Genomic DNA, 230,686 nt, shown 5'->3' with positions numbered 1-230,686 from the left:
TTCTTCAGAGAATCTGGAGTTGGGTTTGATTCAGGCATACGAAGGGATTGTGCAATCGCATCGCAGCGAGATCCTGCTCCAGATGCAGGCGCAGACGATTCAGGAAGCGCCCATCCGCGAAGCCATGCAGCAGGGAATGAATGAGGTGAAGGATCTCGTGGAGAATGCCTTTGTGCGAGCGGGATTTGAGGATGCCGACAAGAAAACCTCCGATTTTCTGGCCCGGGGCATGCTGTGCAATGTAGCTATGGCGATGGATATGCCGAATATGATGCCCATAAGATAGAGCACGCCCAGGCGCGCTCTGACAGTGCCGCCCGCGTACCTCAAGGCTGGTGCGCGGTGGGATAAGGGCACTTTTTTATAAATTTTAGTAATTGATCAATCAATCATTAACTTGTAAATTGAGTGTAGATTAGCTTTAGGAGGTGATACGGTTGGCTAAACTTCATCTTAAATTCGTTGATGGCATATTCGTTGCAGTCACCCTGTTATGCGTGCTCAGCTGGTGGGATTAAGGACAGGGGACGTTAACGTCATTGTCAGGTTAACTACATGAAGGGAGCGAAATGATCATGAAGGAAAATATGGACTCCGTGTGGTTCTCAAAGTATTCGTTCATGTTCGGGGTTATAACGGTACTGCTGGTATTGTTCTCGATGTGGGATTAAATGGATGGAAGCACGCTGACCAAGGGGTTAGCGTGCTTTTTTGTGGCTTTCAATGCTGAGTTAATTAATGAAGGGGCTTAACCTTCGTATCGAGAGATGCTGTTTTTTTCTGTTTGAGCGTAACGAAAGCTACAAGGATGCCGATTAATGTTGTTACTGTATTCATAATGAAAGCGATCCGAATGGCTCCGTTCAAATCACCAGGATCCATTGATTCCATAGGCGCATTTGTACCCAAGCTTGACGAGATGATTGCCATGATGACAGCTAATCCCACGGCTCCTCCAATTTGCTGTCCGGTCGAGACGATCGAGGATGCAAGACCTTGCTCGTTCATATGGATATTTGAACTGCCGGCAATATACATTGTCGTAAATACGAACGCTTGACCTAGACCGATGATGACCATGCCCGGGATGATGCCCCACGCAGAGCCTGTTTCCGACAATCCGGTAAGGAGCATAAAACCGATAGCACCAAGGCCCATACCGCCGGCAATGGTACCGGCAACGCCAATGGTGGATATCATTTTGTTTATCAGCTTGGCACCGAGAAGAGCGCTTAAGGTCAGCGGCAAAAAACTGAGACCCGACTGGACGGCAGTATAGTGAAGAACCTCTTGGGTATACAGCGTTAAGAAGTAGTAGAGCGTTCCGAATGACGCGGAAAAAATGGTGGCGGTCAGAGCGGCACCGGTTAAACTGCGCAATCGAAACAGTCTAAAGGGAATCAAAGGCTCCCTCGTCCGGGTTTCGATAATAACAAACAAGATGAGCAGAACTATTCCTATGACCCCGGGGATGATCGTTCTGAAATTCAGCCAGCCATCTACCGGAGATTGAATCAGATAATAGACAATCAGCAGCATGCCTGCCGTTACAGACAGTGAGCCGGCCACATCAAAATGGCGTGAACGGGACGATGTTCTGCTCTCCTTCAGGGCGATCGGTGCAAGAATAAGGACAAGAACGGCAATCGGCACATTCACGAAGAACGTCGACTGCCAACCGATGTAACTCGTTAATAATCCGCCGAGAAGAAGTCCAAGCGATAAGCCGACTCCACCCATCGCAGCCCAGATTCCCATGGCACGATTGCGTTCTTGGCCTTCTTCAAAATTAGACATGATCAATGACAAGGTAGCGGGCGATAGAAGGGCGCCTCCAAGACCTTGAAGTCCCCTTGCAATAATTAACAGGGACTGGGAGTCAGCCAAGCTGCCAAGCAGAGAACCCAGGCCGAATAATCCCGTGGCAATCATAAACATTCGGCGTCTGCCGAGCAGATCGGATAATCTTCCCCCGATAAGGAGGAACCCCCCGTAGACCAATGAATAAGCGCTGACTACCCATTGCAGATGCAGGGCCGAGAAACCAAGTTCCGCTCCAAGGGACGGCAATGCAACAAATATAATGGTGTAATCCAGCGCAAGAATGAGCTGGGATACGGCTAACAGCACCAATGCTAATCTTTTATAGTTGTTTGGATTCATATCGAATGAACATCCTTTCATCATGTTTTTAGACTAAATAGTCTGAAATTTGCAAAAAAAATTAGGTGTTGAAAATACTCACTCCTAGATAAGTAAAAGGCATAACTACCACCTCCTTTCTAGACTGATTGGTCTGAAATATCTAAAAAATGATGAAGCGAAACCCAATCGCTTCATTATTTTTTTCATTCTTTATTAGGCATCCAGTGCAGACAGCGTGACTGCAGCGATATCGTCCAATACTGCCGGATTCGTTGAAAGCTTCGCGGCTTGCGTTAACGCATATCGCGCATGATATAAATATCTGGCAAGCGCCCGCAGGTCATGCTGCCGATCGGTTAATTCACCTTGCTGCCGGGCACGGACCAGAGCCGTGTAGAAGGCTTCTTCCAGTCGATCCGAATCCTGCCGGAACAATTGCGCAATCTCTGGATTGTGAGGAACCTGGTCAATGGCACTGTGCAGGATAAAGCATTCATTGCGGCGCTGCTCATCCTTAAGCACGGTGACGATCTCTTTAAAGATCGCGGCCACGGACTCCTTCACCGAACCGGGACGTTCCAGGATGGAGACGGCCGCCGCTGATTTCTCATTCACGTAGTGTTTCACAGCTAATATGAACAGATCCTTTTTCGTCCCGTAGGTGTCGTATAAACTTTGTCGTGCTATGCCTAACCCGTCAAGCAAATTTTGCAGCGATGTGCCCTCGTAACCGTAGTGGCCAAAAATCTCCATGGCCTTATGAAGAACAAGCGTTGTGTCGAACTCTTTGCTTCTTCCCATGGTCTTCATGACGCCCCCTTTAATTACACATCATATATTTTCCGGACTGTTTGGTCAAGAAAAATAATTTTTGGAGAAATCCATCAGTTTCTTTTACCCAAACGTTATATTAACAGAAAAGACAAAACGAAAAGTGAGAGGTTGGCTAATGCAAGTATGTGATCTCTATGAAAACCTGAAGGACGATGTCCAGCGTTATGCCAGATCCATCGCCAAGCATGCCTACGAAGCGGATGATCTGGTCCAGGATGCCTTTATGAAGGCCATCAAGGAGCCGAACCTGGCAGCTCAGCCCCTTCACAAGCAAAAGGCCTGGTTCTTCAGAGTCGTCAAAAATCGCATGATCGATATTAGCCGCCGGGAGAAGCGGCTCGTATCGTGGGAGGATGACCTGGACGTGGCCGAGCTCCCCGTTTCAAGCCGCAATATAGAAATGACGGAATGGCTCGCCCGTTTGCCGCAATCGCAGAGTGATATCGTGTTTAAGCGCTTTTGGCTCGGCATGTCCAGCCAGGAAATCGGCGAGCAGCTGGGCATGCCGGCAGCCACCGTTCGGTACAAATTGCAAACCGCCATCAAAAAATTGAGAAAACTATGGGAGGAAGATATGAAATGAGCAGAATCATTGAAAATGTGGGAATGTTGGATCTTACGCAGGCAACGGAGGAAACCGTAACAAGCATCGAACGGATCGGAAACGTAGGTCTTGTGATATACCGGGCAGAAACGGCACACCTGCTCACGCTGTTGAAAAACACAGGCAATATCGGCAAGACGATTGAAATCCCCGAGGGACACCGTTATTACAGCGGCACGCTGCGACTGGACGAGGAATATTTTCAGCTCTTGGAGCAGCCGGACCGCGTATTCGTTAACGGTACGGTCATCATCGATAAAGGAGTATCCCTCGAAGCATTCCAGAATGGGACGCTGCACCTGGTGGTCAACGGCGAGGTTTATGCTCCCCGGCATCTGGCCGCTGCCGTTACCTCTTCACTCCTCAAAATGGGAGGCGCCAGCGCGGAGATTCACGCTTACGATTACGAACCCAGGTTCGAGTCCGGGAAAGTGCAGTTGAACAATGCATACCTGTCCTCCAGCAGCGAGCCTATGGAGCTGGTCCTGAGCGGCATGGTTCACCTGGATAAGGAGCTGGATATGGAGCAGTTCACGGCCCGGATTGAAAGGATCCAAGTTAACGGTAAGGCGATTATCCATGAACATCAATCCCCATATTTCTACGAAAAGTTGAAAACGATAAACGGCTTGGTCGAGGTGATCCCGGCAGGGTTCGAATATGTAACCAAACCGTTAAGGCTAAACGCAAGAACCGTTCGGCGCTTCAAAGGCCATAAACTCTACACGAAAAAGCCGCTCATTCTCGAGGCGGACGTGACTCGGGACGCCTTCAGCCAGGCCGTGTCGGAGATACAATCAACTTCGTTTATCATTTGCGGCGAAGAGATCGAGGATCTGGTTTGGGAGCGCTGTCCCAACCTGAATACGGAAATCGTAAGTTACGAGCGGCTGTTTGTGTTCATCAACGGCGAGGAGACCTGGTCAAAGGATCAGCTGGCGGCTTTGGGGCAGCCGGCGAGCTTCATCGTTGACGGGACGCTGACCTTTGATGATGACGTCACCGAGGAAGATATTAAAGCCTCGGTGTCCTCCCTGGATCTTTTTGGCGAAGTCGTTGTAGGGGAAAAAAGAATTAAAGGCATTTTGTACCCTTACCTTCGGGTAAACAATGGAAGTATTATAGTGAAGGGGACGGAAGAGGAGCTTGCAGGTATTGGTAATGTCGGAATGTTGTCGCTATAAATAGAAATGAGGAATGAAACCATGAATATCAATAATGAAGATATTGCCAAACAGCATGTTCGCGATCTCCGTCAGGAACTGGAACGATGCCGGATGGCAAAGCAAACACGGATCACAAGTGGTGTGGCTGCCATATCGAAGGGGAGTACACGGAAATCCGATGGAAAATGGAAGTCTTTACTTGAAACCATCATCATGATGGGAAGAAGAATGCTCTAATCCGGCAGAACGGGTAGGGCGCCAATCCGATTCTTGTGAATCGTCGATGCCATGCGCATCGGCGATTTTTTAATTGTGAGGAAGCTTGGATAAAGACGCACTGGAGGAGCTTGCCGATGTGTTGGAAGTCATCCAGGCATTATCCAGGGTGCATGGTGCGGAGCCTTTGGATTATAGATGTGGAGTAAGTGGATTGCTATGCAGAACGTGATCGACATGTTTATTTATTAGTGAATAATGCTGCAATTTGGGTTCATCATGCGATAAAATCATGCTATATACTGGTTTTTCCCTAACCCGAACGTCATAACATAAGGGGTTGAGCATAGTAAAAAGGAGGTTCTTCCTTTGAAAATTGGCGAATTGTCTAGAGAGACAGGCGCAAGCATTAGATCCATAAGGCATTATGAGAAGCAAAAGTTAATTACAGCTATACGTATGGAAAATGGTTACCGAGAGTTTAACGAGTCCGATATTGAGCGTATTAAAACGATACAGAACTATTTGACGCTGGGACTAACCACCTTAGAAATAAAACAAGTTTTAGATTGTCAACTACAGTATGGTGATGCAGAGACGGATGAAAATTGCGAAACAGAAATGCAGGGACAATATGAAGAAAAATTGGATGAAATTAAGGGAAAAATCAATGCATTGACCGATTTACAAAACCGATTGGAAATACAAATCAATAAAAATGAAAGAAAGTCATGACTGCGGGACAGAGGTGTCCTCTTCCTTTGCAGTTTATCCATCCGTTGTCGGGTGGATATTTTTTTCTGTTTGATTCTGCACTACGGAATCTTCTGGGGAGCCGGTGCGTATGTGACGCAGCTTCCACATGATCATTAAGGCGACCAGTATTAACCCGAGCGCAGAGATCGAATACGAAAGTTGAATAGTCAACGAAAAAGAGGATTGTACAGCATGAAGCATTTCAGCTCCTAACTTATCGGGCAATTGTCCGGCTACCGCAACGGCTGCACCGAGGCTATCCAAGGCCGTACTTGCTGCTTCCTCAGGTACTTCCCTGGGAATGGAATCCGCTAATGATCCGCGGTAAATGATCATGGCGAGACTACCCAGAAAAGCGATTCCCATAGCATTGCCGAGTCCGGAGCCTACATCTTGCATGGCCGAGGCAGAGCCCGCGCGCTCCTGCGGCACACCGGCAATGATAAGTTCACTGCCAATGGTCATGACGGGTCCCACACCGAGCATGAAGAGTGAAACCCCGGTAATGAGGATCGCCGCCTCCGCTGTATTTGCGGTCAGGATGATTATCACTGCCCCTCCGATTGCAACGGTGAGCCCGGACGCCATCGCGTATGCGGGACGCATCCATCGGGTGAGTACGGGGGCTAACAACGTCCCGACAATCGACAGTATAGCAGGGGTCATAAGCAGCAGTCCTGCATGCGTTGGTGAGAGCCCAAGAACGGTTTGCAAATGTTGAATGAAAAGCATGTAGGCCCCACCGTTTACCAAGAGCACAAGCAGTAGGGAGAGTAAGGAGACGGAGAATGCAGATTCGCGAAACATGCGTAAATCCAACAGCGGTTCCTGCAAGCGCAATTGTCGGCGGACAAATAGGACCCCAACGATTACGCCCAATATCACTGTACCGACATAAAGAAGATGGAATCCGCGCTCTGCGATTTCCTGCAGTCCGAAAATTACGGCTATCAAGGCAAACAGGGACAGGGCTACGCTGACAATATCCATACGACCGGCTTCCGAGTCACGATACGTGGGGAGCAATGGAACGGCCAGTAAAAAGATCAGGGCAACCGGAGCATTGATGAGGAAAATCGCGCCCCACCAAAAATGATCCACCAATAGCCCACCGATTGGAGGCCCCAGTGCCGCCCCGGCGGAGAAAGCACTCAAGTTCACCGCGATTGCCACCGAAAACTGTTTCGGATCGGGAAACATATTGCGCAATAAGGACATCGCAGACGGTGTGATCGTTGCGGCTGCCACACCAAGAAACGCACGGGCGACAATCAGCATCCAAACCGTGGTCGAGAAAGCGGCAATGATAGATGCTAGTCCGTATACCGTCACGCCGATCGCGAGCAGCCGACGCCTCCCGATGCGATCTGCCAGCCTTGCCATGGTAATCAAAAATCCGACGGTCAAGAACTCGCCGATGTGGAGAATCCAGAGCGTTTGGGTGCTGCTCGGCATTAAATCAGCCGAGATGGATGGCATCGCAAGAAACAATCCGGTCATATCGGTGGCCAGCATGAAAACCGGCAGCATCAAGGCTGCGAGTCCCAGCCATTCCCGCCAGGTTGCCCGGGGAGGGTTTTTCCTCATTTTGCTGACATGAGTGTTATTCATGTTTTTTTCACCTTCCATTCCTAAATGAGTTTCAGATGTGCTAAGCCTCATGCTAAAGCATGACACTAGTGTCACAGTCAACAAAATCATGATAATAATGCCTGGAGTTGTATAGAAATAGTTGGATCGCCTGCATTAAAGTTTGTACCTGGGCGGACAAAAGCGGGAGGCAGTGGAAGCGGCCATGCGTATCGCGAGTTATCATTCAGAGAACCACACAAACTGACCACCTTCCATCTAACAAAATGACACCTCTCCCGCTCAGTCGAGCCTGCGGCAAACAATATCCCTCTATCGGCAAGACATCAGGCAGTCCACTCTTTCCATGAGAAGATTTACAATGAAAGCGATACTTCAGCGAAGGAGATGTCTTATGAATTTTGATCTGAATATCGTACCTTTCAGCCGTAGAGAATCCTTCTTGGCAATTTCCCTTCTGCCCGCGGCAAAGGACCGCAGACCAGGACTTTACCTGCGAACCGTCCGTGGAGGGGATGACAAGTTTGGCGAGGCGTTTCTGATAGAGCTGCTAAACCGGCAGAACGAGCCGGTTCCCTTTGAACCTGTAGCATCACCCGACAAAATCAGGCTAACGGCCTCCGATTCGGAAGGCCATGCGGACATTTGCATATCGGACTCCAGGACCGTCCGGTTTCGCGCGGAAGGCTGCGGCATAAGGCTTACTTTTTTCCCCGCAGCGTATGACTACGCCTACGAGACAAATCCGGACAGCTGGGAAGTGAACAGCTTCACGCACGGCTGCCGCTTCATGCTGACCCGGCTTGTTGGCCAGATGAGCATGGAGGTCGAATGGAACGAGATCAAGAGCTCGCGGGTGACCGCCGACTTCTCCGTGGATACTGCAACCGATACGGCTGAATTCGCCGTAGAAGAGTTCATGACCGTCATGACGCCGCGTACCGACTGGGAGTCCTTCGACGATGCGGTTGAAAGCGTTCGCGAGGATTATGCCGATTGGTTGAACAATACCCTGACCGTCCCTGAGCGGTGGCAGGAAGCAAGGGAGCTCGCTGCCTATATTACCTGGTCCTGCGTAGTTCCGGCCGAAGGCTGTTTAACCCGCCCAGCCATGTATATGTCCAAGAATTGGATGACCAACATCTGGAGCTGGGACAACTGCTTTAACGCGATGGCCCTCATGCGGCATCAGCCGGAGCTGGCTTGGGATCAGTTCATGATCTTTTTTGACCGGCAGGATGAGAGCGGCCTGATCCCCGACTTCGTGAACGATAAATACGAGCTTTGGAATTGCAACAAACCGCCGATTCACGGCTGGACGCTGGCCTGGATGATGAGGCGAACCGATTTCATTAAGGAGACCCAGCTGCGCGAGGTCTACGGCCCATTATCCAAATGGACGGAATGGTGGTTTACGCACCGGGACCATGACGGCGACGGCATCCCCCAGTATAACCACGGCAACGATTCAGGCTGGGACAACAGCACGGCATTTAATAACGGCATCCCCGTTGAGAGCCCTGATCTTGCCGCTTATTTGATTATCCAGATGGAGACGCTGGCTGAAATCGCGGGTTTGCTGGGCCTGACCGAGGAATCGAGTCAATGGAGACGGAGTGCGGATGATACGCTGGATCGCATGCTCCGGCATTTCTGGAGAGACGGTCGATTCACCGCCTGCCGTTCGGGAACGCATGAGGTATCCGAGGGAGACAGCCTGCTGCTGTTCGTTCCGATTCTGCTGGGAAAACGCCTTCCCGAGTATATCCGCACGGCTCTATTGGAAGGACTTCGAGAGGAAGGCCGATTCTTGACGAGCAACGGCTGGGCGACCGAGAGCGTAAACAGCCGTTACTATAAGGCGGACGGATATTGGCGCGGGCCGATCTGGGCCCCTTCCACGATGCTGCTGGTCGAAGGGGTGGCGGCGGCCGGCGATAAGGAGCTGGCAATGGAGATTGCGCAGCGGTACTGCCGGATGGTCAGTCTCAGCGGCATGGCCGAGAATTTTGATGCCCTGACCGGAGCGGGGCTACGCGATCGGGCGTTTACCTGGACTTCCAGCGTATTTTTGATTCTTGGACATGAATACACCCTATAACGATGACGGACAAATACTTCTTCCCGGGCTTTTGCCTTGCGGGGGAGGTGCTTTTTCCGTTTTCTCTCATTTTCCATTTGCCGCCTAATTACAAGCTCTTTGTTCGGGTTTATAATGAAAGCGGTATCAAGGACGGGTTCACAGTCCTGCCTCATAGCGAACGAGTGGATGTAAGTTTCACGATACGATACGACAATAGGGAGAGTAACCATGAATCTTCAGGGGATCAAAGATCGAGTGGGCCGGCTGTTCACCGGCACCTATCACAGTATACGAACCAAGCTGCTTACTTGTTTTTTAATCGTCACCCTGATTCCGCTGTTCTCGCTTGGTGGACTTTCTTATGTCCAATCCGCTAAAGTGATTAACTCCCAGTTCGGCAAATACGGCGATAATGCCGTAGCGCAGCTGGAGCAGCAGACCAGTTCGGCATTGGAGCGGATGAAGCAGACGGCGGAGACGATCTATTCCTATTTACTGGACCCGAGCCACTCGGGAATCGGAGCAGGGACGCCATCCACATACGGCGACATCATGGAGAAGAACGACTTCGAATCGTTGTTAAAGTCTCTTCGGACGCAGCTGACAGCAGGAATTTACATCATAACGTCCTCCGGCTATTACTATGGGGAGAACAATCTGGATGTGAATAAACTCGGCAATATTCCAATGTGGAACACGAGGCCGAAGGCATATGCCGGGACTTATTGGCTCGGTTTTTATAAACAGGACCATTCCATCAAGAGCAGCGATAGCGACAACGTGCCTGTCCTAGGATTGGCGGTGCCGATCCATCACCCGGACAAGGCTCAGGACGGCAGCGTCATTCTGATCGAGGAGAACGCCGAGGAGCTGCTGCGCAGTTATGCCAAGTTCGAGGCCGACACGCATGCCCACCTGCTCATTACATCGCCGGACGGCACGGTCGTGTATGAGACGGACGCTCGGTATACGCCCCATGACAGCGATGTGGCCTGGACCCGGACGATTGAAGCCAACCAATGGACCATGGAAGCCAGAATTCCCGCCAAGGCGTTCTATCAATCCTCGGACGTGATTCGGGCGAACACGATGGTTGTTGCCATCGTATCCTGCTTGCTCGCTTTTGGCATAGCCTATCTGTTCTCTTCCCGGTTCACTTCGCGGATCCGGACCTTGAAGGACTCGATGCAGAAGGTAAGCTTCGGCAAGCTGGATACCCGTACGCCGATCGAGGGGAGGGATGAGCTGGGCAGCCTCGATATGAGTTTTAACCGGATGGTAACGGGCGTGCAGACCCTGATTGGCGAGGTGGAGCAGAGCGAGCGGCTGAAAAAAGAGGCCGAGCTGCGCGCATTCCATTATCAGATCAACCCCCATCTGCTGTTCAACACCCTGAATTCCATCCAATGGAAGGCCCGGCTGCAAGGCGCGGAGGACATTCGCCAGATGCTGTATCATCTGACGATGGTGCTGGAGGGAAATCTGGATATTTCCCAGGAGCTTGTTACCCTGAACAGGGAGCTGCGCATGATCGGTCACTTTCTGAAAATCCAGGAGATCCGGTACGGCGAGGTGTTCCGTTATGAGCTGGATTGCGATGAGGCGCTGCTGCCTTATTTGATTCCACGGATGACGCTTCAGCCGCTGTTCGAAAATATTTTTTTCCATGCTTTCACCGATGGTCAGGGAGAGATCCATGTCAAGGTCGAGGAGGATCACGATGAGCTGGTGCTTACGCTTCGCGATAACGGAGCCGGCATCAGAGAGGAGAAACTCGCACAGTTATTCTCGCCGGAGATGAAGCGGAAGGGACGCGGCGGGCTTGGCGTGCGGAACGCCGATCAGAAATTCAAGCTGCATTTTGGCCCTCTATACGGACTCAAGGTACATTCGGTTAAGGGAGAAGGAACAACGATTACTATACGATGGCCGAAAAAGGAGGAGTCTTGCGATGATGAAAGCAGGGAACATTAAGGTGATGATTGCCGACGATGAGAGCATTGTGCGGAAGGGACTCCGCTCCACGGTCCCGTGGGACCGGTTCGGGATGGAGGTTGTGGCAGACAGCCCCAATGGTCAGGCGGCCTGGGAGGCTTTTCTGGAGTTTCGACCGCAAGTGGTCATTACGGATATCGTCATGCCGGAGATGGATGGGATCGAGCTGTCGCGCAAGGTGAAGGAGGTCGCGCCGGAAACCCGAATCATTCTGCTCAGCTGTCACCGGGATTTCGAATATGCCCAAGAGGGGATGCGGCTCGGCGCTTCGGGATATCTGCTGAAAACCGCCTTCGAGGACGAAGAGCTCGAAGCGATGCTGGGAAAATTCCAGCGTGAGCTGTCCGATACGCCGGCCCACGGGTACGAGTTGGAAGAGCAGGTTTCTGCTCACCTGTTTGCTTGGCTTAACGGGCACAGTGACCGTTTCCCTGGAGAACTCCGAAAGCTTTGCAGCCGCGTCGGGCTGGGAGAGGGCAAGCCCATCTCGCTGTATCTGATCAAAACGGCGGGCTGCAGCGGCAGTTGGGAGCACCTGCTGCAGGAGCAAGGCACCGATGAGCCGGGGTTACGCAGCAGCAAGCTGATTCCTTACGGCGCGGACAGCTGTTATTGGGCCATACCGGAGGAGTTTAAGGGAGCGGCAGACAGCCTGCTGGTGGAGATCAAGAGCCGGTGCGGGAAGCTTGCATGGAATTGGCGGGGAGACCTTCAGGACTCGGAGGATGTGCAGAAAGCCTTTCAATCCTTGCACAAGGAAGCCGAGCTGGAGCGGGTGTACGGTCTGAGCGGCGAGCAGTGGCCGGAGCCGATCCTGCAGGCGGTTCATCTGCTGCACGAACATCCCGCGGACGAGTGGTCGGCAGCGGAGCTGGCTCACCAGGTGGGGCTGAGCCGCAGCCATTTTTCGATCCTGTTCAAGAAAACGGTTGGCGACAGCTTTATCACATTCCAATATAAGCGCAAGCTCCGTCTCGCCTATGGTTTGCTGCGCGAAACCTCCTTAACGATGCAGGAGATCGCCGAGAAGACCGGGCTTGGCGACAGCAAATATTTCAGCAAATGGTTCAAGCGCTGCACGGGTCAGACGCCAAGCCAATACCGTGCCGAACAAAAAGGGGAGCCATCGTAAACAAATGAACACCCGTCTATGCAAGTTCGAACAAAAATACGATCATCTGCGAATCAGCGCACGTTTTGAACCGCTTTCATCCGAGTTATGATGAAAGCGGTTCAATTCATATCAACTCAATACTTTAGGGGAGCTGACAATATGAAAAAGAAAATGTCATGGATCGCGTTGGTTTCGGTGATGACGTTAATGGCATCCTTGCTGGCCGCATGCGGCGGCAGCGGCGGGACCGGGGCATCGAAGGAGCCGGACGGCAATTCATCGGGCGCGGCAACGACGCTTCGCTTCGCTACCTGGGATACGGGAGATGCGCTTAAGATTGAACAAGAGATCGCCAAGAAGTTCGAGGAGTCGCATCCAGGAACCAAGGTACAGGTGGAGGCCTATGCCGACGGCTTCGATCAGAAGCTGGCCGCGGGATTCGGCGCAGCCAATCCGCCGGACGTGATGTACATGTGGGATTTTCCGACGTATCACCAGTCCCTGGAGCCGCTGGATTCCTACGCGTCCAAGGACGAGGACTTGAATATCGACGATTTTTACCAAGGATTGTTTAACTACGGCAAGATTGATAATCAGCTGTACGGAATCCCTGCGGGCTTTACGACCCGGGTGGTGTACTACAACAAGAAGATGTTCGACGATGCGGGCATTCCCTACCCGAGCGATGGATGGACATGGACGGAATTCCAGGAAATCGCCCAGAAGCTGACGGATAAATCCAAGAAGCAGTACGGCTTCGGCGTTCGGGCCGAGAATGATACGTATGACCTTCAAGGGTTCGTATGGAGCAACGGCGGTTCCTTTATTTCGGAGGACGGGACAACGATTGAAGGGTACATGAACAGCAAGGAAACGGCGGAAGCCATTCAGATGCTGGGCGATATGCTGAAGAACGGCTCAGCCGTCCTGACTGGAGGCAAAGGGCAGCAGAGCGGTGAGGATATTTTCAAGGCCGGCAAAATTGCCATGTGGGAGAGCGGTATCTGGCCGCTGGAATCCTTCAGGGAAGCCGGAATCGATGTGGGTACGGTGGAGATGCCGGCCTTTGAGGGCAAACCTGTGAAGGGCGTGTTGGCCGAATCCGCGCTATCCATAGCGAAGGATTCCAAGAACAAGGATCTGGCGTGGGAATTCATTAAGTTCTACGTATCGGATGAAGCGATCAAAATGCGCGTGGCCGATTTGCCGGTCCGGGTCAGCGTGGTCAACGAGCTGAAGAAGGACCAGGATCCGCTCTACAAGCCGTATTACACGATGCTGGAGCGTTCGGACAATACGCCGGCCTTCCTGCTGAATCCGAAATGGAACGAAGTCAACCGCCAGCTGTCGGCAGCCGTGGAATCCGTCATGTTCGGCAGCGATGCCCAGGAGGTTCTGAACCAGGCGGTGAAGGATAGCGAACGCTATTTGAAATAAACGAAGAAAGAAGGTTCGCGAAAATGGCCCACACTCATGCACCTTACTCACAACAGCAGACAGCGGCCCCGAAGCGACTTGGACCAAAACGATGGGGTGGGGCCGTGCCCTACCTCTTCATTTTTCCATGGATATTCGGATTCCTCGTTTTTACGCTTGGTCCGCTGCTGTTTTCCCTCGTCATTTCGTTTTTTGATTGGCCGATCGTTGGCCAGGTGACCTTTGTCGGCATCGACAACTATGTGGAGATGTTCTCGAACGATCCGCTGTTCTGGAAATCGCTGCTGGTTACGTTAAAATTCGCGGCTTTGTTCGTGCCGCTGAACATCATCGTGGCTCTGGGACTCGCCATGCTGCTCAATCAGAAGGTAAAAGGGAGCGCGTTCTTCCGCACTGCCTTCTACCTGCCGTCTGTCATTTCCGGCGTAGCCCTCGCCATGATCTGGTCCTGGGTGTACAGCGGGGATTACGGGATCCTGAATTTTTTCTTATCGCTTGTCGGCATCGAAGGGCCGGATTGGCTGAACGATACGAAGTGGTCCCTGGTCGCCATGGTCATTGCAAGCCTGTGGGGACAGGGCTCGATGATGCTTATTTTTCTGGCGGGTCTCAAAGGCATTCCGAAGGACCTGTATGAGTCGGCCTCGATAGATGGAGCGGGCAAGATCAGGCAGTTCTTCAATGTGACCATCCCGATGATCACGCCGACCCTGCTGTTTAACCTGATTACGTCCATCATTGCTGCCTTCCAGCAGCTGACGCTGGCGCTTCTGCTTACGGGCGGGGGCCCGCTGAAGTCGACGTTTTTCTATGCGATGTACATGTACGAGAATGCGTTCAAGTACTTCAAGATGGGTTATTCCGCAGCCAACGCCTGGTTCATGTTCCTGATCGTGCTAACGCTGACGTTTCTTGTGTTTAAGTCCTCGGAGGCCTGGGTGTTCTATGAGGGCGAGATGAAGAAGGAGAAGGCGAAGCCGAAGCGTGCCAAAGCAGGCGTGCCTGCCGGCAGAGAGGGGCGTTCCGCATGAAAAAAGTAATTACTTACACACTGCTCATCTTGTGCTCGCTGTTGTTCATTGCTCCGCTCTTCTGGGCTATCACAACAGCGCTGAAGTCGCAGCAGGAGCTGTATCTGTTTCCTCCAAAATGGTTTCCTTCCGTGTGGAGATTCAGCAACTTTGCGGAAGCCTGGAGCATTCAGCCGTTTAACCTGTTTTTGAAAAATACGCTGATCGTGACGCTGCTGTCGACGCTCGGTCAGCTCATATCGTGCACGCTGGTGGCGTACGGGTTCGCCCGGTTTCAGTTCAAGGGGCGGGATGCGCTGTTCCTGATCGTGCTTGCCACCATGATGATTCCGTGGGAAGTGACCATGATTCCGCAGTATATGGAATTCAACTACCTGGGCTGGATCAATACGCTCAAACCGCTGATTGTTCCGTCCTGGTTCGGTTCCGCCTACTTTATTTTTCTGCTGCGCCAGTTCATCATGACCTTGCCGAAGGAGCTGGATGAAGCGGCAACGATTGACGGGGCGGGCAAAATGACGGTTCTGCTGCGAATCATCGTGCCGCTGATGGGACCCTCGCTCATTCTGGTGGCCGTGTTCCATATGATGAGCTGCTGGAACGATTATCTGGGTCCGCTCATCTTCCTGAACGATCAGACAAAATATACGCTGACGCTGGGGTTATCCCAATTCAAGGGCATGCACGGCGTCGATATGCAATCCATCATGGCGATCACCTGCCTGATCTCGATTCCGCCGCTGGCCGTCTTTTTCTTCGCGCAGCGTTATATCGTTGGCGGCATTGCCACGACGGGGATCAAGGGATAAACGGTGCCGGTTGATAATAGGCATCCAAGATCGATATGTTGCATGATGCAATATCCAAACATAGAAGTGCGTGTTCAAAAAGTCATGGACAGTTGACCTTTTGAACGACAACTAGAAGCTTAGACCGCTTGGGAAAGGATGGAGAGACATGATGAAAGACCGTCATATCGGCCGCGACTGGGATAACCTGAGCGTGCTGGAACGGAACCGGGCGAAGAGCCGGGCCTATTTCATTCCGTTCACGGATGAGGACGGAGCGCTCAGTTATGACAGAGGCAGCTCGGCCTGGTACCAATCGCTGAACGGGGTGTGGAAATTCCACTATGCCGAGGAGCCGGAGAGCGCTCCTGAAGCATTTTATCAAGAGGATTACGATGTATCGGCCTGGGATGACCTTCCCGTTCCGGGGCACTGGCAGCTGCAGGGCTACGGGCATCCGCATTACACGGACCTGTACTATCCGTTTCCTGTGGATCCGCCGCATGTGCCAAATGCGAATCCGACCGGAAGCTACGTACGCGATTTCGAGCTTCCGGAACATTGGGACGGCAGAAAGATTTGCGTTAAATTCGACGGGGTGGACAGCGCGTTTCATGTGTGGCTGAACGGGTCGTTTATCGGTTACAGCCAAGGCAGTCGGCTGACCTCGGAATTCGATCTGACGCCTTATTTAAAGCCTGGGGTAAACAGGATGTCCGTCCGGGTATACCAGTGGTCGGATGGAAGCTATCTGGAAGACCAGGACATGTGGTGGATGAGCGGCATTTTCCGGGATGTGTATCTGGTGGCCGAGCCGTCGGCGCTTCGCATCAACGACTTCCGCGTAACGACCAAGCTGGATGAGGAGTATCTGAACGCCAAGCTGAACGTACGTTTGGAACTGGGAGGAAGAGAGCACGGCTCCGCCCAGTTGCGGCTGTTGAATGGAGCCGGAGCGGAAGTGGGATCAACCGGCAAAGACGTCGGGCACGCCGCCGTGGAGGACTTTGCGATAGAGGTAGCCGGTCCGGATTTATGGAGTGCCGAGTCACCGGCACTGTACCATCTGGTGATCACCCTGCGGAATGCCCAGGGGGAGACGCTGGAGACGGTTGCGCAGCGCGTCGGCTTCCGCACCATCGAAGTAAAGGACGGGCAGCTCCTCGTTAATGGCAGGGCGATCCTGCTGAAAGGGGTCAACCGCCATGACCATCATCCGGATACGGGCCGAACCGTCACCTTGTCCACGATGCTGGAGGACATCCGCTTGATGAAGCAGCACAACATCAACGCCGTACGGACGGCGCATTATCCGAATGATCCGCGGTTCTACGAGCTGTGCGACGTGTATGGGCTGTACGTGATGGAAGAGACGGATCTGGAGACCCACGGCTTCGAGCCGCTCGGCAACATTTCCCGCCTGAGCGACGATCCCGAGTGGAAGGAAGCGTACGTGGACCGCGTCCGTCGGATGGTGGAGCGGGACAAAAACCATCCGTCCGTGCTGTTCTGGTCCCTCGGCAACGAATCCGGCTTCGGCTGCAATTTCCGCGCAATGGCGGACTGGTGCCGGGAGAATGATCCCACGAGGCTGATCCATTACGAAGAGGACCGCGAAGCCGAGGTGTGCGATGTAGTGAGCACGATGTATTCCTCCGTTGAGAAGATGGAAGGCTTCGGCAAAATGACCGACCATCCCAAGCCGCATATTCTGTGCGAATTCGCGCACGCGATGGGCAACGGGCCCGGCGGACTGCGCCCCTACTTTGATACCTTTGAAGCGTATCCCCGCCTGGCGGGCGGTTTCGTATGGGAATGGATCGATCACGGGCTGAGCAGAAGGACTCCGGACGGCAAGAAGGATTATGCATACGGCGGCGATTACGGCGATGTGCCGAACAACGGCAATTTTGTTATTGACGGTTTGGTTCGTCCGGACCGGACGCCTTCACCCGGACTTCTGGAATACAAAAAGGTCATTGAACCGGTCCGTATGACGATGGGAAGAGTCGGTGTGCTTCATATCATGAACCGTTATGATTTCATTTCGCTGGATCATTTGCAGGCCCATTACCGGGTATTGTCCGATGGACAGCTTGTCCACAGCGGAGTGCTGGAGCTTCCCCGCATCGAAGCAGGCACAAGTGCAGAGCTTAGCCTCTCGAAGGTTTTGGAGCAGGCGACAATAGGCGTGAGTCCTTATGCCGAGCTGTGGCTTGAGGTATCCCTCTCGCTGGCTGCGGACTGCCGCTGGGCGGAACGGGGACATGAGGTGGCGTGGTCCCAGCTTCTGCTGCGGGAATCGTCCAAGCCAGAATTCGAGTCAACGGCTGCCCTGCGGCGGGGCCCCTTGCAGATTAGCGAGGAGAAGCATAGCCTTCAAGTGGGGAATGGAAGCTTTCAGTTGTCACTCAGCGCTCTCCGTTCAGGCTTCCAAGGCTTATCCCTCCATGGCAAAAGAATCATGCTTGGCGGTCCCGCGCTGAACTTCTGGCGTCCGCCGATCGATAACGATATGTACGTGCTCCCGGATTGGCGCAAGGCCCATCTGGACCGGCTCTCTGAACGGATCGATCATTTCGAATGGAAGCGATTAGACCAGGAATGCGTTGAGGTACGGCGGGTTTCCCGCATTGCCCCGCAGGTATATGACTGGGGCTTCCGCTGCGAAACGTCCTATACGATCACCTCCAGCGGTCTGATGATCATGGATGTGAAGGGAGAGCCGATCGGCACGCCGCCTGCCATGCTGCCGAAAATCGGATTGCAAATGCAAGTCGCGGGCGACATGGAACATGTCCGGTGGTACGGCAGAGGACCTGGGGAAAGCTACCCGGACAGCCTGGAAGCGGGACGGTTCGGGGAATACCGCAGCACCGTGGACGGATTGTTTACGCCCTATATCTATCCGCAGGAAAACGGGAACCGCTCGGATGTCCGCTGGGTCTCGCTGGCGGATGGTGCGGGAATGGGGCTTCTCGCCGTTGGCGAGCCCGCCCTGAACTTCAGTGCGAGCCGGTACACCGATCAGGATGTCGAGGCTGCGGCGCATGCCAGCGATCTTGTTCCGCGCAGTTTCATTACGCTGAACCTGGATTACCGGCAGAACGGGCTTGGCAGCAACAGCTGCGGTCCGGCACAGGCTCCCGAGCACTCGATCAAGCCGGAGCCGTTCTCGTTCCGCATTCTGCTGATGGCTCACGCTGCCGAGGATACCGACCCGGTACGGCTGAGCCGGCGGATGCGCTCGGAAGCGGAATTATACAAGTAACCGACTGATTTCATTTCAGATCGTTTTCGGATTTTCTGGAGAAGGGGAATAACATGTCCATTTACATCAAAGACCTGCTGCAGCTGTCTACGGGGGTGCGCCGGTTCCTGATAAGCGAGGCCTTCTACGGCATCGGAATCGGTCTCTATACACTCGTCCTGAATCTGCATCTGCTCTTCCGGGGGCTAAGGGAGGACGAAATCGGCGCGTTGGTATCGATGGGCATACTGATCATGGGCGTTCTCGCCATTCCGGTATCCCTGCTCGCTAACCGGACCGGAAGAAAAAAACTGCTGGTTACCGGCGTATTCTTTATTGCCGCGGGCAATGTGCTGTTTGCCGTCAGCGATGAATTGCTGTGGTTCTATGCCGCTCAAATATTGGTGTCTGCCGGCTTGACGCTGGTGGAGACGACGGAGATCCAGCTTCTCTTCCATTATTGCCGTTCCCGTAAGGAGGAAGCCCGTGCATTTTCCTTGATGTTTGCCGTCTTTACGGCTTTCACGGGTCTCGGAACGCTGGCAGCAGGATATATTTCGAAGGGGCTCGAAGGAAGCAGAGGTTATGAAGTGTCGCTTCTGCTGACCGGGCTGGTGCTTGTGCTTCACGGCGTCATCCGGGCGTTCTGGCTGCCTGCCGAGAACAAGGCTTCAGAGGCGGCAGCGGCGGCAGCAGCTTCACCTTCGAGAGGCATCTCCAGGCTAATGGGACCTCTATCCTCCGGGACCTTGTGGCTGTTCGCCGTGTTTACGGCGCTGCTCGGCGGCTGTATCGCCATGACCGGCTCATTCCTGAACGTCATCGTGAAGTTCCGCCTGGATTGGATGGACGACCAGGTATCCCTGATTCTGGCCATCGGCGCGATCCTGCTGTTTATATGCTCGTTGATGACGCCGTACGTCATGGAGCGGTTCGGTTATAACACGGCCATTATCTCGGTATTTATCGTTAATATTTTGCTGTTTGCCGCTCTATACATGATTCTCCCCGTATGGCTGTTTATCGGGCTGTTTCTACTGCGGGGCGGTGGCGTGACCATGCTGTCCAATCTGCTGGACAGTCTGCTGATGTCGGCCTTTAATGAAAAGGAACGGAATCTGTACGCCGGCATGAGGTCGGTATTCCGAAGTTTAGGCTCGTCCGGGGCAACCTTTGTTGCTGGACTGATCCTGGCCCGGCAGGATTATCGGCTTCCCTTTCTGGCCACAGCCGGCGTGCTGCTCCTATGCGGCCTGTATTACGTATGGTGGATTCGCCCTGTCTTATCCAAGAGAATAAACAGCGGTATCGAGCCATGAATGTGAAAGGCCGTCTAAGAGGGAAATTCCCTTTTAGGCGGCCTTTTTGCCGATCGCAGCAGGCTCTTTCAAATTCATCTTACGGTGTCTGCTTCACTGCTGCAGGCTGAATCCGTATTTGTTCGATGGAAAGTCTTTAAACATATTGACATCAAAAATTGGTACATGTTTAAATAGAAGAAGTGTTAGCACTCTGCTGTAAAGAGTGCTAAATGAAACCTCGTTCAGATTGGAAGGGAGATTTTTTCATGGCGAAAAAACAGTTTAAAGCTGAGTCCAAACGGCTGCTCGAGATGATGATTAACTCCATCTATACGCAGCGCGAAATTTTTCTGCGTGAGCTGATTTCAAATGCCAGCGACGCGATCGACAAGATTTACTATAAAGCGCTGACCGACGACAATTTGACCTTTAATAAAGAAGACTACTACGTTAAGATTACCGCAGATAAAGCAAACCGTACGCTGACCATTACCGATACGGGGATCGGAATGACAAAGGAAGACCTCGAGAACAACCTCGGCATCATCGCCAAGAGCGGTTCCCTTGCATTCAAGAGTGAGAACGAAGCGAAGGACGGCCACAATATCATCGGCCAATTCGGCGTAGGTTTCTATTCCGCCTTCATGGTTGCCGATGTCGTTACCGTGACGAGCCGTGCATTGGGCAGCGATGAAGCGTTCAAGTGGGAATCCGAAGGCGCGGATGGATACACCATTACGCCGGCCGATAAGGATTCCGTCGGAACCGAGATCGTTCTGAAGATCAAAGAGAACACGGAAGATGATCAGTATGACGAGTATTTGGAAGAATACCGCTTAAGAGCGATCATCAAGAAGTACTCGGACTTCATCCGTTATCCGATCAAGATGGACGTGAAAACGCAGCGTCCGAAGGCTGATGCCGAAAATGAGTTCGAGGAAGTCCAGGAAGAGCAGACCATCAACAGCATGGTGCCGATCTGGCGCAAGAACAAAGGCGAGCTGACGGACGAAGATTACGTGAATTTCTACAACGAGAAACGGTACGGCTTCGATAAACCGCTCAAACACATTCATGTCAAAGCGGACGGTGCCGTCGTATATAACGCGATTCTGTTCATTCCCGAGAATACGCCGTTCGATTATTACACCAAGGAATACGAGAAAGGGCTTGAGCTCTATTCCAACGGCGTCCTGATCATGGACAAATGCGGCGACCTGCTGCCGGACTATTTCAGCTTTGTGAAAGGGATGGTCGATTCCGAGGATCTGTCGCTGAACATCTCACGCGAGATGCTCCAGCATGACCGTCAGCTGACGCTGATTGCCAAGAACATCAAGAGCAAAGTGAAAAGCGCGCTGCAAGGCATGATGAAGGACGAGCGGGAGAATTACGAGAAGTTCTTCGCATCCTTTGGCAGAGGACTGAAATTCGGCGTTTACAACGATTACGGCATGAACAAGGAAGATCTTCAAGATCTGCTGCTGTTCACTTCCTCCAAGGAGAAGAAGCTGGTCTCCCTGGACGAGTACGTATCGAGGATGCCGGAGGATCAGAAGTATATCTATTATGCTTCCGGCGATTCCATCGACCGGATCGAGAAGCTTCCGCAGACGGAAATGGTGCCGACAAAGGTTATGAAATTCTGTACTTCACCGACGATGTCGATGAGTTTGCGATCAAGATGCTCATGAAATACAAGGAGAAGGAATTCAAGTCGGTATCCAGCGGCGATCTTGGCCTCGATTCCGAGACGGACAAACAGGAGAATGAAGCTGAAGAGAACGACAATAAGGAGCTCTTTGAAGCTATGGGCAGCCTCTTGGCCGGCAAGGTGAAATCCGTTAAAGCCTCCAAACGACTGAAATCCCATCCGGTATGCCTGTCCACGGAGGGCGATGTCTCAATTGAGATGGAGAAGATCTTGAAGGCGATGCCGAACGGACAAGATATCCAAGCCGACAAGGTGCTGGAGATTAACACGAACCATGAGGTGTTCAAATCGCTGAAGGCACAGCAAGCGGATCAGGATAAGCTGAAGCTCTACACGAATCTGCTGTACAATCAGGCGCTGCTGATTGAAGGCTTGCCGATTGCCGATCCGGTGGAATTTACGAACGATATTTGCAAAATCATGGTGTAACCGTCGTAGCTAGCTCATGCGATGTAATAAACAAACCCGAAACTCTGGTATGGCACCAGGGATTCGGGTTTGTTTTTTTCTGCATGTCACCTGAACACGATGCAGTTCTCTACGCCACGTCCGCGGCAAGATCCGATAACAATCCGTTCTCGGGCGCCATGCCCAAGAGGTCATATACCGATATCGGGAACATCGGAAAGCCGACATAGTACGGCGTGATGGCATATAGCGGATAGAAGATGACCAGTGATTTATCTGCCAAATAGAAGTCCTGATTCGGCGAAACGGTGACCGGACCGCTCTCCAGCACGGGAATGCCGCGTTCCTTGATCTGACGATTCACTTCGGCGGCCAAAACGGCTTGATAGCCGGCGCCCGCACGGAACAGGTCGGATAAGGCGTAGGATTTACCGGTGGCCGTGGAAAAGGTCAGGCCTTTCGTTACCGTATGTCCATGTGCCATAGGTTGGGAGTAGGTGTAGTTGGTCAGCACGAGGCTAAGGATGCCTCGTTCATTCGTTTTGATTTCAAAAGTGCCCGTCGTTTGCGGGTTGGTGCCGGTCTGAACTTGCTGCTGTTCACGCTGCATATCCTGGATTTGAACAATAATGGCCCGGTTGATGGCTTCCTCTGCTCCAGGATTTATGAGGCCGTATACCTGCGGATAATGAATCACGAGACCGGGTGCCGTATGCGTGAGGGTATGGATGCTCACCGGCGGTACATATTGCGCCATGCGTACCATCGCTCCAATCTAACATCAGATACGTTAGCCTATTCGGAAGCGGGCGCGAAGGTTACGCAGCCGGAGGGGAGGAAGTTTTCGGACTTCCGAGGCTGGCGGGCTCAGAGGGTCGGCAGCCCGGTTAACCCGGCAGAACGGCTTCGGTCAGGCAGAGTGCTCCAATGCCACAGAACGCTCCAATGCGACAGCGGGAGTCCAGGTCCGTGGGCGTGTTTGTTGCAAATCGGACGGCCCTCACTCCTTCTCTGCAACGCCAGACGTAAGCAGTCTTCTAACAAAGATCGTGAATATGGCCAAGGATACGACAACCGATACTGCCGTAACCGTAAACAGATATGCATAGCCGATACGCTCGGAGACCAGGCCCAGCAGGATGGCGCCAAGCCCGATGCCGAGATCGAATGCGGTCATGAAAGAGGCGTTGGCTGCGCCTCTCCGATCTTCGGGAGCAATGCGCAGGGTGGCTGCTTGAAGAGCGGGCTGGGCCGAGCCGAAACCGATGCCGTACAGAATGGCCGCCGTAATCAGTCCGGGCAATCCGCTCGACAGGCTTAAGACGATTAGAGCCGCCGCCGTTACGACAAGGGACGGAATGATGACAGCCGCTTCGCCGAAACGGTCCGACAGCTTCCCGGCAAAGGGCCTGATCAAGGTAAGAGCGACGGCGTACACCAGGAAAAAGGTTCCCGGATTGACCCGGATGGACTCGGCGAATAGCGGGAGGAAGGTTGTAATTCCCCCATAAGCGACAGCCAGAAAAAAGATGGCGACCGTGACCGGGAGAACGGATTTCTCGACAAGCTGAATTCGTCCTGCCGAAGGTTTGGCTTGATAAGGGGCTCTGGTCATGTAGGCCAGTATGAAGGCAATCAGAGAGAGCCCGGTAGCGACAAGAAACAACGTCCGAAACGAATACCCGCTAACGATATAAGTACCCAGCATCGGGCCGATGGCCATTGCCACCGTCATCGCCATACCGTACCAGCCCATGCCTTCCCCACGACGGGAGGTCGGAATTAAATCCGTAATGACCGTTCCGATGGAGGTTGTCGAGAAAGCCCAGCTCGCGCCGTGAAGGATCCGCAGAGCAAGCAGAAGCAGAATGCTGCCGACCCAATCGTAGAGATACATCGAGAGGACAAAGAAGATAAGACCCCAAATGTAAAAAGCTCTCCTGCCGTACCGATCCACCAATCCCCCGACCATTGGGCGAAACACAACCGCCGTCAGCGTGAACGCGCCGGCCGCCAAGCCCACCTGGGTCTCGGAGCCGCCTAAATGCTTGATATACAGCGGAAGCGTGGGCAGCAGCAGATAGAAGCCCGTAAACAGAAATAACATCCCGACCGTCATCTGAATAAACGGTTTCGTCCATAAACGCTCCATCTTCGTATCCCTCCTTATATCCAATGTGAAAAACGCTTGAACGCTAGTCTTCTTCGGACTTAACGGCCGTTATTTCTTTCTTGACCCACTCGATATTCGTCATTCCCATCTGCTTCCGGTGATCCAGCACCCTCAGCAATTGAAGCCGCAGTTTCTCAGGTTCGGGTTTATAAAACGTGATCTCTGCTTCAAAGTCCGTCACATGTTTCAGGTTGGTCTCCAAATAAATCAAATACTGCTCTAGACAATCGAGCCGAACCTTCTTCGGAACATACCGGAAATACACCATTTTGAAATGGAATATTTGCTCCGTATCCATGTTGTAGTCCAGGGGGGTCTCCATAAGGTCGTGAAACTTCTTCCGTCCGGAATCGGTAATCCCGTAGATTTTTCGAGGGCGTTTGCCTCCGCCGGATTCGTCCAGACGAAGATGGATCCACTCGTGATCCACCATCCGGGAGAGCAGGGGATATAACGTTCCGGAACTGATCTGGCGGTAAGGCCCGCCTGCATTTTTAAGGATCTCTTGGAGCATATAGCCGTGTTTATCCCCGGTCATCAATTCACCCAGAACAAAAATTTCATACATATGAGCTCCTCCATAAATATGTCGTATCGATATAAATATATATCGATACGACATATAATACAATACCTGGAGAATATTTTTGGCAATCGCTCTCCTAATGACGGTTGTCCGAATTTCAGGATGGAGAGGTGCAGCAATTGAAGCCGATCCCAGAAGGATCGGCTGGAAGAATGCGAAGGGGGAGGAAAGAAGCCAACTCAAATTGAGAAATATAGCAGACTTGGATCCGTTGTGCATAGCAGGGAGTAGATGCATGTGCTTGCATAGGCGAGCCGTCCCTGGCAAGAGCATTAAGGGTTTTGCGTCCTGCGTTTACAGTCCGCCTGCGTTTTTTCCATGACTCTCTTTAGGCTGACCGTTGACCTTCTCAACATAATCCAAATGTTGAAATCCCCAGGTGCACATGTCGGTCAGAACGCTGTCCAAGCTCTTTCCATGCTGCGAGATGGAATACTCCACCTTGGGCGGAATCTCCTGATATACCTTGCGTACGACCAGCCCATCGTGTTCCAGTTCGCGCAGCTGATTCGTGAGCATGCCTTGGGTCACGCCCGGAAGCAGACGCCGGAGCTCCCCGAACCGTTTGGTTCCGTCCTGCAGCAGTATAAACAGAATCAGCGGTTTCCACTTGCCACCGATTAATTGCAGCGTTGTCAGGATGCCGTCGGTGTTAGGCCGTTCATGATCGGTTGTTCTCATATTCTCATCTCCCATAGGAAGTGTGTTATCGGTCTTTGTTCATTTGATGTTAGTAATGTAGCACAGTATTCAGTTTAAACCCAGTACTATTCTTCTTCGTACTTAGTACGTTTTATCGTACTATGCATGGGATGTATAGGTACGCTAAAACTGACTAAGTACATAAAAAGAGCGTACTTTTCAACGAAACGGATCCGAAACATAATGGGGGTGTCAAACAAACCAAATGGGACAGGAGAGACCTGAATATGAAAATCATGGTGATTGTGGCTCATCCGAATTTAGACAACTCGCGTGCGAATCGAGTGCTGATGCAGCACAGCAGGCTGTATGCGAATGGAAATGTAGATATCCGGGATCTTTACAAGGAGTATCCGAATTGGATTATCGATATTGAACGCGAGCAGCAGCTTCTTCTACAGTATGATCGGGTAGTGTTCCAGTTCCCGTTTTACTGGTACAGCTGCCCGCCCTTGTTGAAGAAATGGTTCGATGACGTTCTGACCTTCGGTTGGGCGTTCGGACCGGAAGGCAACAATCTAAAAGGCAAGGAATTTATGGTGGCCACGACGGTGGCAGGCTTAGAGCAAGGATATCAGGCAGGCGGGGACAATTGGTATACCGCCAGCGAGCTGCTGCGCCCGATTCAAGCCACGTTGAACCGGTGCAAAGTCCGATATTTGCCGGCCTTTGCGACCTATAACGTAGAGAAGGTAAGCGATGAGGAGCTCCAGGCGGAGGCCGGCAGATATGCCGACCAGGTTCTAGCAATTGCAGCCGAAAGCCGATACTGAGGCATGCTTCTCGGCCGTGATTATAGAAGATTGGCACTTGTCGGCCGGAGCCATAAAAGGCATGATGGAGTCATGTATGACATGACATGATCTGAAGCAGTGCCTATGGGTTTTTGGGCCAGCCCATTAAAGGGTTAGGTTGGCCCAAACCGGCTTCACCGCACATGCTTACAAAACTTGCAGGAGGAGCCTTTATGACGATTGATGAAGCCATTCACTTGGAGTCCTATGACAAGCAGTGGGCGGATCGGTTTAGCGACGAACACCAGACGTTAATCAGGGAGATCGGCCCTTATACGGCCGCCATCGAACATTTTGGAAGCACATCGGTACCGGGGATGACGGCCAAACCCATTATCGATATTCTGGTGGGCGTGGAGAGCACGCAGCATACGGATGAAATCATCCCCAAGCTGACCGCTATGGGTTACGAGGACTTGGGCGAAGCGGGAATCCCCGGCCGTTTATATCTCCGCAAAAGAGGCAGCGTTGCCTATAACGTTCATATTGTGTCATACCGTGGCGACATCTGGAATCATAACATCATGATCAGGGATTACCTGCGGGCACATGCCGTGGAAGCCGAGCGTTACAGCGAGATCAAACGACGGATCGTTTCGCAAGGGACCCGGACCCTGCTCCGATACTCCGATGAGAAGAATGCGTTCGTTGAGCAGCTGCTTGTCAGGGCGAAAGCATGGAAGAACGGTGTGCAATCCGAATAAGCTCCTGCGAATTTATCCTCCATTCATGGCCTTGCACTGCTTTCGGTACGCCGAAGGGGTGAGGCCATGAAATTTTTTGAACGTCTTGCTGAAATGGACATAGTCCGAGAAGCCGACGCGGTAGGCTGTTTCCTGGGCGGAAAGCTCAGACTCCGCCAGCAATTCCCTCGCTTTTTCCATACGGACCTGCACCAGGTATTTTACGAAGTTCATATTCGTTTCGCTCTTGAAGGTACGGCTTAAATATGTGACCGACATCCCCACCGAATCAGCTACCTCCTGCAAGGACAAATCCTCCATCGCGTAATTCTCTTCAATGTAACGTTTGGCCTTCTGAATATTGTGGCGGGACCCTAGATTTCGGGAGCCCTTAATCAACGCCAGCATTTCCTTGATCTTATCTTGTATTTGACGGCTGCAGGCAATGGGATCGTCCTGTGGCCATTGATCCTCGCCAATCTCCATCGCAAGAAGCAAACCGCGTTCTTTCATCGCCGTCAGCAGATCCTGCATCAGCATTTGGGCGTACCGTGACACGCTGACTTCTTCTGGCCCGCTCGTCTCGAAAAGAGCCATGATCTCGCGAATTTGTTCCAGCGCTCTCTGTTCATCGGCAGAATACAGCAGCTCAGCCAGCCTGGCTTTGTGGCGCTGCTGCGCAAGCGTCCATTCCGTTTGCCGGGAGAACCGCGCTTTCCGCTCATCCAGCTCCCTGCAGGCACGTTCCAGCGTCGTTTGGAACTGGGCAGGGTCGATGGGCTTCAGCAGGAAGTCCGAAACGCCATAGCGCAGGGCCTGACGTGCGAATTCGAAGTTGTCATGGCCCGACAGGATAATGAAATGCATCTGGGGATGGGATTCCCGGACACGGCGGATAAATTCCAGTCCATCCATTTCAGGCATGCAAATATCGGTCACGATGATGTCGGGCCGGCTATTTTCCAGCATTTCCAAGGCCTCAACCCCGTCCTCGGCTTCGCCGGTGACGACAATTTGAAGACCCGACCTCTCAACAAGCTTTCGCAAACTCAAATGAATGGCGTATTCGTCATCTATCATCATGATCCGGTACATGGTGTCCCTCCTCGCTAGTCCTGTACGGCAATCTGATTTCAAATATCGTGCCTTCCAAGGGCACGGATTCTACAAGATGCAGGCCATACTCGTCACCGAAGGTAAGCTGAAGCCTTTGATGCACGTTCAAGAGGCCGATGCCGCTGGTCGTTTCCTCCCCGTCGTTTTGTTGCATGCCTTCACCCGGCTTCTCGCGGGTTTGCAGGATTTGCCTGATCTGCCACAGCGTTTCCGCCGTCATGCCAATCCCCTTGTCCCGGATGATGATGGCAAAATAGCCCGATTCCGCACGAGAGCTGATCCCCAGGTAGCTTGGCTTCTTCCCTCGGTATCCGTGTATGAATACATTCTCTACAATCGGCTGCAGCGTGAGCCTTACGGCGTTTACGCGATTCAGGTCCCGTTCGTTCAGGTTCATATCGATCCGGAGCCTGCGGAAACGGGCGCTTTGAAGATCGAGGTAATACTGGACATGCGTCATCTCCTCCCGCAGCGGAACGACGGATCCGGCATGACCGATATTGTAACGAAACATATGGGCCAGCGCCCTCGTCATGCGGCTGATTTCCATATGATCGTCCGCAATGGCATATGAATTAATAATCTCCAATGAATTGTACAAAAAATGCGGGTTAATATGGGACTGCATGGAGCGGAGCTCGGATTCCTTCTGCTTGATCATGAGCTCCCGTTCCTTCAGCTGGGAATCCTGGACCTCCCGGATCAGCCGCTTCAGCTCTCCCGTCATGCTGTAGAAGCTTTGAAATACGGCGGTCATTTCATTGTTGCGGAACCGGTTCATGTTGGTAGGAAGCACAAAATCGCCCCGCTCGACGCGGGCCATCAGCTTCTGAAGCATGGAGAGCGGCCTTGTCAAGGACAAGGAAAAGCCGCCCACGAGCCCCAATGCAATGATCATAAGTAGGGCTGCGGCCGCAAGCGAGTAATTCCGCTGGGTGATCAAACCGCCGATGAGATTGTTCAGTGGCAGGTCGGCGACAACCGTCCAGTCGGTGATCTGCGAACGTTCATGCAGAACCATCTTTTCGGTGCCCGAAACGGTGTCTTGATGCCGGAAGAAGGAGGAGTCCCGGTTTTGAATTCGTGTTAACAGCCCCGGTTCGACAGGGGTTCCGACCCGGCTCGGATCCGGGTGGTAGATCATCTGCCCATCCTTGCCCATGATCCAGACGTCAAAGCCCCCCAGCGAATCGTTAGAGCAGATGGCTCCGATTTGCTTCAGATTGAGGTCGACAATCAATAAGCCTTTATAGAGAAAGGACGAATTGTCATACAGCTTCCGGGCCACGGTAAGGGCTGGCGTGTTTCCTACCCGGCTGAGGCCGATGATTTGAAAATCGTTGAATTGATCCAGCTGCGCCTGATAGGATCGGTTGCGTTTGCGGATTTCACTCATGTCGAGAAGTCCCGGCGCGCTTTCGTAATCGGTGATTTGTCTTTTGTTCTCGGCGACGAGCGAGATTCCGATAATGTCGGACCTGCCGTAAATCATCTGGGCAAACAAGTCGTCTTCCACTTTTTTGGCAAGCTGAAAGTACGCATAGGGAGTAAGCTGTGTGGTCGAGAGAAATTGCTGGATCTGCGGGTTGTGGATAAAGGGATAGGTGGAATTCTCCAGATTGGATATGTACGAATCCAGCGAGACGTTGGTTTGCTCGATGATACGCTTGTTAGCGCCTGCGGCAAACTGTTCAATCGCTTCGGTAGACGACTGGTACCAGAAGCTGCCGAGCAGAAAGAAGGGGAGGCCAATGAATAGGATGATCAGCACGAACAAACGTTGGTTAATGGTAAGATTACCGGTGGAGACGCCTTGGATGTTCATCGCTCTTCCGCCTTCCTCGCATTGAAGTAGGGAATGTAAGGAACATTGTAGCAAAAAAACACAAGTTGTAAATAAAAAACCATGATGCCGCAGCAAGAAATCACAAGTGGGCTAAGAAAGCACATGGGCGCATTCGGTCGTTATCAACTACAATCGCATTAATCCATTCAAACAATAGGGGGCGAGGATTTGTGAAAAAGAGAAAAGGGTTTTACAGCTGGTTAACGGCCTTATTGCTGATATCCGTTATGGTAAGCGGTTGCGGCAATGCTGATGAAGGTAAGACCGGCACTGCCACACCCGGCACCGGAGGGGATGAAGGGAAAAAGGTAGAAATCCTGCTCGGGTATTATTCCAGCGACAGCTCCGATGCGAAGATGAAGGAGCTGATCGAGCAGTTCGAGAAGCAGCATCCGAACATTACGGTCAAGACGCAGAGCGCGCCTTACGGGCAGTTCTACCAGAAGCTGGATACGCAGATCGCGGCCGGCCAGGCGCCGGACGTATGGCTGTCCGACGGCGTCTACGTGATGAAATACGCCCAGCGGGGCGCGGCCAAGGATCTGACCGATTGGATTGCAAGGGATCTGAAAGCCGATGAGTACTACGGCCTCGATTTTAACAAGGACGCGGACGGGCGCTATTGGGGTGTGCCGCAGGGCATACAGGTCGGCGTGCTGTTTTACAACAAGGAGCTGTTTGATAAGGCCGGCGTAGCGTATCCTTCGGATGAATGGACCTGGGAGGATCTGAAATCATCGGCAGCCAAGCTGACGGTGGATGCCGGCGGAAAAACGGCCGAGGACAGCGGGTTCGACGCAGCCAGCGTGAATCAGTTCGGGCTTACGTTCTTCAGCATTACCGAGGGCTGGTTCTCCGTGATGAAGTCCTACGGCGGCGGAACCCTTGACGAGAAAGCGGAGAACTCAATCATCAATTCCCCTGAGAACAAGCAGGCGTTCGAATGGATGGTCGACGGCATGCAGCGCGGCATCATTACGGATCCGGTCGATCTGAAGAGCTTCCAGAGCAATACCGCCGTGTTCCCAAGTGGATCGGCCGCCATGCGGATCGGCATTTATGCCCGGGTGCAGGCAGCGAATGAAGCCGGTCTGAATTACGATGTGGCGCTGCTGCCGAAGGGACCTGACGGCAAGCGGGTGTCCCCGGTCATTGCCAACTCGTGGGTGGTTAATCAGAAGTCAAGCGACGAGAAAGCGGAAGCTGCCTGGGAGTGGATTAAATATTGGGCTACAGAAGACGATGTGCAGAAGCAGTGGACCGAGCTTGGCGAAGCCGTGCCCGTGAAAAAATCCGTTGCGGAATCCGAAGTGTTCCTCAAGGCGGGAGAGCAGCCTGCTAATCGCCAGGCTTTCCTGGATAGCCTGGAGTTCGCCCAGACGCTCGACAATAACGCGGTCTGGGAAGAATGGGTAGGCAAATTCAACGAGCATGCGGAGCGTGCCTTCCTGGGGGATGCAACCATCGATCAGGCTTTAAGCGAAGCGGACGCAGCCGTTCAGGCGGTCCTCGATGATTTCTATAAAAAATAAAACCAAGGGTGGAAGAAAGGCGGGAGTGAAATGGACAATACGCTAAACGACAATGCAGCACTCAAAGCCGATCCGATGCCGCACGGAAAGCCCGCCCGAAAACGGAAATGGGATCATGAGGGGAGATGGGGGCTGCTCATGGCCTCCCCCTATGTTCTCCACTTTATCATTTTTGTGGCGGGGCCTCTCGCCGCATCCCTGTACTTCAGCTTCTCCGATTACGATATGCTGAATCCGCCCGAGTGGAGCGGACTGGATAATTTCCGGCGCATGGCCGAGGATTCGATGTTCTGGCGTTCCCTGTGGAATACCTTGTATTTTGCTGTTCTGTTCGTGCCGCTCCAGACCTTCCTGGCCTTGGTGCTGGCCGTCGCGCTAAACCAGCGTTTGAAAGGGCTTAAATGGTTCCGGATGGCCCATTTTATCCCGGTGATCTCCTCATGGACCGTCATCCTCTACGTTGCTGACGCTATATTCAACCCTCGCTTCGGCCTGGCCAATACGCTGCTTGCGAAGCTGGGGCTGGAAGGGCAAGGCTGGCTGCAGGATCCGAAGCTGGCGATTCCGCTGCTCGTGTTCATCGCGGTCTGGAAAGGGATCGGCTATATTATGGTCATTTATCTGGCGGGTCTGCAGAGCGTTCCCGGGGATTTGTATGAAGCCGCGGAGATCGACGGCGCAGGAGCCCTGCGCAAATTCCGGTACATTACGGTTCCATTGATCTCACCGACGACCTTTCTGGTTGTCATCATGAGCACGATCTCTACCTTCCAGGCATTCGAACAGATCTACGTGCTGACCGGCAGGGGCGACATCAGCTCGGCGGGAGGTCCGAATAACTCCAGCCTGGTCATGATGCTGTATTTATATCGCGAAGGGTTCACCTTTATGAGGATGGGGTATGCTTCCGCCATTGCCTGGGTCCTGTTCATGATCCTGTTCCTGCTGACGCTGATACAGCTTCGGGCCCAAAAGAAGTGGGTGCATTATGACTGATCAAGCGATCAAGATGGAACTGGGGATTTGGAACCGCATCGGAGGAAGGAGTGGCCTCAAATGAGAAGAAAGCTGCTGGGAAAAAGTATCGGATACGTGCTGATCGGGATCAGCTCGCTCATCATGATCGTGCCGTTTCTGTCGGCACTCATGAATTCATTGAAAACCTACAAGGAATATACAACGGTTCCGCCCCGCTGGATTCCTGAAGTATTCCAATGGTCCAATTACGCCCAGGTGTTCCAGCTTGGGAATATTGGGGGCTACACGCTGAACAGCATCTTCGTAGCCGCATTGTCCGTCATCGGCGCCCTGATCTCCTGCTCGATGGTCGGGTATGCGTTCGCGAGGCTGCGCTTTCCACTGAAAGGCGCGCTGTTCGTGATGGTGCTGGGAACGATGATGATTCCGGCGGTGGTGATCATCATCCCGCACTTCATCATTTTTAACAAATTGAACATGCTGGATACGCTCACGCCGCTGTGGATTATCGAATGGCTGGCTCAGCCGTTTGGGATTTTCCTCATGCGTCAGGCTTTCATGAATATACCTAAAGAGTATGAGGAAGCGGCCAAGATGGAGGGCTGCAATCCGTTCCAGATCTACCTGCGAATTTTTATTCCGATGGCCAGGCCTACCTTGGCGACGCTGGCGATCTTTACATTCATGGGCAAGTGGAACGAGATTCTGACGCCTGTCATTTATTTGACCTCGAATGAGAAGTATACGCTGCCCATCGGCATTCTCTCCTTGTCAGGCCAGTGGACCGGCAATGAACAGCTTATGATCGCAGCCGCACTGGTCAGTCTGGTTCCGATCCTGCTGGTATTCCTGTTTGCCGAGAAATATTTTGTGCAGAACCACAATATGGCCGGGATTAAATAATGGAACGTTACTAACGTTGCTATCGGCTCCGGAAGGGGCCATGTCTGTGATGGAAAGGATGAAAGAGAAGATGAAAATAGCGGCATTCAGCGGATCGTTAATCGATTACAGCATCCATGAAGCGATGTCGATCGCGGCCGGGCTCGGTTTCGACGGTATCGAAATTGCCTGCCGCGAGCCGCACTTAAGTCCGGAAGCTTCGCTGCCGCGGGTACGCGAAATGAAGGCTGTTGCGGAAGGCCATGGCTTGGAGATTCCGGCATTGGCAGGTTACATGGGACATTTCTCGACAAGCGGAGATGCGGAATGCGCTGAGGCTTACGATCAGTTTATGGGCCTGCTTGAACGCGCGGTAATGTTGGAGGCGGGGATGATCCGGATCTTTCAAGGAGGGCCGAATGCCTTCCTGGCGGAGGATTATCATTATGCCAAGACGGCCTTCTGGATTCGGAAATGCGCGGAGGAAGCTCGTGCTGCGGGAAAACGGATCGTGCTGGAGATTCACAACCAGAGCCTGGTGGAAACGACAGATAGCGCTCTGCGACTGCTGGATTTGATCGGCGATGACCAGGTTGGTCTGATTCATGACGCAGGGAATATGTATATCACCGACACGGAATTTGGGGAAGAGTCGGTCCGGCAGCTCGGAAGCCGTTTGTTCCATGTGCACATCAAGGATGAACGGCGGATCGCTCAGGGGGGCGCCCCGGGAACGTTCAAGAATTTGACCCGTCACGGGGAAGAGTTCTTCCTGCAGTGCCGCCTTGGTGAAGGAGAAGTGGATCACGGCGGGTTGCTCAGGGGACTTCGGAAATACCGGTACGGGGGTTGGCTTACACTGGAATGCGCAGCTCCCTATCCGCCGAAGGAACGGCTTGCTTATGATCTCTCGGTCATCAAGGAGTGGCTGCAGGCTGTGGAGGTGTCGACCGGATGACGGGGAACGCGCGGAAATTTGGAATCATCGGCTGCCAGCATGCCCACATCGGCATGTTTATCGAGGAGATGCTGGAACTGGGCTACGAATGCGCAGGCGTATACGAACCGGACAATAAGCCTCTAGCCCGTACTCTTGCCGACCGGTACGGTCTGGAACTGACAGGGAATCAGGAATCGCTGCTGAACGATGAAGAAGTGAGCGTTATCGGCTGCGCGGCCATCAACCATGAGAAGATCGATGTCATTGAGCTGTGTGAGCTGCACGGCAAGCCTGTCATGATCGACAAGCCTGCTGTGACAGATCGGGCGGGGCTGACCAGGCTGCGCGGCGTTCTGGAGCGGGGAAGAATCGAGGTAGGGATGATGCTGACCGAGCGCTTCCGCCCTTCCCTGCATACCATTCATCGGATGATCCGGGCGGGAGAGTTAGGGGACATCGTCCACATCTCGATGCGTAAGCCGCATCGGCTGAATCCGGAATCGAGGCCAGCCTGGCATTTTGACAAGTCGCAATCCGGAGGCATCATTAACGATCTCTTCGTGCACGATTTTGACCTGTTACGATGGCTGACGGGCCGGGAGGTGGAGGCTGCATCCGGTTATCTGGCGAAGCATATGCTGCCTGAATACCCGACCTTCTATGACGCAGCCGGCGTGCAGGTATTCATGGATGGCGGGATCACGGCACAGCTGTACGCGGACTGGCATACGCCCGCCGGCAGCTGGACTTGGGGAGACGGCCGGATATTCATTACGGGGACGCACGGCATTGCGGAAATTCGGCTGGAAGGCGATCCCTTATTATCGAGTGATGAGGTTGCGCTTGTCATCACCGATCAGGAGCTGCGTTCTTTGCCTTTGACACCACCGCCCCTCTCCCTTGCCCAGGATTTTCTGAACCGGGTGGAGGGGGAAGAGGGGATCATCACGCATGAAGATATTTACAAAGCCTCGGAGGCTACGGTGATGGCCGATGAGGGAGCACGGATCCTGATCCGGGAATAGGGAATGTATACGGCTTTCATTGAAAAAGAGCGTGTGGAGGAGGCGTAGGCAACATGACAAAGGAAAAGCTGCCCGTCCGATTCGGTATGATCGGTTGCGGGATTATTGCGGATATTCATGCGAAGGGCATCTTGAATACGGAGGAGGCTGAGCTTGCCGCCGTATTCGATACGAAACGGGAATCAGCCGTCAAGCTTACCGAAACGTACGGAGGAGACATCTGCAACACCTTGGAAGAACTGCTGGCACGCGAGGATGTGGAGGTCGTCTGTATCTGCACGCCAAGCGGCATGCATGCAGAACAGACGGCGATGGTTGCCCGGGCGGGCAAGCATGTGCTGGTGGAGAAACCGATGGCGATCCGGCTTGACGATGTCGAGCGCATGATTGAGGTGTGTGCGGAAAACGGAGTGCTGCTCGCAACCGTCTTTCCGAGGCGCATGTCCCCGCAGGCCGTGTATGCCCGGCAGGTCATTCAGGAAGGACGGCTCGGGAAGCTCAGTTTATGCTCGGCCTATGTCATGCTGTACCGCGATCAGGCCTATTATGACAGTGCGGGCTGGCGCGGGACCTGGGCCATGGATGGCGGCGGGGCGATGATGAATCAGGGAATCCATACGGTGGATATGCTGCAATGGCTCGTAGGCCCTGTTGCGTCCTTGACTGCAAAGGCCAAGGCCGTGCTGCGTAATATCGAGGTCGAAGATACCGTTATCGCTGCACTTGAATTTGCGAGCGGGGCGCTCGGCGTGCTGGAGATCACGACTACGGCCTGCGACGGCAAAGGACAGCGGCTGGTCATCCATGGGGATAAGGGCGTGCTCGTCATTGAAGAGGATACGATCGTATCCCTTGAGATCGATGGCCAGCAGATTCAGCTGCCTGAGTTCGAGCCATTTAAAGTCATACCGGACGGTCATCGCCTGCAAATTCGAGATATGGCGCTTGCCGTTCGCGAAGGCCGACAGCCTGTTATCACCGGGAAGGACGGCAGGCATTCGCTGGAGATTATTCTCGGCACCTACGAGGCTTCCCGCCAGCGCAAGGAAATCGAACTGCAGACCGGAACACCGGTGTTGTAGGGGATGGAGGTGACTTTATGATGTCTCAGCGCAGCGTAAAGCCTGTGCTTGAAAAAGTTCAGGATCAACTGAAGGTCCGCATTTATGACCAGCGCGAGGCGATGGGGAAGGCGGCTGCCGCTGATATTCGTGCAGCCATGCAGCGCCTGCTGGCCGAGAAAGAGCGCATTCGTATCGTCTTTGCAGCCGCCCCGTCCCAGAATGAGTGCCTGGCGGCGCTGGTGCAATCGGACGGATTAGACTGGAGCCGAGTCACGGCTTTTCATATGGACGAATACATCGGGCTTCCCAAGTCGGCCCCGCAGCGGTTCGGGAACTTTTTATCCCGGCGGCTGTTTGATCTCGTATCTCCAGGAGAGGTGCATCTGATCGACGGTTTGAATGATCCTGAAGCGGAGTGCGACAGGTACAGCGGATTGATTACCGCTGCGCCGATCGATATGGTGGTCCTCGGCATTGGCGAGAACGGGCATATCGCCTTCAACGATCCGCCCGTTGCCGATTTTGCGGATCCGTTATGGGTAAAGCGGGTGAAGCTGGACGAGGATTGTCGCCGACAGCAGGTGAATGACGGCTGTTTCCCGAGCTTGGAGGAGGTTCCGAAATACGCGCTTACGCTTACCATTCCGGCCTTAATGTCGGCTGCCCACCTGTTCTGCGTCGTTCCGGGCGCAAGCAAGCAAGCGGCGGTACAAAGGACGCTGTACGGCGATATAAGCGAGGCTTGTCCTGCCAGCATTCTTCGGCAGCATTCGGATTGCACGCTGTACGTGGACCGGGAGTCGTACGGGGAAATCCGGAATGGATAGCCATGAACTTGTTCGTATGGGCCGTCATTACGCAACAGGGGAGCGAATAAGGCTAGAATGGGACTCTGGCGGCCGGATAGAACGGATACTTCCTCACGATGGTGAAGAGGAGACGTGGATCGCTCCCGGTTTGATCGATCTTCAGATTAACGGCGGTTACGGACATGATTTCAATTCGCTGCCGCTCACAACGGATACGATCATTCAGGCAACCCGGCGCTTATGGGAGAAAGGCGTAACGCTGTACTACCCCACCGTCATTACCAACGGAGACGAAGAGATCGAGGAATTGCTGCGGGTTATCGACGCGGCTTGCCTGGAGGTTGAAGTGGTCGGTTCAACTATTGGCGGTATACATTTGGAGGGTCCTTTTCTTTCTCCGGAGGAAGGCCCAAGGGGAGCGCATGATTCCCGGTATATCAAGGCGCCGGACTGGGCATTGTTTGCGAGATGGCAGGCGGCATCGGGGAACCGGATTCGGATCGTCACCCTATCGCCGGAGTGGCCCGATGCCGCGAGTTTTATCCGGTCATGCGTCGAATCGGGAATCGTCGTATCAATCGGGCACACCGCTGCAACGTCTGCGCAAATTCGGGAAGCCGTGGAAGCAGGAGCCACGATGTCTACTCATCTTGGCAATGGCGCACATCTGACGCTGCCGCGGCATCCGAATTATATATGGGAGCAGCTTGCGCAAGATCAGCTGTGGGCAGGAATCATTGCGGACGGGAACCATCTGCCGGATTCGGTCATCAAAGTGATGCTCCGCGCCAAGTCGTCCAAAGCGCTGCTCGTCAGCGATGCCGTCTATTTAAGCGGGATGCCGCCAGGAGAATACGAGACCCATATCGGCGGAAATGTTGTCTTAACGCCGGAAGGCCGATTGCATCTCGCCCGCAAGCCCGAGCTGTTGGCAGGCTCGGCCATGATGCTTGCCGATGCGGTTTGGCGGCTGGCTCAGTCGGGGCTGTGCACGTTTCCTGAAGCTTGGGACATGGCTTCCATGCGGCCCGCCGAGGCGATGGGGCAAGCGGAACCCTATGGCCTAATGAGAGGAGCACAGGCCGACTTCGTAGTGCTGGAGAAGCGCAAGGGGTGCCTCTGCATAGTGGAGACCGTCAAGGGAGGGCGTTCAGTTTACCAAGGGGATTGTTAGATGTTAAAATATAGAAAATGTAACCAAAACCCAGATTGCGATCTGGGTTTTTCCTTATCATGGAACAGGAGGGAGAGAAGACATGCCATTGAAATGGAGAGTTCCCGTTGTACGGCAAATCTCATTGTGGACATTTGTGCTGCCTATCCTCTTGTTCACTATAGAGATTTTGTTTATCCGCGACGGGCACTGGTTTCACTTTTATGGACTTCTGTCCACTGTCGTTATTCCGCCATTTGGTATCGCGCTATCCATACGTTCCTATGACGTAACCGATTCAGCCAAGGACCTGTTATTAATAACCTGCAATGCGCTTGCGCTATTCTCTTATTTTATCTACACCTTTTTAGGATATCTAATAATGGGTCCATAGGTTGTAATGAATGCAACTGCAGAGACCACGTAAAAAATATCCCTTCTTGAATTCAAGAAGGGATATCTGCATCCGTTTTTTTCTAATGTAACGTTTTAAACGTATGGTTTTGCCAACCATGTTCTTCGATGGGATTAAACAACCTTCGGGATTTCTCATCCCCCCAAAGGTATCTAACGCAACCATCTTCAAAATCATGAAAATCGTAATAACCGGAATAGTAAGAGTATTCTCCTACTGTAATCATTGGGTTAGTGACAATATCCTTTAAATACTTAATTTCGGACCAGTGTTCGAACCGATGTTGTTTCATTCTTATACCTCGCTTCTAAGTAGAATAGATCATTTTTACTTAGAAGCTTAATACAGTAGCGACATTCTTAAACCTGATCAAGCGACGAACCATCGTCCTCATCCTTTTCCTCAGTATTGGTGAGATTGTAACAAAAGGTTGATCTTTTCGTCAAACGCATGCTTTACAAGTCATGTTGGGTACCTCTAATCATACTTCGCCATAACCTTCTTCAGAATCCCCTTCATGCAATCCACCAGCTCCTGCGGCTCCTTCACCGTGGCTTCATTTCCTAATCCGAGGAAAAATTTAGCAAAATACAAAAGCTCGCTGGCAGGGACGTTCTGATCAAGCCGTCCGCTACCATCCGGTTGCATGTCAATATGGGGAACAGGACACAATTCGGATTCGCAGCGCTGAACGCCTTCCCGGCTCAGATCAACGACCATCCGGGTATAGACTGATTTCTCTGCCCCGTATTCCCTCCAATTGCCCAGATGGATATGCCGGTGATCCCGCGGCTCGATGCCGGTTGCATCCTCAGCCACGGACTGCATGCGGTCGCAGCGGAACAGACGGAAATCATCGCGCAGAAAACAATAAGCGGGACAATACCAGAAGCCGTTGCTTGCATAGATGCCCACGGGCTGGATGCTTCGCGCGGCATAGCCTTCCCTGCTCTCGTACAACACCGTAACGACCCGCTGGTCGACGGCGGCATCCAGCAGAGCCCCGAGAGATTCAGCCTTCTGCTGTCTGGTATGCGTCAGAAAATCCACCCGATTCTTCATCTGGTCGATCCGGTCGCGGACATCCCCGGGCATGTAATAATAAAATTTCTGAAGTGCGGTAGAGGACTCGGCTTCAAAGGGAAGAAATAGATAGTGACGCAAGGCGTGGCTGGCAAAAAACATCGCGACGGCTTCTTCCTCGCTGAAGGCGATCGGCGGAAGAACCCGTTCTTTCAGCACCTGGTAGCCGCCGTGCGGTCCTACCTCGGAATAAAGGGGGACCCCCAGTTCGCTGAGCTCCTGCAGATCCCGCAAGATTGTGCGAGACGACACGCCGAATTGATCGGCCAGTTCTCTTACGGTGAATTTTCGCATTCGGTTAACGGTCATCATCAGATCAATGAGACGTTTGGATTTGGACATAGGATCAGCTCCGAATCGTTGGATGACTATGACAATAGTTGTCACTATTATACGCTATACTTGCCGTAGAACCCAAAAGACCCCGTATAACTAAAAAATGGAGTGATGAAACGTGAGTCAATTGCATGAAATGAAGCAGCTGTTGTTCGAGGAGCTGGAGCTTATCGTTCGTACCAGTTCGAATCTGATCGGCAAAATTTCAGAAGCGCATTGGGATTACAGGCCGGCCCATAATATGAGATCGCTTCAGGAACTCGTACATCATCTGGTTTCGGTGCCTGCGACGGACCTGTTGATTCTGCAAGAGAAGAGCGAAGCGGAGATCCGGGAGCTGGAAGCAAGCATCGCCGCTGACGGCGTGGACAAGGACAAGCTGATCTCTTGGATGACGAGGGGACTTGCCGATGTAAAATCCTACATGAATGGGCTGACAGATGAAGAATTTATGCAGAAGACAACCCAACCCTTCTACTTGGAGCACGGTTCAACCCAAGCCAAGTGGCTGATTGAAATCGTCACGCATGCCCAGCATCATCGGGCGCAAATGTTCAATTATCTGAAAGCCCAGGGCTATGAAGTGAGTATGTTCGATTTATATTAAACGTCAGGAGTGCTGATTAAGAACAGGAGGGGGAAGGATGCCGCGACAAATACCGGGAAAATCGCCGAAGCTGCCGTTAACCGGTAAAGAGCGAGCAAAGCTGCGGTCAAACAAAATGAAGCTCAGCGATATTGCGCATATGGATATCGAGTTATTGTCCGGCGTGCTTGGTGTTTCGGATAGCCGCGCACAATATATCCGGGGAATGGCGCAGTTTCAGACGGTTCCTTCGATCGGACCGAAAGTGGCTGAACGCGTAGTCCAGTTGGGGTATTACGCATTGGAAGATATCAAGGATGAAGACGCTGCCGCTTTAACGGACCGGATGGAAGCGAGCAGCGGTTTCTGGGTGGATCCTTGCGTGGAGGATGCGTTTCGCTGCATCGTATATCATGCCAATCATCCGGGGAGCGGGAAGAGCTGGCATGACTTTACCGAAGTGCGTAAGCAATTCAGGGAGCAGCACGGATATCCTCCAACCCGTCCAACATTATCGTGGTACGACAACAAAGATGGACAACCATAGGATCCATAACTTGACCTATTGAGAGGCACGGCCACAAGGCGGTGTCTTTTTCCTGTTTTTTACCGGTATTGAAAAATCGCTTGAAAGTGACGCTGCGTCATCCTGTACAATGGCTTCAATGTTGAAAAGGGGTGGAAAAAGTAATGGAACGATATGCACCAGCTGCAATCCTATGGATCCTCTGCATGTTCTTGCTCAGTGCATGCGGTTCGAGGGCCGAAGAAGAAGAGCAACTCCAACGCGTAACGCTTGAGGAGGTTGAAGTGCTGGAGATCGACCATGGCAGTACGCCATTATACGTGGAGACAGCGGATGTGGAAGCATTGGAAGTTTCGCTGCTCAGAAACAGCAGTTCCGCAGGGGCCGTTGTTAATCAGGAAAACAATCGGGTGAAGATTCATTTAGATAACGATATTACTCGGATATTGAATATCGGCAGGATGCCGGAGCTCAGCGTGAGAATTCCTGCGGATTACGCAGGAAAGGTCGTAATTAACGGCTCTTCCGGCCATGTAACGGGGACCGGGTTGCAAAACCACAGCCTCCAGGTGAAGGGGAAAAGCGGGAATATCTCGCTTGCGTTCACCCGTTTGAATAATGATGTGGAGGTATCGGCGACAAGCGGAAACGTGAACATCCAGCTGGATGAAGAAACGCCTGATGCGACATGGATGCTGCAATCCGGAAGCGGGCATCGGTCCATTGCGGTTCCGCTCGAGGACAGGAAGGAGAGCAACAGGAAGACGGAAGGACGCTCTGGTGACGGGCAGCATGTGGTGAAGCTCAAAACCTCCTCGGGGAACATCTCGATAAAATAACATGCTAGAAAATAAGAAAAAGAAGCATCCCCGCACTAGTCCGCTCCAGAGTTCACAGTTTATGTGCTCTAGAAGCAGACGATCAGGGGATGCTTGGCATGTTAACCTATTAAACTCCTATATGACAATGAAAAATGATAGCACCTTATTCTTCGGCAGGCACTGAAGCCTTGGATGAAGCGGAGGATCTCATATATTGCGGCGGGCTTACGTCATCGATCAGCAGAATACCGTCGTATTGGTCACGGGCGATTAAGCTCTCTGGAATCATGCCCCAGCTATAGGCAAAACGAGGCTCGAACATCCACGAGTTCCCTGCCTCGCGTTTTTGGTAACGCAGGTCAACGAAGGTATACGGCGAGCCTGCGGCCGACAGGATCGATTCGATGGATCCCGGCTCTGCCGGCAGAACGTCATGCACATTCCCCATGTTATCTGCGGTTTGTCCGCTGGCTGGATACAGGCCAAGCACGTAACTGTATTTTTTCATTTCATCCGATAGTTTTTCTCCCATTAAAGTCACCGGATATGGCGAACCCATCACCTCGGTTTGGGCTTTGCGGATGTGGTCGTTATGTCCCCAGACGATGAATTTCTCCGTCGGGTATACTTCGGTTGCCAGCCACATGAGATTGTCATGCATCGCCTGATCCCGCCATTCCATCGATTCCAGGAACGGTGCATAATCCCCGCTTTCCATGCCGAGGGTCGACTTGATGGAGAGCTCCACATATTCCTGGGCTACCCGAATCCGGTCGTTCAAGCTTCTTTCAAGCAGCATGGAAAGTTTGGGGTTATCCGGATAGAGCTTTTTCAAATGAGCTTCGTTTGCCTCCGTTTTTAAGGATTTTAGAGCATCCTTATATATTTGAATCAGCTGCTTTTTCTCTTTGCGGTAAGCTTCAAGATCCGTACCAAGTGAGTAGTCTGACAATTTTTTCTCAGCTTCCGTTAGACGCTTAGCCATGGCCTGATCCTGGAGCCATTGTCCATCCAACAGCGGATGCTGCAGCTGCATGTCAAAACCGGTCAGCACGAGCGGCTGCTTGCTCTGTTGTGCTGTTTGTATGTATTCGAACAACGGCAATATCTCCTTGGACCACCAGACGCCAAAGATTGAATCCTTCATCGTTTGTTCCGCGCTCTGCTGTCCGGCCCGGCCGTAAGCCAAGGAGCTATTACCAAGACCACTCTCAAAGGCCAGAACGTTGTACCCCATCTCCTGATGCAGAAACTGGATCAAACGGGTCTTAGCCAGATTGAACTCGCCAACCCCGTGGGAGCTTTCCCCCAGAAACACGAAACGTTTATCTTGCAGCAATGGTTTTAGCATAGCCAGATCCTTATATTGATTTGGACCGCCCGCCGTGTCGGTGGGTTGAATCGTATCCAGTCGGTACGCATGGTCTTTGGCCCAATTCTCCCACTCGGCAATCTTTTCATCCGAAGTTCGGGCTGTTTTAACTTCTGTAACCTGGCCTTGGATGGAATCGGCGGTAGAAGCATATGCTTCTCCGTGAGGGATTAGGGAAGTTCCTACAATAGAAGCGGTGAGCAAAAACACGGTGAATGCTTTTCTAGCGTTATGTAGTGGCATAGAGGATCACTCCTTATAAGATGTTGAATGATTTTTAAATTGAATGAACGGACGTGTAAAGAAGCCCGCCACTATGTGCTTCGTGCTTTGAATGTGGGAATCACCTCCTTAACATAGTCGAGATTACGGCTCGATGGTTCAACGCCGCGCCATGAGCTGGCCGCTTAATCCTCTTCCCAGAACAGATCGTTCAAAGTACGCGATAATGCCTTGCATATGGCAACGCACAGGCTGAGGGACGGATTATATTTCCCCAGCTCGATCAGGCTGATGGTCTGCCTGGAGACACCGACGATCTGGGCCAGTTCTTCCTGCGATAAATCCTTCTCGACGCGGGCCATCTTCAATTTGATGTTTTTCATGCGGCAGTCCCCCTGTTTATCCCTTTCTACGAGTCGAACGGATCGTTCTGCGACATTTTCTGGCTCACCTTGTTGGCGCCGTAGTGGATCAACCAATTCACCCCGACAAAGAGTGGGATGTAGATGATCAGTGAGACGAAGAAAACGCTAAAGAAATATTTGAGCTCGGTCGCACTGTTGTCATTGCCAAACAGAATCGCGCTGCGGATACCGAAAAAAAGAGCAAGCGCGACACCGATAACAAGCCCCCATATCGCCGTACGCATGCTGAACGAAATTTTGCTCCGCTGGTCATGGACCTCCACTTCATCGGAGTAAATCCCCAGCGCCACGCTGCGTATCCCGAAATATAAGCTTCCTCCCAGTATGATCAGCATTTCCAGCCAGACGGACTCCGTTCGCGGGAGCGCAAAAGATTTGATGATGACGGATATGCTGCATATGATCATGATCAAGGTATACACCTCTTTATATAACTTGTTCTTTAGATTGACGATACGCTCATCTTCAGCCGTGCTCTTCTTAAACCAATTCAAGCTCATCATTCCTTCCTTTGGTTAGAGATAGGTTCTTGAGATTTTATGGATACCTGCATTGTAATAGTATTTACGTCTTTTTGCAATATATATATGTCATTTTGAATTTAATATTTGTCTTTTTAAGTGAGCAGGTGGATAGAGCTTCAAGCACTCATCATAGTCCATAGGGGGAGCTAATTCTTGATATTTTTTGCTGAACCGGATGCTTGCCCCGGAGGTTTACATTCTGTGCTCGCGTGTTAAAATTGGATTAGGGCATCTCTCTTGCCCGAATCGATATCAGGAGCGTGTTTTTCGTGATCCATTTCATTCGTTTACGTTAATGTGAGGTACAGATCAAAGTAGGCTCGGCCCATTTTTTTGACAACTGCGGCCGGAGTTTATTTTTCTGTGCCTTTTTCATTGCGTTCAATCGAATGAAAGGGTGATTTTGCTGTGTCCAACAATGAAAAATTGTTAAAAAAAGCGCAAAAACTTTCGATACACGAGAAGATGTTTCAATGCCCGATTTGCAGCGGTGCCATGAAGGTAGAACGGATGGCCAGCCTGGAATGCGAGAACAGGCATTGCTATGATATATCCAGACAGGGATACGTAAACCTGTTGAACCAAACACCCAGAACCAAATACGATAAGGCTTTGTTCGAGGCTCGAAAAAAAATCAGCGGCAGCGGCTTCTTCGGCCCTATGGTAGAAGCGGTAACGAGCCGCCTGATCCAGGCAATGAAGTCCAGGGAATCCCGGAAGTCTGTAAGGCTGCTTGATGCAGGCTGCGGGGAGGGCTCCCATCTATCCGCCATTTTACGTAAGCTTCGAGAGCAACGAATGGTGCCGGACGTTCTCGGAGTGGGTATGGATATTGCCAAAGAGGGCATCGTTACGGCCGCTAAGACATCCCCGGACCCCATATGGTGCGTGGCTGATTTGTCTCAGAGCCCGTTTGCCGACCAACAGTTTGATTACATTTTGAATATTCTGTCTCCTTCCAATTATTCGGAGTTCAGGCGACTGCTAACGAGTGACGGAATGTTAGTGAAAGTAATCCCGGGGAGCATGTATTTGCAGGAGCTTCGCGCTTTGTTTTATACAGGTACAGGTAAAGAGACGTATTCCAATGACGGCACGATGGAGCTGTTCATCCGTCACTTTGAACGGATCGAATTCGATGAGCTTCGGTATCGCGTCATTCTGGATTCCAATCAGATGAAGCAACTGATTCACATGACGCCGCTATCCTGGAGCATCCCACCTGAGGTTATTGAACGGATGCCAGATGGAGAGATGGAGGTAACCGCCGACTTCACACTTCTGTATGGATGGATATGAGGGTAAGTAATGTTCCTGTCTAGATTTGCGTCATATTTTGCTAAAGTGATCCTGTTGGGAGATAATAGGAGTTATCTACTTTAATATGAAAATAAAAGGTGGTTAACGATCGCATGACACTTCGATTGAATCCGTATCTCATTATGGACGGGAATGCTAAGGAAGCTATTCAATTCTATGAAAAGGCGTTGGATGCCCAGATGGTCATGGTTCAGACCTTCGGCGAAATGCCGGCGAACCCTGATTTTCCGCTGCCGGAGAGCGCGAGGGATCGCGTTTCCCACGCTTTGCTGAGGGTAGGAGAGACGGATCTGATGTTTTCGGATACATTTCCCGGTCAACCGGTTGAATCCAGCAATCAGGTTCAGATCTGCATCATGACCGATGCACCCGAACACGCGAAGCGGTTCTACGAAGCGCTGCTTGAAGGTGGTCAGGTGGTTATGCCGCTGCAGGAGACGTTCTGGAGCCCGGCCTACGGGATCGTAGCGGACAAATACGGCGTATACTGGAATATTTCAACCGAAGTTGAAGCGCAGAAGTAGATTCCACTCCTGCAGGTATAATAAAAAGGGCCCTGAGGATTTGCCGTCAGGGCCCTTATTCGGTTATAGCAAAAAGGGAGATCCCTTATCTACGCCCGCGTTCCATCCCACCACTTATAGTAGATATGGACATGCCCTGCAGGGCTTGCCACTAGCGGATCAATCACGATGGTCTTACCGCTTACCTTCAGCTCGATCACCTTCTTGTTCTTCTCGGCGGAGTCTATCTTCGCGAGGAAGGCGGAATCGACCTGAAAGCCATACAGTTGGAGGAGCTCGATCAGCATGCTGCGCTGCGTTTTATCGGCGGCATTGGACAGTGCGATTCCGCTGAACTGCATAATCTGCGGCTCGAATTGAACGGATACGGCATAATCCGTTTCGCCGGTTTGCTTCGTGCTGGTCATCACAATTTTGTTCGACCCGTCGTCATAGATGCGGTATCCGCTGTAATTCGAGAATACCTTCTGACGAATCACGAGATACATCTCGTCCCGATACACATCCCAAGGCGTTGGCAGCTTCGGAAGCATCGCCTCCGCACTTGGCACGGCAGGACGATCGTACAGGTTCGACATTCCGCGATCAGTCAGGTTTTTGATCAGCTGAAGCACTTCGGCGCGCGTGATGGTGCCGCTTCCTACATACCCTTCAATCGTGTTTTCGCCCTTGATTCGGCCTTGTGCGTACTTTTTGCCCAAAACGTATTGAATCGCTTGATTTCCGTCATAGTTCACGCCATCGGCGCTGGATATCAGCTCGGCCACATGGGCCCGCGTTATGTATTGGCTGCGCTTGGTTTTGTCTGCAAATCCGTGAACGGGATAGTTCTTGAAGTGCAGAAAATGATAATATTTATCCGACCATAGCTCGGTCAAATAGTTCTCCTGCAGGTCTTTGCCCGTGATGCCGACAACCAGCATGCGGATGAATTCGGCCTCGGTCACATTCTGGTTGGGCATGAACATCCCGTTGGCATAACCGTTGACAATTCCCTTATCGACGCCCCATTCGATGGTCGTTTTTGCCCAGTGATTATCAATATCCCGAAACGTAACTCCAGCGGAAGCGCTGCCAGCCCCTACGAATAAGAAGGCAACCAGGAGTATAGGCGCACATAGTGCCCTGAACTTCAACATCTGCAATCCTCCATCTATAATTTGCTAAAACACTACAAAATACATTGTATAAGTGTGTTTTTCGACCGGTCAAGCGTCTGGAAGCGCTTCTGGTCAAAGATGGGCTGTTATAACTAGCTAACTAACTTAATCGATACTTAGTGACTACAGGACTATGGAAGTGTATATATCCTCCACTTTGAAAAATGGAATTGCGAAAAAAAGGCATGATTTTCGCGAAAGAGCTAGGGAATGAAGTACGATGTATTATGAAATAATCGAGCTCTGAGCAAGCAGGCAATAGTCTAAAAGTTAGGGGTTCGGAATTCCTATTGGAAGATACCAAGCCATTAGGTAAAATATCCCTTGTTTACTATCTATAGAAAAGGGGCGAAATTCGATGAGATTGGTGCGAAAATCCGTATTGACCCTATGCAGCCTTTTGCTTGCAGTCTCGGTCCTATTTCCGCAAACAACGGTTCACGCAGCGGATCAGAAATGGATGAATCAAGTATGGAGCGAGTATAAATCCTATAACAAGAAGACGGTAAATGCGTATAACAATTACCAGAAACAAGTAGACAAGAAATATAAGGTGTTTTACGATGCAAGCCATGCGTCCCTGGATCAGCTGGAGAAAAAAGTGCTGGAGGATCAAAAGCAGTGGGACGAGAAGCTCCAAGCAGATCTGGATCAGCTGAAGCTGAAGTATGAAGGGAACCGTGATTTAAAGGATAAGCTGACACAATATGAACGGTTGATCAATCCAAGTTATTTAAACAGTCCGATGTGGAAGTATGCGAAAGCCGCAGACCGGGATTATTTGAACAGTACGCTCTGGAAGCTAAGCAAAGAAATGAACGAGGATTATTTGAACAGCCTGATGTGGACATACAAGAAGACCATCACCCCGAGCTATTTGAACAGTGCCGCATGGAAATTCAGCAAAATGGTCAGTGAAAGCTATTTGAACAGCCCGATGTGGAAGCTTCGTAACGGATCCAGTACGTCGTATCTGAACAGTCCGATGTGGAAGTACAAACAGGGGAAAATCAGCAAGGCAACAGCTAAGAGCCAATACAGCAAGCTGTTTAAGGAACAGACAACCGCGATCTCCAAGGGTAATGCTGCAAGAAAATCCGAAATAACGAAAATGGCAACCGGTACGCAGAAGAAGATAGGCGAGCTATACAAGGAAACGGTAATCACACTTGAGACACGCCGCGAGGAGGCACTGAAGAGCATCTCCGACCTCCGGACCGAAATCACCGGGGAAGGCTTGCAGTGGGAAGCGCTGCTCGTGGAGAAACCATAAAATCGTAATATTATCTCTTACAAGAGAGGAGCTGTCCTGCTGGTCTGAACATGACCAGAGGACAGCTTTTGTTTTTGTAAAAATGAAAACAAGAAAATGCAGGATATTCTTTGACTTTGACTGCTTTTTCAAATAATATTATGTCTGTAACCTAACAAAAACTAACATAAATAACACGAGAAATGAACGACAAATTCGCACTTAAGTAGGTAGATAACGATGAAAACGAAAGTGACGATTCAGGAAATTGCCGATTTCACGGGCGTGTCTAAATTCGCGGTATCCCGTGCTTTGTCGGGAAAGTCGGGCGTCAGTCCGCAGACCAGGGACATGATTCTGAAGGCAGCGGGCCAACTGGGGTACTTTAAGGATCAGCCGAACCAAGCCGCGGGGAAAAACCAGCAGCTTCAAGATCCGGAAAACAGAAAATGGGCGGGGGCGGTGCTTGTTCTATTCCCGAATGTCCGTTATCAAAATCGGGAATCCCCCTATTGGGGACCAGTGTTTGACGGCATATCCGCTCGCCTGAATCAGAAGGGGCTGGACATTCTCACGCTAACGGAGCCATCGAATGACCATATGTTCACTCTGCTAAATCCCCAGGGCATTCTCGGGATTGTGACGGTGGGATCGGTATCCACCCAAAATTTAATGGATATCAAGAAGCTGAACATTCCCGTGGTCATGGTGGACCACATGGACCCGGCTTTTCAATCGGACACGGTATTCACCGACAATATGCACAGCATGAAACAAATCATGACCAAGCTGATCAGCAGAGGGTATAAAAAGTATCAGTTCATCGGCAATATCGAAGATGCCCAGAGCTATTACGAGCGCTGGATCGGCTTCTCGTCCGCGCTGGCCGATTACAAAATCGAACATCGTCAGCTGCCATCTCTGATCAGCCCGGAGATTGAGAATATACACGTAGCGTTAGAAAAGGCCCTTGCCGGAAGCGAGCTTCCGGAAGTGTTTGTTTGCGCCAACGATATCACCGCCATGTTCGCCATGGAGGCGCTCAGGAATCAGGGCATCGACGTACCGGGCCGCGTACAGGTGACTGGATTTGATAATATGTACGATAACCTGCCGATTATGGCAACCGTCAACATCGATAAGGAACTGCTCGGGATGCGTGCCGTCGATCAATTGCTGTGGCGGATATTGAACCCGGATTCCAATTACGAGCGGCTTTTAATTCAAGCGGATGTCATTGTTAGGGATTTGAATAACGCAACACGCGATACGGATGAAGCGTAAGCTGCATTGTCATATTTTCACGTTAGCCCCGATGTCTCCATGACATCGGGGTTTTTATATTATCATAACAAAAAAATAACAAATGATATAATCATATAAAGCTCTTGTTCGCTGCATTGGATTGAAATATATCGTTGATATATAAGGGAATGTATCGAAAAAAGCCGAGTTATGCAGTATGAATTTGTAATCGCTGTCACTAAATATTTATGTTATTTTTAATAATTGATTAGGTTTATTGTTATTATTATCATAAAATATATTGACGAAATTACAATCAAAGTGATATATTTTTTGGCAAACAGGGATAACGGATTGGGGGGCGAGGATAGCAGCAGGGAAAACCGTGAATCAATCCATTCAACATCATCTTGGGGGGACATGCAGCTTTAAACAGGGCGTTTAACAAATAGGGGAGGTTTTTAGCGTGAAAAAAATGAAAGGGCTTTCTTTATTGCTTGTCTGTTTATTATTTTTGATTACGGCCTGCAGTGGGGGAGGGGCTAAACAAGCGGAGACACCGCCTGCGACTCCGGCTCCTAGCACGGAAACGGCGGCAGAGACTCCAAAAGAAGAACCCGCTGAACCTGAAGCCGAACCTGTAGATCTAGGCGGCCGGGTGATTAAGGTTGCATCTTGGTGGGATCTGAAGCCGGCAGGCACAACAGCCGGGGAGAAAGCCCGCCTGGAGAAGATTGCTGAAATCGAGAAGAAATACAATTGCAAAATCGAGTTTGTTAACGTTCCCTTTGAGGAGTACATGAATAAATTTACGACAAGCGTGCTGGCAGGCGAGCCGTTTGCCGATATCGTGCAGCTGGAGTACAAATCGGCATTGCCGGCTATTATGAAAGGGCAGATCCTGCCGATCAGCGAGTTTACGACGGATCAGAACAATATCAATAACGAAGCCGATCTGCAGACGAAATATCCTGCCATTGGCGGAGGGGAATACGGATTCGATAATCCGACCTCCATCGGACTTGGACTTCATTACAATCGCGATTTATTTAAGAAGAACGGCCTCCCGGATCTTCAGGAGCTGTATGCCAAGGGAGAATGGAACTGGGATAAACTCATGGAGATTGCCAAGCAGGCAACCAAGGATACGAATAACGACGGGAAAACCGACGTATGGGGCTTCTCCGGTTGGGCGATTGATGCGGTTAAACATTTCACCGCCGCTAACGGGGGCAAAATCGTTGATGATTCCAATGGCAAAGAAGGCTTGTCCGATCCGAAAACATTGGAAGCAGCCGAATTTGTGAACCGCCTCTACAACGTGGAGAAGGTGGTTAAAGTCAAGAGCGGCAACAAAACGAACTGGGAAGAAACAAACACCTTTAAAGACGGTGATGTAGCCATGTTTACGGCAGCGGAATGGATGCTAGGCGACATTACGTTCGAGGTCGGCGTGGTTCCGATTCCTAGCGGTCCGCAAGGCTCGCCGGAAACAACGTATGCCAATACCGCCGCATCCGCGAAGTTCATTCCAAAGGGCGTGAAAGATCCGGCCATCGTCTATCAAATTTATGAAGAGACGTTCGATATACCGCCAACAGAGGAATATCCGGGTCAGGATTACCTGGAGAGCATCTATACCAATCAGGAAGACATTGACATGATTCGCGAGCATATTGCCGGAACCGGTGTCATCACGGTCGACGAAGCTTACACGGATTACCCTACGGGCGCTTTCATTGAGGATATTATCGTGAACAATCAATCGGTAACCGCTACGGCCGAGAAATATAAACAACAGGCGCAGGCTGCTGTCGATAAAATGGGCAAATAAGATGGACGGGGGCGTTAAAGCTTAAAGCCGCGCCCCCTTCTCCTGAACAGGGGGATGAACATTGACACTTCATGTGCAGCTAAAAAAATGGATGAGCCGACTATTGATTCTTTTGGCGGTCATGGCCGCTTTGATTCTGTTTTTCAATAGAGAGGGAAATGAACCCGGATCCGGCATCAAGGCCGAAGACAGCCGGACAGAGCTTTCATTGGAACGTCCCGCATCGCTGGTCAAACTCAGCACACAGCAGGGAAAAAGCATTTCATATGCCCAGTATTTGTCGGATCATGACGGAAAGAGTCGACCTGATCGTGTAATCACGATTCCTGCGGCGGAATACAGTCGTGCCGACGGCGGGGAATTCCGCAGACTGGAAGCCTATGAGGGTCATCCTGGAACCTCGCTTTTTACGGGGGAGAAAGGGGAGGTGGAATGGAAGGTTCATGTAGAGGAAGAGGGAATGTACAATCTGTCCCTGCTCTATTATCCAGTGGAAGGAAAGAGCTCCTCTATTGAGCGTTCCATCCGCATCGACGGGAAGCTTCCCTTTCAAGAGGCTGCCTATTTGCAATTCGACCGGATATGGGATAACGCCAAGGACGGCATCGATCAGGATAACCAGGGCAATGACCTGAGACCGAAGCAAATCGAACGTCCGGCTTGGGTCGAGGCAGTGCTGAAGGATGCGGACGGATATATCACGGAGCCGTTTCTATTTTACTTTGAAAAAGGAGAGCATACCGTGTCTCTTACAGCAGCAAGGGAGCCGATGGTGATCGGGGAGCTGAAGCTTTTCAAGCAGGAGCGCCCGTTGACGTACGCCGAGCTGCATCAACAGTATGAGGCTGAAGGTGCTCGAATAACCGAAGGAACTTTACTTACGATTCAGGGTGAAGACGCAGTCGCCAAATCATCACCGACCTTGTATCCGCTAAGCGAGCGTTCGAGTCCGAGCGTCAGTCCCTACAGCGCCTCAAAGATCCGAATCAATACCATTGGCGGTTTGAACTGGCGGCTGCCCGGGCAGTGGATCGAATGGGAGCTGGATGTACCCGAGAGCGGGCTCTACAAGATTGCATTCAAATCGCAGCAAAATTTTGTGCGGGGCATGTACACGACGAGAAGGCTGACGATTGACGGGAAGGTTCCGTTTGAAGAAATGAACCACGTTCCGTTCCAATTTAAGAACGGATATCGCATGGACGTGCTTGGAGGCGATGAACCCTATCTGTTCCGGTTGGAGCAAGGTAAGCATGTGTTACGCCTCGAGGCGAGTCTGGGTGAATTCGCTCCGCTCATTCAAGAGGTGGAGGACAGTCTGCTGAACCTGAATGCCATGTACCGCAAAATTTTGATGATCACTGGCACGAGTCCGGATGAATTCCGCGATTACCGCGTGGAGCAGCGGATACCGGAGCTGCTGGAAATCTTCCGATTCGAAAGCGACAGACTGAAAGTCATCGCGGCCAGATTGGTTGAACTGTCGGGACAATCCGGCGATCAGGAGGCGCTACTAAAGACCATGGCGCTTCAGCTGGATGAGATGATCGCGAAGCCGGATACGATTCCGCGCAGGCTGGAGGCTTACAAGACGAATACCGGCGGACTTGGAACATGGCTGCAGCAGGCTAGGGAGCAGCCGCTCGAGATCGATGCCCTCTATGTTGCCTCGGCCGATGTCAAGCTGCCCAAGAGCGGGATGGGTGCCGGTGATAAGGTGAAGCATGAGGTGTCGACGTTCTTCAGCTCCTTCTTCATCGATTACAACAATATCGGTAATGTTGCGGATGCGAAGAATCAACGTTCGATCACGGTATGGATCGGCAGCGGTCGCGATCAGGCCAATACCATCAAGGCGATGATTGACGAGACCTTTACGCCGGAGACCGGCATTAACGTCAATCTGAAGCTGGTCAACATGGGGACGCTGCTCCCCGCAACTTTGTCGGGACAGGGACCTGAGGTCGCGATGCAGATCGGTAACGATCTGCCGGTGAACTTTGCCATGCGGAACGCGGCAGCAGACCTGACGCAATTCCATGATTTCGATTCGGTAGCGGACCGATTCAGGGACAGCGCCTTGGTACCTTACCGATACCTGGACGGCGTGTATGCGCTGCCCGAGACGCAAACCTTCAATATGATGTTCTACCGGAAGGATGTGCTGGAGGAGCTTGGACTTGAAGTTCCGAAGACCTGGAACGATGTAGCCAGCCTGCTTGCCGTATTGAACAAAAATCATATGCAATTCGGTCTTCCCGTTGTGGCGCAGGCACCGGATCAGTGGACTACACTGCCGCCGAATTCCTTGTATGCGGCGCTCCTGATGCAATCCGGCGGGCAATTCTACCGCAACAACAACCAGGAATCGGATCTGGATTCCAAGATAGGGCTGGAAGCTTTTAAACAATGGACGGAATATTACACGGATTACAAGCTGGAGCGGGAGTATGATTTTGCGAACCGGTTCCGTACAGGACAAATGCCGATCGGCATTTCCGACTACACCACCTATAACCAGCTGTCGGTGTTCGCGCCGGAAATTCGTGGCGTATGGGGCTTTGCGCCCGTTCCGGGAACCGTTCAGGCGGACGGCACGATTGATCGCACCGTTCCAAGCGGTGGCAGTGCCGTGCTGATGCTGGATGATGCCAAGGATAAGGACGCGGCCTGGGAGTTCCTGAAATGGTGGACCAGCGATGCAACGCAGACCAACTTCGGCCGCGAGATGGAAGGCCTGATGGGCGCAGCGGCACGGTATCCGACCGCGAATATTAAGGCGCTTGACAGTCTGCCGTGGCCCGTTGCCGATTATGAGAATTTGAAATCGCAATTTGAATGGGTGCAGGGAATTCCGGAGGTGCCAGGCGGCTATTCGACGGGCAGACATCTGTTTAATGCCTTCTACCGAGCGGTGATCAGCGGCATCGAGCCGCGGGAGGCCTTGATGGATTCCGTGCAGTATATTCACGACGAAATCCGGACCAAGCAAGAAGAATTCGGCGAGCCGCAGGGATAGGGGGAATCCAAATTGCATAATGTCAGCCTTCAGGATCCTGAGGTTACGATCTCTGCCGCTGTTCACCCGGTGAAGCCGCAATCATGGTGGAAGCGGAAGCTGGCGGAGATCAAGGCCAGCAAGCATTCCTATATATTGCTTGCGCCTTATATGATCCTGTTCACGCTGTTTACCGTTTTTCCGGTCGTTATTTCCATGATTCTCAGCTTTACGTACTTCAACATGCTGGAATTTCCGCGGTTTGTCGGTTGGGATAATTACACGCGTTTGTTCCTGGAAGACGATATCTTTCTGGTTGCGCTGAAGAATACCCTTCTCTTCGCCGCCATCACAGGACCCATCAGCTATTTGGCCTGTTTCCTGTTTGCGTGGGTCATCAATGAGCTGGGTCCTCGGCTGCGGGCGTTCATGACTCTGATCTTCTATGCGCCTTCGATCTCCGGGAACATTTACTTCATCTGGCTGATGATCTTTTCGGGCGACCGATACGGCATAGCGAACGGCATGCTGATTAAGCTGGGCATCATCCTGGAGCCGATCCAATGGCTGAAGACCGAAGCGTTGATTATGCCGATCATCATTTTGGTCCAGCTGTGGCTCAGCCTCGGAACCGGCTTCCTGGCTTTCATCGCCGGTCTTCAGACCGTTGATAAAACGCTCTACGAAGCCGGTGCCGTGGACGGGGTCCGCAACCGTTGGCAGGAGCTGTGGTACATCACGCTGCCTTCGATGCGGCCGCAGCTCATGTTCGGCGCGGTCATTCAGCTTACGACATCGTTTGCTGTGGCCGACGTATCGATTGCGCTTGCCGGTTTCCCGAGCGTGAATTATGCGGCGGAAACGATCGTAACGCATCTCATCGATTTTGGCACGACGCGCTTCGAGATGGGTTTTGCTTCGGCGATTGCGACCGTGCTGTTCATTCTGATGGTGGGAACCAACCTGATCGTCCAAAAATTGCTGCGCAAGGTAGGTGAGTAGACGCATGAGGGTTACATACGAACTTCCAAAAAAACGGGGCAGCCGCCTGCTGAACGTAAATCTTAAAGGTCGCAGCAAACGGGTAAACCGTTCCTTCATGGGCACCTTCTCCCTGTTTGCGCTGCTGGCGGTGTTCGGCGCTTTCATGGCGCTGCCCTTGGTGTACGCCATCAACAATGCGTTCAAGCCGCTGGACGAGATTTTCCTGTTCCCGCCCACGTTGTTTGTCCGCAATCCCACGTGGAATAATTTTTCCGATCTGATCAATCTGCTCGGTCAGTCCTGGGTACCGTTCTCGCGGTATATCTTCAATACGGTATTCATTACCGGCGTTGGCATTGTCGGGCACGTGATCTTTGCCTCCGCTGCGGCATATCCGCTGGCCAAGCACAAGTTTCCGGGCAAGGTTTTCCTGTTCCAAATCGTGGTGTTGTCGCTGATGTTCACGCCGGTCGTGACGGCGACGCCGAACTATATGATCCTGTCGTGGCTGGGACTGATCGACACCTACTGGGCGGTAATTATACCGGCATTCGGTTATTCGCTCGGCCTATACCTGATGAAGCAGTTCATGGAGCAGATACCGGATGCCCTGCTTGAAGCGGCCAAGATCGACGGAGCCAGCGAATACCGGATCTTCTGGTCCATCGTGATGCCTAATGTGAAGCCGGCGTGGCTTACCTTGATTATTTTGCTGTTCCAGATCCTATGGGGGACCGATGGCAACGGCTTTATTTACAGCGAGCAGCTCAAGACCCTGCACTATGCGTCCAATCAGATCATTCTGGGCGGTATATCCCGGGCCGGCGCAGGTGCGGCCGTGGCAGTCATCCTGATGAGTGTGCCGATTGTGCTCTTTCTGTTCTCGCAGAGCCGGATTATCGAGACGATGGCCACATCCGGGATGAAGGATTAGGGGGGATCACATGTCAGCGAAAAAATGGTTGCTATCGCTCGCGGCGGCCTCCCTGCTGCTAACCGGCCTGATGCCGGGGAGCGTCTCCGCCAGTGCTCCGTATGAGAGCTATATCTACAATTATTGGGAGGAAACGGTTGCCGTGCCTGCAGCCTATCTGCCGGTACGCTCCGTGACGGGGAAGGATCTGGGCATCGGGGAGTTTTTGGAGCCCAGCGATATGCATGTGTCAGAGGCAGGTAACATCTACGTGCTGGACAGCGGCAACAAACGAATTGTATGCCTCGATGAAGCGTGGAATGTCGTTCGCGTCATTGATGCCTTTATGAATGAAGGGAAAGAGGACGGCTTTGCCAATCCTTCCGGCATCTTCATTGACGGGGACGAGAACATTTATGTTGCTGATACCGACCATCAGCGGGTTGTCGTATTAACGGCGGAAGGCGCGCTTGTCCGGATCATTGAGCAGCCGGAATCGGATGTACTGCCTCAAGGCTTTCAATTCATCCCGCTGAAAGTAACGGTGGATGAAGCCAAGCGGGTATTCGTTGTCGCCCGGGGTGTTTATGAAGGCATTATGCAGTTTGAGGAGAACGGTACCTTTCTCGGTTACGTCGGAACGATTAAGGTAAAACGCGATTATGGCGATTATTTCTGGCGACTGGTATCAACGAGTGCCCAAAAAGCCCAGATGAGACTGTTCATCCCGACTGAATTCTCCAATCTGGATATCGACGCCAAAGGGTTCGTTTATGCCACGAATATTGATGTCGGGTCCAAGGAGCCGATTAAACGCCTTAATCCGTCAGGTGAGGATGTGCTGAAACGCTTTGGCTACTTTCCGGTTGCCGGGGATATTTATTATCGGAGAACGGTAGGCCCCTCCAAGTTCGTTGATATTAAAGTGCTTGGCGACGGGATTTACAGCGCGCTCGACTCTACCCAGGGACGCGTATTCACCTATGATGAGTCCGGAAACCTGCTGTATGTCTACGGCGGCATCGGGAATCAGCTGGGCGTGTTTAAGACGCCGGCGGCGATTGAACGGCTTGGAGACCGTCAGCTTGTGCTGGACCGGGGAAAGGCAAGCATAGTCATGTTCGAGCCAACCAAGTTCGGGAAGCAGGTTAACCTTGCCGTACGCCACCATTATCGGGGGGAAGACGAGGAGGCGGAAAGGTACTGGGAACGCGTGCTTCAGCTCAACGCCAACTATGACATCGCTTATATCGGCATCGGGAAAGCGAAGCTCATGAAGGGGGAGAACAAGGAAGCCCTTCGATATTTTGAGCTGGGCATGGACCGCAAAAATTATTCCGTTGCTTATAAACGCTACCGCAGAGAGGTCATGAAGGAGCATTTCGGCACCATTTTATCGGTTGGGACCAGCGTTGTGCTGCTCTATGCGGTCTATAGAACGGTGAGATACCGAAAGCAGAGGAGGGAAGGGAAGCATGAAACAGGATTATCTTAGATTCCCCCTTCATTTGATCGTGCACCCCTTCGACGGGTATTGGGACCTGAAGTATGAGAACAGAGGACGTCTCGGGGTTGCTTATGTCGTATTGGCGCTTGTGGTCATAGCCATGATTCTGCAGCGGCAATATGCGGGATTTCTGGTCAATTACAATGATCCGAGAACGCTGAGCAGCATCGACGAACTGATCTATATCGTGCTCCCGTTCTTTCTGTGGTGCGTCTCCAACTGGTCGGTCACCACGCTCATGGGCGGGGAAGGGAAGTTTAAAGAAATCGTGATGGCCAGCGCGTATGCCCTGATTCCGATGGTGCTGATTTATCCGCCCATGACGCTGGCGAGCCGGTTCATGGTGCAAGAAGAGACTGTGTTCTACTATCTGCTTACGACGGTTGCGGCGATTTGGTTTATCGGGCTGCTCTTTGTCGGCACGATGACGGTTCATCAGTACTCGGCCGGCAAAACGATCGTCACGATGTTTCTGACCCTGATCGTTATGGGCATCATCGTATTTCTGGGCACGCTCGTGCTGAGCATGATGCAGCAGATTTACACGTTCGTTGTCAACGTTTACCGAGAGATCCTATTCAGGCAATAGAGGAGGCCGTAGGCCGTGAAAAAAAGAAAATGGCTGTACACGGTGCTTGCATGTACCGTTATAACGTGCATGGCTGCGGGCTTTCTGATCTACGTGAATCGGGGAGCACCGGCAGTTGACGTGGCGGCTTACCGAATCGCGGCAGCCGAGTCGACGCCGGGCGGTGAGCTGACCCTTCTGAACGATTCGACAGACGGCGTAGCCGGTATGGATCTGGTAGCGGAGACGGCGGCGCTTGCCCTGTATTATCATCCGGAAACGACCGAAGTGGCGGTACGGGATAAACGGAGCGATACGGTATGGTACAGCAATCCGTCAGACCGCATGGAGGATGGAATTGCCTCGCCGTTTGAGAAGGAAGTGTTATCTTCGCAATTGACGCTGACGTTCCGGGATCCGATCGGCACGCTTGAGACCTATCCGAACTATACGTGGAGTGTGATGAACGGGAACTACACGGTGGAAAGCTTGGACAACGGAATTCGCGTCACGTATACGCTGGGAGATGTGTCGCTCGGGATCGACGCCTTGCCGAAATACATCTCGCAGGACCGATTGCAGGAGAAGGTGATCAGCAAGCTGGATGAGTCGCTGGCGAGATATGTGCAGGCCCGGTATTACCCCATGAAGGATAATCCGGCGATGCTGGAGCGATTGGATGACCAGATCAAGAAAGAGCTGGTGCTGAAAAAAATGCTGGGGGCGTTCGAGCAGGCCGGCTACACCGCGGAGGATCTTGCCTTTGATAACGAAGCGGGCGGAGGAGCCGCCGCAAGTGCCTCTTCGAAACCGCAGTTCAAGATTCCGCTCGAGTACCGGCTGGAGGAGGATTCGCTGGTCGTTTCAATTCCGCTTGACCAAGTAACGGAAAGCGAGAGCCACCGTCTGCGCAGCGTGGAGCTGCTTCGTTATTTCGGCGCGGCCGGCTCGAAAGAACAGGGATATATGCTGGTCCCGGACGGCAGCGGCAGTCTCATTAAGCTGAATAACGGCAAAGTGAAGGAAGAGCAGTACGTGCAGCGGATATACGGCACCGATCCGAATAACAACAGCGGCAGCCGCGGGCAGGTGGCGGAGCAGGCACGGATGCCCGTGTTCGGCATGAAGAGCGGTGACCGCGGCTGGTTTGCCGTGATTGAAGAAGGCGACGCCATCGCGAGCGTGTCCGCTGATATCGGCGGGAAGCAGAACTCGTACAATCATGTATTCAGCAGCTTTGCCGTGCGCGGCGAGGATATGCTGGAGCTTTACACCGGCAGCACGGTGCAGGAGATTCAGCTGCTGAATGACAAGCTCTACAGCGGTAATCTGGCGGTTAGATACAGCTTCCTGTCGGGTGATGAGGCCAGCTACTCGGGCATGGCGCGCTTGTATCAGGAAACGCTCGTGGAGGATAACCAGCTGACTCCACTGGAAGAAGACGAGGGGATCCCGTTCTATCTGGATATGTTGGGCAGCGTGGATAAACGGAGATCTTTTCTGGGCGTACCTTATGATGCCGTCGTCTCGATGACCACCTTCGAGCAGGCAGGGGAGATCGCCGCTCTTCTGAATGGCGAGGGCATCGCCAATCTCCGAATGCGTTACCTCGGCTGGTTCGGCAAAGGCGTCCATCACAAAACCCCGGTTAAGGTGAAGGCCGATCGAGTGGTTGGAAGCACATCGGAGTTGAAGGCCCTGTCCCAGCAATTGAAGGATTCCGGCGGCGGATTGTATCCGGATGTTGCCTTCCAGCACGTCTATCATGATGATGGGGCGTTCACGCCGTCATCCGATGCATCCCGTTTCGTGACCAGGGAAACGGCAGCGCTGCATCCCTATGACCGGAACACGAACCGGATGGACTCTTATTACGGTACGTACAGTCTCATGTCGCCGGCGAAGCTTCCCTATTACGTGGACCGATTCGCGGGGCAATATGAACGCTTCGGCATCGGGGCTGTGTCATTGCGGGACCTGGGCGATGTTCTGAGCTCGGATTACCGGGTGCAGCGGGTGGTTTTCCGTGAAACCGCGAAGCTTATCGTGACTGATCAGCTGCAGAAGCTGCATGAAGCCTACCCGGATACGATGGTTTCCGGCGCCAATGCATACAGCTGGGCTTATGCCAGCCACGTGATCGACGCACCGACGTCGAGCAGTGGATTCGGGCTGACGGATGAGGAAGTCCCCTTTTATCAAATGGTCATTCACGGATACCTGGATTATGCGGGGGCAGCAGTCAATAACCTGAATGAGCAAAATTTACGCAATCAGCTTCTGCAGTCACTCGAATTCGGATCAGCTCCGCATTTTCTGTGGTCATATGAACAAAGCTCGAAGCTGAAGTACACGCGTTTTGATGACATGTACTCCACCCATTACAAGGATTGGTTCGAAGAAGCGGTTTCCTTGTACAAGGAGCTGAATGAGGTGCTGGCGCCGCTTCGGACGCAGCGGATGGTGGAGCATAAGCGGCATGAAGGCGGCGTGGTTGAAGTGAGGTACGAGAACGGCACGTCGATTCTGATCAATTATACCGATCAAGCCGTCGATGTTAACGGGGTCCTTGTGGAGCCGCAAAATTATGCCGTAGGGGGTGGCCGGGCATGAAAATGAGATTGTCCCTGACTCAAAAAAGATCCATGCTCGGTCTCCTTTTCATCGCACCATGGCTGATCGGTTTCATCTTTTTGTTTGCCGGACCTTTGCTCCAGTCCATCCTGTTCAGCTTCAGTAAATTGAACATTTCCCCCACAGGCTATGAACTGGAGTCGGTTGGATGGAGCAATTTCAACACGGCGCTGTTCGTGGACGCGAATTTCAACCGGATCTTGACGGAATCGATACTGGGCATGGTGGTGGACGTTCCGCTGATCTTGTTCTTCAGTTTGTTCTCCGCCATTCTGCTGAATCAGAAATTCAGGGGGAGAGCCCTTGCGAGGGCGATATTCTTCCTGCCGGTCATCCTGGCGTCAGGCGCAATTTCCGCAGCGGAAACTTCCGGTCTGATCAATCTGGTCGGAAATGCTACGGTGGCGGAGGAGCTCGGGCAAGCTTCCGGACAATTCAATGTGCTGTCGATGGTGCGCATTTTATCCGAGGCCGGATTTCCCCTTACCGTAACCGAGTATATTATCGGGGCGGTCATGAGGATCTACGATATTATCAGCAGCTCAGGCGTGCAGATTCTGATCTTTCTTGCCGCCTTGCAGGCCGTCCCGGGTTCAATGTACGAGGTTGCGAAGATCGAGGGGGCTACCGCTTATGAATCGTTCTGGAAAATCACCTTTCCGATGGTGAGTCCGCTCATCCTGACAAACATGATTTATACCATCATCGATTCGTTCGCGGACAGCACCGTGACCCGGACGATATACGAGACGGCCTTCAAAACGCAGAATTTCGGGCTCAGTGCCGCGATGGCTTGGCTGTATACCATCGTTATCAGCTTGCTGCTGATTATTATGGGGATCATCGTCTCAAGGAAAACCTTTTATCAAAACTAATGGCTAAGAGATTCCTGACGGTACAGGAAAAAAAGGAGGTCCGTATGGCATCGATTCGGGATCGCTCGGACGAAACGGCTCAGGAACGAATGAACCGGTTCAAGAACAAGGCGCTGCCTATTCTGTGGGCGGTGTTCCGCTACCTGCTGATCATCGGCATTACATTTATCATCATCTATCCGATCATCTCCAAGTTCTCTGTGGCGTTTAAAGACAAACAGGATATTTATAATCCAACGATTTATATGATTCCGGTGCATTTCACATTGGATAACTTCAAGCTCGTGCTCGACCTGCTGGATTATTGGCCGCTGCTGCTGAACACGATGATTTACGTATTCATCACGATGCTGCTGACCACGATGTCGACCGCGCTTGCCGGATATGGCTTTGCCCGGTTCACCTTTCCAGGAAGCAACCTGCTGTTCGGCCTGGTCGTGCTGACGATCCTGATTCCGATGAGCACGCTGATGGTACCGATGTATTTGCATTTTCGCAGCTTTGATATTCTGGGGCTGGTTCATTTGTTTACCGGAAAAGAAGGCGTTAACCTGCTGAACAGCTACTGGCCCTCGATTATTACTTCGGCAACGGCCACCGGGCTTAAAGCCGGACTGTTCATTTATATCTTCCGTCAATTTTTCCGGGGGCTCCCGAAGGAGATTGAGGAAGCTGCGCTGATTGACGGTGCAGGCGGGATTAAGACGTTTTTTGCGATCATGCTCCCCAATGCGATTCCGCCGCTTATTACGGTGACCCTGTTCTCGTTCGTCTGGCAGTATAATGACACCTTCTATACTTCGCTCTTTATGAGTGAGCAGTCGCTGATGCCGCTGAAGATCGCTTCCCTGCCCGCGGATGCGAACCAGTTTCTCCCGGCGCTGATGGGACTTGGTTCATCGGCCAAAGCCGATCCGAACTACGTGGCACTCGTGGTAGATACGGGGATATTGCTGGCCATTCTACCTCTCATTGGACTGTATTTGTTCGTACAGCGCCACTTTGTGGAGAGCGTGGAGCGTACCGGGGTTGTCGGGTAAAGGCTGCTGCAGGACAGGTGGTTATGTCGCAAGATAGATGTCGTGTTACAGGATAGATGTTAAGTGGCAGGATAGATGTCATGTTGCAGGATAGATGTCATGTTGCAGGAGGATGCCATGATGCAGGAGAGATGCCGTGTCGCAGGATGAGTGCGGTGCGTGAGACAGGTTTTGTGCTTGTCTGATAGGTATGCCGCAGGAATCGGGCTGTGCCATTTGTATGACGGATGAAGGAAATCTGTAGGATCTTTCATCCATACGGCAATTACAGGACAGGAGTGAATCGCATGACAAAAGCAAGCAGCACCCGCTTTGAGGTCCAGCCGGACCTGATCAACCCGGCCGCTTCTGATCAAGCCAAACGGCTAATGGAGTATTTATGCAGCATCTACGGCAAACGGATGCTGACCGGGCAGCAGATTGGCGTTGTATCCACGCCGGAGTTCGACATGATCCACGAGGTCACGGGGAAATACCCTGCCGTCGGCGGATTCGATTTCATGAATTACTCGCCTTCACGGGTGGAGCGCGGAGCCGAGTGTCAGGATACGGATCTGGCGATGAAGTGGTGGAATCGCGGCGGGATCGTGACCTTCTGCTGGCACTGGAACGCCCCGAAGGATTTGGTGGATATGCCGCCGGATCGGACCTGGGGCAGAGGCTTTTACACCAATGCGACAACCTTTGATATCGCACAGGCGATGGCGGAGCCTTCATCGGAAGAGTACGGCCTTATCATTCGGGATATCGATGCTATCGCTGCAGAGCTTAAGCGTATGCAGGATGCCGGCATTCCGGTGCTGTGGAGACCACTGCACGAGGCTTCGGGAGGCTGGTTCTGGTGGGGGGCCAAAGGCCCCGAGCCTTGCATCGCGCTCTGGAAGCTGATGTACGAACGCATGACGCATTACCACGAATTGAACAACCTGATCTGGGTATGGAACGGGCAGCACAAAGATTGGTATCCGGGCGATTCCTACGTCGATATCATCGGAGAGGACATTTATCCGCCTGCCCGGGATTACGGTTCGCAATCTGAGCGGTTCCGCACGGCTTTATCGTATACGGATACGGCAAAAATCATTGCGCTGACCGAGAACGGCGTCATTCCAGACCCCGATCTCATGCTGGAGGACGGATGCCCGTGGGCATGGAATTGCACGTGGTATGGAAACTTCGTGTTCACAGGAGAAGGAAATGAACGGAGGTATTCAGAAGAGTATACGGACGAGCAGCAGTTGATTCGAACCTATCATCATCCGTTTACGGTCACGCTGGATGAGCTTCCGGATTTAAAAGGCTGAGCGGCTTGTATCTGATAAGGGTGCAAGCATAAGCCGCACTTAGCCTGAGCGTAGAGTGGAGAACAAGCTGATGCGCGGAGAAGCCATATCTGTATGGAATATGACCCGATCCGCATCAAATAAATATATAGAGATGGAGAGACTACTATCATGAATCATAACGTTATGACCTTAAACCAATGGAAATTCAAAGCGTGCGACGAATCCGAGTGGCTTCCGGCACAGGTGCCGGGCTGCGTACACACGGACCTGCTGAAAAATGACAAAATCCCGGATCCCTTCTACGGAACGAATGAGCATGACCTGCAGTGGATCGACAAGAAGGATTGGGAGTATGAGACCACATTTGATCTGGATCCGAATCTGAGCGCCCAATCCCGCATTGAACTCGTATTTGACGGACTGGATACCTACGCGGACGTATTCGTGAACGGGACGAAGGTGCTTTCCGCAGATAATATGTTCCGTTCATGGAGGATCGATGTGAAATCGCAGCTAAAGACTTCCGGCAACGTGATTAACATTCGCTTCCGTTCCCCTATCCAGGAGGATCTGCCGAAGCTTGCGAAGCTCGGATATCCGCTGCCAGCTACGAATGACCAGTCTGAGCTTGGGGGTCTGGGCGATCAGAAACTGAGCATATTTTCCCGTAAAGCACCTTATCATTATGGCTGGGATTGGGGACCGCGGTTTGTGACCAGCGGAATCTGGCGGGAAGCCCGGATTGAGGCTTGGTCCGAGGTGCGAATCGATGACTTGTTCATCCGTCAGAATGAGGTTGCGGCTGACATGGCTAAAGTGACCGCGGTAGCTGCAATCGAAGCGGGGCAACCTTGGCAAGGAGTGCTGCGCGTAACTGCAGGCAGTAAGGTATGGGAACAGCAGCTACAGCTTGAAGAAGGCCGTCACTCGGTTGAATTAAATATTGCGATTGCGGATCCGAAGCTGTGGTGGTGCCGCGGCCTGGGTGAGGCTCATCTGTATTCGTTCCATGCCGAGCTGATGGAAGCGGAACGGATCGTTGCAGGGAAAGAGGTTAGAACCGGCCTGCGCACCGTCAAGCTGGTACGTGAACAGGATAGCCGCGGCACGTCCTTTTACATCGAGCTCAACGGCACGCCTGTGTTTGCCAAGGGAGCGAACCATATTCCGAACGACAGCTTCATAACGGAAGTGACGGCGGAACGCTACCGCCATGAAATCGCGTCCGCAGCGGAATCGAACATGAACATGCTGCGCGTATGGGGCGGCGGTATTTATGAAGAGGACGTATTCTACGATCTGTGTGATGAATATGGAATCATGGTATGGCAGGATTTCATGTTCGCTTGCAGCATGTATCCAGGCGACGAGGCTTTTCTGGAGAACGTGCGGCTGGAAGCGGAGGAGAACCTGGTCCGTCTGCGGAATCATCCGAGCATCGTGCTCTGGTGCGGCAACAACGAGATTGATTCTGCATGGGCGCATTATGAAGAGAATGGCGGCTGGGGCTGGAAGCAGGACTATACCGAGGAACTCCGCGAGAAGATCTGGAGCGACTACGAAAAGGTATTCCACGAAATTCTGCCTGAGGCTGTAACCGGTTATGCACCGGGAGCGGAGTATTGGCCTTCATCCCCGCTGGTATCGCTCAGCCATGACAAGGAGCAGCATGCCAATCCGTCCACAACGAGCGGAGATATTCATTACTGGGGCGTATGGCATAATACGGAGCCGTTTGATAACTACAATGTTTACGTCGGCCGGTTCATGAGCGAATACGGATTCCAGTCCTTCCCGGAACCGAAGACGGTCCGTACCTACGCCGAAGACGGCGATATGGAGCTGGAGTCGACGGTCATGCTGGCGCACCAGAAGAACGGTGCGGGTAACCGCTTGATCAAGACTTATATGGATCAATATTATAATGAGCCGAAGGATTTTGAAGCTTTCCTGCATATGAGCCAAATTCAGCAGGCCGAAGCAATGAAGATGGCGATTGAAGCCCATCGCCGCAACAAACCGTACTGCATGGGCACGCTGTACTGGCAGATGAATGACTGCTGGCCGGTCGCTTCGTGGGCGGGCATGGATTATCTCGGCAGATGGAAGGCGCTGCAATATGTGGCCAAGCGCAGTTTCCGGGATGTGAGTCTGTCGATCGAGTCCAAGGACTCCGAAATTCTGGTCCATCTTGTATCTGACATTTCAGAAGAGGTCCAAGGGACTCTTAAGGTTCAATTATTCGATTTTAATGGAAAAGAGCTCTATGTATCGGAGCAATCGATTCGTGCGGAAGAGCAAGCGTCGCTCGTTGTATTCCGAGCTGTGAACGAGGAATTGCTTCGTGGACATGATCCAGCTGAGGTCGTGCTGTTGGCGCAATTGCTTCAGGACGGGGACGTGGTGGACAGCAAAACATTCTATTTCGTGAATGACAAACAACTTCGTCTGCACAGCCCGACCATCCACGTGAAAGAAGTTGAGGGAAGCAATGGCACCACGTTTGTGCTGGAGAGCAACGTGCTTTGCCGCCACGTATGGCTGTCGTCGGAAGCGGAAGGCTTCTACAGCGATAACTTCTTCGACTTGATACCGGGCATTCCGATGACGGTTTCCTTCAGCTGCCGAAATAACGGAGAGCAGGCATTCGTACCGGGCAAGCCAGGTCAGGTCGAGGTTCGGTCCATGGCTGATTGTATTGACCCGGCGATGGTGTTGGCGATATAAAAAAGAGACCATAATAGATCCGCTAAAAAGAGCAGCCCCTTCAACCGATTCTGGTGAAGGGGCTGCTTGTTTGTCTTTAGTGGAGCCATGAAGTTGATGCTAACCATTTCTTTGTTGGCTTAATCATAAGCGGGTGATCACGGGGGTCGACACCTTGATCTGGATACCTTTATGTGATAAAGGGTATGCCATGGGTTCTGATACAGGTCGGATGTCAGCAAACGAAAAGAAGTCCGGCACGCTGATATCAGTTATTCTAGGTTGGTACACATCCTGTTGGACATGCTCATACCCCATAAGCAAAGATCGGGAAGGAGGCTGAACATGAAAAAACAAATTATGTTCATCCATAGTGCAGGCCCGCAAGGTATTCACCAAGGCAGCAGCGGCTTGATCGCCCATCTACAAGAACAGCTCGGTGAAGCTTATCATGTTATATCCCCAGGCATGCCCGAGAATCTGGATTGTGCTCTGTGGAAAGCGCAGATAGCTAGTGAAATCGAGGAACTGGATGAGGAGCTTTTCCTCATAGGCCATTCCCTAGGCGGCTCGGTGCTACTGAAATATCTCTCGGAAGAAGGTTGCAAGCGAACCATCTCTGGACTGTTCTTGGTCGCGGCCCCCTATTGGGGCAAGGACGACGATTGGCAGCATGAAGAGTATACGTTATCCAATTCATTTGCAGCCAAGCTACCGCACATATCAAAGTTAATTCTATATCACAGCCGTCACGATCCAATAGTACCTTTCGCACATGCCCAGCACTACGCGAAGCAGCTCCCCCAAGCCGTCACTCGGGCATATGAGGGTGACGATCACTACTTCGGCAAGGGCTTGCCCGAGCTTGCAGATGATATCAAGCGCATGTAATCCAAGCCTTCAATCTTCGTCTGTTCAGCCACCCCTGTATATGTGAATTACAGGGGCGGCTTCCTCCCCCCCTCCCAAAAAAAGGGAGAGAGTAGCTGCGCAGCGGCTAATCATTCGTCCTTTGTTTAGTTTAACATCTTCGAATAAGTGTGGATGCAGGTCCGTCCCGTTAAGACTTCAGCGGAGAAGGCGGAATGATTCTGGAGAAGCGGTAGCGGTCTCCTTTGCACCCGGATTTCTACATCAGCCCCATTCATTCATGGAAATCTGGGGGCAACAGAGATCGGAAGAATCATCCGCATGCGGAGCGATGCAAAGGGTCTATCGTCCTTAGTGACGTTATAGTAGTTAGCGGCGCCCATGTAAACCTCGGATCAAAAAAAACGACGACATCAGCTTTTCGCTAATGTCGTCCTCTTTTTTACTTGCTCGCTTTATATGCGCTCAAGAATTCCTTCACCTTCGCCGGATCAGCCACCAGCTCGTTGCCGGTTTTGACGATTGGGCTGACGGTGGAGTAGGCTTTGATTTTGTTGTTGTTGTAGTAAGTCAAAATTTCATCCTGGTTGATGGAGTAGAGCACCGCTCTTCTCAGATCATCGCTAGTTGCCACATCACGGTTCTTCGTGTTGAACAGCAAGTAGGATACCGCGTTGCTTTCGATCGTTTGCAGCTTCAGCTTGCTGTCGCCTTTAACCACATCGTATTTCGTTTCAGGCACGCCGTAGTACAAGTGAATCTCGCCGCTGCGCAGTGCGGAAAGCGTGCTGTCCGCATCCTTGATAAAGCGCACCTTCACTTGCTCGATTTTCGGTTCGTGCTCGGTGCCCTTCATGTAGCCAGGGTTTTTGAAGAAGGTCGCTTCATAGTCATTTTTGGAAGACAGAATATAAGGACCGCTGGCATACAGCGTGTTGTTATATTTGTCGCCTTCGGTTACCGTGTTTTGGTCGCCGTAAGGGATGTCTTTGTTCACATCGAATTTCTCGACGTCATACGTGTTGATGGATTCCACTTGTTTCTTCGATACGATACCGGCCGATTGGTGAGCCAGGTAGTTCAACACTTGCGGGAACGGCTCGGTGGTCGTCAATTTAATGACTTGGTATTTACCGTCTTTCGTGCTTGCTTGATTCTTGTCGTCAACGAGGGAAGTGATCTTGGTATCCAAGCCAGCTTCCAGCGCATCCTTAATGCTTTCGCTGCCACCGGATACTTTGGTGTTCTCCAGCGCGCTCAGATCGGTTACAGCTTCAACCGTGTTGATATGCTCGTGAAGCGTGTAGGTGCGGTGATCCGGTACCGAATTTTTGTCTTTGGCTCTGTTCATGGAGAAGATGACATCGTCAGCGCCTACGCGCTCGCCGGAATCTTCAGCCTTTTTGTTTGTGATTTTAGCAAAGTTAATGTCGTCTCTAAGAATGAAGTAATACTCCGAGTTGCCTTCGCCAATGGCATGGTTATAAGACAGCGAGCCTTCGGATGTGATCTTGTCATCATCGGTCAGGTTGATCAGACGTACGTTCATGTTGGTGTTGATGATGTTGATGGAACCGTCATTACCCTTGATTGGATCAAGAGAAGTCAGTTCGGAGATCGATTGGGACAGAATCAGCGGCTGCGAAGCACGCTTGGATTGGTCTTTGAAATCAACGGCTTCCCAAGGAAGGGAACGGGACTTCGAGAGACGGACGGAATTTTCGTCCAGGACATCCTTGTTGAACGCTTGGCTCTTCAGGGAGATGTACAATGGTGCGATATAAGCTTTGTCTGTTACAAGACGTTGTTCCAGTTGTTTGTAAGTTTCAACAGCGTCTTCTGGCGTTTGCGTAGCTGCTTGGTCGATCAGCTTGTCCACTTCTTCGTCGGACAGGATGCTGTAGTCGCCGCCGGTTTTGAACAGGGAACGAACGGCATAGTCAGGGTTACCGGTTACGGTAGTCCAGCTGGACAGCGCGATGTCGTAGTTGCCGGCATCCTGCTGTGCCTTGAAGCTGCCGTAGTCCGCCTGCAGATTCAGCTTCACATTGAAGCCGTTCTTCGTGAGCTGGTCGCGAATGATGTTGACATCGGATTCGTTAGAGCTCATGCCAAGCAGTTCAATATTAACAGCGGATGTGTCTGTTGCTGTATCCGATGGTTCTTGCTGATTTTGCTGTGCATCATCTTTGGTTGTTACGTTGCATCCGGCCAGTACAATGACTAGCGAGAGAAACAGTAACAGCAAGGAACTCTTTTTCATTGGTGATACCCTCCTGAGTTGTATATATATAAAATATTTTTTGAAACCGATAGTTAGTGTGCCAAGGGCACGAAAAGTTTTAATCCAGTTTAGGATCCAGGGCATCCCGCAGTCCGTCGCCAAGGAAGTTGAAGGACAGGACAAGCCCGATGATGGCTAGACCCGGATAAATGGCCAAGTAGGAATGCGTCTCAAGATACGTGCTTCCGATCTTCAGGATATTCCCCCATTCCGGGATGTGCGGCTCAACGCCGAGACCCAGATAACTCAAGCTGCTCGTCGAGATGACGGCTGCACCAATGGTTAGCGTAGATTTGACAATCATCGGTGCAAGCGAGTTAGGAACGATATGCTTGAATATAATCGAAAAATTGCTGGAGCCGAAAGCTCTGGCCGCATCGACATATTCAAAGGTGGAGACCAGGAGCACGTTCGCCCTCATGGTTCTCGCATACGTGGGTATTGCACCTACGCTGAGTGCAAGGATGAGGTTAACGGTGTTGGCTCCGAATGCAGCAATGATCGCAATGGCGAGCAGGATGCCCGGAATGGCGTACAGCACGTCCAGCAAACGCATGATGATGTTATCGGTATGGCGGCCATAGTAGCCGGAGATGGCACCGAGAACACCGCCGATAACAACCGGGATCGCCGTAGAGGCAAATCCGACGATCAGCGAGATTCGGGCTCCGAATACGATTCGGGAGAACAAATCCCGGCCGAAGTTGTCCGTACCGAAGGGGTACACAAGGCTTGGCGGCTGCAGGATGGCACTGTAATTGTTATCGATCGCGATGCTGTAATCGAAGGTAAACAGACTGCTTACCGACAGACAGAACAGGAAGATCACAAAGAACAATCCGGACATGGCAGTCGAGTTGGCAGTAAGCTTCACCCACACGTCGCCCCAGCGGGTCATCGCCGGATTACCGTTCTTGCGTATCTTCGCAAGCAGGTTGATGCCGAGCACCAAGGCAAAAATATTACCCGTCACCGCAGTCAGAATGAGCGGAAAGGCAAGCCAGGCCATCCGGGGAGGTGCAGAATTCGTTGTAACATATCGGGCAACGAGTATAAGCGCGATCAGCTGAATGACTGCAATCATCAGAAGCAAGGCCATCGCCGGCAGGAATGTATTCGAGACATAAGGCTTGAACAGATTCAGTGCCGAGACCGCGATGACAAACAGCTGGGTTAACAGCATGTAGACGGCAATTGTATATTCAGGAGGCTTCTGTTTTTTGATCAGATTGAAACCGAACGTGACGGTAAACAGATTTCCTGTGGCAATGCTCAGCAGCTGAATGTATCCCAGGATCCTTGTCGAGCGCCGGATTTCTCCCTGGCTTTGAAGATCTCTGCGGATCAACAGCGTAATGATGATCTGAATGATGGTGAACAATGCATATGCCGCAAAGGCGGCGAACACCCACGGTTTGATGGTTCCCCCAGTGAAATCAAAGCTGTTCAGAAGCAGGATCACCGTTAAGGTCAAAGAAATAACCCATGTGAAGCTGGCTTGACTGTACTCGTGTGAGGATTTCAGCTGGTGTTTGGTTTCTTGTTTAGAAAGAAGCTTCTTGATCATGAGTACACCTGCTTTAGTATTGTTTCATCTTGGACCTGATCCGTGGATCGAAGAACGCGTACAAGATATCAATGATGACGTTCACCAGCGATATGGTAATGGCGGTGTAAACCACGCCGCCCATTATGGCCGGGATGTCAGGGATGAATTGTTTATCGACGATGTAGCTGCCGATTCCGCTGATGTTGAATACCTTCTCCGTAACGGCAGAGCCGCCGAGCATTCCGCCGAACTGAAGTCCGATGACCGTAATGATCGGAATGATGGCGTTGCGGACAGCATGCTTCATCAGAATGGTGCCCTTGCTGAGCCCCTTCGCTCTGGCTGTGATCATGTAATCTTCATTAATAACCTCCAGCGTAGAGGAGCGCGTCATCCTCGCTACCGAAGCGGTGAGTCCTGTACCGAGCACGATCACCGGCATGATCATGGACAACCAGTTCTCCGGATTAAAGGTGGCGGGGAGCCACTGCAGCTTGATCGAGAAATTCAGGATGAAGATCAGTCCCTGCCAGAAGTTTGGTATGGACAGCCCGATCAGCGCGATGAACATAAACGTATAATCAAAAAACGAATTCGGTCTCGTAGCCGAGATAATCCCGATCGGCAATGCGATCACAATCGCGATCATCAGGGAAATGACCGTAAGCGTCAGCGTAATCGGGAACTTTCTGGCGATGCTTGAAGTAATCTCTTCATTGCCCGAGAAGGATTTGCCGAGATCGAAGTAGGCGATTCCTTTAATGTTGTTCCACAGCTGCGTGAGATAGCCCTGATCCAGTCCGTGCATTTTGTTAAAAGCCGCGATCTGTTCCGGAGTTGCCGTCTCGCCCAGAATGTTGGCTGCCGGGTTGAACGGCGACAAGTGGAGAATCGTAAAGACTAGCACCGCTACCCCGAAGATAACGAAGACCGTCATCACGAGTCTCTCCAGAATATATTTCAGGTAAGGATTGCTGTACAAAAAAATAAGGATGTACATCAGCAAGCCCGGAATAAGTGATATAATGAAGAACAACGGATTCTCGATGAGAGAACCAAACGTATCGGCCATGGTCAACCGTTTCCGGTTGCTCAGTTTCAGTTCCTTGACAGTCCGTTCCTTAAGGACTTCCCGGAATCTTGCTTCTACGATTTTGTCGACTTCCTGCCGAAGCTGCCCTTCATTGACTTTTTGCTTGAAGAAGTCGTGCTTGCGCTTCTGCTGCTCCATCATCTCGGAGCGAAGGGCCTCCAGATCTCCGGCAGCCAGCATCTCGCTGCGTATGCGGTTCTCAGCCGCCGCGTAGTCGTCCTTCTTTCTCTGAACCAAATAAAATAGGAAGACCACGAGATTCACGGGCGCTCCCAATAATAATAGTAAGTATCTATAAGAAGGATTCAGAAGGATCTTACTGTATGTGCTGCTTATCGAACCTATGAGTCTGTTTGGTCTTGCTGCTTCTGTCCCCCCCATAAGCTGCCTTTCCTCCTTGTTTCAAATTGCATTATTCCGAGTGATATAGTATATTTTATTTTAGCCTATTTTAAAAGTCAATAGATTATAAGAGTTGTAGATGATATTACTTTAATGACATAAACGCATAATGGCAGGTGAGCAGAGTTGGAACCGATATTGCAGGTTAAAAATTTGAGTGTAGCCTTTCAATCCCGTGATTCAGAATTTCACGCGGTGCGTGGGGTCAGCTTTGAAGTGAAGAAAGGGGAAACGCTCGGGATCGTTGGGGAATCGGGAAGCGGCAAAAGCGTCACCGCACGCTCGATCATGCGGCTTCTGCCTTCCCCGCCTTCTTATATGAAAGATGGGGAGATCCTGTTCCTTGGCCAGAACCTGGCCGAGAAAACCGAGAAAGAGATGGAGAGCATCCGCGGACGCGATATCGGGATGATCTTTCAGGATCCGATGACCTCGCTTAATCCGACGATCCGAATCGGGGAACAAATATCAGAGAGCCTGGTCAAACACCAGAAGCTGTCCAAGCAGGAAGCGAAGCAGCAGGCGCTTGAGATGCTGAAGCTGGTCGGCATACCGAACAGCGAAGCGCGTTATAACCAGTACCCGCACGAGTTCTCGGGCGGCATGCGGCAGCGGGTCATGATTGCCATCGCGCTGGCGTGCAGACCTGCGCTGCTGATCGCGGACGAGCCGACGACGGCGCTTGACGTAACCATTCAGGCTCAAATCCTCAATCTGATGAAAAATATGCAGGAGCGCTTCGGTTCTTCCATTATATTGATCACGCATGACCTCGGCGTTGTTGCGGGCATGTGCGACCGCGTGGCGGTAATGAAGGACGGCGTGATCGTCGAGACGGGAACGACGGAGGAAATTTTCGAGAATCCTCAGCATCCCTACACCCTGAAGCTGTTAAACGCGCTTCCGCGCCTGGACGAGAAGAAGAAAGCGAAGCCAGCGCCGATCATCGTGCCAAGCACGGATTACAAGGGACCTCTGTTAGAGGTTAAATCCTTGAAGCAGTATTTTGATATGGGTAAAGGTAATGTGCTTAAAGCGGTGAATGATATCAGCTTTCACATTCAGGCTGGGGAAACGCTCGGGGTTGTCGGGGAATCCGGCAGCGGAAAATCGACGACGGGACGAGCCATCCTTCGCCTTCACCAGCCAACAGGCGGAGAAGTGCTGTATCAAGGAATGTCCGTAAATCGTCTTTCTCCTTCGGAAATGAAGGCCATGCGGCGCCATATGCAGATGATTTTCCAGGATCCGTATGCCTCGCTCAACCCGAGATTGAAGGTGGTGGACATTATCGGCGAAGCACTGGATGTTCACAAATTGACCGGCAGTAAGCAGGAGCGGAAGAAACGGGTCGAGGAGCTGCTGGATATGGTCGGATTGGATCCGGCCTATGCCACACGGTATCCGCATGAGTTCTCCGGCGGACAGCGTCAGCGTATCGGGATAGCCCGCGCGCTGGCGGTAGAACCGAAATTCATCGTGTGCGATGAGCCGCTTTCCGCGCTCGACGTGTCGATTCAATCCCAGATTGTGAAGCTGCTGGAGGAGCTCCAGCAGCGTCTAGGCCTGACTTATCTGTTCATCGCGCATGACCTCTCGATGGTGAAGCATATCAGTGACCGCGTCGCCGTTATGTATATGGGCAAGATCGTCGAGCTTGCGGAGAGCGAAGAGCTGTACTCGAATCCGCAGCATGATTATACGAAGTCCTTGCTCGCGGCAATTCCAGTACCTGATCCAAAGATTGAAGCGAAGAAAAAGCGGGTGCTGCTCGATGAACGCACCGGTGAGGACAAGTATAACCTGGAGCATTCGGAACTTGTGGAAGTATCGAAAGGCCACTGGGTGGCCATGCCAACCGGGGCATAAATATAAATGAAAAATCCCTCTCCCAAATCGGTTTTTGGGAGAGGGATTTTTGCTGTCTTTTTTATTTATTTTCTTTTCCTTCGATTTCATTTAGCTTCTCGTCAAAATCTACTTTTTGGTAATCGTATGCGACGACTAATTGCTCGTATATTTTTTTGGCTTCATCCAGCTTGTCCTGCTGAATCAGCTCCAGCATTTCATTGAAAGGCGCCTGCTGTCCCTCCGACAACATGGAAATGGTAACCCCCATTAATTCGGTCAGAATATCTTTCTGATTCTTTACAGCTTCCGGCGGGGATTCAAGATAAAGCTGAGCTTGCTCCAAAGTCAATGCGCCGGCTTTTTTATCCTTAGCGCTTGGCTTTTCTATAGAACCTCCGCCAGCCGGAGCCTTGGCTTCTTTGTCCGTTTCAGCACCATCCGTTGTGGTTGTATCGGAATCCACTGTATCCGGGGCGTCTGCTTTCCCATCAGATGGAGCAGGTGTGGAAGTCTCGGTTTCCGGTTGCGCGGCTGGAATTGATCCTGAATCACTTGGCTCAGAATTGCCGCAAGCTGATAATGCGATCATGGCAGATAATAAGATAGTTACAGCAATACCTTTGTTTGTTCTCATGTAGCACCTCTCTGAAGTTAGTAAATTACAGTTTATCATGAATTCGGAAATTCGACTATGCATCAAAAGTCATCGCTCTAATAAAAAGGAATTCAAACCTGGCATGGCAAATATAAAAAGGTAGGAAGCGTTCTCACGAGAGATGAGCTTAACGAATTTCCAATTGTACGTACAAAAGCTACGCACTTATAAAAGGAGGAATAAAGAAATGAATCGTTTACAGCAAGGGGATGTCGTATTATTTCAAGGGGACAGCATTACGGATTGCGGTCGTGACCGGAACTTTTCAGGCAGCTTGGGAAACGGCTACCCGCTATTGATTGACTCGTTGTTCGGCATGAAATTTCCTGAGTTAAACGTAACCTTTTTGAATAGAGGGATCAGCGGAAACCGGGTCGTCGACTTGAATGCTAGATGGCAGGAGGATTGCCTGGACCTGAAACCGGACTGGGTATCCATCTATATCGGAATCAATGACACTTGGCGCCGGTATGATAGCGGGGACCCGACAAGCACCGAGGATTACAAAGCCGGCTACCGTAAATTGATCGAACGCACCAAAGGGGCGCTTGACGCCAAGCTGATTCTGGTTGAGCCGTTCGTGCTGCCGCATCCGGAGGATCGCAGAGTTTGGCGCGAGGATCTGGATCCGAAAATTACGGCCGTTCGCGAATTAGCAGTGGAATACGGGGCGCTGCTGGTGCCGCTGGACGGATTGTTTGCTGCGGCGTCGGCGCGCCGCGAAGCTGCCTTCTGGGCGCCGGACGGCGTGCATCCGTCACCGGCCGGACACGGCCTGATCGCGAAGGCTTGGCTTGAAACGATGGGCGTTCGTTTGGATTAATTCATAATATCAGCGAAAAGCGGAATGCAAGGCTGCAGGATAAGCTTGGGTAAGCTGATCGATTAGGATGGGAAAAGAGCTCGGGGGGTGAATCACTGCCTTCCCGAGCTCTTTTTTTTCTGATAGGATTTGCACGGGATATGAAATATGAGCGCGCCGCTGCCGATACATATCAAAACAACTTTCATTTTTTTTGCCTTTGTGGTGTAATGCATTAAAGCAAGAAAATAAGGGTTGACGCCTCTAATTAAATCCTATAGGATTACTTGTATTAATTAGTATAGTCCTTTTAACGGAAAACAGGGGGAGAGAGAACATGAAAGGCAGTAAACACGTAAGGAAATTAACCGCGCTGGTGCTTGCGTTTATGATTGTCTTAACCGGCTGTGCTGAATCGGGCAGCGGCGGCGGTAGCGGAGCAGGCAATCTGGCGGACAAGGTCGAGAACCTGCCGGCAGGCATTGCCGAGAAGGATCCGGTGAAATTGATGGTCGTCCGGAAAATCGGGGGCGATGATCATACGGCGCAATTTTTGGCAGGCGCGAAGCAGGAAGGCGAGGCTCTCGGGTTTAAGGTAGATACCTTCTCGGCGAACGGGGATTCCGCTAAATTCCACGATGCGATCGCCCAAGCCATTGACAGCGATTACGATGGATTTATCATTTCGCACGGAGACGATCCTGCATCTGTTCAAGACGTGAAGAAGATTACGGACAAAGGAATTCCTGTCGTCACCTTTGACTCCTTGCCGGAGATCGGCGACATTGCAGGGGTAACCCAGACGTCGCAGGATGATGAGCAGCTGGCGAAGCTGGCACTGGACGAGATGGTCGAAGAGCAAGGGCCGGAAGCCAACATCGTCTATCTCTGGGTGGACGGATTCCCGCCGATGGTACGACGTAATGCCGTATACCAGGAAACGCTGAAGAACAATCCGGGCATCAAGGAGGTGGAGCGTTTCGGCGTGGCGAGCGACCAGACTTCGCTGGAAACACAAAATGCGGTATCCGCCATCCTGACGAAGTATCCGAAGGGCGAAATCGATGCGATCTTCGCAACCTGGGATGCGTTCGCCATCGGCGCAGCCAGAGCGCTGGAGGAAGCGGGACGCACCGAGGTTAAGATTTACGGCATCGACGTATCCAACGCGGACCTGGAGCTGATCCAGAAGCCGGACAGCCCTTGGGTGGCTACCGCAGCCGTAGATCCGAAAACGATCGGCGCGATCAACGTCCGTTTGCTTGCTAAAAAGATTGCCGGCGAGGAAACGCCTGCCACGGTCAATCTGGAGCCTGTATTGATCGAGCGCTCCAGCCTAGAGGGTGCAGCCGAAGCAGTCAACATGGTCAACCTGGCGGATATTATCCCTAGCTGGGGGACGAGCACCGAATTCGAAGAGGACTGGATGAAGGCGTTAAAAGAAGCAAGCGGCAAATAAACAGCATTATTCATACAGGCGCTCTTGTCGGTTTTCGATAAGAGCGCCCTATCCTATTTGAAGGGAAGAATACACTTGCGAAGCGTTATGGAGCCAACAACTGCCACATCGACCGACGTGTCGGATGCGGCACCCTTACTTCAAATGAAGCATATCTCAATCTCTTTTCCAGGCGTTAAGGCGTTAATCGATGTTGACTTTCAGACGGTCGCAGGAACAGCACATGCATTGATCGGCGCGAATGGCGCAGGGAAATCTACATTAATGAAGATTTTATCGGGTGCTTACAACCATTATGAGGGCGAGATCTGGATCGATGGGAGCAAGGCAGACATCCGCTCCCCGAAGGAAGCGAAGGATCTGGGCATTCAGATCGTCTATCAAGAGGTGGATACGGCGCTCATTCCGAACCTGACGGTTGGAGAGAACATTATGCTCGATCGGACGGTTCACGATATGGGCAAGCGGCACCTGATCCGCTGGAAGGAGCTCCATCAGGAAGCTGAGTCGATTCTTGCACGGATGAACATCCGGGTTCCCGGCAAGAAGCTGATCTCGGAGCTGACGCTGGCGGAGAAGCAGATGGTGCTGATCGCAAGAGCCGTCTCCAAGCAGTGCCGGATTCTGGTTCTGGACGAGCCGACCGCGCCGCTCAGCCACAGCGAGACAGATCAGCTGTTCAAGCTGGTGCGCAAGCTGAAGCAGGATGGGGTCGGCATTATTTTCATCTCGCACCGGCTACCGGAGCTGTATGAAATCTGCGATGATATTACGATCATGCGGGATGGTCAGCTGGTGAAGAGTGACCGCATTGCGAATATCGATCAGCCCAAAGTGGTGGAGTACATGCTGGGCTCCAGGATGGAGCAGCAGTTTCCCCGTATCCAGCGAGAGATCGGCTCCGTCTGCTTCGAGGTGAAGAACATGTTCGACCGAGGCAAAATCAACAGTGTTAACCTGCACATACGCAAGGGAGAAATTGTCGGCTTGGCCGGGCTGGTCGGAGCCGGGAAAACGGAGCTGTGTCGGGCGATATTCGGAGCATCCGATACATCAACCGGTGAGATCACGCTGAACGGGAATAAACTCCGCATCCGTTCGCCGTACGATGCTGTCTCGCATGGCATCGCGCTGGTTCCCGAGGAACGCCGACGCGAAGGCGTCTTCGTGGAAGAGCCGGTGTCCGTCAATTTAACGGCTGCGGTGCTGTCCCGTTTTTCCAGATGGGGGTCCTGGCTTAGCTTCGGCAAGGAAAAGCAGGCGGCGAGGGAGATTATCGAGTCGCTCGGAATTAAGACCCCGAACGAGCGGGCCAGAGTGAGAAACTTGTCCGGGGGCAACCAGCAGAAGGTGGCAATCGGCAAATGGCTGCTGGTCGACGCCGATGTGTATATTTTTGATGAGCCGACCAAAGGGGTTGACGTTGGCGCGAAGCGGGACATTTTTCATCTGGTGGCCGAGCTGGCTAAGCGGGGGAAATGCGTGCTGTACGCCTCCAGCGAGCTGTCCGAAATTGTTGGCATCACGGATCGGGTGTATGTGATGTATGACGGCGGCATCACGAAGGAGCTGACGACGCAGTCATCCAACGAAGAGGAACTATTGCTTTATTGCACAGGAGGCGGGTTAACATGAATACAGCAAGACCAATTAAGGAGAAGCCGGCGGCTAGTTTCGCTTTTGATTTTCTATATAAATACGGCACGTTGATCACGGTATTCGCACTTATTCTCGTATTCGGGACCGTCGCCGACAACTTTTTGAATACAAGCAACATTATTAACATACTCCGTTCGATTTCGATCGTGACGATTATTGCCGTGGGACTGACCGTATCGCTGGCTGTGGGCGGCTTTGACCTGTCTGTCGGATCAACGGCTTCCTTGGCGAACGCTCTGGTTATTTCCATGTTCGTCTGGCACGGGCAAAATATCGGCATCGGCATCGGCCTCACGCTGCTGTTCTGTCTAGCCGTCGGGCTGATCAACGCGTTTCTGGTCATCAATTTCAAGATCGACGACATGCTGATGACCCTGGCGACGATGTTTATCTTCCAGGGCATTGCCTTGACATATACCCGCGGCGCTACCATTTCCCAGAATATGATCCTGCCGAGCGGAGATTTTGCCACGGGTAAAATTCCGGCGGTGTTTGAGAAGATCGGGCAGGTGCCATGGATCATTATCATCATGGTGCTCGTGGTCCTCGTGGTCCATCTGTTCCTGACCTATACCAAACACGGACGGTATATGTACATGATCGGAGGCAACCGAGAAGCGGCAGCATTATCCGGGATTCCGGTGAGCAAATACCGTTTGATTGCATACCTGGTCTCCGCATTGTTTGCCGCCATCGGCGGGATTATCCTCGGGGCTCGCGTCATGACGGCCGAGGTGGGCTCCGGCGGACCTTATCTGATGGATGCCGTCGCTGCGACCTTCATCGGATACTCCGTATTCGGAGCCGGCAAGCCGAACGCGCTCGGGACCTTTGTCGGCGCCGTGTTGATCGGTATATTGCAAAACGGTCTGATCATGCTGTCCGTGCCGTATTATGCGATGGATATCGTGAAGGGCTCGGTGCTGGCGTTGGCGCTTGCCTTAACTTACTATAAGAAGAGACATTGATGGCTAAGCGGCACGTATTTTGACCAACTTGTTCCATTCATCCTTATCAAGACCATCCCTCCAGTGATTCTGCCCTGGAGTGGGTGGTCTTTTTTCATAGCCGGCTGCATTCTTGGCAGGTTATCCATGATTTGGTTAGGTAGTTGACGGACTCAACTTGTATTGACTATCCTTGTAGAAGACTGATTTAATTGTACATACATTTGTCTCTTACAGAGAGAAAGGGGACTCATCATGAAAAAAACAACCTTCATACAACCGGATCCCAAGGCTTGGCTGGACACGTTTCACTTTGAAATTCCGATAAAGATAAGGTACTGCGAAACGGATATGCTTGGTCATGTCAATAACGTCAGCTATTTCATGTATTTTGAGCAGGGACGCATTGAGTATTTCGAGAACTTGGGATTGACCGAGGACCTGTTCAGCAAACAAAAGGTGTCGGTGGTTGCGGATCTGGAATGCCAGTATCTTGCTCAATTGTATCTGAAGGACCCGCTTAAGCTTCATGTCCGAGTGGCTGAGATCGGACGCTCCTCCATGGACGTCCAGTATGCGATCGTGGTGGACGGCACCTTAAAAGCGGCCGGTCGCGGAACCATTGTGCTCATCGATACCGCGACAGGCAAGAGCACGCCGATTCCGGATTCGGCACGCGAGCGGATTTCGACTTTTGAAGGATGGATGTAACGCAAAGTGAAAGATCACTTACTATCAGATGAGAAGGGAAGGGATTAGGGATGAACATCCGTTTTGCCGTTATCGGCACAAACTGGATTACCGAGCGGTTTCTCCAAGCTGCTCTGGAGACGGAAGAATTTATACTTGCTGCCGTATACTCCCGTACGGAAGAGAAGGGCAGGGCTTTCGCGGCGAAGTACGCGGATCCCAAAGTGTATACGGATCTTGTGACGATGCTGCAGGATGACGAGGTTGACGCAGTGTACATTGCGAGTCCGAATTCCTATCACGTAGATCAGGCGATATTATGCATGAACCACGGGAAGCATGTTCTGTGCGAGAAGCCAATGGCTTCTAACGCAGCCGAAGTGTCCGCCATGATTGAAGCAGCGAAGAATAACAACGTTCTGCTCATGGAAGCCCTGAAGTCGACGTTGATGCCGAATTTCAAGACCGTCAGGGAAAACCTGTACAAGCTGGGTCCGATTCGGCGTTATTTTGCAAGCTACTGCCAATACTCTTCCCGTTACGATGCTTTCAAGCAGGGGACGGTGCTCAACGCGTTTAACCCCGAATATTCCAACGGCTCTCTTATGGATCTGGGGATTTATTGCCTGTATCCGATGGTCACCCTGTTCGGCAAACCGGACTCCGTCAAAGCTTCCGGCTATATGCTATCCTCCGGAGTTGATGGCGAGGGCAGCCTGCTGTTGTCCTATCCCGAGATGGAAGCCGTGATTATGCACTCCAAGATCAGCGATTCCTATGCCCCTGCCGAAATCCAGGGCGAGAACGGCACGATGATTATCGACAAGATCAATCAGCCTTATGATGTGAAGATTCATTACAGAGACGGCACCATTGAGAACGTGACACAGCTGCAGACCCATGAATCGATGTATTATGAAGCCCGGGAATTTATCCATTTAATCCAATGCGGCGAACGGGAAAGTGCAATCAATACCCATGCCAACTCACTCATTACGGCTGAAATCATGCAGGAGGCCAGACGCCAGGTAGGACTGCGGTTTCCGGCCGATTCCCGCACCGATATATGATATTTGTCATACTCCCGAAATGACGTTTATGACTACGAGTTACGTGACATTCTATCTATAATTAGATTAGACAAGTGCGTGACATCTTCACAGCGTCCTTGCGTTTCATTTCGAGGAGGAAGACAACTATGGCTAAACCCGATAACAAATTGTCCAGCTTGAAAAAGAACGTTGCCCCTTATGAAGAAATTGACACAAAGGCGAGTATAGGTCAGCTTTTCAATACACTGGTTCCCTTGATATTGCTATGGTATGCAGCCTATTTAAGTTTATCCGTATCGTACTGGCTTACCATTCCCATAGCGGTTATTGCATCGGGGTTTGTTGTTCGGACATTTATCATATTCCATGACTGTTGTCACGGATCTTTCTTTAAAAGCCGCCGGGCGAACAAAATTCTCGGCACGATTACAGGCGTTATTACATTGTGCCCTTACGAGCAATGGAAGAACACGCACGCGATTCATCACGCGACGAGCAGCAATCTCGATAAGCGGGGAATCGGCGATATGTGGGTATTGACCGTTGAAGAGTATGGAGCGGCTTCCTTTTGGCAGCGTTTATACTACCGGGTATACCGTAATCCGATCGTGATGTTCGGACTGGGTCCCATCGCCATATTTCTGGTATCCTACCGTTTTAACCGTAAAGGTGCGAGACGCAAGGAGAAAATCAGTAACTATATAACGAATATTTCGATTGTTGCGCTGTATGCATTGCTGTGCTGGGCGATCGGATGGCAGGCCTTCCTGCTCGTTCAAGCTCCTATCTTCATGGTGTCGGGAATGCTTGGCATTTGGTTGTTCTATGTACAGCATCAATTCGAAGAAACGTACTACGAGCATGATGAAGAGTGGAGTTATATCAATGCAGCCGTAGAAGGCAGCTCTTATTACAAACTTCCGAAGGTTCTGCAATGGATCACGGGTAACATCGGCTTCCATCACGTTCACCATCTGAGCCCGAAGGTTCCTAATTACAATCTGGAGAAGGCGCATGAAGCTGCTCCTCCGCTGCAAAAGGCAACAACGATTACACTCAAGACCAGTTTGAAATCTATTCGTTTCCGTCTGTGGGATGAAGAGAAAAAGGAGTTTGTCACATTTAAGCAAGCAAAGAAGTCGCTCCGTAAACCGCAGGAATCGGTATTGGCAAAAGCAGAGAAGAGCCTGGCGAGCAGCAGGCCCAGAGTGCAGGGCGAGTAATTCCTTGCGGCTATGAGGTTATAATAGGAATAAAGAAGAATACGAGTCCGTTATGCAGAAATGAGGACAAAGCTAGAACCGACAGAAGGTGGGACTCCATGCAGAAATGGTATCAGATATTTCATAAAAGTACGGGGCTGAGCCCTTATGTATGGGTCGTCTTCTATATCCTTCCGTTCTATTTCATCTTCCGGTCGACCTCTACCTATCAGGTTATATTGGGTACTCTGATGATCCTGATGTTCTTTGCTTTCTACGTGCTTTCATTTCTGGCCAAAGGCTGGCTCGTCTACTTCTGGACGAGTCTGCAAATTCTGATATCGATTACGATGTCATTGGTATTCGGGTATATCTATTTCTCGTTGTTCCTCGCCTTTTTTATCGGGAACATCAAGAACAAGGCCGGGTTTATCACGCTGTATTCGATCCATCTGGTCACGACCATCATTACGGTCAATTATGGATTGTTAACGCGGAATCCGTTCTTTATCACACAGCTGCCATTTGTGCTTGTCAGTGTAGTCGGGGTGATTCTGCTGCCCGTGACGAACTATAACCGGAATAAGAATGATCAGCTGCAGGGTCAGCTGGAGGATGCCAACAAACGGATTTCGGAACTGGTGAAGCTGGAGGAACGTCAGCGGATTGCCCGCGATTTGCATGATACGCTCGGACAGAAGCTGTCTCTCATTGGCCTCAAAAGTGATTTGGCCGGTAAATTGATGACGCAGGATACGGAAAGAGCCCAGGCCGAGATCAATGATGTACGCCAGACGGCCAGAACGGCACTCAAGGAAGTGCGCGAAATGGTGACACGGATGCGGGGGACCCGGCTTACGGATGAAATTTTCCGCATTCAGCAAATTCTAAAGGCTGCCCAGATTGAATTAACCTTTGAGGGAACGCTGGAGCCGGAAAATCTGTCGTTAATGAATGAAAATGTGATCAGCATGTGCCTGAAAGAGGCCGTGAATAACATAGTAAAACATAGCAATGCCACGGCTTGCTCCATTGTGATCGAATCCACGGAAACGGATCTGGTTGCGAGGGTGAAGGACAATGGAACAGGGTTCGTGACCGATGCGAGAAACCGCGGCAACGGACTGCGAGGAATGAGAGAGCGGCTTGAATTCGTAAACGGAAGCATGGAGTTCACTTCCGGCGAGGGGACTACGCTGGTGCTACGTGTACCTAATGTGCTCAGAATGCCGGATAAGGAGGCGGGAATATGATCCGAATTGTCATAGCCGAAGATCAGCGATTGCTGCTTGGAGCCCTGGCCTCACTGCTTGATCTGGAAGAAGATATGCAGGTTGTCGGGACGGCAGGTAATGGGAAGGATGCCGTACAGCTTGTCAAACTTCATAAACCGGATATCTGTATCATGGATATTGAGATGCCGATGATGAACGGACTTGAAGCGGCTGAAGAACTAAAGGGCTCTGGCTGCAAGGTGATGATTTTGACAACCTTTGCCCGGCCGGGGTATTTTGAGCGTGCCGTGAAGGCCGGCGCCAACGCCTACCTCCTGAAGGACAGCCCTAGCGAGGAACTGGCGGCATCCATTCGGAGCATAATGGCCGGCAGACGAATATACGCCTCCGAGCTGGTGGATGAAGCGTATTCCGGCGAAGAGAATCCGCTGACGGAGCGGGAAAAGGAAGTGCTGGGCCTGATTGCGGACGGCAAGAACACGAAGGAAATTGCCAATCAGCTGTTTATTACAACGGGCACCGTCCGGAATTATATTTCCGTTATTCTTGATAAGCTCGGTGTCAGCAACCGGATCGAAGCGATTACGCGTTTTAAAGAAAAAGGTTGGTTTAAATAATCATCCGAAAATAGCCGGAAGCCCCGTGGTTGCAGCCACCGGGCTTCTTTTTTGTGCGGATAAAAGATAATGGGGGATGGCCGCCAGGGCGTTTTTTTTCGCGATATATGTATTTTTTTACCTGGTATAGTATTCAATATTATGCATAAATATTCATTTTCTTTTATAGGGTAAAGTGTTTGGATATAATTTATATTTTTTGGAAACCATAAAATCACTAATAAAATTAACCCTGATCATTATGGGGTAAATATAGCATCTATTGTGTTATCAAGCAAGAATACTGTTGTCACTTTGTAAATGTATGCATTTTTATGTATAATAGAAATGATTGCCAGAAGTCAAATTTGAGGAGGAGGAGGTCTTCTATGGACCATATGATGTTTGAGGTTGGAACTGCTCTGATTCTGGTTGCTATAGCCTCCGTAATTGCTGGAAAGCTCAAGTTCTCGATCATACCGTTCTTGATTGTACTCGGGATGCTTGTCGGTCCGCATGCACCAACGATAGGGATTCTTGACTTTAAGTTCATCGAGAGCCAGGGGATCATCGATTTTCTGGGACAGATCGGTATTCTATTTCTGCTCTTTTACCTTGGTCTTGAATTTTCTGTTCAAAAATTGATCAAATCCGGAAAAAACATTGTGGTAGGCGGAACCGTATACGTAGTATTGAACTTCGTGTTGGGTGTGGCCTACGGTTTCGTGATCAATATGCCTCTGTACGAGACGCTGATCATTGCAGGGATGCTGTCGGTTTCCTCCAGCGCCATTGTCGCTAAGGTGCTCGTGGATCTACGGCGCACAGGGAATGCGGAGACGGAACTCATACTTGGCATGATTTTGTTCGATGATATTTTTCTTGCCGTGTTCTTATCGATTATGTCGGGACTGTTATTAGGCGGGGCCACATCGATAGGGGCAACCATCATCTCGGTTTGCATTTCCATAGGTTACATGCTGTTGTTCTTTGTTATTGCGAGAAAAGGTCCGCCTATACTTAACAAATTGCTGAATATTACGTCCAGCGAGATTTTCATTATCGTAGTATTCTCGTCGATGTTCTTTATTGCCGGGTTTTCCGAGACACTCCACGTAGCCGAAGCGATCGGAGCGCTGTTGTTCGGACTGGCTTTATCGGAGACGGATCATAGCGAACGGATCGAGCAGCTGGTGATTCCTTTCCGTGATTTTTTTGGAGCAATCTTCTTCTTCAGCTTCGGTCTCGGCATCGACCCGACCACGCTTGGGAATGCGTTATGGCTTGCTCTTGGCGCCGTGGTATTGACCATTATCGGCAACCTGGTCGCAGGCATGATAGCGGGTCGGAAGGCCGGATTATCGCATAAATCGTCACTTAACATCGGATTGACCATTATGGCTCGCGGGGAGTTCACGATCATCGTTGCGAATCTGGGACTAGCCGGCGGACTGTCCGCTATGCTGAAACCATTCTCGGCCCTCTATGTTCTGATTCTTGCGATTCTCGGTCCTCTTCTAGCCAAGGAGTCAAAACGTATCTACCGCGGAGCGAATAAAATATTCAAATGGAGCGAGCCTGTGGAGAAAGTAAAAAAAAGGAAGGCGTAAGGCTGCTGGGCTGATTTACTTTCTTCCAAGTAATCTATATAATCTAGAGATTGAATTAACCCCAGAACGGAGGATTTTCACATGAGTATTATTCGCGAATCTGATCTGCCGGGTATCGGTAAGAAATTCCTTATTCAGGCGAGATCAGGGGATAAGCTGGTTATTGTTATTCATGACGATGGCCGTAGAGAGCTGTACCATTTTGAGGATGACGATCCTGAGGAGACCATCTCCCAGATTACATTAGAGGATGATGAGGCTAGACAAATCGCCGGCATCATCGGCGGCATGACGTATAAACCGAAAGCACTCGAGACCATCGAGGTGACACTCGAAGACCTGATCATCGAATGGGCACGCATCGAGCCGCATTACAAATGCGTCGGACAATCCATTGCGGGGCTTCAGGTTCGTCAACGTACAGGTGCTAATGTATTAGCGATTGTGAACAAGAAAGAGCAGAAAATCAATCCGGGTCCGGACGACATCCTGACAGCGGGATCGACGCTGGTGCTTGCGGGCGAGCGTAAGCAGATCAAGCAGCTGAAAGAACTGCTGGTTAACGGCTAATAATGTGCTCCTTCGTGGATGCGAAGATAACCATACCGAAAGCAAGCTCCTCCTTTTGCGGGGGGCTTGCTTTTTTATGTGGAGGTCAACCTATTCATCAAAGGGATGATATCCGGAGCTGTTGTGCATAAGAAAAAGCGCCAAGGTCTCGTCCCTTTGCGCTTTTTCTGTTTAACAGCGGGATGCTGCGGGTTATGGATTGCCAGAGGGGCCGGTTATTTCCGGGCCACGATCATAAACCGGGCGGAATTCGTCCGGATTCCCCGATCTGTGCGATGGTCTCTGATAAACTGCTGCAGGGTGCGAAAATCCGGTTCCTCCTGCCCAAATCCGGGGATAATGGGCGTGTGCTTCAGCAAAAAGATAAGATCCTCTTCACGCTCATAGTATTCATCCGCATCGTATTCGGCATATTGGATATTGCGGAACCCGGCAAGCCAAAGTTCCTCCATATATTGATCCTTTAAGGCACCGTCTTCACGGGAGGATTGCCCTCTGCCAAAGGCCTGAGCCAGATTGGCTTTATCAGATTCGCGAACCTGCTGCGTCAAAAACACGCCATCCTCTTCTAGTACTCTTCCCACCTCTGATGCACGAAAAGGGGAGTGTCTGCAGGAGATCAAATTGAAAAACGCCTCCGGAAATTGAAGCGACTCTGCATCCATCTGCATAAAGCGTACATTGGAAGCCGCAGCCTTCCGTTTATTACTCTGGGCAGTCTCTATCATCGAATGGGAAAGATCGATTCCAACCAGCAGGGCTGCTTGGTCGGCGATGGACAACAAGCTCTCTCCACCACCAGTGCCGATATCAAGCACCACATCGGATGATTTGCATAATTTGCCGACCTCATCGTAAAAATCCCACTCCATACCCTCCGAGATACATCTTAGCTGGCTGAAGTCCCAGCCGTTTAGGGCTCCTACGATATCATAAAACTGCTTGTATTCCTGTGAATTCATTTATATTGTTCACCTTCCATATGAGATAAAATGGGATGCTGAAAACAGATCGTCTCTTATTCGTTCGCAGCCAGCTACTGTGATTCTGGCTAGGCCCGGTCCAGTATGATAGACCGGGCCTAGCTACTTCGAACGGCAAGGATCCTAATCAGCATCCAATTCACCTCAATTCTGAAAGATTATTTTTAAGAGATAAAAAAGTATAAGCTTCAGAGGCTTACCATCCTTATCTCGCAAGAAAAACTTCCGCTATACGCGGTCTGTCTTCTGAGAAAGTACGTCGATATATGTTTTTCTTATTGTAAGTCCAAGGATTCTTCATGATCAAGGAGAATTTTATTAGGAGGAAGGACCATAATCTTAAGCAAATGATAAGAATTTGGAAGTATGGCGTTAAGAACTGTCTACTATACTTGATGAATCTGTTCAAGGAACGAGAATAATCGGATTTTAAAGATGAGAGGGTACTGTCATGAACAAATTAAAATCTTTGTCAAGGGAACGTCTTCCCGAGCTGCAATTGGTACGCGCATTCGCCATCATCGGCGTGCTGTCCGTTCACTCCACATCGTATGCCGTATCTGCGATGACGGCTTCCAACTACTTTTTTATGTACAATTTCATGAACATCTTCATGAAATTCGGAACGCCGACATTTATATTTTTGAGCAGTCTGGTACTCTTCTATAATTACTATGACCGTCCCACAACGAAGAAGCTGATCGGCGGATTTTACAAGAAAAGACTGCTGTATATTATCATTCCGTATACGCTGTTCTCCGTGTTCTACTTCGCGCTGCTGCACTATTTGCATTATCAGGGCAGGCCGTTCGGTGAGACGATGGAGAGCTTTGTGCAAAAGCTGTTGACGGGCAAAGCGTATACGCATCTCTATTTCGTATTTATCAGCATTCAGTTTTATGTGCTGTTTCCGCTTGTATTATGGCTGTTCAAGAAGATGCCCCAGCTGGCGAAATGGGCGATACCGATTGGACTGGTGATCCAGTGGACGTTTATACTAATGAATAAGTATTATTGGCAGGTACCGAATAAAGGAAGCTGGGCATTGTCCTATATTGCCTATTTCATGCTGGGTGCTTTTATCGGCGTCTATTACCCGAAACTGAAAGCCTGGCTTGTTATTAGCCGCGGGAACGCACGGCCTCATCGCATTACCGCCTGGGTAGTGCTGTGGATCGCATGGGCGGCGGCCGGTCTCGGGCATGTGTACATTTATTACAACAGCCGGCTGCATGGAACCGGGTATAATTCAACGCTGTATGAGTTGCTGTGGAATATGCATACGTACCTGGGGGCGCTCGTTCTGCTCCAGCTTGCGATTCTTTTTTATCGGGCAGGGGTGCGGGGATGGACGCCGGCGCTGGAAAGACTGGGTGCCGTATCCTTCGGGATATATCTCATTCATCCGTTCTTTCTGCTCGTCTACCGGGAGTTTCCGTTAACTACGGGGAATTCAATGCTAACCCACCTGTGGTACGCAGGCGGTTTTGCGGCAGCATTAGTCTGTTCATGGATCGTTGTGGAATTGACGGTTCGATATATACCAGGCTCATGGGTGATATTCGGTAATATTCCGAAGGCGAAGAAGTCGGTTAAATCAGTCGATTCGCCGTCTGTGCCGCTTTCCGGTTCGTAGTCTGCTTCATGGCAAACCAGGACGTATCCGAAGACGAGGGTATGGCTCTGGCGAAGCGAAGAGACAACCATTACCACCACGCAGTCTGACATCCGTGAAGAATGACGCCGTACGGCGTTGTTCTGGCAGCCGTTGATCAAGGAGGAGCCATGTCTGGAGTTACGATATTAATGGTTGATGATGAAACCGAAATTTTGAAATTGATGGAGATTTACGTCAGAAATGAGGGCTACACGCTGCTCACCGCATCTCACGGCCTGGAAGCGCTGGAGATTCTAAGAACCCAGAAAGTGGATTTGATCATCCTTGATGTCATGATGCCGCAGATGGATGGCATTGAGGCATGCATGAGAATTCGGGAGGAGAACAACACGCCGATCATCATGCTCTCGGCAAAGAGTCAGGAGATTGACAAAATCGCCGGACTCAGCATCGGCGCGGATGATTACGTGACCAAGCCGTTCAGCCCGCTGGAATTGATCGCAAGAATCAAATCGCAGCTCCGCCGATACAAACAGCTGAACAGTAATTCGGTGAGGGATGAGAACGAAATCCAGATCGATGAGCTTGTTATTAATGTCGCTTCCCACCGGGTGACGGTGGCAGGCGTTGAGATTAAGCTGACGCCCCGCGAATTTGCTCTGCTGCATATGCTGGCCATCAATCGCGGACTCGTCCTTAGCATGGACAAGATTTATACCGAGGTGTGGAACGAACCGTTCATGGAATCGAAAAATACGGTCATGGTACATATTCGCAAGCTGCGCGAGAAGATCGAGAGGGATCCGCAGCAGCCCGAATATATTAAGACGGTGTGGGGGATTGGCTATAAAATAGAGTAAACTTAAGCAGAGGTGACGAACTTGAAAATAATGAAGCTTCATAGCATCCGCCTGAAGATGCTGCTTATGCTGCTTGCCAGCATCGGCATCACGGCCGCCCTGCTTATCATACTCTACGCATTAAGCACGCTGATACTCTCTATTCCGGCCATCAAGCCGCCGCTCGTCTGGATCATTAACAACATTGGCTCGGATCCGGTTATGCTGGTTGCAGGCATTATTCTTTTTTTGGTCAGCTATTATGTGAGCACGAAGTGGTTTGTCCTTGATCTGCAGAAGATTCAGACCGGTCTTCAGGACATTACCGCGGGCCGATTCGATTCCAGAATCGAGCTCAAATCTCAAGACGAATTAGGCGTCGTCGCTTCCAGCATAAACCGCATGACCGATCAGTTGAACGTTTATCTGGAGGAAATCAGGAATGGGCTTCGCGAGATTGCCAAGGGGAATTTCGACACCGACATTCCGGTTCAGTCAGGCAGCCAGCTGGGTGAGGTGGCCGAGAGCATCAATCAGATGAGCAGGCAGCTTCACCAATCCATTCTGGAGGAGCGTAACGCGGAGAAAACAAAGAATGATCTGATTACGGGAGTTTCCCATGACTTGCGGACGCCGCTTACATCGATACTGGGATTTCTGGAGGTTATCGAGGAAGATCGGTACCAGGATGAAGTGGAGCTGCGATATTACGTAAATATCGCTTATGAGAAGGCGCAAAGTCTGAAGAAGCTGATTGATGATTTATTCGAATACACCCGGATTAATAACGGGCTTCCGCTGGATATCCGGGAGATCGATATGGCTCAGTTCATGAGACAACTGATCGAGGAATTCGTTCCTGCCCTGGAGAAAGCGGGGCTGGAATGTAAGCTTGCTGCAGAGGAAGGGCTCGTGGTTCGGGCAGACGGCGCCCAGCTCGTCCGGGCTTACGAGAATTTGATATCCAATGCGATCCGTTACGGGGAGTCGGGCAAAAGGATCGACATTGCCGTCCGCAGCGATGGCAATCAGGTGAGCATCAGCTTCACCAACTATGGCGATCCGATTCCCGAGCGGGATTTGCCGTTCATCTTTGACCGCTTCTACCGTGTAGAGGCTTCCCGTTCGAAGCAGACCGGTGGCACCGGCCTGGGGTTGGCCATTACGAAGAGCATAGTGGAAGTCCAGGGCGGCGAAATCCGGGTGCGGAGCGATCGGCATCGAACGACTTTTGAAACGAGGTTTCCTAAAGTCGTATAGCGACTGCTTCAACTTCCTGTATTGCCTATTTTCCCAGGAAAACAGGATGTGATCTTGAATGTGTGCCCCTTAATGAGGGCACTGCAAAACGAATGCAATTTCTATAAAACACAACCCAGTGCCTCGGGCGGTACTGGGTTTGTTGTTATATTGGAAAAGGAAAAAGGGAGAGAAGTCGTTTGATTCACAAGGCAGACAATTAACCGTGTTCGTCGTAAACCTGAACTGGATGGTCGATAGAATAAAGCGTCCCATCTTTATATTCGCTCTGAACCGGGAAAGGGTTCAAAAGAAATTCAGTCTGTCTCAGACGTATCATTGTTCTCTCGAATCACTTCCATAAACTCCAGGACAATCGTTGATATGGCATCCTCTTGAGGCATATAGATATATTGACTGATTCTCATTATATCGTCTTTGTATAAATCAATGAGCTGCAGAATGGCTTGATCTTCATTCTGCTTTGCAGCTTTCAGCAAAATCATGAATTCGCGATCTGAGATAACTTTTGAATCATTTTTCTTTTCCATCGGTTCACCGCCTGTTGAGAGATATGGAGCTGCTTGGCTACTTCCGCTTCAGTGAGGTCTTCTAAGAAGAGTTTATATATAATGGTTCTTCCTTGAGGGGGCAATGAATCCAGCAATTGACCAATCCAAATGCGGTCATCGGATCTAGCATGAAATGACCCCGTCTGCACGGTACTAAAATCAGGGTATAGCGTTTCTCGTTTTCTAAGTTTTTTAGCCTGATATTGTATTCTCCAACCAATTCGATAAATTTCAGTTTTATAGCGCTCGTATGCTGTTATATGCTTTTTCATAACGCGTCCCTCCTATGCCGGTCTATCATCGTATTCATTATTTAGGGAAAAAGAGAAAGCTAACGAATTACAAAACAGGAACGTTTGTTCTCGTTTTATTGTACCATTTTTTACATCTATTGTGAAATGGTAATCTACTCTATAAGTTGAATTATTGAATTCACTGTAGAAATCCACTCACAAAAAGGACAATAGAAAAAGGACAGCTCCGATAAATAAATGTACCCCGTAGAGTAGACCTTTTTTAGGTGTTTACTCTACGGGGTACATTTTAAAAGCCCGAGCTGTCCTTTTTCATTCTCATATTATTGGAGTGTGACCTTAGGATTGAGCGTGATCTCAAAGGCGCGCCACCAGATGAAATCAGGATTGTCATAAACCAGCGAAGCACTGTCGTATTCTGAAAATGTCCACAAAGCCCCCTTTATTTGTTTGACATTGCATGTCGGAGTGGGGGCACCGATCAGGAAAGCGTTCCTTCCGGCCAGCGTTGTTTGGTGGATCTGCATTTGATCTCGAAGAATCGTGAACACTTGCTGGTAAGCTGATTCTGTGTTAAAGAGACGCATGTTTTGATCAGCGAACGAGGCTTGAAGATTATCGTAACGAATATTGCTTGGAGTTCTGGAATAGCTTCGGACATCGACTACAGCAAGCCTCTTATAATAATAATCCTTCAAAAATCGTTTGAAGAGTAGTGACCCATGAGCGTTCACGGCCATATTCAATTCGGAGGCAGAGGTCTCTGATACCAAAAAAGCGTAGCGCGCTTGCCCCATGCCAAGCGAGATGCCCATAAGGTTCCCGGCAGTGTTCCATGCACTATAACCCAATAGGCGTCCCGTGTACTGGCTGTCTAGCAGCGCTTCCGTTACCGTTGGATTGGCAGAGCCTTTTCCCGTGAAATCCATAACCACAGTTGCTACGAAGTTTGTTCCATTGGCATGGATACGGCTTACGGCACTGGACACCTGTGTTTCGTCTGTGATTGCCAGGATTTCAATGTTTGGTGTGCAAGTGACATATTGGCCGCCAACAACATCAATATGACGAAGAATATTCTGATGAACAGTCATGTATTCATAGTTGTTGATGATTGTGGATCCATGAGGACCGAAATATTGCACCGAAATTTGCGTTTTTCTTCCTTCCCGATGCAATTGATTAGCCATCCGTGCTACCAGAGAATGACCTAAGCCATCTGCATCAGGCAATATAATGGCACGATTCGGATTTTGCCCCTCACAACCGCCTAGATAACGATCGATGTAGTTCTCCACAAATTGAATTTCATTCATTTGCACGCCTTCTTTATTCGCATCGTCCACCCCAACGGCCAGGAAATCAATATAACCCTGACGTACAAGTCTGTCCAAGACATAATAATTGGTTTTAAACTTATGCTGCCTTGTATTGTAGTAATGGGTTTTATTGAAGTGGACGGTATCGCCCAACTCGGTGCCATCACTGGATATATTATAGCCGTTCAAAATATCGTTGAAGTCTGTATATTTTTTGCGAGCTATCCCCATGAGACTGCGAGACTCTGTGTACGCGTTATAAGAGAGTCCCTCCACATATGTGGTCGTAGCGAGTCGCATAATGGTATCCAACACATAGATTGGCTTGTTGGGATAAAGCTGTTTAATCTCGCGGATTACGTCAAGCAAGTCTGCCGTCCCTGAATCATAATGGGGATACGTTCCTCCTCCGCTTGTTCGTAAACGTCTGCTACCGATTAAGCCTCCATAAACGAGCATATCGATCGAAATAATAAAACCCTGGACGGAAGAGGCGTGACTCAATATGAACTGATGAATATCTTCCGGTTTACCAAAGGTAGGTGCCGAGGTGCCTATAAGTTGGCTGTCTGAAGCTTCTGCGACCGAATCGAGCCGGTTACGAATATCTGCAGCAAGAGGAGTTATCAGGTTCAAGCCTGAGGCTTGTCCTAGTTTGATTACATCATCAAGGTTTACCGGGCGGTCATCCAAGGGTACATACAATACATTTCTCATTGGTCAACTCTCCTTATATATGGTTTAATGGCCCTTCATATATATAGGTGAATTTCCCATTCCTTTTACAACCACAAATCAGTTTTTTTCATTAAGCAGTCCAAAAAAAGGGGTGGAAAAAGAAGTCGAAGAAGCTTGCTAAGATCTGTTATAATGTGGCGTAGGTAATTGTTCAGTTTTATTTAAGCATTCGTTAAGAACTTGGATCACTGATTGATAAGATGTGTTCCTTATACTTTCCTTCAGGAACGTACATAAGGAGGCAGTCGGGATGGGATCCATACATCATGCGAAACGGAACATGAGGCTTACGATGGCATGGCCGGCAATTATTGTGATGGTTGTTGGTGTCATATTACTATCGGGATGCGCAGAGTTCAGGATATCCCGCGAAGATACACGGATTGAGAATCGATCCGCTCAGGGGATGGCCACAGCAAGCAATAGAAGCACGTCAATGGCTTCAGCATCCTTTCTCGGGCAGTTATGGGGGGACATATCGGACGGGGTGACAAACCGCACCAGAAAAATGACAGGCAGGCAAACGCCGAGCCGTACTCTACCCGAAGCGGGTTGGCGTATGGATGTAAGATAATGCGGGTAAGACGGCTAATTGTGAATTTGCAGCAGAAAACATTTTAACGAGAACTCTTCGTGAATGTACATTGGCAATAAGAGATTGGTAGACTCCTTTCGTGGAAGGGAGTTTTTTTGTTTTGATTTTGGAACAGTTTGCCTTATAATAGCGTTTACATTATATAGGCTTGTATGGGAGAGGATGGTTTCTGTGAGTTTACGCGTATCGATCCGAAAGCGACTATTCATCGGAATAACGGCAGCCGTCTGCATTTCACTTGTTGGGATTCCGGCTCAGCGGACACAGGAGAGCGCTCATGTCGTATTCGCCGATGCTGCCGGAGCCGGGAGTTTTACATCCGGTCAACGCGTCACGCTTCAGCAGAAGGCTGCTTTGTTTCCTAAAGCGCTTAGTAAGAACAGCAATCTGACAAATCTCAAGGTGAGCTATTACGGCGCCAAGGGGGAAAGGCTCCGGCTTACCTCCGTGAAGGGGGAATTAGCCTTTATCCAATCCGATTCCCGGGGAGACTTGTGGCTCCCTACATGGTATGTTTCCAAGGAAGCTGCCCAAGTGAAAGAAATTTCCCCGCTCTCGCTTCAACTGCGCAGCAGCGGCAGTATATATCTTGCTCCTGGAAGCGCAATGAAATGGCCGGTATCCCAAACCGGAACGTCGCTCATCGCCGTAGCGCAGTGGAAGGACTGGTACGGGGTCATGGTCGCACCTTCCAAGTGGAAGGAAGACTACCGAATCTACCGCCCGGCAATGATGTGGGTACAGGGCAAGGACACGACAGCCAAGAAGGCGATGCCTGAAGCGCTATTAGGTGGGGATTCGGGAGTACCGACGGATGTGGTGCGGAACTTGACGGAGTTTCTTTTTAAGAAAGGAACTCCTTCTTCATACGTGAAAAAGCTGCTCGGCGAACCGCAGGTGAGGGAGACATCGCGGAATCAGGAGATGAGCTCCAATAAACCGATGATACTCGGCGAGACCTGGAGATATGAGCAGCGGGATGCCCATTATACCGTGACGTTCTCCCCATCCGGAAAGCTGACGTCCAGCGAGTGGGTAATCCCTTGGGCTGGATCCCTTGAACGGAGTTACAGTCCTGGCGATGATTACGAGTTTACCTATCGTTTTGCCGCCGTGCCGCCTCAAAAGACGATTGAAGCCGTACCCGACTGGCGAAATCAGGGCAATCTGAATTTTACCTTCCTGCTTGAGGCAAGCGAGGACGTCCTGCTCCTCAAGGGAGATGATGGCGGGTACAGTGGGATGCACGATAATTCTTCCCTGTATGCGATTGACCGCAGCACCGGCAAGAAGCTGTGGCAGGAGGATGCGGGATTTGGCTGGTATACGGCTGTCACGGATAAGGAGCGGGAGCATGTTACCATGTACTCGGCTTATAACCCGGAGGTTAAGGATTATGCAGCCCGCGTGCGGCATATCCGGTTGTCGGATGGCAAAGTGAAATGGGAGGTTAAGCCGAAGAATGAATTTGGCCTGACAATGACGGCTGCGGCCGATGCGATCATTCTGGATGAAGCTTTGAATATGAACGAAACCAAAAACGATAGCGTGCTGAGCGTGCTGGACCAGGAAACCGGAAAACTGCGTTGGAAAAAGACGTTGTCCGGCGAACACCGCTTGCTGAATGCAGGATCGGGTGATCCGTATGTGCTCGTCGAGCAGAACGGACAGCTTACCGCTTACGATCCGGTCACCGGCAAAGCGGCATGGAATGTAAAGGTCGGTAAGAGGGCTATGGACGATCCGACTCAAGATCCGTATTTTATCGGAGGGTATCGCTACAGTCCGGTATCTCCTGCGGATATGACAACAAGATGGATGCTGCTTGGCAAGGAATGGGTACTCCTCAATACGGAAACCGGGGCGCGCGAAGCCGTGTATCCGGCCCGTGAGATGGAAAGGTTCGAGGTGCTGAATGAGCGGTATCTATTAGTGCAGCGTGCGCTGAACGGGGAGTATTTCAGCGGGGCTACCGCTTACGAAAGCGTATTGTATGACAGTCTGGAAGATAAGGAATTATGGACCGTGAAAGGCAGGGCCGCCCACGGCGACATCGAGGGAGAACGGGTCTATCTTGCCTTGAACGGCATTCCGGCAGCGATAGATATAGAGAGCGGCAGCATCCTATGGAAGATGGAGACTACTTCCAAAGCGGGTGGCGATCTCTCCCATCTGGTTGGCAGCAGCTACGGAATCCTGGATTCGTACCTGCTGTTAAGTTTGGGAAGCGATCTCGTGGTGTTGAACAAGGAAGACGGCAGAAGCTTGGGCAGATTGCATAACGTGGTCACCGGCAGCGTTGATTTGCGAGAGGTTTATACCAAGAACGGTGCGCTGAACGTAACGGAACGGGAAGTGCTCGTCGGCACGGTCAACGGAGCTTTTATTCGTTATGATGCCAGAGCTTTAAAGGAACGCTTGGATGAGCTGTAATAGCTGTTATCGATAGATGACAAAGACCGTAGGGATGATGGGCGCAAAGGAGGAAGACTTATGGGCAAGAGGCTTAAGATAGCAGGGATTCCGATCATCAGCCTATTGTTGATCCTATGTTTGGGCTGCGGCAGCAAGCAGTCGGCCAGTTATGCGTCACTGTTAAAGTACGATGACCAAGAGTATATTGGAAAAGGCATTGAGGGTGCCGAGGCTTTTGCGGAGGTGGATTTGACCTTGGCGGGCACGATCCAGAAGCGGCTCGAGCCGGACCAATATCCGGATACGCATTTATCATCGAACGAGCTGCCGGAAGGCACGGAAATCTACGTAGTCGATGAACATACGTTGGTGGCATTGCAGGAAGGCCAAAGGTTCAAGGTGTTTGAGCGCATGGAATAAAACGAATGGATGGATAAGCGTCCCTGGCGTCTGGCGACAGATGCGGGGGCGTTTTTGGTTTTCTGCAATCTTGCAAATTTTGATATGGTTTCATTTCTATTCAATGGTATTATATTCCTGGTTCGAATGCACTAGATTTGAAAGACTTACATTCTGACAAGAGATGAGGTTCATAAACAGCGGATAAAAACCCCCTGTCTCCTTAACCCGGAGCCAGGGGGTTTTCGCTTCTAATCAACCCTGATTCCATGGAGTTCACACCGCACTCTCAGCCTCAGGGATAGGCACCTCATGCTGAACGGATTTTACCCGTTTGATGGAATAGTAGACCAGCCCGATTACAAGCCAGCCGGAGCCGAGCATCAGGGAGGAGAGATCCAGCAGCGTGATCAGATAGAACACGAAGCCGGCACCCAGCAACGGACATAACAGGCGCAGCAGCAGGTCTGTGGGCGTGCGTCGTTTTTCACGGATGATGTAATGAAAGATGACGGACACGTTCACAAACAGGAAGGCGGTTAGGGCGCCGAAATTCACGAATTTGATAGCTGTCTCCAGGCTGACAAACATGGCGGACAGCGAGATGATACTGGCGAGCACAATGTTGAAAACAGGCGTGCGGTATTTGGGATGGATGGAACCGAATTTCTTCGGCAGCAGGGACGTTCGGCCCATGACGAACAGCAGGCGGGTGACGGTGGTCATCGAGGACACGCCTTGTGACAGGACCGAGAAGATGATCACAAAGGTGAAGACCGATGCGAGCGCGCCTCCGCCGATGGATTGCATGAGCTCAAAACCTGCAGAGTCGATGTTGCCAAAGGCAAAGGACGGATACAGCTGTTGGATCAAATAAGCGGTGACAAAATACATCAGTCCGGCCAGGACCACAATGATGATGATGGCACGGGGGATGGTTTTTTTCGGATCCTTAGTTTCTTCAGCCATTGTGGTAATAGAATCGAACCCGAGGAAGGAGAAGCATACAAGCGAAGCGCCGGCAAGAATCGCCGAGAAGGAGACTCCCTCACTTGCGGCAAAAGGATTCAGGTCAGCCGTTATGCCACCCTGCATGGCTTTATATACGAGAAGGGCGCAGAAGCCGGCAATAAAAACAATCTGCATCAGTACAAAAATTTTATTGACATTGGCGGAGGTTTTGATGCCGATAATGTTGATGGTCATTACGATGACGGTTAACAGAGTAACCCATAGGGCCGAAGGCACGGTCGGGAATTGGGCATTCAAGTTAATGCCGAACATGAGCACAGCGATGATGCAGGAGAACAGGTAGTCGAGCAGTACGGCCCAACCGACAAGGAAACCTAGAAAGGGATTCATCGCTTTGGTCACATAGGTATAGGCTGAACCTGACACTGGAAAAGCCCGGGCCATCTGGCCATAGCTTGCAGCCGTAAACACAATAGCAATAAATGCAAGCATGTAAGCCGCTAGCAGCATCCCCCCTGATCCTTCATGGAGCACTCCGAAACTCGTGAAAAAAATCATAGGTGACATCCAGGCCAAGCCCATCGTCACGACATGGGAAAGGGATAGATTTCGCTTTAATGTTATATTTTGTGACATGCGGTTTCCTCCTCCAATGAGAATGAATCTAAGGCAAATCGAAACATATGTCATGACATCTCACATTCTTACAGGGCTTTCAGAAAAAATCAAGCCTTTTTTTCACGGATCAAAGTGAATTCAATGTATTTATGTGCATTTACCTTACATAATCGTGAGTTTCAAGCTGAAAAACACAAACAAAATTTATTTTTTAACTTGTTTTTGTTGCAGGGTATAATTTATTGTGTTAGGATACTTAACATAAATAATTGAATAACAATGTTTTCTAGGGTTCCGAATCGCCTCTGCGGTTGACTGGTCCGAGAGAAAACGCATCGATGCTCGAATGGTCGATGTACACGGCGGGAAAAAAGCCCGGGAGAATCTATCAAATGATCTTTGATGTTTCTCCCGGGCTTTTTTCTATTTTTTTATAACAGGAGGAATTCAGATGACATCATCCTTTTCAATCACCATTCAACCAGGCGGCAAGTGGTCTGCTTATATCAGCAGAGGAAAATCCATGACGCTGACGGCAGCCGGTAACCGGGCGAATCTGTCGACCCTTCTCTTCCATGCTCCGTATCCTTCGGAGCGCTACAATATGCCGGATACGCTGAAGGCTCAGCATACCGCGATGCTCACGGCGGGACATGTGCTAATGAGTGACCAGGGGAGAGTGCTGGCATCCATCACCAGGGATTCGGTCGGCTGGCATGATCCGTTATCGGGTTATACCACCCGGCAGAGTACGGACCAGAAGTATGGTCGAACCAGCTACCAGAATGAGCGGAACGCCTGGCTGCGCAGCGGAGAGGAAAATCTGATTGTGGAAATGTACCGCCACCAGCTTACGCCGCGGGATCTGAGCGCTCCGGTTAATTTTTTCTCCAAAGTGGTTTGCGAGCTGGATGGGACCCTGCGGTATGAGGAGCAGGAAACGGCAGGAAGTTCTGTGACACTGCGTACGGAAATGGATGTGCTGGTGGTGTTCTCCAATACACCGAACCTGCTCGACCCGTCCCCGGATTACCCGGATGCGGCGGTTGAGATCCGAGTGACCGATGCGGAGGCAGTGCAGGAAGATGATTCTTGCGTACAGCATTGCGGTGAGAATCGGCGTGCTTTTGAAAATACGTGGAGCGCTTATGCTTTAATGAAAGGGGCGAATTAATATGGGCATGAGTACATTTGAGCCGACACGCAGCAAACGGAATCCAGCGAATGCTGTTTATGATAAGACGATTCCAGCAGGAGAAGGATGGCTGTATGATCTGCTTCCCGGTCAAGTGCTGCGGATCGTGGATGTGGAAGGGAACCAAGCGGTGGATACCCTGTTCTACTCGACAGAAGATCCGGGTGATCATTACAGTGCGATCCGAACGATTACAGGACAGCAGAATCTGTATTTAACGACAGGATCTCTGCTAATTGCAGAATCAGGCCGGGAACTGCTGAAGATTACGGCAGATACCTGCGGTCGTCACGACACCATTGGCGGTGCGTGCTCGGCACAGAGCAACACCGTCCGCTATTCGCATGATACGCTGCCGATGCATAACTGCCGGGATACATTCATGCTTATGCTGTCCCAGCGACATGAATTTACGAAGCGGGACTTGGCCCCGAATGTGAACTTCTTCATGAATGTGCCGGTCACACCGGAGGGGGAGCTCACCTTTGCAGATGGCGTATCAGGTCCAGGACGCTATGTAGAATTGACTGCACTTGCACCGGTTACCGTGCTCATCAGCAATTGCCCTCAGCTCAACAATCCTTGCAATGCTTACAACCCAACTCCCGCACAGGTTCTGATCTGGGATGAAGAAGGGGGTAAAGGGGATGTTTAACAAAATTCTGATCGCTAACCGCGGCGCGATTGCAGTACGGATTATCCGCACTTTGCGGAGCATGGGCATCTCATCGGTTGCTGTGTACACGACAGCAGATCGCGACAGCCTACATGTGGAGTTTGCAGATGAAGCGGTACTGATAGGAGAAGGCCCTGCCAAAGAGAGTTATGTCAATGCTGAGCTTATTTTGCAAGTTGCTCGTGAGACCGGAGCCGATGCCATTCATCCCGGTTATGGATTCCTGAGCGAGAACGCTGCTTTTGCCAGAGCCTGCGTGGAGCAAGGAATCACGTTTATCGGGCCAACACCTGACCATATCGAGCTGTTCGGCCTTAAGCATACGGCCCGTTCCATGGCAGAGAAGGCAGGGGTTCCGATGCTGCCGGGGACCGGCCTGATGAAGTCGCTGGAGGAAGCAATTGAACATACGGGGAGAATCGGGTATCCGGTCATGCTCAAGAGTACAGCGGGCGGCGGCGGCATCGGGATGCGGATCTGTGCAGATGAAGCTGCTCTACGTGACGCATATGATTCGGTAACGCGGCTGGCTACGGTGAACTTTAACGATGGCGGCGTGTTCCTGGAAAAATACATCGCGCGTGCACGGCACGTCGAGGTGCAGGTTTTCGGTAATGGCGATGGGGAAGCGGTAGCGCTTGGGGAGCGCGACTGCTCCGTGCAGCGCCGCAACCAGAAGATCATTGAGGAGACGCCTGCACCGCTGCTGCCTGCGGATGTACGTAGGGAGATGCATGAGAGTGCGCGCCGCCTGGCGCTTGCCGCTGGATACCGCAGCGCGGGAACCGTGGAGTTCCTGTATGATCCGGAGCAGGAGCAGTATTATTTCCTTGAGGTGAACACCCGGCTTCAGGTCGAGCATGGAGTGACGGAGGAAGTGCTCGGGATTGATCTGGTGGAGTGGATGGTTCGTGAGGCAGGCGGAGACTTAAGCGATTTGGGTGGTCGGGTTCGAGAGCCCCAAGGTCACAGTCTTCAAGTAAGGCTCTACGCGGAGGATTGTGCCAATGACTTCCGTCCGGGTGACGGCCGGATCGACGGCATGGTATGGCCTGAGAACACGCGGGTCGAGACATGGATTCAGAGCGGACTAGAGGTAACGACGCTATATGATCCGATGCTGGCCAAAATTATTGTGCATGCAAAGACCCGTAAGGATGCAATTGAAGCGATGATTACCGCTCTGCAGGAGCTCCGAGTCTATGGCGTGACGACAAATCAGTCTTACATCGAAGCCTTTTTGCACACGGATGCTTTTGCGGAAGGTCTCGTAAATACTAATATGTTAAACGGATTCCAGCCCCCCGAGCGTGCTATTGAAGTGCTGGATGGGGGAGTTCAGACAACGGTACAGGATGTTCCGGGAAGAATCGGCTATTGGGATATCGGGGTTCCCCCTTCCGGGCCGATGGACGCCTTGGCCTTCCGGATCGGCAACCGTTTGCTCGGCAATGAAAAAGGGGCAGCCGGTCTCGAAATGACACTTCGAGGCGGAACCTACCGGTTCCGGTGCGACATGCAGTTCTGTCTGACTGGTGCGGACATGTCAGCGACGCTGGACGGGGTCCCAGTTCCCATGTACACACCAGTTACAGCAGCCTCAGGCTCCATCCTTGTGCTTGGTGAAGCGGCAGCGGGCATGCGCACGTACCTTCTTGTAGCTGGCGGGCTTGACATGCCGCTTACGCTTGGAAGTGCATCCACGTTTACGCTTGGCGGATTTGGCGGTCATACCGGCAGCGCGCTTCGTACAGGTGCGGTACTACGCGTTCGCAAAGGTACTGGCACAGCGCTTGGTGCGCTGGCCATGCGGTCCCGTCCGGAATTGACTCGGGAATGGAGCATCGGGGTAATTCCGGGACCTCATTGTACAGAGGAATATCTGCTGCCTGCCTATATGGAGCAGTTGACCGGGACCGAATGGGAGGTTCACTTTAACAGCTCAAGGACCGGGGTCCGTCTGATAGGGCCTTTGCCGCTATGGGCCCGTGAGGATGGGGGCGATGCAGGACTGCACCCGTCGAATATCCATGATAATGCCTACGCCGTTGGTGCGCTGGACTTGACCGGTGACATGCCGATTCTGCTCGGACCGGATGGCCCGAGTCTGGGCGGATTTGTCTGCCCGGTAACGACGGCGACGGCAGAGTTCTGGAAGGTTGGTCAGCTTCGTCCCGGGGATAAGGTACGCTTTAAGCTAATCACCGTAGAGGAAGCGGGGCAGCTTAGAGCAGCACAAGAGCTGTTCCTGGATAACCTGGATGGAGAGGCGAAACTGCCTGCCCTTCCGAAAGAGTCGAAGAAAGAGTATATGCCGCTCCTCGCCTATGAGGAGGAAGGCAGACGCTTCCCGATAGCCATTCGATGCTCTGGCGATGAGAATGTTCTGATTGAGTACGGGGAGCGGGAGCTTGATCTGGTGTACCGGTTCCAGGTCTATGTGCTGATGCAGGCTGTGAAAGATAGCGGGAAGATCCCTTATATCGAAATGACGCCGGGTATCCGCTCCCTGCAGATTCATCTGGATGCTGCCCGAATGACCGTGAAAGAAGCGGCGGCGCTCATTATGGATATTGATCTTACGCTGCCAACGCTAGATTCGATTGAGGTTCCTTCCAGGATCGTGAAACTCCCATTGTCCTGGGATGATCCTGCCACAAAGCTAGCAATTGAGCGTTATCAGCAAAATGTTCGCCCCGACGCGCCGTGGTGTCCAAGCAATCTGGAATTTATCCGCCGGATGAACGGGCTCGGTTCACTGGAGGAGGTGGCGGAAATTGTGTATAACGCCTCGTATTTAGTCATGGGATTGGGAGATGTTTATCTTGGTGCACCGGTTGCGGTACCGCTTGATCCACGCCACCGGCTGGTGACCACCAAATACAATCCTGCCCGGACCTGGACCCCGGAGAATGCCGTTGGCATCGGAGGTGCTTACCTCTGTGTATATGGAATGGAAGGCCCTGGCGGATACCAGTTCGTCGGTCGTACCGTACAGATGTGGAATAAGTTCCGGCATACGGCAAATTTTGAGCAGGGCAAGCCGTGGCTGCTGCGCTTCTTCGACCAGATTCGGTTCTATCCTGTATCTGAAGAAGAGTTGTTGAAGATGAGAGAAGATTTTCCGCGCGGCGAATTCAAGGTTGAAGTCGAAGAGACGACATTTAATCTGGGCAAGTACTTGGCTTGGCTGAATACCATTGAGGAGGAATCTTCGGCGTTCAGGCAATCGCGTCAGGCTGCATTTCAGCAGGAACGTGCCTACTGGAAGGAGCTTGGGATTGCAGAACACGTGTCAGAGCCGGAAGCTGCCGCAGCACTTGCGCAGGAAGTGCTGCCGGAGGGAAGCCTCGCTCTGAACAGCTCCATGTCCGGCAGTGTATGGAAGGTGCTTGTACAACCCGGGCAAAAGGTTCGGAAGGGTGAAGATATTATAATAGAAGAAAGTATGAAAATGGAGTTTCCGCAGCAGGCTCCATTTGACGGAGTAGTTGCATCGGTGTATGTATCATCCGGGGATCAGGTAAGGGCCGGTGACTGCGTTGCAGCCATTTATCCTGCGGAGGAGGAGGCGACAGTATCATGACGATTGAAGCGGTTCCTGCAGCGATATCGATTGAAGCTTTACGGAAGGGGTATCGTCATGGCGGGTTTACGCCTGAAGACGTGATTATGGCTATTGTTGAGCGGGTGGATCGGGAGCGGGATAGCAACATCTGGATTCTACCGCCAACGCTTGATCGGATAAAGCCGTATTTGGAGCGGCTGAGCGATCTGAATCCGGTTGAATCTCCTTTATGGGGAATTCCATTTGCGGTCAAGGATAATATTGAGGTGGCAGGTTGGCCCGTGACCGCGGCGTGCCCGGATTTCACTTATGTACCGGAACAACATGCTGCTGTTGTCGAGAGACTCATTGCGGCTGGAGCTATCCCTGTTGGAAAGGCCAATCTGGATCAGTTCGCCACAGGACTTGTGGGTACGCGGAGTCCATATGGCGCAACGCATAATGCGCTGAGTCCCGAGTTAATCAGCGGCGGATCGAGCTCCGGCTCAGCCGTTGCCGTAGCCTGCGGTCAGGCTGCCTTCGCGTTGGGGACGGATACCGCAGGCTCGGGCCGGGTGCCCGCTGCGCTGAACGGGCTTGTTGGTTACAAGCCGACTGTAGGCGCCTGGCCTTCACAAGGCGTGATCCCGGCATGCCGCAGCCTGGATTGCGTCACCGTGTTTGCCCGCTCCGTAGAGGATGCAGAGCTGGTGGACGGAGTCGTTCGCGGGTACCTCGCCAGCGATCCGTATTCCAAAGACCGCCCGCTCGGCCGACCTATGCTGCCAGTCACATGGCTCTTTCCATCGGAGCCGCCGCAGTTCTTCGGCCCGTTTGCATCAGAATATGAAGCGGCATGGAATCGGGCGAAGGAAACCCTCATTCGATCCGGCGTCAAAGTAAAAGAGGTGGATGTATCCTTGCTGCATGAAGCGGCTGCCCTGCTCTATGAAGGCCCTCTCGTTGCGGAGCGATGGTCACATCTTGCGGACTTCATCGAGAGTCATCCCGGCTCGGCAACTCCGGTGACTGAAACCATTCTTCGCTCTGGAGCCAAGGCAGAGTTTACAGCAGCAACGTTATTTCAAGCACAGCACCGCCTGGCCGACATTCGTCGTCATACGGAAGAAATGCTTAAGGGCGGTGTGCTTGTCCTTCCGACATGTGGAGGCACTTGGACCCGGGAGCAGGTGAATACTGATCCGATTGCAACGAATAGCCAAATGGGTTTGTACACAAACCACTGCAATCTGCTTGATTTAAGTGCGATTGCCATTCCCGCCGGTTTTGCCAAGGATCGTCTGCCGTTTGGCATCACGCTGTTTACGCTGCCTGAGGAGGAGGCTAATATGGTGGCCGCGTCGCGCTTTTTTCTGAAGCAGACGGAGCTGATCACCGTGGCTGTCTGTGGACTCCACATGCGAGGGATGGTACTTGAACCGCAAATGACTGGGCTTGGTGCAATTTTCGTGGAGGAGGCCGTAACTGCTCCGAAGTACCAATTGTTCCAACTGCCGACGGCCCCGCCGAAACCTGGGCTCGTGCGGGTAAGAGAAGGGGGCTCATCGATGGCCTTAGAGCTGTGGGAGATGTCGGCTGATGCCTTCGGCATATTTACAGCCTCCATTCCAGCCCCGCTGGGGATTGGCAAGATTGAATTGGTCGATGGACGCTTAGTTTCAGGATTTGTCTGTGAGTCGTATGCCGTAGAAGATGCGCTCGATCTAACCTCTGCCGGAGGGTGGAGAAACGCGATGGAGAATGTGTGAACAGAATGCTTTAACTTGTACGAGGATAGTGCCCGTTGTTTCGAGGTGCAGCTTATCTGTTGAACAAGAAAATAGAAATAGACCGCTCCTTCCATGGATAACGGTCTATTTATTTTTTATATCGTCAATCCCGTCCATTTCCAATAAGAGTAGTAGAACAATAGCATAACTACTATATAAACGGGCATTAAAACAATACTGAGCTTCACTAAATCCTTAGCCTGATAGGAAACATGCTCATCTTCGTAAAATAGGAGCAGTGCCTTTGAACTTACTGGAAATGTAATGCAGTAGTTCATGCCTACCAGTGTCAAAAACACCACCGAAGGCGCATGAAGTCCAAGAATCTGGCTCAGCACAATAAAAGCCGGCGTCATCACTACCGCTCTGGTTGTATGCGACGTAATATATAAGTGTGAGGTAACCGATATGAGGATCACGATGAGCACCGTCATAAATGTGGGGGCCGCTTGCAGAAAACTTAGTTTACTGAATACCATATGCTGAAGCCAAGCAACCACGCCATTCTCAACAAGTGCTTTTCCCAGTGCCGTAGCTGCGGCGACAAAGAGGATCAAATTCCAAGAAACACTCTGTATGCCCTGCTTCCATCCCATTATCCCGATAGAGGGCAGCATGAAGAGCATGGAGCCAACCATGGTAATAAAGGCAATGTCATAACCGTGCAGGGCTTCAGTCATCCACAGGATCACTAAAACCGCAATCATAACGATGGTTTTCTTCTCACTGTTGGTTAGAGGGAGCTTTTCTACATTTTTATATTCAGAGGTCATGACTTCGCTGCGCGGTTCATTTCTCCAAAACATGATTTTTATGAATACAAGAGCCAGACCGCACATGACAAGCGCGAAGGGCGCTCCCCAAAGAACCCATGTTACATACGAAATATCTTCACCGGTTGCCCCGTTTAATAACCCGATGCCAATGATGTGAGAGCCCGCCCCGATGATCGTAGCCGATGAAGCGAGTAATACCATAACGGGAATGAGCATCGCGACTGCTCTTTTTTGCTGCGTATTCCTTAATACAGTCTGAAGCTCTTTCACCACAGGTAACGTTAGTGCCGCTCGGCCGGAAGTAGACGGTATAAAAAAAGTTAAGGGCTGGATGACCAAAGCGAGCCACCCCAATAAATGCTCGGGTTTGCCGGCACGCTGTATCACGAAGCGAGTAAATCGCGAGGCAAGTCCGCTGGTTTTTACACTTTCACCGATTATAAATGAACCTATCATCAACCATACGATTTCTTCAGCAATGGATTCGTAAAGTAATGAAGCGGATGAGCCCTTCAATAAGACTATGCACATCAGGGCGCCTAAAGCAATCATCCCGGCCGGCAGGCTGGAGAAAATCCACAAAACCATGGCTATGATAAAGAATAAGAGGGCTATTTTTCCTGAATAAGATAAACGATCGACAGAAGCGATCCAAACACTGCATCCTGCAATACCCAATACAATCCACCAAGTTTTTGGGGAAAAGCGTTTGGTAGACTGGACTGCCTCTGATCCGAGGGCAGGTTTGCCCAGCTGTTTTCCCGTAGATCGTACGTATTCAGGCTCCATTATGGTCGCTTCCCTTCGACAAACGACCTATGGGCAATCTGATATCCGATACGCACATGCCGGAGCGCAGCTTCGGTACTATCTGCAATCCATAGGGCTGCTTTTTTGATGGCTTGATCTAATGAGGTCGGTGTTTGAATAATGCTTGAATACGCATCGATTCCATTTTCATAATTGATTTCAGCATTTTCGCCGATCGTTCCGGTGATTGCAATAACCGGGATTCCTTTTGATTTGGCAATTCTCGCAACCTCAGAAGGTATTTTCCCGTTTGGGGTTTGGTAATCCAGACAGCCCTCTGCCGTTAACACGACATCCGCTCCAAGGATATGCTCTTCGATATTTATGTATTGCATGATGATCTCGTAACGTGGGTGAAGCTTAGCCTTGGTGAAAGCGGCCAGTCCTGCGCCTAAGCCCCCGGATGCCCCGCTTCCAGGAGCATGGGTTATATCCACTCCAAGCTGGCTGTGTATCTGATAGGCATAATGATGAAGAGCGCCTGCCAATTGCTCCACTTCTGCTTCAGTAGCTCCTTTTTGCGGGGCAAAAACGTGAGCAACGCCATCCATTCCGCAAAGGATGTTATGCCAATTGCAGGCCACGTCGATCTGCACATCCCGAAGTCTTGGATCTAATCCTGCCAATTCAATGGTCTGCACTTTATGTAAATCCCCGCCGCCCCTAACAAAGACCGGTTTCCCAGCTTCATCGCTAAACACTGCTCCCAAGGCTTGTGCCATTCCCGCACCACCGTCGCATGTTCCGGAATCTCCGCAGCCGATCAAGATATGGTCGACGCCATAGTCCAGTGCCCCTTTGATGAGCTCCCCCACGCCATAGGTGGTCGTCCATAAAGGGTTGCGACGGTCTCTTGGAACAAGCTTCAAGCCTGCTGCTGCAGCCATTTCGATGACCGCAGTCTTTTTATTATGTTCAGTGTAGACTCCGAAGCAGCTCGTGATAGGTTGACCGACTGGCCCGGTTACTTCCATATGATACAGCTGTCCTTGCTTTATATTGACGATGCTCCTAGCAAATCCTTCCCCGCCGTCAATCATAGGGATAACGGTAATGCTTGCATCCATATGTAAACGACGAACGCCCCTTTCCATGGCTTCTCCCACTTCATCGGCATCCAGGCACTCTTTAAATCCGGATGGAACCATAACGATTTTCATATCTTTTCCTCCTGTTGTCTGTTGTTGCTTAAACTTTAAAACAGAAAGAGGAGAGGACGGTTAGAGATGAATTAGAATTTGCTGTGAAATAATGCCATGACCGGGTGCCGTGGAATAAGAGGAGATTCCGAATGGTTTCTATTAAGAATATTATAACTAACATCAAAATATAGTAAAAATGACGAGCCCGATCATGCCAAGGGGATTCGCTATCCTTAAATTTTAAATACAAAGGGGGGATATTTATGAAGCGAAGGATACCACCTAACCGATCTCCTGAGTTAGGAGCTGCTTCTCCTCCTCCCAGGAGGCATACCCTTTTTTGGAGGCTGTTCGCGAACTATTTCCTCCTGATTCTCATTCCGGTCATTGTTGCATGTGTGCTCGCACAGGTTCTTGTCGTTCGGATCATTGAAAAGGATGCGGAGCGCTTCAACAACGTCATGATGAGCCGGTTCTCCGAGCAGACCGACACAGAGCTGCAATCGTTGAAGACCCATATGATTAATATCCTCAGCACCTCGAGGCTGCGAAGCGTGCTCCTCACACCCATGGCTTCATCCCCGGACCGTCAGCTCCTCCCGGAGCTGCTTCATTCGCTGCGGGAACAGCTCCAGCAGCTGGAATCGGATGATTTGGTTGATAGAGCATCCTATTATTTTGTACACGAGGACCTGATCATTGATTCCGAAACGTATACGAATAAATCGTATTATTTCTCCTCCCGATATCCCATGGATTTGAACCGCCGCAAAAAGCTGGAGGCTGAACTGTCCGGTAAGAAAATGATGGACTTTATGGATTCTTCAGCCACCTTAACGGCTTCGATGAGCTATCCATTCAATACCGCCGCCCCTGAAGTATATCTCCTGGTCGATGTGAACCCAGAGAAGCTTCAAGAGCAAATTCATATTACGGAAAGCTGGGTTAACGGTACTGCAATTGTGGATGATGCAGGAAAACTGATCTCTCAAACCGGATTGACCGAGCAGGATCAGCAAGCGCTGCAGCAGCGAATCCGCACAGAGGGCATGGCCCCGCAATTTACGATATCGGACAAGATGGGGCTGTCCTTCCTAACTTCGAGCTTTGACGAGTCCTGGCATTATATCAGCATGATTGATTTAGGAACATTAATGAAGCCGGTTTATATTACCCGCTTGATCAGCTGGTTGTTCCTTATCTTCTTCCTGACTGTCGGCGCTCTCGCCTCGTATTATTTAAGCCGGCGATTATATCGGCCGATCCGGGAGATTAGGGAAGGGCTGAAGCCACATCACCTCTCTGGCGAGGCACTCCGTCACGAAGGAGATGAGTTTGATGTCATCAAACGCTACTCCCAGTTCATCATGACGGAGAATAAAGAGCTGTTCCAGATGGTGAGCGGGATGCTGCCGATTGTGCAGGAGCAGTTTTTTACGAAAATATTACTGGGCCAGTATCGTGACGCATTATCGATTGAATACTACGCCAAGGAGATTGAGTTTGCCTACAGCCATGAAGCGGCCAGAACCGTCCTGTGCATCTCCTTCCACTATGATCCGCCCGTGTACGATGGGGCATCGGAGTCGACCAAGACGTTTCTGCTCACAGAGCTGAAGGACAAGATCCACCAGCTGGCACCCGGTATGGTGTGGATCTGCCAGACAAGGCCGGATATACTCGCTTGCATCGTTCAGCATGATCCGATTCGGGAAGACCACCCGGAGTATATGGCGGAAAGCGTTCGACTCATTTTCCTGGAATATAGCGCTTATTATAAAGCGACCATCGGTATCGGCAAAACCGTTCACGCCATGGAAGAGCTGCATCTGTCCTATGAGCATGCCGCCGCCATGCTGAAGTATCGGGGACTGCACTCTATGATTGAAATTTGCACGAGTCAGCCTAACCGGGAGCTGCAGCAATGGGACCCTTTTTTGTCCGTGCAGGAGGTCCAGCGAATTCTCAATCAGTACAAAACCAGAGAGTATGACAAGCTGCTCCAATCCGTGTTTGATCTGTTGGAGGAGGGGAAGCGCAAAGACGCGGCAGCCGTGCAAATGAAATATTTGCTCGCTGACGTGCTGAACACATGGATCCGGGCGGTGGAATCAGAGCGCAATGAACTGAACGTTCCTTATTATTCGGGTCTGTTTGAACGAATGAATCGCTGCATGACATGGGACGAGTTAAAGCGCTGTTTCGAGGACATACACGGGTTTCTGTTCCGGATGCCGCAGGCTAACAGCCGCAGTCAGCAATTCATAGAGATTGTGGACTACATCCACAAGCATTATGATCAAGAGCTGTCGATTGAGTATTTTGCAGGCATGATGAACATGTCCATAGGACATTTCAGTCGGACCTTCAAGGAGGAGGTGGGTGAAAAATATGTGGAATATATCGCGAAGTACCGGTTGATGAAGGCCAAGCAATTTTTGCTGGAGACCGATCTGAAAATGGACGAGATTGCCGAGAAGGTGGGGTATTGGGGCAGGAATTCGCTGATTCGGGCTTTCCGCAGATACGAAGGCATAACACCTGCAAAGTACCGGAACATTCACCAATAAGGGAAGAAGAGACTGCATTATTTTCTGAAGTCTCTTTTTTTGCATTCGGCTGCCGATAAAGCCTTGTGCCAACAGGCCTGCAAAAGAAGTGTCTCGATGAAAAGATGCACGCTTTACGCTTTGAAGCACGGCTCGTATAGTGGGGACAACAACGAATCTCCGCAATCGTGGAGATGCTCAGGCTAAGATTCTTTCGTTCATCTTAAACAGAATTGGAGGTGGGGATGATTGGCGCAGCTATCGCGGATCGGGTATGTTCTGAAAAAGCATAAAGCGCTGTACTTGCTGATGCTGCCCGGCATTTTGTACTACTTGATATTCAAGTACGCGCCGATGTATGGCATTATCATCGCCTTCCAGGACTATTCGATCGGCCGGGGCATTCTGGGAAGCGAGTTTGTCGGACTGAAGCATTTGATTGAATTCTTCTACGTTACTCCCGATGCATGGAAGCTGATTCGCAACACGATCATGCTGAATGTGTACGACCTTCTGTTTCATTTTCCCGCCCCTATTATTCTGGCGGTCCTGTTCCATGAACTGAAGGGCAAATGGTTCAAACGATTTGTGCAAAACATCAGCTATATGCCGCATTTCCTCTCCACCGTCGTTATCGCGGGCATACTCGTTACCTTTCTTTCGCCGACAACTGGAGTTGTCAATCATCTGCTCGTCAAGATGTTTGGCATCGAGCCCATTATGTTTCTAGGTATGCCGGAGTGGTTCCGTACAGTCTATGTCGGCTCCGAGATCTGGCAGAAGGTGGGCTGGGGCACCATTCTCTATCTGGCAGCGATTGCCGGAATCGATCCAACGCTGTACGAAGCGGCCAAGATGGATGGGGCGAACCGCTGGCAGCAGGTCCGGCATATTACGTTCATCGGCATGGTGCCGGTCATGATTATTCTGTTCGTGCTGTCGCTCGGTAATTTCATGGAGGCCAGCTTCGAGAAAATACTCTTGATCTACAACACGATGAATTACGAAACCTCGGATGTCATTAACACCTTTGTCTATAGGCGGGGGATTCTTGATGCCGATTTCAGCTTCGCAACAGCGGTCGGCCTGTTCCAATCCGCGATTGGCTTCATTCTGGTCGTTGCGGCGAATCGGATCGTACGCAAATATTCAGAGACCAGCCTGTGGTAAGGGAGGTGCGTGATGAAGAAGCAGGAAAGCTTGGCCTCGAAGGTGTTTGATGTATTGAATGTGGTGTTCATGCTTGTGCTTGTCATCGTGATGGCCTATCCGATGGTGTATGTATTTTCGGCATCGATCAGCAACAATGCCATGGTAGCGAGCGGTGCTGTCCTGCTCTGGCCGAAGAAGATTACGCTGATCGCTTATGAGCAACTCATCTACAATCCGGATCTTTGGGTGAGTTACTGGAACACGATCCGCTATACATTTGTCCATACGGTATTAACCCTGATTGCAACGTCTGCGATGGCATACCCGCTTGCGAAGCGCTGGCTGCCCGGCCGGAGGGTGATCTTGTTGATGGCGGCTTTCACCCTTCTCTTCAGCGGGGGAATGATTCCGACCTTCCTGATCGTTCAGAAGCTTGGGATGCTGGATACGATATGGGCGATCGTGCTCCCGTCTTTGATCAGCACCTGGTATCTGTTTATTATGCGGACATTCTTCGAGGCGCTGCCGGAGGAGCTTGAGGACGCAGCCGCCATCGACGGATGCGGGTCCCTGCAGATTCTGGTACGGATCGTGCTGCCGTTATCCGTGCCCGTGATGGTCACGATCGGCCTGTTCACGGCCGTGAATCAATGGAACTCCTTCTTCAGCGCTTTGATCTATCTGAATGACCGCGATATGTACCCGCTGCAAATTATGATGCGCAACATCCTGATCGCCGGTACAAATGTGCAGGGCGAAGGGGACCTGACCCATTTGGAAACCTTGAAGTACGCCATGATTATGATTGGTACACTGCCGATTCTGTGCGTCTATCCGTTCATCCAGAAGTATTTTGTACAGGGCACGATGATTGGGGGGATCAAGGGGTAATCCAATAAGCTGCGAACGAGAATCGAATTTTGCAAAATGCTGAGTTAGAGAAGGGGAGGTTATGGGATGAAGCGAACGGGGTTCAGAATGGCGCTCACGATTCTACTGCTCTGCGTAATGCTCGTGACAGGCTGCACAAGCGGAGACAAGAAGGATACGGGCACGTTAAGTCCGGACAATCCGGTTACATTCTCGTGGCTGGTCTATGACCGGGTGGAGGGCAAGGTACGGGATGATTGGGAAATATTCAAAGAAATTGAGGCCAAGACGGGCGTTAAGGTTGAGTTCCAGATCGTAAGCCAGGAAGGTCTTGAAGAGAAGAGACAAATTATGATCGCGACGAACACTGCTACCGACTTTATCCAGGTACCGACGCAGGACGGCAGGGAGCACGGGCCGGAGAAGGTGTTCTTGAATTTGAATGACTATCTGGATAAGGCTCCGAATCTTAAAGCATTTTACGAGAAATACCCTGAAGCCAAGGCGCTGGCAACGGGCACGGATGGAGGATTATACACCGTACCTGTCCTGGAAGGGGACGCGGAGGGCAAGGGCTTCAACTTTATATGGTATGCCCGCAAGGACATCATGGATCAGCATGGGATACAGGCTCCGACCACGGTGGATGAATTTTATCAATATTTAAAAACACTCAAAGAAAAGGTGCCGGATTCATATCCGCTGATCTCGAACGCCATTGTCGGGGATACAGGGCTGTATACAACATTCGGACGAATCTTCACCGGTATCAGCGGCTTCTACAATCTGGATCCGACAACGGATCAGTACGGGTTCGCTCCTTATCATGAGAATTATCAGGATATGCTGGTGTTTCTGAATAAGCTGTACGCAGAAAAATTGCTGGATCCGGAATTCTCGCTGCTGACGCAAGCGCAGTGGGAGGAGCGTATATTGACCGGCAAATCCCTGGTTACGTTTTTCTGGAAGGCGGATTTGGAATCCTTGGTTGCCAAGGCACGGGGTGCCGGTACGGCCGAGTATGAGCTGGACGCGATTCCTTCCTTTGCAGCCGAAGGGATTAAGAACTATCAGTTTTCCCGTCCGGTTGTCGGCACCGTCGGCAGAGCGATCTCCGCGAAAGTGAAGGATAAGGAGCGGGCGGTTCAATTCCTCGATTATTTAGTCAGCGAAGAGGGGACGAATTATCTGTCCCTGGGCATCGAGGGCAAGACGTATACGATGGAGGACGGCAAGGCGGTATACAACAAGGAATTCGGAGAGTCTCCGTTTAATGCGCTTCGCAAGGACTGGGGCGTCTGGTATGACCTGATTACGCTGAACAATGCCAAGTCCCGCGAAGTATGGGAGCGCGGCTTAAGCGAGAAGAGCAAGGATATCAATGCACGGTATGAGCAGTATATCGTCCCGGCACCAAAGCAGATCGTTAAGACGGAAGAGGAGCTGGAGCTTGAGAAATCGAAGCTGAACAATCTGAACAAATTCCTTGAGCAGAAGGTGACGGAGTTTGTAACAGGCAAAACACCGATTAATGATACAACCTACCAGCAATTTATTGACCAGGCCAAGAAACTCGGCTCCGACGAACTCCTTGCCATGTATAACAACGCATATACGCGCACGTATGGCGGGAAGTAATCTGTAATGGAGATGGAGGAATGGGACATGGACGACTACAAAATCATCGATGTCGATGTTCATAATGAACAGGATGACAGGGCACTGCTTCCTTATCTGCAGGAGCCCTGGCGCTCGCGGGTGGCCGCCTCTGGTATCGGCTATGCCGGCTCGGGTTATTACTCGCCGATCGGCGTGATGAAAAAAGACTCGATCCCTCCGGGGGGAGGCAAAGCCGGCTCCGATCCCGATTATATGATCAAGCAGCTGATCGAAGGCTACAATCTGGATTATGCCGTGCTGACGGGGGTCGTCTACAACATTTCATCAACGCATGATCCGGATTACGCGGCAGCCATATGCTCGGCCTATAACGATTATCTGATAGCCGAGTGGCTCGGTAAACATAAAGCGTTCAAAGGCGCAATGGCGGTCGCTACCCAGGATCCGCTGCTGGCGGCACGCGAGATCGACCGCATTGGTGGGCACCCGGATATCGTGGAGGTGATGATCTCCAGTGCGGCGCATTCGCCGCTGGGGCAGCGCTTCTATCACCCGATCTACGAAGCGGCGGAGCGTAACGGGCTGCCGCTCGCAATCCATCCGGGAGCTGAGGGAGGCGGCAGCTCGACCGCTCCCACCGCGGCCGGCTACCCGACCCGCTACATTGAGTGGCACACCTGCCTCTCCCAGATGTTTATGGCACATCTGGTGAGCATGGTATGCGAGGGCGTGTTCGTGAAGTATCCGAACCTGAAGGTGGTTCTGGTTGAAGGCGGAGTCGCTTGGCTGCCGGGCTTGATGTGGCGGCTGGATAAAAATTATAAAGCGCTGCGCGCAACCGTTCCCTGGTTAACGAAAATGCCAAGCGAGTATATTCGGGAGCATTGCTACTTATCGACGCAGCCCATTGAGGAGCCCGACAACCCGCAGCATCTCATCGATCTCTTCAATATGATCGATGCGGAGAACATGCTGCTCTATTCCAGCGATTACCCGCACTGGGACTTCGACTCGCCTGGCCATATTTTACGGGGCCTGAAGCCGGAGGCGCGGCGGAAGGTTTTTTATGAGAATGCGAAGCAGCTGTACAAGTTGGATTGAGCGGAACGGATAAATGGATAAATGGATGCACGGTATCCGTATGAAAGCTTGCTTGAATAATTGAAGCTGGGGTTATGGGTAAAGCAAGGTCAGACCAAAGACGGACCAAAGATGAGCCAGAGACAAACGAAAGACGAACGAAAGGCAAACGAAAGATGAGCCAAACCATAGGCGAGAGAAAGTCGAAACCAAAGTTGAGAGAAAGTCGAAACCAAAGTTGAAAGAAAGGCGAAAAAACGTCGAAAACAAAGGTGAACTAAATTCAAAGCAAAGTTGAACCAGAGGCGAAAGAAGAAGTTCGAAAACATAAAAACAAAGTTGAACCAAAGGCGAAAGAAGAAGGGCGAAAACAAAGGCAAAACAAAGTTGAACTAAAGATGAACCAAAGTCAAAGCAAACTCAAAGCAAACTCAAAGCAAACTCAAAGCAAACTCAAAGCAAACTCAAAGCCAAACCCTACAAAGCTGGGCGCATAGGCAAGGAGGTGGCATATATGGCGGTACATTACGTGCTGGCGGAGGAGGACGTTCCGGAGGGCGGGCACGCGGTCGTGAACATAGAGGGACGCGAAATCGGCATCTATCAGGTCAACGGCGAGTATCACGCGATTCTGAACTACTGCCCGCATCAGGGGGCGCCAATCTGCGCAGGACTGGTCTCCGGTACGACGCTTCCTTCGGAGGTATACGACTACGAATACGGCCGGGCAGGCGAAATTGTCCGCTGTCCCTGGCATGGATGGGAGTTTGACCTGCAGACCGGCAAGTCGCTGTTTAGCGACCGCATCCGGGTGAAGAAGTATAAGGTGGAGGTCCAAGAGGGCAGGATCGGGGTGGTGATGGGGAGGAAATAGGCGGGGAAATGAAGGGATGTAATTCATGGGGCTGAAGGTACATTACTACCCATGGGCACTCAAGTTACTTGTGTCAACTTTTAACGGACCCTAGATCCGTTATTTAAGATCAAAACTCGATTTTTTACAATGTACCGGACTCCAGATCCGCTATTGTGCGAATTACGGGTGCCAATACCAATAAAAACAGCAAATAAGGTCCTCTGTGTCCGCTAAAGCTACCCAAAGGGCTATTTTGTACAAAATAAGGTATTCTGAGTCCGTTAGAAAGTCCTCACGACCATAGAGCAAGAGGACTTAGGGACATATGGAATGATATTTGTACATCGTGCGCACGATTCGTGGTTCGGGGCATGCTTGGATGGCTGTTGACCATATGGCGATCATATTTTTGGACGTCCGGTTCACAGTGAACTGCTGCTCATTTCCCTGTTGGTCTAAGCGGGGCGATAGGTACGGTGCGTAGTCCGGTGACGGCTTGGATGGCTCCGATTGAAAAAAGAGCGAGGATGGTGGGAGTGAGTCCCTCATACTCGCTCTTTTGGTCATAGCGATTTTAGAGAACGGTTTATTGTTGTCGAAACAAGATTACGCTAGGATATTGGGTGCTCCTCTTAAGAATGAAATACACTAATGTTCAACCGGCTTCATAGATCTGGCGACTTCAATCATTTGTTCCTTAGTCAAAACGACGCTGCTCATTTCAATGTAAGTATTATCTTGAATCCATTTCAGAAAACCGCCATTCTGTTCTTTAGTGGCCCATGACTCAAATCGCGCTTCGACATCATCCCATGTGACCAGTTCGCCCCTAGAATCAAATGTAAATGTACGCTCTTTTTGTTTAGTTGAGCTGGTGTTATTTTTGATATCTATGTTTGTAATGGACTGAGTGAACCTGTAACCGTACGCTTTATGTTGTTCGACTCCCATTAAATAAATGGATCCAGACATATCAAAGTAACTAAATCTGGTAAAGGTAATTTTTTTCTCGCCGGGTTTATACGGATAAGGCACGGGAATGTCCAGTTTCCAATCGGTCTTCGGCAGTTGAGGCGCATAAATAACAAAATCAGTGTCTTTACTGAGCTGGTGCAAAACTTGCTCATCTGCAAACGCCGACTGCGCTAATCCAAATGAAAGCAGGACACACATTAGGGCTAATGTGATCTTCTTCATCTTCTTTTTATTCCCTCCAGACCTAGGATGTTTATCCTAGTTTTACCATGCTCAACCGATTTATCCTTTCGAATACAATACCAGGTTGAAATAAAATAAAAGACTACGGTATTCCGTAGCCTTCTCTTTAGATAATCTATTAGTGAGTTTAAATAAATTTACTGAAAAAGAATCCCCCCTCACACCACCTGCGACAACACCAAGCCCCCGTATGCAAACGCGGCCAGGATCACCAATGCCGGGTGGATCTTGCGAATGTTCATGGCCCAGAAGGCGACGGCGGCGATGCCGAGGGATTGCAGGAGGCCGATGGAGATGACGGAGCTTTGGCCGATCTGCCACGTCAGGGTCAGCATCATGATCGCGATGACCGGCTGAACCAGCAGGGTCATGCCTTTGACCACCGGCGACGTGCGGTATTTCTGCAGCAAATTCAGCAGCCAGATGAGCGCTACCGCGGAAGGGATGACCGTCGCCGCGAGGGCGAGGGTCATGCCCATCCAGCCGGATACGCCATACCCGACAAAAGCGGCAATTTTGGTGGCGATCGGCCCGGGAAGCGCGTTGCCAAGGGCAAGCATGTTGGAGAATTCCGGGTCGGTCAGCCAGCCGTGATTCGTGACGATTTCCTTATACATGAGCGGGATCGAAGCAGGGCCGCCGCCATACCCGAGAACGTTGGAGACAAAAAAGCTGACCAGCAGCTGAAGCCATTCTTCCATCAGGCGGACCCCTCCTTATCCCGTCTTTGTTTTTTGAGTTTGGCTACGGTTCTAAAATGCACGGTGCCATAAGCAAGGAACAGCATAATGACGAGGGCTGGATGGAGCTGGAAACGCTCCAGCAGGAGAAACGACACCATGAAAAATCCAATCCCGGCATAGATGCCGAGCCCCTTTACAGCCTTCTCGCCAAATTCGTAAGCCATCGTGCCCAGCATGACGGCAATGACCGGCGTAACGCCGGCAATCATCCCCGCCACCACTTTGGAGCTGCTGAGGAATGTCACGGCCGACAGCAGCGCGATCATCGCGATGCAGGTCGGAAGGATATGCGCAAGAACCGCGACCATCGCGCCAAGCACTCCTTTTTTTCGGTAACCAAGATAGGCGGCCATCTTCGTGGCAATCGGGCCCGGGAGCGCGTTGGCCAGCGCGAGCACCTCCCCAAATTCATCGTCGCTGAGCCAGTGGTAACGAACGACGGCCTCGTGACGGATCAACGGAATAACCGAAGGCCCGCCGCCGTAGCCGAGTATCCCGGTTCGGAACATGCCGAACGTTAATTCCATGAATGGATTGCTATTTTTACTGCTCAAGGTATGAGTCCTTTCTCCGTGAGGCTACAGTCTGATGCCCATTCGGCTTTTATAACGCTTGATTAAAATCTGCGTGTCCACACTCGTAATGCCCGGGAGCGGGTAAAGCTTCTCATTTAAAAACATTTCCATTTCCTTATGATCGGTAAAAAGTCCGTGCATATGCAGCTTACTGGGACCGGTCATATGATACAGACTTGTTACATACGGCTCGTTCTCCAATGTGTCCGCCACCTGCTGTAAATATTTGGGCTCCACCTCCACATTAAAAAAAGCGGACACCGAAATCCCCACTTTCTCCGGATTAATGACGGCCGCGAAGCGCTCAATGACGCCGTCATCGAGCAGCGCATTGACCCTGGCCTGTATGGCAACACGGGACAATCCGATCTCCTTGGCCAAATCCGTGTACGAGATTCGCCCGTTCTTGCCGAGAATCGCAATGATTTTGCGGTCCGTATCATCAATCATGGGAGATGAGTTCTCGCCGGCAGCGTGAATATTCATGGGTTGCAGCTCCTTTTGTTTTACTTATATGTAAGACTTACCTCATCTAAATATTACGAAACGTAATTAAAATTAAGATTTCAATTACGATACGTTTAAATATATAAGCAAGTTGCGATGTTTTCAATATAATTTGCGAAAATTGAAACTTTTTCTCCGCATTTCAAGTCTAAGGCTATGGGTAGTGCTGGAAGGGCTGACTGGTTAGCATCCAGATTAGGATTCTATTAAATGGTTTGTTTGATATAAATACCCTTTTCTATCAATTTATGATAGGATAAACATGGTAAATGACTAGCTTCTTAGAAGTTCTTATTTGGAAAGGCGGCATGGAGATGAAGAGATTATTTTGCCTCATTCTGGTTATCGTTATGCTCATTCCGGCGAGTATGGTCTCGGCGGCAGGCACGGATGGAAAAGAGACTCAGAGCAAAGTCCAGGAGACTAATAATAAAGTAACCACTCAGGCCAAGTCGAAGAGTAAACCGATAGATCTTGTTTTTGCAGGTGACATTCTGTTAGACGGATACGTGGGGAACCAGATTGATAGATTCGGGAACCTATATCCTTTTAAGAAGGTAGCCCCCATCTTGAAAAAAGCGGATATGGCGTTTGCCAACCTGGAGACGCCGGTCTCCATTCGCGGTAAGGCAGCCGATAAAACCTTTGCCTTCCGTTCGAAGCCGGACACGCTCAAGGGTCTGGTATACGCGGGAATCGACGGCGTAACGCTGGCGAACAACCACATCCTGGACTATGGCCAGCAGGCCATGCTGGATACGATTACCCATCTGAAGCGTCAGAAGATCGGGTACACCGGGGCGGGGCGCAATATTGACGAGGCCTTCCAGCCTTACGTGAAGAACATTGACGGAAAGAAAATTGCGGTGCTGGGCGTCAGCCGGGTACTGTCGGACAATTCCTGGATCGCGGGCAAGAACCATCCGGGCGCTGCTTCCGCCTACACGATGGAGCCGATGCTGACCCATATCAAGAAATCGGCAAAGACCAACGATTACACAATCGTGTACATCCACTGGAACGAGGAGTTCGCTGACTATCCGGAAGAATATGCGCGCACGATGGCGAAGAAGATGATTGACGCCGGTGCCGACATCATTATCGGATCGCACAGCCATACGTTGATGGGCATCGAATATTACAAGAACAAGCCGATTTATTATTCACTCGGCAACTTCGTGTTCAACCGCTCGACCCGGGGCGGGGACAAAACCTTGCTGTCGATGATGGTGCATGTTGAGATTCAGGGCTCCAAGATCACGAGCCGGATTACGCCGATGAAGATACTTCAGGGCCAGCCGAATCTGATGGACAAGAAGTACAACAAAGAGATCATCGCGAAACTGAACAAACTCTCCTACAATGCAAAAATTGATGCCAACGGCAATGTCAGCAAAAAATAATAGGGAAGCTTGAAAACAACTGCGGCTGTTAGCTGCGGTTGTTTTTTTGTGTGCTTTTGGAAGGTCCCCGTAAAAATAAGTCGGAAACTGGCAGCAAGGCGTTTGTTTCATTCCCTGCATTCGACAAAAGCTGCAATTACGCCATCCAGTCGCAAATTCCTGCCGAAAAAATAAAATAAAATTTTACAAAATATATTGTAAATTGAAATAATATTTCAATATGATGAAGGGAAGAAGACGGGTTAATTTCGTTCGTCGGAAGCGGAGAATACGGATCGGCAGCATACTTTTTTGCAGCCCTTCCAGCTAATGACTGAATGTAAAGCCGATACCGGCAGAGTTAACTTTGTCTTAACACAGATTGGAGGTGGAATTAACAAGCGAGCGCTATACTCCCGAGTAGGTCTTTCGTTCATGAGCGGACTTACAACCGAGAGGAACCAGAGTCCAAGCATAGAGAAGGAGGAATTTATGTACATGTTAAGGAGCAAAAAGAGAATATCATCGCTGCTCAGCGGTGTGATGTTTCTATCGCTGCTGTTTCCCGCAGGACAAGCTGCTGCTGCCGACCCAGCGGCCGCTGCTGCATCGGTCATTGATATGCGGCAGATGGAGATCGGGCCGGGGGCTACATATACGTGGGCGAATATGCAGAAGGGCAGCGGCGAGCAGAAGGTCCACATGGTGGAGTTCAACCCATCACAGGGGAATCTGGAGCTTCAGCCGGGTCTCACGGACGGCAAGGTATACGGCATGCAGGGAGTCAGCAAAATGGCGTCCGATGCCGACAAGGCAGGCAATCGCGTCATCGCGGCGGTAAACGGAGATTTCTACGATATGTCCACCGGAATTCCGCTCGGATTGTTCATGGGGGACGGGGAACTGTTGACGGATCCGCCCAGCGGCCGGAACGCCTTTGGCATTAAACAGGACGGAACGAGCCTCTACGGCAGTCCGAAATTAACGAAAAATGTGACGATAGGCGGAACGGTCAGCAGCCTGTCCTCTATCAACCGTCTAAGAGGGACGGACGCACTTGTTCTTTATACCGAAAAATTCAATGCCACCACGATGACCAATACTCTGGGAGACGAAGCGATTCTGGATATCGTGAGCGGCAGGGTCGCCAGCGGGGAGACCTTGACGATGAAGGTGGCTTCCGTTCTTAAGGATCAGGGGAACTCGCCGATTGGCCAAGGTCAAGTGGTTCTGTCCGCTTCGGGCTCGCAGCGGAGCAAGCTTGCCGGGCTGAAGGCAGGGGATGAAGTGACGGCGAGTTTTCAGCTGGATAACGAATGGCAGGACGTCACGATGGCGATTGGCGGCACCGTAATGCTGGTCAAGGATGGCGTCGTGCAGCAGCATAGCGATCCGGCTGTACACCCGAGAACGGTGGTGGGCACCAAAGCGGACGGCTCTGTTGTGCTGTTCGAGGTTGATGGCCGCCAGCCTGGGTTCAGTGAAGGACTTAATTACATCGAGCTTGGTGAAATGCTGCAGGAGCTTGGCGTAGTGAACGCACTGAATCTGGACGGAGGCGGTTCGGCTACCTTCGTTGCCCGCTTACCGGGAGAAACGGAACGCAAGGTGCTCAACTCGCCGTCGGACGGCGGGGAACGCAAAACGGCCAACGGTATTCTGCTGGTGAACAAGGCGCCTGAAGAAGCGGCGAATAAACTCGTTGTAGCACCCACGCTTGAGAGAGTGCTGACCGGTTCATCCGCTACCTTCAAAACGGCGGCCGTGGATCAGAATCTGCATCCGGCGAAAATGACGGAGGCCGCGGCTTGGAGTGTTGACCCAGCCTATGGGACAATCGACGCCAGCGGGACGTTTAAGGCAGGCAACCAACCTGGATTGACCGAGGTATCCGTACAATCCGGTAATCTGACAGGTAAAGCCGCATTGGAAGTCGTCGATGAGTTGACCGAGCTCAAGTTCTCGGACGTGGTGAAGACCTTCTCATCCGGCTCGACCGAGACACTCAAGGTCACGGCGCTTCGCAATGGTCAAGTGGTACAGGCCGACAATAGCCGTTTGGAGTGGCGTACCGAAGGCGATATCGGGACGATTGACGGAAACGGAACGTTTACCGCCACGGACAAGCAGGACGTCAGCGGTAAAATCTTCGTGAAGTACGGTCAAATCGAGACCTCAATCGAAGTGAACGTCGGGCTTCCGCCGGTCATGCTCGAAGATTTCGAGAACGGCCTTAGCCGTTATAAACCGAGCGCCGGTGCGCAGGTCAAATCGACCAAGGTATCCATTGAAACCGATGAAACCTACATTCGTTCGGGGAATGGAGCGTTGAAGCTGGAGTATGATTTTACCGGAATGACAGGCACCTCCGGCGCTTATCTCCAGACCAACGGAACGACAGACAATATTGAAATTCCGGGCTATCCGGAGAAAATCAGCATGTGGGTCTATGGGGACGGCAAAACGCACTGGCTCCGTGCCCAACTGCGTGACAGCAAGGGCGCGATCCCGCTCGATTTTACCGATCAGACGGTCGGCGTCGATTTCAAGGGATGGAAGTATCTCGAAGTGTCCGTACCCAAAGGAAGAACCCTTCCGCTGGTGATGGACATGCCGGTTCGATATATGGAAACACAGGCCGCGAAAAAAGACGCCGGTGCCATCTACGTGGACGAAATTCGCGCATTGTACGGTCCGGCCAATGACGATATCGATCCGCCGGTTCTGAAGAAATTCTCGCCGACCGACGGTGCGGAAATCAAGGTGAATACGCCGACCATAACGGTGTATGCCGAGGATGCAGGCTATGATCCTGTGGCACATCCGGGAACGACGCTGATCGATCCGGACAAAATCCGATTCTATCTGGATGGAAGCCTGGTGCAGCATACCCTGTATCCACCGGAAGGGAAAATTCATTACACGCCGAATGTTCCACTCGCCGATGGCGTTCATCAGGCAAAAGTTACCGTCCGTGATCTGTCGGGCAACCAAACGACCCATGAATGGAACTTCACCGTAAATACCGGTGCAGCCAAAGTGGTATACAATACGCCGGATACGATCTATGTTGGCGGTAGTTACACGCTGGATATCGGCGGTGTGAAGACATCCCAAATCCGCAGCGGCCATGTCGATTTCCAATTCGATCCCGCCAAAGTGGAGAATCTGGAGCTCATACCGGGGAACAAGCTGAGTGCATCCCAGGTTAGCGCAAGCATCGACGGTTCAACAGGAAAGGTGAGAGTGACCTGGAAGGACATTCATACCGCATCGCTGCAGGATACGGATTGGATCGGCCAAATCCGGTATGACGTGAAAAAGAACGCAACCGGCAGCAGCCTCATTTCGCTTACGTCCGGGGCGGTATCCTTCACCGATACGGGCAATACCGAATTCTCGTTCTACGGTCTTCCGATAGAATCGCAAATCGCAACGCATTATGCACTGAGATGGAATGAGGAGGGAACGGTACAGGGTTATGAAACCGAATTTAAAGTGACCGATGCCCAAGGTCAGCCTGTGGAAGGCGTACAGATCTTAGCAGACGCAGCAGCGGTGGGCATAACGGATACGGCGGGTATCCTGAAGACCGGGTCGCTTACGTCCCAGGTCAAGACGTATACCTTGCAGGCAGTGAAAGGAAATCAATACAGTCCGGCCTTGGAGTTTAAGGTATCGCCGCTGGCTGGAAGTCCTACTCCGTTCAACATCAGCGTGGGTATGGGCGAAGATCCAACCACGTCGCGGATGCTGAACTGGCACACGGACCCGGCGACGGAAGGGACCGTCGTGGAATTGGCCAAGCGGTCCGAATTTACGGATTTCGATGCGCCGAACGTCCAGAGGTTCAATGGTGCCAGCGAGCTGTTCCATACCTTGGATCTCGGCACGGTCCGCGTCCATAAAGCGACGGCGGCCGGCCTTGAGCCGGGCACAGAGTATGTGTACCGTGTCGGTGACGGCCAAGGTCATTACAGTGCCCAAGGCTCGTTTAAAACGACAGAGCTTGCGGGAGATACAACGAAATTCTTGTACTTTGCGGATTCCCAGGCCTCCACTGCGAAGGAGTTCGAGCTGTGGGGGAATACGATCGACAAGGCGGCAGCCGAGCATCCGGACGCCGAATTCATGGTCCATGCCGGGGATATGGTGGACAAGGGCTTCCTGGAGGAGCAGTGGAATTATTGGTTCGATGAAGCCCAGAAGCATTTCCTGAATACGACGTTAGTGTCGGCCATCGGCAACCATGAAGTGATGGGGAATAAGGAAAACGGGGACTTCCTGGCTCACTTTAACCAGCCGGGCAATGGCGTGGACAGCTTGAAGGGAACGAACTTCTCTTTTGATTACAAGGACATTCATTTCATTATGCTGAACAGCGAGTATCAGCTGGAGGAGCAGAAGAAGTGGCTCCAGCAGGATCTGGCTAACAACACAAAGAAATGGACCGTCGCGATGTTCCATCGCGGGCCTTACGGCAGCATATACGACTCCGCCGAGGTACGCAGCCTGTGGGCGCCGGTGCTGGAGGAATTCGGCGTGGATCTCGTGTTAAACGGACATGATCATATTTATATTCGTTCCTACCCGATGATGGATAACCAGATTGTTGCAGACGGCAAGGGCACGACCTACGTCGTGGCGGGGTCGTCAGGTCCTAAATTCTACTCCCACACGGAGCGTGGCTGGCATGAGGTGGTCGACGAAGAGAAGACCCAGATGTATGCCTCCGTGGAAGTGAAGGGAGACGAGCTTCATTTCGTAACCAAAACGCTTGGCGGACGCGTCGTGGATGAGTTTACGCTGACGAAGCCTAATCCGGAACAGATTGTTGTAAAATCTGACGAGCTGACGCTCGCCGCTGGCGAAAGTCACGAATTGCAGGCTGCGGTGAAGCCGAGCCGAGCGGAACGAACCGTGGTATGGTCCGTATACCATTCCGAACCGTCGAATGACGTCGTCAGCGTGTCCGCAGACGGCATCGTGACGGCTCAAGGGTTGGGCAATGCCGTCGTCAGAGCGACCAGCACGGCGGCACCGGATGTTTATAAAGACGTGAGTATTACGGTAGACCGAATCCCGAACGGCAGCATCGAATCGATACGCTTAAGCGGCAAATCCGAGCTGAAGGTCGGGGATGCCGACCAGACGGTAACAGAGTCGGTATATACCGACGGCAGCCGTATCCGTTTAATCGAAGGCATTACCTATGCGAGCAGTAAGCCGGACGTAGCTTCCATTGATGAACAGGGCTCGGTACGGGCTTTGGCAGAAGGGGCAACCGTTATTTCGGCAACCTACGAAGGGTTTAAGTCGGAATATGATTTGAAGGTGACCACCCGAGGTGGGGGTAATCCCGATCCGGGACCGGAGCCGCCGGTAACACCACCAGTAACGCCACTAGTAACGCCACCGGTAACGCCGCCTGTGACACCACCGTCAGGCAGCATCACCTTATCCGCCAACGAGCTTGCAGCTAAACTGTCGAATGGGCAAGTGACCTTGTCAGTAGACGGAAACTTTACGGATATCACGCTGCCAGGGAATGCAGCAGACATACTCAAGGATGGTTCAATCCATCTCGAAGCGAAGAATTTGTCCCTAACGATCCCGGCCGAAGTGCTTCGTCAGCTGGGTGGTCTTGCAAATGCTGGGCAGTTTGAGAAGGGCTTGATAAAACTGAGTGCCGCCACATTAACGGAAGCCGAGATGAAGCAGCGGATCGCACAAGCTGCCCGCGTCTCCGGCGCTGAGCTGACAGCAGCCGGGGCCATGCTGGAGTTCGAGCTTAAACTGACGACAGCGGATGGCAAAGTCTACAGCATAAGCGAATTCGATCATCCGATCATGCTAGAACTGCCGTTATCTTCAGATGCTAATGGCAAAAGAATCTCCATGTACTATGTATCCGACAGCGGAGAGCTGGAGTATATCGGCGGTGTAAACAAAGACGGCCGCATGGCCGCAGGAATCCGCCATTTCAGTGCTTACGGTTTGCTGGATTACGAGAAAACCTTTGCAGATGTTCCATCCTCGTTCTGGGCTGCGGAGGTGATCGGCGATTTGGCCGCGAAGCAGCTCATCGAAGGCGTCAGCGCGGACCGCTTCGCACCGGCCCAGCAAGTGACCCGGGCCGAATTTGCCGCGATGCTGGTTCGTCTGCTGGATCTTAAGTCAGAAGGACCTGCGCCGTTCGCCGATGTAGCTTCAGGCAAATGGTACGCCGAGGCCGTGTCAGCGGCTGCCGAGGCCGGCATCGTGAACGGAACCGGCAAAGACCGCTTTGCGCCGGACGCCCCGATCAAACGCCAGGAAATGGCGGCGATGCTGGTGCGCGCCTATGCCCACGCGATGAAACAGCAGCAGGAGAACATCAGCGCGGGAAGCGGATTTGCCGATCTCGCCGAGTCTCCGGACTGGGTTCGGGAAGCGGTAGAAACGGCACATGCCCTCGGTTTTGTTCAGGGTCATACGCCAAGCCGCTTTGAACCGGAAGGCCTGACCACGCGTGCGGAAAGCGCGCAGGTCATTTATAATCTGCTGAATAAGCTGAAGTAAACTCTAGAAGTCATAATACCGCTTCTCTTCTCCTGTAGACCACACAGTGGAGAGAGGCGGTTTCTTTTTTTAAAACTAACCGCGGTCTATCTTCATGGCATATACGTCGAAAGACATTTTTCTTACAGGTTAAAGAATGGCGGAAGTTCCGATATAATGATTACATGGTCAATGAGTGAATGTAAATCGGAGTAATGGCTAATCTGGTAACCGGGAAGAGGGGAAGAGGATGACGGAATACGCGAACACGCCGAAGCCGCCGTATTATGCCTGCATTTTTGTGTCCAAGCGTACAGAGGGTGACCGGGGTTATGGGATGATGGCCGATAAAATGGCAGAGCTCGCAGCGCAGCAGCCCGGCTATTTGGGGGTGGAGTCTGCTCGGGATGAGGGTCTCGGGATCACGGTATCGTACTGGGATTCCCTGGAGGCCATTCGTTTATGGAAGGAAAATGCCGCACATCAGGTAGCACAGGAACGGGGCAAGAACGAGTGGTATGAAAGCTTTGGCTTGCGAATTTGCAAGGTGGAGAGGGATAGCTTCTACAAGCTTTAGGCAAGGCCAGTCAAGGAAGAGGATGGGGAGGAATAATGATGATGCAGAATCCGGGCAAGATCAGATGGGGAATTATGGGGACAGGCTGGATTGCGGAGCAGTTTGCAGCCGATCTGGCGTATGTGGAGAACGCTCAGTTTGTGGCCGTAGGCTCACGTACGGCGAGCAGTGCAGGTGAGTTTGCGTCCAAATATGATATACCGCGGGCTTATGGCAGTTACGAGGAGCTCGTGAGGGATCCCGATGTCGATGTTGTGTACATAGCAACTCCGCATCCGCTGCACCGGGAGCATGCCTTACTGTGTCTTCAGGCCGGCAAAGCCGTCCTGTGCGAGAAACCCTTTACGATTAACGGGGATGAACTGGAGGAATTAGTGGCGGCTGCACGGGAGCAGAAGCTGTTCCTGATGGAGGCCATGTGGACGCGTTTCCTTCTGCCGATCCGGCAGGTGCGCGAATGGCTGAACGACGGACATATCGGCGACGTTCGGCTGCTGAAGGCCGATTTTGGTTTTCGGAGCGGCTGGAATCCGCAGGGCCGTTTGCTGAATTTGGAGCTTGGCGGCGGCGCGCTGCTGGATGCGGGTATTTATCCGGTATCGTTTGCATCCATGATTTTTGGAACCGAGCCGGAGAAGATATGGAGTACCGCGCATATCGGCGAAACGGGCGTCGATGAGCAGTTCTCGGTTATTCTATCTTATGAATCCGGGAAGACTGCTTCGTTAAACGGGGCGATCCGGCTAGGATTGACGAATGAAGCTTATATTTATGGCACAAACGGGTATATTCACATTCCGTCCTTCCTGAATGCAACATCCGCTTCGCTTCATGTTGATGGCGAGGAACCGGTGGTTGTTACGGATGATCGTCAGGAAAAAGGGTATAGCTTCGAGGCTTACGAAGTGGGGCAGTGTCTGTTGGAAGGGCGGCTGGAGAGCGACGTGATGCCGCTTGATGAGTCGCTTGCGATTATGAGGCTGCTGGATCAGATCCGGGGGCAGTGGGGCCTGAAGTATCCTTCGGAAGGTTAAGCCGTGACGCTGATTATCGGCCTTTTGGAATACGTGAACTGAATGAATCATGAAGCCGATACGGGGCATTGTCCCGTGTTGGCTTCTTTTTTGTGTTTGCTACGGCATGGGCAGCTTAAATTCCTGCCTGATTTATAAAATTATATTTTATTAAAACTATTGAAATTTGAAATAAAATTTCAATATGATAGAGATAGAGATGAACATGTATGTACAGACCATTATGATCATCTACTCCAGCAGATCGACAGGAGGTGAGCTGCAGCCGATTTCGCTTGGAATTGGACTTCAGTTTGGATAGCAAGCACTCATACTAAAGGGAGTGAATTCGTGAATGATAATCAAAAGGCGTGTCTATCGAAGTAAGTCGATCCTATCCGTGACGCTGGCGTTAGCCGTGATGTTCAGCTCGGCTGTTTCTGCTTGGGGTAATTCCGTTGATGAGTACGCAAGCACCGGAGAACCAGGGGCGGTCGTTATGGAAGATTTTGAATCGGTAACAAATTTGTCCGCATCCTCCGCAAGGGGGAAGGCCCAGCTGGATGTAGTGGGGAGGCCGGAGCCAATCTATTACGGACATCACGCTGCAGCTCTAACTTATGATTTTGTGGGCAGCGAATCCGGCACCTCGGCAGCTTATCTCAACTTCAAAGATCCGGACGGTTCTACCGGCAGAAGCGTCCCCGGTTCACCGACTGCCCTCGGTTTATGGGTTTACGGCGATGGCGGGAACCATTGGCTCCGGGCCCAGCTTCAGGATTCCTCCGGCGGCAAGCATGCCGTGGATTTAACGTCTACCTCCGGTTTTAGCTGGAAGGGATGGAAATACGTCAAATTTAACGTTCCCTCTACCATCAAGGCTCCTCTCAAAGTGAATCAAATCTATATCACCGAATTAAAAGATACGAATAAAAACAAAGGCACCGTATACTTCGACAGGCTGTCCGCATTCTATACGGGTTCCCAGGTGTACGGGCTCGACATTGGCGGGCTGACGCCCATGGGCGTTGGAGAAACGGTGAAACCCCAAGTATATGCAACCTATGAAGGACAAACGGAACCTGCATTATTAACAACCGGCGTGAAACTCACCAGCAGTGACGACAACATCGCTACGGTGACAGGCGCTACATACGACACCATTGAAGCATTGGCGCCGGGAACGGTAACGATAACGGCTGAATACGGAGATGCGCCAAAATCTCAGTATGAGCTTCATATTACGCAGGAAGTGCCAGCCCCTGAAGAATTGCTGTTATCCGGGCCGCTGCATATGGAGGCCAGTCTTACCGGAAAAATGAGAACCAGTGTGGTTTACTCCGTCTACGGAAACCAGACGGATCCTGTATGGCTGACTGAAGGAATTAGTTATGCAAGCGATCAACCGGGCGTTGTATCGGTAGATCAAGCTGGTCAATTGACCGCAGTTTCTGCGGGAACGGCAGACATTACAGCAATGTACCGCGGAGTAACCGCACAGCATGCCATTACGGTGACGGACCCGGTTCCGGTTCTGCAGAGCATCGAACTTCAAGGTCTTACAGCGGTTACGGTTGGAGACTCCTTCGAGACGGCGGTGTCCGCAACCTACTCCTGGATGGAGGAGCCGGTGATCATAACGGAAGGTGTTACGTTTACCAGCAGTAATCCGAGTGTAGCCGCTGTCGATGATAGAGGAGTGGTGTCCGGCTTGAAGATAGGTTCCGCTAGAGTAACAGCCACATTCCAAGGAAAGACCAGCTCACTCTACATTACGGTGAATAAAGCTTCGGAGCATCCGAAAGCCGAGATGAGAGCGGCGTGGATTGCAACCGTCGACAATATTGACTGGCCCGCCAAAGGAGTCACCGATCCGGATCAGCAGAAACAGCAGTTTATCAGCCTGCTTGATCAGCTGGAGGATGCTGGAATGAACGCGGTCATTATGCAGATCAAGCCGACGGCGGATGCATTCTACCCGTCCAACTACGGGCCGTGGTCAGAATGGCTGACGGGAGTTCAGGGCAAGGATCCGGGGTACGACCCGCTGGCATTCCTGCTGGAGGAAGTCCACAAGCGGAATATGGAGTTTCATGCCTGGTTTAATCCATACCGCATCAGTCTTCAAGGAGACATTAACAAACTTGTGGCAGATCACCCGGCCAGGCAGCATCCGGAGTGGGTCGAAGAATATGGCGGCAAGCTGTATTTCAACCCGGGGATACCGGAGGCACAGCAGTTTATTATTGACGGCATCATGGAGGTCGTTCGGAATTACGACATCGACGCCGTGCATTTTGACGATTACTTCTACCCGTATCCCGTAACCGGCGTGGATTTCCCGGATACGGACACCTTTAACCAGTACAAAGGCTCTTTTACGAATAAGGGAGACTGGAGAAGAAATAACGTCAATCAATTCATTCAGAAGGTGAACGAAGCTATCAAGGCCGAGAAGAGCTACGTGAAATTCGGTATCAGCCCGTTTGGTATCTGGAAAAATAAATCCAGCGATCCGACCGGCTCTGAAACCAATGGTCTCGAGAGTTACAATGCCATCTATGCCGACTCGAAGAAATGGGTTGAAGAAGAGTGGATCGATTATATCACGCCTCAGATTTATTGGAATATCGGTTATTCCGCCGCCGCTTACGATAAGCTGATCGATTGGTGGAGCGGGATTGTGTCCGGCAAGAATGTTCATCTATACAGCGGGCAAGCCGTATACAAAATCGGGTCGAATGCCGATTGGTCCAATCCCGAAGAGATGCCGAACCAGATCCATTACAACCGCAACTTTGAGGAAGTCCGGGGCAGCATGTACTTCAGTTCCAAATGGTTTAAGGATAATGCGCTCGGATTTACCGACAGACTGAAGAACGATCTGTATCGATATCCGGCATTGATTCCGGCGATGCCTTGGATCGATTCGGAAGCGCCGACAGCGCCCAAGAAGCCCAAGGCTGATCACGAGCAGGATGGTGTGAAGCTAAGCTGGAAGTCGACAGATGAGGAGACGTATTATGCGGTCTATCGTTTTGATGGAAGAGGCACCGGCAGTGTTCAAGATCCGTCGCATTTGTTAGGAACTCTCCGAAAAACCGCCGATAAGACGCAATTCTTTGTTGATCATACCGCAGCGGAGGGACAAACTTACACGTATGTTGTGACGGCTGTCGATCGTCTGCATAACGAGAGTGCCGCAAGCAAACCGGTCACGGTGAAAGTGAAACATCATGGTAAGCCTGGAAAGCCTCCGGTGAACCCACCGGGGAAACCGAACAAACCGTGAGTTTACATCCTTACTGGTTAACGGTTGGTTTACTTCCCTAAGTAAGGAGTCGCTTTAGAGGGCGGACTGGCCCGCATCAGGAAAAAGGGACACCCCGGCTTATAGCCTTGGGGCGTCCCTTTTGCGTTTGTTCCAATGGACATGCTGCGTGATACAATAGGTGCATTACGACCTGGAGTGTGGTGTATGTTCAAGAAATTAGGAATGGCATTGATTTACGCCGCCATAGGTGGTCTTGTGTATTTTTATGGAGATACCATATTGGTCTGGATTCGATCGACAGACAGTATGACGCTGATCATGTTCATGGCTGTCATCATGGCCTTGTTTCCGGTGATCCCTTATCCGGTGGTAGGAGGCGTAATCGGTGCTGCCCTCGGGCCGGTTATCGGTGGAATCGTCACTTGGGTCGGCTCTACCGCTGCTTCCATCCTCATGTTTATGTTTATCCGATACGGGTTTCAGGAATGGGGCGACCGGGTGCTTTACCGTTATAACAGGCTGGGAAAAGTGACAACGATGTTCGAACGGAACGCCTTTATGACCATCCTGTTTACCCGGTTGATCCCGTTTATTCCTTCCATTGTCATCAATGTGTACGCGGCTCTCAGCAAGGTAACGTTCGCATCTTACAGCATCGCGTCCGCTCTAGGCAAAATCCCTGCCATGCTGCTGTTTTCGATGGTAGGCGATCATCTGATGACCGACCCTTCCCACATCATGATAACCATTGGGGTATACGGCGTATTTCTCGCGATAACCCTGCTGGTTTATCGGTTATCAGGCTTTGGCCGTTCAGGAAGAACTGAGGGCAAACGGTTATAACTGCTCAATGGATGAGGCGGGACCACTTCGTTCTGCAGATGCGGAGGTCTCGCCCTTTTTCTTTTGGAACCAAGCCCGAACCGCCTCGATCTCTCGCTGATCCATGCCGTTTAAGCTTTCGTTGATCTCGCTGAATATCATCTTCACCTGCAGAGACAGGAGCCCTCTTCTTCGCTGTCTGCGGGTACCGCTGACCTCCATGGCGATAATCTGCGGCCGGCGTATATACCTGGTGGACATTGCAATGAAACGGCTGCGGATCGTCAGCTGCTTGTCCGTTACATTAAGTCCGGAATCCCGGTGCGAAAGGAGTCCCCAAGCTAACGAGAGCGGGAGGAGCAGAAGCGATAACAAACCGAGTCTGTCAAAATACCAAATGCATGCGCCACTAACGATCGCGGCAAAAGCCAGCTTCCACCGCAGGTACATCCATTTTGCGCGGGGCGGCGGCGAAGCGGTAATAGGCTGAGCGCTGAATTGAGGTGTGACCCGGTTCAGCAGCGCTGGAATATCTACGGTCTTCAGTAGAGGATGAAGCATGAAATGCTTGTCGGACTCGGACGTAAGCACATGAACCTTCACTTCAGCGTAACCGAACCAGCGCCGGAATACGCCTTCTTTTACGGTAATGGCCAGCACTCGTTCGGGAGAGAAGAGCAGCCTTTTTCTCTCCAGCAGCCCGCAGCTGACCGAGATTTGTTTTCCGATGCGCTCGACGGTAAATCCCGCATATTTGATCGTGTAGAGCACGGCGGAGAGCAGCCAGGATATAATAAGCGCCACCGCGGCAATGCTGATCCAGCTCCCGGGCAGCAGCTTCCCTGCCGATTGAAACAGCGATTGGTACATTTGATCCGGGAGCAGGTCATCGGCAAATGATATAATACCGCCTACAAAGGCTAAAGCCAGTGACAGGTTGGGCGAGGAGAGCGCGGCAATGAGCAGGCGTCCGGAGGATAGCTGGAGCAGCGTGCTGCGTTCTTCCTCTGCCGTCCCTGGATCGTCTGCGGTATGTCTCCCGGCGGCGCCGCCGGAATCGGAATCCTCCAAAAGACCGCTTCCGTATCCCATGTTCTGATTCGACGGTTGAATGGATTCGTGATTCTCTCGGGTTTCCGACGGTTGAACAGCTGCCCTCTCGCTCGGAGCGGGAAAGCTCTGATCGGTTGGGTCGGAACTCTCATGAGCTTGGTGAACCTCCCGTTCCGTCTGCCTTGTTCGGGTTTGCTCGCGCAGCCAGCGCTGCAGCCGTTCGCCTTCGCTATTGGTGATGGCAGGCAGTATGCCGCCGCCTTCCGTTTTGCCCGGTGTTTCAATTCGGACCTGGGTAAGTCCCAGTATACGCTGCAGCAAGGGCTGCTCCATATTCATAGAATGAATGCGGCCCGTATAGATGGACAGCTCCTCACGGAACAGAACACCGCGGCGGATGAGGATTTTGTCCTCTTCTAACGTATAGACGAAGCGTTTCCACTTCAGATACCCGTACAGAAGCAGAAGCGAGACCATGATGACGATGACGGCGGACAGCCAGTACCAAGGGATGTCCCGCAGCGATTTTCCGTTAAGGAATTTGATGGATACGAGAGCGGCGATGGGAATGAGTGATTTTACGCTGCCTACGAGCGGGAACAGGATGAACAGCCGGTGCAGTCTTGTCGGTTCATTCATCGTGATCCACCACTTTGGCCAGCTCGCCGATCTGTTTTTTCAGTTCCTCTGCATCTTCCAGCTTGAGCGCCTGAATAACATGAGTCGTTGCGGCGGTAACGACCTTTACCTTGGCTAGACCATATTTACGAAGGAGCGGCCCTCGCTCAAGCTCCACATGCTGTACACGCGTCATCGGGACAAGGGTGTCACTGAGCCAGATCCAGCCGGAGCGAAGCTCCAACTCTTCCTCGCTTACCTTGAAGCCGAATTGTTTGTAGGTGAAAGAGGGCACGGCCCAAGTAAACCAGGCTCCGAGAACCAGCAGTCCGATGGTGATCCAGCCCGGTATCAGGGTCCACCCGAATATAGCGGCGATGATCAGATAAGCTGCAGCAGCGAGCAGGATCACTCCATCCGTAATGAAACCCGTGATGCGGGAGATCGTTACGGAGTCCGGGTGACATCTGCGCATAGCGTCAAGCCGATTGTCCATATGTATGTTCCTCCTTGATGTTTAAGATTCAAACAGTCCTTGCATTTATATGTATGTCTACGTTGCTAGGGAAGGATTCGTTTCATCCCGTCTCCCGACTTGCTTGCCGTGCTTATCATTGTAGCATAACAGGCTAACGAGCAATTGAACCTGACCTAACGGTTGCATGAACATATGCTGAATCTGTTAAGCTTGAGTTAAGGAAGAACTTGAAATGATCGAGAATGAAAGGATCGCGTGTAATGAAAATAGACCGGCTATTAGCCATAACCGTCCTGCTTCTGAACCGGGGGAGACTGAGCGCCAAGGAGTTGGCCGATCGGTTTGAAGTATCAAGCAAAACCATATATCGCGACATGGATACGCTATGCCAAGCCGGGATCCCGATTGTGGCCCACCAGGGAATATCCGGCGGGTTTGAAATTATGGAGCATTATATGATTGACAAGTACTGGCTGTCCGCCGAGGAGATGAGTGCGCTGGTTACAGCGGTTAAAGGGATGAGCAGTGCACTGGAGGATCAGCAGATGGGCATCCTGCTTGAGAAGGTAAAATCGCTGCTGCACAGGGTAGAGCAGGGGCTTGGCGATGAATATCGAAGGGAACCGGTGGTCATGGACTTTCAGCCTTGGGGACAGCGTCAAGGACTGAAACCGGCCGTGGGCTTGCTCAAAAAGGCTATTCAAGAAAAGCGCAGGGTCGTGATGGAGTATATCGATAATCGGGGCAACGCGGAGCGAAGAACCATTGAACCGGCACCCCTGATTCTGAAGGGCAATATTTGGTATGTACAAGCCTTTTGCCTGGAGCGGGATGACTTTCGAATCTTTCGGTTATCGCGCATGCAGCATATCGAGATGCTGGATGAGACTTCGGAGACAAGAATGATACCGAGTATGGAACGCTTGGAATGGGAGTCCTCTTGGTCAAGCGCGCTGGAGCAGGAGACGGTGCTGCTATTCGAAGCTGCCGCGCGTCAGCGGGTGGCGGATATTTTTCCGTCCGAACAAGTAACCGTCAACCCGGACGGCTCTTTACGCGTTCGAGTGTTATACAAATTGGATGAATGGTTTTACAGCATGATACTAAGCTTTGGTGATCAGGTGCTGATTGAGGAGCCAGGCGAAGCGGCGGATGAAGTTAAACGAAGAGCGCAATTGATTATGCAGCGCTACGTTAACCAGGACAGATAGATGTCCACGTTACCTCTTTAGAATAGAAATATATTCATCTCAAGGAGGAAACAACATATGAGTCATAGTCAACAGCAGAATCAAAGTGAACGATGGGTCGAGACTAGACCCGCCATGTTCATTCAGGGTGTCGGCGTTCGAACGACGAACGAAGCGGAGGCAGGACCGCAAGGCAAAATACCGCAGTTATGGGATCGGTATTTCCAAAGCGGGTTGCAGACGCAATTATCTGATAAGGATCAAGCCATCTATGCGTTGTACACGGATTACGAGAGCGATGCATCCGGGGCGTACACCTTAATTATAGGCAACAGGATAGATGAAGCTGTGGCAGTTGCGGCTTCTACGGAGGAGCTGCAGCAGGCGTCCGTCCCGGCAGCCAACTACATGGTATTTCGAACAAAACGTGGCCCTTTGCTGGAAGTCGTTCCGCAGGTGTGGCATGAAATTTGGAGTTATTTCCAGCAATCAGCCGATAAAAGGACGTATACCGGGGATTACGAACGCTATGACATGCAGCAGTTTGATCCTGCGAATACTGTGGTGGACGTATATATCGCGATTGAATAGGAGTTAATATCGGCAGGGCGTTCCAGTGCCTGGAGTGGAAAGCGACTATTCTTCGGATGATATGACCTAACCCGGGAATACGCGATATTGGCCAATGATGAAGAAGAGGGTGATCCCGCAGCGGGATTACCCTCTTTATTTTACAATCCGGAGCCCGGCTTCTTGATCATCGTTATGAACGTAGTGCCGCCATAATCAAACGTTGCAACTTCCGAGAAGCCCAGCTGGGTATACAAGCGAATGGCTCGTTCATTGAATTTGGCAACGGTCAGCCGAAACGATTGGCGCTTGTGAAATTCAGCGATGGATGCCAGCACGAACGAGAGAAACTCTTTTCCCCGGCCTTGTCCGGTCGATTCCGGTTTCATCCCAAGTCCGAAATCCAGCAGATCCTCGTCATATGCACCTAACGGGATTGCGATCGGAATTTGGGCTGATGAGCCTGTACAGCAAAAGCCGAAGAGCTGCCCTACCTCGTCCAGTATGGCGTAATACGAACACTCCAGAAGTTCTTTCCGGAACTCCTCATCCGGTTCGCTGTTGTAGAAATCATAGGGAGGTTCATAGCTCCATTGCATAATTTGATCGGCATACGTTTCGGTCATGGCCGTGATACGAAGAGGCATTATTCTCATCCTTTGGGTTTGTTGATATAGGTTTCTTCCCCATATCCTTTAATTCGATTTGGAAGCGAAAAAACCTTCTCTTCCGCGTGCATGGCCGGGCATATGCCCGCCATGCCGAGAAGAGAAGGTTTTCTTTTGTCACAGTGACCATTCATGATCCGCTGGCATGGGTCTGCACCACATGCTGCCTGCGGTAGGCGCCCGGCGTCATGCCGACGGCCTTCTTGAACGTCCGGTTGAAGGAGGTAATGTTGAGATAGCCGACACGCTGGCTGATCTCATTGACGGTCAAGTCCGTGCATGCCAGCAGTTCCTTCGCTTTGTTCATACGGATGCCGAGCAGATGGTCGCTGAAGTTAAGACCGGTCTTCTCCTTGATATAGACGGAGAGGTAGGCGCTCGACAGGTTCAGCTTGGCTGACAGATAGTCGAGAGACAGATCATCGGCATACTGGTTATGGATAATGTTCATGAACATGGCGATGAGCGGCTCTTCGCCAGTATCCTTTTTCTTGCGAATGAGGGCGCAGGAGGCTTCGACGAGCTGACGGAATACCCCCTGGTAATCTGTTAAGCAATGGCATTCTGCCAATCTTGCGCTCCACTGCTTTAAGGATTGGACAGATGTTTTGTCAATCTGGGCCGTCTCCATGTAACTTAGAATCTTGGAAGCGACCGAATCGGCGAAGAAACGGAATTGCGAGATGCCGGCCTCCTTGCGCTGCATGGCCTCGAGCGCCTGATCGATGATTTGCAAGGAACGGCTGTCGCTGCCGGATTGCAGCGCGTCAAGCAGTCCTTTTTCCTGAGACGGGCTTAGATTGACAGTGTTTGGAAGGACTCGCTGCTTGGTTACCATCTGTGATTCCTCCAAGAGTTGTGCCTGTGCGGTCAGTCCTTTGACCTGGTGGTAGGCTTGATTGAATTCGGACGAATGGCTCACTTGGGAACTGACGGCGATGGTGACAAGGAACAATTCCTTTTCCTCATTTAACATGTCCTTGATTTCCTGCAGCAGTTCCTCCAGGCGGGCGGCTTCCTCCCGTTTAAAGATGGATACAATCTCATTCTTTTCGATCTGGAACGTATGGGATCCCGGATAGCGTTCTGCCGTGATCAGATGGATATGCTCCAGCATATGGCGGACCGCCTGATCGGTCTGGAGGGGGAGCTCATAAACCGGATTCATCCGGAAACGGATGTGATATAGAACCACGATGAAGCTTCCGTCATCCGACAGGAAATCCTCCCACTCGCTAATATCGGTATTGATGCTCTTCAGCTGACTAATATAAGAGTAGCTGGTTAGAACGGATTTATGCTTGTTCATGCGCTCCCGTATTTCTTCCTTCTCCCGGAACAGCTCTTGAATCCGGTTCTGGATCAGATCGTATTCGGTGATGCTTCCGGATTCCGGCATGGATGAGCTGTTGGCTCTGTTCAGCACGGTTGTTAAAATCTGCTTCACCGGCTTGTGCAATCTGCGACTCAGGAAAAAGGAAGCGGCAAGGGCCACGCCAAGCGACAGGCAGAAGATGAGCAGCAAACCGCCGGTTAACCGGCTGAGCTGCGAAGAGACATGGCTGTAAGGCACGGCGGAGACATAGGTCAGTCCATCGGACCCGGCTTCGGCAAAATAGTAGGTTCCATCTTTGAGCACGGCCTTCTGTCCGGCTTCAAACGTCGGAAGCTGATCTTGGTTCATGGAGCCCAGCGTATAGAGCACTTGGCCTTCGTCATTCAGAATGGCGAGTGCACGATCATCGGATTCGCCGAAGAAGGACTGAGCGGCCTTGTCGATATCGATAAGGGCAATGACCTCATAAGGACTGTCCGGCTGCTTGTAGACAAAAGGCATCAGTGTTTTCTCGGACAAATCGTTGTTGACTCGATAAGTGGCCGCCGGGAAAAGTTTGAAGGACTCCTGATGGCCCTCGTAGCTGCTCCAGAACGAATAAGGATACCTCGGGCTTGCATAGGAACGGTTGAACATATAGGAAGCATCGCCGCTTCCGGATTTGCTCAGTACAAACTCAAACTCCCGGAGATAAATCAGGGTGTCCTCCAGAAAGAACAGCGGGTTATAGATATCGCTCCGCATCTGCATCATCACATCTCGAGCCTTCAAGTAATTGACTTCGTTTCCGGCCTGGTGGCGAAGCTGATTATTGAAGCCGATTAATTCGGATTGATTGTATATATCGAACATTAATACCTGCAATCTGCTGAATTGGTTGTTGAACCGCTCTGCCGTATCGTGAACCGCCTGCTGGCTCGTATCGATGATTTCTTTCTGCAGGCTGGTCTTAAAGAGTTGGAAAATGACCGTATAGAACAATCCGAATAACACGATGATGGCCAGAAAGCTCAGAAAAATTTTAAAGAATACACTGCGGCTTTTATGTCTGATCCAATTCACAGCCTTCCCCCCTTTATATTTTTCTGACGTTCAAGGTTTCACAACATTATATAGGACAAGTGTTAAGGATTGTGCCCGATTCATGTTAATCGTTCGTAAAAAATGGATAGTCAATATTTTAGATTTTAAGCAATGCTTTAGGAAAACGGCGCTTCTGCCCATCCATCCAATGAAAGGCGAGACATCATTAAAATGGTCAATACCCCATATGCGTTCGGGTCGTTTATGATGCAGACGTGGACCTTTAAGACACACGAAGACGCATAGACGAAAGAGGGGGGATTGCCGATTTTACAACGTCATCTAAACACCTTGGAAGCGCATTCAAACATTCGCAGGAAAAGTGCTTGGCGAAGATGGATGATGCAGGTTCGCAGAAACTGGCAGCTGTACGCTTTATTTGCACCAGTTCTGTTATACTTCATTGTATTTCATTATGTACCCATGTATGGCGTCCAGATTGCATTTAAGGATTTTATTGCGAACAAAGGGATCATGGATAGTCCATGGGTAGGCTTCAAGCATTTTGAACGCTTTTTTGACAGCTTTTATTTTTGGCGCATTATCAAAAATACGATGGGCATCGGGTTATATGAGCTGGCGGTCGGATTTCCGATTCCGATTATCCTGGCATTGATGATTAATGAAGCCAGATCGGGCCGGTTCCGCCGATTTGTACAAACCGTAACTTATGCACCCCATTTCTTATCTACGGTGGTCGTCGTCGGTATGATCATGATGTTCCTGTCGCCGGTCAGCGGCCTGGTCAATTCGATTATCACCTCCTTCGGCGGAGAGCCGATCGCCTTCATGACGGAGCCATCCTGGTTCAAGAGCATCTACGTATGGTCCGGCGTATGGCAGGGTATGGGCTGGAGCTCTATTATCTACTTGGCGGCACTCGCCGGGATTGATCCGCAGCTGCATGAGGCGGCCAAGGTGGATGGAGCAGGCTGGTTCCGGCGAATATGGCATATCAATCTGCCGGGCATTGCTCCAACGATGACCATTCTGCTGATTCTGAACATCGGTTCCGTTCTGGGCGTCGGCTTCGAGAAGATCTTCCTGATGCAAAATTCACTCAATATGGAAGCGTCTGACGTCATTGCTACGAATGTATACCGGAGTGGTATACTGGGTGCCCAGTACAGCTTCTCGGCTGCGGTTGGTCTGTTTAACTCCGTTGTAAACTTCATCCTGTTGATTACCGTAAACCGGATCGCCCGAAAAGTCAGCGAGAACAGCCTATGGTAAGGAGGAATGATGGCGTATGCCGCAAAGCCGAAGTGAACGAATAGCCGGAGTATTTATTTACATTATACTATCTTTTATCACGCTCCTTGTACTGTATCCTTTATTTTTTGTACTTATTGCTTCCATTAGTGCACCAGAAACGGTCATGCGAGGGGAAGTATGGCTCTGGCCCAAGGAGCTGTCATTTGTCGGATATGAGCGGTTGTTTGCCAATTCGGAGCTTGTACGAGGATTTCTGAACACCTTGCACTATACCACGACGGGAACGGCGCTGAATGTTCTGATGACCATTGCGGCAGCCTATCCGCTCTCCAGGGTTGATTTCAAGGGTCGACATGTATTTACACTAATCATTGTCTTTACCATGTTCTTCAGCGGTGGGATGATCCCCAATTACTTGCTGGTGAAGGAACTGGGAATGCTGGATACGATTTGGGCCATCATTATTCCTTCGGCCGTATCGGTGTGGAACATTATCATCATGCGGACCTTCTTCCAGAGTTCCATTCCGAAGGAAATGCAGGAGGCAGCGTTTATCGATGGGGCGTCCAATATGCGGGTACTGCTGCGGATTGTGCTGCCGTTATCCGGACCGATATTGGCCGTGATGGTGCTGTTCTACGCCGTAGGTCACTGGAATTCGTATTTCAGCGCGCTGATCTACTTATCTGATCGTGCCAATTATCCGATGCAGCTGTTCCTGCGCGAGATTCTGGTACAGGGACAGATGCAGGAGATGGTGGATATCAGTGATGATTCACTGGCGCGAAGTCTGATGGACGCGGAAGCCATCAAATATGCGGCGGTCATTGTGACGAATCTGCCGATGCTGCTGCTGTACCCGTTCCTGCAAAAGTATTTTGTGAAGGGCGTTATGATTGGTGCAATTAAAGGTTGATTACGTACATTTCATGAGGAGGAATTGAATTTTATGGTGATGAGAAAATGGACTTCACTCACATTGGCAGCTGTACTGGCAGCCGGATTGCTGGCAGGCTGCGGTAGTAAAAGCGGGGAAGGTGCAACGGATAAGGGTGAGACGCCGCAAGCCAATTTTAACGAGACCGGCATGCCGATTGTGAACGAGCCCCTCGATCTGACGTTCTTCACGGGCAAGTCGCCATCAAACGGGAGCAAATTTGAGGAAACACTCGTATGGAAAACCTATCAAGAGATGTCCAATGTGAATGTGACCTGGAACCTCATTCCATTCGATACCCTGACCGAGAAGCGGAACTTAGCGCTGGCAGGTGGAGATTATCCGGATGTATTCTACTCCGCAAGGGTCAGCTCCGCAGAGTTAACCCGTTATGGGGAGCAAGGAGTATTTATACCGCTGAATGATCTGATCGATAAATACGCACCAAATTTCAAAAAGCTGATGGAAGAGTACCCGGATATTCGAAAAGGGCTGACGATGCCGGACGGCAACATTTATTCCCTGCCTTCTTTCTACGATCCTGCGCTGCTCTCCATGTTGATTGGTACACCGATTTGGATTAATCAGGAGTGGCTGGATCAGCTCGGGATGAAAGAGCCGCAGACGACAGAAGAATTCTATGCGTATTTGAAGGCGGTAAAAGAAACCGATCTAAACGGTAACGGAAAGCATGATGAGATTCCTTTCGCTTCAGCAGGCATTACCGGAATCATCGATCACTTGAAAGGCTCTTGGGGACTTGGCACAAGCGGACTTGGCCATAAATTGGTGGACATAGATCCGGACACAGGAAAACTTCGCTTCACCAAAGCTTTGCCGGAGTATAAGGAAATGCTCCAGTTCGTAAACAAGCTGCACCAGGAAGGACTGCTCGATAAAGAGATCTTCACGATTGAGGGCGGCGCATTGAATGCCAAAGGGCAGGAGGGCCTGCTCGGTGCCACAATTGTGCCGAATCCGGAGATGGTGATGGGTCGCAAAGAATACATCGGGCTCGGGGCGCTTAAGGGACCGCATGGTGATCAGCTCTATTCCCACGTCAAAGTGCCGATGGTTCACGTAGGTGCATTTGCGATTACCGATAAGAACCCGAATCCGGAAGCAACGATCCGCTGGATGGATTACTTCTACGGGGATGAGGGCGCCCAGTTCTATTTCATGGGTAAAGAAGGCGAGACATTTACGAAGAACGCTGACGGTCAGCTGGAGTATGTGAAGGAGATTACGGAGGATCCAAATGGATTAACGCAGGATCAGGCGTTGGCCAAGTATTTCACTTGGCTCGGGGGCAGCTATCCGGGCTTTGTGCGGGAGAAATGGTTTAAAGCCTCGGAGACACGACCTAACGCCATGGCCGCAGCCGAAAAGGCAGAGCCGTATGCCGTGAAGGAGATCCTGTACAACTTTAACTTTACATTGGAGGAAACGGACGTCATGACCTCGATCGGTAAAGATATCGAGGATTACGTTAAGGAAATGGAAGCGAAATTCGTGAACGGCTCGGCCTCGTTCAGCCAATGGGATGAGTATGTGAATACACTCAACAAGATGGGACTGGACCGATACATGGAGGTTTACCAGGCCGCTTATGAGCGCTACCAGGCGGAGTAAGTAGTAAGTAACAGTTAGATCCTTTAAAAGACGCGGTGTGGAGAGATTCCTGCATCGCGTTTTTTGCCTGCTCAAATAATTGGTGAAATATCCCAAATGGGGTGATAAGATCAGATTACGGTAACAGAACTGAGAATATCAATTTACAGGAGGAGGGCGAAGTCAGCCGCGTGAGAATCGTTTTAATTGTTATAGGTGCGTTCAAAGGGTTGGCCCATTGGTTTTTCAAACCTAGGCGAAGATATACCTCAATTAAGAAGGTCGAATGGATTGTTGAGCGATTGATTCAAGGCTTCCTTATCATGTGGGCGATTCTGTTCATACGTTGGGTTATATTGATAATTATAGCAACGATGCGGCATTTTGGAGCCTTTGATTAGGGTGGGAAAATCTCTTGATCAAGTGCCGTCCTCTTCAAACCGTTCGGGTAGTTTGCTTATTTTAAAGAGCGACTGTATATGATAGGCTTACACTATGTTACTGTATTCATCTATTTAAAGGAGAAGTCCATGCAGCATAGACCATCTTTAGAAGCTCAAGTGTACGACACGATTCGTGATAATATGATCAAGGGTGAGTACTTGCCTGGAACCATGCTGTCAGAGAACGAACTGGCTAAAGAGCTCGGTGTTAGTCGGACCCCGGTACGGGCAGCCATTTCCATACTGGAAAAGGAAGGTTTGGTTGAATCCTTTAAGGGCAGAGGGGTGCTTGTGAAGGAGATTTCCTTCCAGCAATTCTATCAAATCTTTGAGGTGCTTGTATCCATGCAGTTATTCGTCATGGATATAGCCATCGAACGAAAGCTGTCCTTCGATCTGGAGACCCTTCGTCTCTGTCTGGATCGGCAAAAGGCTGCACTGGAACAGAATGACAACTTCGGATATTACGATAATTCCTTGCTGTTTACGGAGAGCATTTTGCGGACGCTCCGCAATGATTATATGGTGGGTGTCCTGGGCATGTACAGGACCAAATTTCTAACCAAGATGGTATCCCACCGCAAGCGCTATCCGGATGATAAACCGGAATGGGCCATCGCAACCAACAGTTTGATGTATGAGAGGTTATGTCTGCATGACGTAGCTGGTGCCAAGAAGGCACTGAGCGAGCAGTATCATTATATGGCCGAGAAACTGATGTGGGGCAGTATTTTTTAATCCGCTGTTTTTCGGAGGAATCCAAGATACATCTATTTCAATAATGTAAAACGTATGCTTCCATCAAGGTATTACTGGAAGCATACCAAACAACGCTTTTTGGGCTGTTTCGACACCCCGGAAGGCGTTTTTTTATGCTTACGTGACAGGATTTTATGTTTGATTCCTTCATTTTACGGGATACATTCAATGCTGGAAAATTAACAATGGAATAACATAGTTCTTGTTTTCAACTTACATACAACCTGCATACTTGTTGTTGAAGCGATGAAAAACAACCATTTCCGAAAGAGGGTATGATCATGAAGCCATTTCAGTTACAGCACATGAATGGAGAGCATGCGGTTTGGTTTGCGTCGGAGAGCGGGACGACGGATCGGCGTCCGTGGTTTGGGGAGTTGAAGGATATTCCAACAGAGGATTTCAGCTTCGCGGTATTAGGTGACCGATGCGGTATGGCAACAGCGGGCGTATTTGAAAAGGCGCTCGAGACCGTGCGTGATTTGAAGCCGGATTTTGTGCTCAGTGTCGGGGATTTGATTGAAGGCTACTGGAGAGAAGCGTCATCTGCCAGAGCGGAATGGGATGAGATCGACCATCTTATCGAAGCAACTGGTTTGCCCTTCTTCCAAATAGTCGGCAACCATGATTGCGGCAGTCAAGTGATGCTGGATGTATGGAGGGAACGGAAGGGTTTAGAATATTATGCTTTTCGTATCGGCGATATCCTCTATCTTATGCTGAATACGGAGGACCCGCCGTCTGAGCTGCCTGATGCGTTTATAGACATTATTAAAAAAGCAACCTTTCAGATACAGCATGACCCAGCGAGTACGGACGAGCATATGCAAGCATTTTACCAGGACATCTTGACTCTTTTGCCTGAAGATCAGCTGCAAGATCTGGGACGGATTGAATTGTCGATCAGCGATGAGCAGTTGGACTTTGCGAGAATCATACTGGAGGAGAACTCGGATGCCAGATGGACCTTCGTGAGCATGCATAAGCCTGGCTGGAAATCGGAAGATCCGCAGTTCAAAAGGCTGGAGGAAATGCTGGGCTCCCGATCGTATACGATTTTTGCCGGACATTTGCATGCCATGGAGTACAGCTCGGAAGGGAATCGGGAATATATTCAGCTTGGCAGAACGGGGGGACATGCTCACGGCACCGGCCCTGAAAGTCAAAATGTGATGCTGTGGGTCAACATGCGTAGCGGCAAGCCCTCCTATCGTGTTATTCAACTGGATGGTGTGCAGGAAGCGGAAATTTATAAACCGAGTTCGTCGGGTCAACATTTAGAACCTCAGGAGGTATAAACGATGCAGGATACGGTGTTCTTTGTTCACATGTCGGATACCCATATTAATATTCCGGGGAAAAATCCATTATTTAAAATCGATGCTTCTCAAAAGCTGCGTGATGTTTTTACCGAGCTGGAAAAGCTGGAGCGGAAGCCTGATTTTGTTGTGATCAGCGGTGATTTGACCCAAGACGGCAATGTCGAGGATTACAGCTATTTACGGCTGCTGCTGGAGGAAGAGATGTCTAAACTCGGTGTGCCGCTGTATCTTGCACTGGGGAACCATGATTCCCGTCCATATTTCCGGGAGGGTTATCTGGAGGAAGAGCCCACTGAAGAATCCTATTATTATTCGGTCATGGAATCCGGGCTTCGGCTCATCGTGCTGAACACCCAGGTTCCAGGGTCGAATGAGGGTCATCTGGATGAAGAGCAGCTGGAATGGCTGCGGGAGACTCTCTCCACTCCTGCACCGAAGGGAAGCATCATCGTGCTTCATCATCCCGTGGTGCCCACACCCACAGCTCTGATGGATAGCCACCTGCTGTGCAATCCGCAGGATCTGGCAGATGCCATTGCCGGCAGCGATGTGATCGGACTGTTATCCGGGCATATTCACGTGAATAACATCGGACTGTTCGAGGGGATTCCAAGCGCGGCGGCTACCGGCGTAGCCTTCGGCATTGAACCGACAGCAGCGCATAGCATGAAGTTTATTGATAACAGCGGCTACAATCTGGTTTTGGTGAAAGACGGCCGGATGATCGTTCACCCGATGGCGATGCCTGGTGAGCAGCGGCTCGTATTCGAATGGAAGATGGAGATGGAACAAGCTCATTCGTAAGCAGCTATTTAAGCCCCTCCCCCGAATTTATCTACATATAAAAGGAGATGGAGTATGAAACACCATAGCAAAAAGTGGACGGCAGCTGCCCTGCTGCTTACGGTATTAACCTCTACTGCCTGCGGCAATGCCGGTTCGACGGAGGATACAGCCAGTGCTGCATCGGACACGAAAATCAAGGTTTCGTTCTATAGCTACAATCTGGCCATCGCAAGCCAGGTGCCAGGTACCGAAAAGCTGATTCGGGAGTTTGAAGAAGCTCACCCGAATATCGATATCGATCCGATTCCGGTGTCTTCGACAGACATCAATTCCAAGGTACAAGCCGATATTGTTGCAGGATCCACGCCGGACATCGCCCAAATTACATTCGATGGCCTGGATTTTGCGGTTAACAATTTCAACGCAAAACCCCTGGAGGATATCGTTCCCGCCGATGAATTGGCATCCAACTTTCAGGGCTTCTCGGAGAACGGCTTGAAGCTGGGTCAACTGAACGGCAAAACCTATGGTCTTCCGTTCACCTTCAGCACCCCGGTGTTGTTCTATAATGCAGATCTCTTCAAGAAGGCAGGTCTTGATCCGGAGCAGCCACCGAAGTCCTGGGAGGAAGTGAAAGAGTACGGCCTTCAAATAGCCAAGTCATCCGGTGCATCCGGGGTTCATGTAGGAGGAGCCACGGGCGGGGACTGGATTATTCAAGCCCTCATCGGAAGCAATGGAGGGCGCGTATTGTCCGAGGACCGGAAGACTCTGCAATTCGGACAGCCTGAGGCCATTGGCGCTATTCAGATGTGGCAGGATCTGATTGCCAGCGGCGCAAATGGCAAACTGAACGACGGCGAAGCGATCGAAGCATTCAGTCAAGGCAAGGTCGGCATGCTGCTGTTCACGAGTGCGCTCCAAAGCTCACTGCTTGCAGCAGCAGAAGGTGGCGGGTGGGAGCTGAAAGCCGGCAAAATGCCGTCCTTTGGCGACCGGGAGACAACGCCGGTCAACTCCGGCAGCGCCTTGTTCATTCTATCAGACGACAAGGAGAAGCAGCAGGCCGCATGGGAGTTTCTTAAATTCGCTACAAGCGAACGCGGTTATACCATCATTACGTCGGAAATTGGGTATTTACCGCTTCGGCCAGCCATTGTTGACGACCCTGCCTACCTCAAAGACTGGGTAGAAGCCAATCCGCTCATAAAACCGAATCTGGAACAGCTGGAGAGCTTGAAGCCATGGGTGTCCTATCCGGGAACGAACTGGAAGCAAATCGAGACGATTCTGAATGACGCGGTATCAGAGGCTATTATCAGTCAAGGTGACATCGCACCGATTATGCGAGGTGCCGAGGAGCGGGCTCAAGCCTTAATGCCATAGCGAAGGAGATGTAAGCGAACATGAGTTATGAGATTGCCGGAGCCCCATCTTCTTCCGCTGCTCCCTCCGCCAAGACCAGGGACCAGGCTAAGCTGAAGAAGCGATTAAAAGGATTCAAGCCGTATTTGTACATGCTGCCAGCCCTGTTTTCCCTTGGCTTTTGGATTTATAAACCGCTGGTGGAAACATTCCGGCTAAGCCTCTATGAGTGGAACCTGCTGCCAACGTCTCCAAAAACCTATGTGGGAACGAGAAATTTCGAGCAGCTGTTCTCGCTTCCGGAGATGGGGATATCCATCTGGAACACGCTTCTGTATATGATTGGTGTTCTCCCGTTTTCCATTATACTGCCGCTATTTATTGCTATTGCGACGGACAATATCGGGAAGAGGTCACGAAATGTGTATCGTGCGCTCATTTTCCTTCCGATGATCATGGCTCCGGTGGCGGTTTCATCGGTATGGCGCTGGATTCTGCATCCGACGAACGGCATATTAAATCAAACGCTGGGCCGGTTTATTCCGATGGATGAGCCTATCCGCTATTTTACAGATGAGCGTATCGCGATATGGAGCATTATTTTTATTACAGGATGGAAAATGATCGGCTTCAGTACACTGATCTTCTCGGCTGCGCTCACAGGCATCAATAAGGAGTATATCGAAGCGGCTAGGATGGATCGTGCCAACGGATTTCAGGTTATATGGAGCATTATCCTACCGCTGCTGTCGCCAACGATTCTGTTTATGACCATGATGAGCACCTTATTCGCTGCGGAATGGACCTTCGCATATATAAATGTCCTGACACAAGGCGGCCCGTTCAACTCGACCACGAATATTTATTATCTGCTCTGGACCTATGGATTTCAGACCTTTAATATTGGCTCTGGTTCCGCTGCTGCCGTTATGTTCTTCCTGGCTTTCGGGCTTTTGGCCTTTGGCTTCATGAAATTAACGAAGAAGCTCTCATTCTATGATAACTAGAGGAGGACGGTAAGTGTGCAGAGGTTATATACTTCAATGAAAGATCGAATATCCTCCATGGGCCAACATGCGCTGCTTCTCTTACTTAGCTTTGTGGCCGTATTTCCGCTCTACTGGATGGCGGCTACCTCCTTCAAGCCGGAAGCGGAGGTATTCTCGGCGAGCCTGCTGCCTGCCCAATGGACCTTTAACAACTATGTACAGGCCTGGAACGCGATTCCGATGGCCCGCATGCTCAGCAACTCCATGCTGGTGGCAGTCAGCCAAACATTATTGCAGCTGCTTACAAGCATATTGGCAGCGTATGCGATGGTGCGGTGGCAATTCAGGGGCAGCCGCCTGATATATGGTATGATTGCCTTAACCTGGCTTGTGCCGTTTCAAGTCATTATGATACCTAATTATGTGGTCATCAGCGGTCTCGGATGGAGAGATTCCTTAATGGGGCTCATTGTGCCGAATATCGTTTCCGCCTTTGCGATTTTGCAGCTGTATCATGCGTTTAAATCATATCCCAAAGCACTGATTGAGGCGGCTCATCTGGATGGAGCAACCGACTGGGGTGTGCTGTGGAGAACCATGATACCTAACCTGCGTTCCTCCATTGCTTCTATAGGAATTCTGCTGTTTATCACGGTATGGAATGATTATTTCTGGCCGCTGCTTGTGACAACCAAGCTGGAAAACTCAACGGTACAGAAGGGGCTTCAAATGTTCATATCGTCTGATGCCAATATGTGGGGACCTCTCATGGCGGCAACTACGATTGCCAGTTTTCCAGTGCTGGCTATTTATCTGGTACTGCAGAGACAAATTATTGATTCCTTTGTAAAGGGTGGTCTGAAATGACAATTCAGCAAGATGTGAGTATGACACCACGTGTGGTTCCGCTGGAAGGGGCATTTAATGTACGTGATCTTGGCGGGTATCGTACCGGGGATGGACGAATTGTAAACCGGGGACGTTTCTATCGGGGAGATGGACTGCACAAGCTGACATCTCAGGATCAGAAGGATCTGCTCAGCCGGGACATAACAACGGTGATCGATTTGAGAAATGCGAAGGAGCTGGAAACTGCCGTTAATGTGTTTGCCTCGAATTCGAAGGTTTCCTATTATAACGTGAGCCTGCTTAATCCTGCTCATCCATCCGGAACGATGATTAACTCCTTAGGTGACCTGTATGTCATGATGCTCGATACGTGCGGCCCGTTATTTCGTGAAGTGATGCTTCTGATGGCTGAGTCAAGCGGCGAAGCTGTGTTGTTTCACTGCTCGGCCGGCAAAGACCGGACAGGGATGACATCCGCGCTGCTGCTTGATCTTGCAGGTGTTCCCAAGGAGACGATCATCGAGGATTATGCATTGACCAGCCAGTGTCTTGCACCCATCATGGACGAGCTGCGGTTAGGACGCCCGGCCGGTATCTCAGCTGAGGACTATGAGAAGTTCTTAGGCTGTGACCCGGCTCATATGGAGCGGATGATGTCACATCTATACAGCCGTTACGGCGGTGCGGTAAGCTATCTTACCAGCATTGGTGTGCAGCAAGAGCATTTAGATATACTGAAAAACAAGATGATCGGGACGTAGATGCTCTGATTATCCTGAAGAATGAGGCTGAAGCCGCTGACAATGATGTCGCGGCTTTTTTGCTGCTTAGCGTCCATTTTACACAAACCGTGACTGATATTGAGCATGCGTTAACACTTCTTCCTTACACTTGGAATTAAATAAGGATAGAAGAGGGGATATGGAGTTGAAGCATAAAAGCATGAAAATAGTCTCGCTGTTGATGGCGGTGGAAATCACGATGGCCTCTTTATTTTCGGCAGGCACCGTGATGGCTGAAGAGGGACAGGAGATACTCCAGACGGCCAGCGCGGAAACAGCATCACAAGATGCAGCTATCGATATCGCTGCCGTTGATTTCGGCATTACCGATAAGATCTTTCCGGATGCGCATGCAGAAGAGGCATATACGGTAACCGTTGATGTGTATGGTGGACAAGCGCCCTATACCTTCTCGGCGACGGGTCTGCCGGCAGGCTTTGACATTGCGTCCGATACAGGATTCATTACGGGTACGCCTGCTGCTGGTCAAGAGGGCGAATATACGGTTGAGGTAACGGTGCAGGATAGCGCACCCGTACCTGCGACGGCTCAGTCGCTTGTGAAATTGCAAGTATTGGGGAAACGCCCAGATCCGGTGGCTGACAAGCTGGCCATGAGGATGATCGGACATTATTCCGTGGGTACCTCCAATAAGGACGGCGGCGTGGCGGAAATTGTAAAATACAACAAAGATAATGGAAAGCTCTATCTAGTCAATGGTTCAACACAGCCGGCAAGTCTCGAAATCGTGTCACTTGGCGCTGACGGCAGTTTGTTGAAGGACAAGCAGATCAATGTAGAAGATGTGGCGAGCACGGGCGGTTTCCTGTATGGAGACTTGACCAGCGTGGATATCAACACCAAGACGAAGCAGGTTGTGGTCGCTGTACAGGAGCAGGATCATGCAAAAGCCGGCAAGGTTTTGGTACTTGATTATGACGGCGGCTTGATCAAATCTTATGAAACCGGCATCCAGCCGGACATGGTCAAATATACGTCCGATGGCCGTTATATCCTGACGGCGGATGAAGGCGAGCCTCGTACGGAGACCGCTCCTGATCCGGAAGGAAGCATTACGATTATCGACACCTTATCAGGCGAAGCAAGTCATCTGAAGTTTGATGACCCGTCGATTATTGACGATCTGGTACATATTCGCGGACCTGTGGAAGCGGACGGGCAAATTCGCAGCACCGGAACCAAAGGTGAAGCGATTCGTGATCTGGAACCCGAGTACATCTCGTTGTCCGAGGATGAGCTGACGGCATATGTCGCCTTGCAGGAGAATAATGCGATTGCCGTGGTCGATATCGCCGCGAAGCGTATTCAATCGGTCAAAGGGCTCGGGTATAAAGATTTCAATCAACCAGAGAACCAGCTCGACCTCCTGAAGGATGGACAAATCAAGTTTGAGAACGTTCCTTTTTACGGCATGTATATGCCGGACGGAATTGCGACCTACAGCGTGAACGGACAGCAGTATATCCTGTCCGCGAACGAAGGGGATGCTACTGGCTGGGATGACCGAAGCAATGAAAGCAATATTGGCAAAATGAAGCCTAGTCTGGATCCGTTGTCTCCGGCAGCTCAATTTTTGGCTGACAAGGGAACCACCTATGACAAGGTTGAAGTTGCCAGCGATATGGGCACTGGAGGGCTATATCTGTATGGGGGTCGTTCATTCTCCATCTGGAATGCAGCCGACATGTCCCAGGTGTACGACAGTGGCAGTGATTTTGAGAAGATTACGGCCGAGCGCTTGCCGAATCATTTCAATGCCAGCAATGACAAAACCGATCTGGACAGTCGCAGCGCCAAGAAAGGACCTGAGCCGGAATATGTTGCCGTGGGTAAGGTCGGACAGAAAACGCTGGCTTTTGTCGGACTGGAGCGCATTGGCGGGGTTATGACGTATGATGTCACGAATCCATCCGATCCTGCGTTTCTGAACTATATCAACACACGGAATTTTAACGGCGGTATTGAGTCGGATTCCGGCCCGGAGGGACTGGACTTTATTCCGGCCGCGGACAGCAAGACAGGACGACCGCTGCTGCTGGTCGCTAATGAGGTCAGTGGAACGGTGGCCCTGCTGGAGCTTCAGGTGACCAAAATTACGTTGGACAAGACATCGCTCACGCTGAATCCAGGCGGAACCCCGGTACAAATGCAGGCGACGGTTGAGCCTGTTCAGGGCGGTTCTTCCGAGCTGTTATGGAGTTCCTCCGATGAAACGGTAGCCACCGTGGATTCGAACGGTCTGGTCACGCCGGTATCTGTTGGTGAAGCCGTAATTACCGTCCTGAGCAAGGATGGCTACGGATCAGCGGAAGTACCGGTTAAGGTAACGGACGGTTCAGTGGATGGAGAACCGTGGAAGTTAACAGTGATGCATACCAATGATACCCATGCGCATCTGGCGGAAGTGGCCAGACGGGCCACGCTGGTTCAGGAGGTCCGAAGCGAAGGCGGGAACAGCCTGCTGCTGGATGCAGGGGATGTATTCTCCGGCGATCTGTATTTCACCAAATGGTTTGGGCTGGCGGATCTGGCCTTCATGAACTATATGGGTTATGACGCAATGACGTTCGGTAACCACGAATTCGATCAAGGAACCAAGACGCTTGCAGATTTCGTGAGCAAGGCGCAATTCCCGCTTGTCAGCGCGAATGTGGATCTTAGTCAGGATGCTAACATCTCGCACCTGATTCGTAAGCCGGCGGTGATCGATACCGATCAGCCAAAGACAACGGCAAATAACGGGGTATATCCATACGTAACATTGCTGGTTGACGGCCAAAAGGTCGGGGTATTCGGCCTAACGACCGAGGATACGGCCGAGACGTCCAGCCCGGGGAAAGACGTAGTCTTCCGCAATGCGGTGACTTCGGCCAAGGCAACGGTTGAAGCGATGGAGAAGGACGGGCTTGATAAGATCATCGCCTTGTCTCACCTGGGTTACGCCAAAGATCAGGCGCTGGCCGAGGCCGTCGAAGGCATCGACCTCATTGTCGGAGGCCATACCCATACGACGCTCAATGCACCGGAAGTGGTGACGGACAGTCAACACGGTACACCAACCGTCATCGTGCAGGCGAATGAATGGGGCAAGTTCCTCGGCCGGGTAGACCTGCAGTTTGACAAAAACGGCGTTGTTCTCGTTGGCGACGGCGAACTCGGCGGCAAGCTGATTCCGGTAGATAGTACGGTCCAGGAAGACACGCAGGCCAAGGATATGCTGGCTCCTTACAAAGCGGAATTGGAAGAACTGATGAAGCAGGTTATCGGTACTGCAGGCGTCGTACTTGACGGCAAACGCGAGAATGTCCGCTCCAAGGAGACGAATCTCGGCAATCTGATTGCGGATGGCATGCTGACTAAAGCCAAAGAGCTTAAAAATGCTGATATTGCCCTCACCAATGGTGGAGGTATTCGCGCCGCAATCGATGAGGGCGAAATCACGATGGGCGAGCTGCGTACGGTGATGCCTTTCGGAAATACGCTGTTTGTTATGGACGTCACCGGACAGCAGCTGAAAGACGGGCTGGAAAACGGAATAAGCGGTGCCAAACTGGCGGATCTGCCAGGAAAGTTCCCGCAAATCGCCGGGATGAAATTCAAATGGGATCCTAGCGCTCCGGCAGGCGATAAAGTGTTCGACGTACAGATCATGAAGGACGGAAGCTACAAACCTCTGGTATTGACCGAGACGTACCGGATGGCAACGAACAGCTTTGTAGCCAAGGGCGGGGATGGATATAAATCCTTTGCCGATGCGATTGCCGAAGGAAAATACAACGAGGATTTGGGTTACCCGGATTATGAAATTTTCATGGAGTATGTGAACAAGCTGGGCGGTAAGGTTACGCCTAAGGTCGAGGGTAGAATTACGGAGCAGAAGAGACCGGCGAATCCGGGCGACGGCTCTTCTCCTGGATCAGGATCAGGCGGGTCGGGAGGCGGCTCCGTAACACCGCCGGTATCACAGTCTAATCCTCCTTCCTCTGGCGGAAACACATCATTGCCAAACGTAATGGCAGGCAAGGATCTGAATATAAGTGATGCAGGCGGAGCAGTGGACCGCATTACGGTGAAGGAAGAGGCGTGGAAGAAGGCAGTTGCCGGATTGTCTGCGAACGGGAAGCAGGAGCTCATTATTCGGGCTCCAGAGTTGAACCGTGCCGCCGAGTTATCCCTTTCGGCAGCAGATCTGAAGTTGGCCATGGAACAGAATTCGAATGTGACCCTGGTGCTGGAGACCGCGCTTGGCGCATTCCGTCTTCCAGTAACGGCTCTACATTTGGATGAGGCTTTGAAGCCGGCACAAGGCTCCGGGAGCATCCAAGTGAAGGTATCCGTGGCTCCGGTAGCAAGCAAGGTAGCGGATGCTATGACAAGCAAGGCAGCTTCCATGGGCGCCTCGATGGCAGGAAGCGGAGCGCTTCAGTTTGGCGTAGCGGTTGGAGCACCAGGCGCAGAGCAAGAACGGAAGGATTTCGGGAAGCGTGTAATCAGCCGCATCCTGCCGTTGCCGGCAGGGACAGCTTCGAATTCGGTCACTGCTGTAATTTTTGACGCAGATGCGGGAAGCTTCCGATTTGTACCGGCTACAGCGACGACGTGGAATGGTAAACCGGCTATCGAAGTGAAGCATGCCGGAAACGGCATTTACGCACTGCTGCAGTATAAGAAGACCTTTGCCGATCTAAACGGCCACTGGGCGAAAGCGGAAATCGAATCCATGGCTTCCAAGCTGCTCGTGAACGGAGTTAACGCTAACTCGTACGCGCCGGGCAAAGTAATCACGCGAGCAGAGTTTACGGCTATGCTGGTCCGCGCGATGGGACTTAGTCCGGTCATCGAGAGCGGAGCATTCAAGGATGTTCAGGATGCCTCCGGTTATGCCGGCGAGATCGGCGCAGCGTTGCGTTACGGCTTGATCGAGGGCGGCACTGGGGGGGCCTTCTCGCCCAATGCCAGCATGACTCGAGCGGAAATGGCTGTCATGATCACCCGGGCCATGGAGGCGGTGAATCCGACAGGCCTATCGGATCAGGGTGCGAATGCCATTATTGAATTCAAAGATCAGGCATCCATCCCTGCCTGGGCGGCTGCCTATATTGCCAGACTTACGGAGCAAGGCATCCTGCGGGGTGACAACCATGGTCATTTCGGAGCACTCGATTCGGTTACCCGTGCGCAAGCGGCACTTGTTCTGAAACGTACTTTGGCAGCATTGAAATTTATGAACTAAGCGAAGCAGGAATTCATTAGAAATTATAAGACCGTCCTTAAGGTTGCTGAAATCTTAAGGGCGGTTTTTTTATATCAATGTAAAATGCGAGCGGTTAAAGAGAAGTACTCTGGTATCCGATAATATCCGTAAGTGTTAGATTAACGATTGGATAAGGATGTGAGTACATGCGCATTGCGTCTGCATATACATACTGGAGTCAGGTGAAACGGATGGACGCCGAATCAGCCCAAGGCGGATTTGAACAGCTGCTCCAGAAGAGCAAGAAGGAAGAAGAGAATAAGGGAAAGCTGGTAACCGTAAGGGAAGGCGGTTATTTGCGTCAGTATATGGTTCAACCGGATGGGAGCAAAATGCTGTTAAGCGAGACGAAGCAGAACGAAAGTGAATCCGCCGCCAGTTCAAAAGCTCTATCGATGTCGTTGCCTCGAGTGAGCGGAATGAGTCTTAATACCAAGGACGCTCTCGATCTGCTATGTCTTCAGGCTGGTGCGGTCGGTACGCGTTCCAGCTACAAGATATTCGAAATCACCTAAAATGAATAAATACCAAAAAATCATGCTGGTAACAAATTGATACTTGCTGTATAATTCTCAGTAAGTCTTGGTTGAACGTGAGATTTTTCATTGTAATCAACTCTAATTTCATTTATTTTGAAAATAGATGTATTTACATGAAAGAATTCATGTTATAATTTCAATACATCAACTAAGCTCATAGGAATTATCGGTTAATTAATTAGTGTGAATGCATTACAAAAATAAAACATGAATATGGATCTTCGGGGTAAGGTGAAATTCCTAACCGGCGGTGATGCTTCGTTCCGGCGTGAACGAAACTCAGCCCGCGACTCGCTGCGTTCTGGTGTGAATCTGATCGCAGCGACTGACTTGGTGCAATTCCAAGGCCGACGGTAAAGTCCGGATGGGAGAAGATCAAAAATGAGTTTGCCGTGGATGCGAAATTTTCCATTCGGCGCAGGCTTATTTGATCAGCCCCCGTTTACGTCGACACATGTCGATGACGGGGGCTTTCTGCTAGCAAGACCTCCGTATTCAAGACAGGAGAGGGCAAGATGAGTAATATTAATACTGGAGTCAAGGTGAAACCCTATGGTTCCGACACACAGGCAAGTCGACGTTTTAAGGGAGGGTTCTGGCTCGTCGTTTTGGGAGCCGCCCTGTGGGGCGTAGACCCTTTATTCCGGGTCATTCTGCTTAAGAATCTGACTTCGGCACAGATCGTTTTGCTTGAACATATCATTATTTCCTTGATTGCAATTCCTGTATTGTGGAAGAACCGGGAGGAACTAAAAGGCCTTGGCTGGAATCATGTCGGTGCTCTGCTGTTTATATCCTGGGGCGGCTCGGCATTGGCTACCGTATTGTTCACGATGGGGCTGTCGAGCGGCAATCTGAATGCCGTCCTGCTGCTTCAGAAGCTGCAGCCGCTGTTTGCCATCATTCTGGCCAGCCTGCTTCTGAAAGAGAAGCTTCCGCGCCATTTCGGCATACTGCTCATCATCGCGTTGGCGGGCACGTATTTACTGACCTTCGGTTTAACCTTGCCGATTGGCCATTGGAATGAGTTTATTCAAGTTGGCAGTCTATTGTCCTTAGGTGCAGCAGCGCTGTGGGGCGGTTCAACCGTCATGGGGCGCCTGATGGTAGGCAAACTGAAATACGAGACGGTAACCTCGCTGCGCTTCGTGCTTGCCCTGCCGCTCCTGACCGTCATTACATGGAGCGAGGGGGCAGCATGGAATATGCCGGCCTGGAATACCGGGGCCTTTGCCTTGGTATCGCTGAACCTGATCGGCCAGGCATTACTGCCGGGTCTCCTGAGCCTGCTGGTTTATTATAAAGGATTAACCACGACCAAAGCCTCCGTGGCAACACTTGCGGAATTGAGTTTTCCCATGGTGGGTGTGCTCATCAACTGGATCGTATTCCAGCAGATCGTGACAGGTCCTCAGCTTCTTGGATTCCTTCTGATCTGGGTTGTACTGTTTATTATTTCCAGACAGCAATCCGAAGCTTCTCCGCAATTACAATGAAATCACATACGTTTGTAGAAAAAGCCGATCCGGGTGGGATCGGCTTTTTTGCTGTTACACAAAACTGTTCCAGTAAGTTTGCCCGGCGAAAGGATCATTTTTTGAAAGATATGTAGGGTTTCCGGAATTTACGGTGTCTTATATAGTAGCACCGGATCTAAGGCTTGGTTCAACCGAAGGAGATGGTTATAAAGGGGGGAGGATCCATGGAGGATCGGACATTGTTGGACGGGCTTGCGCTGAAAGATCCGCAATGTTTTGAAACATTGGTTGACCGCTATTCACGCTACATAGCCGCGGTGGTCGCTAAAGTGGCTGGTGGACGGTTTAATTCCTACGATGTGGAGGAAATCACCGGGGACGTGCTGGTCAAGCTGTGGACAGACGGGCCCAAAATCATGCTGCGCGGAGATAGCCTCAAGCCTTATCTGGCCATAGCTGCGCGTAATCATACCTTGAATGTTTTGCGAAAAAGACAGCGGGTCATTGAATCCGAATTGGAAGATGATGCGGTTTCTTGTCCTTCTGCAGAGGCATTGGCTATTCTGCGGCAGGAGAAGGAAGCGATTAGCGGCATGGTCCAGGATATGGGGGAACCGGATCGCGAAATCTTCATCCGCAGGTACTTCTATTTGGAGAAAGTCCGAGATATTGCAAGCAGGCTGAATATGCAGGAGAAAGCCGTCACCGCCCGGATCCGCCGGGCAAAGGACAAACTGCGCATTCATTATGAAACCGATAATCTGTAGGATTTCTATAAGGACCGTGTCTATAGGAGTGAAGCTTCGAATCGATAGCGAAAGGGGATGGATGCAAGTGAAGCGGCGAATTGTAGATATCATGGCCAATATCGACAATCAGGAGCTGGAGAATCTCCTCCTTACGGAGGAAGAGGAACGCGAGTTGACACAGCAAATCAGTATGGAACGCATCAAGAATCGAGCGATGAACCGTATTCAAGAGGAGGAAACGATGATGTTTAAAAACAGGAAAGTGAAAAAATATAAAGCGAGTATCGTTATCGCTGCCGCGATGATTATGATACTTAGCACGACCGCTTTTGCGAGCCAATACATGGATAGCTTGAAGCAGTTCTTCGGTCAATCCGCGTCCATTTCGGAAGACGAACGATCACCTATACAAGGGACAGATACCGCGTCCGGGGTAACCATGAATGTGGAAGAAGGGGTTTATGTCGGCAACAGCGGTTATTTGGTGGTCAGCTTCATGAAAGAGGACGGCACGCCATTCCCCGCGGGTGCATCGATACCCGGACTTGAGCTGAAAACGGAACATGATGTGAGTTATTTGGTGGGGCAGCAGCTTCTTGACGATAACAAAAAGCTTGTCGGCGTATTTGAGATGGATGCGATGAATGACCTCGACGGGCTTAAGGCACGGATCACAGCCGATCGAATCGCGTCAACGGATAACACCCAAGCCGTTGAAGGCCCTTGGGATGTCCAATTCATCATTGCTCCCGGGAAGCAGAGAGAGCAGAGTCTGAATATGGCGATCGATAAGGGTGAGGAGGCACTGTCTCTCAGCACGATTAGTGTCTCTTCCATCGGTGTAGCTATCGAAGGCAAGCGTACCGACGGTGAGCTGGATAAACTGCCGGAGTATACGCCGGAGGTTAAGGTTATCGCCGCGGACGGATCAGAACTGATGCTTCATGCCAGCTCGACAAGTACAACAAAGAGCGGGTTTCAGTGGCTGTATAATCTGGACAGCAAGAATAACCTCGTTTTTCTGGGGGATGTGGACATCAAAAGCATCAGCATTGACGGCAATGTGACGGAGCTGAAGTAAATATTAGGTGGCAAAGAACCTCAAGGGGCAGAAGTGATGACTTCTGCCCTTTTACTTGATCAATACCTCAGCAGGAATGGAATCCGAAAGCCGTAAGCGCAACAGGCCATAGCCTCAATGCGCTTACGGCTTTTTTGAGGCTTCGGACCGAAATATGATTCATGAGAAAAAAATGTATTGAAATTGGAGAAAACGTTCATTAAAATGAAACCAACTACCATACTAGTTATACTAGTATGGTGAAATGCGACTCTCAACATAGGTTGGATAAGCAGCTGGATCACTTTGTCGGTCTAACATTCAAGATACGGGAGTCTATTGGTTAAACCAACATTGTAAGCGCTTAATATTGAAGGGGGGATCAATAGTAGGGCGGATATTATATGCTGTAACGCTGCAACCTGCTTATAGCCACAATAATTGAAAGCGATTTCTTCGTGAGTATTGAATGGAGCTGGATCATGTAACACGGCCATATTCCATGACGAAAGAGGTATGAGAAGAGGCCATACGGATTGGAGTGAATAACGTCGATGGAGCCAAAAGTTGCACATCATTCCTTGCCAGCCGTGAAAGCGGCCAAGAAACCATCCAAACTTAAAACCGTCGCTGCACTGGTCCGGAAGGATTGGCAGCTGTATTCCCTATTGATTTTACCGGTCATGTACCTGCTCATTTTTAAATATGGACCGATGATTGGCAACGTGATCGCTTTCAGGCGATTTATGCCCGGAGGAAGCATCTATGGGGAGAAATGGGTAGGACTGCACTATTTCAACATGTTTATCCATGACCCGGCGTTCTGGAACGTATTCAAGAACACCCTGCTGCTCGGTGCGTTATCCCTGTTCTTTACGTTTCCGGTGCCCATCATCTTTGCGCTGCTGCTGAATGAGGTGAAGAGCAGGCGATTCAAGAAATTCGTCCAGACGGCTTCTTATCTGCCGCACTTTCTGTCCATTGTCATCGTTGCCGGGATGATCCTGCAATTGACGTCAGTCAACGGCTCCGTTAACTCGCTCGTGGAGTTCTTTAACGGGGAACGAATCAATTTCATGCAGCGGGCCGAGTGGTTCCGGGCGATCTATATCTCGTCGGAAATCTGGCAGGGCATGGGCTGGGGCGCGATCCTGTATCTGGCCGCATTAACGACGATTGATGAATCGCTGTACGAGGCGGCAAGGATCGACGGGGCCAACCGCTGGAAGCAAACGCTGTTTGTCACGATTCCGGGCATCCTGCCAACGATTGTGACACTGCTGATCCTGAATATGGGGACATTCCTGGCGGTAGGGTTCGAGAAAATATTGCTGCTGTACAATCCGGTTATATATGAGACGGCCGATGTGATATCGACGTACCTGTACCGGGTCGGTCTCGTTTCGAACAACTTCAGTTATGCCACGGCCATTGGACTGTTCGAATCCATAATCGGGCTTATATTGGTATTCTCCGTGAATGCGATCTCGCGAAGACTGACGGATCGAAGCTTATGGTAAGGAGGGAGCGGTTATGAAGGAGTCAAGATCCTATAAGGTGTTCAAAGTGTGCAATGCCATCATTCTGCTGTTCGTTGTCTTCATCACGCTGTATCCCTTCCTGAACGTGGTCGCTCAATCCTTCAGCGGCGAGTCGTACATCAATTCAGGGAAGGTGAACCTGATTCCGAGGGGCTTCAATCTCGATACTTACAAAACCGTCACCAAAGACGCCATGTTCTGGACGAATTACAAAAACACCGTCGTGTACAGCGTGGTCGGCACCGCGATATCGATGTTCTTAACGACGATTTTTGCTTACGCCCTGTCCAAGAAACGACTGGTAGGACGCAAGTTCCTGACGATGTTTGCCGTGTTCACGATGTTCTTCAACGGGGGGCTGATCCCGAACTATGTGCTCATTAACAGCCTGGGCTTCAGCAACTCGATCTGGGCCATCGTAATCCCGGGAGCCATCAGCATATATAACATGCTTATCATGAAATCCTTTTTTGAAAATATGCCGGAAGAGCTGGAGGAAGCCGCGGCCATTGACGGCTTGAACACGTATGGCATGCTGTTCCGAATCGTGCTTCCTTTAAGCAAAGCGGTCATCGCGACCATGGTTCTCTTCTATGCCGTCGGGCATTGGAACTCCTGGTTTCCGGCCTTCCTGTACCTGGATCAGAAGGAGCTCTTCCCGGTCACGATCTATTTGCGCAACATGATAGCGGGCGCAACGGGCGTGACTTCCGCCGGTGCTACCTCGGCCGATAACCTGACGCAGATATCCGCCAATATCAAATCGGTGACCATGGTGCTGACCATTTTGCCGATACTGACGATTTATCCGTTCGTGCAACGTTATTTCGTAACCGGCATCATGCTGGGCTCCGTAAAGCAATAGGACCATCCGTAAGGACATTTTATTGATATCATGGGGGGAATGAGAAAGTGAAAAAGAGTCATCGATCGTTTGCCGGCAAAGCTTTATTGCTATCGTTAATCGTTGCGATCTTGGCGGCGTGTACCGACAAGACAGGCGGCAAAGAAGCCGAAATCCAGGATAAGGGCGCGATGGAAACCTACGCCGTAGGCGATGCGTTCAAGGCGACGGAGCCGTTCGATCTGTCCATCCTCTACAGCGACCAGCCGGCGTATCCTTACAAGCAGGACTGGATGCTTTTTGCTAAAATAAAAGAAATGACGAACGTGACCTTGAAGCCGACAATCGTGCCGATGAGCGATTACAGCCAAAAGCGCAGTCTGCTGATCAGCTCCGGCGATGCGCCGCTGGTCATTCCGAAGACTTACCCCGGGGAGGAATCCGCGTTCGTAGCTTCCGGTGCGATTCTTCCGATCAGCGATTATATTGACCTGATGCCGAATTTCAAGGACAAGATCGAGAAATGGGACATGGAAAGCGAACTGGAAGGACTTCGCCAGGAGGACAAAAAATATTATGTGCTCCCGGGCCTCCATGAAGCGGTGTGGCCGGACTATACGCTGATCGTGCGCACGGATATTTTCGAAAAGCATAACATCGCAATTCCGACCACCTGGGATGAACTGTATACGGCGATGAAGCAGTTGAAGCAGGAGTACCCGGACGTTACGCCGTTCTCCGATCGCTTCAAATTCAACAGTACGCTGAACATCGCGGCTACGGGCTTCGGCACCAAAGGCGGATGGGGCTACGGCAGCGGACTTACGTATAAGGAAGAGACGGATGAATTTGTGTACACGGCGGCAACGGATGAATATAAGGACATGCTGGCCTACTTCCACAAGCTGGTGGATGAAGGATTGCTGGACAAAGAGAGCTTTACCCAGGATGACGATCAGGCCGTGCAAAAGTTCGTGACCGGCAAATCCTTCATCATTAACGGCAACTCCCAGACCGTGGTCCAGCACCGCAATGATATGGACAAAACGCTGGGCGAAGGCAAGTATGCGATCAGCAAAATCACGGTTCCCGGCGGCCCGGCAGGCCAGCTGATGTCCGGCAGCCGACTCGAGAACGGGGTAATGATCACTTCCAAAGTGAAAGAGAGCGAGCATTTTAAAGCCATCCTGCAGTTTATCGACTGGCTCTATTACAGCGACGAGGGACAGGAATTTACGAAGTGGGGCGTCGAAGGCGTAACGTATACCAAGGAAGGCGGCGTACGCAAGCTGATGGACGACATTAACTACAACGGACTGAATCCGAAGGGCACGAAGGATCTGCGGATCGAGCATGGCTTCTCGGGCGGCGTGTTTGCGTACGGCGGCACGACCGAGCTGCTTCAATCCATGTTCAGCGAGGAAGAGCAGCAGTTCCAGAAGAGCATGAGCGAAACAAAAACTGTCGTGAAGCCGGAACCGCCAATTCCGTACTCGGTCGAAGAACGCGAGCGAGTAACGCTTTTGAGCACGCCGCTGAAGGACTACACGGATCAGAACACGCTGAAGTTCATTCTGGGCGACCGCGATCTTGCCGAGTACGACAAGTTCGTGAAGGAGCTGGATAGCCAGGGTGTCGGACAATACCTGGAGATTGCAAATAAGACTTATAAAAAATATAAAGAGCAACAATAACCAACGGATCGACAGGCTGCCGTTTCTTTATGGAAAGGCAGCCTGTTTGGAGGTTCAGACGGTCGTGATGATCCATCCTGCACTTTTGATGACAAGGAGGTTGTTCTAAATTGAGTGTGACCGTTCAAGAGGTAATCAACCGATTAACCGAACCAGCGGGACGCCTTGAATCCACGGTGGACAGGGTTGTAGCCGGAAGCGCGGATGCCATTGTTCACGGCATCGCCGTCACGTTCGCCGCCTCGTTCTCGGTTTTGCAGAGAGCCGTGCAGGCGGGAGCAAACCTTGTGATCACCCATGAGGGGATCTTTTACAGTCACCATGAGGATGGAGTGGATGGGATGCAGGCGAGTTCTGTCCACCAGGATAAAATAGATCTGATCCAATCCGGCAATCTGACGATTTACCGGTTTCATGATGCGCCTCACAGGTATGTTCCCGATATGATCACACAGGGATTGGTTCAGGCACTGGACTGGGAGCCCTATATCGATACGTACCTTCCTACAGCTGCCCTAGTCACACTGCCCGGACAACTGACAGTTCAGGAGATTGCAGAAGATATAAAAAGAAAGCTGAATCTTTCGTATCTTCGTTATGTCGGGAATCGAAGCGGAATATGCTCCAGAATCGGCATAACCGTCGGCTACCGTGGCGGCGGCGCGCATGCCATTCCCCTCTGCGTGAATGAGCGGCTGGATCTGCTTATCGCCGGCGAAGGCCCGGAATGGGAGACACCCGAATATATCGGCGATGCAGCGGCGCAAGGCCGGAACCCGTCCATGCTTCTGCTTGGTCATGCCGCCAGCGAGGAGCCCGGTATGGCCTGCGCGGCCAAGCTTCTCCGCGAGCTTTTTCCGCAGATTCCCGTACATTATATACCGCCCGTGCCCTTGATTCAGGTAATATAGAGGGAGAAATAACTTTAACGGTATTGGAAGAGCCATCCGCATAGAAGGCGATGCGATCAGCCGGATCTTATAACGTAAGCAAAAAGAACACTTGAGCATAAGAGAAAGAGGTAACGACATATGTCAACAGAGCAAAAGATTAAAGGCTCTACCAGGGAGTATTCATATCAGCTGCTGAAAGACCGGATATTCCATCTGGAGCTGGAGCCGGGTACGAAAATCTCGGAAAAGGAAATTGCGGATGAATTGAACGTCAGCCGAACGCCGGTCCGGGAAGCGTTCATGAAGCTTGCCGAGGAGGAACTGCTCGACATTATTCCGCAAAGCGGGACAATCGTATCCCGTATTAATCTCAGGCATGTTGAGGAAGGCCGGTTTATTAGGGAGAAGATCGAGAAGGAAATCGTGGCGCTCGCCTGTGAAATTTTCCCCGAAGAGTTCCGTTTCCGTCTGGAAACCAATATTGCGCTTCAGGACATATGCGCGGGAAACCATAATTTCTATAAGCTGTTTGAGCTGGACGAGGAGTTCCATCAAATTCTGTTTGAGGGTACGGGCAAAGAACGGACCTGGAAGATGCTGCAGCAGCTGAACATTCATTTCAACCGCTTGCGGCTGCTTCGCCTGTCGAAGGACTCCAACTGGGAGAATATTATCTCGCAGCATAAGGAAATGTATCAGCTGATCGTTAATAAACAAGCGGAGCAGGCCATGAACGTAATGGAGCGCCATCTGCGTCTTGTCGTTGTGGAGCAGGATATTTTACGCGAGAAGTATCCGCATTATTTTATTTAACAAGCTTTATTAAAAATAATGACCCGCAGGAGAGTCACTTGAGATCAAGTGACCAGCCTTGCGGGCCATTTTTTTCATTAGATCGATCTGCGGATAACACCGTCAAGAATTTGAGCCACATGAGAGGGTCCTTGCTCCAGATCCTGTTGATCCAGGGTAACCCAGGAGTGCTGTTCATCCATATCAAGGGATCGCTGGAGCCAGCCTGATACCCCTCTGCCTCTGCGGTCGACTTCGACCAGGACGGAAATCCCTTCCTGCTCCGGATACAGAATCAATTCAAGCTCTTTGATATGGCCGGCATAAGAGGGGCCAGGGTAAAATTCAATTTCTTGCACAAAAGGCACCCCCTGGCCTAATCTCGGGTGATATTCACATGTGGCCATTTTGAAGCTGAAGCCAAGTTCTTCCACGGCGTCAAAGACAACGGATGCGCCTTCGTCCGGTTCAACGTCGATAAAATCACGGTCCTTCGGATCGATGGCATTATCGATATCAAGGCCGGTATGGATCCATACCGGCTGCCGCGAAATGGTGAGCGGCGTTTCCAGCGGCAGGGCAAAAGAGAATGGTATTTCCTGTTGATCGCCAGGCTTTAACGTGAGGCGGCTGGAGACATTGATTTTGGCAAGGGTATAGGATTCTATGTATTTCTTGTCGTCGCTTTCCCTGGTGTATTCCGTCATCACTTTCAAGTAAATACGGTCGACCGTTTGCTCTACGTTTCCTCCTTTAATGTGAATGACGCCGCGTACTTCTTCACCTGGATAATAGGAGGATTTTTCGAGATGCGTATCGATCTGGGCTGCTCCAATTCCTACACTGGCTAGCATTTTGTTAAAAAACGACATAAAAGATACCTCCAAAAGAGAATGTATGATAATGGAATTATACGCTCGAAGATCGCCTCTGGTTTCCGAATTGCAAAAATATTTTTTGTGGTTTTGCGCAGTGAAGATATTGACGCCCAGGAAGCTGAAGAATACCCATGAAATCAGGAAAAAGAATACAGCTCGTTAGCATTCGCAGGTTCGGCATGGTATATTGGACAAGATACCATTAAGGATGGAGCATTCAAGGCATGAGCGAACAACAACGTTCCGGACCAGGAACCAAAAATAACAAATCAACCGCATACGGAAAGAAGCCGGGTGATAAGGCGGCTGCGAACCAAACAGGGGCCAAGCCGGCTTTTAAGCGCGAACATAGGAAGAACAAGGATTCGTTATCGGCTTCATCGTATTCGAAAGCGAAATCGTCCGATAAATATAAGCAAGGAGTACGCGGGCCACGGCCTTCATCCGGACGTGAGCACGCAGATGAGCTGCAAGCAGGCGACATTATTGTCGTTACGATCAAACGGCTTGGCATTAACGGCGAAGGGGTCGGTTATTACCGCCGTAAGGCAGTGTTTATTGACGGAGCGATCACGAACGAAGTTGTCAAAGCCGAGGTGAAAGAGGTCCAGCCTAAATTTATCAAGGCACAGCTGGTAGAAGTGGAGAAGCGTTCGCCTTACCGGATTGAACCTCCTTGTCCTGTATTCGGCATCTGCGGCGGCTGCCAAATTCAGCATATCTCCTATGAGGGACAGCTGCAGGCTAAGACGGATATTGTGCGTGAGGCGTTCAGCCGGTATGCAGGACGGGACGATGTGAAGTTTAAGCCGATCCTCGGCATGGAGCACCCATGGAATTACCGGAACAAAGCGCAGCTGCAGCTGAAACGGAAGGGCGGCGAAGTGATCGCAGGGCTCTATGAAGCGGACAGCCATACGATTGTGGACATTAGCGGCTGCCCGATTCAGCATCCGAAGGTGAATGAAGCGGTGGAGAAGGTCAAATCCGTCCTCGAAGAGTTGCGGATTCCGTTGCATAAGGAGAATGGAAACAAGGACGGCGTTCGGACGATTGTGGTTCGTCACGGCTTCCAATCCGGGGAGCTTCAGGTGACGCTGGTCACGGCCGGAAGCAAGCTGCCAAGGCAGGACGATCTCGTTCGCATGCTGCGCCTTACCATTCCGGAGGTGAGCGGGATTTCACTCAATATTAATCCGAAGAAAACCTCACTCATCTTCGGAGACCGGACAATCTCGCTGTGGGGAGCCGAGAGCATGCAGGAATCGCTGAGTGACCTGCAATTCTCGCTGTCGCCCAGAGCGTTCTTCCAGCTGAATCCGCAGCAGACGGTCAAGCTGTATGAGTCGGTCCGGGGGGCAGCCGGATTGACGGGGAAGGAAACCGTCATCGACGCCTACTGCGGAACGGGCACGATCGGCCTGTGGCTTGCGCCTTATGCCCAGGAGGTGCGCGGGATCGAGACGATCCCCGAAGCCGTCGAGGACGCCAAGGCCAATGCGCAGCGAAACGGACGGGCTAATGCGAGCTTTCACGTCGGCCAGGCAGAGGAACTGCTGCCGCGTTGGGTCAAGGAGGGGATGAAGCCGGACGTCATCATTGCCGACCCGCCGCGTACCGGCCTGGACTCGCGCTTCCTGGAGACGGTGCTACGCACCAAGCCGAAGCGGTTTGTATACGTATCCTGCAATCCCTCGACCTTGGCGAAAGATTGCAAGGTCCTGCTTGACGGCGGTTATGAGCTCGATTGGGTGCAGCCGGTCGACATGTTCCCGCAGACAAGCCATGTGGAGGCGGTAACGCTGTTGATCAGGAAAGACAATTAAATCGGAGATATTGCAAAGAGGGGCGAAAGAGCCCCTCTTTTTTCATTGTTATAGATAGCATGACACTTGCCCAGTTTGTTTCTTCTAACTAAGCAGTTTCATAGGAGATTCCAGCCCGCTTCGGTCGACAACACACTTTTTCTATGATATGGTAGCAAGTAATTAGGCATTTCGTTCCCTTGGGACGAGGTGCCTTCTCGCATATTTATAGCCGTTTTACATTAAATGTCTATCTGGAGGTGATGCAATGGTGCTCCTGATTTCCCCGCTACGGGGGGAGAAATCCGTAGTTCATTATGGACGATCGATGGAGAGTGCACCCAAATAACGATAATCTGAGGAGTGTTGTTGAGATGAGAGTAAATTTACGAGCAGAAATGCGCGCCGCGATGAACAAAACTGGACTTAAGCAGCTTCGTCTTTCGGGGCGAATTCCGGCGGTTGTATTTGGCACAGGGGAAAACAATATGATGATTCAACTGTCCGCCAAAGAATTCGGCAAATGGGCAAGGAATGGCAAAGGAGGAATCCTTGAGCTTCGTTTTGACGATCGGGAGCCGCTCCCGGTTTTGCTGGAGTCCGTTCAGCGTGATCCAATTACTCGTGAATACATTCATGTCGACTTTTTGTGCATCAATATAAATGAAGTTGTTCGGACGAGAGTAAATCTTGATTACATCGGCACCGCCAAGGGAGCCAAACTTGGAGGCGTCGTCCAAATTCAAAGCACGTTCATCGAGATTGAGTCTTTCCCTGACCGTATTCCGGCCATCATTCCAGTTGATATCAGCGGACTGGATATCGGGAATTCCTTACACGTCGGAGATCTTAAACTGCCCGACGGGGTCGTGCCGATCTCTTCGGCAAACGAACTGCTCGTGTCGGTGGTGACACCGAAAGTCCAGTCGGAGCAACCGGAGGCTATGTAACTTCTGCTGCCGGCGATTACTTCCCGATACTCCATCGGGAAGCGATCGCCGGTTTTTTGCGTAAAACTTGAACAGAATCCGGAACTTTCCATCAAGTGAGACTAGGCTTGGCCGTCATTATTATTGTACACTCAAGTCATGTGAACTGCGGCCTGCCGCTTATTCGGCAGCTGCATACTAAGCCAATGAAGGAAGTGTCAAACCATGAATGCAGAATCCGTTATGGCGGAGCTTGAAGCGCTAGGCAAGGAACGGCTCAAGAAAATGTACCTGTCCAATGGGGCGCGTGAACCGCTCTTTGGCGTGGCGACAGGCGCCATGAAGCCGATGGCCAAGAAAATTAAAATCAATCAGCCTCTGGCTGAGCAGCTTTATGCCACCGGGAACTACGACGCCATGTACTTTGCCGGCATCATTGCAGACCCTAAAGCCATGACGGCAGCGGATTATAATCGCTGGATGGATGCGGCCTATTTTTATATGCTGTCCGATTATGTGGTTGCCGTTACGTTGGCAGAGGCAGATATTGCGCAAGACGTTGCCGATCAATGGATCGCAAGCGGCGAAGAGCTCAGAATGTCGGCGGGGTGGAGCTGTTACTGCTGGCTGCTCGGCAGCAGACCGGATCGTGAGTTCCCGGAGAGCAAAATCTCGGCCATGCTCGAACTGGTGGAAAAAACCATTCACGAGTCTCCGGATCGAACGAAATCCGCAATGAATAATTTCATGTACACCGCAGCCATATCCTATTTGCCGCTTCATGATAAGGCGGTTGAGACCGCAAAAGCCGTAGGACCTGTAGAAATGAAGCGGGACAATAAGAGCAAGTTCCTGAACGCTACCGAAAATATTAGGAAAGAAGTCGAGAGAGGGAAACTAGGTTTTAAACGCAAGTATGTGAGATGTTAAACCATGTTTTTAATCGACAGATTTGATGGAAGACCTAAAGAAGGCGGTGTTTTGCTGCCTTCTTTTAAATATCCTTTTTCATATAGTAATGCGTATGCCGTCCGGCATTCTCGATCCGGCCATATACCTCATACCTCTGCTTGATGTAAAAATCCAAGGCTTGGAAGCTCAATGTATCCAATTTAACGAACTCGCATTGTTTCTCTTTCGCTATTTTTTCCACCTCGTTTAACAGCTTGGTGCCGTACCCTGATTTACGGAAAGGTTCGTCCACGAACAAGTAGTGGATTTCCAGCCAGTTCCAGCATATTTCACCCACAATTCCGCCTAAAATCTGACCGTCCGCATTCCTCAACAATAGGTTTACTTCCTGATAACGTCCCTTTAAGTCGTCTGGGAAGTGCATGAGATTATACTTAATCATTTGGTTCCTTACGTAATTTATGTCGGCGCTGTTTGATTCTGCAGTTTCATTAGTAAAATAAATTTGCATAAGGTTTGCTCCTTCTGGTATGCCACATCTGTGGTATGTGAGGATACGAAATCGGTTTATTCCTATCCTTCTCAAGATATCATAGCCTTTAGGTGGATCGGCGGTAAAAAATCTTTTTAAAAGAATGTACCCGTGAGGCAACGGGATGCCTATGCTATACTGTGGTTGTTATTTGATCCGCTTCATCTAAGGGAGGATTGTCCTTACATGTGTTGCATCGCATTCATACGTATTCGTTAATGAAGGTACAGAACATCTAAATCCGTCCATTTTCATGTAAAAATGCGAAGGATTATTTGTGCTGTGCCTTTTTCATTACTATACGAATGAATGAGGTGCTTTTTTGTGTTTAAACATAATAAAAATAGTCGGAAAAAGTTGAAGAAACCGTCTAACTTTTCCGCTCAGCATTTATTAATCAGCAAACGGCTGATTCATGAGATGATCAATTTGGCCCGGATCCGATCCACCGACATCGTGCTCGATATCGGAGCGGGGACAGGGGCATTAACCTTTCCGCTGGCAGAGAAGGCGGCACAAGTGCTCGCGATCGAGACAGATCCGGCGTTTATTGATAAACTGTTCAGCAAGATAAAAGATGGCAGCAACATTCGCATTAAGCCGTCTGATTTCCTGGAGGTTCCTCTTCCGAAAAGTCCGTTTGCCGTCGTGGCGAATATTCCGTATTCGATCACCACAGCGATCATGGCGAAGCTGCTGGATCATCCCGGCGTGCCGCTGCAGCGAGCCGTGCTGCTTGTGGAGAAGGGGGCAGCCAAACGTTTTACGGCAGTTCCGGTTCAAGATCCGCGTATCTTAAGCTGGAGGATGCATTATGACATGCGGCTCGTGCGGACCGTATCGCCTCAACATTTTGCGCCGCCTCCCAAAGTGGATTCCGCTATTCTAGCCATCAACCGGAGGAAAAAGCCGCTCATTGCCACGCAGCATCAACCGAAGTTTAGAGCACTGGCAGCCTATGGATTGCGGGACCCGAGGCTGCCGTTATTCGCGTCTCTGGCGGGCGTGTTCACGCCTCCTCAGATTACGAAGCTGGTCCGAATGCTGGGGGTGGATCGGGAGCTCCCCATCGGGAGGCTGAACGAAGAGCAGTGGGGGACTGTATTCCATACGATGCTCCAGCATGTGCCGTCGAACCGTTGGCCCAAATTATCTGCTAGCTCTAAAGGGAAATTCAAAAAAAGAGAATAACATTCCATGGGGATATTGTCGTTTCTAATACGATCATTTATAAAATATTCGCAGAATTCGCTTGACCCTGACACTAGTGTCAGGGTTTACAATGAAATCGAATCGTTCATCCAGGAGGCGAAAAAGCATGAAAATCGGAGAACTTGCAGCCCGTACCGGCGTCAGCATCCGTTCGCTTCGATACTACGAACAGCAAGGATTGCTTATGCCGGTTCGCAGCGAGAACGGGTACCGGGAGTATTCGATTCTCGCAGAAGAACAGGTGCGTACCATCCAGTTATATTTGAATCTGGGATTGTCCACCGAGCAGATCGCCGGTTTCCTGCATTGCGTCTTGAAAAATAAAGAGGCGTTCTGCGCGGAAGTGTTCCCGATTTTTCGTCAAAAAATTGCAGAGATCGATGCGCAAATCCACCAGCTGAACCATATCAAGATGAATCTGGAGGAACGCATGCAATCGATTCTGGAGGAACGAGAATCGGAAGAAGCGGAGGAATGCAAATGAGTTTACCACGAATAGATGCAGCCAGCTTTCAAGGCGCGATTAAACAGAATGGAGTCACGCTGGTTGAATTTGGAGCCAAATGGTGTCCGCCGTGCAAAGTGCTGCTTCCCATTCTGGAAGAGCTGAGCCAGGAAGAAGCGGGTCGCCTGGAGGTCTATCAGGTGGATTGTGACGAATCCCCGGAGCTTGCCGCTCAATTCGGTATTATGTCCATGCCGACGGTGATCGTGTTTCATAACGGAGAACCGGCAGACAAACTGATTGGACTTCGGCCTAAGAGTGTGTACCAAGCCGCGCTAGGCCGTTATGTATCATAAAATCGAATATGGATGATTAAGCGAAAACGCCTCTGTTGTTTAATGACACAGAGGCGTTTTCTATGGAGGTAGAAGGCATTATGCGCCGTGTATCGAATTCTTATACAGCAACCGTAATACGCTGCCGAAGGAGATACTTTCATGAGATCAAGAAGGAAAATCATATCTCTTCTGACTATCATCGTACTAAGCTGTCTTGCCATGAGCTTGGTAGATGCGGTGATCCGTCCGGATTATGCTGTTAAATCCGCCATCAAGATCATCCTTTTTCTGTCATTACCGATTGGTTACGCCATGATCGCCGGCGGGGTACCCTTTCGGAGGCTGTTCACCTTCGGGAGAAAAGGCCTTCTGATGTCCTTGCTGCTGGGATTCGGCGTATTCACGATCATACTCGGCGGATATTTTTTGTTGAGTCCTTTATTTGATTTCACCAACGTAACAGGAGCCTTACAGGAGAACTTGGGGGTAAACGCGGGCAATTTTGTGTTTGTAGCCCTTTACATATCGATTGCGAATTCACTGCTGGAGGAGTTCTTTTTCCGCGGTTTTGCTTTTTTCACACTGAAGGAGCAGGTCGGACGACGGTTTGCTTATCTATTCAGTGCAGGGGCCTTTGCCGTGTATCATATTGCGATGATGTCCAGTTGGTTCTCGGTAGGGCTATTCCTCTTGTTAATCGCCGGTCTGGTTGTCGCGGGCCTACTGTTTAACTGGTTGAATGAGCGCAGCGGCAATATTTACGCATCCTGGATGGTCCATATGTTTGCCAATCTTGCCATTAACACCATCGGATTTATGCTGTTTGGGATCATCTGATGATAGGTTTTTTTTGCTGATAAGAGTATGCCGGCAAGGCGGCGGGAAATTTTAAGGAGGCGTTTTAACTGACAACAGAGATCTTTTTCTCAACTAACCCCATCGGTCATGTAACGGATGAGCAGCTTCAAACCATGCTGGACAGACACAATCTAGGGAACCTCATTTCTGCTGAGAAAACGTCTAAGGGAGTAGGAAATCAGACGTTGTTCATTCACTCGAGCAAAGGAAGCTATGTATTGAAGGGAAATCCCCTTTATGCAGGGCAGTTCGCTGAAGAGAAATTTTATACGGACTATTTGCAAGAACATACATCACTCCCCCTGTCCGTCCCATATTTGCTGGATGAGTCTGGTGATATTTTCGGCTGGAGCTACGCGATCATGCCCTGTCTTCATGGCGTACATATGAATAATCCACGATGTAGAGCAAGGCTTGACGCAACGGATCGAATAGATATTGCCTCTTCAGCAGCCAGCATTTTAAATGAAATGCACGGCTGGATAGTGGATCAGTATGGCGAGCTTGATCCGCAAACACAAAAGATCCGCCCGTTTGAGGGATCTTATAAAGAGTGGCTCTACCATCGGATTCGGTACTGGTTGCAGGATGCCAAGCAATATTCCCAGATCACTCCAGCCGATACGGAATGGGTTGAAGAGGTGCTGCGTGCCTCGGCGGATGAGTTCGATAAGCATTGCTCTCCCACTTTTGTTATGGGGGATTTCAAGGCAGAGAATATGCTGGTAGACTATGATACCGTTTGTCAGGCGTGGCGAATCAGCGGCATTTTTGATTTTACGACCGGATACTTTGGGGATGGAGTTGCGGATTTGCCCAAGATGGTGATTATGTATTGGGATTTCGAGGAACAGGAAGCAGCTAGGCATTTTGTACAGATGTACTTGCAGGGTTCTGCCATTAAGGAAGGCTTTGTTGATCGATTTAGAGTGCATATGCTCCATCAGCGTATATTGGATTGGGGATGTGCCAAAGCGATGGGTGCAGTTACGTGGGATCCGCAGCTTGCTTTTTCCGACTGGGCAAAAGATTATGTTTATGCCATGGACTACTTGAGATCGTGGATTGCATGATGCTTGTGGAATTCCGGATTGACCTTCACATGATGTGATGGTTTACAATGCGGTTAACCGAATGAAAAAGGAGCTGCTGCGTGTGCATATTAGTGAGTTGTCACGTAAAACGGGCGTAAGTTTGCGTTCCTTGCGTTATTACGAGGAGAAGGAACTATTGTCTCCGGACCGTCAGAATAATGGCTACCGTGAATATAGGGAGACGGATATCGAGCGGGTTCGGCTGATCCAGATGTACTTTAGCCTGGGATTGACGGTGAAGGAGATTATGAGTTTTTTCCAATGTGCGTTTGATGAGCAGCCCAAAATCGAATGTCTCCCGAATGCGATTGAGGTAGGTAAGCGGAAGCTGGATGATATCCAGCTGCAGATCGAGCTGCTGAAGCAGGCGGAAATCCATTTGCAGAAGAACATTAAGGCATGGGAAGCTATTTTGGACAAGGGGGATCGGCGTAATGAACAAGGTTGACGGACAGGTTGTGAAGCGAGTTGCTGTCGTGACGGGGGGCAACCGCGGAATTGGAAAAGAGATTGCAAGGCAGCTTGCTGCCAAAGGGCTTCAGGTGATCATTACATCCCGGGACGAAGGGAAGGGGAGGTTAGCTGTCCAGGAATTGCTTGCGGCCCGGCTCGATGTCAAGCTGCAGGTGGCGGATGTCCACGAAATCAACGATGTGGCACGGATGATGGAGCGAATACAGTCAGACTACGGCCGTCTCGACGTGTTGGTGAACAATGCCGGGGTTATTTTGGACCGAGGGGTTTCTGTGCTGGATGTAGAGGAGTCGGTCGTGCGCCAAACGCTGGAGACGAATTTTTTTGGTGCTTTGCGTATGACGCAGGCGGCGATCCCTTTGATGAAGAAGCATCATTACGGGCGTATCGTAAACATCTCTTCCGGTCTTGGCGCTTTCGAAATCATGCAGGATGGTTACGGTTTAAAAGGGTCATCCTCGGCTTACCGTATCTCCAAAACGATGCTGAATGCGTTAACCTGCCTCGTCTCGCAGGAGGTAGCCGGTGCCGGCATAAAGATAAACGCGGTTTGCCCTGGCCGGGTTCAGACCGATATGGGCGGTGAGGATGCTCCGTTAACCGTTGCCGAAGGGGCTGATACGGCTGTTTGGCTGGCGACGATGGAGGAGGATGGACCGAGCGGGGAGTATTTTCGAGAGCGGCAGCGAATCGCTTGGTGATGTGGTGGGGATTTTTGCTATGCAAGGGATGACGTCTATTGTTTGGTTTACCGATGGATGACGCTGCTAATGATTAGCAATATAAAATACTCTGAAAAAGACCCATTTCGAAGATGCTGATGTATAATAATCGGTATCAGGAGGTGCAGAGTATGAGTGGGATCAACATTTTTGGCCATCAGGCTTTGTTTGAACATGTCTACAAAAGTGCTCCAATTGGCATTGCCCTGGTTACGATAGAAGGAAATTGGATCAGCGTAAATCCTGCGGCTTGCAAAATGTTTGGCTTGACGGAAGAAGAATTGATGGCACAGCCGGCAACCGATTATATTTATTCTGATTGCATTAACAATAAAGATAAGCTGTTTCAATCCTTGGATGAGACGTCCTCAACCATTGCGGTGGAAAAACAATTCGTACATAGAGACGGCCGTGGCATCTGGGCATCGATGCATGTTTCTCTGGTTCGTGACGAAAAGGATCAATCTCCTTTGTTTTTCATTTCGCAAATTGTTGATATTACCAACAGCAAGATTGCCGAGCAAAGGCTCCAGGAGAGCATTGAACGCTACACCTCGCTGAAGAAGTATAACCATGATGCGATCATTTCCTTCAATCTGGAGGGAAGGATCATTAATGGGAACCAGATGGCAGAGCAGCTGACCGGTTTTAAAATTCCGGAATTAATTGGAACCCGCATTTCAAATTTGATCGGTGAACGTCATCTTGCTCGTATACTTTCTCCTTTAGCGGATTATGTTGCTGTCGAGAAAGCTATAAACGTTATCCATCACAAAAATGGACACACGGTTGAAGTGCTCGCTACGCTTGCACCCATTGTCATTTATAACAAGAATGTGGGTTTTTACATTATTGCCAAGGATATGACAGAGCAGAAGAGGCTCATCATCGAGAAGGAAGCAGCCGAGAAGACAAATAAAGCCAAGAGCGAGTTTCTGGCGATGATGAGCCATGAGATCCGTACGCCGATGAATGGTGTTATCGGGATGACGGACTTGATACTTGAGACAGAGCTGGATGACGAGCAGCGGGACTATGTACAGATCATTAAGAAAAGCGGGACAACCCTTCTGAACATCATCAATGATATTTTGGACTTTTCAAAAATCGAATCGGGCAGAACGGAGCTGGTGAAGGAAACATTTAATCTAAGAACGGCTTTGTCCGAGACATTGAACCTGATTCTTCCGAAGGCGCTGGAGAAAAATATTGAGGTGACTACCTCTGTAGCTTCTGACGTGCCGAATCAAGTGTATGGGGATGTGACAAAGCTAAGGCAGATCTTAATGAATCTGCTTAATAATGCGATTAAATTTACGCCTAATGGCGCCGTCTCCATCTCTGTGCAGTGTGTCGAGGACCAGGGGAACTCGGCCCTTATCCAATTCTCCGTTATGGATACGGGCATTGGCGTGCCGAGTGAGAAGGTTGCGCAGTTATTTGAACCCTTTTATCAAGTGGACCACTATATGACCCGCCAGGTGGAAGGAACGGGACTGGGGCTGGCGATCTGCAAAAAACTCGTTCAGTTGATGGGCGGAGATATCTGGTACGAGAAGAACCAGAACCAACCGGGGTCAGTCTTTACGTTTACGGTTGATTTTTCGTTTAAGTCGAATGATGTCAATCAACAGGAAAATGGGGCCGTTCACGAGAATCACTCCTCAGGAAACGATCTGAAAATTTTGATTGCCGAGGATAATGAGGTGAATCAGTTAGTCCTCAAGAAAATGATTGAGAAGCTGGGATACCATTCGACCACCGTCCAGAATGGACTCGAGGCGGTTGAAGCCTTCGAGCGTTATTCGTATGACATCGTGTTCATGGACATTTCGATGCCCTTCATGGATGGAACAGAAGCGTTCCGGCTCATTAAAGAATCGGCATCATCCGAAAAACAGCCCTTTATCGTGGCAGTTACGGCCCATGCGATCAAGGGCGATCGCGAGAAATATTTAGGGATGGGCATGGATGAGTATGTAAGCAAGCCTGTCAGCATGAATGTGATCTCGGGTATTATCGATAAGTTTCTGGCTGAGCGAGATATGTCTCAAGCCTAAACAGATGAAAGCTCAGGTGATCTCACTTGAGCTTTTGTTCAATCTAATTATAGGAACCACATCGCATCCAGTTTGCAGTTGCTCATCTGCCGTCGCGTGTATGAGAGATGCAGCCGTAGTGAATGGAAAACGGCCTGCGGGAAGGTTCCCGACAGGCCGTTAATGTTATATAAGGAGTCCTAAGAGGCGTTACCGGTTACGCTGCTTCCGCTTTTCGTAAGATTGTAGGTGATGACCTCACCGCTCCAGAAATGGAACTTGAGGATCACTTCTCCGTCTCTGACCTCATTAAAAAAGGTAGGCTTGAGCTTGATTTCACCGGTCGAGTAGGAAGGGGAAAACGTATATTCAAACTCTTTGAAGGAGGTCCAGTCCTGCGGTCCTGCATTGCCTCCCGTCGCGTATACCGCCTCCATCGTGGCTAGCTGATCTCCGTTGAATGTCGTTGGAATGCTGAACGAATCGGTTGTACCCTGCGTGTTGCGAAGCTCGGGCTTATCATGGAAGATGACCCTGAAATTCCAGTCCGCACCGCGGTTGAATTTGGCCGTCAATACAGCGTTCACGCCGAATTGGCCGGATGAAGTCAGTCTGGACAGCAGGCTGGATGTAAACGTAATCGCATTTCCGTTAAGCGTATAATCCTGCCCGGCAACTAGCAGTTGTCCGTTTGTGCGAACTTCGGTTAACGTGTGGCCGTTTAAGTTCAAAGGTATGCTCTTATTCTGGATGGCCGCTCCTTTTTTTACGAAGACCAGATCGGTGTCAGCCGTGGAAGAACGACCGCTCCAACCCACCTTCATGATGTTGTACAGCTCCGGATCGGACCAGGTAAAAGCGGTTCGCTTAAAGTGTTGGCCATTGTCCCATAGCATATGGGTAATGTTCTTCTCTTTGAGATAATAGGTTAGATACTCGAAGAACTTCAGTTTCTCCCCCTGCTCAATGACTCCCGTGCTCTGATCGAACCCAAGCAGTCCATATTCACCCAGGATGACGGGAATCCCTCTAGCGATAAAGGTATTATACACATTGTTGAATGTTTGATTGATATCGTTCCGGGTATCCGTCTCAAAACGGGTATAACCCGCGATGTTCACACTGAACGGCCAAAATCCATAATAATGGACCGTCGCAATGAGATTGGAGTCATTCAGCTTCGTCATGGTGTTATATAGTTCGTTCATTCTCTCCTGGGTTGGAGAGGCCTCCAGGGTAGATAGCACAAGCGGCCGGGTTGCGTTGCGTGCTCCAGAGCCGCGGACGATCTGATGGAATGAAACATGAAGTTCATCCAGCATCTGAAATGCTTTCTTCTCATCGGTGGTCCCGCCATCCGAGAAACGAGGTTCATTGACGCTTTCAAACATCAGTTTGTTGGAATGGTTCCGGAAGCGATGGGCAACTTGAGTCCACACGGCGTTGTACTTGGCAACGACCTCATTGCGATTGTTCTCCATATGGCTGATCCATAGCCAAGAATCGTGATGGACATTAATCATGACATACAGATCGGCTTTAAGCGCCCAATCGACAACCTCCTGTACCCGGTCCATGTAAGCGGCGTCGATGGTATAGTTCGGCCCGCTGCCGATATGATTGTTCCAGGTTACCGGAATGCGGATGCTCTTATATCCCTGTGCCGCGATTTGGTTGATCAAAGCTTTGGTGATGCGCGGATTCCCCCATGCTGTTTCGTCTGCCCCCACGGCGTCCAGCGAATTGCCAAGGTTCCAGCCGGGCTGCATATCATGGACGTAGGCTTGGGGATTTTTCTTTGGAGATCTTGAATGTTCGTTTTTCGCAGCGGATGCAAAGGATGGGAATAGTGAAAGGACCAGAATAGCGATAAGTGCCAAGGAACATAGGGATTTCTTATTCAGGTTTATCATTAGCAGCTCCTTTTGTAATGAAAGTTGTAAATCGACGTTTTAACTAGAGTGACTTCGTGTGAGGTATCTGTCGGGTGTTGAGGTTCTAGTTGTCACGAAAGGATTTAGAGCAGGCGTTCACCTCCAAGTGTGTGTTGAAAGCGCTTTCTAATTTATAAATTATCATATTTTCCCATTTGGAAGTACCCGGACAATTCGTCATAAAATCATGTGAAAATTAGTTATAAGATACAGGTAGATCCAGAATGGGGCTTGGTGGAGAAAGGGATGAAAAAAGAGCTGTTCCCCATGGTCAAATTTGACCGGAGGAACAGCTCTTTATGGGACTAATAGTTCGATTGGAAACCTCTTAAAAATAGATCGCTAATTTAAGGTGTTTTTGTAGCAGAAGTTCCAGTCGGTAATTTAAAGAGTGTAGATGGTTTAGAGAGCAGTGTAGCTGTCTGCACATTTATTTGATCTTTTAGCTTTGAAAAAACATAGACGGCGTACTCCGTATCAGTCTTAATAGTCTGGTTTAAAGCATCTACCGTTGGGATATCGATTAGTTTTGAAATATTAACGCCACTTGGTTTAATTGCAACATTTGTTTCCTCTTCGGCAACGGCTTCTGTTGCTTTTTGAAGATTGAAATCTTCGATATCTGTTTTTGCCACAAACAACAGCCGATAACTATCCATGCTTGCCTCGTTGATCGCTTTCGTGAATTCAACTTGAAGCTTCCCGTCTTTCAAGCTGGCTTTAACGGCCGAAGCTTGGAATGGGGTGGGTATAGTGAAATTTCCGGATGGTGGAGATAGGGCGTTCGATTTGTGCGTTGTTCCATTCGCAACGACTAGAATATAAGCTTTATACTCCTTACCCCCCGAAATGGCAACATCGTTCACGTCTTTCAAGTTGGTTAATGTTTCCTCTACTTCGCCTTTTTTAGGGGGAACTACAGTGTATTGATCGCGATTCGTTATTGCTTCAGCATCTGTTAAGCTCAAGTCTTTACCTGAAGGAACAACCATAATTCGATATTCCTTAATCCCTGTAGTTGTTCCCGTGAACTTGACAGCAACATCACTGGCATTACCATTACTACTTCCACTTGCAATTTCTGCCTTCACAGTGGATGGAATCTCCAGCGCTGTTTTGTTTTCCAATGGTACTGGATTGGATTGATCTGAAAGTGCGTTTTCAATATTGTTGTTGTTGCTTACAGATAAAATAAACACAAGGTATTTTTGCTGGTTACCAATCTCGCCTCCGAATGCATCCAGGGTGCCAGCTGGTATATTATAGCTGTTCTGGTTAGCACCAGGTTTGACAATAAAGTAACTATCATTGTTGAGTTTATTAGCAACATTTACATTAAACTTACTAACATCAGATTCCTTTACAACAATGATTCGGTATTGACTAATGTATTGTTCACTCGAAGCTTTATCGAAGGATACTTTCAGATCACTAGCGTTACCTTTATCACCATCATCACTCGCTCGAACATTATAGGCTGCTTCTACCCGGCGTACTCCCTGCAGCTTGATTTCGTCTGATGGAGCGGATAGGGCATCACTGTATCTTGAGGAATTGTTGCTTACCGATAAGACATACACGCGATAGCCTTGATCATTCCGAATGAAATCACCATCTGTGTCTTTAGCTTTAGCGTCTAGAACTTTAGAATACGTGTTCGCTTTAGACACTTTAGTGTGATAACTGTTTGATTGTGCTTGGGATAATGACAGATCCTTGGATGATTTGACTACATAAATACGATAGTGATCGATATTATTCTCTCCATTGGCAGCGGAGAAAGTTACTTTCAGATCGCTTCCGTTGCCTTCATTACCCATATCTGTTGCCTCTACACGCATAGCTTTCCCAACCTCCGTCACGCCTTGAATCGTAACCGCATTAGAGACTGATGAAAGTGCTCTGCCGTAATTAGAGTAGCCTACCGACAAGACATACACGCGGTAGCTTGAACCTCTTTGAATGAGATCCCCGTCGCTATCCCGGGTCGTGTTTGCTAAATCCCGAGTGATGGTTCTGCCGGTTTTGGTAACCGTAGTGTAATTCCCGTTGTCATAAGCTTGCGACACGCTCAGGCTCTTGGATGACTTCACAATAAGAATCCGGTAATGATCGATGAAGTTTTCGCCATTAGCGGGATTGAAGGAGACTCTCAGGTCACTTCCGTTACCATTATTTCCGATAATGGACAAGGTTGGCGTGGAAACAGGGTTTACATTGCCCTGATTGTTGTTTCCAAGCGTAATCGATGAGTAATTGGATAATGCATTGTTATTGCTCGAGTATCCTACGGACAGGACATATACGCGATAGCTGATACCATTGCGAATCAGCTCCCCATCGATATCTCGGCTGCTGGAATTCAGGGTTTGAGTAATGTAGTTGCTGCTGTTGTTTTTATTGATTTGAGTGTAATAATAGCTGTTGTTTAAGTTAGTGGCTCTATACAGATCAAAATAACTATCAGATGATTTTACAACGAATACCTGGTAGTAGTTGATGTTCGAACGATCGGACGGCTGGTTGAATGATACCTGCAAATCGCGTCCATCGTTGTAGTTATTCACGTCCGAGACGGATAGATTGGTAACCCCGCCCACATTGGAGCTGGAACTCAATATGATGGAACTTGATGGGGCGGACAGAACGTTATTGTTGTTGTTATTTTTGTCTACGGCCATAACGAATACGCGATAGTACACGCCGTTGCGAATCGTTGCTCCATCCACATCTCTGGCACCCGATGCCAGCGTCAAATTGTTGATGTTATTGCCGGTTTTGTTGACATTTGTATAGTAGTTGTAGCTGGAGGCCGTATTCGCTTTACTTAAGTTGAAGCTGTTATAATTGCTGTCCTTTACGACAAACACACGATAAGAGTGAATGTTGGATTCGTTGGATACCTTGTTAAAGCTCACGCGAAGATCACGGCCATCACCATAATCGCTGATATCTGTCACCTGCGTAATGGATGGAACCGTTGCGGTTCCCGTGCTGAGGGTGATGGAAGACGAACCTGAAGACAGGTTGCTTGCAAGCACGTTCTCATTGCTGCTCACAGACTGGACAAACACGGTGTAAGCGACTCCGCTGCGGATAAGCTCGCCTGACGTATCACGAGCGGAAGAACTCAGCGTCGTGGACAACGATGTATTCGTCGTGCTGGTTTTGCTTACCGTCGTGTAATTTTGGCTTTGAACGGATTTGGCAGCCGCCAGATTAAACTTGGCAGCATCCTTCGTTTTTACCGCAAACACACGATAGTTGGTTACATTGCTCTCATTCTGAGCACGCGTGAAGCTGACCTGCAGATCACGGCCATCGCCGTAGTCGCTCACATCGCTTGCTTTCACGTTGGTTGCTCCATTTACTGAATTGGTGTTGGTCAGCGTCAACGACGGCGAAGCCGAGGAAAGGGCATACGTGCCGCCTGTTTTGCTGACTGCCAATACGTAGGCTTTATAAGCCTGGTTATCGCGGATCAGATCATTATCCACATCTCTTGAGCCCGACGTGAGGGTCAGAGTTGGATCCGAGCCGGATGGGTACACCGTTGTGTAAGCTGCCGAGGACACGCGCTGTGCCTCGGATTGGTTTAACGTCTTGGACTGCTTTACAATCATCACACGGTAATGCGAAATTAAAGCCTCGGTGGATGATTTGGAGAAGCTGACCTGCAGATCGCGGCCGTCTCCGGCATTGCCGATGTCCCGAAGCGTCACATAATTCACCGGCACGATACCGGTATTATTTCCGCCGCCGCCTGAATTGTTTGTTGTTTTGACGGTGACCGTTTTCGTTTTGGAATTCCAGCCGATTTTTTGGCCAAGGGCTTCACTTACGAAGCGTACCGGCACCATGGTATTGCCTTTTAAGTTTTTTGCCGGAACATCCAGCGCGACCGTCTTGTTATTGATGGTGGCCGTTTTGGAGTTGATTTTTAGAATGACGGTTGTGCCATCCTTGGTCGCTGTGACGGTTTTCGTTTTTTGATTCCATTTGACCGATGCATCCAAGGCTTCGAAGATGGATCTCATCGGAAGCATAACGCGTCCTTGGATCATGACAGGCGCTTGAGGCGTATACAGCTTGACGCCGTCAATCAAGACGCTGATGTTCACTGCCGCCTGTACCTGCGATTGGAATGTCATGGGGATTAACAGTATAGCTGCTAGCAAGGCAGTCCATATTCTTTTCACACACTCAACCTCCTGAAATTTAGCTTTGTTATTATTTTCCTCTACAATATGACGCATTGGCCTAGAATAAAGTTTCAACTATAACATCGGCAATCCGAAAATATTTTTTAGTACCTGGTCATAAAAAAGAAAGAAACAGCGTGTTTCTGCCGTTTCTCCCCTGCTGATGTTGATCAATATTGTTTAATTGTATCGGTGCCGCCCAGGATCGACCGGGTCACTGCATCATATATATTCGGCGGGTGCTCGGCGATCCGGTGGCACAGGTACAGAAACCATTCCTCACCGTAAGTCAGATAAATCCGAATAGGGAAGCCGTCATCTTTCATTTGTCTGGAAAGGTCCGGGCGTATGCCATACAGCATCTCAAGCTCGACGGCGGATACGCGATACGTTTCGTTGCTTGTGATATGCCGAAGGATCGTTTCATCATGGGTGGCGACCGATACGGGCCTGCCTGCTTGAATGCATAAATCGACCAGTTGAATATACCTTGAAGTCAGCATCTCGGAACGGGGAATATAGTGCCCCTCTAGTTCCTGATAAGCGCCTTTCACGATGCGGATCGTACCGGAGCTGTCGGAAAGAATTCTTTCGAAATCTTCCATCGTTCTCGGGAGCTGCGCTTGCAAAGTAATACCGACATTCGTGAATTGGGCCGAGATTTTTCTGTGCAGTTTAAGGATGGCATCCGTTTTGGCGGATTCCTCCATGCTGATGACCAGCTCCAATCTGGCTTCCTCGGCTTGGCCAGCCAGTCCGAGAAGATGCCGGTATGCCAAATCCTCGTCTACCGATAATCCGATATGGGACAGGTCGAGTGATATTCGGGTTCCCGGCCTGTCTTTGGCACAGGCCTCAATTAACCGGGAGAACTCCAGGAAAGCCTGCGTGCATTCCGCTTCGGTCAGCGTGTTCTCCCCGATATACTCCAGCGAAGTGTGATAACCTTTGGCGTCCAGGGCGTCCCGGCATGACAAGCCTTGTTCCAACACGTCGCCCGTGACAAAACGCTCTGCTGCACGCAGCAGGATCGGATACCATTCGGTGGATTGCTGGACGTACTGTTTGAGTTGTAGGTTACGGGCAAGAGACTTCAAAGCGTCAGCAAAAGCCAGTTCCGATAATGAATCGTTCAAGTTAAACACCTCGCATGATTAAGATCTTCCGTGATTCTATCAACGCTTAGGCGAGGGGGTCTTGTATAAAATTGCGGTTTGTTTAAGATGTCACTGCTTTTGCATACCGAAGCGGCGTTGTCCCTACGCACCCGGCAAAAGCTCTTGTGAAATGGCTCTGATCGTAAAATCCGGCCTCTGAAGCAACGTCGGCTATGGCTTTTCCTTGCAGTAACTGCTCTTTGGCGTAATTGATGCGCAATAAATTCTGATAAGCGTGGGGAGCTAGATGATAGGATTCTGCAAACATACGGATCAGGTGGAATTTGCTGATCCCGGAGATGTCCTGCAGGGTATCGAGTGTAATGCGATCTTTATAATGACGATCCAAATACTGCTTCACTCGCAGAATAGCCGGGGATTGATGAACGCTGCCGCTAGAAACCAAAGCGGCTTCCTCTTGAAGGAGACCCGTCTCCCTCATTAATGCCATAAGCATGGACTCCACTTCGAGGGGGGTGGCATTTTGCTGAAGCAGTGTCCTGCAGGAATGAATCAGATGCCGGGATCGTTCGTTTTGATATTTCGGATGCAGGATGGGCATATGGGCTTGATGGAAATTGGAATTATAGTCCGAAGAGGTTTGACCGAGCCACCGGGGATGGACAAACATCATCGTGTACTTCCAGTTTGCAGGATTCTCGGGATGACAGGCATGAGGTAGCAGCGGCGGAAAATGCACAATATGCCCCTGGGCAGCCTCAAACCGTTTCCCGGCCGACCATACGCGGGTGGCTCCCTTTTCAATGAGGCCAATGGAAATTTCTTCGTGAAAATGCTTTTTATAAGAAAGATTGTCTATAGTATCGCATTCTTTGATTTCGAGAAACGGCAGGTCAGGGTCACGCAAAAATATAATATCGGTCATTTCCGTCATTCCTTTCCTTCAAACATCAATAGATTCATTATAAGGAAGGCGTTATGTTTGTTCAAAGATCGCGTCCATATTTGTATATAACTTTACAGAAATATAACTATAAAGTAATATAATAAACATGTTGAACGATAACCTTTTTGAAGTGTTGGCAGAACCGAACCGGAGGGCAATATTGGACTACCTGCGCGTGAAAGAGTGCACGGTGGGCGAGATTGTAGATCTCATACAGCTTAGCCAACCAGGCGTATCCAAGCATTTGCGCATTTTGCGTGAAGCCGGTCTTGTCTCGGTGCGGAAAGAGGCACAATGGCATGTGTACAGTCTGAATGCCAAGCCTCTGGAGGAAATCCACCACTGGCTGGAGCCTTACCGGCAGTTCTGGACGAATAAGCTGGATGATCTGGAGAGGCTGCTGGATGAGGATGAATCTCCTTAAACATCCTAATATAGTTTGATTGGAAGATTCATTTTTGAATAAACATTCCTAAGGAGGATGAAAAATGCTGGCAGTAGTACAGCAAGACGAGTTCGGAACGACCGTCCGATTTGAACGCCGCCTGAAGCATTCGGTTGAGAAGGTGTGGTCCTATCTGACGGATAATGACAAGCTCACACAGTGGTTCTCGGAGCTGAAGGTGGAAGATTTGCGCCAAGGCGGAAGAATTACATTTGATATGCAGGATGGAACGTTCGAAGAATTTGAAATTACGGACTATCGGGAGTTTTCGGTATTGGAGTATACGTGGGGAGAGGACCGGGTGCGTTTTGAGCTGCATCCCGAGGCCGAAGGCTGTCGTCTGGTACTGATCGAGACGATAACGAAAATTACGGATCATACACCGAAGGATATTGCCGGTTGGGACGTATGTCTGGACGTCATTGAAGCACTGCTGGATGGCAGAACGCTTGAATCGCGCAAGGACGCCTGGTCCGAAAAATACGAGCAATACGTTCAAGTATTTAAACAATTGCCGCGTGCATAACAATCTGCTCTGACCCAGCATGTAAACATGCCGGGTCGGAGCTTTTTTATTGGAAGATGGATGAATTGCATCTATAATCGGGTTAGGGATATATTCCCATATGGAAACCGCTTGGGTGGAGGGGTTAAAATGCCGGATTACACGGTACACATCTTGCAGCTTAGAGAAGATAACTATCATAACGGGCTTAAGCTGGGTCGCCGTCTGCGAAATCAACCGATATTAAAAGCTTTCGAAGCGGTCACCAAACCGGAGATCGACACGGAACAACTGAAGAGCATTTATAATGAGTTTGCCCCGCAGCTGTTATCGGAGCTTGAAGGGCTGGCGGAAGGCTTGGAAATGCCTTTTTCCAAAGCCGCGGCGCTTCTCGGCGGATATGACGTCCCGAAAATCGCGGCCATGGGATGCTCGGCGATGATCACGGCTTCGTATTACGTAAGAAATTACGACTTTACGCCTGCGTTTTACGATGGTTATTTTACTGTGGCTCAAGCCGATCAAGGCTTAGCGAGTGCAGGCTATAATTTGCAGGCAATAGGCAGGCATGACGGGGTGAATGAACAAGGGCTTGCCGCCGGGCTGCATTATGTCAGCTTTGACGGATACGAGGCGGGCCTGTCGCCATGGGTCGGTGTTCGGATGATATTAGAATCTTGCGGTACTGTAGAAGAAGCGTCTTATATGCTGCGCCATATTCCCCATGCGGCTTGTTATAACTTTTCGATAGGGGATGCACGAGGGAACATGGCCGTTGTGGAAGCGAGTCCGGATCAAGTGATTCCCCGTGCGGGCGGGGAGGCGGCAATCGCCTGCGTTAACCATTATGAAACGTTGACGGGCAAAAACAGGCCTTCGATCGAGCATTCCCTCCGGCGTAAAGGTTATATCGATAGCCTGGATGCTGAACGATTATCCCAAACCGAGGCTTTCGGTTTGTTTAAGGATCGAAAGTCCCCGATTTTTTTTACGGATTACGACGATATGTTCGGAACGCTGCATACCTTTTCGTACGCCTTCGAAGAAGGAAGAGTCATGACTTCGCTTGCTCAGGGTGACGTGCTCGATTTTTCGTTCAGGGATTGGGTCGAGGGCAAGGATCTTCAGGAAGCGACACTGACTGGGCATATCGATTGACAATAAATCTATCAGAGAAGCGCTTCTTCCCAGGCGAAGAAGCGTTTTTTTGTGCTGCTCGGGCTATTTCGAATTTGGAACATTCTGTGACATTGCCACCCGCGGGGGTGGCTGCGTTTTCTTTGGCCGATTTGTTTGTGCTACACTGATTTTAAAGGATCATTTCATTGAATGAACGTCAGAAAACAAGGAGTCTAACAACGGTAAAGACACAAACAAGAGGTTTAGCACAGTCACGACAGATGCCGAAGTTCGTATCCAATCACGGTGAACGGCGCTCCGGCTTAAGCACCGGATAAGCCCTCTTTTGGGTTACATTAGTTTACATAACGATTTAAGCCGATATTGCAACCATGAGTTGGGAGTGGGGTACACATGGCTTTTGTGAGCATGAAGGATGAATATAAGCGCTACCGAATGGGAGAGACCACGATTGTAGCCAATGATGGAATCAACCTGGAGATTGAAAAAGGCGAGTTTGCGATCATTGTCGGTCCCAGCGGTGCAGGCAAATCCACGGTGCTGAATATATTGGGCGGCATGGATACGGCGGATGAGGGACAAGTACTCGTGGATGGAACGGATATTGCAAGGTTTAACAGCAAGGAGTTGACCGGCTATCGGCGCAATGACGTCGGATTTGTGTTTCAATTTTATAACCTTGTTCCCAATCTGACGACAAAAGAAAATGTGGAGTTGGCTTCGCAGATTTCTCCTCGGGCCCTGGACGCGGAGCAAGTATTGCGGGATGTCGGCCTGGGTAATCGTCTGAACAATTTTCCGGCACAGCTGTCCGGCGGAGAACAGCAGCGGGTAGCGATTGCCAGGGCACTCGCCAAGCAGCCGAAGCTGCTTCTCTGCGATGAACCCACGGGTGCGCTTGATTATCATACGGGGAAGCAGGTGCTTAAGCTGCTCCAAGACACTTGCCGCCATACCGGAACGACGGTTATCGTCATTACGCATAATTCTGCCCTGACGCCGATGGCGGATCGGGTCATCGAGATCAACAATGCCAAGGTCCGAAACATGGTTTTAAATCCGAACCCCGTTTCTGTAGACAACATCGAGTGGTAGGGAGACACATATTATGAAGAAAAGAGCGTTGTGGACTGATATTTTCCGGGAAATATCGCGGACAAAAGCTCGGTTTCTGTCCATTTTTGCCATTATTATGCTCGGTGTCGGTTTTTTTGCGGGGATAAAAGCTACGGGTCCGGATATGCTGGACACAGCGGATCACTATTATAGCGATTTAAAGCTGATGGATCTTAAGGTTCAGTCCACCTTGGGTCTCGAACAAAGCGATATCGAGAAGCTGAAGTTGATTGCCGGAGTGGATGAGGTTCAACCTGGCTATAGTGCAGACGTATTTCTCGGTGACAGCGGGCGGATCGCGAAGGTCCTCTCCTATGACCCAGGAAATAATCTGAATCAATACGTGCTTACAGAAGGTCGAATGCCGGAGGCCGCAGGAGAGATCGTCATCGACGCGGGAGATCGGGGGAACGAATTTAAACTGGGGGATCAGATTACCTTTACCAATCCGGATGAGGAAGTCAATCTCAAGAAAACGTTTGACCACCTCACTTATACGGTCGTGGGAAGGGCGAAGAGTCCGCTGTTCATCAGCAGCATGAGCCGGGGAACGAGCGGCATCGGCAAGGGGACTGCGGATGTGTTCGCCGTTATATCGGAGCAGGACTTTAAACTACCTGTATATACGGAAGCCTACCTGACCTTCCAGGACACCGCTGAATCAGCTCCCTATACGCCTGAGTATGACGAGAAGATCAAACGGCACAAAGAAGCGGTAGAACTGGCACTGAAGACCATGCCCCGGGAGCGGCTGGCAGAGATTCGTGCCGAGGGGCAGAAGAAGCTGAATGAGGCCCTGGACAAAATCAAGGATGCCAGGAAGCAGCTGACCGATGCGGAGCAGGAGTTAAAGGAAGCGAAAATCAAGCTGAATGAAGGAGAGCAATCCTACCGCGATGGCGTGAATAAACTTCAAACCGAGCTGGCACAGGGACAAGCCAAGCTGGATGCCGCGGCAAGAAAGCTTGCCCAGGGCAGAGCGGAGCTGAAGCGGAATCATCAGCAGTTGGAACAGGGACAGTCCCAGCTTAAGACAGGTCAAAGTCAACTGGATCAACAAAAGTTGGAGCTTGCGCCAAAGCTGGCACAAGGGCAGCAATTGGCGAAGGCGCTGCAGCAAATCTCCGGTTTAGATCCGAAAGACATACCGGAAGAACAGAGGCAAGAGCTGCTTTCAGCGGCTCAGGCAGCAGATCCGAAGCTGGGAGCAGCCACTGCGGGTTACATGGAGGGAGCATTGGATGGAGCTGCTTTGCAAAAGGCTGCTTCTGCGTTCCAGAGCGGTTTAAACGCAGCTTCGCAACAGATGGATCACGCTCAGCAGAAGCTGGATGCAAGCCGGGCACAACTAAAAGAAGGTGAGGCCAAGCTTCGGGAAGCCGAGCGTCAGCTCGTGCAGGGTGAAGCTTCGTTGAAGCAAGGAACGGAGGAGCTTGCTGCTGCTAAGCAGGCAGGGGAGGCCAAACTCGCGGAGCTTAGCCAAGGACAGGAGAAATACCAGGAGGGTCTAAAGAAATTTAATGAAGAAAAAGCAAAGGCTGAGCGAGAAATCGCCGATGGCGAGAAGGAAGTGGCGGAGGGACAGAAGGAACTGGATCAGCTTGAGCTGCCCAAAGTCTACGTCATGGACCGCAGCGTCAATCCGGGCTATACCGAGTACAGCGATAATGCGGACCGCTTATCTTCCATTGCAACGGCATTCCCGGTTTTCTTTTTCCTGATCGCCGCCCTCGTCAGCCTGACAACGATGACTCGGATGGTTGAGGAGCAGCGGCTGCAGATCGGAACCTTGAAAGCACTCGGATACAGCAATCGGGATGTGATGAAAAAATTCCTGGTGTATTCGACGCTGGCCAGTGTTGCGGCCTCAGCAGCCGGACTGGCTATCGGCTTCACCTTGTTTCCCGCTATTATCTATGATGCTTACGGCGCTTTATACAACCTGCCGGATGTGAGAACGCGATTTTATCTCAGCTACAGCATCATCTCGATCATCGTGGCCGTGCTCTGTACGACCATGACCGCTTATGTGGCGACGCGGGTGGAACTTCGAAGCAACGCTTCGGTCCTGATGCGCCCCAGAGCCCCAAAGAACGGATCCCGCATATGGCTGGAGCGAGTTCCTTGGGTGTGGAACCGGCTCGGCTTTATTGGAAAAGTCACCGCCCGTAATTTGTTCCGCTACAAGCAGCGGATGTTTATGACCGTTTGCGGCGTTGCCGGCTGCACGGCCCTGATACTGACCGGTTTCGGTCTCAAGGATTCCATCGGGGATATCGCGCCGCTGCAATACGGAAAGATTATGCAGCATCAGGCGACTGTTGTATTTCAAGACGATAACGGCGATAGCGGCATGCTGGAGGATTATAGCAAGCGCATTGCGGAAACGCCGGAGATTACGGGGATTTTAAATGTGACGCAAGAGGCGATGACTGCGGCCGCCCCCGGGGTGAACACTCAGGATGTGAGCTTGTTCGTGCCGCAATCTCCAGAGGAGATCGATTCGTTTATCGTCCTGAAATCCCGTGGGCAGGAGCAGATGCTGTCACTGACAGATGGCGGTGCGATCATTACCGAGAAGCTCGCCAAACTGTTTGATCTCAAGATCGGCAGTACTTTCACCGTACAGAACAGCGACAACGATCCCTTTGAAATACGTGTAGCCGGGATAACGGAGAACTATGCTATGCACTACGTCTATATGACGCCGCTGTATTACGAAGAGATTTTTGATGCAGGACCGGAAGTGAACAGTCAATTGCTGACGTATGACAACCACGGTCACAATCCGGAGTGGGAAGACCAGCTTGGAGAATCGTTAACCGCAAGCCAGCGGGTGGCGATGGTCAGCTTCACGAGCGGAGTAAGCGATGCCTTCAGTGACACGATGGACAGCATGAACGTCGTGGTGGTTGTCCTGATTGTATCTGCTGCGGCACTTGCGTTTGTCGTGCTGTACAATCTGACGAATATTAACGTATCCGAGCGGATACGGGAGCTGTCAACGATCAAGGTGCTTGGCTTCTATGATAAGGAAGTAACCATGTACATCTATCGCGAAAATATGATTCTGACCGTGCTGGGGATTATAGCGGGCAGTCTGTGTGGCGTGTTCCTGCACCGGTTCGTGCTACTAACCGCAGAGGTAGATGCGATGATGTTCAGTCCCGCGATCCATGGAATCAGTTACGGCTATGCGGCACTGCTGACGCTGTTGTTCTCGGCCATTGTGATGGCCTCCATGCATTACAAGCTAAAGCGGATTGATATGATTGAAGCGCTGAAATCGGTGGAATAGCTCTATATGTTTCAACAAGAGAGCCCTATTCGAGAGGAGACAATCCTGAAGAATAGGCTCTTTTTTTCATCTCCTTTGCAAAGCTTCCTATACAAGCCAGGAGTTGCGTTTTGGAATGTGAATTACTGTGATTTTTTAATCAGTCGGTAAGTTCTAGGAGAAAATATATTATAATAGACATATCGAGCTCTTGTACGAACTAATATTGCTACTACATGAAGGCCCGTGGGTAATTGATGTATGAACATGATAAAGGTCTTCAGCCTCGGAGGAATGCTTATGGGAATGGTTTTCTCGATCTTGAAAAAGTACCGCGTCGCAGCGATTGCGGCACTGGTCATGATGCTGATTGAGCTCACCGTTGAGCTGATTCAGCCGCTGCTCATCTCTAAAATCATTGACGACGGCATACAGAAACAGGATTTATCCGTTGTCTGGATGTGGGGAGCCGTTTTAACTGGAAGCGCTATTATTGCCTTTATAGCGGGAATATCCAGCTCTTTTTTTGCGGCGCATACGAGTCAGGGACTCGGCTATGATCTGCGGGATCAGCTGTATGAAAAGGTGCAGTCTTTCTCTTATTCGATATTTAACCGGTTTGCTACCTCATCTTTGATTACCAGACTTACGGGTGACGTCACCCAGATTCAGGATACGGTGTTCATGGGATTGCGGTTTATGACGCGCGTTCCGCTCGTTGTGCTGGGAAGCATCATCATGGCATTGGTGGTGAATGTGAAGCTGGGCTTGCTGCTTGTCCTTACCGTGCCATTATTGTTTATTTTTATCGCTTGGATTATGAAGCGGGCAGCGGACGCGTTCCGCCATGTACAGCAGCGACTGGATGCGGTAAACGGCGTCATTCAGGAGAATCTGACTGGGATTCGGTTGATACGCGTATTCGTACGGATGGGACACGAAATTGAACGCTTTGCCCGTACCTCTGGCAAGCTGATGAGCACCACGGTCTCGACCTTGCGATTAACGGAGACAACGATGCCGTTTATTCTTCTCATAATGAATGCAGGGATCATGGCGGTTCTGTGGTTCGGCCGCAAAGACATCGCGTCCGGCAGTGCCAGCGTCGGCGAAGTGGTTGCCGTAGTCAATTATTCCCTGCGTTGTATTGGTGCCATGTCCGCCCTGTCCTGGGTTGTCGTTGCCTTCTCCCGGGGACGCGCTTCCGCACAGCGGACACAAGAGGTGTTAAATACGGAAGAGGATGCAGCAAGCGCGGCCAAGGATAAGAATAAAAAGGTTCAGATTCAAGGCGGCGTGAAGTTCGAGCAAGTGAGCTTTAGCTATCCGGGCAGCGACATCGACGTGCTGACGGATATTTCCTTTGAAGCGAGGCCCGGAGAGCGGATCGCGATTATGGGAGCAACTGGTTCCGGCAAGTCTTCATTAGTACAGCTGATTCCACGGCTTTACGAGGAAGAGAAGGGAACAGTACGCGTAGACGGAATGGACGCCGGATCGATCGATGAGGTAAATCTGCGCAGCAGCATCGGTTATGTGCCGCAGGAAGTGCTGCTCTTCTCCGGTACGGTCCGGGAGAACATTGCCTGGGGACGCGAGGATGCTTCCATGGAGGAAATTAAAGAAGCGGCGCGCAGAGCGCAAATCCACGATACCATTGACCGTCTGCCTAACGGTTATGACACGATGCTGGGCCAGCGCGGGGTCAACTTGTCTGGCGGACAGAAGCAGCGCTTGTCCATTGCGCGGGCGCTTGTGCGAAAGCCCGCCATCCTTATTCTGGACGACAGCACCAGCGCCCTTGACGTCCGAACGGAAGGCGCTCTGCTGGATGCCCTGAAGGATTTGTCCTGTACGACGTTTTTGATTACGCAGAAGATCAGCTCGACCACTTCGGCTGATTTGATTCTGCTGCTGGACGACGGACGTTTGATTGGAAAAGGGAACCACGAAGATTTGATGGAAAATTCCTCTCTATATCGACGCATCTATGAATCCCAATACGGAGAGGAGGCGCAGCAGCATGCTCAAGGCATTCACTGAACCGTTTCGTCATCCAAGACCGAAGATTGATCTTGGCAAGAATAAGGATGGCGGCCAGGGGGGCAAGCCAAAGGCCAAGGCCAAAAACTGGTCGGGCACCCTCTCCAGAATATGGGCTTATCTCGCCCGCCGCAAAGGCAAGCTCGCACTCGTGCTGCTGATGGTGTTGATCAGCTCGGGCCTTGCATTGCTGGGTCCCTATCTGCTTGGCGTCGGCGTGGATAGATTTCTGGATGATGTGCGTAATCCGGACAGCTCCATCGACGCGGCATGGTTGTATTTTCTCGTTGGCTTGGCCGCCGTCTATGTTCTTCAGGCTTTAACCACTTGGCTGCACAACGTCTGGATGATCGGCATCGCCCAAGAGACGGTGTACCGGATGCGGATGGATCTGTTCACGCATCTGCACCGGCTTCCGATCCCGTTTTACGGCAAGCGCCAGCAGGGCGAGATCATGAGCCGTCTGACAAATGATATCGAGAACGTGAGTTCAACGCTCAACAGCTCAGCCATTCAAATCTTCTCGAGCGTGTTGACCTTAATCGGCACATTAACCGTCATGTTATGGCTTAGTCCGCTCCTTACGCTGCTGACATTCCTGGTCGTGCCTCTGATGATGATGGGGATGCGCTGGATTACCCGGCGGACCGGACCCTTGTTTAAGGAGCGTCAACGCAACCTGGGGGATCTGAACGGGTATATTGAAGAAACGCTGTCGGGGCAGCGGATTATTAAGGCATTTTCCCAGGAAGAACGGGTTGTCCGCGAATTCGATGAGCGCAATCAACGGATTCGTCTGTCGGGCTTCTGGGCGCAGAGCATATCAGGCTTCATACCGAAGCTGATGAACGGGCTCAACAACTTGAGCTTTGCGATCGTAGCAGGCATCGGCGGCATCATGGCGATTCAGGGGCATATTACGATCGGCGTCATCATTATATTTGAGAGTTATGCAAGGCAGTTTACGAGACCGCTGAATGATCTCGCGAACCAATGGAATACGCTGCTGTCTGCCATTGCGGGGGCGGAACGCGTTTTCGAGGTGCTGGATGAAGAGGTTGAAGCGAAGGACGAAGGGGCTGCTGTCACGCTGAAGAGCGTGGAGGGCGCGGTGAAGTTCGACAACGTCTCGTTTTCTTATGAGAAAGACGGAGACACACTGGAAGGAATCAGCTTTGAAGCGAAACCCGGCGAGATGATTGCGCTGGTCGGTCCGACCGGTGCGGGGAAAACGACGTTAATTCAGCTGCTCTCCCGGTTTTACGATCCGGACAGTGGAAGGATTACCCTAGACGGGCGGGATATTTCTTCGATTCGCAGGGAGAGTCTGCGCGCGCAGATGGCTTTTGTGCTGCAGGATTCCTTCCTCTTCCAGGGCACGATCCGTGAGAATATCCGCTTCGGACGGCTGGATGCCACCGATGAGGAAGTGGAAGAAGCCGCGAAATTGGCCAACGCCCACTCGTTTATCGTGCGGATGAAGGATGGTTATGACAAGAAACTCAAGCCTGACGGCAGCGGCATCAGTCAAGGACAGAAGCAGCTGCTTGCAATCGCGAGGGCGATTCTGGCCAACCCTTCCATGCTGGTGCTGGATGAAGCGACAAGCAGCATCGATACCGTAACGGAAATCAAAATCCAGGAAGGATTGCAGCGATTGATGAAAGGGCGGACGAGCTTTGTCATTGCCCACCGTCTAAACACGATCCGCTCGGCGGACCGCATCCTGGTGCTCAAGGATGGACGCTTACTAGAGCAGGGCTCCCATGATGAGCTGCTGAAGCAGGGAGGATTCTACAGCGACCTGTATTACGGCCAGCTGAAACGAGCGGCTATGTAACATAGAATTAGAACCACCGGAGAGGCTAAAGAAGCCAATTTACTCCGGTGGTTTTTCCTTTTAAGCTTGTTGAATATCTCTTGTTCTTGTCTTATTTAGAGCTCGTAGTTTGAAGCCGCAGTTTACGCTGCCCCGCGGCTTTGCCAAATTGCAGCATGAACAGTAGAAGAACTCCAGCTTGCAAGGCAACCAGGACGATATAGATGTTGCTGTAGGTGGAGGCACCCTGGAACAGGTTCAGCGGATTCCAGGAGCTCCCGGCGCCAAGATCGACGGCTTTGCCGTACACCCCCGTGGCGATCGCGCCGGACAGGAAGTTAAGCAGCGAGAACAATCCCATCCCGACACCGGCTTGCTCTTTGGGCAGCGACAATGAGATGGTCTTGGAGAGCGAGATTTGCATAAATATTTGACCTACATTGCCAAAGACCAGAATCAGCGCAATGAGGTATGGCGATACGCCCGCGAAGGTGGACAACAGGGCGAAACAGAGCAGAAGCAGGGTGGACGCTGTATAGAACAGATAACGCGTTCCTTTGGTATCCGCGAGCTTGCCGCCTCTTCCGCCGAGTATGGCCGCAGCGACGGCTCCCGGCACCATAACAAATCCGATCCATCCCGGAGCCAAACCGTTAATATCCGCCAGCAGCTGCGGAGTAAGAAAAGGCAGGGCGTAACCGACACTCATGATGAATATGCCGAGGACCAGACCCACCGAATAGCTTTTGTTGCTGAATAAACGGGGCTGGACAAAAGGCTCTTTAGCCGATCGAATGCGCAGGAGGAACAACAGGAACAGCATGAAGCTGCCTACGCCGAATATCCATCCACTCTGCGTCACCGCAAGGAGCAGCAGCGCAACCGTTCCGGCGAGAAGACCGCCGCCGAGCCAATCGATTCGTCCACCCTGACCTTGTTCATTGCCCAAATATTTGCGGTACAGCGGCAAGGTAACAAGGATCAACAGCGGGATGCAGAAGAGCCATCTCCAGTGGAACACGCTGACGATCAGAGCCGAGACAACCGGCCCAATCGCACTTCCTATAGCGAGTCCGGTGGCGGTTATGCCGAGCGCGCGGCCCCGGCTTTCCGCAGGGAAATAGCGAACGGGAATGATCATGGCGGTTGCCGGAATGACGGCTGCCCCCGCAGCCTGGAGGATCCGCCCCAGCAGCACCATCCAGTAGGCTTGTGCCGACAATCCTGCAATAGAACCGACTAGGAAGAGAAGCAAACCGAAAGTGAGCAGATTTTTGAGTTTATAGGTGTCGGCCAATTTTCCATATAGGACAGAGCCTATGGCATAAATCAGCATGTAAATCGACGATACCCAGCTGACCTGGGCAAAGGAAAGCTGGAATTGCTTGCTGATTTCCGGAAGCACGATATTAAACATCGTTGCGCTCATCGATGAGAGAATCATCGTAAAGGCCAGAATGCGTATTAATTTTTCAGCAGATGGTGGTTGTTGCTGATGTTCGTTCATGTGATTTCCCCCTTTCCTTTGGTTACGATTTATTCTACAATCGATAGTTAATAAATAAAAATATATATTATGACATGCATTCATATACTCAAGGGTATCAATAAAGGAGGAAGAACATCGTGGAACTGCTTCAGTTGCATTATTTTCAGACGGTGGCCAGAATGGAGCATATGACCAAGGCTGCGAAGGAACTCCGAATTGCCCAGCCTGCGCTCAGCAAGACGATTGCCAGGTTAGAGGAAGATTTGGGAGTACAGCTGTTCGATCGGCAGAATCGGCAAATCAAGCTCAATTCATTCGGGAAGGCTTTTCTGAAAAGCGTAGATACGGCATTATCAGCGCTTGAGGAAGGGAAGAGAGAGGTGTCGGATTTGGCAGGTATGGAGCGGGGCAGCATCCGCATTGCAACGACGGCACTGCCTCGGCTGTCCAAAGCATTGGGAGCTTTCCGTGCGCGATATCCTGATGTGAATTTCCGCATTATCCAGATTCCGCCTGACTCGATGATGGAGATGGTGCAGATGCTGGAGAATGGTGAAGTCGATTTATGCTTTGCGGCTGCGGCATTGGATGATGACAAGTTTAGGGAAATCCCGGTGCTCCATGCCGAGGTGTTCTTGGCGGTACCCCACGGTCATCGATTGGCGGGCAGGAAGAGCATTTCCCTTCAGGACGTTGCGGGGGAAGCCTTCATCGAATACAAGGAAGGCCACCCGTTCCGTAAAATGAATGAGGAGTTCTGCCGATTGGCCGGGATCAGCCGGGATGTCGTCTGTGAAGTGGATGAACCTGCCGCTTTGGGAAGTCTGGTGGCCGCCGGGCTTGGAGCCGCATTTGTACCCGGGTGCAAAGGGGATGAAGAGCCGCCGTACGCGATGGTGCGTATCGAGAAACCTTCCTGCTACCGTACCTTCACTCTAGCGTGGCTGGAGCAGCGATATTTGTCCAAGGCCGCAAGAGAATTCCAGTCATTCCTGGTAGACTATTTCGGCGAGTTTCAGGAGCCGATGATGCATAGGGACGTGATCTGACAGATCACGTCTTTTTTCCTGTCCCGGCGATCCCCTTCTACATAGGCCGGGCCATCTACGCATACAGATAGATCAAGAACTTTCAAGGGAGGAATACGATGCTGGATCCAGTACTGACATCTCCGAATTTGAAGCTGTTTGCGGACTCGAACGACACTTTGAACTATAAACGCGATGCGGGAAATTACATAACCCAGGTGTTTGAAAACCAGATGCCGGCCATTGCCACAGGATTCTTCAACGTTCATATGACCAAAGGAATTATCATCCAGCCTCATTGGCATACGAATGTCGATGAGCTGGTGTTTGTCATCAGCGGCGAAGTGCTGACTTCCGTATTTAATCCCTTCACCCAGAAGCTGATGACCTACAAGCTAAAACCGGGACAGGTATCGATGTTACCAAAAGGCTGGTTCCACTGGATTCTGACGCTGAGCGACAAAGCCCATATTCTGACTATATTTGATAAGCCGACGCCGGATATCGTATATGGATCGGACTTCCTTAGGCATATTCCCAAGGAGATCTTGCATATCGCATACTGCGTGAATGAGGAGGATTACGCCAAAGCGGTTGCTCCGCTGAAGGAAACGGTCATATTGGGGCCACCGCCGGGCTGCGGCAAGCGGGACGAACATGCCCCCTACGTTGAATCGATTCAGCGGCAGCCGTTTGGCCAGCCATTTCCGTTTAACGCACAGCAACCTTCGCCGCCTAGCTATTATGGATATGCACCACCGCCATCATATCCATCATATCCATCGTATCCATACAATTATCAACAAGCGAGGATGCAGCAGTACGGCGTTTCCCCATCGTATTCCCCTTATTCACAGTCGCCATCGTATCCACCGCAAGCTTCCTTCTCGCCATCCTATGCGCAACCGGCACCCTATGCGCAACCGGTAACCTATTCGCAGCAGGCACATCAGCAATCGTCATTCTTCCAGCCGCAGCCGTTCCAGCAGCTTCAGTATCTGTACAGAACGAGCCCGGATCCAGAGCCAGTCTCTAGCCGTGGTCCTGAACCCGATACGGAAATTGAGCGAGAGGGCCAGTGACAGCATAAGCTTGCCGTCTGTTGCAAGCGGTATAAGATGATGAGCCTGATCATTTAGTGACGACTCCGAAGTCTTCAAACTCCCTTGGTGGTTTCTTTTGAAACCAACCCCCCGGAGAAGAAGGCTTCTTTTTGTATCCCGGATCGTCCGTATATTTTCCTTCCGAAAAAAGCCTTGCCTGATCTGGAACGTTCTGGTATGCTATTGTCCTTCTCTCATTTTCGCCTTGTCTGAAGTGGATGGGTCCGCCATCTAAAATGCTTATCGGAGGTGCTTCATGCTTTATTTCACATTGGCTTCCAAAGCCTATGCCCGCAATTTGCAGTACCGCGGCGCACACATGGTGCACAATATCGCCAGCGCGATGTTTGGCTTCATGTATGCCTGTATCTGGATCGGTCTCGGTGCAGACTACGCACTCGGAGATTACGGAACGCAGGGAATGGTCGGTTATATCGCCTTTACACAAGCTGCGCTCTGGGTTTCCAGTTTCGTCACGAATGGCCTCGGCATTCCCCAAGCCGTGCGAACCGGCCATATTTCTCTGGATTTGATGCGTCCCGTTCATTTGTTCAGTCATTTGATGGCCAAGGAATGGGGGCAAATCGCCTACCAATTCGTTTACAAATCAATCCCGATCTACCTGGTGTATTACTTTGCCTTCTCGCTGCATTTACCCGGAAAAGCAACTACCTTCCTCTATGTTGCCATTGCGCTTGCAGGAGCCGCTTATTTATCGATCTGCATCAACTATCTCATCGGCGCATCCGCATTATGGACAACGGAATCGTCCTGGTTGTATTGGGGCAACCATGCGATGATCAATCTTCTTGCAGGCTTCTTCATTCCGATTGAATGGCTGCCGGGCTGGCTTCAGACGATGGCCTGGTGGTCGCCTTATCCGTATTTGCTCTATGTGCCGACCCGAATCTATCTGGGTTTTGATGACGTTTCCTATCTATGGGGGACGCTCTTGTGGTGCGTGCTGCTCACGATGGCCAGCCTGCTGGCAACAGGCTTCCTAAGACGGAAAGTGGAGGTGCAAGGAGGATGACCACGAGATCCTGGCTATCTCTGTATGCGCTGCTGATCCGCACCAGCATCAAAAGCCGCATGCAGTACAAATTCAATTTTATCCTGGCTTCGTTTCTGGCGGCGCTGATCCAAATTTCTGAATTTCTTATGGTTGCTATCGTGCTTTACAAATTTGGGGCCATTCAGGGGTGGTCCATGCATGAAATCGGGTATTTGTTTGCTGTTATGACCTTATCGAAGACGCTCTACCGGACGTTTGCGGATGAAGTGCACCATCTTGAACACTATCTGGTCAACGGGGAGCTTGACCAGCTGCTGACTCGTCCCATGCCGGTACTGCTGGCGCTCATGCCGCAGAAATTCCGGATTATGCTGGGCGAAGTGCTGCAGGGCGGTTTTCTGCTCTGGTGGTCGCTGCATGGCATGATGGCGGCAGGGCAAGTCGGATGGAGCGCGGTGCCGCAATCGCTGTACATTATCGTCACGGGGGCCGTCATCCTGTTCTCGATCGGACTCGCGACCGCCACGTTCGGTTTTTGGACGACCCGGATCACCGAGCTTCAAAATATTACGGAGGACGCGGCCCGGACGGCAGCCCAGTATCCGCTCACGCTGTATCCCAAATGGATGTCGTCGATCCTGCTGATCGTGGTCCCGGTCGGTTTAGTCAATTACATCCCGTCCTTATACATACTGCGGGGCGAGCTCGGCGTTTGGGTGCTGCCCGCATTGGCTGGAGCGGCTCTGGTATGTCTCTTCTTAAGTCTGAAATTCTGGCAGTTTGGTTTGACCAAATATCAAAGTACAGGGAGCTAAAGGAGGAATGTGTCAATGATTGAAGTCCACGACATACGCAAGGAATTCAAAACGCCGGTTGTGAAGGAGGGGCGCTTCTCCGGGCTGCGAACCCTGTTTACGAGAGAATACCGGACGAAGGAAGCCGTGAAGGGAATCAGCTTTCAAGTGGAGCAGGGGGAATTCGTCGGTTACATCGGACCGAACGGGGCCGGCAAATCCACCACCATCAAAATGCTAACCGGCATTCTCCACCCGACCTCGGGTCACGTATCGATCGGAGGCATGAATCCGCACAAGGAGCGGCGCAGCGTCGTGAACAACCTGGGCGTTGTATTCGGTCAGCGGAGCCAGCTGTGGTGGGACCTGCCGGTGAAGGATTCCTACGATATTTTGGCTAAAATGTACAGCGTGGATCAGGCGGACAAGGAGCGCAGACTCGGACAGTTTGCCGAATTGCTGGATTTACAGGCGTTCTGGGAAACGCCTGTACGCAAGCTGTCGCTCGGGCAGCGCATGCGCGCCGACCTCGCCGCCGCGATGCTGCATGATCCGGACGTGCTGTTCCTGGATGAGCCGACGATCGGTCTGGACGTAAACGCCAAACGGAACATCCGCCATTTTCTCAAGCTGATCAACGAGCAATTCGGCAAGACCATACTGCTCACGACGCATGACATGGATGATATCGAACAGCTGTGCAATCGCGTGATGGTCATTAACAACGGCGAGCTGTCTTATGATGGAACGGTAAAGTCATTACGAGACACCATCGGGCTGCCTACCGTGATTACCGTCACTTTCCGCGGTCCTTTTGTAATTCCCGAGGAATTTTTAGGCGAAGAGGCTTTTACCGTCCCGATTCGGGTGACAAGCACGCTGGATAACACCGTCACCATTGAGGTGAATCGCCGCGAGATGAATACGCTTGATATTTTTAAAGAGCTGGGCCGCTGGGGCGAGCTGGATGATATCGATATGGAAGATCCTGATTTCGAAGATGTGATTCATAAGGTGTACTGAACAGAGTCAAGAGCGGGTTCCACCGCATATTTAAACTAAACTTAAACTACAAGTCATCTGAATGCTCTTTTCGTTAAGTATGATGAGCTTGAGGTGATTGACATGAATCATTCAAGAATGAAGAAAGCCGGGTATACGGCTTGTTTTGCCGCTGTTATGTATGCCCTCCCCCATTATTGGTGGGGACTTGGCATCGGGTTTGCATTCCCGGGGGATTTCCAGGAAGCGCCTGATGATTTTTGGACGCACGTGATCGGTTACTGGGGAATGGGTACCCTGGCATTATTGGCAGCCGTATTCGCGCTTGCTTTTGCCAGACCGTGGGGGCTGCGCTTACCGAAATGGTTGCTAATTATACCAGCTGCCATCGGTTCTGTTTTGCTGTCATTATGGGGATTCACTTACTTCATCATGCAGTATTTGTTGGCGGTCGGCCGCGTTCAATCGGCCCCCATGTATGCCGTTCAAGATGCAAGCCCCATGGCGGTGTGGGGATACTTCTGGTACGCGCTCTTTCTGATCTGGGGAATTTCACTGGGTGCAGCAGCATACTATGCGGGAAAAGTTCGTAAGCAGAATAAATCAAATCGTTTCACTAAATAACGCATGTATTTCTTTCGTTGGACATTTTTGGTAACCTTGTACAATATAATAGGATACACACCTAAAGAGGAGCCTGCACGGTTCCTTTTTAATTTGGGTGCAAATGGACATAGAGGAAGTATAATATAGAGATAGAGGAAGGAAAACTCTGCTCTGATCATACGAGCCCAAGAATAACATCTACATATAAAGGATGAGCCACCATGAAGTTGATGAAGCGGATCTGGTTCCGTATCGGTAATCATTACAGAAAGAAGCGGGATTTTGAACAAGCCCTTAAATATATGAGAAAAGGCGAAAGTGCCATTACCAGTTTCAATGATAAGCTGCACTATGCGGAGCTGCTGCACAACAGCGGCCATTCGGAAGAGGCCGTAGCTTATTTGGGGCGTGTGATCGATACGAGCGGAAGCCATCGCGCTTATGAGCGGCGAGCTCATATTTTGCGTGAGCTGAACCGGGAGCGCGAGGCCATTGAGGATCTAAATGAAGCGATTCGGTTGAATGCCGACAATTATATGAATTGGTATACCCGGGGGATTGCCCACAAAGATTTGAATCAATATGAAGAGGCGATCCGCGATCTGAAGGAAAGCATTAAAAGAGAGGACAGGAGCACGGTTATTTCGACTTATTATGAGCTGGGCATGACCTTTTACGAGAGCGGCAATCCGGCGGAAGCGGCGCACTATTTTCGCCTAAGCATCCAGGAGCCGGAACGCGCCATCCCGATGTATTATTACATGCTGTCCGTATCCCTGGATCTAATGGATCATGTGCAGGAAGCCGTGGGTGTTCTGCAGGAGGGAATCCAGCTGGCCGATCGGTATGAAGCGGAAGCGGATGGCGGATATGCGCTGTTTGCAGGCAGCACAAACTACAGCTACGGTGCATTTCAGACGTTTCAGCGGCAAATGCGGGAGGCGTATTCCTTTCGGAAATCTATGGCGGACCTGTACGTGCAGCTTGGGGACATGGGACAGGCCGAGCACTATCTGTCGGAGGCCATTGAGCGGTATCCGGATTCATACGAGCTTTACTTAAAGAGAGCGGAGGTCTTCAACCGTTCCGGTAACAAAAATGCAGCTAAAGCGGATTTGGCATGGGCGATTGAAGCGGCGCCGGACGATTACCGCGCGTATTTCGACATGGCCCGGATTTATCGCGAGGATGGTCTGGAGGATCAGGCCTACGAGCTGATTTCGAAGTTGTATGCAAGACAGCCGGACTCCCCGCTGGCCTGCTATTGGATGGCCGACTGCTATTACCGGCTGGGTCGTCAGGAGGAGGCGCTGGCGATCAATGACAAGCTGCTTAAGCTTGAGAATGATGATGCACCGAACTATGTGCAGCGCGCCGATATTTACATGGAGATGAATGATCTGCCATCTGCGGAGCAGGCTCTGAAGGAAGCAGCCGCGCTTCAGGACGGGACTGAAATCCGCAATAAGCTGAGTTATGTGCTCTATCTTCAGGGACGCAATGAGGAAGCGCTGCTTGAACTGCAGGAAGCAGTTAAGCAGGAGGAGTCCTTCTCCGAGCATCCGACGTATTTGGCGGCCAGCGGGCATATCTATAAGGAGATGGGCATGTGGGATCTCGCCATCGATGCTTATTCCCAGGCGATCCAGGCGCATCCGTCGAATCCGAGATTTTACGAGTTTCGTGCCGTTTGCTTTGTGGAGACCGGACAGCTGGAACGGGGATTAGCGGACTGCGCTCAAGGACTCAGTTTGAACCCCGGGCAAGGCAGCCTCTACAGCCTGCGAAGCGGAATCTACTATTCGATGGCGGATTTTGCGCGGGCGAAGGAAGATACACTACAAGTGCTGGAGCTTTCGCCGGGTCATCCGGGCGCTTATTTCAGACTGGGACAGATTTATTACAAGGATCAGGAAGAGGATGCGGCATTGGCTGCTTTTGACGAGGTACTGAGGCTGGTTCCCGAGCATGCCGACAGCTATCTGTACAAAGCACATATTTATTACAGCCAGTTCGAGCATGAAGACGCCATACAGGCCATCGTGAACTGGAGCTTGCATCTTCAGAAGGAGATGCCCCCGGCTGATAAAATCCAAGCCATCGAAGGCTTGGAGGGCTTTGAAGAGAGTTTGCTGAATAAGGCGGTAGAACGGTTAACGGGCATGTATGGGCATCAGCTTTATTTGTCCTGAATGCCGCTCTTAACCAGCAGAATCATGTAATCCTGCATTCACTCTGTAAGTCCGATGCTCATGTAGGGATGCGTTGATCACGAAGAAGTTAGAGTCCGCCAAGAAGTGGTGTCACATTTTGTCTAAAATTATGGTATGATTCAATAGTTGTTGCAGCATAACATGCTCGCAGGCTGCATAGCCAAGCGGGCTTTCTTCATGTGCAAGGAGGGGGATTATCATGATCTCACTGCAAGAGGTCAGTAAAAGCTTTGGCAGCGGCAGTGACCGTTATCAGGCGATAGACGCTGTCTCTCTTCATATTGAGGAGGGAAGCATACACGGAATCATCGGCACGAGCGGAGCCGGAAAATCGACGCTGCTGCGCATCATGAATGTACTGGAGAGACCGGATTCCGGCCGAGTCGTGGTGAATGGTCAGGAGCTGACCTCCCTTGGGGGCAGGGAGCTTCGGGAGGCAAGAAGATCGATTGGCATGATCTTTCAGTTGTTCCAGCTGGTCAGCAACCGGACGGTATGGGGCAATGTTTCGATGCCGCTTGAGCTCGCAAAGGTACCGAAGATCGAACGGGCGAATCGTGTCCAGGAGGTTCTGCGTTTTGTCGGACTTGAGGATAAAGCGAAGTCGTATCCGGCTCAGCTAAGCGGCGGGCAGAAGCAGCGGGTAGCGATTGCCAGAGCGTTAGCCAATTCGCCGACCGTCTTGTTGTGCGATGAGCCGACCTCTTCCTTGGATCCCCAGACAACCGCGGATATTCTGGAGGTGCTCCGGCATATCAACCGAACGCTGGGGGTAACCATCGTAATCGTTTCCCACGAGATGGACGTGGTGAACGACATTTGCGACCAGGTGTCCGTTATGGAGAACGGACGTCTGAGCAGAACGTACCGCAATCAGCTAAGCGATGGAGAGACTTCTCGGGGTTCCGGATCTTCAATGGACGGTGCAGGGAAAGTGGGGGATTGTTAGTTCCATGAATGACATCATTCCATATTTAAGTGATTATTTTGCCTATGTCCTGCAGTATCAGAATGAAATCTGGCGGGCGATTGGCGAGACGTTCATCATGGTGGGCATATCGATTGCTGCCGCTATAATACTGGGTCTTCCGGTAGGAACACTGCTATTTTTGTGTCGAAAAGGCCAGCAGTATGAGAATCGCCTTCTATTCTCCATTTTGAATGCCTTGGTTAACGTCATACGGTCATTCCCGTTTCTGCTTCTGGTTGTCATTATGATACCGGTCACGAGATGGATCGTCGGCACTTCCCTGGGGACGCTGGCCGCTGCGGTGCCTTTATCCGTCGTTGCGGTGGCTTACTATTCAAGGCTGGTAGAGCAATCCTTGCTGGAGGTGCCGAAGGAAGTGATGGAAGCGGCCGCTTCCATGGGGGCATCCACACTCCAGATGATATACAAATTCCTGTATGTAGAGGCCCGCTCGGGCCTTGTACTTGGGCTGACAACATCCACGATCAGTTTTATCTCGTACTCCACGGTGATGGGGATAGTGGGCGGGGGTGGCGTCGGGGACTTCGCGATCCGTTACGGGTACCAGCGATTTGAGGGAGAGCTTATGTCATTTACGATCATCATTATGATCATTCTGGTACAGTCCATCCAGTTCGGCGGGAACCTGGCATCCAGGCTGCTGGATAAGAGAAAAGTTTAATTCTATTTTTTGAACGCATGCACACCGATTATATTTTAACTGGAGGTAACCAAACGATGAATAAGAAATTAATGCTGCTGATGCTGACCCTCTTGCTGGTGCTGGCAGGCTGCGGACAGCAACCTGCCAAGGACAAGACTCCGGAGAGCGCAGCACCCGATGCCGCGGAAGAAGTTACATTAAAGGTTGCAACGCTCATTCCGCCAATGACCGAGGTGCTTGATCTGGTGAAGCCGATGCTGAAGGAAGAAGGCATCAACCTTGAAATCCAGATCTTGTCCGATAATGTGCAGCCGAACAATGCGCTGGCCCATAAAGAGGTAGATGCGAACTTCTTCCAGCATGTGCCGTACATGGAAGAGTACAATGCGAACAACGGCTCGGAATTGGTTCCGGTCACGCCGATCTATAATGCCGTTTTTGGAGCCTACTCCAAAAAATATAAGACCATCGAAGAGCTTCCGGATGGTGCAAGCATAGCGATTCCTAACGACCCTTCCAACATCGGCCGATCCCTGGTGATGTTCGAGAAGACCGGCCTGATTAAGCTGAAGGAAGGTGTCGGCATTCAAGCGACGCAGGCGGATATCGTGGAGAATCCGCATAAATACAAGTTCACCGAGGTGGATCTGCTCATGCTGGCCCGTACGCTCGACGACGTCGATATGGTTGCCATGACGCCAGCATACGCGAAACCGCTGGGACTTACCCCTAAGAAAGATGCTCTTGTAACCGAAGGCAACGACTCCGATTTCACCATTACGCTGGTGGCCCGTAAAGATAATGTGGATTCCGAGCCGATCCAGAAGCTTGCCAAGGCGATGACCAGCCCGGAAGTGAAAAAGTTCTTCGAGGATAACTACTCCGAGATTGCGCTGCCGGCTTTTGAATAAAGCGCGTATTTTATGGTTCGCAATAACCGTTTTCCGAGGTTTTCGGGGGACGGTTATTTTTTTGAGTGCGGCCAAATATGGTATACTCTTCATGGATTTGAGAGGTGCACCTTACATACCCATACGTATTGGAGTTGAGAATTTATGAAAAAAGAAGTAATCGACAGACTCATTACCTATGCACAAGTGGATACGCAGTCAGACGAGAACAGTAATACCTGCCCTTCGACACCGGGACAGCTGACACTGGGTCAGCTGCTGGTGGACGAGCTGAAGGAAATCGGCATGCAGGATGTCACGATGGATGAGAATGGCTATGTGATGGCCACACTTCCGGCAAACTCGGATAAACCAATCCCGACCATCGGCTTTTTGGCACATATCGATACGGCTACCGATTTTACGGGCGCCGGTGTCAAGCCGCAGATCGTCGAACAATATGACGGACAAGACATCATTCTGAACAGAGCGCAGAATGTGGTGCTCTCCCCGCGGGATTTTCCGGAGCTGAGTGGCTACAAGGGGCATACCCTCGTTACAACGGATGGCACCACCTTGCTTGGAGCTGATGATAAAGCGGGAATTGCCGAGATTATGACGGCGATGGCTTATTTAATCCAACACCCGGAACTGAAGCACGGTAAAATCCGGGTTGCTTTTACGCCGGACGAGGAGATCGGAAGAGGACCGCACAAGTTCGACGTGGAGGCCTTTGGGGCTAAATACGCATATACGATGGATGGCGGACCGCTCGGGGAGCTTCAATACGAAAGTTTTAATGCGGCAGCGGCGCTGGTCACTTGCAAAGGGAAGAATGTCCATCCCGGAACGGCCAAAAACAAAATGGTCAACGCGGCGAAAATCGCCATGGAGCTGAACAGCATGCTCCCCGCGGAAGAAGCGCCTGAACATACCGAAGGTTATGAAGGCTTCTATCATCTTACTTCCATCGAGGGTGACGTGGAGCTGACCGAGCTTCGTTATATTATCCGCGATCATGACCGGGAGCTTTTCGAAGGAAGAAAGGCCAAGCTGGCTTCTATCGTAGAGGAGCTTCAAAACAAGTATGGAGCCGAGCGGATCATCCTACAGATGAAAGATCAGTATTACAATATGCGTGAAAAAATCGAGCCGGTCAAAGAAGTGGTCGACATCGCCCAGACAGCCATGGAGAAGCTGAAAATCAAGCCGATCATCGAACCGATCCGCGGTGGCACCGACGGTTCTCAACTGTCGTACATGGGCCTGCCAACACCCAATATTTTTACGGGCGGGGAGAACTACCACGGGCGGTATGAGTATGTATCCGCCGACAATATGGTATTGGCCGTTCAAACGATTATTGAAATCGTGCAGTTGTATGAGGAGCGGGCTTAAGTTAAATCTTTTCAAAAAGGAGCTGCCGGCAGGAATGCCGGCAGCTTTTTCGTATGCTCTTGTTTGGGCCCGCATTAGATATCTTGCCTGTCTATAGATCATGCTTTAGTAGAGCCTTTCTCCAGGCTGTATTTATACTCGCTTGGGGTCATGCCTGTCCATTTGCGAAACTGCTTGGAGAAATAGAGTGCATCATTGAAACCGACAGAGGAAGCAATCTCATGAATGGAGAAGGATGATTTCATGAGCGACTTGGCTTTCTCAATACGTACCTTCATGAGATATTGCATGGGGGACATGCCTGTATGCTGTTTGAACATTTTGGATAGATGTGCCCGGTGATAGCCGAGCGTTTTGGCCATTTGATCAATGGAGAGCTGTTGATGATACTGGGTCGAGATCCATCTCTCGGTCTGCCTTACGCCTCGCTCGATATCCGGCACGTCATTGGAGTTTGACGGAAGATGCTCACGGTTTAACATCGCCAGCTTATGGAGCAGCAATCGGAGCCACCCGGAAGCCTGAAGATCCTCAAGCCAGGGATGATCCGATTGGTTAAAGCCCAGACGGAGATGACGGTACATGTCGATTAGCGACCTTAGCTCAGCTTCATCCGTGCAGTGGATAATCGGCTTAGCCGGCGTAACACCCATGTCGGCCAGCAGCATCTTGGTGCCTTTTTCTTGTAATGCAACCCAGTTATAGTGCCAGGGGTTCCGATCATCGGCTTCATAGCTGAAAAGAACTCCGGGAAGGATCACGAAGGTATCGCCTGCCTGGCAATGATGTACGATGCCGGCACACTCGAAGATGCCTTGGCCTGTTAAGACGGTATGAATGAGGCAGTAATCATGAATGATCGGACCGATTTTGTGGCGTGGTATGGGAGTTCCCTCACCGCTGAACAGGATGTTCAGGTCGTGACCGCCCGGCGAAGGATTCATACCAATCGTGTAGAGCGTATGGTCTGGCAAAATAGACATGCCCGCTATCCCCCTTAAACGTGTGCGAGATCAATCGATATCGTAGATGTTGAGTTAGGGTTAGCTTACCTAATGAAACAACAAATGTCCATATCGCACTTGTTTTGCTCCATATTCAAAAAAGACCGATTATCATATAGTTAGTCTTGTGAAAGCGTATTAATTCATGGAGTTTAGGGAGGGAATTAATTGATGTCTAAGATTACATTTATCGGAGCAGGAAGTACCGTATTTGCCAAGAATGTCCTGGGGGATTGCATGCAGACCCCGGCCTTGCAGGGATTTGAACTTGCTTTGTATGATATTGACCCGATCCGTTTGAAAGATTCGGAGAACATGCTGAATAATATAAAGAAGACCAGCGGCAGCACCTGTGTCGTCAAATCATACAGTGACCGCAAGGAAGCTCTTCGCGGAGCAAAATATGTCATCAATGCCATCCAGGTCGGAGGATACGATCCGTGTACGATTACGGACTTTGAAATTCCGAAGAAGTATGGACTCAGACAGACGATTGCGGATACTGTGGGAATCGGCGGGATTTTCCGTAATCTCCGCACCATCCCGGTCATGCTGGATTTTGCGGCCGATATGCGGGAAGTTTGTCCACAGGCGCTGTTCTTGAATTATACGAACCCGATGGCGGTGCTGACCAATGCGATGAACACGCTGGGCGGCGTGCAAACGGTAGGTCTGTGCCACAGCGTACAGGCTTGCATTCCGCATCTGTTCGATAATCTGGGGATGGACAAGGAAGGCGTGCAGGCCAAAATCGCCGGCATTAACCATATGGCATGGCTGCTTGAGGTAACGAAGGATGGCGTGGACCTGTATCCGGAAATCAAGAAGCGCGCGGCCGAGAAGCAGAAGGAGAAGCATCATGATATGGTTCGTCTCGAGATGATGCTGAACTTCGGTTACTACATTACGGAGTCGTCCGAGCATAACGCCGAGTACCATCCATATTTCATCAAGCGTAACTATCCGGAGCTTATTGAGCGCTTTAATATCCCGCTGGATGAATATCCACGTCGCTGTGTGAACCAAATCGAGGGATGGAAGGCGATGCGCGAGGATTTGGTCAACAACCAGGATCTGAAGCACAACCGCTCCCATGAATATGCCTCCTACATTTTGGAAGCGATCGAGACCAATGTTCCGTTCAAAATCGGCGGCAATGTGATGAACACGGGACTGATCACGAACCTTCCAAAGGAAGCTTGCGTTGAGGTTCCGTGTCTGGTCGATGCCAGCGGCGTAACCCCGACCTATGTCGGCGATCTGCCTCCGCAATGTGCCGCGCTGAACCGCACCAATATCAATACCCAGCTGCTGACGCTGGAAGCGGCGGCAACCGGCAAGAAGGAGCATATCTATCATGCGGCGATGCTCGACCCGCATACGGCTGCCGAGCTGTCCATCGATGACATCAAGAGCCTGTGCGACGACCTGATTGAGGCGCATGGAGACTGGCTCCCTAAATACCAATAAGGCTGATACCACTTAAGCAAAAACAACAGAATTTTTGCAGCAAAAGAAATATTATTCCATAAAAGAGAGACGCTCTGGTATCTACAGGGGCGTCTCTCTTTATCGTTAACGGATTGCGCGCGGAAATTACCTATGTTATGGATTTATATTGGCGTGCGGGAGCGTGATGAGAAACACCGTTCCTGATCGTGGCGAGCTCCGAACCGAGACACTTCCATTCATGGCGCGAATGGCTTGATAGGAGAAGGTGAGTCCAAGTCCGGTGCCGCTCATTTTAGTGGAATAGTAGATTGAACCGAGACGACTCAATTGCTCAGGGGTCATGCCGATCCCGTTATCTTTGATTTCGATGGACACCTGTTCTGCTTCTTCATAGATGGTGACGTGGACCGTGCCTCTGTCGACGTCTTTGCTGGCCTCAATCGCATTCTTAATAAAGTTGACCAACAGCTGCTTGAGCTCCGCCGGACTGCCTAAAATGTAAATGGGGAGCTGAGGGTAATCAGCGCTGAGGGTCACGTTGCTCATATTAGCATATGAAATCATGAGCTCGACAACAGACTTGATCTGGGCCGAAAGCTCGATTCTTTGCTGAAACGGCAAGTGTGGTTTGCTGATCGAGAGATACTCGGACAAGATTTGCTCGGTCCGGCGAATTTCCTCCATGCTGATTTCCAGAAAACGTTCGGTTTTTTCCTGAGGGAACGTACCGCTCTTAATCAATTGCAGGAACCCAAGCACGGTTGTCAGCGGATTGCGGACCTCATGGGCAAGGGATGCGGCGACATGATTGACGGCTTCGGCTTTCTCATTCTGGATATACCGCAGATAAAGCTCTTTGTCGGATACGGATTTGTTAAACAGGGTCACGAGAAGCCATATTCCGAGCGAGTTATGAACCGGCATAGCTAGAATATTGAATACGAAGTTATTTATGATGTAGTCAGGTTTGGTTATGTAGAGTATCGTGAGCGGGAGAATAGAGAAGCTGATACCTGCTATAAAAACGATCCAAAATTTGTGTTTGGTTCGATGGTACATGAATGACAATAGAACGGACAGCGGGAACGTAAAGATCAAGATAATAATGGCGTCGATCATGCCGGATCCGCCAATGTACAACCTGTAGATTAGAAATTCCACAAGGAGAATTGCCCCAGTCAGGAACCCTCCGAACAGCATGCCGAAGAACATAATGACATACCGCACGTCAAAGATCAGCCCGCTTTGAACGGACGAAGCAAAGGTCATGGACAGCAGCATGCACAGCGAACAAATGACAATGATGAAATTACGGGAATAGTTAACTGTCAGTTTTCTGTAATAGATGTTGTATGCGACAAAAGGCATCAATGCAAACAACAACTGCAGCAAAACATCTTTAATCACAGGCAGTAGGCCCACCCCTTTGAAGAGTATCGAATCGTCCGCTAGATTACCTTGTCCATTCAAGTTCGACGTCAATTGGAAAAATCCTTGAGGCTTGAATAAAAATAACAAAATTTATTCGTACTCAGATGGAGTGGAGGAACATATAAATTCATCGAGAAAGCGCTTGCAGACAACATATGTCTGTCCCGGATACTCAGCACTTAAGTGAGAACACATTTCCATGAATGGAGGGTTCACAAGTGAAGCTGAAGACCGTTCTGAGACCCATGTTCATTCTTTTGTTGGCCGCGTCTTTTTTTGCTGCCGGATGCCAGAGTGTAACGCCGCCGACCGCATCAGATCCGCCGCCGCCCAAAGAAGAGGTAAACACACCCGGAGGCAGTGATAAGCCGGCACCGTCGGGCGATGCGAAAGCGACGCCGAGAAATGAAACGCTATACGTGAACGGTTTGCAATGGGGGGCACCTACGAATTTTAACCTGCTCAGCGGAAACCCGGCGTTTCCGATTAACTACGGAAACTCCAGAGAACTCGTCTATGAAACCTTGTTCATGGTCAATCAGCTGACAGGCGAGTTGGAGCCGCTGCTGGGTACCAAGTATGAATGGACCGACGATCTGACCCTGAAGATCGAATTGAACAAGGATGCCAAATGGAGTGACGGCAAGCCATTCACCTCCGATGATGTCGTTTATACCTACCATCTCGGCAAAAAATATGACATTAACTGGAGCAGCTTCTGGACCTACATCGAGGACGTAACGGCAGACGGGCCGCAATCGGTGAACATCAAGCTGAATAAAGACAATCCGAACAAATTGACGGTGCTCGACAGCATCGAGATCATGCCGATGCTGCCTAAACATGTATGGGAAGAGGTCGAGAAGAAAGCCAATAACGACCTAGCCACCATTCGTAAAGAAGTCAACGAGGACCCGATCGGAACGGGGCCTTACAAAATGTATTTTTATAATGATCAGAAGATCACGATCGTACGGGACGATAACTACTGGGGGCAGGCACTCTTTGGCAAGCTGCCGGCTCCCAAATATATCACCCATGTCATCTATAAAGACAATGCAGCGGGTGACCTGGCATTCAAGAGCGGTCAGGTAGACGTATCGCAGCAGTTTATTCCGCAGGTATGGAAAATGTGGGAGGGCGGGGCTCCGGTTAAAACCTATATCAAAGAGGCTCCCTATTATGTGCCAGGCTCCATGCCATCGATCTTCTTCAACATGACGAAGGAAGGACTCAACAATGCGGATGTCAGAAGAGCGATCGCTATGGCGATTGATTACGGCAAAATTTCGGAGCTGGCCATCAGCGGCTACTCGGCCCCAATGGAGCCGTCGTTGACGCTGAATACGGAGGCCGAAGCGAAATATGTAGACCAGGCGGCTATCAAACCGCTCCAATGGACAACGGATGTGGATGCGGCCAATGCGCTGCTCGATTCCATCGGCGCCGCGAAGGGGAAAGACGGCATCCGCGTCTTGAACGGAACCCGTCTCGGCCCGTTTGAAATCGAGTGTCCATACGGCTGGTCGGATTGGAATGCGGCGCTTGAGATTGTTGCCCAGAATGCGAAGGCAATCGGTATCGAGATTCGAACCAAATTTCCGGAAGCACCGGTATGGACCAATGATCTACAGACCGGCAAGTTCGATATCATCATGAACACGCCTGCCGGCGGGGTCAGCCCAAGCCAGCCGTGGAACCGCGCGATGACCATCATGTACTCCAAGGGCGTTGCGCCAATGGGCGAGATGGCATTCTACAACTGGGGCCGGTATAAGAACGATCAAGCCGATGCCATCATCGAGAAGATTCCAACCATTACGGACGAAGCTGAATTGAAAGCGCTCTATACTGAATTGACCCAAATCTGGTTAAAGGATATCCCATCGATTCCGCTCATGTATCGTCCTTGGGTATTCGATACGGTCAATGAATCCGTATGGAAGGGCTTCCCGACGGAAGGGGACGGCAGCAACATACCGCCTCAAATTTCGATGGATGGAGCCGGTATCAAGTCGCTGTATCAGATTCATAACTGATGGATATAACTCATTGAACCAAGACCTATATTGGTGGATTTGCACCCCTGATATAGGTCTCTTTTCCACCAATTTCAAGGTGTGATCCATGGGGGTGAGCTGCTTGAGCGTTTACGGAAAATATATCGTCAAGAAGTTCTTCTGGTACTTTCTGACGCTGGTGATTGCGGTCACGCTGAATTTCCTGCTGCCCCGGATGATTGAAGGGAATCCGGTGAGCATGATTGTGTCTGAGATGACGCAGGGGATGACCGACAGCGATACGATCAAACGGGTCTATGAGACGTTTCTCGTCGAGTTTGGAATCGACAAGCCTTTATGGGAGCAGTTCTTCATCTATCTGAAAAATTTGGCGACAGGCAATCTGGGCACTTCATTCGGCCTATATCCGAAACCGGTAACGGAGATTCTGGCCTCGGCGGTTCCATGGACGATCGGGCTTCAGCTTCCGGCCATTCTGGTTGGCTGGCTGATCGGGAACGTGCTGGGCGCCGTTGCGGCTTACCGCAAAGGCGTATTCGATAAAGTGATATTCCCGGTGGCTTTGTTTGTGAATTCCATTCCTTTCTTTACCCTAGCCATTATTATGCTGTATGTATTCGCCCTGTCCCTGAACTGGTTTCCGCTGCACGGGGGCTACGATTACCAGATGGTGCCGTCACTCAGCTTTGAATTCTTCGCTTCCGTACTTCGGCATCATACGCTTCCATTTCTATCGATCGTGCTGGTTACGATTGGCGGCCAAGCCATTGGCATGCGGGAGATGTCCATCTATGAGCTGAATTCGGATTATGTTCTGTACAGCAAACTTCTCGGGATACGGGACTCCAAGATCGCGAGGTATGTATTCCGAAATGCGATGCTGCCCCAGATCACGGGATTGGCGTTATCCATCGGTACGATGGTGGGCGGTTCGCTGATCTGTGAAATCGTATTCAGTTATCCGGGAATCGGAACCTGGATGTTCACGGCGATCCGTCAGCTGGATTATCCGTTAATTTCAGGCTGCACCCTCTTGATCGCCCTGGCCGTGCTGCTGGCCAACTTTACGATTGACCTAATCTACGGCTGGATCGATCCAAGAATCAAGGCCGCTCAGATGGAGGATCAATAATATGAACAGTTCCTTTCGCATATTGATCAAATCGCCAAAGTTTATGTTCGGAGCCTGCATGCTGCTGGCTATGATCGGGATGGTGCTGATCTACCCGCTCTTTAACCGCAACGATCCGCTGGACATGATTGCCCTGGCGTACCAGCCGCCGGATTCGAAGCTGCTGCTGGGGTCGGATAACTTCGGCAGGGATTTATTCCTGGAATTGATCTATGGCATTCGGACTTCCCTGCAGGTTGGGCTGATTGCCGGCGTATTTGCTACTGTGATTGGTCTTGTGATCGGTTTAGCCTCAGGTTATATCGGAGGCATGATTGATAATCTGCTGACAGCCATCACCAACATTTTCATCGTGATACCTTCCTTTGTCATCCTCATTCTGATCTCGGTCAGCATCGATTCGCGCAGCTCGTTTGTTACGGCGGTTATCATTGGCATTACCAGCTGGCCCTGGACAGCCAGGGCCGTACGTGCTCAGACATCCTCGCTGCGAAACCGGGATCACGTAAATATCGCGAAAATATCCGGCTACAGCACGCCGCGCATTATCATCTCGGAGATATTGCCGTACATCGCTTCCTATGTTGTCATGGCGTTTGTGCTGCAGACGGCATCAGGTATTCTGTCCGAGGCTTCCATCTCGATGCTGGGGCTGGGACCGTACAACACGATTTCCCTTGGCATCATCATGAACTGGGCGCTCGTATTTGAAGCACCGGTTGCCGGCGCTTGGTGGGCCTTCATCCCGGCGGCGATCTCCATCGCCATCATCACCTTCTCCTTGTACATGATGAACACCGGCATGGATGAGATATTCAATCCGAAGATTAGGAGCTGATGGGTGTTGTGAGCACAAATATACTGGAAGTGAACGAATTGAAGACCTATTACCGTACCCGGTTGAAGGAGCATGTCTATGCCGTAGACGGGGTGAGCTTCTCGCTCGAAAAGGGGAAGACGCTTGGCATTGCCGGTGAATCCGGCTGCGGCAAATCGACCCTTGCGCTCAGCCTGATGGGTTTCTATTTTCCACCGCTGCATTATGGCAGCGGCTCGATTGTCGTAAGCGGCACGGATATTATGAAGCTTGGCAAGGAACAGCTCCGTTCCCAGGTGTCGGGAAGAGAGATATCGTATATCCCGCAAGCAGCTATGAATGCCCTGAATCCTACGCTCAAAATCATTCATTTCGTCGAGGATATTATGAAGGAGCATCGCCCTGAGCTGAACAAGAAGCAGGTGTGGGATATGGCGGCGGAACGGTTCGAAACCTTGAATTTGTCAACCAAGGTGTTGAACTCCTATCCGAACGAGCTGTCAGGCGGCATGAAGCAGCGGACGGTGATCGCTATTTCCACCATTCTGAACCCCAAAGTGCTGATTGCGGACGAACCGACCTCGGCGCTGGACGTAACCTCGCAGAAAGCGGTGATCAAGCTGCTGAAAAGTCTGCTGGATCGGGGCTATATTCAGTCTCTGGTATTCATCACCCACGAGCTGCCGCTGCTTTATCACGTAACGGATGACATCATCGTCATGTATGCAGGGGAGATCGTGGAGCGCGGAACCGCAGAGCAAATGATTTTTGACCCGATCCATCCTTATACGAAAAAGCTGATGGGTTCCATCATTGTGCCGGAGGAAGGCATGAAAGGCCATAAGCTAGCCGCTATCCCGGGTACCCCGCCTAATCTGAAAAACGTACCGGAGGGCTGCCGGTTTGCAGATCGCTGTTCCTATGTGCAAGACGCCTGCCGTAAGGGAAAGATAACGAGCCGGACCGTGGAGGATCGCATGTATCGCTGCATCGTGGAACCGGGTGTGCTTAAGGAGTGGTATGCAAATGAAGAGGAATGATGTCCTGATTCGGGGAGAGCATCTCACCAAGGTGTTCGGTTACGGGAAGCAGAAGACCACCGCCGTGGAGGATGTCAGCTTTACCTTTCATGAAGGCGAAATCATATCGATTGTCGGCGAGAGCGGAAGCGGCAAAACGACACTGGCGAAAATGATCATGGGCCTGCTGAAGGAGAGCAGCGGTACGATAGAGTATATGGGCAAGCCAAGGCAGCTGAAGCGGCACAGAGACCGCAAGCGCTATTGGAAAAATATCCAAGCGATCTTTCAGGACCCGTTCTCTTCGTTCAATCTCTTCTATAAAGTCGAGAAGCTGCTGCTCGATTGCATCAAGCTGCAGGGAGATAAACTGACGAAGGAGGAGCAATTCCGCAAAATGAAGGAAGCGTGCTCCTTTGTCAATCTGAAATTCGAGGAGCTGCACAATAAATACCCGTTCGAACTGTCCGGCGGGCAAATGCAGCGCCTGATGATCGCCCGGATTTTCATGCTCCATCCGAAGCTGCTGATTGCGGATGAACCGACCTCCATGGTCGATGCATGCTCGCGGTCCACGATACTGGATATGCTCTTGAAGCTGCGAGATGAGAACAACATGACGATTATTTTCATTACCCATGACGTAGGGCTTGCTTATTATGTAAGCGATACGCTGTATATTATGGAACAAGGGAAAGTCGTGGAGCGGGGACCGGCGGAAGAGGTTATCTTGAATCCGCAGCATCCTTATACCCAGCAGTTGATTTCCGATGTGCCCAAGATTCACTCCGAGTGGGATTTGGCATGAGCGTCGTGGACAATGGAAATCTCATGAGAAAAGCTCGAAGCGCAACGCTGCTTCGGGCTTTATTTTGCTTCGTTTATTTTCGCGGATATGACACTTCGAATCGCTGTGTAAAATTTCTCTATTCTTGATCTTCGCATTTGTGAAGGATCTGCCGATAAATGATATGGCTGCCATTTGAATCATTCCGCAGCTCGCATTCGGTATACCGCAAGGCATCTGACAAGACTGCGTGTATGCTTCATAAGGAGACCATCAAACATCATGTGTAACTACTTCTTGGGGGCAACCATCCTGGTATTAGTCGCCCTCACCATGACATTCTGGATTTTTTTGTTCAAAGTCGCATATCAGCGGAAGATAAGCCACCAGGCCTTGGACATGGCCGAAGGCAGATTCCGCTTGCTTGATGATATGCTGCTTACGCTTGATGTGGGTATTTGGGCATACGATTTTGCCACAAGGAGTATCCAAAATACTTCTTTGGCTTTTCATAAAATCACAGGTTATTCACATCATGATTTCGCAGGCGGCCTTTCCTGGGAAACGCTGATCCATCCGGAGGATATGGCGCTGTTCCGATCCTTGGTTGACAAACTTCGACAAGGCGACGCCGTTCATACCGAATACCGAATCATCCATGCGGATGGTGATGTTCGCTGGGTTCAGGTAAAGATGATTCCGACGTTGAATGACGCCGGTCAAATGATCCGCACGGATGGCATTGCCGTTGATATTACCACCCGCTTCCGCATGGAAGAGGCGCTGTATGATATTACAGAATGCAAGAAGATGGAACAGGCGCTCAAGGAAAGCATGAACCGGTATCGCAGGCTGGTGGAGTTATCTCCGATTGCCATTGCAGTCTGCAAGGACCGCAAGCTCATGTACGTGAATCCCGCCGGACTTCGGATCCTTGGGGCGGCGGGTCCTGAGAACATCCTGGGTACCGATCCTTGGGACTGGGTGCTTGATCCCTATGAGGAGTGGGCCCGCAAACGGCTCAGGCAGCTGATTCGGACAGGGGAAGTTGTTGCCGAAGAACTATCCATAAGGCGGGTTGACGGAGAGAGGGTCGATGTCGTGGCGACGGCCCTTTATGATGCGGAATCGGACACGATTGAAGTTTTTTTCGAGGATATAACCGCCCGTAAATCAGCGGAAAGGGCCCTTATGGAGAGTGACCGGATCAACCGCCATATTCTGGATATCGCTCCGGTTGCGATGTTCCTGCATTCCGATTTTTCTTATATTTATGCGAATCCTGCGGGCTTATCCTTATTGGGAATTACGGACATCGCGCAATTGGACGGCACCTCCTTCCAGGACGTGATTCCTTCCGACCAGCTCGAGTTCGTGACGTCTGAGGTTGAACATGTGTACGCAAGCGGAAATACCTCGGAGCTCGCCGGCAACAAACTAATCCGGCTGGATGGGACGATCATTGATATTGAGGCCATAACGACACCTATCCCATATATAGGACATCATACCGCGCTTACCATTATTCGGGATGTTACGCAGCAGAAGCAGGCCGAACGGGAGCGGATTGCGGCAGAAAGGCTTGTCCGGGAGAGCGAGGACCTGTATTTCAGGCTGCAGATGAGCCTGGATCAATTCTCCTCCGATCTTTTCGGGATGGTGAAGATCAGTGAATTGAATGCCCGGATCGTACAGGAAATCAAGAAGGTGCTGGGGACGGATCAGGTGAGCCTCATCCAGATAAACCACCACAGTCTGCAGATCAAAATCCAAGGGGGCCATAAAGAACCGCCACAAGGGGTGATTCGTGCGATCCATTCATGTGGCCCTGGGCATATTCCGTTCTGTAAACTGTTTGAGATGTGTGACGGATATTTTGTCAAGATTGGAGAAATGAACGGGGATAGCAGCATTGTCTGTATTGGCGGCGACGTTCCCTTGCTCCTGATTCAGGCCCAAAAAATATGGCTGGAGACCATTACGCGTTATGCAAGTGTTCTGTACGATAACTTCCGCGTCATTGAGGATTTGACAAGGGAACTGGAGAAGCTGGGTTCATCCCAGCAGATTATGCCCCTATGGCTGCTGCGACTCATGCTTCATTTATCCGAAAATGAGCGGAAGCGATTGTCCCAGGACCTTCACGATGCCGCGCTTCAGGAACAGATTATATGGTACAGGAAATTGAATCAGATTACTTCGGATCATGAGCTGCCGGAGGATCTGCGCCCGCAGCTGGAGGAGATTGAGCAGGGCCTTCTGGATGTCATTTATCAGATTCGAATTACGTGCAACGAGCTTCGTCCCCCGCTGCTGAAGGAGGAGGGGCTGGAACGTTCGCTTGAGGCATTGTTTGAATTTACCCAGCTCCGAACCAATTATTCCATACAATTCGACTGCTCAAACTTCGATGATGATATCAGTGACGACCATTTGATCGGATTGTACAGGATTGTCCAGGAGCTGCTGGCCAATGCAACGAAGCATTCCAACGCGACGGAGGTAAGGCTCCGTTTGTCCACTCAGTCGGATGAAGTCAACCTGAGTTATGAAGACAACGGGATTGGGATCGACCCCAGTCAGCAATCGGACCAATTCAACAGCATGGGGATTGGCGGCATGAAAGAGCGAGTCAGAAGCATGAACGGCAAAATCCAGTTCGACTCGTCGGATAGCGGCGGGTTGGCTGTCTATATATCCATTACGGCAAGATAAATTCGCCGTCAGTGAAGCAAGCAAGATACCAGACTGAAGGAGTCATGAGTGACGATGATCGAAATTTTATTGGTGGATGACCATCCCTCGGTGATGGAGGGAACCAAGGTGCTGCTTGAGCAGGAAAAGGATATGTTCGTGAAGATTGCCAATACGCCGGAGCGGGCACTGGAGCTGGTGAGCACGCTGCATTTTGACGTGATGCTGATTGATATGCATATGCCGGGCATGAACGGAATTGATTTGGCCAAGCAGATCCTCCGGATTGCTCCGGACGCGGTAATGCTGATTTATACGGGCTTTGAAGTCAGCAATCATTTTAATTTGATTATGGAGGCCGGACTGGCAGGTTTTGTCTCGAAAACGTCGGGCAAAGAGCAGCTGGTAACGGCTGTTCGGTGTGCGCTGCGAGGAGAGGTCGTTCTGCCGCTGACACTCGTGAAGCAGCTCCGCCGCGATACCGCAAATGGCCCGGAACGGACAGCAGGCGCGCCGGCAGCCCAGTCTATAACCGATAAAGAATATAGTATTCTCAAGGAAATCGCTCGCGGAAAGAGCAACAAGGAGATTGCGGGGACGGTGATCATGAGCCAGCGTTCACTCGAGTACTGCTTAACCAATCTCTTTCAAAAGTTGAATGTGAAGTCACGTATAGAAGCTGCACTGAAGGCAAAGCAAATGGGGATCCTCTCGGATTCGGATTTTGTCCAGATAAGCTGACAGGCTTACTCTTTTTTTCGATTCAGATCATGAAGCAATACACCTTTCGATACGATTTTAGGTAAATTCGCTACCATTCGACAACAATCGCAGGGTAGCCCGCAAAATTCTTGCGTGCTCACGCAAGAGAATTTCGGTTACGAAAGGTATGTAAGTGTATATGCTTATGTTACTGGATGGATATAGTCTGTTAGTAGGAAGGGTGGTTACTTGCGGCATGACAAAGGACCTATTTGAATATGGTGTCGATGACCTCTTGTCACCGGAAGAGATTGAGGAGGTTTTGGCGCAGCTTGAAGAAGAATGGAATGAATTTAACAGCCGGAAGAAGCGAGGGTGACTCATAATGAAACGATGGAAGTCTTTGAAATCTCTGTTTGCAATGAAACTCCAGAGTCGCATGCTGCTTATTATTTTGGGAGCAATCACGATATTTTTAACGAGCATGATGACTTATATCAGTATGACTACAACGGAGGAGGCTCTGGATTCGGCCAAGACGCTTGCGGTGACGACGAGTGAAAAGATCGGCGCTCTGGTTCAAGCAGAGCTTGACGATGTCATGAACTCCGCACGTACACTGGCTGTAAGCTTTGTTGGAATGAAGGAGAGCGACACAACGAATCGAGCAGCCGTTAATGAAATATTAAGAAGAAACCTGGAGGACAACCCGTCGTGGAAAGGGATTTGGACTTTATGGGAGCCGGATGCCTTTGATGGCCAGGATAACGAATACAGAAACAAACAGGGCAGTGACCATACGGGCCGAATGATGTCCTACTGGGCAAGAACGGAATCCGGACTGGAACGTTCCGTCATCGAGGATTATGAGCACGAAGGGGAAGGTGACTTCTATCTCCTGGCGAAGAACAGCGGCAAGGAAATCATTATGGATCCGTACGTCTTCAAAGTAGGTAACGAAGATGTCATGATGACATCGCTCGTTGTTCCAATTATCGATAACGGAAAGACCGTCGGCGTGGTTGGCGTCGATATTTCCCTGGCACATTTGCAAAGCATAATGGAACAATTCCGATTGTTCGATACGGGTTATGCTCATATCTATTCGAATACGGGCGTGATCGTAACGTCCCCGGAGGACGGATTGATGGGGCAGACGCTTGAGAAGGCATATCCTGGCAAGACGGTTCCTCTTATACTGGATGCGATTCGGGAAGGGGACGTTTATACCGAGGAAGATGCCGAGCTGTACAAGCTGTATACGCCGATTAAGACCGGATTGACCGAAACGCCATGGTCTGCCGCTATCATTATCCCGATGGATGAGATTACGGCCAAGTCGGATGCACTGATCATCTCCATCATAGCGGCAGGCGTGGTCACCTTAGTAGCTATGGCAGCTGTCGTAGTCCTGTTAACAAGGTCCATCGTGAAGCCACTGGGTGTTTCCGTTTCCATCGGCGAGTTCATGTCGAAGGGAGACTTCACGCAGGAGGTTCCTGCGGCTTATCTTCGCAGGGCAGATGAAATCGGCACATTGTCCCGAGTGTTCGCGCAGCTGCTGGAGAGCATGCGGGAGATGATCGGCAGAGTAAACATGAACGCATCATCGGTAGCCGCCGCTTCACAGCAGCTGTCAGCTGGTGCCGAGGAACTGGCCGTTGGGAGCAGCAGTCAGGCTGAATCCGTGCAGACCGTCAGTGAATTGTTCCATGAATGGTCGAATGCCATCAATTCCGTTGCAAGCGACGCCTCGGCAGCATCCGAGCTTGTAAATCAGACCTCCGGCATTGCAACGGAAGGCAGCGGCATCGTCCAGCAGTCGGTGGAAGGCATGAACCGGGTACGGGAGCAGGTTGCCAAACTCGAAGCGGACTCCCAGCGGATCGGTGAGATCATCGAGGTCATCGACGATATCGCCAAGCAGACCAACCTGCTTGCCCTTAATGCGACGATCGAGGCTGCTCGGGCCGGCGATCAAGGAAGAGGCTTCGCCGTGGTGGCGGATGAAGTGCGTAAGCTGGCCGAACGCAGTGGAGGGGCCACGAAGCAGATTGCCGATATCATCAAGGGCATGCAGAAGAATACGGCCGATAGCGTGGAGGCGGTGAATCAAGGCGTCATCCACACGGAAAAAGCCGGGGAAGCCTTTGCCTACATTACAAGCATGGTGAATGAATCGGCGGGCAAAGTGATGGATATTGCAGCCGCCAGCGAGGAGCAGGCAGCCCAGGCTGCCGAAGTGGCAACCGCCATTGAAACGATATCTTCGTCGACGGAGGAAACGGCGGCTACAAGCGAGGAAGCGGCGGCAACGGCACAATCGCTTGCCGAGCTTGCCGAAGAGCTGAACCATACCGTATCGGCCTTCAAAATCTCGTAGCACCACTGGCATATTGATGATAAGCTTGGCCTAAGGGCCAGGCTTTTTTTCATGAAAGGCATTGGCGGCCTGCTATCGCAAGAAAAACTACTTCTAACCGCGGTCTGTTTTTTGTAAGGACGTTGATAGATGTTTTTGTTATGAATTGGAACTCCGTACTGCTTGGACAAAGGAGGAAAACGTGTGAATGGCAGCTTATTTCAGCAGATGTTAGAAGAAGGGGATTACGTCCCGCGCTTTTACGCCTATTACTATAAGCAGTGGATAAATTATGAAATGTCTTACCACCAGCATGATTCAACCGAAATTATGTATATGATCTCAGGGGTATGCCGGATTGACGTGAAGGTAGGCGATACGGAAAAGAGTCTCACGCTGAAAAAAGGGGAGTTTATGGTACTGGATGCCGATGTCCCGCATCGGTTAATCGTTGAGCAGGCGGTCTCCTGCCGTATGCTGAATGTGGAATTCGGGTTTATGGAAACTGAAGGAAGGACGCTTTCTCTCAGACAGATTGCCGGTGAGGAGCAAGAGGTGTCTTTTCTACTGAATCGGCCGTTTTCCTACTTGGTATTAGTAGATCAAGAGGAGGTATATCCGGTGTTAAGGAGCCTCGTCCTTGAACTCGATCAAAGAGGGACTGAGGGCAGAATGATGACGCATATGCTGTTTATTCAGCTGCTTGTATGCATCGCCCGGCTGTATGATGAAAGGGAACGCAGTGAAGTGCAGCAGAGCGAGTTCTACATTAAACGAAGCGTCGATTTCTTGCATCAGAACTATGACCGTAATATTCAGGTGAAAGACGTTGCCGCTGAGGTGAATCTGCATCCCGGCTACTTGCATCGAGTATTCCGCAGAGGGACGGGCAGAACCATAACCGAGTATCTCACCATGATTCGAATGGAAAAGGCCAAAATGCTGCTGGAGCAGACGGATATCCCCATCCATGAAATATCGGATTATGTGGGTGTTGGCAGCAGGCAGTATTTTCATATGTTGTTCAAGAAGTATACGGAAACCACGCCGGTGGAATTTCGGCTGCGGAAGGACCGCAATGCCTGGAAATACGGTGATCAGGAAGCCGGAGCAGATAAGAAGTGAGGATTTTTGACTCGGAGGAGTTCAAGAGGTCATAATTTTGATAACGCTTTCTACCACTTGATTGCTACAATAACTACAATCTAATTTGCAGCTAGGGAGTGGATAGAATGTCATTTAAGGTTGCTTTTATCGGAGCGGGAAGCATCGGCTTTACCCGGGGAATTCTGCGTGACTTGTTGACTGTACCGGAGTTTAGGGATATCGAGGTCGCTTTCACCGACATCAGCCAGCATAACCTGGATATGGTCACGGAATTGTGTCAGCGGGACATTATCGAGAACGGGCTGTCGATTGCGATTCAGTCCACCACGGATCGACGGCAAGCCCTGCAGGATGCCAAATATGTCATCTGCACCATTCGCGTGGGTGGATTGGAGGCGTTTCGCACGGATGTGGACATTCCGCTGAAATACGGCATCGATCAGTGCGTAGGCGACACGCTCTGTGCAGGCGGCATTATGTACGGCCAGCGGGGAATCCCCGAGATGCTGAACATTTGCCGGGATATTCGCGAGGTGAGCGCGCCTGATGCATTGCTGCTGAACTATTCGAACCCGATGGCTATGCTGACATGGGCATGCAATCAGTATGGCGGCGTGCGGACGGTTGGTTTATGTCACGGCGTGCAGCATGGGCATCACCAAATCGCCGAGGTGTACGGTCTAAAGAAACATGAGGTCGATATTGTCTGTGCCGGAATCAACCATCAGACTTGGTATATTCAAGCCTCACATCAAGGCAAGGATTTGACGGCTGGACTGCTGGATGCGTTCGAACGGCATCCGGAGTACAGCAGGACTGAGAAGGTTCGCATCGATATGCTGCGACGTTTTGGGTATTACAGCACCGAGTCCAACGGCCATCTAAGCGAATATGTTCCTTGGTACCGTAAACGGCCGGAGGAAATTACGGAGTGGATCGACCTCAGCAGCTGGATAAATGGAGAGACGGGCGGATATTTGCGAGTCTGTACCGAGGGACGCAACTGGTTCGAGACCGATTTCCCGAACTGGATGAAAGATCCGGCTATGGAGTACACGCCCGAGCAACGAGGAGAGGAGCATGGCTCCTACATTATTGAAGGTTTGGAAACCGGCCGGGTATACCGGGGTCATTTTAATGTGGTGAATCAGGGCATTATCTCCAATCTGCCGGATGATGCAATCATTGAGGCGCCGGGTTACGTGGACCGCAACGGCATTTCCATGCCGCATGTAGGGAATTTGCCGTTAGGGCCGGCTGCGGTGTGCAATGCAAGCATATCCGTGCAACGGCTAGCGGTTGAAGCGGCGGTTCACGGAGATGACAAGCTGCTTCGTCAGGCATTTATGATGGATCCGCTGGTCGGTGCGGTATGTAATCCGAAGGAAATTTGGCAGCTGGTCGATGAAATGCTGGTCGCCGGTGAAGCCTGGCTTCCTCAGTACGCGGCTTCGATCGCCGAAGCGAAGGCACGGCAAACATCTGACAATCTGATACCCACCCGTTCGTATGAAGGAGCAGCGAGACTCAAGGTGAAGACGGTGGAGGAGATGCAGCTCGACCGGGAGAAGGCGAACAAAAACGCAGGTGAATCCGACAAAGGGAAGGATCG

The 230,686-nt window shown here is 50.8% G+C and carries 182 protein-coding genes, 2 pseudogenes and 2 riboswitches (2 of these 186 cut by a window edge); of the genes and pseudogenes, 141 read left to right on the top strand and 43 right to left on the bottom strand.

The window, feature by feature from the left end; all coding sequences use genetic code 11:
• Positions 1-286, top strand: partial view of a TetR/AcrR family transcriptional regulator gene (locus tag M4D81_RS15060; RefSeq protein ID WP_071221261.1) — the 3' portion only. Its footprint begins 233 nt before the window's first position; the window shows 286 of its 519 coding nt (coding positions 234-519); the start codon falls outside the window, past its left edge; the stop codon is at positions 284-286.
• A gap of 449 nt (positions 287-735) precedes the next feature.
• Here the strand turns inward: M4D81_RS15060 and M4D81_RS15055 are convergent, their stop codons facing one another.
• Positions 736-2,163 (bottom strand): MFS transporter, encoded by a 1,428-nt coding sequence (locus M4D81_RS15055; protein WP_260067081.1) that lies wholly within the window; start codon positions 2,161-2,163, stop codon positions 736-738.
• A 195-nt stretch (positions 2,164-2,358) separates the two neighbouring features.
• Positions 2,359-2,946: a TetR/AcrR family transcriptional regulator gene (locus M4D81_RS15050; protein WP_260067137.1), complete on the bottom strand. Its 588-nt coding sequence runs from the start codon at positions 2,944-2,946 to the stop codon at positions 2,359-2,361.
• Between the two features lie 148 nt (positions 2,947-3,094).
• On the opposite strand from M4D81_RS15050, the gene M4D81_RS15045 reads away from it, so the two are divergent.
• The 4 genes from M4D81_RS15045 to M4D81_RS15030 all read left to right on the top strand — a co-directional run bounded on the left by M4D81_RS15045 (position 3,095) and on the right by M4D81_RS15030 (position 5,700).
• Positions 3,095-3,562 carry an RNA polymerase sigma factor gene (locus M4D81_RS15045; RefSeq protein ID WP_071221259.1) on the top strand — a complete coding sequence of 156 codons (468 nt, stop codon included), beginning with the start codon at positions 3,095-3,097 and terminating at the stop codon, positions 3,560-3,562.
• Positions 3,559-4,767: a hypothetical protein gene (locus M4D81_RS15040; RefSeq protein WP_260067080.1), complete on the top strand. Its 1,209-nt coding sequence runs from the start codon at positions 3,559-3,561 to the stop codon at positions 4,765-4,767. Before M4D81_RS15045 ends, M4D81_RS15040 begins: the two co-directional genes overlap by 4 nt.
• 21 nt (positions 4,768-4,788) lie before the next feature.
• On the top strand, positions 4,789-4,986 hold the full coding sequence (locus tag M4D81_RS15035) for a hypothetical protein (RefSeq protein WP_071221257.1): 198 nt from the start codon (positions 4,789-4,791) through the stop codon (positions 4,984-4,986).
• Between the two features lie 348 nt (positions 4,987-5,334).
• Positions 5,335-5,700, top strand: a complete 366-nt coding sequence (locus M4D81_RS15030) for a MerR family transcriptional regulator (protein ID WP_071221256.1) — start codon at positions 5,335-5,337, stop codon at positions 5,698-5,700.
• 33 nt (positions 5,701-5,733) lie between these two features.
• On the opposite strand, the gene M4D81_RS15025 is transcribed toward M4D81_RS15030, so the two are convergent.
• On the bottom strand, positions 5,734-7,428 hold the full coding sequence (locus M4D81_RS15025; protein ID WP_397376696.1) for an MFS transporter: 1,695 nt from the start codon (positions 7,426-7,428) through the stop codon (positions 5,734-5,736).
• Between the two features lie 277 nt (positions 7,429-7,705).
• Here M4D81_RS15025 and M4D81_RS15020 point away from each other — a divergent pair, with 277 nt between their 5' ends.
• The 9 genes and pseudogenes from M4D81_RS15020 to htpG all read left to right on the top strand — a co-directional run bounded on the left by M4D81_RS15020 (position 7,706) and on the right by htpG (position 22,453).
• Positions 7,706-9,412 (top strand): amylo-alpha-1,6-glucosidase, encoded by a 1,707-nt coding sequence (locus M4D81_RS15020; protein ID WP_260067077.1) that lies wholly within the window; start codon positions 7,706-7,708, stop codon positions 9,410-9,412.
• Positions 9,413-9,622: 210 nt separating this feature from the next.
• Positions 9,623-11,368: a cache domain-containing sensor histidine kinase gene (locus M4D81_RS15015; protein WP_260067075.1), complete on the top strand. Its 1,746-nt coding sequence runs from the start codon at positions 9,623-9,625 to the stop codon at positions 11,366-11,368.
• On the top strand, positions 11,346-12,521 hold the full coding sequence (locus M4D81_RS15010) for a response regulator (RefSeq protein WP_260067074.1): 1,176 nt from the start codon (positions 11,346-11,348) through the stop codon (positions 12,519-12,521). The genes M4D81_RS15015 and M4D81_RS15010 overlap by 23 nt, the downstream gene beginning before the upstream one ends.
• Positions 12,522-12,662: 141 nt before the next feature.
• Positions 12,663-13,940: an ABC transporter substrate-binding protein gene (locus M4D81_RS15005; protein ID WP_071221252.1), complete on the top strand. Its 1,278-nt coding sequence runs from the start codon at positions 12,663-12,665 to the stop codon at positions 13,938-13,940.
• A 23-nt stretch (positions 13,941-13,963) separates the two neighbouring features.
• Positions 13,964-14,971, top strand: a complete 1,008-nt coding sequence (locus M4D81_RS15000) for a carbohydrate ABC transporter permease (RefSeq protein WP_071221251.1) — start codon at positions 13,964-13,966, stop codon at positions 14,969-14,971.
• Complete coding sequence (locus tag M4D81_RS14995; protein ID WP_071221250.1) at positions 14,968-15,780, top strand: carbohydrate ABC transporter permease; 813 nt, start codon at positions 14,968-14,970, stop codon at positions 15,778-15,780. The genes M4D81_RS15000 and M4D81_RS14995 overlap by 4 nt, the downstream gene beginning before the upstream one ends.
• A 151-nt stretch (positions 15,781-15,931) precedes the next feature.
• The gene (locus M4D81_RS14990; RefSeq protein WP_260067136.1) at positions 15,932-19,030 is read left to right on the top strand and encodes a glycoside hydrolase family 2 TIM barrel-domain containing protein; all 3,099 of its coding nucleotides are present in this window, start codon (positions 15,932-15,934) and stop codon (positions 19,028-19,030) included.
• 53 nt (positions 19,031-19,083) lie between these two features.
• Positions 19,084-20,328 (top strand): MFS transporter, encoded by a 1,245-nt coding sequence (locus M4D81_RS14985; RefSeq protein ID WP_260067072.1) that lies wholly within the window; start codon positions 19,084-19,086, stop codon positions 20,326-20,328.
• Between the two features lie 248 nt (positions 20,329-20,576).
• Positions 20,577-22,453: pseudogene (gene htpG, locus M4D81_RS14980) on the top strand (molecular chaperone HtpG).
• A gap of 109 nt (positions 22,454-22,562) precedes the next feature.
• Here the strand turns inward: htpG and M4D81_RS14975 are convergent.
• The 4 genes from M4D81_RS14975 to M4D81_RS14960 form a co-directional block, all read right to left on the bottom strand.
• Positions 22,563-23,189 (bottom strand): DUF3298 and DUF4163 domain-containing protein, encoded by a 627-nt coding sequence (locus M4D81_RS14975; RefSeq protein WP_260067071.1) that lies wholly within the window; start codon positions 23,187-23,189, stop codon positions 22,563-22,565.
• A gap of 243 nt (positions 23,190-23,432) precedes the next feature.
• Positions 23,433-24,602, bottom strand: coding sequence for an MFS transporter (locus M4D81_RS14970; RefSeq protein ID WP_397376695.1), 1,170 nt, complete (start codon positions 24,600-24,602; stop codon positions 23,433-23,435).
• A gap of 25 nt (positions 24,603-24,627) precedes the next feature.
• Entirely contained in the window at positions 24,628-25,173 is a 546-nt protein-coding gene (locus M4D81_RS14965; RefSeq protein WP_260067068.1) for a PadR family transcriptional regulator, read from the bottom strand.
• Between the two features lie 312 nt (positions 25,174-25,485).
• Positions 25,486-25,872, bottom strand: coding sequence for a winged helix-turn-helix transcriptional regulator (locus tag M4D81_RS14960; protein ID WP_260067067.1), 387 nt, complete (start codon positions 25,870-25,872; stop codon positions 25,486-25,488).
• A gap of 248 nt (positions 25,873-26,120) precedes the next feature.
• Here M4D81_RS14960 and M4D81_RS14955 point away from each other — a divergent pair, with 248 nt between their 5' ends.
• Both M4D81_RS14955 and M4D81_RS14950 read left to right on the top strand, forming a co-directional pair.
• Positions 26,121-26,666, top strand: coding sequence for an NAD(P)H-dependent oxidoreductase (locus M4D81_RS14955; RefSeq protein ID WP_260067066.1), 546 nt, complete (start codon positions 26,121-26,123; stop codon positions 26,664-26,666).
• Between the two features lie 194 nt (positions 26,667-26,860).
• Positions 26,861-27,391 (top strand): GrpB family protein, encoded by a 531-nt coding sequence (locus M4D81_RS14950; RefSeq protein WP_260067064.1) that lies wholly within the window; start codon positions 26,861-26,863, stop codon positions 27,389-27,391.
• A 12-nt stretch (positions 27,392-27,403) separates the two neighbouring features.
• Here M4D81_RS14950 and M4D81_RS14945 read toward each other — a convergent pair whose 3' ends face one another.
• Both M4D81_RS14945 and M4D81_RS14940 read right to left on the bottom strand, forming a co-directional pair.
• On the bottom strand, positions 27,404-28,465 hold the full coding sequence (locus tag M4D81_RS14945) for a response regulator transcription factor (RefSeq protein WP_260067063.1): 1,062 nt from the start codon (positions 28,463-28,465) through the stop codon (positions 27,404-27,406).
• Positions 28,440-30,311, bottom strand: coding sequence for a sensor histidine kinase (locus M4D81_RS14940; RefSeq protein ID WP_260067062.1), 1,872 nt, complete (start codon positions 30,309-30,311; stop codon positions 28,440-28,442). Before M4D81_RS14940 ends, M4D81_RS14945 begins: the two co-directional genes overlap by 26 nt.
• 191 nt (positions 30,312-30,502) lie before the next feature.
• Here M4D81_RS14940 and M4D81_RS14935 point away from each other — a divergent pair, with 191 nt between their 5' ends.
• From M4D81_RS14935 to M4D81_RS14895, 9 genes are all read left to right on the top strand, one after another.
• Positions 30,503-31,864, top strand: coding sequence for an ABC transporter substrate-binding protein (locus M4D81_RS14935; RefSeq protein WP_220686324.1), 1,362 nt, complete (start codon positions 30,503-30,505; stop codon positions 31,862-31,864).
• Positions 31,865-31,894: 30 nt separating this feature from the next.
• Entirely contained in the window at positions 31,895-32,860 is a 966-nt protein-coding gene (locus M4D81_RS14930; RefSeq protein WP_113060272.1) for a carbohydrate ABC transporter permease, read from the top strand.
• 60 nt (positions 32,861-32,920) lie between these two features.
• A complete protein-coding gene (locus M4D81_RS14925; protein ID WP_260067060.1) occupies positions 32,921-33,745 on the top strand; it encodes a carbohydrate ABC transporter permease in 825 nt (274 codons plus the stop codon).
• Positions 33,746-33,815: 70 nt separating this feature from the next.
• Positions 33,816-34,682: a sugar phosphate isomerase/epimerase family protein gene (locus tag M4D81_RS14920; RefSeq protein WP_260067135.1), complete on the top strand. Its 867-nt coding sequence runs from the start codon at positions 33,816-33,818 to the stop codon at positions 34,680-34,682.
• Complete coding sequence (locus M4D81_RS14915; protein WP_260067058.1) at positions 34,679-35,689, top strand: Gfo/Idh/MocA family protein; 1,011 nt, start codon at positions 34,679-34,681, stop codon at positions 35,687-35,689. The genes M4D81_RS14920 and M4D81_RS14915 overlap by 4 nt, the downstream gene beginning before the upstream one ends.
• 53 nt (positions 35,690-35,742) lie before the next feature.
• The gene (locus M4D81_RS14910; protein ID WP_260067057.1) at positions 35,743-36,771 is read left to right on the top strand and encodes a Gfo/Idh/MocA family protein; all 1,029 of its coding nucleotides are present in this window, start codon (positions 35,743-35,745) and stop codon (positions 36,769-36,771) included.
• Between the two features lie 20 nt (positions 36,772-36,791).
• Positions 36,792-37,580, top strand: a complete 789-nt coding sequence (locus M4D81_RS14905) for a glucosamine-6-phosphate deaminase (RefSeq protein ID WP_397376694.1) — start codon at positions 36,792-36,794, stop codon at positions 37,578-37,580.
• Positions 37,573-38,736, top strand: coding sequence for an N-acetylglucosamine-6-phosphate deacetylase (locus tag M4D81_RS14900; protein WP_260067055.1), 1,164 nt, complete (start codon positions 37,573-37,575; stop codon positions 38,734-38,736). Before M4D81_RS14905 ends, M4D81_RS14900 begins: the two co-directional genes overlap by 8 nt.
• A gap of 82 nt (positions 38,737-38,818) precedes the next feature.
• Positions 38,819-39,109 (top strand): hypothetical protein, encoded by a 291-nt coding sequence (locus M4D81_RS14895; protein WP_071221232.1) that lies wholly within the window; start codon positions 38,819-38,821, stop codon positions 39,107-39,109.
• A gap of 112 nt (positions 39,110-39,221) precedes the next feature.
• On the opposite strand, the pseudogene M4D81_RS14890 reads toward M4D81_RS14895, so the two are convergent.
• Positions 39,222-39,422 (bottom strand): annotated as a pseudogene (locus M4D81_RS14890) (type B chloramphenicol O-acetyltransferase); the annotation flags it as partial.
• 185 nt (positions 39,423-39,607) lie between these two features.
• Complete coding sequence (locus M4D81_RS14885; protein ID WP_260067053.1) at positions 39,608-40,555, bottom strand: helix-turn-helix transcriptional regulator; 948 nt, start codon at positions 40,553-40,555, stop codon at positions 39,608-39,610.
• A gap of 112 nt (positions 40,556-40,667) precedes the next feature.
• Between M4D81_RS14885 and M4D81_RS14880 the strand changes: the two genes are divergently transcribed.
• The 3 genes from M4D81_RS14880 (at position 40,668) to M4D81_RS14870 (ending at position 42,500) form a co-directional block, all read left to right on the top strand.
• Positions 40,668-41,156 carry a DinB family protein gene (locus tag M4D81_RS14880; RefSeq protein ID WP_260067052.1) on the top strand — a complete coding sequence of 163 codons (489 nt, stop codon included), beginning with the start codon at positions 40,668-40,670 and terminating at the stop codon, positions 41,154-41,156.
• 37 nt (positions 41,157-41,193) lie between these two features.
• Positions 41,194-41,682 (top strand): helix-hairpin-helix domain-containing protein, encoded by a 489-nt coding sequence (locus M4D81_RS14875; RefSeq protein WP_071221229.1) that lies wholly within the window; start codon positions 41,194-41,196, stop codon positions 41,680-41,682.
• Between the two features lie 143 nt (positions 41,683-41,825).
• Positions 41,826-42,500 (top strand): DUF4097 family beta strand repeat-containing protein, encoded by a 675-nt coding sequence (locus M4D81_RS14870; protein WP_260067051.1) that lies wholly within the window; start codon positions 41,826-41,828, stop codon positions 42,498-42,500.
• Positions 42,501-42,645: 145 nt separating this feature from the next.
• On the opposite strand, the gene M4D81_RS14865 is transcribed toward M4D81_RS14870, so the two are convergent.
• The 3 genes from M4D81_RS14865 to M4D81_RS14855 form a co-directional block, all read right to left on the bottom strand.
• Entirely contained in the window at positions 42,646-44,097 is a 1,452-nt protein-coding gene (locus tag M4D81_RS14865; RefSeq protein WP_260067050.1) for an erythromycin esterase family protein, read from the bottom strand.
• Between the two features lie 164 nt (positions 44,098-44,261).
• The gene (locus M4D81_RS14860; protein WP_260067049.1) at positions 44,262-44,459 is read right to left on the bottom strand and encodes a helix-turn-helix transcriptional regulator; all 198 of its coding nucleotides are present in this window, start codon (positions 44,457-44,459) and stop codon (positions 44,262-44,264) included.
• 26 nt (positions 44,460-44,485) lie between these two features.
• Positions 44,486-45,001 carry a DUF6773 family protein gene (locus M4D81_RS14855; protein ID WP_260067134.1) on the bottom strand — a complete coding sequence of 172 codons (516 nt, stop codon included), beginning with the start codon at positions 44,999-45,001 and terminating at the stop codon, positions 44,486-44,488.
• A gap of 432 nt (positions 45,002-45,433) precedes the next feature.
• Here M4D81_RS14855 and M4D81_RS14850 point away from each other — a divergent pair, with 432 nt between their 5' ends.
• Positions 45,434-46,324, top strand: a complete 891-nt coding sequence (locus M4D81_RS14850; protein ID WP_260067048.1) for a putative RNA methyltransferase — start codon at positions 45,434-45,436, stop codon at positions 46,322-46,324.
• Between the two features lie 113 nt (positions 46,325-46,437).
• Entirely contained in the window at positions 46,438-46,869 is a 432-nt protein-coding gene (locus M4D81_RS14845; protein ID WP_071221224.1) for a VOC family protein, read from the top strand.
• A gap of 89 nt (positions 46,870-46,958) precedes the next feature.
• On the opposite strand, the gene M4D81_RS14840 is transcribed toward M4D81_RS14845, so the two are convergent.
• On the bottom strand, positions 46,959-48,008 hold the full coding sequence (locus M4D81_RS14840; RefSeq protein ID WP_260067047.1) for an S-layer homology domain-containing protein: 1,050 nt from the start codon (positions 48,006-48,008) through the stop codon (positions 46,959-46,961).
• Between the two features lie 379 nt (positions 48,009-48,387).
• Here M4D81_RS14840 and M4D81_RS14835 point away from each other — a divergent pair, with 379 nt between their 5' ends.
• The 14 genes from M4D81_RS14835 (at position 48,388) to M4D81_RS14770 (ending at position 68,762) form a co-directional block, all read left to right on the top strand.
• On the top strand, positions 48,388-49,302 hold the full coding sequence (locus M4D81_RS14835; protein WP_260067046.1) for a hypothetical protein: 915 nt from the start codon (positions 48,388-48,390) through the stop codon (positions 49,300-49,302).
• A 219-nt stretch (positions 49,303-49,521) separates the two neighbouring features.
• On the top strand, positions 49,522-50,565 hold the full coding sequence (locus M4D81_RS14830; protein ID WP_260067045.1) for a LacI family DNA-binding transcriptional regulator: 1,044 nt from the start codon (positions 49,522-49,524) through the stop codon (positions 50,563-50,565).
• A 427-nt stretch (positions 50,566-50,992) separates the two neighbouring features.
• A complete protein-coding gene (locus tag M4D81_RS14825; RefSeq protein WP_260067044.1) occupies positions 50,993-52,360 on the top strand; it encodes an ABC transporter substrate-binding protein in 1,368 nt (455 codons plus the stop codon).
• A 61-nt stretch (positions 52,361-52,421) separates the two neighbouring features.
• Positions 52,422-55,379 (top strand): extracellular solute-binding protein, encoded by a 2,958-nt coding sequence (locus tag M4D81_RS14820; protein ID WP_260067043.1) that lies wholly within the window; start codon positions 52,422-52,424, stop codon positions 55,377-55,379.
• Positions 55,380-55,391: 12 nt separating this feature from the next.
• Positions 55,392-56,360, top strand: coding sequence for a carbohydrate ABC transporter permease (locus tag M4D81_RS14815; RefSeq protein WP_216533217.1), 969 nt, complete (start codon positions 55,392-55,394; stop codon positions 56,358-56,360).
• A gap of 4 nt (positions 56,361-56,364) precedes the next feature.
• Complete coding sequence (locus tag M4D81_RS14810) at positions 56,365-57,276, top strand: carbohydrate ABC transporter permease (protein WP_260067042.1); 912 nt, start codon at positions 56,365-56,367, stop codon at positions 57,274-57,276.
• A 10-nt stretch (positions 57,277-57,286) separates the two neighbouring features.
• Positions 57,287-58,750, top strand: coding sequence for a gluconolactonase (locus M4D81_RS14805; RefSeq protein WP_260067041.1), 1,464 nt, complete (start codon positions 57,287-57,289; stop codon positions 58,748-58,750).
• The gene (locus tag M4D81_RS14800; RefSeq protein WP_071221215.1) at positions 58,731-59,351 is read left to right on the top strand and encodes a Yip1 family protein; all 621 of its coding nucleotides are present in this window, start codon (positions 58,731-58,733) and stop codon (positions 59,349-59,351) included. The genes M4D81_RS14805 and M4D81_RS14800 overlap by 20 nt, the downstream gene beginning before the upstream one ends.
• Before the next feature lie 15 nt (positions 59,352-59,366).
• On the top strand, positions 59,367-61,943 hold the full coding sequence (locus tag M4D81_RS14795; RefSeq protein WP_260067040.1) for a DUF5696 domain-containing protein: 2,577 nt from the start codon (positions 59,367-59,369) through the stop codon (positions 61,941-61,943).
• Positions 61,940-62,839 (top strand): carbohydrate ABC transporter permease, encoded by a 900-nt coding sequence (locus M4D81_RS14790; protein WP_119849684.1) that lies wholly within the window; start codon positions 61,940-61,942, stop codon positions 62,837-62,839. The genes M4D81_RS14795 and M4D81_RS14790 overlap by 4 nt, the downstream gene beginning before the upstream one ends.
• 44 nt (positions 62,840-62,883) lie before the next feature.
• A complete protein-coding gene (locus M4D81_RS14785) occupies positions 62,884-63,879 on the top strand; it encodes a carbohydrate ABC transporter permease (RefSeq protein WP_220686308.1) in 996 nt (331 codons plus the stop codon).
• A gap of 287 nt (positions 63,880-64,166) precedes the next feature.
• Entirely contained in the window at positions 64,167-65,183 is a 1,017-nt protein-coding gene (locus M4D81_RS14780) for a glycoside hydrolase family 26 protein (protein WP_260067039.1), read from the top strand.
• A 150-nt stretch (positions 65,184-65,333) separates the two neighbouring features.
• Positions 65,334-67,892, top strand: coding sequence for a beta-mannosidase (locus M4D81_RS14775; protein ID WP_260067038.1), 2,559 nt, complete (start codon positions 65,334-65,336; stop codon positions 67,890-67,892).
• Positions 67,893-68,216: 324 nt separating this feature from the next.
• Positions 68,217-68,762, top strand: a complete 546-nt coding sequence (locus M4D81_RS14770) for an RBBP9/YdeN family alpha/beta hydrolase (protein ID WP_260067037.1) — start codon at positions 68,217-68,219, stop codon at positions 68,760-68,762.
• A 421-nt stretch (positions 68,763-69,183) separates the two neighbouring features.
• Here M4D81_RS14770 and M4D81_RS14765 read toward each other — a convergent pair whose 3' ends face one another.
• The 3 genes from M4D81_RS14765 to M4D81_RS14755 all read right to left on the bottom strand — a co-directional run bounded on the left by M4D81_RS14765 (position 69,184) and on the right by M4D81_RS14755 (position 74,048).
• Entirely contained in the window at positions 69,184-71,004 is a 1,821-nt protein-coding gene (locus tag M4D81_RS14765) for an ABC transporter substrate-binding protein (RefSeq protein ID WP_260067036.1), read from the bottom strand.
• A gap of 79 nt (positions 71,005-71,083) precedes the next feature.
• A complete protein-coding gene (locus M4D81_RS14760) occupies positions 71,084-72,592 on the bottom strand; it encodes an ABC transporter permease (RefSeq protein ID WP_260067035.1) in 1,509 nt (502 codons plus the stop codon).
• A gap of 13 nt (positions 72,593-72,605) precedes the next feature.
• Entirely contained in the window at positions 72,606-74,048 is a 1,443-nt protein-coding gene (locus M4D81_RS14755) for an ABC transporter permease (protein WP_260067034.1), read from the bottom strand.
• Positions 74,049-74,195: 147 nt separating this feature from the next.
• Between M4D81_RS14755 and M4D81_RS34695 the strand changes: the two genes are divergently transcribed.
• On the top strand, positions 74,196-75,938 hold the full coding sequence (locus M4D81_RS34695; protein WP_311200657.1) for an ABC transporter ATP-binding protein: 1,743 nt from the start codon (positions 74,196-74,198) through the stop codon (positions 75,936-75,938).
• 61 nt (positions 75,939-75,999) lie between these two features.
• Here the strand turns inward: M4D81_RS34695 and M4D81_RS14740 are convergent, their stop codons facing one another.
• The gene (locus M4D81_RS14740; protein ID WP_260067033.1) at positions 76,000-76,554 is read right to left on the bottom strand and encodes a type VI secretion system transmembrane protein TssO; all 555 of its coding nucleotides are present in this window, start codon (positions 76,552-76,554) and stop codon (positions 76,000-76,002) included.
• A 208-nt stretch (positions 76,555-76,762) separates the two neighbouring features.
• Here M4D81_RS14740 and M4D81_RS14735 point away from each other — a divergent pair, with 208 nt between their 5' ends.
• The 11 genes from M4D81_RS14735 (at position 76,763) to M4D81_RS14685 (ending at position 88,397) form a co-directional block, all read left to right on the top strand.
• Positions 76,763-77,398, top strand: a complete 636-nt coding sequence (locus tag M4D81_RS14735) for an SGNH/GDSL hydrolase family protein (RefSeq protein WP_071221206.1) — start codon at positions 76,763-76,765, stop codon at positions 77,396-77,398.
• A gap of 316 nt (positions 77,399-77,714) precedes the next feature.
• Positions 77,715-78,836, top strand: a complete 1,122-nt coding sequence (locus tag M4D81_RS14730; RefSeq protein WP_260067032.1) for a sugar ABC transporter substrate-binding protein — start codon at positions 77,715-77,717, stop codon at positions 78,834-78,836.
• Between the two features lie 144 nt (positions 78,837-78,980).
• Positions 78,981-80,471, top strand: coding sequence for a sugar ABC transporter ATP-binding protein (locus M4D81_RS14725; RefSeq protein WP_260067132.1), 1,491 nt, complete (start codon positions 78,981-78,983; stop codon positions 80,469-80,471).
• The gene (locus M4D81_RS14720; RefSeq protein ID WP_071221204.1) at positions 80,468-81,463 is read left to right on the top strand and encodes an ABC transporter permease; all 996 of its coding nucleotides are present in this window, start codon (positions 80,468-80,470) and stop codon (positions 81,461-81,463) included. Before M4D81_RS14725 ends, M4D81_RS14720 begins: the two co-directional genes overlap by 4 nt.
• A gap of 234 nt (positions 81,464-81,697) precedes the next feature.
• Positions 81,698-82,153 carry an acyl-CoA thioesterase gene (locus M4D81_RS14715; RefSeq protein WP_194541285.1) on the top strand — a complete coding sequence of 152 codons (456 nt, stop codon included), beginning with the start codon at positions 81,698-81,700 and terminating at the stop codon, positions 82,151-82,153.
• 50 nt (positions 82,154-82,203) lie between these two features.
• Positions 82,204-83,202 carry a Gfo/Idh/MocA family protein gene (locus M4D81_RS14710; protein WP_260067031.1) on the top strand — a complete coding sequence of 333 codons (999 nt, stop codon included), beginning with the start codon at positions 82,204-82,206 and terminating at the stop codon, positions 83,200-83,202.
• 128 nt (positions 83,203-83,330) lie between these two features.
• Complete coding sequence (gene desA, locus M4D81_RS14705) at positions 83,331-84,407, top strand: Delta(5) desaturase DesA (protein WP_260067030.1); 1,077 nt, start codon at positions 83,331-83,333, stop codon at positions 84,405-84,407.
• 98 nt (positions 84,408-84,505) lie between these two features.
• Positions 84,506-85,639, top strand: a complete 1,134-nt coding sequence (locus tag M4D81_RS14700) for a sensor histidine kinase (protein WP_260067029.1) — start codon at positions 84,506-84,508, stop codon at positions 85,637-85,639.
• On the top strand, positions 85,636-86,238 hold the full coding sequence (locus M4D81_RS14695) for a response regulator transcription factor (RefSeq protein ID WP_071221199.1): 603 nt from the start codon (positions 85,636-85,638) through the stop codon (positions 86,236-86,238). Before M4D81_RS14700 ends, M4D81_RS14695 begins: the two co-directional genes overlap by 4 nt.
• Before the next feature lie 368 nt (positions 86,239-86,606).
• Positions 86,607-87,827 (top strand): cation:proton antiporter, encoded by a 1,221-nt coding sequence (locus M4D81_RS14690; protein ID WP_071221198.1) that lies wholly within the window; start codon positions 86,607-86,609, stop codon positions 87,825-87,827.
• Between the two features lie 81 nt (positions 87,828-87,908).
• Positions 87,909-88,397, top strand: a complete 489-nt coding sequence (locus M4D81_RS14685; protein ID WP_071221197.1) for a cation:proton antiporter regulatory subunit — start codon at positions 87,909-87,911, stop codon at positions 88,395-88,397.
• Between the two features lie 215 nt (positions 88,398-88,612).
• On the opposite strand, the gene M4D81_RS14680 is transcribed toward M4D81_RS14685, so the two are convergent.
• Positions 88,613-89,359 carry a class I SAM-dependent methyltransferase gene (locus tag M4D81_RS14680; RefSeq protein ID WP_260067028.1) on the bottom strand — a complete coding sequence of 249 codons (747 nt, stop codon included), beginning with the start codon at positions 89,357-89,359 and terminating at the stop codon, positions 88,613-88,615.
• Between the two features lie 472 nt (positions 89,360-89,831).
• Between M4D81_RS14680 and M4D81_RS14675 the strand changes: the two genes are divergently transcribed.
• The 3 genes from M4D81_RS14675 (at position 89,832) to M4D81_RS14665 (ending at position 93,097) form a co-directional block, all read left to right on the top strand.
• Positions 89,832-91,016, top strand: coding sequence for an acyltransferase (locus tag M4D81_RS14675; RefSeq protein ID WP_260067027.1), 1,185 nt, complete (start codon positions 89,832-89,834; stop codon positions 91,014-91,016).
• Between the two features lie 149 nt (positions 91,017-91,165).
• Positions 91,166-91,858: a response regulator transcription factor gene (locus tag M4D81_RS14670; protein WP_260067026.1), complete on the top strand. Its 693-nt coding sequence runs from the start codon at positions 91,166-91,168 to the stop codon at positions 91,856-91,858.
• A gap of 30 nt (positions 91,859-91,888) precedes the next feature.
• Complete coding sequence (locus M4D81_RS14665; protein WP_397376693.1) at positions 91,889-93,097, top strand: sensor histidine kinase; 1,209 nt, start codon at positions 91,889-91,891, stop codon at positions 93,095-93,097.
• Positions 93,098-93,393: 296 nt separating this feature from the next.
• On the opposite strand, the gene M4D81_RS14660 is transcribed toward M4D81_RS14665, so the two are convergent.
• From M4D81_RS14660 to M4D81_RS14650, 3 genes are all read right to left on the bottom strand, one after another.
• The gene (locus tag M4D81_RS14660) at positions 93,394-93,627 is read right to left on the bottom strand and encodes a hypothetical protein (protein WP_071221192.1); all 234 of its coding nucleotides are present in this window, start codon (positions 93,625-93,627) and stop codon (positions 93,394-93,396) included.
• Positions 93,579-93,920, bottom strand: a complete 342-nt coding sequence (locus M4D81_RS14655) for a sigma-70 family RNA polymerase sigma factor (protein ID WP_194541295.1) — start codon at positions 93,918-93,920, stop codon at positions 93,579-93,581. The genes M4D81_RS14660 and M4D81_RS14655 overlap by 49 nt, the downstream gene beginning before the upstream one ends.
• Before the next feature lie 305 nt (positions 93,921-94,225).
• Positions 94,226-95,938, bottom strand: a complete 1,713-nt coding sequence (locus M4D81_RS14650; protein WP_260067024.1) for a DUF4127 family protein — start codon at positions 95,936-95,938, stop codon at positions 94,226-94,228.
• A gap of 271 nt (positions 95,939-96,209) precedes the next feature.
• Between M4D81_RS14650 and M4D81_RS14645 the strand changes: the two genes are divergently transcribed.
• The 3 genes from M4D81_RS14645 to M4D81_RS14635 all read left to right on the top strand — a co-directional run bounded on the left by M4D81_RS14645 (position 96,210) and on the right by M4D81_RS14635 (position 99,389).
• A complete protein-coding gene (locus M4D81_RS14645; RefSeq protein ID WP_260067023.1) occupies positions 96,210-96,533 on the top strand; it encodes a hypothetical protein in 324 nt (107 codons plus the stop codon).
• A gap of 183 nt (positions 96,534-96,716) precedes the next feature.
• A complete protein-coding gene (locus M4D81_RS14640; protein WP_260067022.1) occupies positions 96,717-98,987 on the top strand; it encodes an outer membrane protein assembly factor BamB family protein in 2,271 nt (756 codons plus the stop codon).
• Between the two features lie 60 nt (positions 98,988-99,047).
• Positions 99,048-99,389, top strand: coding sequence for a hypothetical protein (locus M4D81_RS14635; protein ID WP_260067021.1), 342 nt, complete (start codon positions 99,048-99,050; stop codon positions 99,387-99,389).
• 255 nt (positions 99,390-99,644) lie between these two features.
• Here the strand turns inward: M4D81_RS14635 and M4D81_RS14630 are convergent, their stop codons facing one another.
• On the bottom strand, positions 99,645-100,976 hold the full coding sequence (locus M4D81_RS14630) for an APC family permease (RefSeq protein ID WP_260067020.1): 1,332 nt from the start codon (positions 100,974-100,976) through the stop codon (positions 99,645-99,647).
• A 257-nt stretch (positions 100,977-101,233) separates the two neighbouring features.
• Positions 101,234-101,342: riboswitch (guanidine-I (ykkC/yxkD leader) on the top strand.
• Between the two features lie 67 nt (positions 101,343-101,409).
• Here M4D81_RS14630 and M4D81_RS14625 point away from each other — a divergent pair.
• The 4 genes from M4D81_RS14625 to atzF are packed head-to-tail and all read left to right on the top strand — an operon-like array spanning position 101,410 to position 108,145.
• Entirely contained in the window at positions 101,410-102,132 is a 723-nt protein-coding gene (locus tag M4D81_RS14625) for an urea amidolyase associated protein UAAP1 (RefSeq protein WP_071221185.1), read from the top strand.
• A gap of 7 nt (positions 102,133-102,139) precedes the next feature.
• Complete coding sequence (locus tag M4D81_RS14620) at positions 102,140-102,808, top strand: urea amidolyase associated protein UAAP2 (protein WP_071221597.1); 669 nt, start codon at positions 102,140-102,142, stop codon at positions 102,806-102,808.
• On the top strand, positions 102,801-106,415 hold the full coding sequence (gene uca / locus M4D81_RS14615; protein WP_260067019.1) for an urea carboxylase: 3,615 nt from the start codon (positions 102,801-102,803) through the stop codon (positions 106,413-106,415). The genes M4D81_RS14620 and uca overlap by 8 nt, the downstream gene beginning before the upstream one ends.
• Positions 106,412-108,145, top strand: a complete 1,734-nt coding sequence (gene atzF, locus M4D81_RS14610) for an allophanate hydrolase (protein WP_260067018.1) — start codon at positions 106,412-106,414, stop codon at positions 108,143-108,145. Before uca ends, atzF begins: the two co-directional genes overlap by 4 nt.
• A 116-nt stretch (positions 108,146-108,261) precedes the next feature.
• Here the strand turns inward: atzF and M4D81_RS14605 are convergent, their stop codons facing one another.
• Entirely contained in the window at positions 108,262-109,731 is a 1,470-nt protein-coding gene (locus M4D81_RS14605) for an SLC13 family permease (RefSeq protein WP_260067017.1), read from the bottom strand.
• The gene (locus M4D81_RS14600; RefSeq protein WP_260067016.1) at positions 109,731-110,912 is read right to left on the bottom strand and encodes a glycerate kinase family protein; all 1,182 of its coding nucleotides are present in this window, start codon (positions 110,910-110,912) and stop codon (positions 109,731-109,733) included. The genes M4D81_RS14605 and M4D81_RS14600 overlap by 1 nt, the downstream gene beginning before the upstream one ends.
• A gap of 245 nt (positions 110,913-111,157) precedes the next feature.
• On the opposite strand from M4D81_RS14600, the gene M4D81_RS14595 reads away from it, so the two are divergent.
• From M4D81_RS14595 to M4D81_RS14570, 6 genes are all read left to right on the top strand, one after another.
• Positions 111,158-113,464 carry an AraC family transcriptional regulator gene (locus tag M4D81_RS14595; RefSeq protein WP_260067015.1) on the top strand — a complete coding sequence of 769 codons (2,307 nt, stop codon included), beginning with the start codon at positions 111,158-111,160 and terminating at the stop codon, positions 113,462-113,464.
• 228 nt (positions 113,465-113,692) lie between these two features.
• Positions 113,693-114,613: an ABC transporter permease gene (locus tag M4D81_RS14590; RefSeq protein WP_260067014.1), complete on the top strand. Its 921-nt coding sequence runs from the start codon at positions 113,693-113,695 to the stop codon at positions 114,611-114,613.
• A 12-nt stretch (positions 114,614-114,625) separates the two neighbouring features.
• Positions 114,626-115,486, top strand: a complete 861-nt coding sequence (locus M4D81_RS14585) for a carbohydrate ABC transporter permease (RefSeq protein ID WP_071221179.1) — start codon at positions 114,626-114,628, stop codon at positions 115,484-115,486.
• Positions 115,487-115,552: 66 nt separating this feature from the next.
• On the top strand, positions 115,553-117,103 hold the full coding sequence (locus M4D81_RS14580; RefSeq protein ID WP_071221178.1) for an ABC transporter substrate-binding protein: 1,551 nt from the start codon (positions 115,553-115,555) through the stop codon (positions 117,101-117,103).
• A gap of 27 nt (positions 117,104-117,130) precedes the next feature.
• Positions 117,131-118,186 (top strand): amidohydrolase family protein, encoded by a 1,056-nt coding sequence (locus M4D81_RS14575; RefSeq protein WP_260067013.1) that lies wholly within the window; start codon positions 117,131-117,133, stop codon positions 118,184-118,186.
• Between the two features lie 493 nt (positions 118,187-118,679).
• Positions 118,680-119,039: a Rieske (2Fe-2S) protein gene (locus tag M4D81_RS14570; protein ID WP_071221177.1), complete on the top strand. Its 360-nt coding sequence runs from the start codon at positions 118,680-118,682 to the stop codon at positions 119,037-119,039.
• Between the two features lie 630 nt (positions 119,040-119,669).
• Here the strand turns inward: M4D81_RS14570 and M4D81_RS14565 are convergent.
• The 4 genes from M4D81_RS14565 to chrS all read right to left on the bottom strand — a co-directional run bounded on the left by M4D81_RS14565 (position 119,670) and on the right by chrS (position 122,043).
• Complete coding sequence (locus tag M4D81_RS14565) at positions 119,670-120,218, bottom strand: hypothetical protein (protein ID WP_071221176.1); 549 nt, start codon at positions 120,216-120,218, stop codon at positions 119,670-119,672.
• Positions 120,219-120,397: 179 nt separating this feature from the next.
• Positions 120,398-120,940: a chromate efflux transporter ChrA gene (gene chrA / locus M4D81_RS14560; protein WP_194541307.1), complete on the bottom strand. Its 543-nt coding sequence runs from the start codon at positions 120,938-120,940 to the stop codon at positions 120,398-120,400.
• Positions 120,940-121,509, bottom strand: a complete 570-nt coding sequence (chrB, locus tag M4D81_RS14555; RefSeq protein ID WP_260067131.1) for a chromate efflux transporter ChrB — start codon at positions 121,507-121,509, stop codon at positions 120,940-120,942. Before chrB ends, chrA begins: the two co-directional genes overlap by 1 nt.
• Before the next feature lie 51 nt (positions 121,510-121,560).
• Positions 121,561-122,043, bottom strand: coding sequence for a chromate efflux transcriptional regulator ChrS (gene chrS, locus M4D81_RS14550; protein WP_071221174.1), 483 nt, complete (start codon positions 122,041-122,043; stop codon positions 121,561-121,563).
• A gap of 335 nt (positions 122,044-122,378) precedes the next feature.
• Here chrS and M4D81_RS14545 point away from each other — a divergent pair, with 335 nt between their 5' ends.
• From M4D81_RS14545 to M4D81_RS14520, 6 genes are all read left to right on the top strand, one after another.
• Positions 122,379-123,467, top strand: a complete 1,089-nt coding sequence (locus tag M4D81_RS14545) for a CapA family protein (RefSeq protein ID WP_260067012.1) — start codon at positions 122,379-122,381, stop codon at positions 123,465-123,467.
• A 477-nt stretch (positions 123,468-123,944) separates the two neighbouring features.
• Positions 123,945-130,007 carry a phosphodiester glycosidase family protein gene (locus tag M4D81_RS14540; protein ID WP_397376692.1) on the top strand — a complete coding sequence of 2,021 codons (6,063 nt, stop codon included), beginning with the start codon at positions 123,945-123,947 and terminating at the stop codon, positions 130,005-130,007.
• 229 nt (positions 130,008-130,236) lie between these two features.
• Positions 130,237-130,563: an antibiotic biosynthesis monooxygenase family protein gene (locus tag M4D81_RS14535; protein ID WP_156088569.1), complete on the top strand. Its 327-nt coding sequence runs from the start codon at positions 130,237-130,239 to the stop codon at positions 130,561-130,563.
• 38 nt (positions 130,564-130,601) lie between these two features.
• Positions 130,602-131,597 carry a Gfo/Idh/MocA family protein gene (locus M4D81_RS14530; RefSeq protein ID WP_260067130.1) on the top strand — a complete coding sequence of 332 codons (996 nt, stop codon included), beginning with the start codon at positions 130,602-130,604 and terminating at the stop codon, positions 131,595-131,597.
• 334 nt (positions 131,598-131,931) lie between these two features.
• Positions 131,932-134,868, top strand: a complete 2,937-nt coding sequence (locus M4D81_RS14525) for a family 10 glycosylhydrolase (protein WP_260067010.1) — start codon at positions 131,932-131,934, stop codon at positions 134,866-134,868.
• Positions 134,869-135,054: 186 nt separating this feature from the next.
• Positions 135,055-135,693, top strand: a complete 639-nt coding sequence (locus M4D81_RS14520) for a TVP38/TMEM64 family protein (RefSeq protein WP_260067009.1) — start codon at positions 135,055-135,057, stop codon at positions 135,691-135,693.
• Here the strand turns inward: M4D81_RS14520 and M4D81_RS14515 are convergent.
• Both M4D81_RS14515 and M4D81_RS14510 read right to left on the bottom strand, forming a co-directional pair.
• Positions 135,688-137,364, bottom strand: coding sequence for a PH domain-containing protein (locus M4D81_RS14515; RefSeq protein ID WP_071221169.1), 1,677 nt, complete (start codon positions 137,362-137,364; stop codon positions 135,688-135,690). The two genes, M4D81_RS14520 and M4D81_RS14515, sit on opposite strands and share 6 nt — an antisense overlap.
• Positions 137,357-137,839 (bottom strand): PH domain-containing protein, encoded by a 483-nt coding sequence (locus M4D81_RS14510; RefSeq protein WP_071221168.1) that lies wholly within the window; start codon positions 137,837-137,839, stop codon positions 137,357-137,359. Before M4D81_RS14510 ends, M4D81_RS14515 begins: the two co-directional genes overlap by 8 nt.
• A 242-nt stretch (positions 137,840-138,081) precedes the next feature.
• Here M4D81_RS14510 and M4D81_RS14505 point away from each other — a divergent pair, with 242 nt between their 5' ends.
• Together M4D81_RS14505 and M4D81_RS14500 are read left to right on the top strand one after the other, a co-directional pair.
• Complete coding sequence (locus M4D81_RS14505; protein WP_260067008.1) at positions 138,082-139,032, top strand: helix-turn-helix transcriptional regulator; 951 nt, start codon at positions 138,082-138,084, stop codon at positions 139,030-139,032.
• Between the two features lie 57 nt (positions 139,033-139,089).
• Positions 139,090-139,602 (top strand): GyrI-like domain-containing protein, encoded by a 513-nt coding sequence (locus M4D81_RS14500; RefSeq protein ID WP_260067007.1) that lies wholly within the window; start codon positions 139,090-139,092, stop codon positions 139,600-139,602.
• A gap of 140 nt (positions 139,603-139,742) precedes the next feature.
• Here M4D81_RS14500 and cpaA read toward each other — a convergent pair whose 3' ends face one another.
• Together cpaA and M4D81_RS14490 are read right to left on the bottom strand one after the other, a co-directional pair.
• Positions 139,743-140,228: a capreomycin N-acetyltransferase CpaA gene (cpaA, locus tag M4D81_RS14495; protein ID WP_260067006.1), complete on the bottom strand. Its 486-nt coding sequence runs from the start codon at positions 140,226-140,228 to the stop codon at positions 139,743-139,745.
• Positions 140,229-140,379: 151 nt separating this feature from the next.
• Entirely contained in the window at positions 140,380-142,647 is a 2,268-nt protein-coding gene (locus M4D81_RS14490; RefSeq protein WP_260067005.1) for a helix-turn-helix domain-containing protein, read from the bottom strand.
• 363 nt (positions 142,648-143,010) lie between these two features.
• Between M4D81_RS14490 and M4D81_RS14485 the strand changes: the two genes are divergently transcribed.
• From M4D81_RS14485 to M4D81_RS14390, 20 genes are all read left to right on the top strand, one after another.
• The gene (locus tag M4D81_RS14485) at positions 143,011-143,901 is read left to right on the top strand and encodes an ABC transporter permease (RefSeq protein ID WP_233355163.1); all 891 of its coding nucleotides are present in this window, start codon (positions 143,011-143,013) and stop codon (positions 143,899-143,901) included.
• A 16-nt stretch (positions 143,902-143,917) separates the two neighbouring features.
• Positions 143,918-144,799 carry a carbohydrate ABC transporter permease gene (locus tag M4D81_RS14480; RefSeq protein WP_260067004.1) on the top strand — a complete coding sequence of 294 codons (882 nt, stop codon included), beginning with the start codon at positions 143,918-143,920 and terminating at the stop codon, positions 144,797-144,799.
• A 33-nt stretch (positions 144,800-144,832) separates the two neighbouring features.
• Complete coding sequence (locus M4D81_RS14475) at positions 144,833-146,452, top strand: extracellular solute-binding protein (RefSeq protein ID WP_260067003.1); 1,620 nt, start codon at positions 144,833-144,835, stop codon at positions 146,450-146,452.
• 509 nt (positions 146,453-146,961) lie between these two features.
• Positions 146,962-147,612: a GntR family transcriptional regulator gene (locus M4D81_RS14470; RefSeq protein ID WP_071221160.1), complete on the top strand. Its 651-nt coding sequence runs from the start codon at positions 146,962-146,964 to the stop codon at positions 147,610-147,612.
• A 302-nt stretch (positions 147,613-147,914) separates the two neighbouring features.
• On the top strand, positions 147,915-148,931 hold the full coding sequence (locus tag M4D81_RS14465) for a metallophosphoesterase family protein (RefSeq protein WP_260067002.1): 1,017 nt from the start codon (positions 147,915-147,917) through the stop codon (positions 148,929-148,931).
• Between the two features lie 3 nt (positions 148,932-148,934).
• Positions 148,935-149,759 (top strand): metallophosphoesterase family protein, encoded by an 825-nt coding sequence (locus tag M4D81_RS14460; protein WP_260067001.1) that lies wholly within the window; start codon positions 148,935-148,937, stop codon positions 149,757-149,759.
• Between the two features lie 54 nt (positions 149,760-149,813).
• The gene (locus M4D81_RS14455; RefSeq protein ID WP_260067000.1) at positions 149,814-151,127 is read left to right on the top strand and encodes an ABC transporter substrate-binding protein; all 1,314 of its coding nucleotides are present in this window, start codon (positions 149,814-149,816) and stop codon (positions 151,125-151,127) included.
• Between the two features lie 20 nt (positions 151,128-151,147).
• Entirely contained in the window at positions 151,148-152,113 is a 966-nt protein-coding gene (locus tag M4D81_RS14450; protein WP_071221156.1) for a carbohydrate ABC transporter permease, read from the top strand.
• Positions 152,114-152,128: 15 nt separating this feature from the next.
• Positions 152,129-152,962, top strand: coding sequence for a carbohydrate ABC transporter permease (locus M4D81_RS14445; RefSeq protein WP_260066999.1), 834 nt, complete (start codon positions 152,129-152,131; stop codon positions 152,960-152,962).
• Positions 152,959-153,705, top strand: a complete 747-nt coding sequence (locus M4D81_RS14440; RefSeq protein WP_260066998.1) for a tyrosine-protein phosphatase — start codon at positions 152,959-152,961, stop codon at positions 153,703-153,705. Before M4D81_RS14445 ends, M4D81_RS14440 begins: the two co-directional genes overlap by 4 nt.
• Before the next feature lie 160 nt (positions 153,706-153,865).
• Positions 153,866-158,980, top strand: coding sequence for a choice-of-anchor I family protein (locus tag M4D81_RS14435; protein WP_260066997.1), 5,115 nt, complete (start codon positions 153,866-153,868; stop codon positions 158,978-158,980).
• 167 nt (positions 158,981-159,147) lie between these two features.
• Complete coding sequence (locus M4D81_RS14430) at positions 159,148-159,516, top strand: hypothetical protein (protein WP_260066996.1); 369 nt, start codon at positions 159,148-159,150, stop codon at positions 159,514-159,516.
• Positions 159,517-159,753: 237 nt separating this feature from the next.
• Positions 159,754-159,920: riboswitch (FMN riboswitch) on the top strand.
• Between the two features lie 135 nt (positions 159,921-160,055).
• Complete coding sequence (locus M4D81_RS14425; RefSeq protein ID WP_194541328.1) at positions 160,056-161,036, top strand: DMT family transporter; 981 nt, start codon at positions 160,056-160,058, stop codon at positions 161,034-161,036.
• 206 nt (positions 161,037-161,242) lie between these two features.
• Positions 161,243-161,785, top strand: coding sequence for an RNA polymerase sigma factor (locus M4D81_RS14420; protein ID WP_071223641.1), 543 nt, complete (start codon positions 161,243-161,245; stop codon positions 161,783-161,785).
• 61 nt (positions 161,786-161,846) lie between these two features.
• Positions 161,847-162,848, top strand: a complete 1,002-nt coding sequence (locus M4D81_RS14415) for a hypothetical protein (RefSeq protein ID WP_260067129.1) — start codon at positions 161,847-161,849, stop codon at positions 162,846-162,848.
• Between the two features lie 533 nt (positions 162,849-163,381).
• Positions 163,382-164,347, top strand: a complete 966-nt coding sequence (locus M4D81_RS14410) for an ABC transporter permease (RefSeq protein WP_260066995.1) — start codon at positions 163,382-163,384, stop codon at positions 164,345-164,347.
• Positions 164,348-164,360: 13 nt separating this feature from the next.
• A complete protein-coding gene (locus tag M4D81_RS14405; protein ID WP_071223638.1) occupies positions 164,361-165,233 on the top strand; it encodes a carbohydrate ABC transporter permease in 873 nt (290 codons plus the stop codon).
• 47 nt (positions 165,234-165,280) lie between these two features.
• Positions 165,281-166,906 carry an ABC transporter substrate-binding protein gene (locus tag M4D81_RS14400; RefSeq protein ID WP_260066994.1) on the top strand — a complete coding sequence of 542 codons (1,626 nt, stop codon included), beginning with the start codon at positions 165,281-165,283 and terminating at the stop codon, positions 166,904-166,906.
• A gap of 110 nt (positions 166,907-167,016) precedes the next feature.
• Positions 167,017-167,817 carry a Nif3-like dinuclear metal center hexameric protein gene (locus tag M4D81_RS14395; protein ID WP_260066993.1) on the top strand — a complete coding sequence of 267 codons (801 nt, stop codon included), beginning with the start codon at positions 167,017-167,019 and terminating at the stop codon, positions 167,815-167,817.
• A gap of 120 nt (positions 167,818-167,937) precedes the next feature.
• Complete coding sequence (locus M4D81_RS14390) at positions 167,938-168,612, top strand: GntR family transcriptional regulator (RefSeq protein WP_071223635.1); 675 nt, start codon at positions 167,938-167,940, stop codon at positions 168,610-168,612.
• Positions 168,613-168,689: 77 nt separating this feature from the next.
• On the opposite strand, the gene M4D81_RS14385 is transcribed toward M4D81_RS14390, so the two are convergent.
• Positions 168,690-169,463 carry a sporulation protein gene (locus tag M4D81_RS14385; RefSeq protein WP_260066992.1) on the bottom strand — a complete coding sequence of 258 codons (774 nt, stop codon included), beginning with the start codon at positions 169,461-169,463 and terminating at the stop codon, positions 168,690-168,692.
• Between the two features lie 230 nt (positions 169,464-169,693).
• On the opposite strand from M4D81_RS14385, the gene rlmD reads away from it, so the two are divergent.
• From rlmD to M4D81_RS14370, 3 genes are all read left to right on the top strand, one after another.
• Positions 169,694-171,295 carry a 23S rRNA (uracil(1939)-C(5))-methyltransferase RlmD gene (rlmD, locus tag M4D81_RS14380; protein WP_260066991.1) on the top strand — a complete coding sequence of 534 codons (1,602 nt, stop codon included), beginning with the start codon at positions 169,694-169,696 and terminating at the stop codon, positions 171,293-171,295.
• A gap of 353 nt (positions 171,296-171,648) precedes the next feature.
• Positions 171,649-172,224 carry a 50S ribosomal protein L25 gene (locus M4D81_RS14375; protein WP_260066990.1) on the top strand — a complete coding sequence of 192 codons (576 nt, stop codon included), beginning with the start codon at positions 171,649-171,651 and terminating at the stop codon, positions 172,222-172,224.
• A 204-nt stretch (positions 172,225-172,428) separates the two neighbouring features.
• Positions 172,429-173,133, top strand: a complete 705-nt coding sequence (locus M4D81_RS14370) for a DNA alkylation repair protein (RefSeq protein WP_260066989.1) — start codon at positions 172,429-172,431, stop codon at positions 173,131-173,133.
• 64 nt (positions 173,134-173,197) lie between these two features.
• Here the strand turns inward: M4D81_RS14370 and M4D81_RS14365 are convergent, their stop codons facing one another.
• The gene (locus M4D81_RS14365) at positions 173,198-173,626 is read right to left on the bottom strand and encodes a GNAT family N-acetyltransferase (protein WP_260066988.1); all 429 of its coding nucleotides are present in this window, start codon (positions 173,624-173,626) and stop codon (positions 173,198-173,200) included.
• Positions 173,627-173,971: 345 nt separating this feature from the next.
• On the opposite strand from M4D81_RS14365, the gene erm reads away from it, so the two are divergent.
• The 8 genes from erm (at position 173,972) to M4D81_RS14325 (ending at position 180,850) form a co-directional block, all read left to right on the top strand.
• Positions 173,972-174,838, top strand: a complete 867-nt coding sequence (gene erm, locus M4D81_RS14360) for a 23S ribosomal RNA methyltransferase Erm (RefSeq protein ID WP_260066987.1) — start codon at positions 173,972-173,974, stop codon at positions 174,836-174,838.
• Between the two features lie 127 nt (positions 174,839-174,965).
• Complete coding sequence (locus tag M4D81_RS14355; protein WP_113058575.1) at positions 174,966-175,343, top strand: MerR family transcriptional regulator; 378 nt, start codon at positions 174,966-174,968, stop codon at positions 175,341-175,343.
• On the top strand, positions 175,340-175,660 hold the full coding sequence (locus M4D81_RS14350) for a thioredoxin family protein (protein ID WP_071223573.1): 321 nt from the start codon (positions 175,340-175,342) through the stop codon (positions 175,658-175,660). Before M4D81_RS14355 ends, M4D81_RS14350 begins: the two co-directional genes overlap by 4 nt.
• 141 nt (positions 175,661-175,801) lie before the next feature.
• Positions 175,802-176,479 (top strand): CPBP family intramembrane glutamic endopeptidase, encoded by a 678-nt coding sequence (locus M4D81_RS14345; RefSeq protein ID WP_260066986.1) that lies wholly within the window; start codon positions 175,802-175,804, stop codon positions 176,477-176,479.
• Positions 176,480-176,547: 68 nt separating this feature from the next.
• Complete coding sequence (locus tag M4D81_RS14340) at positions 176,548-177,573, top strand: phosphotransferase family protein (RefSeq protein WP_260067128.1); 1,026 nt, start codon at positions 176,548-176,550, stop codon at positions 177,571-177,573.
• 61 nt (positions 177,574-177,634) lie between these two features.
• Positions 177,635-178,042: a MerR family transcriptional regulator gene (locus M4D81_RS14335; protein ID WP_083397762.1), complete on the top strand. Its 408-nt coding sequence runs from the start codon at positions 177,635-177,637 to the stop codon at positions 178,040-178,042.
• Positions 178,029-178,769 (top strand): SDR family oxidoreductase, encoded by a 741-nt coding sequence (locus M4D81_RS14330; protein WP_071223570.1) that lies wholly within the window; start codon positions 178,029-178,031, stop codon positions 178,767-178,769. The genes M4D81_RS14335 and M4D81_RS14330 overlap by 14 nt, the downstream gene beginning before the upstream one ends.
• Before the next feature lie 152 nt (positions 178,770-178,921).
• Positions 178,922-180,850, top strand: coding sequence for a PAS domain S-box protein (locus M4D81_RS14325; protein WP_071223569.1), 1,929 nt, complete (start codon positions 178,922-178,924; stop codon positions 180,848-180,850).
• Between the two features lie 179 nt (positions 180,851-181,029).
• Here M4D81_RS14325 and M4D81_RS14320 read toward each other — a convergent pair whose 3' ends face one another.
• From M4D81_RS14320 to M4D81_RS14305, 4 genes are all read right to left on the bottom strand, one after another.
• Positions 181,030-182,742 (bottom strand): cellulase family glycosylhydrolase, encoded by a 1,713-nt coding sequence (locus tag M4D81_RS14320; RefSeq protein ID WP_260066985.1) that lies wholly within the window; start codon positions 182,740-182,742, stop codon positions 181,030-181,032.
• Positions 182,743-183,110: 368 nt separating this feature from the next.
• Positions 183,111-186,962 (bottom strand): copper amine oxidase N-terminal domain-containing protein, encoded by a 3,852-nt coding sequence (locus M4D81_RS14315; protein WP_260066984.1) that lies wholly within the window; start codon positions 186,960-186,962, stop codon positions 183,111-183,113.
• Positions 186,963-187,135: 173 nt separating this feature from the next.
• Positions 187,136-188,101 (bottom strand): proline dehydrogenase family protein, encoded by a 966-nt coding sequence (locus M4D81_RS14310; protein ID WP_260066983.1) that lies wholly within the window; start codon positions 188,099-188,101, stop codon positions 187,136-187,138.
• 82 nt (positions 188,102-188,183) lie between these two features.
• Positions 188,184-189,017 carry an AraC family transcriptional regulator gene (locus M4D81_RS14305; protein WP_260066982.1) on the bottom strand — a complete coding sequence of 278 codons (834 nt, stop codon included), beginning with the start codon at positions 189,015-189,017 and terminating at the stop codon, positions 188,184-188,186.
• A gap of 118 nt (positions 189,018-189,135) precedes the next feature.
• Between M4D81_RS14305 and M4D81_RS14300 the strand changes: the two genes are divergently transcribed.
• The 7 genes from M4D81_RS14300 (at position 189,136) to M4D81_RS14270 (ending at position 199,395) form a co-directional block, all read left to right on the top strand.
• Positions 189,136-189,453, top strand: a complete 318-nt coding sequence (locus M4D81_RS14300) for an ArsR/SmtB family transcription factor (RefSeq protein ID WP_260066981.1) — start codon at positions 189,136-189,138, stop codon at positions 189,451-189,453.
• Between the two features lie 64 nt (positions 189,454-189,517).
• Entirely contained in the window at positions 189,518-190,000 is a 483-nt protein-coding gene (locus M4D81_RS14295; protein WP_260066980.1) for an SRPBCC family protein, read from the top strand.
• A gap of 129 nt (positions 190,001-190,129) precedes the next feature.
• On the top strand, positions 190,130-191,137 hold the full coding sequence (locus M4D81_RS14290) for a C45 family autoproteolytic acyltransferase/hydrolase (protein ID WP_260066979.1): 1,008 nt from the start codon (positions 190,130-190,132) through the stop codon (positions 191,135-191,137).
• Positions 191,138-191,512: 375 nt separating this feature from the next.
• Entirely contained in the window at positions 191,513-192,214 is a 702-nt protein-coding gene (locus M4D81_RS14285) for an ABC transporter ATP-binding protein (protein WP_071223563.1), read from the top strand.
• A gap of 13 nt (positions 192,215-192,227) precedes the next feature.
• Positions 192,228-195,533: an FtsX-like permease family protein gene (locus M4D81_RS14280; protein WP_260066978.1), complete on the top strand. Its 3,306-nt coding sequence runs from the start codon at positions 192,228-192,230 to the stop codon at positions 195,531-195,533.
• A 279-nt stretch (positions 195,534-195,812) separates the two neighbouring features.
• Positions 195,813-197,555 (top strand): ABC transporter ATP-binding protein, encoded by a 1,743-nt coding sequence (locus M4D81_RS14275; protein ID WP_260066977.1) that lies wholly within the window; start codon positions 195,813-195,815, stop codon positions 197,553-197,555.
• Entirely contained in the window at positions 197,536-199,395 is a 1,860-nt protein-coding gene (locus tag M4D81_RS14270) for an ABC transporter ATP-binding protein (protein WP_260066976.1), read from the top strand. Before M4D81_RS14275 ends, M4D81_RS14270 begins: the two co-directional genes overlap by 20 nt.
• Before the next feature lie 91 nt (positions 199,396-199,486).
• Here the strand turns inward: M4D81_RS14270 and M4D81_RS14265 are convergent, their stop codons facing one another.
• Positions 199,487-200,881: an MFS transporter gene (locus M4D81_RS14265; protein WP_260066975.1), complete on the bottom strand. Its 1,395-nt coding sequence runs from the start codon at positions 200,879-200,881 to the stop codon at positions 199,487-199,489.
• 119 nt (positions 200,882-201,000) lie between these two features.
• Between M4D81_RS14265 and M4D81_RS14260 the strand changes: the two genes are divergently transcribed.
• The 11 genes from M4D81_RS14260 to pepT all read left to right on the top strand — a co-directional run bounded on the left by M4D81_RS14260 (position 201,001) and on the right by pepT (position 212,546).
• Positions 201,001-201,912: a LysR family transcriptional regulator gene (locus M4D81_RS14260; RefSeq protein ID WP_220686243.1), complete on the top strand. Its 912-nt coding sequence runs from the start codon at positions 201,001-201,003 to the stop codon at positions 201,910-201,912.
• Between the two features lie 98 nt (positions 201,913-202,010).
• A complete protein-coding gene (locus M4D81_RS14255) occupies positions 202,011-202,973 on the top strand; it encodes a cupin domain-containing protein (protein WP_260066974.1) in 963 nt (320 codons plus the stop codon).
• A 277-nt stretch (positions 202,974-203,250) separates the two neighbouring features.
• Positions 203,251-204,027 carry an ABC transporter permease gene (locus M4D81_RS14250; protein ID WP_260066973.1) on the top strand — a complete coding sequence of 259 codons (777 nt, stop codon included), beginning with the start codon at positions 203,251-203,253 and terminating at the stop codon, positions 204,025-204,027.
• Entirely contained in the window at positions 204,024-204,824 is an 801-nt protein-coding gene (locus tag M4D81_RS14245) for an ABC transporter permease (RefSeq protein ID WP_071223555.1), read from the top strand. Before M4D81_RS14250 ends, M4D81_RS14245 begins: the two co-directional genes overlap by 4 nt.
• Positions 204,825-204,839: 15 nt before the next feature.
• Complete coding sequence (locus M4D81_RS14240) at positions 204,840-205,826, top strand: ABC transporter ATP-binding protein (protein ID WP_260066972.1); 987 nt, start codon at positions 204,840-204,842, stop codon at positions 205,824-205,826.
• 102 nt (positions 205,827-205,928) lie between these two features.
• Positions 205,929-206,429, top strand: a complete 501-nt coding sequence (locus tag M4D81_RS14235; RefSeq protein WP_260066971.1) for a DUF3995 domain-containing protein — start codon at positions 205,929-205,931, stop codon at positions 206,427-206,429.
• Positions 206,430-206,632: 203 nt separating this feature from the next.
• Positions 206,633-208,603 (top strand): tetratricopeptide repeat protein, encoded by a 1,971-nt coding sequence (locus M4D81_RS14230; protein WP_260066970.1) that lies wholly within the window; start codon positions 206,633-206,635, stop codon positions 208,601-208,603.
• Positions 208,604-208,823: 220 nt separating this feature from the next.
• The gene (locus M4D81_RS14225; RefSeq protein WP_260066969.1) at positions 208,824-209,573 is read left to right on the top strand and encodes a methionine ABC transporter ATP-binding protein; all 750 of its coding nucleotides are present in this window, start codon (positions 208,824-208,826) and stop codon (positions 209,571-209,573) included.
• 4 nt (positions 209,574-209,577) lie between these two features.
• Complete coding sequence (locus tag M4D81_RS14220) at positions 209,578-210,276, top strand: methionine ABC transporter permease (RefSeq protein ID WP_071223550.1); 699 nt, start codon at positions 209,578-209,580, stop codon at positions 210,274-210,276.
• A 56-nt stretch (positions 210,277-210,332) separates the two neighbouring features.
• Complete coding sequence (locus tag M4D81_RS14215; RefSeq protein WP_260066968.1) at positions 210,333-211,169, top strand: MetQ/NlpA family ABC transporter substrate-binding protein; 837 nt, start codon at positions 210,333-210,335, stop codon at positions 211,167-211,169.
• 144 nt (positions 211,170-211,313) lie between these two features.
• Positions 211,314-212,546, top strand: coding sequence for a peptidase T (pepT, locus tag M4D81_RS14210; RefSeq protein WP_260066967.1), 1,233 nt, complete (start codon positions 211,314-211,316; stop codon positions 212,544-212,546).
• A 98-nt stretch (positions 212,547-212,644) separates the two neighbouring features.
• Here pepT and M4D81_RS14205 read toward each other — a convergent pair whose 3' ends face one another.
• Complete coding sequence (locus tag M4D81_RS14205; RefSeq protein WP_071223547.1) at positions 212,645-213,529, bottom strand: helix-turn-helix transcriptional regulator; 885 nt, start codon at positions 213,527-213,529, stop codon at positions 212,645-212,647.
• Positions 213,530-213,721: 192 nt separating this feature from the next.
• Here M4D81_RS14205 and melA (M4D81_RS14200) point away from each other — a divergent pair, with 192 nt between their 5' ends.
• Positions 213,722-215,020, top strand: a complete 1,299-nt coding sequence (gene melA, locus M4D81_RS14200) for an alpha-glucosidase/alpha-galactosidase (protein WP_113056501.1) — start codon at positions 213,722-213,724, stop codon at positions 215,018-215,020.
• A gap of 135 nt (positions 215,021-215,155) precedes the next feature.
• Here melA (M4D81_RS14200) and M4D81_RS14195 read toward each other — a convergent pair whose 3' ends face one another.
• Complete coding sequence (locus M4D81_RS14195; protein ID WP_260066966.1) at positions 215,156-216,409, bottom strand: sensor histidine kinase; 1,254 nt, start codon at positions 216,407-216,409, stop codon at positions 215,156-215,158.
• Between the two features lie 242 nt (positions 216,410-216,651).
• On the opposite strand from M4D81_RS14195, the gene M4D81_RS14190 reads away from it, so the two are divergent.
• The 11 genes from M4D81_RS14190 to melA (M4D81_RS14140) form a co-directional block, all read left to right on the top strand.
• Positions 216,652-218,472, top strand: coding sequence for an ABC transporter substrate-binding protein (locus M4D81_RS14190; RefSeq protein ID WP_260066965.1), 1,821 nt, complete (start codon positions 216,652-216,654; stop codon positions 218,470-218,472).
• 103 nt (positions 218,473-218,575) lie between these two features.
• Complete coding sequence (locus M4D81_RS14185; protein ID WP_113056503.1) at positions 218,576-219,586, top strand: ABC transporter permease; 1,011 nt, start codon at positions 218,576-218,578, stop codon at positions 219,584-219,586.
• Between the two features lies 1 nt (position 219,587).
• Complete coding sequence (locus M4D81_RS14180; RefSeq protein WP_260066964.1) at positions 219,588-220,424, top strand: ABC transporter permease; 837 nt, start codon at positions 219,588-219,590, stop codon at positions 220,422-220,424.
• Between the two features lie 8 nt (positions 220,425-220,432).
• Positions 220,433-221,443, top strand: coding sequence for an ABC transporter ATP-binding protein (locus tag M4D81_RS14175; protein WP_071223652.1), 1,011 nt, complete (start codon positions 220,433-220,435; stop codon positions 221,441-221,443).
• The gene (locus M4D81_RS14170) at positions 221,430-222,230 is read left to right on the top strand and encodes an ABC transporter ATP-binding protein (RefSeq protein ID WP_100540692.1); all 801 of its coding nucleotides are present in this window, start codon (positions 221,430-221,432) and stop codon (positions 222,228-222,230) included. The genes M4D81_RS14175 and M4D81_RS14170 overlap by 14 nt, the downstream gene beginning before the upstream one ends.
• 261 nt (positions 222,231-222,491) lie before the next feature.
• On the top strand, positions 222,492-224,924 hold the full coding sequence (locus M4D81_RS14165) for a sensor histidine kinase (protein WP_260066963.1): 2,433 nt from the start codon (positions 222,492-222,494) through the stop codon (positions 224,922-224,924).
• A gap of 54 nt (positions 224,925-224,978) precedes the next feature.
• Positions 224,979-225,644 (top strand): response regulator transcription factor, encoded by a 666-nt coding sequence (locus tag M4D81_RS14160; protein WP_260066962.1) that lies wholly within the window; start codon positions 224,979-224,981, stop codon positions 225,642-225,644.
• 217 nt (positions 225,645-225,861) lie between these two features.
• On the top strand, positions 225,862-225,984 hold the full coding sequence (locus tag M4D81_RS14155) for a hypothetical protein (RefSeq protein WP_256720554.1): 123 nt from the start codon (positions 225,862-225,864) through the stop codon (positions 225,982-225,984).
• 6 nt (positions 225,985-225,990) lie between these two features.
• A complete protein-coding gene (locus M4D81_RS14150; protein ID WP_260066961.1) occupies positions 225,991-227,988 on the top strand; it encodes a methyl-accepting chemotaxis protein in 1,998 nt (665 codons plus the stop codon).
• A 183-nt stretch (positions 227,989-228,171) separates the two neighbouring features.
• The gene (locus M4D81_RS14145; protein ID WP_260066960.1) at positions 228,172-229,092 is read left to right on the top strand and encodes an AraC family transcriptional regulator; all 921 of its coding nucleotides are present in this window, start codon (positions 228,172-228,174) and stop codon (positions 229,090-229,092) included.
• Positions 229,093-229,199: 107 nt separating this feature from the next.
• Positions 229,200-230,686: the 5' portion of an alpha-glucosidase/alpha-galactosidase gene (gene melA / locus M4D81_RS14140; protein ID WP_260066959.1), read on the top strand. The gene runs 19 nt beyond the window's last position; only the first 1,487 of its 1,506 coding nucleotides appear in the window; the start codon lies at positions 229,200-229,202; its stop codon lies beyond the right edge, outside the window.

Source organism: Paenibacillus sp. p3-SID867 (assembly GCF_025142895.1).
Classification (GTDB): Bacteria; Bacillota; Bacilli; order Paenibacillales; family Paenibacillaceae; genus Paenibacillus_AQ.
Note: the sequence above shows the minus strand (reverse complement) of the source record. Positions and strands in the feature narration are given on the sequence as shown.

Coding starts and splice junctions, on each gene's coding strand:
- M4D81_RS14425 (WP_194541328.1), top strand. CDS start 160,056: ATGAGTAATATTAATACTGGAGTCAAGGTGAAACCCTATGGTTCCGAC.
- rlmD (WP_260066991.1), top strand. CDS start 169,694: ATGAGCGAACAACAACGTTCCGGACCAGGAACCAAAAATAACAAATCA.
- M4D81_RS14205 (WP_071223547.1), bottom strand. CDS start 213,529: ATGTCTATTTTGCCAGACCATACGCTCTACACGATTGGTATGAATCCT.
- M4D81_RS14515 (WP_071221169.1), bottom strand. CDS start 137,364: ATGAATGAACCGACAAGACTGCACCGGCTGTTCATCCTGTTCCCGCTC.
- M4D81_RS14305 (WP_260066982.1), bottom strand. CDS start 189,017: ATGACGGAAATGACCGATATTATATTTTTGCGTGACCCTGACCTGCCG.
- M4D81_RS14945 (WP_260067063.1), bottom strand. CDS start 28,465: ATGTACCGGATCATGATGATAGATGACGAATACGCCATTCATTTGAGT.
- M4D81_RS14540 (WP_397376692.1), top strand. CDS start 123,945: ATGTTAAGGAGCAAAAAGAGAATATCATCGCTGCTCAGCGGTGTGATG.
- M4D81_RS14465 (WP_260067002.1), top strand. CDS start 147,915: ATGAAGCCATTTCAGTTACAGCACATGAATGGAGAGCATGCGGTTTGG.
- M4D81_RS14960 (WP_260067067.1), bottom strand. CDS start 25,872: ATGAGAACAACCGATCATGAACGGCCTAACACCGACGGCATCCTGACA.
- M4D81_RS14295 (WP_260066980.1), top strand. CDS start 189,518: ATGCTGGCAGTAGTACAGCAAGACGAGTTCGGAACGACCGTCCGATTT.
- M4D81_RS14700 (WP_260067029.1), top strand. CDS start 84,506: ATGCAGAAATGGTATCAGATATTTCATAAAAGTACGGGGCTGAGCCCT.
- M4D81_RS14285 (WP_071223563.1), top strand. CDS start 191,513: ATGGCTTTTGTGAGCATGAAGGATGAATATAAGCGCTACCGAATGGGA.
- M4D81_RS14255 (WP_260066974.1), top strand. CDS start 202,011: ATGCTGGATCCAGTACTGACATCTCCGAATTTGAAGCTGTTTGCGGAC.
- M4D81_RS14475 (WP_260067003.1), top strand. CDS start 144,833: ATGGTGATGAGAAAATGGACTTCACTCACATTGGCAGCTGTACTGGCA.
- M4D81_RS14860 (WP_260067049.1), bottom strand. CDS start 44,459: ATGAAAAACATCAAATTGAAGATGGCCCGCGTCGAGAAGGATTTATCG.
- M4D81_RS15045 (WP_071221259.1), top strand. CDS start 3,095: ATGCAAGTATGTGATCTCTATGAAAACCTGAAGGACGATGTCCAGCGT.
- M4D81_RS14405 (WP_071223638.1), top strand. CDS start 164,361: ATGAAGGAGTCAAGATCCTATAAGGTGTTCAAAGTGTGCAATGCCATC.
- uca (WP_260067019.1), top strand. CDS start 102,801: ATGTTTAACAAAATTCTGATCGCTAACCGCGGCGCGATTGCAGTACGG.
- M4D81_RS14220 (WP_071223550.1), top strand. CDS start 209,578: ATGAATGACATCATTCCATATTTAAGTGATTATTTTGCCTATGTCCTG.
- M4D81_RS14525 (WP_260067010.1), top strand. CDS start 131,932: ATGATAATCAAAAGGCGTGTCTATCGAAGTAAGTCGATCCTATCCGTG.
- M4D81_RS14940 (WP_260067062.1), bottom strand. CDS start 30,311: ATGAACATCCAAGGCGTCTCCACCGGTAATCTTACCATTAACCAACGT.
- M4D81_RS14455 (WP_260067000.1), top strand. CDS start 149,814: ATGAAACACCATAGCAAAAAGTGGACGGCAGCTGCCCTGCTGCTTACG.
- M4D81_RS14975 (WP_260067071.1), bottom strand. CDS start 23,189: ATGGCGCAATATGTACCGCCGGTGAGCATCCATACCCTCACGCATACG.
- M4D81_RS14420 (WP_071223641.1), top strand. CDS start 161,243: ATGGAGGATCGGACATTGTTGGACGGGCTTGCGCTGAAAGATCCGCAA.
- M4D81_RS14565 (WP_071221176.1), bottom strand. CDS start 120,218: ATGAAGAAGATCACATTAGCCCTAATGTGTGTCCTGCTTTCATTTGGA.
- M4D81_RS14790 (WP_119849684.1), top strand. CDS start 61,940: ATGAAAATGAGATTGTCCCTGACTCAAAAAAGATCCATGCTCGGTCTC.
- M4D81_RS14910 (WP_260067057.1), top strand. CDS start 35,743: ATGACAAAGGAAAAGCTGCCCGTCCGATTCGGTATGATCGGTTGCGGG.
- M4D81_RS14995 (WP_071221250.1), top strand. CDS start 14,968: ATGAAAAAAGTAATTACTTACACACTGCTCATCTTGTGCTCGCTGTTG.
- M4D81_RS14460 (WP_260067001.1), top strand. CDS start 148,935: ATGCAGGATACGGTGTTCTTTGTTCACATGTCGGATACCCATATTAAT.
- M4D81_RS14520 (WP_260067009.1), top strand. CDS start 135,055: ATGTTCAAGAAATTAGGAATGGCATTGATTTACGCCGCCATAGGTGGT.
- M4D81_RS14500 (WP_260067007.1), top strand. CDS start 139,090: ATGAGTCATAGTCAACAGCAGAATCAAAGTGAACGATGGGTCGAGACT.
- M4D81_RS14355 (WP_113058575.1), top strand. CDS start 174,966: ATGAAAATCGGAGAACTTGCAGCCCGTACCGGCGTCAGCATCCGTTCG.
- M4D81_RS14840 (WP_260067047.1), bottom strand. CDS start 48,008: ATGTTGAAGTTCAGGGCACTATGTGCGCCTATACTCCTGGTTGCCTTC.
- M4D81_RS14760 (WP_260067035.1), bottom strand. CDS start 72,592: ATGATCAAGAAGCTTCTTTCTAAACAAGAAACCAAACACCAGCTGAAA.
- M4D81_RS14225 (WP_260066969.1), top strand. CDS start 208,824: ATGATCTCACTGCAAGAGGTCAGTAAAAGCTTTGGCAGCGGCAGTGAC.
- M4D81_RS14270 (WP_260066976.1), top strand. CDS start 197,536: ATGCTCAAGGCATTCACTGAACCGTTTCGTCATCCAAGACCGAAGATT.
- M4D81_RS14765 (WP_260067036.1), bottom strand. CDS start 71,004: ATGAAAAAGAGTTCCTTGCTGTTACTGTTTCTCTCGCTAGTCATTGTA.
- M4D81_RS14485 (WP_233355163.1), top strand. CDS start 143,011: ATGCAGGTTCGCAGAAACTGGCAGCTGTACGCTTTATTTGCACCAGTT.
- chrA (WP_194541307.1), bottom strand. CDS start 120,940: ATGGAAGAATGGCTTCAGCTGCTGGTCAGCTTTTTTGTCTCCAACGTT.
- M4D81_RS14670 (WP_260067026.1), top strand. CDS start 91,166: ATGTCTGGAGTTACGATATTAATGGTTGATGATGAAACCGAAATTTTG.
- M4D81_RS14180 (WP_260066964.1), top strand. CDS start 219,588: ATGAACAGTTCCTTTCGCATATTGATCAAATCGCCAAAGTTTATGTTC.
- M4D81_RS14895 (WP_071221232.1), top strand. CDS start 38,819: ATGCCATTGAAATGGAGAGTTCCCGTTGTACGGCAAATCTCATTGTGG.
- M4D81_RS14630 (WP_260067020.1), bottom strand. CDS start 100,976: ATGTCACAAAATATAACATTAAAGCGAAATCTATCCCTTTCCCATGTC.
- M4D81_RS14990 (WP_260067136.1), top strand. CDS start 15,932: ATGAAAGACCGTCATATCGGCCGCGACTGGGATAACCTGAGCGTGCTG.
- M4D81_RS14600 (WP_260067016.1), bottom strand. CDS start 110,912: ATGAAAATCGTTATGGTTCCATCCGGATTTAAAGAGTGCCTGGATGCC.
- M4D81_RS14595 (WP_260067015.1), top strand. CDS start 111,158: ATGAAGCGAAGGATACCACCTAACCGATCTCCTGAGTTAGGAGCTGCT.
- M4D81_RS15055 (WP_260067081.1), bottom strand. CDS start 2,163: ATGAATCCAAACAACTATAAAAGATTAGCATTGGTGCTGTTAGCCGTA.
- M4D81_RS14775 (WP_260067038.1), top strand. CDS start 65,334: ATGAATCATAACGTTATGACCTTAAACCAATGGAAATTCAAAGCGTGC.
- M4D81_RS14250 (WP_260066973.1), top strand. CDS start 203,251: ATGCTTTATTTCACATTGGCTTCCAAAGCCTATGCCCGCAATTTGCAG.
- M4D81_RS14535 (WP_156088569.1), top strand. CDS start 130,237: ATGACGGAATACGCGAACACGCCGAAGCCGCCGTATTATGCCTGCATT.
- M4D81_RS14510 (WP_071221168.1), bottom strand. CDS start 137,839: ATGGACAATCGGCTTGACGCTATGCGCAGATGTCACCCGGACTCCGTA.
- M4D81_RS15035 (WP_071221257.1), top strand. CDS start 4,789: ATGAATATCAATAATGAAGATATTGCCAAACAGCATGTTCGCGATCTC.
- M4D81_RS15050 (WP_260067137.1), bottom strand. CDS start 2,946: ATGGGAAGAAGCAAAGAGTTCGACACAACGCTTGTTCTTCATAAGGCC.
- M4D81_RS14530 (WP_260067130.1), top strand. CDS start 130,602: ATGATGCAGAATCCGGGCAAGATCAGATGGGGAATTATGGGGACAGGC.
- M4D81_RS14950 (WP_260067064.1), top strand. CDS start 26,861: ATGACGATTGATGAAGCCATTCACTTGGAGTCCTATGACAAGCAGTGG.
- M4D81_RS14290 (WP_260066979.1), top strand. CDS start 190,130: ATGCCGGATTACACGGTACACATCTTGCAGCTTAGAGAAGATAACTAT.
- M4D81_RS15000 (WP_071221251.1), top strand. CDS start 13,964: ATGGCCCACACTCATGCACCTTACTCACAACAGCAGACAGCGGCCCCG.
- M4D81_RS14720 (WP_071221204.1), top strand. CDS start 80,468: ATGAATACAGCAAGACCAATTAAGGAGAAGCCGGCGGCTAGTTTCGCT.
- M4D81_RS14160 (WP_260066962.1), top strand. CDS start 224,979: ATGATCGAAATTTTATTGGTGGATGACCATCCCTCGGTGATGGAGGGA.
- chrS (WP_071221174.1), bottom strand. CDS start 122,043: ATGAATATTCACGCTGCCGGCGAGAACTCATCTCCCATGATTGATGAT.
- M4D81_RS14480 (WP_260067004.1), top strand. CDS start 143,918: ATGCCGCAAAGCCGAAGTGAACGAATAGCCGGAGTATTTATTTACATT.
- M4D81_RS14865 (WP_260067050.1), bottom strand. CDS start 44,097: ATGCCACTACATAACGCTAGAAAAGCATTCACCGTGTTTTTGCTCACC.
- M4D81_RS15005 (WP_071221252.1), top strand. CDS start 12,663: ATGAAAAAGAAAATGTCATGGATCGCGTTGGTTTCGGTGATGACGTTA.
- M4D81_RS14920 (WP_260067135.1), top strand. CDS start 33,816: ATGAAAATAGCGGCATTCAGCGGATCGTTAATCGATTACAGCATCCAT.
- M4D81_RS14780 (WP_260067039.1), top strand. CDS start 64,167: ATGACAAAAGCAAGCAGCACCCGCTTTGAGGTCCAGCCGGACCTGATC.
- M4D81_RS15040 (WP_260067080.1), top strand. CDS start 3,559: ATGAGCAGAATCATTGAAAATGTGGGAATGTTGGATCTTACGCAGGCA.
- M4D81_RS14325 (WP_071223569.1), top strand. CDS start 178,922: ATGAGTGGGATCAACATTTTTGGCCATCAGGCTTTGTTTGAACATGTC.
- M4D81_RS14855 (WP_260067134.1), bottom strand. CDS start 45,001: ATGAGCTTGAATTGGTTTAAGAAGAGCACGGCTGAAGATGAGCGTATC.
- M4D81_RS14415 (WP_260067129.1), top strand. CDS start 161,847: ATGCAAGTGAAGCGGCGAATTGTAGATATCATGGCCAATATCGACAAT.
- M4D81_RS14770 (WP_260067037.1), top strand. CDS start 68,217: ATGAAAAAACAAATTATGTTCATCCATAGTGCAGGCCCGCAAGGTATT.
- M4D81_RS14965 (WP_260067068.1), bottom strand. CDS start 25,173: ATGTATGAAATTTTTGTTCTGGGTGAATTGATGACCGGGGATAAACAC.
- M4D81_RS14955 (WP_260067066.1), top strand. CDS start 26,121: ATGAAAATCATGGTGATTGTGGCTCATCCGAATTTAGACAACTCGCGT.
- M4D81_RS14240 (WP_260066972.1), top strand. CDS start 204,840: ATGATTGAAGTCCACGACATACGCAAGGAATTCAAAACGCCGGTTGTG.
- M4D81_RS14585 (WP_071221179.1), top strand. CDS start 114,626: ATGAAGAAGCAGGAAAGCTTGGCCTCGAAGGTGTTTGATGTATTGAAT.
- M4D81_RS14905 (WP_397376694.1), top strand. CDS start 36,792: ATGTCTCAGCGCAGCGTAAAGCCTGTGCTTGAAAAAGTTCAGGATCAA.
- M4D81_RS14385 (WP_260066992.1), bottom strand. CDS start 169,463: ATGTCGTTTTTTAACAAAATGCTAGCCAGTGTAGGAATTGGAGCAGCC.
- M4D81_RS14740 (WP_260067033.1), bottom strand. CDS start 76,554: ATGAGAACAAACAAAGGTATTGCTGTAACTATCTTATTATCTGCCATG.
- M4D81_RS14655 (WP_194541295.1), bottom strand. CDS start 93,920: ATGAAAAAGCATATAACAGCATACGAGCGCTATAAAACTGAAATTTAT.
- M4D81_RS14845 (WP_071221224.1), top strand. CDS start 46,438: ATGACACTTCGATTGAATCCGTATCTCATTATGGACGGGAATGCTAAG.
- M4D81_RS14660 (WP_071221192.1), bottom strand. CDS start 93,627: ATGGAAAAGAAAAATGATTCAAAAGTTATCTCAGATCGCGAATTCATG.
- M4D81_RS14680 (WP_260067028.1), bottom strand. CDS start 89,359: ATGAATTCACAGGAATACAAGCAGTTTTATGATATCGTAGGAGCCCTA.
- M4D81_RS14230 (WP_260066970.1), top strand. CDS start 206,633: ATGAAGTTGATGAAGCGGATCTGGTTCCGTATCGGTAATCATTACAGA.
- M4D81_RS14685 (WP_071221197.1), top strand. CDS start 87,909: ATGAGTATTATTCGCGAATCTGATCTGCCGGGTATCGGTAAGAAATTC.
- M4D81_RS14265 (WP_260066975.1), bottom strand. CDS start 200,881: ATGAACGAACATCAGCAACAACCACCATCTGCTGAAAAATTAATACGC.
- M4D81_RS14870 (WP_260067051.1), top strand. CDS start 41,826: ATGGAACGATATGCACCAGCTGCAATCCTATGGATCCTCTGCATGTTC.
- M4D81_RS14645 (WP_260067023.1), top strand. CDS start 96,210: ATGGGATCCATACATCATGCGAAACGGAACATGAGGCTTACGATGGCA.
- M4D81_RS14730 (WP_260067032.1), top strand. CDS start 77,715: ATGAAAGGCAGTAAACACGTAAGGAAATTAACCGCGCTGGTGCTTGCG.
- M4D81_RS14275 (WP_260066977.1), top strand. CDS start 195,813: ATGGGAATGGTTTTCTCGATCTTGAAAAAGTACCGCGTCGCAGCGATT.
- M4D81_RS14280 (WP_260066978.1), top strand. CDS start 192,228: ATGAAGAAAAGAGCGTTGTGGACTGATATTTTCCGGGAAATATCGCGG.
- M4D81_RS14785 (WP_220686308.1), top strand. CDS start 62,884: ATGGCATCGATTCGGGATCGCTCGGACGAAACGGCTCAGGAACGAATG.
- M4D81_RS14150 (WP_260066961.1), top strand. CDS start 225,991: ATGAAACGATGGAAGTCTTTGAAATCTCTGTTTGCAATGAAACTCCAG.
- melA (WP_113056501.1), top strand. CDS start 213,722: ATGTCTAAGATTACATTTATCGGAGCAGGAAGTACCGTATTTGCCAAG.
- M4D81_RS14350 (WP_071223573.1), top strand. CDS start 175,340: ATGAGTTTACCACGAATAGATGCAGCCAGCTTTCAAGGCGCGATTAAA.
- M4D81_RS14985 (WP_260067072.1), top strand. CDS start 19,084: ATGTCCATTTACATCAAAGACCTGCTGCAGCTGTCTACGGGGGTGCGC.
- M4D81_RS14235 (WP_260066971.1), top strand. CDS start 205,929: ATGAATCATTCAAGAATGAAGAAAGCCGGGTATACGGCTTGTTTTGCC.
- M4D81_RS14410 (WP_260066995.1), top strand. CDS start 163,382: ATGGAGCCAAAAGTTGCACATCATTCCTTGCCAGCCGTGAAAGCGGCC.
- M4D81_RS14835 (WP_260067046.1), top strand. CDS start 48,388: ATGAGATTGGTGCGAAAATCCGTATTGACCCTATGCAGCCTTTTGCTT.
- M4D81_RS14650 (WP_260067024.1), bottom strand. CDS start 95,938: ATGAGAAATGTATTGTATGTACCCTTGGATGACCGCCCGGTAAACCTT.
- M4D81_RS14930 (WP_113060272.1), top strand. CDS start 31,895: ATGGACAATACGCTAAACGACAATGCAGCACTCAAAGCCGATCCGATG.
- M4D81_RS14695 (WP_071221199.1), top strand. CDS start 85,636: ATGATCCGAATTGTCATAGCCGAAGATCAGCGATTGCTGCTTGGAGCC.
- M4D81_RS15020 (WP_260067077.1), top strand. CDS start 7,706: ATGAATTTTGATCTGAATATCGTACCTTTCAGCCGTAGAGAATCCTTC.
- M4D81_RS14390 (WP_071223635.1), top strand. CDS start 167,938: ATGTCAACAGAGCAAAAGATTAAAGGCTCTACCAGGGAGTATTCATAT.
- pepT (WP_260066967.1), top strand. CDS start 211,314: ATGAAAAAAGAAGTAATCGACAGACTCATTACCTATGCACAAGTGGAT.
- M4D81_RS14830 (WP_260067045.1), top strand. CDS start 49,522: ATGAAAACGAAAGTGACGATTCAGGAAATTGCCGATTTCACGGGCGTG.
- M4D81_RS14215 (WP_260066968.1), top strand. CDS start 210,333: ATGAATAAGAAATTAATGCTGCTGATGCTGACCCTCTTGCTGGTGCTG.
- M4D81_RS14900 (WP_260067055.1), top strand. CDS start 37,573: ATGGATAGCCATGAACTTGTTCGTATGGGCCGTCATTACGCAACAGGG.
- M4D81_RS14625 (WP_071221185.1), top strand. CDS start 101,410: ATGACATCATCCTTTTCAATCACCATTCAACCAGGCGGCAAGTGGTCT.
- M4D81_RS14375 (WP_260066990.1), top strand. CDS start 171,649: ATGAGAGTAAATTTACGAGCAGAAATGCGCGCCGCGATGAACAAAACT.
- M4D81_RS14755 (WP_260067034.1), bottom strand. CDS start 74,048: ATGGGGGGGACAGAAGCAGCAAGACCAAACAGACTCATAGGTTCGATA.
- M4D81_RS14245 (WP_071223555.1), top strand. CDS start 204,024: ATGACCACGAGATCCTGGCTATCTCTGTATGCGCTGCTGATCCGCACC.
- M4D81_RS14665 (WP_397376693.1), top strand. CDS start 91,889: ATGAAGCTTCATAGCATCCGCCTGAAGATGCTGCTTATGCTGCTTGCC.
- M4D81_RS14570 (WP_071221177.1), top strand. CDS start 118,680: ATGGCGGTACATTACGTGCTGGCGGAGGAGGACGTTCCGGAGGGCGGG.
- M4D81_RS14470 (WP_071221160.1), top strand. CDS start 146,962: ATGCAGCATAGACCATCTTTAGAAGCTCAAGTGTACGACACGATTCGT.
- M4D81_RS14170 (WP_100540692.1), top strand. CDS start 221,430: ATGAAGAGGAATGATGTCCTGATTCGGGGAGAGCATCTCACCAAGGTG.
- M4D81_RS14440 (WP_260066998.1), top strand. CDS start 152,959: ATGACAATTCAGCAAGATGTGAGTATGACACCACGTGTGGTTCCGCTG.
- atzF (WP_260067018.1), top strand. CDS start 106,412: ATGACGATTGAAGCGGTTCCTGCAGCGATATCGATTGAAGCTTTACGG.
- M4D81_RS14430 (WP_260066996.1), top strand. CDS start 159,148: ATGCGCATTGCGTCTGCATATACATACTGGAGTCAGGTGAAACGGATG.
- M4D81_RS14675 (WP_260067027.1), top strand. CDS start 89,832: ATGAACAAATTAAAATCTTTGTCAAGGGAACGTCTTCCCGAGCTGCAA.
- M4D81_RS14300 (WP_260066981.1), top strand. CDS start 189,136: ATGTTGAACGATAACCTTTTTGAAGTGTTGGCAGAACCGAACCGGAGG.
- M4D81_RS14605 (WP_260067017.1), bottom strand. CDS start 109,731: ATGGAGCCTGAATACGTACGATCTACGGGAAAACAGCTGGGCAAACCT.
- M4D81_RS14155 (WP_256720554.1), top strand. CDS start 225,862: ATGACAAAGGACCTATTTGAATATGGTGTCGATGACCTCTTGTCACCG.
- M4D81_RS14810 (WP_260067042.1), top strand. CDS start 56,365: ATGAGGGTTACATACGAACTTCCAAAAAAACGGGGCAGCCGCCTGCTG.
- M4D81_RS14345 (WP_260066986.1), top strand. CDS start 175,802: ATGAGATCAAGAAGGAAAATCATATCTCTTCTGACTATCATCGTACTA.
- M4D81_RS14710 (WP_260067031.1), top strand. CDS start 82,204: ATGAACATCCGTTTTGCCGTTATCGGCACAAACTGGATTACCGAGCGG.
- M4D81_RS14635 (WP_260067021.1), top strand. CDS start 99,048: ATGGGCAAGAGGCTTAAGATAGCAGGGATTCCGATCATCAGCCTATTG.
- M4D81_RS14320 (WP_260066985.1), bottom strand. CDS start 182,742: ATGATAAACCTGAATAAGAAATCCCTATGTTCCTTGGCACTTATCGCT.
- M4D81_RS14725 (WP_260067132.1), top strand. CDS start 78,981: ATGAAGCATATCTCAATCTCTTTTCCAGGCGTTAAGGCGTTAATCGAT.
- M4D81_RS14640 (WP_260067022.1), top strand. CDS start 96,717: ATGGTTTCTGTGAGTTTACGCGTATCGATCCGAAAGCGACTATTCATC.
- M4D81_RS14925 (WP_260067060.1), top strand. CDS start 32,921: ATGAGAAGAAAGCTGCTGGGAAAAAGTATCGGATACGTGCTGATCGGG.
- M4D81_RS14875 (WP_071221229.1), top strand. CDS start 41,194: ATGCCGCGACAAATACCGGGAAAATCGCCGAAGCTGCCGTTAACCGGT.
- M4D81_RS14505 (WP_260067008.1), top strand. CDS start 138,082: ATGAAAATAGACCGGCTATTAGCCATAACCGTCCTGCTTCTGAACCGG.
- M4D81_RS14805 (WP_260067041.1), top strand. CDS start 57,287: ATGTCAGCGAAAAAATGGTTGCTATCGCTCGCGGCGGCCTCCCTGCTG.
- M4D81_RS14450 (WP_071221156.1), top strand. CDS start 151,148: ATGAGTTATGAGATTGCCGGAGCCCCATCTTCTTCCGCTGCTCCCTCC.
- M4D81_RS15015 (WP_260067075.1), top strand. CDS start 9,623: ATGAATCTTCAGGGGATCAAAGATCGAGTGGGCCGGCTGTTCACCGGC.
- M4D81_RS14435 (WP_260066997.1), top strand. CDS start 153,866: ATGGAGTTGAAGCATAAAAGCATGAAAATAGTCTCGCTGTTGATGGCG.
- M4D81_RS14735 (WP_071221206.1), top strand. CDS start 76,763: ATGAATCGTTTACAGCAAGGGGATGTCGTATTATTTCAAGGGGACAGC.
- M4D81_RS14715 (WP_194541285.1), top strand. CDS start 81,698: ATGAAAAAAACAACCTTCATACAACCGGATCCCAAGGCTTGGCTGGAC.
- M4D81_RS14330 (WP_071223570.1), top strand. CDS start 178,029: ATGAACAAGGTTGACGGACAGGTTGTGAAGCGAGTTGCTGTCGTGACG.
- M4D81_RS14690 (WP_071221198.1), top strand. CDS start 86,607: ATGGACCATATGATGTTTGAGGTTGGAACTGCTCTGATTCTGGTTGCT.
- M4D81_RS14800 (WP_071221215.1), top strand. CDS start 58,731: ATGAAACAGGATTATCTTAGATTCCCCCTTCATTTGATCGTGCACCCC.
- M4D81_RS14580 (WP_071221178.1), top strand. CDS start 115,553: ATGAAGCGAACGGGGTTCAGAATGGCGCTCACGATTCTACTGCTCTGC.
- M4D81_RS15010 (WP_260067074.1), top strand. CDS start 11,346: ATGATGAAAGCAGGGAACATTAAGGTGATGATTGCCGACGATGAGAGC.
- chrB (WP_260067131.1), bottom strand. CDS start 121,509: ATGGAATTAACGTTCGGCATGTTCCGAACCGGGATACTCGGCTACGGC.
- M4D81_RS14915 (WP_260067058.1), top strand. CDS start 34,679: ATGACGGGGAACGCGCGGAAATTTGGAATCATCGGCTGCCAGCATGCC.
- M4D81_RS14575 (WP_260067013.1), top strand. CDS start 117,131: ATGGACGACTACAAAATCATCGATGTCGATGTTCATAATGAACAGGAT.
- M4D81_RS14885 (WP_260067053.1), bottom strand. CDS start 40,555: ATGTCCAAATCCAAACGTCTCATTGATCTGATGATGACCGTTAACCGA.
- M4D81_RS14365 (WP_260066988.1), bottom strand. CDS start 173,626: ATGCAAATTTATTTTACTAATGAAACTGCAGAATCAAACAGCGCCGAC.
- cpaA (WP_260067006.1), bottom strand. CDS start 140,228: ATGCCTCTTCGTATCACGGCCATGACCGAAACGTATGCCGATCAAATT.
- M4D81_RS14335 (WP_083397762.1), top strand. CDS start 177,635: ATGAAAAAGGAGCTGCTGCGTGTGCATATTAGTGAGTTGTCACGTAAA.
- M4D81_RS14165 (WP_260066963.1), top strand. CDS start 222,492: ATGTGTAACTACTTCTTGGGGGCAACCATCCTGGTATTAGTCGCCCTC.
- M4D81_RS14370 (WP_260066989.1), top strand. CDS start 172,429: ATGAATGCAGAATCCGTTATGGCGGAGCTTGAAGCGCTAGGCAAGGAA.
- desA (WP_260067030.1), top strand. CDS start 83,331: ATGGCTAAACCCGATAACAAATTGTCCAGCTTGAAAAAGAACGTTGCC.
- M4D81_RS14545 (WP_260067012.1), top strand. CDS start 122,379: ATGAAGAGATTATTTTGCCTCATTCTGGTTATCGTTATGCTCATTCCG.
- M4D81_RS14620 (WP_071221597.1), top strand. CDS start 102,140: ATGAGTACATTTGAGCCGACACGCAGCAAACGGAATCCAGCGAATGCT.